General features: G+C 66.6%; 146 protein-coding genes, 1 tRNA gene, 1 other RNA gene and 10 pseudogenes (1 of these 158 cut by a window edge). 75 read left to right on the top strand and 83 right to left on the bottom strand.

Going from position 1 to position 166214, the window contains the following annotated elements; genetic code table 11:
• The first annotated feature begins 37 nt into the window (after positions 1–37).
• Positions 38–211, top strand: a complete 174-nt coding sequence (locus G6N15_RS23900; protein WP_232070311.1) for an AMP-binding protein — start codon at positions 38–40, stop codon at positions 209–211.
• A 46-nt stretch (positions 212–257) separates the two neighbouring features.
• Entirely contained in the window at positions 258–1112 is an 855-nt protein-coding gene (locus tag G6N15_RS23895) for an AMP-binding protein (RefSeq protein ID WP_163748235.1), read from the top strand.
• A gap of 71 nt (positions 1113–1183) precedes the next feature.
• On the opposite strand, the gene G6N15_RS23890 is transcribed toward G6N15_RS23895, so the two are convergent.
• Positions 1184–1396: a hypothetical protein gene (locus tag G6N15_RS23890; protein ID WP_408632419.1), complete on the bottom strand. Its 213-nt coding sequence runs from the start codon at positions 1394–1396 to the stop codon at positions 1184–1186.
• A gap of 78 nt (positions 1397–1474) precedes the next feature.
• On the opposite strand from G6N15_RS23890, the pseudogene G6N15_RS23885 reads away from it, so the two are divergent.
• From G6N15_RS23885 to G6N15_RS23440, 3 genes and pseudogenes are all read left to right on the top strand, one after another.
• Positions 1475–4235: pseudogene (locus G6N15_RS23885) on the top strand (condensation domain-containing protein); the annotation flags it as partial.
• Positions 4236–4244: 9 nt separating this feature from the next.
• A pseudogene (locus tag G6N15_RS23650) lies at positions 4245–14441 on the top strand (amino acid adenylation domain-containing protein); the annotation flags it as partial.
• Positions 14442–14459: 18 nt separating this feature from the next.
• The gene (locus tag G6N15_RS23440; RefSeq protein WP_264019276.1) at positions 14460–15632 is read left to right on the top strand and encodes a pyridoxal phosphate-dependent aminotransferase; all 1173 of its coding nucleotides are present in this window, start codon (positions 14460–14462) and stop codon (positions 15630–15632) included.
• On the opposite strand, the gene G6N15_RS22615 is transcribed toward G6N15_RS23440, so the two are convergent.
• Entirely contained in the window at positions 15633–16889 is a 1257-nt protein-coding gene (locus G6N15_RS22615) for a cytochrome P450 (protein WP_163748231.1), read from the bottom strand.
• 28 nt (positions 16890–16917) lie between these two features.
• Positions 16918–17889, bottom strand: coding sequence for an aldo/keto reductase (locus G6N15_RS22610; protein WP_083090005.1), 972 nt, complete (start codon positions 17887–17889; stop codon positions 16918–16920).
• A gap of 112 nt (positions 17890–18001) precedes the next feature.
• Between G6N15_RS22610 and G6N15_RS22605 the strand changes: the two genes are divergently transcribed.
• The 3 genes from G6N15_RS22605 (at position 18002) to G6N15_RS22595 (ending at position 20104) form a co-directional block, all read left to right on the top strand.
• Positions 18002–18769, top strand: a complete 768-nt coding sequence (locus G6N15_RS22605; protein WP_083090007.1) for an SDR family oxidoreductase — start codon at positions 18002–18004, stop codon at positions 18767–18769.
• Positions 18770–18832: 63 nt separating this feature from the next.
• The gene (locus G6N15_RS22600) at positions 18833–19564 is read left to right on the top strand and encodes a DUF2652 domain-containing protein (protein WP_083090004.1); all 732 of its coding nucleotides are present in this window, start codon (positions 18833–18835) and stop codon (positions 19562–19564) included.
• An 87-nt stretch (positions 19565–19651) separates the two neighbouring features.
• Entirely contained in the window at positions 19652–20104 is a 453-nt protein-coding gene (locus G6N15_RS22595; protein WP_083090003.1) for an SRPBCC family protein, read from the top strand.
• A gap of 216 nt (positions 20105–20320) precedes the next feature.
• Here G6N15_RS22595 and G6N15_RS22590 read toward each other — a convergent pair whose 3' ends face one another.
• The 4 genes from G6N15_RS22590 to G6N15_RS22575 form a co-directional block, all read right to left on the bottom strand.
• On the bottom strand, positions 20321–21568 hold the full coding sequence (locus G6N15_RS22590) for an HNH endonuclease signature motif containing protein (protein ID WP_163748228.1): 1248 nt from the start codon (positions 21566–21568) through the stop codon (positions 20321–20323).
• 132 nt (positions 21569–21700) lie between these two features.
• The gene (locus G6N15_RS22585; RefSeq protein ID WP_083089045.1) at positions 21701–22087 is read right to left on the bottom strand and encodes a DUF2237 family protein; all 387 of its coding nucleotides are present in this window, start codon (positions 22085–22087) and stop codon (positions 21701–21703) included.
• 41 nt (positions 22088–22128) lie between these two features.
• Complete coding sequence (locus tag G6N15_RS22580) at positions 22129–22728, bottom strand: hypothetical protein (RefSeq protein ID WP_083089055.1); 600 nt, start codon at positions 22726–22728, stop codon at positions 22129–22131.
• A gap of 100 nt (positions 22729–22828) precedes the next feature.
• The gene (locus G6N15_RS22575) at positions 22829–24421 is read right to left on the bottom strand and encodes a Na+/H+ antiporter (protein WP_083089053.1); all 1593 of its coding nucleotides are present in this window, start codon (positions 24419–24421) and stop codon (positions 22829–22831) included.
• A gap of 77 nt (positions 24422–24498) precedes the next feature.
• Between G6N15_RS22575 and G6N15_RS22570 the strand changes: the two genes are divergently transcribed.
• The 6 genes and pseudogenes from G6N15_RS22570 (at position 24499) to G6N15_RS22550 (ending at position 29374) form a co-directional block, all read left to right on the top strand.
• On the top strand, positions 24499–25182 hold the full coding sequence (locus G6N15_RS22570) for a TetR/AcrR family transcriptional regulator (RefSeq protein ID WP_083089054.1): 684 nt from the start codon (positions 24499–24501) through the stop codon (positions 25180–25182).
• Positions 25183–25195: 13 nt separating this feature from the next.
• Positions 25196–25450: pseudogene (locus G6N15_RS23875) on the top strand (cytochrome P450); the annotation flags it as partial.
• Positions 25451–25452: 2 nt separating this feature from the next.
• Positions 25453–26205, top strand: a pseudogene (locus G6N15_RS22565) (cytochrome P450); the annotation flags it as partial.
• Entirely contained in the window at positions 26205–26999 is a 795-nt protein-coding gene (locus tag G6N15_RS22560) for an SDR family oxidoreductase (protein WP_139797945.1), read from the top strand. The pseudogene G6N15_RS22565 and the gene G6N15_RS22560, both read left to right, overlap by 1 nt.
• 4 nt (positions 27000–27003) lie before the next feature.
• Entirely contained in the window at positions 27004–28221 is a 1218-nt protein-coding gene (locus G6N15_RS22555) for a M24 family metallopeptidase (protein WP_232070310.1), read from the top strand.
• Positions 28211–29374, top strand: a complete 1164-nt coding sequence (locus G6N15_RS22550) for a M24 family metallopeptidase (RefSeq protein ID WP_083089043.1) — start codon at positions 28211–28213, stop codon at positions 29372–29374. Before G6N15_RS22555 ends, G6N15_RS22550 begins: the two co-directional genes overlap by 11 nt.
• Here the strand turns inward: G6N15_RS22550 and G6N15_RS22545 are convergent.
• The 5 genes from G6N15_RS22545 to G6N15_RS22525 form a co-directional block, all read right to left on the bottom strand.
• Positions 29334–30098 (bottom strand): SDR family NAD(P)-dependent oxidoreductase, encoded by a 765-nt coding sequence (locus tag G6N15_RS22545; protein WP_083089042.1) that lies wholly within the window; start codon positions 30096–30098, stop codon positions 29334–29336. The genes G6N15_RS22550 and G6N15_RS22545 overlap by 41 nt on opposite strands.
• Positions 30095–32476, bottom strand: a complete 2382-nt coding sequence (locus tag G6N15_RS22540; RefSeq protein WP_083089041.1) for a CaiB/BaiF CoA transferase family protein — start codon at positions 32474–32476, stop codon at positions 30095–30097. Before G6N15_RS22540 ends, G6N15_RS22545 begins: the two co-directional genes overlap by 4 nt.
• 10 nt (positions 32477–32486) lie before the next feature.
• On the bottom strand, positions 32487–33458 hold the full coding sequence (locus tag G6N15_RS22535; RefSeq protein WP_083089040.1) for an enoyl-CoA hydratase/isomerase family protein: 972 nt from the start codon (positions 33456–33458) through the stop codon (positions 32487–32489).
• Positions 33459–33507: 49 nt separating this feature from the next.
• Positions 33508–34710, bottom strand: a complete 1203-nt coding sequence (locus tag G6N15_RS22530; protein WP_083089039.1) for a cytochrome P450 — start codon at positions 34708–34710, stop codon at positions 33508–33510.
• Positions 34711–34813: 103 nt separating this feature from the next.
• Entirely contained in the window at positions 34814–36076 is a 1263-nt protein-coding gene (locus tag G6N15_RS22525) for a cytochrome P450 (RefSeq protein WP_083089038.1), read from the bottom strand.
• Between the two features lie 163 nt (positions 36077–36239).
• Here G6N15_RS22525 and G6N15_RS22520 point away from each other — a divergent pair, with 163 nt between their 5' ends.
• Positions 36240–36692 carry a VOC family protein gene (locus tag G6N15_RS22520; protein ID WP_083089037.1) on the top strand — a complete coding sequence of 151 codons (453 nt, stop codon included), beginning with the start codon at positions 36240–36242 and terminating at the stop codon, positions 36690–36692.
• Here G6N15_RS22520 and G6N15_RS22515 read toward each other — a convergent pair.
• The 3 genes from G6N15_RS22515 to G6N15_RS22505 all read right to left on the bottom strand — a co-directional run bounded on the left by G6N15_RS22515 (position 36689) and on the right by G6N15_RS22505 (position 39982).
• On the bottom strand, positions 36689–38518 hold the full coding sequence (locus tag G6N15_RS22515; RefSeq protein ID WP_083089036.1) for a serine/threonine-protein kinase PknD: 1830 nt from the start codon (positions 38516–38518) through the stop codon (positions 36689–36691). The genes G6N15_RS22520 and G6N15_RS22515 overlap by 4 nt on opposite strands.
• 95 nt (positions 38519–38613) lie before the next feature.
• The gene (locus tag G6N15_RS22510; RefSeq protein ID WP_083089035.1) at positions 38614–39129 is read right to left on the bottom strand and encodes a hypothetical protein; all 516 of its coding nucleotides are present in this window, start codon (positions 39127–39129) and stop codon (positions 38614–38616) included.
• 85 nt (positions 39130–39214) lie between these two features.
• Complete coding sequence (locus G6N15_RS22505; RefSeq protein ID WP_179961847.1) at positions 39215–39982, bottom strand: cutinase family protein; 768 nt, start codon at positions 39980–39982, stop codon at positions 39215–39217.
• A 511-nt stretch (positions 39983–40493) separates the two neighbouring features.
• Between G6N15_RS22505 and G6N15_RS22500 the strand changes: the two genes are divergently transcribed.
• Positions 40494–40955: a hypothetical protein gene (locus tag G6N15_RS22500; protein WP_163748226.1), complete on the top strand. Its 462-nt coding sequence runs from the start codon at positions 40494–40496 to the stop codon at positions 40953–40955.
• Positions 40956–41109: 154 nt separating this feature from the next.
• Positions 41110–41397, top strand: coding sequence for a hypothetical protein (locus G6N15_RS22495; RefSeq protein WP_179961765.1), 288 nt, complete (start codon positions 41110–41112; stop codon positions 41395–41397).
• A gap of 73 nt (positions 41398–41470) precedes the next feature.
• On the opposite strand, the gene G6N15_RS22490 is transcribed toward G6N15_RS22495, so the two are convergent.
• From G6N15_RS22490 to G6N15_RS23435, 4 genes are all read right to left on the bottom strand, one after another.
• Complete coding sequence (locus G6N15_RS22490) at positions 41471–42754, bottom strand: cytochrome P450 (RefSeq protein ID WP_083089034.1); 1284 nt, start codon at positions 42752–42754, stop codon at positions 41471–41473.
• 85 nt (positions 42755–42839) lie between these two features.
• Complete coding sequence (locus G6N15_RS22485) at positions 42840–43058, bottom strand: hypothetical protein (RefSeq protein WP_083089033.1); 219 nt, start codon at positions 43056–43058, stop codon at positions 42840–42842.
• Positions 43059–43104: 46 nt separating this feature from the next.
• Positions 43105–43518, bottom strand: coding sequence for an MmpS family transport accessory protein (locus G6N15_RS22480; protein WP_139797942.1), 414 nt, complete (start codon positions 43516–43518; stop codon positions 43105–43107).
• Positions 43519–43640: 122 nt separating this feature from the next.
• Entirely contained in the window at positions 43641–43889 is a 249-nt protein-coding gene (locus G6N15_RS23435; RefSeq protein ID WP_232070309.1) for a catalase, read from the bottom strand.
• Between G6N15_RS23435 and G6N15_RS23645 the strand changes: the two genes are divergently transcribed.
• The 3 genes from G6N15_RS23645 to G6N15_RS22465 all read left to right on the top strand — a co-directional run bounded on the left by G6N15_RS23645 (position 43830) and on the right by G6N15_RS22465 (position 47251).
• Positions 43830–44489: a cytochrome b gene (locus G6N15_RS23645; protein WP_332107677.1), complete on the top strand. Its 660-nt coding sequence runs from the start codon at positions 43830–43832 to the stop codon at positions 44487–44489. The genes G6N15_RS23435 and G6N15_RS23645 overlap by 60 nt on opposite strands.
• Positions 44383–45408: an NAD(P)H-dependent amine dehydrogenase family protein gene (locus G6N15_RS22470; protein ID WP_232070505.1), complete on the top strand. Its 1026-nt coding sequence runs from the start codon at positions 44383–44385 to the stop codon at positions 45406–45408. Before G6N15_RS23645 ends, G6N15_RS22470 begins: the two co-directional genes overlap by 107 nt.
• Positions 45409–45490: 82 nt before the next feature.
• Positions 45491–47251, top strand: a complete 1761-nt coding sequence (locus tag G6N15_RS22465; protein WP_083089030.1) for an Hsp70 family protein — start codon at positions 45491–45493, stop codon at positions 47249–47251.
• Here the strand turns inward: G6N15_RS22465 and G6N15_RS22460 are convergent.
• Complete coding sequence (locus G6N15_RS22460) at positions 47248–47694, bottom strand: hypothetical protein (RefSeq protein ID WP_083089029.1); 447 nt, start codon at positions 47692–47694, stop codon at positions 47248–47250. The two genes, G6N15_RS22465 and G6N15_RS22460, sit on opposite strands and share 4 nt — an antisense overlap.
• Before the next feature lie 126 nt (positions 47695–47820).
• Positions 47821–48777 carry an SDR family oxidoreductase gene (locus G6N15_RS22455; RefSeq protein ID WP_083089028.1) on the bottom strand — a complete coding sequence of 319 codons (957 nt, stop codon included), beginning with the start codon at positions 48775–48777 and terminating at the stop codon, positions 47821–47823.
• Positions 48778–48896: 119 nt separating this feature from the next.
• Here G6N15_RS22455 and G6N15_RS22450 point away from each other — a divergent pair, with 119 nt between their 5' ends.
• Complete coding sequence (locus G6N15_RS22450) at positions 48897–49628, top strand: SHOCT domain-containing protein (protein WP_083089027.1); 732 nt, start codon at positions 48897–48899, stop codon at positions 49626–49628.
• A 102-nt stretch (positions 49629–49730) separates the two neighbouring features.
• Here G6N15_RS22450 and G6N15_RS22445 read toward each other — a convergent pair whose 3' ends face one another.
• Both G6N15_RS22445 and G6N15_RS22440 read right to left on the bottom strand, forming a co-directional pair.
• On the bottom strand, positions 49731–50348 hold the full coding sequence (locus G6N15_RS22445; protein WP_083089026.1) for an MBL fold metallo-hydrolase: 618 nt from the start codon (positions 50346–50348) through the stop codon (positions 49731–49733).
• Entirely contained in the window at positions 50345–51430 is a 1086-nt protein-coding gene (locus G6N15_RS22440; protein ID WP_083089025.1) for an S-(hydroxymethyl)mycothiol dehydrogenase, read from the bottom strand. Before G6N15_RS22440 ends, G6N15_RS22445 begins: the two co-directional genes overlap by 4 nt.
• A gap of 139 nt (positions 51431–51569) precedes the next feature.
• Here G6N15_RS22440 and G6N15_RS22435 point away from each other — a divergent pair, with 139 nt between their 5' ends.
• A complete protein-coding gene (locus G6N15_RS22435) occupies positions 51570–52421 on the top strand; it encodes a serine hydrolase domain-containing protein (protein WP_083089024.1) in 852 nt (283 codons plus the stop codon).
• Positions 52422–52524: 103 nt separating this feature from the next.
• Positions 52525–53037 carry a DUF3145 domain-containing protein gene (locus G6N15_RS22430; RefSeq protein WP_083089049.1) on the top strand — a complete coding sequence of 171 codons (513 nt, stop codon included), beginning with the start codon at positions 52525–52527 and terminating at the stop codon, positions 53035–53037.
• Here G6N15_RS22430 and G6N15_RS22425 read toward each other — a convergent pair.
• Together G6N15_RS22425 and G6N15_RS22420 are read right to left on the bottom strand one after the other, a co-directional pair.
• Entirely contained in the window at positions 53018–53938 is a 921-nt protein-coding gene (locus tag G6N15_RS22425) for a diacylglycerol kinase (protein WP_179961764.1), read from the bottom strand. The two genes, G6N15_RS22430 and G6N15_RS22425, sit on opposite strands and share 20 nt — an antisense overlap.
• Positions 53935–55515: an FAD-binding oxidoreductase gene (locus G6N15_RS22420; protein ID WP_083089047.1), complete on the bottom strand. Its 1581-nt coding sequence runs from the start codon at positions 55513–55515 to the stop codon at positions 53935–53937. Before G6N15_RS22420 ends, G6N15_RS22425 begins: the two co-directional genes overlap by 4 nt.
• A gap of 41 nt (positions 55516–55556) precedes the next feature.
• Here G6N15_RS22420 and G6N15_RS22415 point away from each other — a divergent pair, with 41 nt between their 5' ends.
• The 6 genes from G6N15_RS22415 (at position 55557) to G6N15_RS22390 (ending at position 61994) form a co-directional block, all read left to right on the top strand.
• Complete coding sequence (locus G6N15_RS22415) at positions 55557–56126, top strand: TetR/AcrR family transcriptional regulator (protein ID WP_083089023.1); 570 nt, start codon at positions 55557–55559, stop codon at positions 56124–56126.
• Positions 56126–57658, top strand: coding sequence for a glycerol-3-phosphate dehydrogenase/oxidase (locus G6N15_RS22410; protein WP_083089022.1), 1533 nt, complete (start codon positions 56126–56128; stop codon positions 57656–57658). The genes G6N15_RS22415 and G6N15_RS22410 overlap by 1 nt, the downstream gene beginning before the upstream one ends.
• A gap of 66 nt (positions 57659–57724) precedes the next feature.
• Positions 57725–59344, top strand: coding sequence for an FAD-dependent monooxygenase (locus tag G6N15_RS22405; RefSeq protein ID WP_083089021.1), 1620 nt, complete (start codon positions 57725–57727; stop codon positions 59342–59344).
• Positions 59345–59423: 79 nt separating this feature from the next.
• Complete coding sequence (locus G6N15_RS22400; protein WP_232070308.1) at positions 59424–60137, top strand: TetR/AcrR family transcriptional regulator; 714 nt, start codon at positions 59424–59426, stop codon at positions 60135–60137.
• Positions 60130–60909: a class I SAM-dependent methyltransferase gene (locus G6N15_RS22395; RefSeq protein WP_083089019.1), complete on the top strand. Its 780-nt coding sequence runs from the start codon at positions 60130–60132 to the stop codon at positions 60907–60909. Before G6N15_RS22400 ends, G6N15_RS22395 begins: the two co-directional genes overlap by 8 nt.
• A complete protein-coding gene (locus G6N15_RS22390; protein ID WP_083089018.1) occupies positions 60906–61994 on the top strand; it encodes an amidohydrolase family protein in 1089 nt (362 codons plus the stop codon). Before G6N15_RS22395 ends, G6N15_RS22390 begins: the two co-directional genes overlap by 4 nt.
• Here G6N15_RS22390 and G6N15_RS22385 read toward each other — a convergent pair whose 3' ends face one another.
• Positions 61995–62876 carry a LysR family transcriptional regulator gene (locus tag G6N15_RS22385; RefSeq protein WP_083089017.1) on the bottom strand — a complete coding sequence of 294 codons (882 nt, stop codon included), beginning with the start codon at positions 62874–62876 and terminating at the stop codon, positions 61995–61997.
• A gap of 87 nt (positions 62877–62963) precedes the next feature.
• Here G6N15_RS22385 and G6N15_RS22380 point away from each other — a divergent pair, with 87 nt between their 5' ends.
• Together G6N15_RS22380 and G6N15_RS22375 are read left to right on the top strand one after the other, a co-directional pair.
• On the top strand, positions 62964–63713 hold the full coding sequence (locus tag G6N15_RS22380; protein ID WP_083089016.1) for an SDR family oxidoreductase: 750 nt from the start codon (positions 62964–62966) through the stop codon (positions 63711–63713).
• A 316-nt stretch (positions 63714–64029) separates the two neighbouring features.
• Positions 64030–65316 (top strand): IS110 family RNA-guided transposase, encoded by a 1287-nt coding sequence (locus G6N15_RS22375; RefSeq protein ID WP_083090141.1) that lies wholly within the window; start codon positions 64030–64032, stop codon positions 65314–65316.
• Positions 65317–65422: 106 nt separating this feature from the next.
• On the opposite strand, the gene G6N15_RS22370 is transcribed toward G6N15_RS22375, so the two are convergent.
• The 7 genes from G6N15_RS22370 to aceE all read right to left on the bottom strand — a co-directional run bounded on the left by G6N15_RS22370 (position 65423) and on the right by aceE (position 75127).
• Positions 65423–66841, bottom strand: coding sequence for an acyl-CoA carboxylase subunit beta (locus tag G6N15_RS22370; RefSeq protein ID WP_083090016.1), 1419 nt, complete (start codon positions 66839–66841; stop codon positions 65423–65425).
• Positions 66842–66872: 31 nt separating this feature from the next.
• Positions 66873–68132 carry a 3-oxoacyl-ACP synthase KasB gene (kasB, locus tag G6N15_RS22365; RefSeq protein ID WP_083090015.1) on the bottom strand — a complete coding sequence of 420 codons (1260 nt, stop codon included), beginning with the start codon at positions 68130–68132 and terminating at the stop codon, positions 66873–66875.
• 28 nt (positions 68133–68160) lie between these two features.
• The gene (gene kasA / locus G6N15_RS22360) at positions 68161–69411 is read right to left on the bottom strand and encodes a 3-oxoacyl-ACP synthase KasA (RefSeq protein ID WP_083090014.1); all 1251 of its coding nucleotides are present in this window, start codon (positions 69409–69411) and stop codon (positions 68161–68163) included.
• Positions 69408–69761, bottom strand: a complete 354-nt coding sequence (acpM, locus tag G6N15_RS22355; protein ID WP_083090013.1) for a meromycolate extension acyl carrier protein AcpM — start codon at positions 69759–69761, stop codon at positions 69408–69410. The genes kasA and acpM overlap by 4 nt, the downstream gene beginning before the upstream one ends.
• A 170-nt stretch (positions 69762–69931) precedes the next feature.
• Entirely contained in the window at positions 69932–70840 is a 909-nt protein-coding gene (locus G6N15_RS22350) for an ACP S-malonyltransferase (RefSeq protein WP_083090012.1), read from the bottom strand.
• 131 nt (positions 70841–70971) lie between these two features.
• A complete protein-coding gene (locus G6N15_RS22345) occupies positions 70972–72273 on the bottom strand; it encodes a PucR family transcriptional regulator (RefSeq protein ID WP_083090011.1) in 1302 nt (433 codons plus the stop codon).
• A 52-nt stretch (positions 72274–72325) separates the two neighbouring features.
• Positions 72326–75127, bottom strand: a complete 2802-nt coding sequence (gene aceE, locus G6N15_RS22340; RefSeq protein ID WP_083090010.1) for a pyruvate dehydrogenase (acetyl-transferring), homodimeric type — start codon at positions 75125–75127, stop codon at positions 72326–72328.
• Between the two features lie 183 nt (positions 75128–75310).
• Here aceE and G6N15_RS22335 point away from each other — a divergent pair, with 183 nt between their 5' ends.
• From G6N15_RS22335 to G6N15_RS22320, 4 genes are all read left to right on the top strand, one after another.
• Positions 75311–75928: a hypothetical protein gene (locus G6N15_RS22335; protein WP_139798061.1), complete on the top strand. Its 618-nt coding sequence runs from the start codon at positions 75311–75313 to the stop codon at positions 75926–75928.
• An 83-nt stretch (positions 75929–76011) separates the two neighbouring features.
• A complete protein-coding gene (locus G6N15_RS22330) occupies positions 76012–76434 on the top strand; it encodes a DUF3052 domain-containing protein (RefSeq protein WP_083090009.1) in 423 nt (140 codons plus the stop codon).
• Positions 76434–76895, top strand: a complete 462-nt coding sequence (locus G6N15_RS22325; protein ID WP_083090008.1) for a peroxiredoxin — start codon at positions 76434–76436, stop codon at positions 76893–76895. The genes G6N15_RS22330 and G6N15_RS22325 overlap by 1 nt, the downstream gene beginning before the upstream one ends.
• A gap of 121 nt (positions 76896–77016) precedes the next feature.
• Positions 77017–77088, top strand: a tRNA-Val gene (locus G6N15_RS22320).
• An 11-nt stretch (positions 77089–77099) separates the two neighbouring features.
• Here the strand turns inward: G6N15_RS22320 and G6N15_RS22315 are convergent.
• Positions 77100–77783: a cutinase family protein gene (locus G6N15_RS22315; protein WP_139798060.1), complete on the bottom strand. Its 684-nt coding sequence runs from the start codon at positions 77781–77783 to the stop codon at positions 77100–77102.
• Positions 77784–77856: 73 nt separating this feature from the next.
• Between G6N15_RS22315 and G6N15_RS22310 the strand changes: the two genes are divergently transcribed.
• A complete protein-coding gene (locus G6N15_RS22310; RefSeq protein ID WP_372506491.1) occupies positions 77857–78978 on the top strand; it encodes an epoxide hydrolase family protein in 1122 nt (373 codons plus the stop codon).
• 21 nt (positions 78979–78999) lie between these two features.
• Here the strand turns inward: G6N15_RS22310 and G6N15_RS22305 are convergent, their stop codons facing one another.
• Positions 79000–79395, bottom strand: a complete 396-nt coding sequence (locus tag G6N15_RS22305; protein ID WP_083088404.1) for a VOC family protein — start codon at positions 79393–79395, stop codon at positions 79000–79002.
• A gap of 138 nt (positions 79396–79533) precedes the next feature.
• Here G6N15_RS22305 and G6N15_RS22300 point away from each other — a divergent pair, with 138 nt between their 5' ends.
• Positions 79534–79689 (top strand): hypothetical protein, encoded by a 156-nt coding sequence (locus G6N15_RS22300; RefSeq protein WP_163748218.1) that lies wholly within the window; start codon positions 79534–79536, stop codon positions 79687–79689.
• 3 nt (positions 79690–79692) lie between these two features.
• On the opposite strand, the gene G6N15_RS22295 is transcribed toward G6N15_RS22300, so the two are convergent.
• Positions 79693–80511: an oxygenase MpaB family protein gene (locus tag G6N15_RS22295; RefSeq protein WP_197910675.1), complete on the bottom strand. Its 819-nt coding sequence runs from the start codon at positions 80509–80511 to the stop codon at positions 79693–79695.
• A 117-nt stretch (positions 80512–80628) separates the two neighbouring features.
• Here G6N15_RS22295 and G6N15_RS22290 point away from each other — a divergent pair, with 117 nt between their 5' ends.
• Positions 80629–81576 (top strand): cobalamin biosynthesis protein, encoded by a 948-nt coding sequence (locus G6N15_RS22290; RefSeq protein ID WP_083088405.1) that lies wholly within the window; start codon positions 80629–80631, stop codon positions 81574–81576.
• Here G6N15_RS22290 and G6N15_RS22285 read toward each other — a convergent pair.
• From G6N15_RS22285 to G6N15_RS22275, 3 genes are read right to left on the bottom strand one after another with little or no spacing between them, the layout of a single operon-like run.
• Entirely contained in the window at positions 81548–82366 is an 819-nt protein-coding gene (locus tag G6N15_RS22285; protein ID WP_083088406.1) for an SURF1 family cytochrome oxidase biogenesis protein, read from the bottom strand. The genes G6N15_RS22290 and G6N15_RS22285 overlap by 29 nt on opposite strands.
• Positions 82366–82857, bottom strand: a complete 492-nt coding sequence (locus G6N15_RS22280; RefSeq protein ID WP_083088407.1) for a low molecular weight protein-tyrosine-phosphatase — start codon at positions 82855–82857, stop codon at positions 82366–82368. The genes G6N15_RS22285 and G6N15_RS22280 overlap by 1 nt, the downstream gene beginning before the upstream one ends.
• On the bottom strand, positions 82850–83542 hold the full coding sequence (locus tag G6N15_RS22275) for an HAD-IA family hydrolase (RefSeq protein WP_179961763.1): 693 nt from the start codon (positions 83540–83542) through the stop codon (positions 82850–82852). The genes G6N15_RS22280 and G6N15_RS22275 overlap by 8 nt, the downstream gene beginning before the upstream one ends.
• An 85-nt stretch (positions 83543–83627) precedes the next feature.
• Between G6N15_RS22275 and cobC the strand changes: the two genes are divergently transcribed.
• From cobC to G6N15_RS22255, 4 genes are read left to right on the top strand one after another with little or no spacing between them, the layout of a single operon-like run.
• Positions 83628–84683 (top strand): Rv2231c family pyridoxal phosphate-dependent protein CobC, encoded by a 1056-nt coding sequence (cobC, locus tag G6N15_RS22270; protein WP_083088408.1) that lies wholly within the window; start codon positions 83628–83630, stop codon positions 84681–84683.
• Positions 84680–85801, top strand: a complete 1122-nt coding sequence (locus G6N15_RS22265; RefSeq protein WP_083088409.1) for a Nif3-like dinuclear metal center hexameric protein — start codon at positions 84680–84682, stop codon at positions 85799–85801. Before cobC ends, G6N15_RS22265 begins: the two co-directional genes overlap by 4 nt.
• 25 nt (positions 85802–85826) lie before the next feature.
• A complete protein-coding gene (locus tag G6N15_RS22260; RefSeq protein WP_083088410.1) occupies positions 85827–86564 on the top strand; it encodes a zinc ribbon domain-containing protein in 738 nt (245 codons plus the stop codon).
• On the top strand, positions 86561–87664 hold the full coding sequence (locus G6N15_RS22255) for a bifunctional RNase H/acid phosphatase (protein ID WP_083088411.1): 1104 nt from the start codon (positions 86561–86563) through the stop codon (positions 87662–87664). The genes G6N15_RS22260 and G6N15_RS22255 overlap by 4 nt, the downstream gene beginning before the upstream one ends.
• Here G6N15_RS22255 and G6N15_RS22250 read toward each other — a convergent pair.
• The 8 genes from G6N15_RS22250 to G6N15_RS22215 all read right to left on the bottom strand — a co-directional run bounded on the left by G6N15_RS22250 (position 87655) and on the right by G6N15_RS22215 (position 94752).
• Positions 87655–88032, bottom strand: coding sequence for a type II toxin-antitoxin system death-on-curing family toxin (locus G6N15_RS22250; RefSeq protein WP_083088453.1), 378 nt, complete (start codon positions 88030–88032; stop codon positions 87655–87657). The two genes, G6N15_RS22255 and G6N15_RS22250, sit on opposite strands and share 10 nt — an antisense overlap.
• 54 nt (positions 88033–88086) lie before the next feature.
• Positions 88087–88293, bottom strand: a complete 207-nt coding sequence (locus G6N15_RS22245; RefSeq protein WP_083088412.1) for a CopG family transcriptional regulator — start codon at positions 88291–88293, stop codon at positions 88087–88089.
• Positions 88294–88363: 70 nt separating this feature from the next.
• Positions 88364–88771: a type II toxin-antitoxin system VapC family toxin gene (locus G6N15_RS22240; RefSeq protein WP_083088413.1), complete on the bottom strand. Its 408-nt coding sequence runs from the start codon at positions 88769–88771 to the stop codon at positions 88364–88366.
• Entirely contained in the window at positions 88768–89025 is a 258-nt protein-coding gene (locus tag G6N15_RS22235) for a type II toxin-antitoxin system Phd/YefM family antitoxin (RefSeq protein ID WP_083088414.1), read from the bottom strand. The genes G6N15_RS22240 and G6N15_RS22235 overlap by 4 nt, the downstream gene beginning before the upstream one ends.
• A 32-nt stretch (positions 89026–89057) precedes the next feature.
• A complete protein-coding gene (locus G6N15_RS22230) occupies positions 89058–90272 on the bottom strand; it encodes a cytochrome P450 (RefSeq protein ID WP_232070307.1) in 1215 nt (404 codons plus the stop codon).
• 9 nt (positions 90273–90281) lie between these two features.
• A complete protein-coding gene (locus G6N15_RS22225) occupies positions 90282–92012 on the bottom strand; it encodes an N-acyl-D-amino-acid deacylase family protein (protein ID WP_083088415.1) in 1731 nt (576 codons plus the stop codon).
• Positions 92006–93202 carry an amidohydrolase family protein gene (locus G6N15_RS22220; RefSeq protein ID WP_083088416.1) on the bottom strand — a complete coding sequence of 399 codons (1197 nt, stop codon included), beginning with the start codon at positions 93200–93202 and terminating at the stop codon, positions 92006–92008. The genes G6N15_RS22225 and G6N15_RS22220 overlap by 7 nt, the downstream gene beginning before the upstream one ends.
• Positions 93203–93273: 71 nt before the next feature.
• Complete coding sequence (locus G6N15_RS22215; RefSeq protein WP_083088417.1) at positions 93274–94752, bottom strand: aldehyde dehydrogenase family protein; 1479 nt, start codon at positions 94750–94752, stop codon at positions 93274–93276.
• Positions 94753–94844: 92 nt separating this feature from the next.
• Between G6N15_RS22215 and G6N15_RS22210 the strand changes: the two genes are divergently transcribed.
• The gene (locus G6N15_RS22210; protein ID WP_163748215.1) at positions 94845–95936 is read left to right on the top strand and encodes a Zn-dependent alcohol dehydrogenase; all 1092 of its coding nucleotides are present in this window, start codon (positions 94845–94847) and stop codon (positions 95934–95936) included.
• Here G6N15_RS22210 and G6N15_RS22205 read toward each other — a convergent pair.
• The 5 genes from G6N15_RS22205 to G6N15_RS22185 form a co-directional block, all read right to left on the bottom strand.
• Positions 95920–96114 carry a ferredoxin gene (locus tag G6N15_RS22205; protein WP_083088419.1) on the bottom strand — a complete coding sequence of 65 codons (195 nt, stop codon included), beginning with the start codon at positions 96112–96114 and terminating at the stop codon, positions 95920–95922. The two genes, G6N15_RS22210 and G6N15_RS22205, sit on opposite strands and share 17 nt — an antisense overlap.
• Complete coding sequence (locus tag G6N15_RS22200) at positions 96111–97292, bottom strand: cytochrome P450 (RefSeq protein ID WP_083088420.1); 1182 nt, start codon at positions 97290–97292, stop codon at positions 96111–96113. Before G6N15_RS22200 ends, G6N15_RS22205 begins: the two co-directional genes overlap by 4 nt.
• Before the next feature lie 66 nt (positions 97293–97358).
• Positions 97359–98075 carry a 2OG-Fe(II) oxygenase gene (locus G6N15_RS22195; RefSeq protein WP_083088421.1) on the bottom strand — a complete coding sequence of 239 codons (717 nt, stop codon included), beginning with the start codon at positions 98073–98075 and terminating at the stop codon, positions 97359–97361.
• A gap of 66 nt (positions 98076–98141) precedes the next feature.
• Positions 98142–98516: a type II toxin-antitoxin system VapC family toxin gene (locus tag G6N15_RS22190; RefSeq protein ID WP_179961762.1), complete on the bottom strand. Its 375-nt coding sequence runs from the start codon at positions 98514–98516 to the stop codon at positions 98142–98144.
• A 23-nt stretch (positions 98517–98539) separates the two neighbouring features.
• Positions 98540–98758 carry a type II toxin-antitoxin system CcdA family antitoxin gene (locus tag G6N15_RS22185; protein ID WP_083088422.1) on the bottom strand — a complete coding sequence of 73 codons (219 nt, stop codon included), beginning with the start codon at positions 98756–98758 and terminating at the stop codon, positions 98540–98542.
• 121 nt (positions 98759–98879) lie between these two features.
• Here G6N15_RS22185 and rnpB point away from each other — a divergent pair.
• Positions 98880–99286: RNase P RNA component class A (gene rnpB / locus G6N15_RS22180), an RNA gene on the top strand.
• Between the two features lie 28 nt (positions 99287–99314).
• Here the strand turns inward: rnpB and G6N15_RS22175 are convergent.
• Both G6N15_RS22175 and panB read right to left on the bottom strand, forming a co-directional pair.
• Complete coding sequence (locus G6N15_RS22175; protein ID WP_083088423.1) at positions 99315–100829, bottom strand: CYTH and CHAD domain-containing protein; 1515 nt, start codon at positions 100827–100829, stop codon at positions 99315–99317.
• A 166-nt stretch (positions 100830–100995) separates the two neighbouring features.
• Positions 100996–101841 carry a 3-methyl-2-oxobutanoate hydroxymethyltransferase gene (gene panB / locus G6N15_RS22170; RefSeq protein WP_083088424.1) on the bottom strand — a complete coding sequence of 282 codons (846 nt, stop codon included), beginning with the start codon at positions 101839–101841 and terminating at the stop codon, positions 100996–100998.
• Positions 101842–102025: 184 nt separating this feature from the next.
• On the opposite strand from panB, the gene G6N15_RS22165 reads away from it, so the two are divergent.
• The 12 genes from G6N15_RS22165 (at position 102026) to G6N15_RS22110 (ending at position 118283) form a co-directional block, all read left to right on the top strand.
• On the top strand, positions 102026–103417 hold the full coding sequence (locus G6N15_RS22165; protein ID WP_083088425.1) for a WS/DGAT/MGAT family O-acyltransferase: 1392 nt from the start codon (positions 102026–102028) through the stop codon (positions 103415–103417).
• Between the two features lie 53 nt (positions 103418–103470).
• Positions 103471–105027: an alpha/beta hydrolase gene (locus G6N15_RS22160; protein ID WP_139797882.1), complete on the top strand. Its 1557-nt coding sequence runs from the start codon at positions 103471–103473 to the stop codon at positions 105025–105027.
• A 156-nt stretch (positions 105028–105183) separates the two neighbouring features.
• Positions 105184–106734 (top strand): alpha/beta hydrolase, encoded by a 1551-nt coding sequence (locus G6N15_RS22155; protein ID WP_139797880.1) that lies wholly within the window; start codon positions 105184–105186, stop codon positions 106732–106734.
• Positions 106735–106783: 49 nt separating this feature from the next.
• Positions 106784–108124, top strand: a complete 1341-nt coding sequence (glnA, locus tag G6N15_RS22150) for a type I glutamate--ammonia ligase (protein ID WP_083088428.1) — start codon at positions 106784–106786, stop codon at positions 108122–108124.
• A 40-nt stretch (positions 108125–108164) separates the two neighbouring features.
• Positions 108165–111131, top strand: coding sequence for a bifunctional [glutamine synthetase] adenylyltransferase/[glutamine synthetase]-adenylyl-L-tyrosine phosphorylase (locus tag G6N15_RS22145; protein ID WP_083088429.1), 2967 nt, complete (start codon positions 108165–108167; stop codon positions 111129–111131).
• 20 nt (positions 111132–111151) lie between these two features.
• Positions 111152–111778, top strand: coding sequence for a PaaI family thioesterase (locus G6N15_RS22140; protein ID WP_083088430.1), 627 nt, complete (start codon positions 111152–111154; stop codon positions 111776–111778).
• Positions 111775–112635 (top strand): TIGR03619 family F420-dependent LLM class oxidoreductase, encoded by an 861-nt coding sequence (locus tag G6N15_RS22135; protein ID WP_083088431.1) that lies wholly within the window; start codon positions 111775–111777, stop codon positions 112633–112635. The genes G6N15_RS22140 and G6N15_RS22135 overlap by 4 nt, the downstream gene beginning before the upstream one ends.
• A gap of 130 nt (positions 112636–112765) precedes the next feature.
• On the top strand, positions 112766–114115 hold the full coding sequence (locus tag G6N15_RS22130) for an HNH endonuclease signature motif containing protein (RefSeq protein ID WP_083088432.1): 1350 nt from the start codon (positions 112766–112768) through the stop codon (positions 114113–114115).
• Between the two features lie 238 nt (positions 114116–114353).
• On the top strand, positions 114354–114596 hold the full coding sequence (locus tag G6N15_RS22125) for a hypothetical protein (RefSeq protein ID WP_179961761.1): 243 nt from the start codon (positions 114354–114356) through the stop codon (positions 114594–114596).
• Between the two features lie 74 nt (positions 114597–114670).
• Positions 114671–116263 carry an HD domain-containing phosphohydrolase gene (locus G6N15_RS22120; RefSeq protein ID WP_083088433.1) on the top strand — a complete coding sequence of 531 codons (1593 nt, stop codon included), beginning with the start codon at positions 114671–114673 and terminating at the stop codon, positions 116261–116263.
• 97 nt (positions 116264–116360) lie between these two features.
• On the top strand, positions 116361–117140 hold the full coding sequence (gene mddA / locus G6N15_RS22115) for a methanethiol S-methyltransferase (RefSeq protein ID WP_083088434.1): 780 nt from the start codon (positions 116361–116363) through the stop codon (positions 117138–117140).
• 84 nt (positions 117141–117224) lie between these two features.
• The gene (locus G6N15_RS22110) at positions 117225–118283 is read left to right on the top strand and encodes a YihY/virulence factor BrkB family protein (RefSeq protein WP_083088435.1); all 1059 of its coding nucleotides are present in this window, start codon (positions 117225–117227) and stop codon (positions 118281–118283) included.
• Positions 118284–118329: 46 nt separating this feature from the next.
• On the opposite strand, the gene G6N15_RS22105 is transcribed toward G6N15_RS22110, so the two are convergent.
• The 5 genes and pseudogenes from G6N15_RS22105 to glnA (G6N15_RS22085) all read right to left on the bottom strand — a co-directional run bounded on the left by G6N15_RS22105 (position 118330) and on the right by glnA (G6N15_RS22085) (position 122768).
• Positions 118330–118644, bottom strand: a complete 315-nt coding sequence (locus G6N15_RS22105; RefSeq protein WP_083088436.1) for a hypothetical protein — start codon at positions 118642–118644, stop codon at positions 118330–118332.
• 303 nt (positions 118645–118947) lie between these two features.
• Positions 118948–119595 carry a DoxX family protein gene (locus G6N15_RS23640; RefSeq protein WP_083088437.1) on the bottom strand — a complete coding sequence of 216 codons (648 nt, stop codon included), beginning with the start codon at positions 119593–119595 and terminating at the stop codon, positions 118948–118950.
• Between the two features lie 841 nt (positions 119596–120436).
• Positions 120437–120943 (bottom strand): annotated as a pseudogene (locus tag G6N15_RS22095) (GNAT family N-acetyltransferase); the annotation flags it as partial.
• Positions 120940–121251, bottom strand: a pseudogene (locus tag G6N15_RS22090) (type II toxin-antitoxin system TacA family antitoxin); the annotation flags it as partial. The pseudogenes G6N15_RS22090 and G6N15_RS22095, both read right to left, overlap by 4 nt.
• An 80-nt stretch (positions 121252–121331) precedes the next feature.
• Positions 121332–122768, bottom strand: a complete 1437-nt coding sequence (gene glnA, locus G6N15_RS22085) for a type I glutamate--ammonia ligase (protein WP_083088457.1) — start codon at positions 122766–122768, stop codon at positions 121332–121334.
• Positions 122769–122964: 196 nt separating this feature from the next.
• Between glnA (G6N15_RS22085) and G6N15_RS22080 the strand changes: the two genes are divergently transcribed.
• Positions 122965–123432, top strand: coding sequence for an RDD family protein (locus G6N15_RS22080; protein WP_083088439.1), 468 nt, complete (start codon positions 122965–122967; stop codon positions 123430–123432).
• Between the two features lie 9 nt (positions 123433–123441).
• Here the strand turns inward: G6N15_RS22080 and G6N15_RS22075 are convergent, their stop codons facing one another.
• The 5 genes from G6N15_RS22075 to sucB are packed head-to-tail and all read right to left on the bottom strand — an operon-like array spanning position 123442 to position 128587.
• Entirely contained in the window at positions 123442–124194 is a 753-nt protein-coding gene (locus tag G6N15_RS22075; protein ID WP_083088440.1) for a DUF4191 domain-containing protein, read from the bottom strand.
• A 27-nt stretch (positions 124195–124221) separates the two neighbouring features.
• Entirely contained in the window at positions 124222–125160 is a 939-nt protein-coding gene (gene lipA, locus G6N15_RS22070) for a lipoyl synthase (RefSeq protein WP_083088441.1), read from the bottom strand.
• The gene (gene lipB, locus G6N15_RS22065) at positions 125157–125852 is read right to left on the bottom strand and encodes a lipoyl(octanoyl) transferase LipB (protein ID WP_083088442.1); all 696 of its coding nucleotides are present in this window, start codon (positions 125850–125852) and stop codon (positions 125157–125159) included. Before lipB ends, lipA begins: the two co-directional genes overlap by 4 nt.
• 23 nt (positions 125853–125875) lie before the next feature.
• Positions 125876–126787: a TIGR01777 family oxidoreductase gene (locus G6N15_RS22060; RefSeq protein WP_083088443.1), complete on the bottom strand. Its 912-nt coding sequence runs from the start codon at positions 126785–126787 to the stop codon at positions 125876–125878.
• An 18-nt stretch (positions 126788–126805) separates the two neighbouring features.
• Positions 126806–128587 carry a 2-oxoglutarate dehydrogenase, E2 component, dihydrolipoamide succinyltransferase gene (gene sucB, locus G6N15_RS22055; protein ID WP_083088444.1) on the bottom strand — a complete coding sequence of 594 codons (1782 nt, stop codon included), beginning with the start codon at positions 128585–128587 and terminating at the stop codon, positions 126806–126808.
• A 213-nt stretch (positions 128588–128800) separates the two neighbouring features.
• On the opposite strand from sucB, the gene G6N15_RS22050 reads away from it, so the two are divergent.
• Positions 128801–130576 carry an SDR family oxidoreductase gene (locus G6N15_RS22050; RefSeq protein WP_083088445.1) on the top strand — a complete coding sequence of 592 codons (1776 nt, stop codon included), beginning with the start codon at positions 128801–128803 and terminating at the stop codon, positions 130574–130576.
• Positions 130577–130582: 6 nt separating this feature from the next.
• Here G6N15_RS22050 and G6N15_RS22045 read toward each other — a convergent pair whose 3' ends face one another.
• Positions 130583–130921 carry an aminopeptidase gene (locus G6N15_RS22045; protein WP_083088446.1) on the bottom strand — a complete coding sequence of 113 codons (339 nt, stop codon included), beginning with the start codon at positions 130919–130921 and terminating at the stop codon, positions 130583–130585.
• Positions 130922–131126: 205 nt separating this feature from the next.
• On the opposite strand from G6N15_RS22045, the gene G6N15_RS22040 reads away from it, so the two are divergent.
• Both G6N15_RS22040 and G6N15_RS22035 read left to right on the top strand, forming a co-directional pair.
• Positions 131127–131594 carry an SRPBCC family protein gene (locus G6N15_RS22040; RefSeq protein WP_083088447.1) on the top strand — a complete coding sequence of 156 codons (468 nt, stop codon included), beginning with the start codon at positions 131127–131129 and terminating at the stop codon, positions 131592–131594.
• Positions 131591–133183, top strand: a complete 1593-nt coding sequence (locus G6N15_RS22035) for a phytoene desaturase family protein (RefSeq protein ID WP_083088448.1) — start codon at positions 131591–131593, stop codon at positions 133181–133183. The genes G6N15_RS22040 and G6N15_RS22035 overlap by 4 nt, the downstream gene beginning before the upstream one ends.
• A 14-nt stretch (positions 133184–133197) precedes the next feature.
• Here G6N15_RS22035 and G6N15_RS22030 read toward each other — a convergent pair whose 3' ends face one another.
• The gene (locus tag G6N15_RS22030) at positions 133198–134436 is read right to left on the bottom strand and encodes a GNAT family N-acetyltransferase (RefSeq protein WP_083088449.1); all 1239 of its coding nucleotides are present in this window, start codon (positions 134434–134436) and stop codon (positions 133198–133200) included.
• 260 nt (positions 134437–134696) lie between these two features.
• Between G6N15_RS22030 and G6N15_RS22025 the strand changes: the two genes are divergently transcribed.
• Positions 134697–137054, top strand: coding sequence for an MMPL family transporter (locus G6N15_RS22025; RefSeq protein WP_083088450.1), 2358 nt, complete (start codon positions 134697–134699; stop codon positions 137052–137054).
• On the opposite strand, the pseudogene G6N15_RS22020 reads toward G6N15_RS22025, so the two are convergent.
• A pseudogene (locus G6N15_RS22020) lies at positions 137051–137785 on the bottom strand (DMT family transporter); the annotation flags it as partial. The gene G6N15_RS22025 and the pseudogene G6N15_RS22020 sit on opposite strands and share 4 nt — an antisense overlap.
• Positions 137786–137825: 40 nt before the next feature.
• Here G6N15_RS22020 and G6N15_RS23420 point away from each other — a divergent pair.
• Together G6N15_RS23420 and G6N15_RS23415 are read left to right on the top strand one after the other, a co-directional pair.
• A complete protein-coding gene (locus G6N15_RS23420) occupies positions 137826–138083 on the top strand; it encodes a hypothetical protein (protein WP_163748060.1) in 258 nt (85 codons plus the stop codon).
• Positions 138056–139207 (top strand): annotated as a pseudogene (locus G6N15_RS23415) (IS30 family transposase). Before G6N15_RS23420 ends, G6N15_RS23415 begins: the two are co-directional and overlap by 28 nt.
• A 3-nt stretch (positions 139208–139210) precedes the next feature.
• On the opposite strand, the pseudogene G6N15_RS22005 reads toward G6N15_RS23415, so the two are convergent.
• Positions 139211–139399, bottom strand: a pseudogene (locus G6N15_RS22005) (DMT family transporter); the annotation flags it as partial.
• Positions 139400–139571: 172 nt separating this feature from the next.
• Complete coding sequence (locus G6N15_RS22000; protein ID WP_083090088.1) at positions 139572–141107, bottom strand: leucyl aminopeptidase; 1536 nt, start codon at positions 141105–141107, stop codon at positions 139572–139574.
• A 39-nt stretch (positions 141108–141146) separates the two neighbouring features.
• On the opposite strand from G6N15_RS22000, the gene gcvT reads away from it, so the two are divergent.
• Complete coding sequence (gene gcvT, locus G6N15_RS21995) at positions 141147–142244, top strand: glycine cleavage system aminomethyltransferase GcvT (RefSeq protein WP_083090087.1); 1098 nt, start codon at positions 141147–141149, stop codon at positions 142242–142244.
• Positions 142245–142267: 23 nt separating this feature from the next.
• Positions 142268–143374 carry a branched-chain amino acid aminotransferase gene (locus G6N15_RS21990; RefSeq protein ID WP_083090086.1) on the top strand — a complete coding sequence of 369 codons (1107 nt, stop codon included), beginning with the start codon at positions 142268–142270 and terminating at the stop codon, positions 143372–143374.
• 67 nt (positions 143375–143441) lie between these two features.
• On the opposite strand, the gene G6N15_RS21985 is transcribed toward G6N15_RS21990, so the two are convergent.
• The 4 genes from G6N15_RS21985 to G6N15_RS21970 are packed head-to-tail and all read right to left on the bottom strand — an operon-like array spanning position 143442 to position 146458.
• Entirely contained in the window at positions 143442–144167 is a 726-nt protein-coding gene (locus G6N15_RS21985; protein WP_083090085.1) for an adenosylcobinamide-GDP ribazoletransferase, read from the bottom strand.
• Positions 144164–145225 carry a nicotinate-nucleotide--dimethylbenzimidazole phosphoribosyltransferase gene (gene cobT / locus G6N15_RS21980; protein WP_083090084.1) on the bottom strand — a complete coding sequence of 354 codons (1062 nt, stop codon included), beginning with the start codon at positions 145223–145225 and terminating at the stop codon, positions 144164–144166. The genes G6N15_RS21985 and cobT overlap by 4 nt, the downstream gene beginning before the upstream one ends.
• The gene (locus tag G6N15_RS21975; RefSeq protein ID WP_083090083.1) at positions 145222–145758 is read right to left on the bottom strand and encodes a bifunctional adenosylcobinamide kinase/adenosylcobinamide-phosphate guanylyltransferase; all 537 of its coding nucleotides are present in this window, start codon (positions 145756–145758) and stop codon (positions 145222–145224) included. The genes cobT and G6N15_RS21975 overlap by 4 nt, the downstream gene beginning before the upstream one ends.
• Before the next feature lie 28 nt (positions 145759–145786).
• The gene (locus G6N15_RS21970; protein ID WP_083090082.1) at positions 145787–146458 is read right to left on the bottom strand and encodes a DUF3043 domain-containing protein; all 672 of its coding nucleotides are present in this window, start codon (positions 146456–146458) and stop codon (positions 145787–145789) included.
• A gap of 141 nt (positions 146459–146599) precedes the next feature.
• On the opposite strand from G6N15_RS21970, the gene G6N15_RS21965 reads away from it, so the two are divergent.
• Both G6N15_RS21965 and G6N15_RS21960 read left to right on the top strand, forming a co-directional pair.
• Complete coding sequence (locus G6N15_RS21965) at positions 146600–147676, top strand: glycerate kinase family protein (RefSeq protein ID WP_163748370.1); 1077 nt, start codon at positions 146600–146602, stop codon at positions 147674–147676.
• A 69-nt stretch (positions 147677–147745) separates the two neighbouring features.
• Positions 147746–148102, top strand: a complete 357-nt coding sequence (locus G6N15_RS21960; RefSeq protein WP_083090105.1) for a HesB/IscA family protein — start codon at positions 147746–147748, stop codon at positions 148100–148102.
• Positions 148103–148112: 10 nt separating this feature from the next.
• Here G6N15_RS21960 and G6N15_RS21955 read toward each other — a convergent pair whose 3' ends face one another.
• Positions 148113–148778, bottom strand: coding sequence for an Rv0361 family membrane protein (locus G6N15_RS21955; protein ID WP_083090106.1), 666 nt, complete (start codon positions 148776–148778; stop codon positions 148113–148115).
• A 174-nt stretch (positions 148779–148952) separates the two neighbouring features.
• Between G6N15_RS21955 and G6N15_RS21950 the strand changes: the two genes are divergently transcribed.
• Positions 148953–149927 (top strand): carbohydrate kinase family protein, encoded by a 975-nt coding sequence (locus G6N15_RS21950; RefSeq protein WP_083090109.1) that lies wholly within the window; start codon positions 148953–148955, stop codon positions 149925–149927.
• A 66-nt stretch (positions 149928–149993) separates the two neighbouring features.
• On the opposite strand, the gene asnB is transcribed toward G6N15_RS21950, so the two are convergent.
• Positions 149994–151931, bottom strand: coding sequence for an asparagine synthase (glutamine-hydrolyzing) (gene asnB / locus G6N15_RS21945; RefSeq protein ID WP_083090110.1), 1938 nt, complete (start codon positions 151929–151931; stop codon positions 149994–149996).
• Between the two features lie 174 nt (positions 151932–152105).
• Between asnB and ctaC the strand changes: the two genes are divergently transcribed.
• From ctaC to G6N15_RS21925, 4 genes are all read left to right on the top strand, one after another.
• Positions 152106–153185 carry an aa3-type cytochrome oxidase subunit II gene (gene ctaC, locus G6N15_RS21940; RefSeq protein WP_372506525.1) on the top strand — a complete coding sequence of 360 codons (1080 nt, stop codon included), beginning with the start codon at positions 152106–152108 and terminating at the stop codon, positions 153183–153185.
• A gap of 8 nt (positions 153186–153193) precedes the next feature.
• Entirely contained in the window at positions 153194–153613 is a 420-nt protein-coding gene (locus G6N15_RS21935) for a cytochrome c oxidase subunit 4 (protein ID WP_083090108.1), read from the top strand.
• Positions 153614–153789: 176 nt separating this feature from the next.
• A complete protein-coding gene (locus G6N15_RS21930) occupies positions 153790–154689 on the top strand; it encodes an MmpS family transport accessory protein (protein WP_163748212.1) in 900 nt (299 codons plus the stop codon).
• On the top strand, positions 154689–155321 hold the full coding sequence (locus tag G6N15_RS21925) for a DUF2561 family protein (RefSeq protein WP_083089318.1): 633 nt from the start codon (positions 154689–154691) through the stop codon (positions 155319–155321). Before G6N15_RS21930 ends, G6N15_RS21925 begins: the two co-directional genes overlap by 1 nt.
• 30 nt (positions 155322–155351) lie before the next feature.
• On the opposite strand, the gene G6N15_RS21920 is transcribed toward G6N15_RS21925, so the two are convergent.
• From G6N15_RS21920 to ctaE, 7 genes are all read right to left on the bottom strand, one after another.
• Complete coding sequence (locus tag G6N15_RS21920) at positions 155352–155633, bottom strand: thiocyanate hydrolase (RefSeq protein ID WP_232070504.1); 282 nt, start codon at positions 155631–155633, stop codon at positions 155352–155354.
• A gap of 83 nt (positions 155634–155716) precedes the next feature.
• Complete coding sequence (scnC, locus tag G6N15_RS21915; RefSeq protein ID WP_083089316.1) at positions 155717–156445, bottom strand: thiocyanate hydrolase subunit gamma; 729 nt, start codon at positions 156443–156445, stop codon at positions 155717–155719.
• Between the two features lie 36 nt (positions 156446–156481).
• Positions 156482–157321: an SH3-like domain-containing protein gene (locus tag G6N15_RS21910; RefSeq protein WP_083089315.1), complete on the bottom strand. Its 840-nt coding sequence runs from the start codon at positions 157319–157321 to the stop codon at positions 156482–156484.
• 150 nt (positions 157322–157471) lie between these two features.
• Positions 157472–159142 carry a cytochrome bc1 complex cytochrome b subunit gene (gene qcrB, locus G6N15_RS21905; RefSeq protein WP_083089314.1) on the bottom strand — a complete coding sequence of 557 codons (1671 nt, stop codon included), beginning with the start codon at positions 159140–159142 and terminating at the stop codon, positions 157472–157474.
• Positions 159139–160347, bottom strand: coding sequence for a cytochrome bc1 complex Rieske iron-sulfur subunit (gene qcrA, locus G6N15_RS21900; RefSeq protein ID WP_083089313.1), 1209 nt, complete (start codon positions 160345–160347; stop codon positions 159139–159141). The genes qcrB and qcrA overlap by 4 nt, the downstream gene beginning before the upstream one ends.
• Positions 160348–160397: 50 nt before the next feature.
• The gene (gene qcrC, locus G6N15_RS21895; RefSeq protein ID WP_139797982.1) at positions 160398–161234 is read right to left on the bottom strand and encodes a cytochrome bc1 complex diheme cytochrome c subunit; all 837 of its coding nucleotides are present in this window, start codon (positions 161232–161234) and stop codon (positions 160398–160400) included.
• A 41-nt stretch (positions 161235–161275) separates the two neighbouring features.
• The gene (gene ctaE / locus G6N15_RS21890; protein ID WP_083089311.1) at positions 161276–161887 is read right to left on the bottom strand and encodes an aa3-type cytochrome oxidase subunit III; all 612 of its coding nucleotides are present in this window, start codon (positions 161885–161887) and stop codon (positions 161276–161278) included.
• Between the two features lie 69 nt (positions 161888–161956).
• Here ctaE and trpD point away from each other — a divergent pair, with 69 nt between their 5' ends.
• Entirely contained in the window at positions 161957–163081 is a 1125-nt protein-coding gene (gene trpD / locus G6N15_RS21885; protein ID WP_372506526.1) for an anthranilate phosphoribosyltransferase, read from the top strand.
• Here trpD and G6N15_RS21880 read toward each other — a convergent pair.
• A pseudogene (locus tag G6N15_RS21880) lies at positions 163019–164836 on the bottom strand (DEDD exonuclease domain-containing protein); the annotation flags it as partial. The gene trpD and the pseudogene G6N15_RS21880 overlap by 63 nt on opposite strands.
• Positions 164837–164975: 139 nt before the next feature.
• Here G6N15_RS21880 and G6N15_RS21875 point away from each other — a divergent pair.
• Positions 164976–165254, top strand: coding sequence for a hypothetical protein (locus tag G6N15_RS21875; RefSeq protein ID WP_083089308.1), 279 nt, complete (start codon positions 164976–164978; stop codon positions 165252–165254).
• A gap of 106 nt (positions 165255–165360) precedes the next feature.
• A protein-coding gene (gene ripC, locus G6N15_RS21870; RefSeq protein WP_083089307.1) for a peptidoglycan hydrolase RipC crosses the window boundary here: on the top strand, positions 165361–166214 show its 5' portion. 289 nt of this gene lie beyond the right edge of the window; the window shows 854 of its 1143 coding nt (coding positions 1–854); the start codon lies at positions 165361–165363; its stop codon lies off the right edge, out of view.

The raw sequence follows: 166214 nt of genomic DNA, 5'->3' as shown, positions 1-166214 counted from the left end.
CCGTGAGCTTGATGAGGCGTCGAACCGGTTGGCGCACATGCTTGTTGGGCAGGGCGCGGGCTGGGGCAGTGTGGGGCTGTTGGTGTCGCGTTCGGTCGAGGCGGTCGTGGCGATGCTGGCGGTGCTCAAGAGCGGGGCGGCCTATGTGCCGATCGACCCTGTCTGCCGGCGGCCCGGCTGGGGTTTGTGCTGTCGGATGCCGCGCCGGTAGCGGTGATCACCAACGCTGAGTTGCCGGCCGGCTCGATGGGCACGAGGTGGCCGTCGTCGACATCGATGACCCGGCCATCGATGCGCAACCCGGTACGGCACTGCCGGCGCCGGGTGCGGAGGCGATCGCGTATGTGATCTACACCTCGGCACGACCGGGGTGCCCAAAGTGGCGGTCACCACGGCAATGTGACGCAGTTGTTGGGGTCGTTGGATGCGGGCCTGCCGGTGGCGGGGTGTGGTCGCAGTGTCATTCGTTGGCGTTTGACGTTTCGGTGTGGGAGATCTTTGGTGCGCTGCGCGGTGGCCGGGTGGTGGTGGTGCCCGATGCGGTGGTCGGTGCGCCAGATGAGTTGCACGCCTTGCTGGTTGACCAGCGTGTGGATGTGCTGACTCAGACGCCGTCGGCGGTGGCGATGTTGGCGGCTGAGGGTTTGGAGTCGACGGCGTTGGTGATGGCCGGTGAGGCCTGCCCGGCTGAGGTGGTGGATCGCTGGGCGGCGAATCGGGTGATGGTCAACGCCTATGGGCCGACCGAGACCACGATGTGTGTGGCGATCAGTGCACCGTTGACCCCCGGGTCGGGGACCCCGCCGATCGGTTCTCCGGTGGCCGGGGCGGCGTTGTTCGTGCTCGATGGGTGGTTGCGTGCGGTGCCCGCGGTGTGGTCGGTGAGTTGTATGTGGCCGGTGCCGGGGTGGCGTGCGGGTATGGGCCGCGCTGCGTTGACGGCGTCGCGGTTTGTGGCGTGTCCGTTCGGCGGTGCGGGAACACGGATGTATCGGACCGGGGATGTGGTGCGCTGGCGTGCCGATGGGCAGCTCGATTATTTGGGCCGTGCTGATGAGCAGGTCAAGATCCGCGGCTATCGCATCGAGCTCGGCGAAATCCAGCCGCCCTAGCGGCGTGCGAGGTGTGGCGCAGGCGGTGGTGATCGCCCGCGAAGACCGCCCGGCGACAAGCGCCTGATCGGCTACATCACCGGCGCCGCCGATCCGGCCGAGCTTCGCGCCGCGCTGGCCGAGCGGCTGCCGGCGCACATGGTGCCGGCCGCGGTGGTGGTGCTCGAGGCGTGGCCGTTGACCCCCAACGGCAAGCTCGACACCCGCGCCCTGCCGGCACCGGAATACCTCGCCGGCCGGTATCGCGCCCCCACCAACGCGGTCGAAGAAATGCTGGCCGGCATCTACGCCAAGTACTCGGAGTCGACCGCGTCGGCATCGACGACTCCTTCTTCGACCTCGGCGGCGACAGCATCTCAGCCATGCAAGTCGTGCGCGCGCGCGTGCTGCGGGTCTGGTATGTCGGCCGCGCGATGTGTTCGTCGAGCAGACCGTGGCTCGGTTGGCCCGGGTGGTCGAGACATCCGGCGCTGGTGGCCCGATCGACGAGGGTGGGCGAGGTGAGCGCCACCCCAATCATGTGCTGGCTGAACAGCATTGACGGTCCGGTCGACCAGTTCAACCAGACCGTGCTGGTGCAGGCCCCGGGAGGTACCCAGGCCGACGCGGTGGTGTTGTTGCAGGCGTTGCTGGATCGGCACGCCATGCTGCGCGCACGCGTGAACGACGACGGCGACGGGCGCTGGACCCTGACTGTGCAAGAGCCGGGGTCCGTCCAAGCCGCTAACTGCCTGCATACCGTCGATACGTTGTCCGACGAGGCGCTGATACGGGCGCGCTCGCGGCTCAACCCGGCCGCCGGGGTGATCCTCAGCGCGTTGTGGGTGGACTCGACACGCCAGCTGGCGTTGATCATTCACCACCTGGCCATCGACGCGGTGTCGTGGCAGATCGTGCTCGAGGACCTCAACCTTGCCTGGACTCAACACCGGGCCGGCCAGCCAGTGGCGTTGCCCGCGTGGGGAACGTCGTTTGCGCGGTGGGCAGAAGTGCTGAGCGAGCACTCGCACGCACCCGAGGTGGTGGAGCAGGCGGATGCTTGGAAGCGGGTGGCGGCAGCATCGACGACGTTGCCCGCGGTGCAGCCCGAATCAGACACCTATGAAAGCGCCGGCCATATGCCGGTTTCACTGGATACCGAAAATACCGGAATCCTTCTTGGTGAGGCGTCGGCGGCCTTCCACACCGGGGCGCACGAGATCTTGTTGATCGCATTGGGTTTGGCGGTCGCGCAGTTCGCTGGCGACGGCAGCGCGCCAATCGGCATCGACGTCGAAGGGCATGGCCGCCACGAGGAACTGAGACCCGACATCGACTTGTCGCGCACCGTGGGCTGGTTCACCACCAAATACCCAGTGGCATTGAGGATCGGCGCGCTGGACTGGACGAAGGTAACCGCCGGCGACGGCGAACTCGGGGCGCTGATCAAGAACGCCAAAGAGAAGCTTCGAGCCCTGCCACACCCGCTCACCTACGGTCTGCTGCGTTACCTGAACGCCGACATCAATCTCGCAGAGCCGGATCCGCCCATCGGTTTCAACTACCTGGGACGCCTAGGGTCTGCCGGCGACACGACCGGCCAGGGATGGCAGCTCTCCCAAGGAAGCGTTTCGGTGTCCAGTGTGGCCGCGGCGATACCAATGCCCTTGGCGCACACCGTCGAACTCAACGTCGGCACCGTCGACACCGAGGCGGGACCCCAGCTATACGGCGAGTGGACCTGGGCACCGTCGGCACTGGATGACGCCGCCGTCAGCGAACTCAGCCGCTTGTGGTTGCAGGCACTGACCGGTATCTGCGCGCATGTGCGCGCCGGTGGAGGCGGGCTGACACCCTCGGATATCGCACCGGCCCGGTTGAGCCAGCAGCAGATCGACGAACTGCAGCAGCAATACCAGGTCGCCGATGTCCTGCCGCTGACGCCGCTGCAACAGGGACTGCTCTTCCACGCCAACAGCGCTCAAGGCAGCGACGACGATCTATACGCGGTGCAAATCGATTTCACCGTGACAGGGCCCCTCGACGAGCATCGCCTGCGCGATGCGGTGCACGCAGTAGGCAACCGCCACCCACACCTGGTGGCCCGATTCTGCGACCGGTTCGACGAACCCGTGCAGATCATTCCCGCCGAACCCATCGTCCCATGGCGCTATGTCGAGCCCGACGGCGGCGACGTCGAAGACCAGGTCCGGCAGGTATGCGCCGACGAACGCGCCGCTGTCTGCGATCTGACCCATCAGCCGGCGTTTCGGGCGGCGTTGATCCGCACCGCCTCCGACCGCCACCGGTTCGTATTGACCAATCACCACATCGCGATGGATGGCTGGTCGATGCCGATCTTGCTGGGCGAGATATTCGCCGGCTATTACGGTCAGCAACTGCCCGCACCAGTCCCGTACCGCCGGTTTGTTACCTGGCTGGCCGCTCGTGACCATGATGCGGCACAAGCGGTTTGGCGCGAGGTGCTCGCCGGCTTCGAGACCCCGACACTGGTCGGTCCGCCGGATCGGCTAGGGCGGCGCCCGCGGCGTCGAATCGTTCCGGTGTCCCCGGCCATCACGCGGGCCGTTAACGAGTTGGCGCGCTCGTGCCACACCACCGTCAACATCGTTCTGCAGGCCGCGTGGGCACAGCTGCTGATGTGGCTGACCGGTCAGCACGACGTCGCCTTCGGCACGCCGGTTTCGGGCCGGCCACCCGACCTGGCAGGCGCGGACTCGATGGTGGGCCTTTTCATCAACACCGTGCCGGTGTGCGCGCATCACCGCGTCGACCACCACCGCAGACCTACTCGACCAGCTGCAAAACTCGAGCAACGACACGCTCGAGCATCAACACTTGGCGCTCAACGAGATTAACCGTGCCACCGGTCATGGGCAGTTGTTCGACACCGTATTCGCCTACGAGAACTATCCGATAGACACCGCTGCGTTGACGGGCGACCACAGCCTGGCTATCACCGAAATCCGCAGCCGCGAATACAACCACTACCCGCTGACAATGCAAGCCACGCCCGGAAAAGAACTGGGCTTCCGCTTCGAATACGACACCGATGTGTTCGACGCGGCGACCGTCCAGACACTCACCGAGCGGCTCCAGCGCATGTTGGTGGCGATGACCGACGATCCGACGCGAGCACTCTCGTCGCTGGATCTGCTCGATGAGTCTGAGCGGGCGCGTTTGGATGCGGTCGGTAACCGGGCGGTGTTGAGTGCACCGGCGGCCACGCCGGTGTCGGTTCCGGTGTTGTTTGGTGAGTGGGTGGTGGGTGCGCCGGGGGCGGTGGCGGTCAGCTCCGAGGGCTACTCGTTGACTTACCGTGAGCTTGATGAGGCGTCGAACCGGTTGGCGCACATGCTTGTTAGGCAGGGCGCGGGGCTGGGGCAGTGTGTGGGGCTGTTGGTGTCGCGTTCGGTCGAGGCGGTCGTGGCGATGCTGGCGGTGCTCAAGAGCGGGGCGGCCTATGTGCCGATCGACCCGGGTCTGCCGGCGGCCCGGCTGGGGTTTGTGCTGTCGGATGCCGCGCCGGTAGCGGTGATCACCAACGCTGAGTTGGCCGGCCGGCTCGATGGGCACGAGGTGGCCGTCGTCGACATCGATGACCCGGCCATCGATGCGCAACCCGGTACGGCACTGCCGGCGCCGGGTGCGGAGGCGATCGCGTATGTGATCTACACCTCGGGCACGACCGGGTGCCCAAGGGGTGGCGGTCACCACGGCAATGTGACGCAGTTGTTGGGGTCGTTGGATGCGGGCCTGCCGGTGGCGGGGTGTGGTCGCAGTGTCATTCGTTGGCGTTTGACGTTTCGGTGTGGGAGATCTTTGTGCGCTGCTGCGCGGTGGCCGGGTGGTGGTGGTGCCCGATGCGGTGGTCGGTGCGCCAGATGAGTTGCACGCCTTGCTGGTTGACCAGCGTGTGGATGTGCTGACTCAGACGCCGTCGGCGGTGGCGATGTTGGCGGCTGAGGGTTTGGAGTCGACGGCGTTGGTGATGGCCGGTGAGGCCTGCCCGGCTGAGGTGGTGGATCGCTGGGCGGCGAATCGGGTGATGGTCAACGCCTATGGGCCGACCGAGACCACGATGTGTGGCGATCAGTGCACCGTTGACCCCGGGTCGGGGACCCCGCCGATCGGTTCTCCGGTGGCCGGGGCGGCGTTGTTCGTGCTCGATGGGTGGTTGCGTGCGGTGCCCGCGGTGTGGTCGGTGAGTTGTATGTGGCCGGTGCCGGGGTGTGCGGGTATGCGGGCCGCGCTGCGTTGACGGCGTCGCGGTTTGTGGCGTGTCCGTTCGGCGGTGCGGGAACACGGATGTATCGGACCGGGGATGTGGTGCGCTGGCGTGCCGATGGGCAGCTCGATTATTTGGGCCGTGCTGATGAGCAGGTCAAGATCCGCGGCTATCGCATCGAGCTCGGCGAAATCCAGCCGCCCTAGCGGCGTGCGAGGGTGTGGCGCAGGCGGTGGTGATCGCCCGCGAAGACCGCCCCGGCGACAAGCGCCTGATCGGCTACATCACCGGCGCCGCCGATCCGGCCGAGCTTCGCGCCGCGCTGGCCGAGCGGCTGCCGGCGCACATGGTGCCGGCCGCGGTGGTGGTGCTCGAGGCGTGGCCGTTGACCCCCAACGGCAAGCTCGACACCCGCGCCCTGCCGGCACCGGAATACCTCGCCGGCCGGTATCGCGCCCCACCAACGCGGTCGAAGAAATGCTGGCCGGCATCTACGCCCAAGTACTCGGAGTCGACCGCGTCGGCATCGACGACTTCTTCGACCTCGGCGGCGACAGCATCTCAGCCATGCGTCTGGTCGCCGCAATCAACACCGGCCTGGATGCCGCCGTTTCGGTGCGCGCCGTGTTTGAGGCACCGACGGTGGCCCAGTTGGCGCCCCGGATCCGTAGCGGTGCCGGCCAGCTGGAGCCACTGACGCCGCGACCACGGCCGGCAGTGGTGCCATTGTCGTTCGCCCAGCAGCGGCTGTGGTTCATCGACCAATTGCAAGGCCCCTCACCGGTTTACAACATGTCCGCCGCGTTGCGGCTGCACGGCCACCTGGATGCCGACGCGCTGGGCCAAGCGCTGGCCGATGTGGTCGGTCGCCACGAGAGCCTGCGCACGACCTTTGCGGCGCCCGACGGGATACCCCGGCAGCTCGTGGTGCCCGCCGGACAAACCGACTTCGGCTGGCAGGTCATCGATGCCAGCGGGTGGCCGCCAAGCCGGCTGGATGAGGCCGTCAACGCGATGGTTGGCTACCGGTTCGAGCTGGAAGCCGAAATCCCCGTCCAGGCGAGGCTTTTCCGCTTAACCGATGACGAACACGTGCTGGTCGCTGTGGTGCACCACATCGCCGCCGACGGGTGGTCGATCACCCCGCTGCTGCGGGATCTGGGAGTGGCCTATAGCAGCCGGTGCGCACGACAGGCTCCCGGCTGGGCGCCGCTGGCAGTGCAGTACATCGACTACACCCTGTGGCAGCGCGAAATCCTCGGCGACCTGACGGATAACCAGGGCCCCATCGCCGAGCAGCTGGCCTATTGGGAAGACGCTCTGGTCGGGATGCCCGAGCGGCTGCAACTTCCCACCGATCGGCCCTACCCGCTGGTTGCCGACCAGCGCGGCGCCAGTGTCGCGGTCAACTGGCCGACCGCAGTGCAGCAGCAGGTTGCTCGCGTGGCCCGTCAACACAATGCGACCAGCTTCATGGTGATCCAGGCTGCGCTGGCCCTCCTGCTGTCCAAGCTCAGCGCCAGCAACGATGTGGCCGTTGGCTTCCCGATCGCCGGGCGCCGTGATCCGGCGCTCGACGAATTGGTCGGATTCTTCGTCAACACCCTGGTGCTGCGGGTCGACCTGGGCGGTGATCCCAGCTTCGACGAGCTGCTGGCCCAGACGCGTGCCCGCAGCCTGGCCGCCTACGAGCACCAAGACGTGCCCTTCGAGGTACTGGTGGAGCGGCTCAACCCACCCGAAGCCTGACCCATTCCCCGCTGGTTCAGGTCATGCTGGCGTGGCAGAACTTCCCCTGGCAGCACAATGATTCCGCCACGGGACTGGCCCTAGGCGGACTCGAGGCAACACCGGTACCGGTGGACACGCGCACCGCCCGCATGGACCTGACGTTTTCGCTGACCGAACGATGGACCGAGGCCGGTGAGCCCGCCGGAATCGGCGGGGCGGTCGAATTTCGCACCGACATGTTCGACGCGGCCAGCATCGAATCACTCCTCGATCGGTTCGAGCGGGTGGTGCTCACCATGACCGCCGATCCCACCCAACGGCTTTCGTCGATGGATCTGCTCGATCCCGCCGAGCGCATCCATCTCGACGAGCTCGGCAACCGCGCGACGCTGACGCGCCCTGAACCACCTGCGGTCTCAATTCCGGTGTTGTTCGCCGAGCGGGTGGCGAGCACCCCCGAAGCGGTGGCGATCCGCCACGACGGCCGCTCGATGACCTACCGGGAGCTCGACGAGGCCTCTAACCGGTTGGCGCACTTGCTCACTGACCAGGGTGCCGCTCCGGGACAGTGCACGGCATTGCTGCTGGAGCGCTCAGCGCAGGCGATCGTGGCGATGCTGGCGGTGCTGAAGACCGGGGCAGCGTACCTGGCCATCGATCCGGTGCTGCCGGCCGCGCGGATCGACTTCATGGTCACCGATGCCGCGCCCGTCGTCGCCATCACCACTGCCGGCCTGCGTGAGCGACTGGCCGCACACGACCTCGCGATCGTCGATGTCAACGATCCCGCGATCCAAAGCCAACCAAGCACGGCAATGGCCGCGGCCGCCCCCGATGACATCGCTTACGTCATCTACACCTCGGGCACCACCGGGGTGCCCAAGGGGGTAGCGGTCACCCACCACAGCATGGCGCATCTGGCTGAGTCGCTGCCAGCCCATCTGTCGGCGGAACAAGTGTGGACGCAATGTCATTCGTACGCTTTCGACTTCTCGGTCTGGGAGGTCTGGGCTGCGCTGCTCGGTGGCGGGCGGCTGGTGGTCGTGCCCGAGTCGGTGGCAGGTTCACCGGACGACTTCCACGACGTGCTGGTTGCCGAACAGGTCAGCGTGCTCACCCAGACGCCGTCCGCGGTGAAAGCGCTGTCACCCGACGGGCTGGGCCCGGTGGCCTTGCTGCTCGGTGGTGAGGCCTGCCCTGCCGAGCTGGTGGACCGGTGGGCGCCCGGGCGGGTAGTCGTCAACGCCTACGGCCCCACGGAAGCGACCGTGTACGCGTCGATGAGCGCGCCGTTGACACCCGGCTCGGGAGTGCCGCCGATCGGTTCGCCGGTGGCAGGGTCGGCGTTGTTCGTGCTGGACGGCTGGCTCCGGCCAGTACCGCCTGGAGTAATCGGCGAGTTGTACGTGGCCGGCCGCGGGGTGGCCTACGGCTATGTGCGCCGGTCCGGGCTGACCGGATCGCGGTTTGTGGCGTGTCCGTTCGGCGGTGCGGGAACACGGATGTATCGGACCGGGGATGTGGTGCGCTGGCGTGCCGATGGGCAGCTCGATTATTTGGGCCGTGCTGATGAGCAGGTCAAGATCCGCGGTTACCGCATCGAGCTCGGCGAAATCCAAGCCGCCCTAACCGGTTTGGACGGTGTCGAGCAGGCAGTGGTGATCGCCCGCGAAGACCGCCCGGTGACAAGCGCCTGGTCGGCTACATCACCGGCACCGCCGACCCGAACGCAATACGCACCAAGCTTGCCGACCGGCTGCCGCCCTACATGATCCCCGCCGCGGTGATGGCACTCGACAGTTTGCCGTTGACGGTCAACGGAAAACTCGACACCCGCGCTGCCGGCACCCGAATACTCCGCGGGCCGCTATCGGGCACCGACCAATGCGGTCGAAGAGATCCTAGCCGCCATCTACGCCGAGGTGCTCGGGCTCGAGCGCGTCGGCGTCGACGACTCCTTCTTCGACCTTGGCGGGGACAGCATTTCGTCGATGCAGGTGGTGGCACGTGCGCGTGCAGCCGGCCTGGCGTGTCGTCCGCGCGAGGTCTTTGTGGAGCAGACCGTGGCCCGGCTGGCCCGAGTGGCCGCGGTGGCGGACGGTGAGGCCGGCGTGGTCGACGAAGGTGTGGGCGAGGTACCTGCGACCCCAATCATGCGCTGGTTGAACAGCATTGACGGCCCGCTGGAGCAGTTCAACCAGACGATGCTGCTGCAAGCCCCCGCGGATGCCGGCGAGGCCGACGTGATGACGCTGTTGCAGGCCTTGCTGGATCGGCACGCCATGCTGCGGGCGCGCGCCGACGACGACGGAGCGGGCGGCTGGCTGTTGACAGTGCCCGAGCCGGGATCGGTCGATGCGCGTGCTTGCCTGCACGCCGTCGACATGTTGTCTGACGAGGCGCTGATACAGGCGCGGTCGCGGCTGAATCCGGTTGACGGGGCGATGCTCAGCGCGCTGTGGGTGCGCTCGACAAGCCAGCTGGCGTTGATCATTCACCACTTGGCCTTCGATGCGGTGTCGTGGCGGGTGTTGTTGGAAGACCTCAATACCGCCTGGGCCCAGCACCGGGCCGGTGAGCCCGTGGCGTTACCGGCGTGGGGGACGTCGTTCGCCCGCTGGGCCTCGCTTTTGACGGAGTATGCGCACCGCCCCGAAATCGTGGCGCAGGCCGAAGCCTGGAAGCAGGTTGCTGCGGCCTCGACCGCGCTGCCGGCCGGGCAACCCGAACTGGACACCTATGCAAGCGCCGGGCATTTGACGGTGTCGCTGGACGCCGAGACCACCCGGATCCTGCTCGACGAGGTGGCGGCGGCGTTTCACGCTGGGCTGCACGAGATCTTGTTGATCGGATTCGCTTTGGCCGTCGCCGAATTCGTGGGCAACGGCAGCGCGCCGATCGGCATCGACGTGGAGGGTCACGGCCGCCACGAAGAACTGGGCCCCGACATCGACTTGTCGCACACCGTGGGCTGGTTCACCATCAAACACCCGGTTGCTTTGACGGTCGGCCGGCTGAACTGGGCGCAGGTAGCGGGCGGCGAGGACGCACTGGGGGCGTTGGTCAAGGACGCCAAAGAACAGCTTCGCTGCCTGCCCGACGGTCTGACCTATGGCGTGCTGCGGTATTTGAACCCCGACGTGCATCTGTCGGTGTCCGATCCGGTGATCGGGTTCAACTACCTGGGACGGATGGGCGGCGCGGCCGCCGAGGCGGTTGGCGAAGGCTGGCGTATTTCCCAGGACAACGTGTCGGTAGCGGCGGCGGCCGCAGCGGTACCGATGCCGTTGGCGCACACCGTGGAACTCAACGCCGGGACCGTCGAGACCGAGGCCGGCACGCGACTGTATGCCGATTGGACGTGGGCGCAGTCGGTGCTCGACGAAGCGCAAATCAGCCGGTTGAGCCGGTCATGGTTCGCCGCCTTGGCCGGAATCTGCGCGCATGTGCGAGCCGGTGGCGGCGGGTTGACGCCGTCGGACATCGTCCCGGCCCGGCTCGGGCAACGCGAGATCGACCAATTGCAGCAGCAATACCAGATCGCCGATGTGTTGCCGCTGACCCCGCTGCAGCAGGGACTGCTCTATCACGCGGACAGCGCCCAGGGCAGCGACGACATCTACGCAGTGCAACTGGCGATCACGTTGAGCGGCCGGCTCGACCCACATCGCCTGCGCGATGCGCTGCACACCGTGATCGACCGGCACCCCAACCTGGTGGCCCGGTTCTGCGGCCAGTTCGAGGAACCGGTGCAGATCATTCCCCCCGAACCCTCGGTGCCGTGGCGCTATGTCGAGCTGGACGGCGTCGATGCCGAAGACCAGGTTCAGCAGATCTGCGCCGCTGAACGCGCCGCCGTCTGCGATTTGGCCCACCAGGCGGCATTTCGGGCTGCGTTGGTCCGCGTCGCGCGGGGCCGGCACCGGCTTGTCCTGACCAATCACCACATCGTGCTCGACGGCTGGTCGATGCCGATCCTGCTGGGAGAGATCTTCGCCGCTTATTACGGGCAGCAACTGCCCGCGGCCGTTCCGTACCGTCGCTTTGTTACCTGGCTGGCCGATCGCGACCTGGTTGCCGCGCAAGAGGTTTGGCGCAAGGTGCTGGCCGGCTTCGACACCCCGACATTGGTGGGCCCTCGAAATCGGTTGGCCCTCGGCGCCCGCGGCGCGGAGTCGTTCCGGGTGCCTGCCGCCACCACGAGCGCCGTCAGCGAGCTGGCCCGCTCGTGCCACACCACCGTCAACACCGTGCTGCAGGCCGCGTTCGCGCAGGTTCTGACGTGGCTGACCGGTCAGCATGATGTCGCGTTCGGGACGGCGGTCTCAGACCGGCCGGCAGAGGTGGTCGGCGCGGAGTCCATGGTCGGTCTGTTGATCAACACGGTGCCGGTGCGGGCGCGCATCACAGCGACAACCACCACCGCAGAACTGCTGGCCCAGCTGCAAAGCACCAACAACGACACACTCGAGCATCAGCACTTGGCGCTCAACGAGATTCACCGCATCAGCGGCCACGGGCAACTGTTCGACACTCTTTTCGCCTACGAAAACTACCCGCTGGACACCGCCGGGCTGGCCAGTGCCGACGAGCTGGCCGTCACCGAGTTCGCCGTCCGCGAATACAACCACTACCCGCTGACCGTGCAAGCCACGCCAGGGCACGAACTCAGCATTCGTCTCGAGTACGACACCGACGTGTTCGACGCGGTACGCATCGACTCCCTCACCCAGCGGATGCAGCGGGTGTTGGTGGCGATGACTGCGGATCCGACGCAGGCATTGTCATCTGTCGATCTGCTCGACGACAGCGAGCGGGCCCAGTTGGGTGTACTGGGTAACTGGGCCGCCTTGACGGAGCCCGCCGCGGCGTTGTCGGTTGTGGTGTTGTTCGGCGCGCAGGTGGGGCGTACCCCGGATGCGGTGGCGGTCGGGTGGCGGGGCCGCTCGATGACCTATCGGCAGCTTGATGAGGCGTCGAATCGGTTGGCGCATCAGCTCGTTGCCCGCGGCGCGGGGCCGGGAGATTCTGTGGCGCTGCTGTTTGCGCGCTCAGTGGAAGCGGTGGTGTCGATCCTGGCGGTGCTCAAGACCGGGGCGGCCTATGTGCCGGTCGATCCGGTGTTGCCCGCCGAGCGGATCGGGTTCGTGCTCTCCGATGCTGCGCCGATCGCCGCACTGACCACCGCTGCGTTGGCCGATCGGGTGAACGGGCATGGCTTGCCGGTCATCACAGTCGATGACCCTGCTGTTGACAGCCAGCCCAGCACGGCGTTGTCGGTGCCCGACCCCGACGGCATCGCGCACATCATCTACACGTCGGGCACCACGGGCGTGCCCAGGAGTGGCAATCAGTCACCGCAACCTGGCGCATCTCGTCAACTCGTTGACGGCTGGGCTACCGCCGGAACAGGTGTGGACCCAGTGTCATTCGTACGCGTTCGATTTCTCGGTGTGGGAGATATGGGGTGCGCTACTGCATGGTGGGCGGCTCGTCGTGGTGCCCGAGGAGGTGACCGGCCCCGCAGGAGTTCCACGAGGCGCTGGTCGCCGAACAGGTCAGCGTGTTGACCCAGACCCCGTCGGCGGTGGCGGCACTCTCGGCGCAGGGGTTGGGCTCGGTCGCGTTGCTCGTCGGTGGTGAGGCCTGTCCAGCTGAAGTGGTGGATCGGTGGGCGCCGGGACGGGTGATGGTCAACGCCTACGGGCCAACGGAAATCACGGTGTATGCGGCGATGAGCGCACCATTGACCGCTGGCTCGGGGCCGGTGCCGATTGGGTCGCCGGTGACCGGGTCGGCGTTGTTTGTGCTCGATGCCTGGTTGCATCCGGTGCCGCCCGGGGTGGTCGGGGAGTTGTACGTCGCCGGCGCCGGGGTGGCGTACGGCTATGTGGGCCGGTCCAGTTTGACGGGGTCGCGGTTTGTGGCCTGCCCCTTCGCCGGGGCCGGAGCGCCCGGAACACGGATGTATCGGACCGGGGACCTGGTGTGCTGGCGCGCCGATGGGCAGCTCGATTATGTCGGCCGCGCCGACGAGCAGGTCAAGATTCGTGGCTACCGCATCGAACTGTCCGAGGTCCAGGCGGCACTGGCAAGCATCGACGATGTGGAACAGGCGGCGGTGATCGCCCGCGAGGATCGCCCCGGCGACAAGCGGCTGGTCGGCTACATCACCGGGTCGGCCGACCCGACGGGCATCCGCCGAAAGCTCGCTGATCGGCTCCCGGAGTACATGATCCCGGCCGCGGTGGTGGCCCTCGACGCATTGCAGTTGACGCCCAACGGCAAACTCGATACCCGCGCCCTGCCCCACCGGAATACAGCGGGAGTATCGCGCCCCGACCAACGCCGTCGAAGAGATGTTGGCGGGCATCTACGCCGAAACGCTGGGCGTGGAACGCGTCGGCATCGACGACTCCTTCTTCGACCTGGGCGGCGACAGCATTTCAGCCATGCGCCTGATCGCCGCCACCAACACCGCACTGGGTACCAGTGTTTCGGTGCCCACCGTGTTCGAGGCGCCCACGGTCAGGAGTTTGGCTCAGCGGCTGCAAACAGATATCGCCTCCGGGCCAGAAGTCGCTCCGGTTCAGACTCTGAAGAGCGGCACCGGCGTTCCTCTGTTCTGTATTCACCCGGCGGCCGGCGTAAGTTGGCCCTACCGGGCTCTCGGCACTCACCTGGACTGCCCGATCATCGGAATTCAGCAAGCCCCGCAGCCCAATGAGCCTGAACCTCAGTCGATTCGGGAGATGGCGAAAAACTACGCCGACCGAATCGAGGAGACTTATCCGACCGGGCCGTATCACCTGCTCGGCTGGTCGTTCGGCGGTGTTGTCGCCCATGAAGTCGCCGTCGAGCTGCAGCGTCGCGGACACTTGAGCACACGCCTTGTCCTTCTCGATGCTCAACCCGCTCTCGACAGCAGCGTCAGCACGTCAAACCAGGCTTTAGACGAGACGCACCTGTTGGAAGAAGTCTTGCGGTTCTACGACGTCAGCATTCCCGAACAGGATGAGCCGCTCACGTACGAACAGGTCGAAGAACTCCTTCGCGGGCGAGAAGCCGTCGACCTTCGTCACTACAAGCGGCTTCTGAAGCTGCTTGTGCACAACCTCAATACAAATGTCGCGCTGTATCGAGCCCATGAACCCCGGGTTTTCGGCGGCAACCTCACGATAGTTGCGGCCGTACGGGATTTGAGCGACCGCAGTTCGTCTCTGCTGAACAGTTGGCGGCCATATGTCGGCGGCAACATCACCGTGCACCCGATCGACTGCACGCACCAAGAACTGCTGACGGCCGAATCGGCCGGAATGTACGGCAAGCAACTTCAACAGTCGTTGGTGCCCGCGGTCGTTGACGGCGAGCGCCCGGCCACCGGGGCGGTGTCGCGACTGCAACGGTATGCAGCCCCGGTGTTCAACGACATGTCGGCGCTGGCCGCGCGTGTCGGCGCGATCGATCTCGGCATCGGATATCCCGACGAGGACGGGCCGCCCGCAATGCTGAAGGCCGCCCAAGAGGCGATCGCCGGGGGTCGCAACCAGTACCCACCCGGGATGGGCATCGCGGCGCTGCGGCAGGCCATCGCTGCCCAGCGGAAGCGGCACTTCGGCATCGAATACGACCCGGACACTGAGGTATTGGTGACGGTCGGGGCCACCGAGGCCATCGCGTCGGCAGTGCTAGGCCTGGTCGAGCCGGGCTCGGAGGTACTGATGGTCGAGCCGTTCTACGACTCGTACTCGCCGGTGGTGGCGATGGCCGGTGCGCGGCGCGTGCTCGTGCAGCTGGTGCCCGACGGGCGCGGCTTCGCCCTCGACGTCGACGCGATGCGGCGCGCGGTGACACCGCGAACCAGGGCGTTGATCGTCAACTCACCGCATAACCCCACGGGCATGGTGCTGACCGCGGACGAAGTCGAGGCCATTGCACAGATCGCAGTGGACGCCGACCTGTTGGTCATCAGCGACGAGGTCTATGAGCACCTGGCGTACTCGCCCCAGCATCGCCACTTGCCGCTGGCCGGCGTCGACGGCATGGCCGAGCGCACGGTCACCGTCTCGAGCGCGTCGAAGGCGTTCAACTGCACCGGGTGGAGAATAGGATGGGCCTGCGGCCCAGCCAGACTCATCGGCGGATTGAGGGCCGCCAAACAGCACCTGAGCTACGTCGGCAGCGCGCCGTTTGAGCCCGCGGTGGCGTTGGCATTGAACACGGGCGACGACTGGGTCGGTATGCGCCGAAAGCTACTGCGGGCCAGACGGGACCGGCTGACGACAGCCTTGACCGAGATCGGCTTCGACGTGCACCACAGCGCCGGCACCTACTTCCTGTGTGCGGACCCGCGTCCGTTGGGTTACGACGACAGCACGGCCTTCTGCGCGGCGATGTCGGACAAGGTGGGCGTGGTTGCGATGCCGATGTCGGATTACTGCGACCCGGCAGCCGAACATGCCGCGGCGTGGAATCACCTGGTGCGCTTTAATTTCGCGAAGCGCGACGACACACTCGACGAGGCAATCAGGCGACTTGCAGCGCTCCGCAACGGGCACTAGCTACTGCCGGGCGGGCGCGACGGTCACTTCGGCGACCTCTTGGCCGTGCAGGAAGTTCGAGTGCCGGAGGTCCTCGCGGCCGGTCACAGCGATCGAAGCGACGTTGCGCGTCAAAACCATTAGCAGACAGCGTAATTCGAGGCGGGCCAACACCGCGCCGACGCAGTAGTGCGGACCGCCGCCGAAGGACAGATGTGGGTTGGGTTGGCGGTCCAGCACGAAATGCTCCCCGTCGGGGAAGACCGCTTCGTCACGGTTGGCGGACGGTATCCACAGCACGACTCGGTCGCCTGAGCGAATCTGGGCGTCGCCCAGGGATATCTCGGCGGTGGCGGTCCGCAGCACGTGGCCCGGGGGTGACGTCCACCGCAGGATCTCTTCCACAGCGGAGTTGAGGAGCTCCGGATGCTCGCGCAGCCGCTGCCAGCAATCGGGATCCTGGGCGAAAGCCACCATCGCGCCCGATACCGCGAGTGGAGTCGTTTCCAGCCCGCCGGTGAGCATGCCGTCGCAGTTGAGCAAGATCTCGTCGTCGGTGAGCGTGCGGCCGTCAACGGTTGTCTGCGAGAGCGCGGTGACGAAGTCGTCCTGTGGACGAGCCCGACGCTGTGCAAGCAGCTCGTCGAGGTACATGAATAGTTCCCCGTGGGCTTCGGCGGCGTCCTGCGCAACGTTGGTGGCGTAGGCGGCGTCGATCAGTCTGCCCAGTTTCGCCCAGTCCGCCTGCGGTATTCCCAGCACTCGTGCCAGCACTTGGCGGGCTACTACGGCGCCGAGATCTTTGACGGCGTCAAACGAGCCACCGCCGGCAATCAGCTCGCCAAGCAGGTGCTCGATGTCGTCCTCGATGGCGGAATGCATTCGGTCAATTGCCGAACTCGACAGCCACGCCGAGTGCGCGGCGCGCAATCTGCGATGACTGGCACCGTCGGTCACGACCAGCATCCTTCCCGAAGCCAATGCAACCGCCCGGGCATTGGCGCCCAGACGCATGCCCGAGCCCGACGCGAACTGCCGAGGGTTTTGCAGCACTTCGCGTGCCAGGCCGTGGCTGGTAACCGACCAGAACCCGCCGTAGGCGGCCGATTCCGTCCACGCAACCGGATGCTCGCGGCGCCGCCGCCACATGTCAAATCGATTGGGCGCGGCGTGAAAAGCAGGATCGGCCGGGTCGGTAGCTGTTGCGTCAGGCGCCCAAACCGGCGACCGCCCGTTCAACCGGCCGGACGGGTAGTCGGACACACCTTGCTGATTCACCCGAACGCCCTCTACTCAAACGGTCTGATCAGCGACGCAACACCCTCTCGTGGACCATATCGGTAAGGAATCGCCTGGCCGGGACTGGTCGGAACGCACGCGCCGCGTCGGTGAGCGCGTCGCGGGCCGCGGCGCTCAGCTCGATATCGGCGGCGGCCACGTTGAACTCGAGTTGCTCGACGCTGGACGCCCCCGGAATGGCCACGACGCCCGGCAGGCTGATCAGCCAGGCCAGCGCCACCTGTGCCGGCTTCGCGTCGACCTCGGCGCCGACGTCGCGCAACGTCTGCAGCAGCGGCTCGATGCGACGCAGGTTTTCCGTGCCGAAAAGCGGGTTGACGGCGCGGACGCCACCGGGCCGGTTCTCGACGCCGTACTTGCCGCCCAGCAGGCCCTGCGCCAATGGGCTGTAGGCGATCACGATGCGGTTCTCGCGCTGCGCGAACGGGACCAGGTCGTCGAGCGCCTGGGGATGGGCGAGCGAGAAATGCACCTGGTTGCTGATGACCGGACGCCCGAGCGCGGCGTCGGCCTTCTGCCAACGTGACAGCGAATAGTTCGACACGCCAGCCGCGCCGATGACGCCGCTGTCCAGCAGTTCGCGCATCCCGGGCATGATCACCGAATCGGGGACTACCGGGTTGGGCTGGTGGACCTGGTAGAGCGGGATGCGATCGAGCCGCAGCCGCCGCGCACTGGCGCGGGCACGTTGCTTGACCACGGGAGGAAACGGCGCGACCGGCATGATCTTGCTGGCCACCGCAACGTCGGCGCGCTTGTCACCGAGTGCTTCGCCGAGGATCCGTTCGCTTTTCCCGAGTCCGTAGATCTCGGCGGTATCGAACAGCGTCACCCCCAAGGCGAGGGCGCGCTGAACGATGTCACGGGCCGCGCCGGAGGCATAACTGTCCCCGTAGCCCCATTCGAACGATCCGAACTGCCACGTGCCCAGCCCGATCCGGCTGACTTTCCCGACTCCGTCGACGTCCAGGTATTTCATATGCCCCACCGTACTGACATGGCCAGCACGCCCGACGCGAATGTCCACCCGACGGCCGATACGCTGTGCCTGCAGCGGCTCGTTACAGGAGAGGGCGGAAATGTCACGGACGGTGGTGATCGGCGCCTCGAGCGGGCTCGGGCGCTGCATCGGGGTCGGGCTTGCGCAGCGAGGTGATCAGGTCGCGCTTCTCGCCCGGCGCCGAGAGCGCATCGAAGCGGCGGCGAAAGATGCCGGACACGGCGCTCTCGCCATCGAATGCGACGTCACCGACGAGGCGTCGTGCCGGTCGGCGGTCACCGCGGCCGCCGATGCGCTCGGCGGCATCGACAACCTCGTCTACACGCCCGCCATCGGGCCGCTCGTCCGCATGGTCGATACCGACGCCGAAACCTGGCGGCGCATCTTCGACACCAACGTCATAGGCGCGGCGCTGGCCACTGCCGCGGCCGTGCCGCACTTGACGGCCTCGGCAGGCAAGGCGGTCTATCTTTCTTCTGACGCAGGCAGTTTCGGGCCGCCGTGGCCGGGCCTGGGCGCATATGGCGTCAGCAAGGCAGCGCTGGAGCGACTCGTCGAGGCATGGCGGGCCGAGCACCCCGACATCGGCTTCACCTGCCTCATCGTCGGGGAATGCCCCGGCGGCGAGGGTGACGGCCAAACGGGAATGAGCAGCGGCTGGGATCTCGAGTTGGCCAAACAGGCGTACCCGCTTTGGTTGTCGCGCGGCTGCATGCCCGGCAAGTTGATGCCCGTCGAGGACCTCATCGACGTTGTGCATACGATCTTGCGCACCGATGCTTCGACGTCGATGCCGCTCGTGGTTGCCCGAGGCGCACCGGCCAGCCCGGCGGCGTTTCTGGATTCCGGTCAGGCGTAGCCGCGGGCAATCGACCGGTTTCCGCAGCAACAACGCCGATCGGGCCAGTACACTGCGGAATCCATGGCCATCCGGCGCGCCGTACTCCTCATTGCCGACATCGGCGGCTACACGCGCTACATGCATTGGAATCGGATGCATTTAGCCCATGCACAGCTGACTGTGGCAGCGCTGCTTGAAGCGGTCATCGACGCCGCCAAAGGCCTCAAGCTGGCGAAGCTGGAAGGCGACGCAGCGTTCTTCTGGGCACCGGACGGCGACGCCAAAGTGCTTGTCTGCGACGGGCTCTCTCCGATGCGCCAGGCGTTCCTTACATGTCGCGAGGTGATGAAAAAAGACGATGCCTGTGACTGCGCCAGCTGCGCACAGCTGGACAACCTGTCACTCAAGTTCGTCGCCCACGAGGGCGAGGTGGCAGAGCAACGGGTGAAGCGCCGCGCCGAGCTCGCCGGCATCGACGTCATCCTGGTGCACCGCATGCTGAAAAACCAAGTACCGGTACCGGAATACGTGCTGATGACCGACCCGGTGGCGCAATGCCTCGACGAGTCGGTGCGCCAGCTCTGCAAGCCGCTGATTCACCACTTCCCGGACATCGGCCAAACGCCGACCCACTACATCGACCTGGCCACGTCCGAGATTCCACCGACTGTGCCTGAGCGCAGCACATCTGCCCGGCTGGCAGCCAAGCTCAAGTTCGAGTTGAGTGCACTGCCGTTCGTACTGGGCATCAAGAAACCCGCCGCGGGCTTCCGCAACCTGGGCCGTGGCAGCACCGAAATGACGCCGGCATGAAATGGCCTTCGGCGTCGCCTGCCTGCGCGGGTAGGTGGGTTTAGGATGTCCCTTGGAAGCGGGGGCTATTGCGAGGCAGGAGATTTCATGGTCGAGCTTCACGTCGAGCGCACGATTGCCGCATCCCCAGAACAGGTCTTCGACTGGCTGGCCGACCCACGCAGTTTGACTGCTGCGCCGCTGGTTCTCAAGGCCGGTTGGGCGCAGGGCGTGTCAGGGCCGGCCGTCGGCGCGCTGCGGGAGGTGCACGGAGTCGGCACCTGGTTCCGCGAAGAGATCACGGCCTTCGATCGGCCGCGTAGCTACGCGTATCTGATCGTCCGCTCATTTCCCCCGTTCAATCACGAGGGCGGCACATTGACGTTCACCCCGTCGGGCGATGGGACCCACGTCGACTGGCGAAGCAACTACACCCATCCGGGCCGCGCGGGAGGCGCATTGCTGGAGGCAATCACGCGTCGGTTGCTGCGCTCGAGCTTCCTGGCGATCCTGGCCGCCTGCGCCAAGGCGCTTGAGAGCCAACAGCGATCTCAGCAGTGATACCGGTAGACGAGCGGGCTCATCTGAAACCATTCCGCCCCAACACGGTTGGCTTTGCGGACCAACCGACCGCGTTGGGTGATGGAAGTCGCGCACGTGCCCACGCAAGGAAATAGGCTTATCGGCTGGAATGCTCCGCTCGACGTGAATTTCTCTATGCCTCGAATTTTTAGGGCTTCATTGCATTGCCGGTAATGACGGGCTCCGGTAGCCAACCTAGTTGTTTGTTGGTGGTGGCTGCGGCTGAAAGGGGTCATACCACCACCAGTCGGCGCGCTCGCCGGTGGGCCCGGGGCACGGCGGGACGGCGGGCGGGGGAAGGTTCGGCGCACGCGCGAGCGATCCGGCGCTGAGCCGTCGACCGGAACTGTCAGTGACGATGAGAACGTCGGCGGTTCCGGCGATGGTGATCACACCCCGGTGGTGCAACCGATGGTGATACGGGCATACCAACACCAGGTTGACCAACTCGGTGGCACCGCCGTCTTCCCAGTGCCGAATGTGGTGTGCGTGCAGACCGCGGGTGGCCCCACAGCCGGGAACCGCGCATGTGGGATGGCGGTGCTCGAGCGCGCGGCGAAGCCGCCGGTTGATCACCCGCGTCGCTCGGCCGGCGCCGATGACCTCGCCGTCACGTTCGAACCAGACTTCACAGGTGGCATCACAGGTCAGGTATCGGCGTGCGGCGTCGGACAGCAGCGGACCCAGATGCAGCACCGCTGCCCGCTGCGCAACGTCGACGTGCACCACCACCGTGGTGTGATGCCCGTGTGGGCGGCGGGCCGCCTCAGCGTCCCATCCAGCATCAACCAGGCGCATAAACGCCTCGACGGTGGTAGGCAACGGCGGACAATTCTCTGCTGTGCGCTCGCGAGTGCCGTGATCGCGCTTCCACTCGGCCACTAGCGCATCAAGGTGAGACGCCAGGGCGGAGTCGAACTTCGCCGCCTCGTCGTGAGGAAGTGTGATCCGCCAACAAGTGGACTGCTCGCCGTAGGTCTTGGTGATCGAGCGCTGCGGTTCCGGCTGAGGATCGGGTTCGGGTCGCGGTTCCAACCGCACCGCGGTGCGCAACTGGTTGACCGTGGCGACCGCCGCCAGCCGCGCGTAATGCTCATCGGAACCCTCGCCCGCCCCTGCGGCGATGACGCCGAGCTGATCCAGCGATAGCCGGCCCTCAGCCATGCCCGCCGCGCAGCGCGGAAACTCCGCCAGCCGGCGCGCCACGGTGGCGATCGTGTGCGCATTTGCCGATGACAAGCCCAGCTTCCAGGCCACCAACGCCGCCACCGACCGCGCACCCGTGGCACCGCAGAGCTCGTCGCGGTCCATCTCGGCGACGATCTCCACAATGCGCCCATCAATTGCATTGCGCTGACCGGCCAACTCCGCCAACTCCTCGAACAACGCCTCAAGACGCTCGGCAGGGCTCAGCGCCGCGGCAGGCGATGCGGTCGAGGACATGTCGTCATCATTGCAGTGGGGTATGACAAGTTGCGGCTCCCGATTCGCGCCAGGGTGGTCTCGCTAGCGCGCACGTGCCCACCTGGGGCATAAGTGAGCTGGATGTAGCGGTTCCCCTTGACCGGGTTACCTTTACAGGTCGCCCAGATCGTCGGGCACGTCGACGGCGTGCTCACGCAGCGCCTCGAGTTCCAACACATCGAGGGTCCGCTCATGGGTGGAGGCCAACACCACCGGGGCAGCGCAGCCGTCGTGGTAGGCCCGCAACCAGTTCCTCGCGGTGACGCACCAACGGTCCCCCGGGGTCAGGCCGGGGAACATGTACACCGGCCTCGGCGTCACCAGATCGTTGCCGATCGAGCGCTGGTGGCGCAGGAACTCGGCGGTCACGACGGCGCAGATGGTGTGCAGTCCGAGGTCTTCCGGGCCGGTCGAGCAGCAGCCGTCTCGGTAGAAGCCGGTGAGTGGGTCCGTGCCGCACGGTTCCAGCGGCCCGCCCAGCACGTTGCGATCAGGCATCGGCCCCAGTATCTCCCTGGCGGTGCGGCTGTCGGGATCCGTCAGGCGGGAAGCCCGTTTTTGATCGCGGCGGCTTGTCTTTGCCCGACGTCGTTGATGAAATCCGGCGGCGCCGGCACGCCGGCGGGGCCGTCGAACTGGAGGGTGACCAGCGCCCTGCCCTGGGTGAACAGCAACACCGTCACGCCCTTGGATTTATCTGGCGTGTCCCCCGAGATCGTCACGCCGTTGGTGCCGATGTTCGCCGGGACAGGCTTTCCGGTGATGCCAGCGGGCGGTGCGGCCTTCGCCGCGTTGAGCGCGTTCGCCGCGGCCGTGGGATCCGGCAGGACCTCGATGGTGTCGTGGATGACGTGGCTGCTGTCGTCATCGCTGAATGTCGTTGCCGCGCCTGGCTTTCCATTCGGGTTCTCGATCGGGGGGCTGCCTTTGAACGTCACCGGCGCTTTGATGTCGGCAGCGCTGATCAGCAGCCGGGCGTAACCGGTCGGTTGCGCTGTGGTCGTGCTATGGCTGGTGGTGGTGCTCGAAGCGGTTGGACTCGCCGGGTTCGACGTCGAATGCTTGGCGCAGCCGGCCGAGGCTGCCACCAGCACGGCCGTCGCGGTAATCCCTGCCATCGCGGTCAAGGAAGTCCTCATCGCCGGGCCCTCCTGTTCAGCGACATCGCCGCGCACCGCGACGCCGAGCAACTATAACCGGATCGCGCGTGAGCAGCCTGCGCTTGTGACCGGCCGGCCGCTAATCGGCGTCGGCGGGGTCGAGCAGCTGCACCTCTTCGAGGTCCATCTCCGCTTGCAGCTCGCGCAGCACGATGTCGTCGATGCGGTTTTGGTCGCGCAGCTCGGTGACGGCCCGGCGCCGGTGGGCAAGCACTGCGAGGCGTACCCGCCGAATCAGATCGTTGCGCTCGGCGGCGTGGTTGGGCGCCGAGCCGTCGGCGTCGGCCATGACCAGCGCGGCCTGCTCTTCGTACTCTTTTTGCAGACGCCTCAGCAGTTCCGGGCTCGCCCCGAGTTCACCGGCGACGCGCGGCAACGCTTCCAACGCTGCTTCGGCGCTGCGCGTGCGCGCCAGTTGCAATTCGTCTGCGTGCCTGGCGTCTTCGGGCATCCGCGCCCACCGCACAACCAGAGGCAAGGTGCTTCCCTGCACCAACACGGTCACCAGGATCACAGCCGACACGACGAAGATGATCAGGCTGCGGTCGGGGAATGGGGCGCCGCTGCGAGTGGTCAGCGGGACGGCCAAGGCAGCGGCAAGCGACACCGCGCCGCGGAATCCCGCCCAGCTGGAGACGGTGCGCTGGCGCCAGTCGACGCGGCGAGCGCGCTGCACCGCGCGGCGGTCCACAGCCCGGATCAACACGGTGGTGATTTCCATCCAGGCGAACCGGGTCGCGATGACGACCCCGGTGACCGCCAGGGCCAGCAACGCGGCGCGGCGAAGGCCGCCGTCGACCCCGGAGATCCCCCGCACAGCCCCCGGTATTTGCACGCCGACGAACACCCACAGCGAGCCGTTGATCAGAAACGTCGACATGTCCCAGAAGGCGAATGACTGCAAACGAGAGCGAGCGCGGATCACCCGTGGCCCGACATAGGTGAGCACGAGGGCGGCCACCAATACGGCGACGACACCACTGCAGCGAATGCTCTGCGCCAGCAGGAACGCCGCGAACGGGGTCAGGATGCTCAGGGCTCCCTCTTCCAGGGGCGCGTCGAGTCGCCGGCGCAACAGTGTCACCGCCCAGCCGACCAGCAGGCCCGCGCCGATACCGCCGAGGTAGGAGCCGACGAAACGACCGACCAGGGCAGCCGGGCCGATCGCGGGGGCACCGGTGGCGACCGCGACGGTGACCGCGAACAGAACGAGCGCGGTGCCGTCGTTGATGATGCTCTCGGCGCGCAGCACCGTCAGCGGCCGTCGCGGCAACCGCTTGGCCAACCCCGCGACGGCGGCAGCGTCGGTCGGGGAGAGCACAGCGCCCAGGACCGACGCCGCGTGTGACTCCATGCCCATCGCCCGCGCCGTCCACGACACCGCGACCGCGGTGGCAACCACCAGGCCGACGCTGATCAGCACGATGACACGCAGGTTCGCGCGGAGCTCGCGAAAGCTGGTGTTCATGCTCTCCCAGTAGAGGATCGCCGGCAGGAACAGCAGCAGCACGAGTTCCCCGTCGAGGTGGGTCCGGCCGAAGCGCGGGATCAGCCCCAGCAGCGCGCCCAGCAGGATGAGCAAAACCGGCGGACCGACTCGATAGCGCTTGCCGAGAACCGTTCCCACGATCACCGTGGCAACCAGCGCAACGACTACGACGAGCCCGAACACCAGCACATCCTGTCGTACCGGCTCGAGCGACATCCCGGCGCCCGTTAAATAAATTGCTTGATTTAATCGGCGACGCGGTGTTCACTGAGGCGGTGACCGCAGCCCGGGTCTTGCGCAACGACAGGTCGGCGGGCACCCGCGAGGCGATCTTGTCCGCGGCCGAGCGGCTGTTCGCCGAGCGGGGCATGTACGCGGTGTCCAACCGCCAGATCAGTGAAGCGGCGGGGCAGGGCAACAACGCCGCCGCCTGCTACCACTTCGGCACCAGGACGGACCTACTGCGCGCCATCGAAAGCAAGCACCGGGTTCCGATCGAGGAACTGCGGGCGCGGATGCTCGCCGAGGTCGGGGACTCGACCGACTTGCGCGACTGGGTGGGCTGCCTGGTACGCCCCCTCACCGACCACTTGGCTGCGCTCGGCAATCCCAGCTGGTATGCGCGCTTCGCCGCGCAGGCGATGGCCGATCCCGCCTACCGGGAGGTGGTGACCAAGGATGCGTTGTCGTCGCCGCAGCTGGTGCAGACACTGCACGGAATCAACCGGTGCCTTCCCGACCTGACGAAGCGGGTGCGCTTCGAGCGGATGGTGATGGCCCGCAATCTGCTGATGCACACGTGCGCCGAACACGAAGGCGGCCTGGCCGAGCACGGCGTCCGGTCACGGGCGCCCTGGCCGCTGGCGGCCGAAGGACTCATCGATGCGATCGCCGGGCTGTGGCAGGCACCGGTGCGCGGCATCGCAGTGCGACGAGACGAATAACGCAAGGAGCGCCATGTCCGAAACCCTGACCGACAGCGCGGGCGGGCCGGTAGCAAGCATCCCCGACTTTCCGATGACGCGCGCCGCGGAGTGCCCGTTGGCGCCGCCGCCGAAAGCATTGGCGCTCAACGCGTCCCGCCAGTTGAGCCGGGTGCGGATCTGGGACGGCAGCACACCGTGGTTGATCACCGGATACGAAGCGATCCGCGCGTTGTTTTCCGACGCACGCGCCAGCGTCGACGACCGCCTGCCCGGCTATCCGCACTGGTGATCAGCCAACTCTTGGGCGTGCCGTACGAAGACGCGGAGTTCATCCAGGAGATGGCACACAAGGGCATGGGCCGCTACGCCACCGCCGAGGACACCGCCAAAGGTGCTGCGGCGCTGACGAAATACCTGGCCAAGCTGATTCGCGCCAAGATGGACGATCCCACCGAAGACTTGGTGTCCGATCTGGCCGAGCGGGTGAAAGCCGACGAGATCAGCGTGCGCGAGGCCGCCCAGCTGGGCACCGGCGTGTTGATCGCCGGGCATGAGACCACCGCCAACATGATCGGCCTGGGCATCCTTGCGCTGCTGCAACATCCGGATCAGGCGGCGTTTCTGCGCGACACCGACGATCCGAAGGTGATCGCCACCGCGGTGGAAGAACTGATGCGGTATCTGAGCATCATCCAGACGGGTCAGCGTCGGATCGCCGTCGAGGACATCGAGGTGGCCGGCGAGACGATCCGCGCGGGCGAGGGGATCATCCTCGACGTCGCGCCCGCCAACTAGGACAGCCGGCAGTTCCCGAACCCGGATCGGCTGGACTTGACCCGCGACGACGGCCCGCATGTCGGGTTCGGCTACGGCCGCCATCAGTGTGTTGGACAACAGCTGGCGCGCATGGAGTTACAGATCGTGCTGCACACCGTGTTGCGGCGCATCCCGACGATGCGGCTGGCCGTGAGGATCGAGCAGATCCCGTTCAAACACGACAGCCTGGCCTACGGCGTCTACGACTGGCCGGTTACCTGGTGATGGAGCTGTCGGTGCCGGATTTGTCCGGCAGGCTGGCGGTGGTCACCGGAGCCAACAGCGGGCTGGGGTTCGGTTTGGCGCGACGGCTGGCCGGCGCTGGTGTCGACGTGGCCGCGGAGGGTCGGCCGATCGACATCCTGATCAACAACGCCGGCGTGATGACCCCGCCGAGGCGTCAGCAGACCGTCGACGGGTTCGAGTTGCAGTTCGGCACCAACCATCTCGGGCATTTCGCGTTGACGGGTCATCTCTTGCCGCTGCTTCGCGCGGCGCCTGCGGCGCGGGTGGTGAGCGTCAGCAGCATCGCCGCCCAGCAGCGGGGCCTGAACTTCGAGGACGTCAACGCAGAGCGCGGGTATAAACCGATGCGGTGCTACGGGATCGCGAAGCTGGCGCAGCTGATGTTCGCGGTCGAGCTGGACCGGCGTAGCCGTGAGTGCGGCTGGGGGCTGATGTCCAGCGCGGCCCATCCAGGATTGGCCAAGACCAACCTGCTCAGCGGTGCGTCGTACGGGTTGGCCAAGCCCACGCTGCAGGCGCGGCTGACCCAATTGACGTGGCGGGTGTTGCCGTTCATGTGGCTCGACGTCGACGAGGGCGTCAAACCCACCCTGTATGCCGCCGCGTCACCCGACGCGCGTGGTGGCGTCTACTATGGCCCGCGCGGCTTCTACGAAACCGCCGGGGGAGGCGTTGGGTTCGCCAAGGTTCCCTCGCTGGCGCGCAGCGACTCCGACAGGCAAGCCCTGTGGCGGCTCTCCGAAAAACTCACCGGCGTCAGCTACCCGGACTGAGATGATGTCTGCTGTGTCAGCCACCATCGAAATCCCGGACGAGCCCGACCACGCCCACATGTACCGCGAAGTCAGCGCCCGGCTGCGCTCGGCCATGGCCGAGCGCGGTGTCGATGCGCTGATCCTGCTGATGAACAACAACGTGGTGTACGCGACAGGCGCCAGCTGGCCGCTGCTCGACGCGGGCCTGTCTCACGTGGAACGCCCGGTGGCGATCGTGCTGTCCGACGGCGAGCACCCACATCTGTTCATGCCGTTTCGGGCGGGAGCTGCCCCGCACCTGCCGGCCGACCATGTCCATGGGCCGCTGTACCTCGAATCCGACGAGGGGGTCGAGCTTTTCGGTAACGTACTCGCCGACGTGGTCCCGTCGGGCGCGACGCTGGCAGTCGACGAGATGACGTGCGCGATGCTGCGAGCGGCGGACCGGCTGTTTCCGGCCGGTCCACCCGCCGAGGCCGCGGCGGTGGTCGACGCCGCGATGCTCGTCAAGACCCCGGACCAGATCGCCTGTATCCGACGGGCCTCCCGGATCACCGAAGAAGCTGCCGCCGAGACCCAGCAGGCGTTGACGCCCGGCGTGCGCCAAATCGATTTGTCGGCTCGCTTCGTGCGGAAGTCGTTCGAACTCGGCGCCACCGCGAATATTTTGGACGCGATCTGGCAGGTGATGCCGGGCAGCCGCGCCGAGGGGGTGTGGACCACTCACGGCGATCTCGCGTTGCCGCTGCTGACGTCCGAGCGCGAACTCGCGAAAGGAGATGTGCTGTGGACCGACATCAGCATCACCTACGCCGGGTACTGTTCGGACTTCGGTCGCACCTGGCTGGTCGGCGAAAAGCCCAACGCCCGTCAGCAGGAACAGTTTCACAAGTGGCGGGCGATCCGGGATGCGGTGCTCAGCGTGACGAAAGCCGGTGTCACGTCGGGTGATCTCGCGCGGGCGGCGATCGCCGCGAACGGTGGCTCAAAGCCGTGGCTGCCGCATTTTTACCTGGCCCACGGCATCGGCACCTATCCGGCCGAAACACCTATGATCGGAACGGATTTGGGGGATGAGTTCGACGACAACTTCGTCTTCCCGTCCGGCATGGTGCTGGTGCTGGAGCCGGTGGTGTGGGAGGACGGCACCGGCGGCTACCGAAGCGAGGAGATCGTGGTGATCACCGAGGACGGCTGGCTAGCGTTGACCGACTATCCGTATTCGCCTTATGGCGACTGAGATTCAGCCCGACGACCGCGCGCTGCGTTACGCGCGGCGAGAGCGGGCACTGGCCCAGATGGCGGCGCACGACCTCGACATCCTCGTCCTGGGTCGCCAGGCCAACGTGCGATACGTCAGCGGCGCACCGCAACTGTGGATCGCCGGTACGCGACCGTTCGGCCCGATCTGTGTCGTGGTGCGCGCCACCGGCGAGATCCACCTCAATAGCACCGCCGACGAGGGCATCCCGGAGGAGATCGACCACGATCACCTGTACGGCCTGGCGTGGAATCCCATGACGCTCATCGCCGTGCTGCAAAACATCGACGGCGCATCGACCGCCCGTCGAGTCGGAGTCGACGCGCTTTCACCCACTTTCGCCGAGCTGCTGCCCGTCGCGTTTCCGAATGCGCAACTCGTCGACGGCGAATCGGCGATGCAGGCGGCGCGGCGGATCAAGACGCCCGAGGAGCTGGCGGCGATGGGCACTGCACTGCGAGTCGCCGAAAACGGCATCGCCGCAGCGGTGGCCGAGTTGCAGCCCGGCACGACGGTGAAAACGTTGGCGGGTGCGGTGCTGGAGGCGATGGCCGCCGGCGGGGTGAGCACGCCGGCCACCCAGGACGCCGCGTGGGTGACGTCGCGAGATGACCCGGGCCGACGCGGCGGCGAGGGCCGCGTGCGAGCGGGTGATTTGGTGGTGTTCGCCGCCGGCGCGCTGGCGGACGGCTATGTCGGCGAGGCGGCCCGGACCTGGCCGGTGGGAGGCGCCGACAACCCCGCGATCCGGGAGCTGTATCAGCGCTGTAATGGGTTGTGCGACGAGCTTGTTGCAGCCTGCCGGCCCGGTGCTGCGGTGGGTGATCTGTTGGCCGCCTATGACGCTGCCGGGGAACCGGTACCGCCGATGCCGGTGGCCTATGGGCTGGGGCTGGGTTTCGATCCGCCCGTGGTTACGCCAGTGTTGTCGCGCAGCGCGGGGCAGGAACGCCTTGACGCCGGAATGGTGCTGGCCCTCACCGGTTATGTCTGGCAGGAGGGTGTCGGGGCGGTGCTCACCCGCGACGCCGTTCACATCACTGACGACGGCCCGACGGTGCTGACCTCGAGTCCCTCGTGGAAGCCGTCGGCTACCACGTCTGTTCGGCCGCCCGGACCAGCATCTGGTTGACCGCGACTCGACAGTCGCGGGTGACCATGTAGATGACTGCGTCGGCGATGTCCTCGGGTTGCAGTTTGACCATGTTCGCGGTCCGCCGGTTGAAGTCCTCTTGCGCACGCGGGGACAGATGCTCGCTGATCTCGGTGTCGACAGTGCCGGGACCGATAACCCCGACCCGCACGCGGTGCCCGACCAGCTCTTGACGAATGCCTTCGCTGAATGCGTTGAGCCCGAATTTGGTGAGCGAGTAGACGGCGGTGCCGGGTCTGGCCACCCACCCCGCGGTCGAGCTGATCATGACCAAGTCGGCGACTCCGCGCGGCGAATTCCCGGCCGCCTCGATCAGATGCGGTAAAGCGGCGCGCGTGACGTACAAGACGCCTCGGATGTTGACGGCGACGAGGTCGTCCCAATCTCGCAGCGGCGCATCGGCGGCGGCGCCCATCCGCATCAGCCCCGCGTTGTTCACCACGGTGTCGAGCCGCCCGAACTCGGCGACAGCGCGGCTTACCGCGGCGGCAACCTGGTCGGCGTCGGTGACGTCGGCAGGCAGCGCCAGCGCTGTACCGCCGCGCGCTTCGACGGCGGCTTGTAGCTCACGCAGGCGATCGGCCCGCCGCGCCAACACCGCCACGGCCGCGCCGTGGGCGGCCAGCGCCTGCGCGGTGGCCGTGCCGATACCACTGCTGGCCCCGGTCACCAGCGCAGCCGTGCCGGCAAGTACCGTGCTCATGTCGGCTGCACCGATCGGCCGGATCCGGCTGTAGCCGAAAGGATTTCGTTCAGCACGTAGTCGTTGTGCTCACCCAGATCCGGGGCGCCGCGGATGATCTGCGCCGACGCGCGAGCCGTCCGCCACGGCGGGCCGAGTACGGGCCGTTGTCCTTCGCGGTGATCGCTGACGAACCGGTAGAACTCGCGCTCCCACAGCAGCGGGTCGCTGATCACGTCGATCGCTGTCGCGCTTTTGCTCGCCGCGACGCCACCGCAGCGCAGCCGTTGCGTGAGCTGCTCGGCGCCGTGCCCTGCGGTGAGCCGGCCGATGTCGTCATCCAGCGCATCCTCGTTGCGCTGCCGGTCGGCCGTCGTCAGGTAACGACCGTCGTCGGCGAGCCCGGGAGCGTCGAGCAGGTCGCACAACCGCCGCCATTCCGCATCGTCGGCGACCGCGATGCTGATCCAGTCGTCACCGGAGCATGGGTAGCAGCCGTGGGGCGCCATGTTCGGATGGCGGTTGCCGTCCGGCTCGAGTTCTCGTCCGGTCACGCTGTATTCGAGCAGACGGTCGCCGATCATCGACGACAGCACGTCAACGGCTGACACGTCGACGAATTGACCCTCGCCGGTCAGGTCGCGATGCAGCAGTGCCACCACGGCCGCGAATGCGGCGGCCGCACCGACCGTCGAGTCGCCGTAACGCATGCTCGCACCCAGCGGGGGGCCGCCACGGTAGCCCACCAGAGACGCGAGCCCGGCTAGCGCGGCGAAGCACGGTGCGTAACCGGTCTGGTAGCCCAGTGGGCCGTCATTGCCCCACATTTTGATCGACACCGAGATGATGTCGGGTTTGACGGCGGCGAGCTGGTCGTAGCCCAGGCCCAGGCGCTCCATTGCTTGGGGTCGCAGGTTGTTGACGACGATGTCGCTGCGCGCGATCAGTTCACGCAAACTCCTCAGCCCCGCTTGGGATTTCAGGCCGAGGTCCACACTGAGGATCTCGGGGTTGAGGCTCAGGAAATACGGGGCGTGGTTGATGTCGGTGCCGCCGTAGGCGCGCATCTCCTCGGGGCTGGCAGCGGTTTCGACTTTGATCACCTCGGCACCGAGGAACGCCAGCAACTTACCGGCGTACGGACCCGCCCACACTTTGGTGAGCTCGACGACCCGGATGCCGTCCAGCGGGCCGCCGCGCGACCTGGTCGGCGGTTGCACCGGCTCGAACCTCACCTGCGGCGGCTGCCGGGGTGTGTCGAGGCTCCCCAGGACGGTGGACGTGTGCTGCCCCAGAGACGGTGCGGCAGAAGCAATCTGCGCTGGTGACGTGCTCAGCCGGTATCCCACGGTGGGGTAGCGCGCCGTGCCGAGCACCGGGTGCGTCACCTCGGTGAAGAAGCCGCGGTGGCGGTACTGCGGCGAGCGCAGCAGATCTGCGGCGCCGTTGACCGGTACCAGCGGCACTCCCAGCCTCTGCGCCTCGTCGGCGGTGGCTTCTCTCGGCAAATCGCGTACCCATGCCGCGAATCCACGCTGGAACGCCGCCACCCTGTCCGCGGTGACCGAAAACTCCAGCCAGTCGTCGGCGAAGTCGTCCAGCCAGCGCGGATGGCCCATGAGTTTCTTGACGGCGGCCCAGTGGGCGCGGCTGGTCATGTACAGGTAGACGAACCCGTCGGCGCAGGCGAAAAACGATGCCGGGCCTTGCTGGTCGTAATCGTCGCGGGTGTTCTGCGGCGTGATCTCGCCGGTGATGAACCGGCCGAGGATGCAGTCGGCGCGCGACGCCAGCACCGCCTGTGCTGAGACGTCGATGAACTCGCCCTGCGCGGTGTGTAGACGCCGAAACAGCGCCGCCGCCACGCAAAGCGCAGCGTCGAGGCCAGCCTCATAGTCGGGTAGAAAGCGGCCGGGACCCTTCAGCGGGGGTTTGGCCGGGTCGGCATGGCTGGGGGTGTGGTATCCCCAGCCGCTGCTGTGAAAGACGTTGAGGCTCTTGGCGTTGTGAAACTCCGGCGGTGCGCCCTGCCCGTAGGGCGTGATCGAGCAGAACACCACCGCAGGGTGCCGGCGCGCAAGTTCCGTCAAAACCGAGGCCGAGGCGTGGTCGTCGATCACCGCATCCGCCCCTGCCACGAGCGTCCCAAGGGCCTCAACATCCGAAGTGGCGTCAAGCTCGACAGAACGCTTGTTGGTGTTGAGGTACGCGAACAGCACGCTGCGCTCGCACCGCTCGCCGTTCCCCACCAGTGGGGCCATGCCCCGGGTGGGGCTGCCACGCCCCGGGCGCTCGATCTTGATCACGTCGGCGCCGAAGTCGGCGAGTAGCTTGCCGCAGTATTCGCCGGCCACCGATTCGGCCAGCTCGACGATTCTGATCCCGGTCAGTGCCGACATCGATCCGCGGTCAGGGCTTGGCGCGTCCCGAGCGGCTGAGCCGCCACTCGGGCGGGAAGTTCGTATCGTTGTCCTTCACAACGTTGTTCAGGCCCTTGCCGAACGTGCCTTCGGTCAGGTCGACCTCGTTGTCGCGGTCGTTTTGGATCATCGGCAGCATGCCTTCAACCAGACCGGTGAGCAGGCTGCCGAAGTACTCGCCCTTGTGCTGCTTGTAGAGCTCCAGGAATGTCTTCTGCACCGCGACGGTGTCGGTGGGCCGGGACCGCGAACACGCCATCGCGTATTTCAGGGTCTCCTCCTCGAGCTTCTCGCGTGGGACGACACTGTTGACGAAGCCGCACTCGTACATCTCCTTGGCCGTGAAAGGCCGCCCGGTGAAGAGCATTTCGGAGAACTTGCGCAAGCCCATGGTCTCCGCCCACCACCACAGCCGGGGGCCCCAACCCACGTAGCGGAAGGCGGGGTGGCCGAACAGGGCATCGTCGGAGGAGACGACGAGGTCGGCGTCGCCGGCCTGGTAGAAGTGCCAGCCGTAGCAGTAGCCTTTGGCCTCGATAATGCTGATTTTGCGCAGTTCTTGAAGTGGCCGGTTGCCGGCGCGGGCCTTCGCATAGAAGTCGGTGACCGTCGACAGGTAACGGTATGAGCCGCCCGGCGGGTACTTGACGTCGTCGTCGTTGATGGCGAGCTCATGCAGCAGCGGCATGCCGGGGTTTTCCAGCATGCCGCGTTGTTCGGGCAGATCGCCCCCGCTTCCGAAATCCTCGCCCTCGCCGCGGATCACGACAACCTTGACCTCGTCGTCGACGTTGCATTTATGGATCAGGTCCGCATAGTTCTGCCGCATACCTAAGGTGGTGGCGTTCTGCGCGTCCGGACGGTCGAAAGTGATATACGCGATCCGGTTCTTGACGTCCTTTTCGAACTTGATGAACGGCTCGGCGTCTTTCTTCATTTGGACGTAGTCGTATTCAGGCATCGGTGATCTCCCGTCTGTGTTTGTTGTCTATTTGAGTAAGCTTCGGTTCTCATGCCACTACAGCTGGCATCGACTCCCAACCCCGCACTGTCGACGTCGGGCTCAGGTGCGCGTTGGTCAGATCGACCTCCCAGTCGGGGAAGCGTGTGAGGATCTCTTCCAGGGCAATTCGGCCTTCGAGGCGCGCGAGTGCCGCACCGAGGCAGAAGTGCGCGCCCACGCTGAAGGCCAGATGCGGGCGCGGCTGGCGGTGGATGTCGAATTGCTCTGCAGAAGGGCCGAATTGGCGGTGGTCGCGGCAGGCTGCCCCGATGAGCATCATCATCGCGCTGCCTTGCGGCACTGTGTGGTCATAGAAGGCGATGTCGCGTGTCACGTACCGGGCGGTGTGCGGTGCGGGCGGCTCGTAGCGCAGCAGCTCTTCGACGGCTTGGGGGATGAGCGCGGGATTCTCGGTTAATTCGCGTCGCTGGTCGGGGTACTCGGCGAGAACCTTTCCCGCCCAACCGATCAGCCGAGTAGTGGTCTCGTTACCGGCGCCGGCAACGACGTTGAGGTACACGAGCAGTTCCTCCCGGGTCAGCCGCCGCGTCGTACCGGTCTCGTCGACGAACTCGACGTTGAGCAGTTCGGTCATGATGTCGTCAGAAGGGTGCTCTGCTCGCCAATCGACGTACGCGGCAAAGATTTTCCCGGTGGCCAAGCCGCGTTCGGCTGCGTTCATCGGCTTGCCCGCTTCGGTGCGTAACTGGGCGTTGCTGTGGTCGCGGATGAATTCCTGGTCGTCCTCCGGGATGCCGAGCAGCATGCTGATGACCTTCATCGGCATCTGCGCGCCGAGATCGGCGACGAAGTCGAAGCGTCCCGTCCCGATCAGCGGGTCCAGCGCTTGAGCACAGAATTCGCGGATCTTGGGTTCGAGCGCTTCGACTTTGCGTGGGGTGAACATGCGCGCCAGTAGCTTGCGGTGCACGTCGTGGACCGGCGGGTCCTCCATGATCAACATGCCCGGCGGGACTTGTAGGTTCGCCTTGATCAGCTCCAGGATGATGCCGCGAGCCGAGCTGAACGTCGCGTGGTCGACCAGGGCCTTGTTGACATCGGCGAATCTGCTCAGCGCATAGAAGTCGTAGTCGGCGTTGTAGTACAGCGGCGCCTCGTCGCGCAGCCGCCGGAATGTCGGGTAGGGATCGGCGTTGAGTGCCACGTCGTACGGGTCGTAGTAGACGTCGCTGCCGAGCTCGACCGTCACGAACTCCCTCCCGCATCCGGGCCCCGAGGTGTACTCCGCCAGTCTGTCAGCGTCTGACGGAATTCGGGCAGTTTGTACTCTGCGCTTAAAGAATCTGGTTCTCCTAACGCGCCGTGGCGCGCGGAGTGAAGGTGACCGGCAGCCTGCCCAGCCCGGTCATGCTCGGGTTGCCCAGGTACTCGTAGACCCCGTCGACCTCGACCCGGTAGTCGGGGATCCGGTCGAGCACCGCCTTGACCATCACTTCGAACATGACACGCGCCAGATGAGATCCGATGCATCGATGCGGGCCGAGCCCGAATGCCACGTGGCGGTTGGGCGAACGATCCAACACGATGTCCTCGGGGCGCTCGAACTCGTGCTCGTCGTGGTTGGCGCCCAGCCAGCTGATGACGACCCGGTCGTTGCGGCGAAGCTGTTGGCCCGCGAGCGCCACGTCGCGGGTCACCGTGCGGCTCAGTTGCTGATTGACCGAGAAGTAGCGCAGAAACTCGTCTGTGGCGGTGCGGTAGAGCCCCGGGTTGTCGATCAGTTGTTGCCGCAGATCCGGGTGGGTGCCGAGGTGCAGCAGGCTCAGCGCGGTCAGCGACGTCGTGGTGTCGACTCCGCCGCCGATGAGATTCCACAGGATATCGAGAACCTGCGCGTCGTCGAGACGGTTGCCGTCGAATTCGAATCGAACGAGGAAGCTGGTCAGATCGTCGCGCGGCTCGGCTCGCCGGGTCGCTGCGAACTCCAGCAGCCCGTCCATCATTGCCGGGACTTCGGCGACCGCTTTGGCGTACTCGTCGCTGTCTTGGGGAGCCGCCATCACCGAGTGAAAGAGGTTGGCATACAGCTGCCAGTTGTCGTGGGGCAGGCCCATCAGCCTCATGGTCAAGATGGCTGGAACCGGGCTCGCGTAGTCAAGCACGAGGTCCATGTGTCCGTCGCCGATCCGTTGATCGAGGAACCCGTGCGCCGACTGCTCCATGAACGGCCGCATCTTGTCGACGGCTCCCGGGGAGAAGAACGGGGCAAGTGCTCGCCGTAGCGCCTGGTGATAGGGGCCGTCGACTTCGCCGATGCCCAGGGCCCGTTGACCTTCGGGACGTGGCACGCCCATTTCGCCTTGGTAGTCGATACCGTCGGCGGCGTTCGGCTCGTATTTGTGGGCGAACGTGTCGCCGTCTCGGGCGATGTGCGCCACCGCGTCGTAGCTGGTGACGAACCAGAATCCGCCATAGTTCTTGTTCCAGGCCACAGGGCAGCGGCGGCGTAGTTCGGCGTTGATCGTCAGCTCGTTGAGGTTGAACTCGTCGGAGTGATGATCGAAATCGACAACCACACCGGGGTCGACGTCGGTTCGCTCAGAACCTGTGGTCATCGAAAAGCCCTTCAGCGCAGGGAAACCGACGAAATCCCGCCCGGTATGCTGCTTCGCCGCTAACCTCGAAGTCTATTACGCTATCTTTGCGATTTTGCGGTTTCCGTGGGCCGATAGCAGCCGGTCGGGCCGTCAGCACGCAAGTCGGTAACGAAAGGCCGGAATGACCAGTCACCGAACGGTTTTCAATCACGTCGGATTGTGTGTGGCGGACCGCGAGCGCTCGCGCCGTTTCTACGAGGGTCTGTTCGGCTTTCAGTTCTGGTGGGAAGTCGACCCGCCCGACGACGCCACCGGCCGGTTGCTGCAGGTGGACAAGCCGCTTTCAGTGCATGCGACCTACCTGGTTCGCGACGGCTTTGTGCTCGAACTCATCGACTATTCGCAACGCCAGGTGCACGCTGGGCCGCAGCGCGTGATGGACGAAGTGGGGTTGACCCATATCTCGCTGTCGGTGTCCGATCTCGCCGCCGTGCTGCAGTTGGTCGACGAGTTCGGGGGATCGGTGATCGACGAGACGGTGTCCGAGCAATCGGCGATGATCCGTGACCCGGATGGCCAACTGATCGAACTGCTCCCGGACTCGTGGCTGGCGGTGCTGCCGCCGCGTCCTTAGCGCGGTTGTTGCCGCAACGCCACGACCTTGTTGTTGTGGCCTGCGACGTAGACGGTGCCCATGTTGTCGACCGCCAGGCCCCACGGATAGTCCAAGCCGACAAAGGGCAGTTTGACTTGCGCGGTCGAACCGACGGGAATCTTGAGCGCACGATTGTTGGCGCTGTCGGTGACGTACACGGCGCCCTGGCCGTCCACCGTCACACCGCCGGGTTCGCTGAGGCCGTCGAACGGCACCACGGATTGGATGCTCGAGCCTTGAGGCAGCGCCAGGACGCGATTGTTGCCACCGTCGGCGACGTAGATGGTTCCGCTGCTGTTGACCACCACACCGGTCGGATTGCTCAAGCCAGCGAAAGGCAGCTGGCTTTGCCTGTTAGAGCCGGAGGGAAGCGCCACGACCCGATTCTTCGCGGTGTCGGTGACGTAGACCGTTCGGCTGCTGTCCACCGTGACACCCGTCGGGTTGCCGAGATCGCTGAAGGGCAGTTCGATTTGCTTTGTGGATCCGGCCGGAAGCACCACCACTCTCTTGTTGCCGGAGTCGGTGACGTAGACGGTGCCGCTGTTGTCGGCCGTCACTCCGGTCGGATTTTTCAGCCCGTCGAAAGGCAGGACCGCAGGGCTGGTCGAGCCGGCGGGCAACGACAGGATCCGATCGTTGAGGGTGTCGGCAACATAGACCGTGCCGCCGTTGTCCACCGTCACACCGTCGGGGTTACTCAGACCGGTGAAAGGCAGTGTGGTCTGGTTGGATTGGGCGGATTCTTCGCTGGCATGGCGCATTGTGGCCACGCCGACGCCCACAGTCACAGCGACGATGAGCAGGGTGGCGGCCGAGATCGCGACGGTCTTGCGGCGCCACCACGGCTGCGACGGTGATGGCGGCTTTCCGGGCGGGCGTCGAGCCGGGGGTTTTTTGGCTGGAACCGGGATCGGTTTGGGCCGCTGTGGCGGTGGCGGTTGGTCGGATCGTGGGGCCTGCGTGCGAAGCGGCCCGTGCTGGTAACTGCTCGGCGTGGCGAGCGCGTCGCGGGCGGCGCGCGCCAACTCGACAGCGCTGGGGTAGCGCTCGGCCGGATTTTTGGCCATGCCTTTGGCGATGACCATGTCGAAGCCGGTGGGCAGCGCCGGAGCGGTGATCGACGGCCGCGGCGGTGGGTTCATCAGATGGCCGGTGAGCTGTTGCTCCATGCTGTCCCCGGGGAACGGATACTGGCCGGTCAAGCACTGGTACAGCACGCAGGCCAGCGCGTAGATGTCTGAGCGGGCATCGACTTGCCCCGTGCTGAACCTTTCCGGGGCCATGTAGTGGAAGGTGCCGATCACGCCGCCGGCCGTTGTCAGCGCCATTTCGCCGGCGGCGCGCGCGATTCCGAAGTCGATCAGATACGCGAAGTCATCTTCGTCGAGCAAAACGTTGGAAGGCTTGACATCCCGGTGTACCAGCCCCACCCGGTGTGCGGCATGCAACGCCTTGGCCACCTGTTCGATGATGTGCACCGCCCGAGCCGGCTGCAGCGGGCCGGCCTCGAGCACGCTCTGCGGGTCGCGACCCTCGATCAGCCGCATGTCGACGAACAAGTGCCCTTGTATTTCGCCGTGGGTGTGGATCGGTATGACGTGCGGGCTGCTGAGCCGCGTGGCCGCGTGGGCTTCGCGGCGGAACCGCTGTTGGAAAATCTCGTCTTGGGAGATTTCCGGAGGAAGGATCTTGATCGCGACCACCCGGTCGATCACGGTGTCGTATGCGCGCCATACTTCGCCCATGCCGCCGCGGCCGAGCAACTCGATCAGCCGGTACTTTCCGAACGAAGTTCCCTGCAACGAGCCCTCCCACAGCGACCTGCCAGCAACTTGGCAGCAGCAGCACCCTAACCCGCGACGTTTCACCGTCGCAGGCATTTGAATGCCCAACGGCATCAGCGACGCGCCGACCCCGCTAACTGTCGGCCATCGGCAGCCTGCAGCAGACAGATCACCGTGCTGGGGGCGGGATTGGCGGCCGTTCGGTCCTGGTTCGAATCGATGAGGTACGTCATGGTGAATGGGCTGTCGGTGATCGATTGCCCGGTATATCCGGAAAATCCCGCCGTGCACTGTTGATTGGCGACGTTGGCGAAGCCCGGATCGTCGGCCATCGGTTCGCGAAGGTAAACCTCGGCGTGATGCGGGGTAGCACAGTCGACGATCGTCACGGTCAACACGTCTGGATCAGTCGGGGCAGGGTCGGCAAGGCAATCGCCGACCTTCAGGTCAATCCACTTCGCCCGGCGCGGTTCTCGGGTAGCGGATGGGTTGGCTGTCGTCGCGGTGGTTGTCGAGGTTCGGCTCGACGGACGCTGGGCGGCGTCGGGCGGGTGCGTTGCGCATGCCGGCAGCAATCCAACTGCGGTCAGCGACGCCCACACCATGATGTGACGGCATCGAATCCGCATCGCGTCCTCCGGTCGCTTAGCGGGCCGGTGTAAGCAAACCGCTGCGGCAGGGGACGATTCGCCGGACTGAAGCGGTTGCGCCCGTTTAGGCAGCAGGCGCCTGGTCGCCTTCGGCTGGCGGAGGCGGTGCGGGGGCTGGTTCAGCCGGTGGTTGCGGTTGCGTGCCGAACGACTGTGGCGGCGCGCTGTTGGCCGGACCTGCGCCCAAGCGACTGGCGGCAAAAGCAGCGCCCTTGTCAACCACGCTGGCGTCGTCGGCGTAGGTGTCGTGCGCGGCGAAGTTCAGCCCGTCGGAGCAAACCGGGTCCTCGGGAGCGCACACCTTGATGGTCTTGGCCTGGTATGCCGGGCCGATCACGACCGGCGGCTGCCCCAGGAAGTTCATGGCCCGCACATTCGGCATTCCGAAGAGCACGACGGCGGCGACGTGGTCAGCGATGTCGGGTGACAGCGGTTTCGGTACGGTCGTCGGATCGACGCCTTCCGGCACTGCAGCGGAGGTGACGAAGCCCATCACCGCCGCGCCTTGGGAATAACCGCCCAGCACCATCTTCGTCTGCGGGCAGCTCCCTGCTGTGGAAACCACGTGGGCGCCCGCGTCGCGAATACCGTCGAGTCCTGACGTGGCCCAGTCGTCGCTGGCGGGGTAGTTGACCGGGTACACATCCACCGACCTTCCGCCCACGCGCGAGCGCAGGGAGTCGACGAACGCCTGTCCCGTGGGCCCGACGCCGGGCGGCTCACCGGTGCCGCGGGCGAACACTACTTGGACGTCGGGGCAGGATGCCGCGGACGCGGATGGAACCAAAGTGTCCGGCACTGCCCAAATCGATAGCACGACAACAACAAGCAATCTGGCGGCGAGACGTAGGTTCACGGTCTCAAGGCTGACATATCCCGCGGCGACTGGGGAGTCGTATTCGCCACATGTCGCCCGATTTCGGTGGGCAGACGGCCGCGAGATGCCCGCCGGTTGCCTGGGCAGCAGATCAGCACTGCGAATGCGCTTGTCGGACAGGACCACCGGTATCGGTTCACCGCGATTTGAAACCACGACACCTCGTCCACGCCGGCGAACCGGCGAGCTGCATTTCGACGACGTCGCAGGCCATGGCTTAAAAGCCACGCGTTTGCTGGCATTGACGCTCCGTGTGGTCGTCGCAGATCGTTGTCGGCCGCCGTCATGCTCGATGCCGAACGCGTGGACCGGCTTTCGTGTACCGGGACAGTGGGCGCCCTCGGCGGTCGCCCGTTGCCAAGGGGTTACGGAATAGGAAAGAAGCTGCGCCGCTAACTCTTCAGGTTGGTTTCAGATTCGCTTCCTACGTTCGGGGCCGCAAAGAGCCGCAGATATGGAGGGCGCGATGGCCGACGAGCAACGACTAGAAGGCACACCTGACTCGACCGGCGAACACCCGCGCCGCGTTGTTGAGTCTCGACCGACAGCTCCTGCCGATCAGACCGTGACCTTGCCGCCGGCGCCTACACCATCGATCGTGCGACGCCATCCCGTCGGCGTGGCAGTTGGCACGGGCGTGGCCGGGCTGATCGCCGGGGCGATCTTGACCGCCACCTTGCTTCCTGTGTGGTGGATGCTGTTTGCCGGCCCGCCGCCGCCCGCTCCGTTCGACATGGCACCACCGCCGCCGCCCGGATGGGTGATGCCGCCGGGCGCGTGGGGCGCCCCGCCGCCACCGCCCGGACCGGCTTTCGCGCCACCGCCGGGGAATTGGCCGTTGCCGCGACCCGGCGCCGCGGCGCCCGCACCACCGCCGGAGGCACCCCAGCCCGCGCCGGCTACCTCGCCGGCGTCCCCGCAGCGGTGATCCCATCCGCAGCGGAGAGGACGATCACATCACTTCTGGCCGGGCCCACCAGCGCGCTTCGCGCCGAGGCCCGGCACGGCCACCGCCGCTCGCGGTATCCGTGTCGTGCCGCCGGTAACCAAACCGACTACCACGCAGGAGAAAGGCGTCAAGTATGAAAATCAAACAGGCAATAGCGGGTTCATTGCTCGCGGGTGCCCTTGGCATGGCCGCAGCGGGCTTCGGTGTCGCTGTGGCGAATGCGGACCCACCTCCGCCGCCGCCGGGGCCGGGTCAGCCCGGGCCGCCGCCGCCCGGGCCGGGTGGTCTATTTGCGCCGCCACCGCCACCGCCGGCGCCCCCACCGCCGGCACCGGGTGGTCCGTTCGGGCCGCCGCCACCGCCGGCGCCGCCACCGCCTGCACCGCCGCCGCCTGCACCGCCACCGCCGCCCGGGTTTTGATGACCGTGGTGCGGTAAGCCCACCGCTGTCAGTCGGCCATCGTCGACGTCATTGCGCGCAACAGCAAGCCACTTCAGCTCGGCGGTGTCCAGGCGACGGGCAGCGTCTTGATGCCGTGGATGAACGGCGAGAGCAGACGCGCCGGTTCCTCGGTCGCGACGATGTCCGGTATCTCGCGGTGCAGCTCGTCGAACATGACGCTGATTTCGCGGCGCGCCAGGTTGGCGCCCAGGCAGAAATGTGCACCGCCACCGCCGAAGCCGACGTGCGGGTTCGGGTCGCGCGTCACGTCGAAGGTCCACGGGTCGGCGAACTTCGACTCGTCGCGGTTGGCCGAGCAGTACCACAGCGTGACTTTGTCGCCGGCCGCCATCGGCACACCGCGCAATTCGATGTTGTGAGTCAGCGTGCGCCGCATGTAGATCACCGGCGAGGCCCATCGAACGATCTCCTCGACCGCCGAATGCGTCAAACCGTCGAAGTCGGCCCACCACTTCGCCTTTTCTTCGGGATAGCGGGTCAGCGCCAGCACCCCGTGGCTGATCGCGTTGCGGGTCGTCTCGTTGCCGGCCACCGTCAGCAGGATAAAGAACGACGCGATCTCGGCCGACGTCAACCGCTCGCCGTCGACCTCGGCCTGCACCAGGCTCGTTGTCAGGTCGTCGCGCGGGTTGACTCGGCGGTCTTCGGCGAGCGCGGTGGCGTACGCGCCGATCTCCAACGACACCGTGGTGAACTCTTCGAAATCGGTTGCCAGATCCGGGTCGCCGAAACCGAGAATCACGTTGGTCCAGTGGAAGATTCGCTGATGGTCCTCCTCGGGGATGCCCATCATGTCGCAGATCACCTGCAACGGCAGCGGCCCGGCCAGCTCACCGACCACCTCGCCTTTGCCGTCGGGGTGGTTGGCGATCAGCGACTCGACGAGTCGGTGCGCCCGCTCGCGTACCGATGCTTCGGTGCGCGCCACCACTTTGGGCGTGAAGGCTCTGCTGACAATCGAGCGCAGCCGCTGGTGCCGCGGGTCGTCCAGCGCGATCATCGAGCCGAAGAATTCGGCGACTTCCGGCGGCTGGTCGTTGATCGTGATGTTGGGATACGAGCTGAAAGTCTCCGGATGCCGGCTGGCATAGAACACGTCGTCGAACTTGGTCAGCGCCCAATGCCCGGCGCCTTCTTCGAATCCGGGCTGGACCGGTTCGCCCCAAAACGAGATCGGCGCCTCACGTCGCAGCGTGGCGAACGCTCCGTCGCGAACGTCGTCGTCATACGCCCAGAATTCCCATGAGCTCAGGTCGATGTCGGCGAGCGGCACCTCAGGCGGCGCCGTGCCGTTGATTCGAGTCGCAATACCGATGGCGACTGCCCTCCGTCGATGAGGAAATTACTGTCGCGAGCCTAACCGCCATTGTCGGATGTCGGAGGCGAAGGCAGTCGACCGTTCAGTCGAAGTCCGGTCCGATGGAGCGGTCCAGCGGCTCGCCGGGCCGGTGGTTGGGCTCGGCTGCGATGCGGGTCCAGACAGCAGGAGGATAGTAGTCGGACCAGCGGCCCGGTTCGGCGTAGTGAACACCGAGGACGCCCCCGCTGAGGAACTCGTATACGTCGCTGTCGCCACGGTCCGCGGGGTCGTCGTCGCGAAGCCACACTTTGAAAGCCATATCCGCGAGTATGGCCTGGCGGCGCGCCCGCGCCTAGCAGAGGAGGCTAGTGCGAACAGGCGGCTCTGGCCGGCGCGCCCGTGGCTGTCATGGTGCTCACCACTGTGCCGTTGATCGAGATGGTGCAGGTCATCGACCCAGGGCCTTGTGCGCTGAGTACATACACTCGACCGATCGGTGCGCGGAACTGCTTCGTCCAGGGCAAGGGCACATTCGGTTCGTACTGCTGGTGGGACTCGATCGCGTAGGTGACGTATTCGGCCGCACCCGGGCTGCCGCTGACTTGGTAGCGGATCGTTTCGTCGCTCGGTGGGGAAAGCGGGCGATCCGCTGCGGCACCGCCGGCAGTGCCTCCGCCGACGGCCGCGACGGCTGAGAACGCGACGGCTATCCCGAACACGATGGAGGCCCCAGTGCGACGCTTGCTCCACGGCCCCTGTGGTGACGGTGGACTGGTCATAGTGGTGTTACATCGTGGCACGAGGCGCCGCCGTATCTGCGTGTTTTCGCAAAGTAAGCTCGCATGGCCGTCCCGGCCGAGGAGACGACGGCAAGCTGAATGTTCGCGAAACCGGCAATGATCTATCGATGAACGTCACCGCCGCAGTGACCTGCGGTTGAACCGACGCCGCCCAAGGGCCGTAGACGGTACTGGGCGAGCGAGAATCGACCGATCACCGGGGTGCGCGCGGATCGAAACACCGCCGCCTTGGACAGCTCGGCGCCGTCGCCGTTGCCGTCGAAGTAGCCGGCAACCGCGAGGCCCTTGGCGTGATTCTTGCGGAAGCCAGATTGCCGGCCGAATACCTTGGCAAAACCGTCGATGAGCACTTGCGGCGTCAACCGCGCGGGCCCTTGGTCCGCATTGGCAACCGGCTGACTTATCGGACCCCGGCCCTGCCGAGCACCGTGGGGCCGCTGGAACGCAGGCTTGTCGTCGTGTCCGACGTCTCGCTGTACGCGTTGCTGGCGATCCAGCCGCTCATCGGGTGGGCCATGCTGTCGGCCGGCGGCGGCCCGGTCGTCGTGCTCGGATCGGTGCGCCTTCCGCGCATCGCGCCGTTTGACGCCCACTTGTTTTGGCTACTGCGGCAGGGCCATTCGATTGTCGCCTATGCCCTCTTGGTGGTGATCGCCGCGCACGTTTCGGCGATCATGCTGCATACGGTGACGCTGCGCGACGGGATGCTGTCCCGGATGACGTTCGCGCTGACTCCGGCCCGTCGCCGGGGCCGCCCGCTTAGGGTGATCGGGGTGGCGAGACGGAAGGCGGCTGATGTCCAAACGCGTCGTGGTGTGGGGTACCGGCTTCGTCGGCAAGCTGGTGATCGCCGAGATCGTCAAGCACCCGCTGTTCGAGCTGGTGGGGGTCGGCGTCAGCAACCCCGCCAAGGTGGGCCGCGATGTCGGCGAGATCTGCGGCCTGCCTGAACCCGTCGGCATCACCGCCACCGACGACGTCGACGCGCTGATCGCGCTCAAGCCCGACGCGCTGGTGCACTACGGTCCCACGGCAGCGCATGCCCAGGACAACATCGCGCTGATGACCCGGTTCCTGCGGGCCGGAATCGACGTGTGCTCCACCGCGATGACGCCCTGGGTGTGGCCGACCATGCACCTGAACCCGCCCAGCTGGATTCAGCCGATCACGGAGGCCTGCGAGCTGGGGGAGTCGTCGTGTTTCACCACCGGGATCGACCCCGGTTTCGCCAATGACCTGTTGCCGATGACGCTGATGGGGGTGTGCTCAGAAGTGCGCAAGGTCAAAGCCTCCGAGCTGCTCGACTACACCAACTACACCGGCGACTACGAAAACGAGATGGGCATCGGCCGCGAACCCGAATTCCAGCCGGTGCTGCAAAACCCCGACGTGCTGGTCTTCGCCTGGGGCGCCACGGTCCCGATGATCGCCCACGCCGCCGGCATCATGCTCGACGAGATCACCACCACCTGGGACAAGTGGGTGACTCCCACCGAGCGCAAGACGGCGAAGGGCGTCATCAAAGCCGGACAAGTCGCGGCGGTCCGGTTCACCATCAACGGCGTCTACCAGGGCAAAACCCGCATCCAGCTTGAACACGTCAACCGCATCGGTCACGACGCCGCGCCCGACTGGCCCAAAGGAACCCAGGACGACGTCTACCGCGTGGACATCGACGGAACGCCAAGCGTCTCCCAGGAGACCGCGTTTCGGTTCACCGACGGATCCGGGCGTGACGCCGCCACAGCCGGATGCCTGGCCACGGGAATGCGTGCACTCAACGCTGTCCCGGCGGTCAACGACTTGTCTCCCGGTTGGGTCACCGCGCTGGACCTTCCGCTGATCGCCGGGGCCGGCACCATTCGCTGACGCGCCCGTGCAGTGCCCAGCAGCGCTGCCTATAAATTGGTGGCCGGTGTGCGGCGGCATGCCCACGACTGGATAGGAAGAGATGGCAAACGGAGAACGCCCGGCGGTAGGCCTGTCGATAGGTGCCACCAACCTGGCCGCGGTCACCGCCGACCGTGCCGTCACCCGTAAACCGGTGCTGACGCTGTATCGGGGTCGTCCGCCCGAAGTCGGTGTGCCAGCGGAAAACCCAAACCTCACCGAGCCCGGCCTGGTGATCACCGACTTCGTCGACAAGATCGGAGATCCGGCCGGGATCGTGGCAGCCGACGGCTCGACACACCGACCGGAGACGCTGGTCGCCGACGCGCTACGCGTACTGGCCTACACCGCAACCGGCGGACGGGCGCTGCCGGAGGCTGTGGCGGTGAGCTACCCGGCGCACTGGGCGCCGCCCGCCGTGGAGGCGTTGCGGGCCGCGTTGAGCCGTGTCGCCGAATGGTCACGTGGCCCGCAGCCGGTTGTGCTGGCGTCAGATGCGGCCGCGGCGCTCGTCGCGCTGCAGGCCAACCCCGGCCTGCCGGCCCGCGGGGTCATCGCGGTGTGCGACTTCGGCGGCACCGGCACCAGCCTCAGCCTGGTCGACGCCGCCAACGGTTACCAGCCTGTCGTTCCCACCGTGCGACACAGCGACTTCTCCGGTGACCAGATCGACCAGGCGCTGCTGAACCATGTTGTGGCCACCCTGTCGGCGGAGGGTTCGTTCGACACCGCGGGCACCTCAGCGATCGGCTCGCTGACCCGGCTGCGGTCGCAATGCCGAAGCGCCAAGGAACAGCTGTCGTCCAGCACGGTAGCCACGCTGTCGGCCGAGTTGCCCGGGTTCAGCGGCGACATCCAGGTGACCCGGGCCGAGCTCGACGACGTGATCCGCCAGCCACTGGACGGTTTTGTCGCCGCGATCCGACAAACCATGGCAGGCAACGGAATTGGCGCCGATCTCGCCGCAGTCGCCGCGGTGGGCGGTGGAGCCAATATCCCGGCCGTCACCACTGCACTGTCGCAGCTGCGGGTACCCGTCATCACCGCACCGCGGCCGCACCTGACGGCGGCGATCGGCGCGGCGCTGCGGGCCGCGCGTGGCCCAGCCGACGACAGTCCAACGGCAGTGGCTCCCACGATGGCAGCGGCAGTGGATCCCTTCGCGGAGGCGGCGGATCCAACGATGATGGCCGAGGCCGCGCCCGAGTCCGGCGGCGCGCCGGCGCTCGCGTGGTCAGAGGCCGACGACGATTCGGGCATCATGCCGATCAGCACCGGTGAATACCCGGCACCGCACAACGTCAGTCCGGCGACCGCACAGCCGCCACGGATCGACCGCCCGCAACGCCCGGCCGAACCCCGCCGACCCGTCGTCCCGTGGTATCGACGGCCGGCGGTGCTGGTCATAGGCACGGCTCTGGTGGTGCTGGCGTTGGCCGCGGCGATCATGATTGCGCTGCGGCACACCTCCGGCGGCGGCGCTCCGACGACGCCGTCACCCAGCGTGAGCACGACGCCGCAGTCGACGGGAACATCGGCTCCCTCGACCGAAAGCTCCAGCACCGACACCACGACGGTGACCCAGTCATCGTCGAGTCCGTCGTCAACGGAGTCGACGACCACACCGCCGTCGTCAACGCAGTCGACGACAACACAACCGACGACAACACAACCGACGACTACCCAGCCCTCGACAGCCACAACTACTCAGGCGCCGACGACGACGTCGGCTCCAGCGCCAGTAGCTCCGGCTATCCCGAGAATTCCGGGTGTTCCGGGATTCCTGCAGCCGGGACCGGGTTCCGGCGGACAAGCCGGCTAGTTCGAGGGCTCGCGCTCCTGGTCGGGGCGGTCCTCGGAGCTATCGGCCGCTTCCGCGGTCTCCTTCTCGTCGCCCTCCTGCTGGTCGCCGTCCTTCTGGTCGCCGTCCTTCTGGTCGCCCTCTTGACCGCTGTCTTCTGCGAAGGGGTGCTCATCCGGGTCGCCGAATTTCGGGTTGCCCTCGTCGTCGAGCCACTCGTGGACCGCCGTGCCGGTGATCGTCTTGTCCGTGCCGGGCATCACCGCTGTTGGGCGGTCTTCGTAGGCGCTCGCCATCCGCTTGACTTCTTTCTTGCCCTCTTCGGACGGCTCAGGCCGATCTGAATCTTGCTTGCCCTCGTCGGACGACTCCGACTGATCGGATTCCTCTTGTGGCTGCTCGGCGTCGTCGCGTGCCTCGTCGCGCTTTTCGCCGTCGCCTTGTTCGCCCTCGTGAGCGGTCATGATCGTGTCCCCCTGTCGAGTGATGACACTTGCCCGGCCCGTGGTGGTGACGTTACCCGCTGGGCCCTACCCTCAAAACGAATCGCCATTTTCCGGGTATATGGGAGATGCCGTGTTGCCCGGTGGTCAGTTCGAATTTGGATACCTGACGCCGGTGAGCTGTTCGGAGATCTCCCACAACCGCCGACTGTCGGCGTCGTTGCGGGCCCGCGCAGGCACCTTGGCCGGTTTGACTCCGCCGCCTGCAAGTTCGTAGACACCGCGAGGTCCGTAAAAGGCGCCACCCTCGGCGTCCGGCGACACCGCTGCATAGAGCGCGGGCAGGATTCCCTCGGCGATGTCTTGCCACAGAAACGGCGTCAGCTGCCACGACAGCTTGTACAAGCGTTCCATCACTGACGGCTTGGAGCGACCGTGGGATGGGCCGCTGATCTGCAGGTTGGTTTTGGTCAAACCCGGGTGCGCGGCGTTGGACATGATGCCCCACCCGGCTTCGCGGCTGCGGCGGTCGAGCTCACGGGCGAACATCAGCACCGCCAGCTTCGACTGACCGTAGGCCTGCATCGCCGCGTAGGACTTCTCGAACTGCAAGTCGTCGAAGTGGATCTTGCCGCTTTGGCGTGCGGCCAGGCTGCTCAGCGAGACGACGCGCGCATGCTCGGCGGCGCGCAACAGCGGCAAGACGTGCCCGGTCAGTGCGAAATGTCCGAGATGGTTGCTGCCGAATTGCAATTCGAATCCGTCGGCGGTGGTGTCGCGTTCCGGTGGAGTCATCACGCCGGCGTTGTTGATCAGGATGTCGATGGGGCGGCCCTCGGCGTTGAGCTCCTCGCCCAGCGCCGCGACGCTGGCCAGCGACGACAGGTCCAGGTTTTTGATGGTCAGCTTGGCGTCGGGGACCGTCGCCCGGATTTCGGCGATCGCCGCCTCGCCTTTGGCGCGGTTGCGGATCGCCATGACGACGTCGGCGCCGGCCGCAGCCAGCCGACGCGTCAGGCCGAAACCGAGGCCGCTGTTCGACCCGGTGACGACGGCGAGTTTCCCGGACAGGTCGGGCACGGTGACCGCGAGATTGGTGGCCATGACTGCTCCTTGTGTGTGGATGGGGCGAACCATAACGCCGCACACGCATGGCTGCACGAAAAAGCGGTGCGGACGTAGCCTGCGCAGCGGCGCTCGGCTAACCGTGACAAACTGCGGCGATGACCGGTGCAAAAGCCGCGACCCGGATCGGGCTTACCATGTCGATCGTCACGCTGGTGGTGGGTGTCGTCGGCGTCATAGCCACCCTGATGCTCAACGCATTCGTGATGGACAAATACAACGCCTACGGCGAGGTGCCTGTCCCCGGGTCGGGCAGCCTGCGGTTGCCGGCGGGCGAGGTCACGGTCAGTTTCCACACTCGGGTGATCTCGAGTCCGAGCGGCAGTGGCCTGCCGGTGCCGCGGCTGACGATGACGCTCATCCCGCCCGCCGGTGTCGCGGACCCGGCCGTGACCGAAAGCTTCGGCAGTACAACGACAATCAACAATGACGCACATCGGCGGGTGTGGTTGGTGCAGGTTCCGGTCGAGGGCACCTACTACGTCAAAGCCAGCGGGCAAGTCGGCGGGTTCATCAGCCCGCGACTGGCATTCGGTCAGCGGAGTTCGCACGGCCAGCTGGTGTGGGTGTTCGCCCTGTTGGCCGTGCTTGGCCTGGTGAACCTGGTTTGCGCGCTGTGGTGGTCGGCCCGGGTTCGGCGGCGGTCACACCGGGTAGCGACCGAACAGCCGGTGGCTGCCGCCACGTCTGCGCCCGACGTCTTGTACGCACCCAGCGACGAAGGCGTTCGCGTCGAGCAACTGAAAAACTTGGCGGCGCTGCGGGATTCGGGCGCCTTGACCGAAGCGGAGTTCGAGGCGGAGAAACGCCGCATCCTCGACGGGCGCTAGGTCTTCAGCGGCCGCGGGCCACCTCACGTCTGCCGCTTACGAAGGTGTTTGCACGCCGACACGCCGATACGGCTGGCATTTTGCGCACGCTCGCGGAAAGGGTCAGTGGCCGCGGGCCACCCATTCGTCGTAGTGGACGATCTCCCCGCCCACGGTGGTGGTGTCGCCGTGCCCCGTGTACACGACCGTGTCGGCAGGCAGCGTGCCGAGGCGATCCTTGATCGACGCCAGGATGGTCGGGAAATCGGAGAACGAGCGTCCCGTCGCGCCCGGCCCACCCTGGAAGAGCGTGTCGCCGCTGAACACCGCACCGAGGTCGGGGGCATACCAGCACACCGAACCGGGGGAGTGGCCGGGTGTGTGTAGCGCCCGTAACTCCGTGCCGGCTACCTGCACGGTATCCCCGTCAGACACCACGCGAAACCCCTCGTCCGGATGGGTCATCCGCCACAGCACATCGTCGGCCGGATGCAGCAGTACGGGCGCGTCGAGCGTCTTGCCCAGCTCCGGAGCGACCGTCACGTGATCGTTGTGACCGTGGGTGCACACGACCGCCACCACATTGCGGCCGCCGACGGCCTTGACAATCGGTTCGGCAACGTGGGCGGCGTCGAACACCACGACGTCGGAATCGTCGCCGACGATCCAGATGTTGTTGTCGACTTCCCAACTGCCGCCGTCGAGTTCGAACGTGCCGTGGGTGACCACCCGCTCGATCACAGCATCACCACCGAGCGCAGCACCTTACCGCCGTGCATCTTGCGGAAGGCCTCCTCGACGTCGCCAAGCCCGATGCGTTCGGAGACGAACTTCTCCAGCGGCAGCCGGCCCTGCAGATACAGGTCGATCAGCGTGGGGAAGTCGCGTTCGGGCAAGCAGTCGCCGTACCACGACGACTTCAGCGCTCCGCCATGGGAGAAGAAGTCCAGCAGTGGCATGTCGATGCGCATCTCCGGTGTCGGAACCCCAACCAGCACAACGGTTCCCGCGAGGTCGCGGGCGTAGAAGGCTTGTTCCCAGGTCTCCGGCCGGCCCACCGCGTCGATCACCACGTTGGCCCCGAACCCGTCGGTGAGCTCTTGGATGGTCTTGACGACGTCGGCGTCACGGGCGTTGACCGTGTGGGTGGCGCCGAACCCGCGGGCCCACTCGAGTTTGGTGTTGTCGGTGTCGACGGCGATGATCCGCCGGGCCCCGACCAGCGCCGCGCCGGCGATCGCGGCGTCACCGACCCCGCCGCAGCCGATCACCGCGACAGTGTCGTCGCGGGTGACGCCGCCGGTGTTGATCGCAGCGCCGATCCCGGCCATCACGCCGCAGCCAAGTAGCCCGGCCACCGCAGGGTCGGCCGCGGAATCGACCTTGGTGCATTGGCCTTGATGCACCAGCGTCTTGTCGGCGAACGCGCCGATGCCCAAGGCAGGGGTCAGTTCAGTGCCGTCGGTCAGCGTCATCTTCTGTTCGGCATTGAAGGTGTCGAAGCACAGGTGTGGCCTGCCGCGCTTGCAGGCCCGGCACTGACCGCAGACCGCGCGCCAGTTCAGGATCACGAAGTCGCCGGGTTCCACTGCGGTCACATCCGGCCCGACCGCCTCGACGGTGCCGGCGGCTTCGTGGCCGAGCAGAAACGGGTAGTCGTCGGTGATGCCGCCCTCCCGGTAGGTGAGATCGGTGTGGCACACCCCGCAGGCGGTGACGTCAAGCACCACTTCACCCGGACCAGGGTCGGGAATGACGACGTCCACCAACTCGACCGGCTCACCCTTTTTGCGTGAAACCACGCCGCGCACTGTCTGACTCATGCGCTCAAACCTATCCCCGGACGTTCGCCGAGCCTGCGGTGGTGGCGTCGATTCTGCGCTGACAGCTTGATCGACCGCGATTTTGGCGCCGTAGGCGCAGTCTCGGTGGGCTGACCAGTCGTCGATAGGCTCTGTCGCGATGGCTGCACTCGATGCACTCGACGACTGGCCCGTCTCAACCGCCGCCGCCGCGGTCGTCGGACCGTCCGGCACCCTGGCCAGCCACGGCGACACGGGCCGCGAATTCGCGCTGGCGTCGGTGACCAAACCCTTGGCGGCCCGCGCGGTGCAGGTCGCCATCGAAGAAGGTGTCGTCGAGCTGGACACTCCGGCCGGCCCACCCGGCTCCACGGTTCGCCACCTGTTAGCGCACGCGTCCGGGCTGGCGATGCACTCGGACCACATACTGGCCAAGCCCGGCAGCCGACGGGTGTACTCCAACCAGGGCTTTACCGTGCTGGCCGAGGCGGTGGAGCAGGCATCGGGCATCGAGTTCACTCGATACCTCAGCGAAGCGGTCTTCGAGCCGCTGACGATGGCCGCGACCCGGCTGGACGGCGGCGCGGAGGTGGCGGGCTTCGGCGCCACCTCGACGGTCGCCGACCTGGCGGCCTTTGCAGTCGACCTGCTGCGCCCGGCGACCGTCTCGGCGCAGATGCACGCCGAGGCGACCACCGTGCAATTTCCCGGTCTGGACGGAGTGCTGCCCGGATATGGCGTGCAGCGGCCCAACGACTGGGGCCTCGGTTTTGAGATCCGCGACGCCAAATCGCCCCACTGGACCGGCGCATCCAACTCGGCGCGGACATTCGGCCATTTCGGCCAATCGGGCAGCTTCATCTGGGCCGATCCGGACGCTGACCTGGCTTTGGTAGTGCTGACCGACCGCGATTTCGGCGACTGGGCGTTGCCCCTGTGGCCCGCGATATCCGACGCAGTAATTTCCCAGCACCGCACACTAGCGCAACAGGGGCATCAAGAGGCACAATAGACACGCAAGGCACAATTTCATCTGGCGGTTCATTCGCAGCCTGCTCATCGGGTTCACCAGGTCGTTGGGGAAGACGTCCCTCGTGGAGCCGAAGGAGCAGCAGATGCGTGCGTCGAACCAATTCGCCGACGCGACGACCGGCGTGGTGTACATCCACGCCTCGCCGGCGGCGGTGTGCCCCCATGTCGAGTGGGCGTTGTCGTCGACCCTCGGCGCCCCGGCGAACCTGAAGTGGACCCCCCAGCCGGCGATGCCGGGACAGCTGCGCGCGGTGACCAATTGGGTCGGCCCGGTCGGCACCGGCGCCCGGTTGGCCAACGCGCTGCGCTCCTGGTCGGTGCTGCGCTTCGAGGTCACCGAGGATCCCAGCCCCGGCGTCGACGGTCAGCGGTTCAGCCACACCCCGCAGCTAGGACTGTGGAGCGGGACGACGAGCGCCAACGGCGACATCATGGTCGGCGAGATGCGGCTGCGAGCGATGATGGCCGCTGGCGCTGACGCGCTGGCCGCCGAACTGGATTCCGCCTTGGGCACCGCGTGGGACGAAGCGCTCGAGGTGTACCGCGACGGCGGCGACGTCGGCGAAGTGACCTGGCTCAGCCAGGGAGTGGGCTAGTTTTCCGAAGCACGTGCAGCGCGCCTGAGACCGCGCTGATCTCAGCCGGCAGTGCGCACACGTACTCACCGTCGGCGTAGGCGTTGATACCAGGCGACTCAACATCGACTGACTGTGCGCGTGCCGTGCTCACCTCGTCGAGGTCGACGTGGGTTCCTTTGAACACGGTGGGGAACAAGCGGACCAATCGGGCTCGCGATGCCGTGTGCACCATCGTGATGTCGAGCCGGCCGTCGGCGTGGTCGGCATGGGGGCAAATCAGCATGCCGCCGCCGTAACTGCGGGTATTGCCAAATGCCGCCAGCGTCAGATGGGTGACGACCTCTTTGCCGTCGAACACCAGCCGAAACGGCAGCAGCCGCAACTGCGACAGCTCCGCAAGCATCGCGAGGTTGTAGCGCATCCGTCCGCGCGGCCAGCGCATCCGGTTGGCCCGATCGGTCACCAGCGAATCGAATCCCGCCGCGGCAACGGTGCCGAACCACGTGACGCCACCGGCGCGGTCGCGGATTCTTCCTAAGTCGACGGTTTCCGTCCACCCGTCGGCGACGATATCGGCGGCGGCTACCGGGTCCTTGGGAATCCCGTATTCGCGAGCATGGTCGTTGCCCGTGCCCGCGGGCACGATTCCCAGCGGAATGTCGCTGCCCGCCAACGTCTGCAGCACGAGGCCGATCACACCGTCGCCGCCGACGACCACCACTGCGTCTGTGCCGCGCTCGAGGGCCTCATCCACCAGTCGGCGCGCGTGGCCGGCATCGGTCCCGACGATTTCGACGACGTCGACCCCCCGCTGCTGCAACCGCGCGACGGCTTTCTCAGCGGCATGCGGCGCGTGTCCGTGCCCTGAGGCCGGATTGGTCAGCACGGTCACCTGGCTGATGTCGCGCTGACGTTTCACGGAATCAGCTTGCGGGGGTTGAGGATTCCAGCCGGATCGAGCGCGTTCTTGACGGCCCGCAGGATCTGCACGCCCAGGTCGCCGATCTCGTCGCGCATCCAGGGCCGGTGATCTGCGCCCACGGCGTGGTGGTGGGAGATTGTTCCGCCGGTGGCCATGATCGCCTTGGACGCCGCGGCCTTGGCGGCGCGCCACTGCTCGATCGGGTTGCCGCGTTGCCCGGCCACGACGGTGAAGTACAGCGAAGCGCCGGTGGCATACACGTGCGAAATGTGGCACAGCACAAGCGCCGGCGTGCCGGATTCGGCCAGCGCGGCCGTCAGCGCGTCGGTGACCGCAGCCTTCAGCGGCGCAATGTTCGACCAGTCGGTGGCGGTCTCGAGGGTCTCACACAGCGCGCCCGCCGACAGCAGCGAGTCGCGCAGGTACGGCGCGCTGAACCGGCCGCGCTCCCAAGCCCGCGCCGGCTCCTCACCCAGCGACGTGCCGCCGTGCGCTTGCAACAGGGATCGTGTTTCGGCATGCCTGCTTTCGGCGTGCGCCGCGGTGCCTTCGAACACGGTGATGGCCAGGCAGCCGCCGGTGATCTGCTGCTCGCCGATCGCATCGGTGGTGGCCAGGTTGACCCCGGTCTCCGCTTCGTCGGAAAGCCGGATGACGGTTGGCCCCGTGCCGGTTTGGGCGACGGCGCGCAAAGCGGCGGCTCCAGTGGCGAAGTCCGGAAACGACCATGCCTCGTAGATGCTGGCCTCGGGCACGCGGTGCACCCGCAGCCGCACCCGGGTAATAACGCCGAACACGCCCTCCGAGCCGATCAACAACTCCCGCAGGTCCGGTCCGGCCGCCGACGCCGGTGCCCGGCCCAGCTCCAGCACGCCCGCCGGGGTGACGACTCGCAGCGCGCGGATCATGTCGTCGAAACGGCCGTAGCCCGCCGAGTCCTGGCCCGACGAACGGGTCGCCGCAAAGCCGCCAATGGTGGCGAACTCGAAGCTCTGCGGAAAATGCCCGAGCGAAAAGCCGTGTTCGCCAAGCAGTCGCTCGGCCTGCGGGCCGGTGACGCCGGCACCGAGTTCGGCCACACCGGACACGTCGTCGAGCGCGTGCAACCGATCGAAGCGGCGCAGATCCAGCGACACGACGGCGTTGAACTGCCCCCTGACCGGGTCGAGCCCACCCACCACGCTGGTGCCGCCACCGAAGGGAACGACGGCGATGCCGCGCTCGGAGCAATGCCGCAGGGTCGCCGCTACCTCGTCGTCGTCGCCGGGCAGCAGCACCGCGTCGGGTGCGTCCTGAACGCCGGTGTTCTTGCGGCGCAGCAAGTCCAGGGTGGACTTGCCGCCGGCATGCAGCAACCGGTCACGGTCACCGACGCGGCAGTACTGTTGCCCGACGATCGCCGCCAGTGCGTCATAGTCGCCCTGCTCCAGCGCGCTCGGGCGCAGCCGCACCTGGTCCGCGGGCAGCTCAGTTGCGCCCGAATCCTTCACGGCCAGAGCCTGTTCCAGCAGCGACTGGATCCACTCCGACAGCGGTTTGGCCGCAGCAGGATCGCCCCACGCGTTCCACTTCATCGGCGGCAGCAGCTCGTCAGGCATGCGTTACAGTATTACATATGCTGTCAATCAGTAATGCGCCTGCCGACACCGGTGACCGGATACTTCAGGCCGCGGCGAGCTGTGTGCGCGATTTCGGGGTCGAACGCGTGACGCTGGCTGAAATTGCGCGCCGGGCCGGAGTCAGCCGGCCGACCGTGTACCGCCGCTGGCCCGACACCCGGTCGATCCTGGCCGAGCTGCTGACCCGGCACATCACCGCCGCAGCGCGGGACGTGCCGGCACAGGGTGCAGGTCGTGAGGCACTGGTCGACCGGATCGTGGCGGTGGCCGAACGACTGCGGCGCGACAAGCTGGTGATGGCGGTGCTGCGCTCGGAGCTGGCGATGGTATACATCACCGAACGCCTGGGCACCAGCCAGCGGCTACTGATCGACGCCTTGGCCGACGAGCTGTGCGCCGCACAGCGACACGGCAGCGTGCGCTCCGGCGACCCCCGCCAGCTTGCCGCGATGGTATTGCTGATCACCCAGTCCACGATTCAGTCCGCACGCATCGTCCGGCCGATTCTCGGCGCCGACGCGCTCAGTGCCGAACTGGCCTACTCACTGAACGGATATCTGTCCTGATGCCCATCGCTTTGAACGCGGCCCGCCGCACCGCCGACCTGCAGGCGCTGGCCGACGGCGCACCGGTGGACGTCATCGTCATCGGCGGCGGCATCACCGGCACCGGGATCGCCCTGGACGCTGCGGCGCGGGGCCTGCGGGTGGCGCTGGTTGAAAAGCACGATCTGGCCTTCGGCACCAGCCGGTGGAGCTCCAAGCTGGTGCACGGCGGCCTGCGTTACCTGGCGAGTGGAAACCTCGGCATCGCCCGGCGCAGTGCGGTCGAACGCGGAATCCTCATGGCACGCAACGCCCCTCACCTGGTGCGGGCGATGCCGCAGCTGGTGCCGTTGCTGCCGACGATGGGCCACGCCGAGCGGACGCTGGTGCGCGCCGGATTCCTGGCCGGTGATGTGTTGCGCAAGCTGGCGGGCACGCCGGGATCTGTCCTGCCGCGCTCGCGCCGTATATCGGCACAGCGCGTTATCGACATGGCTCCTGCCGTGCGGCGCGACGGACTCGACGGCGGTCTACTGGCCTACGATGGCCAGCTCATCGACGACGCGCGACTGGTCACCGCGATGGCGCGTACCGCGGCACAGTACGGGGCCCGGATTCTCACCTATGTGGCCGCATCGCAGGCCACCGGCACGTCGGTGCGGCTGACCGACCATCGCAGCGGCGGATCCTTCGACGTCTCCGCGCGCGCCGTCATCAATGCGACGGGGGTCTGGGCGGCCGACATCGACCCGTCGCTGCGGCTGCGGCCCAGCCGCGGCACGCACCTCGTCTTCGACGCCGCGGCTTTCGGCAATCCCACTGCGGCGCTGACTATTCCGATACCCGGTGAGCTCAACCGCTTCGTGTTCGCCATGCCCGAGCAGTTGGGCCGCGTCTACCTCGGGCTGACCGACGAAGACGCGCCCGGCCCGATTCCCGATGTGCCGCAACCGACTCCGGGCGAAATCGACTTCCTGCTCGACACGGTGAACACCGCGCTGGGCACCGCGTTGCGCCCCTCCGACGTCATTGGTTCCTATGCCGGGCTGCGGCCGCTGGTCGACACCGGTGCGGGACGCACCGCGGACATCTCACGCGAACACGCCGTCGTCGACTCGCCCTCCGGTGTCATCAGCGTGATCGGAGGCAAGCTCACCGAATACCGATACATGGCGCAGGACGTCCTCGACCGTGCAATCCGGTCGCGCGGCCTGACCGCCCGTCCCTGCCGGACCCGCAACCTGCCACTGGTCGGCGCGCCGGCCAACCCGGGATCGACCGCCCGGCCGGCTACCGGGCTGCCGGCATCGCTGGTCGCGCGCTACGGGGCAGAGGCGCCCAGTGTCGTCGCCGCCGCGAGTTGCGAGCGTCCGACCGATCCGGTCGCCGACGGCATCGACGTGATCCGCGCGGAGTTCGAATACGCGGTGACCCACGAAGGTGCACTGACCGTCGAGGACATCGTCGACCGTCGGACCCGCATCGGCTTGGTGCCGGCGGACCGCGAGCGGACTGTCGACGTGGCGAACGAGTTCGTGGCCGCGTTCAGCTAGCCATCCCAAACCGATAGCCGCTACTATATGATAGTAACTATCACTTTCTGGATGGTGAGGTGAGCGATGGCCAATGTCATGCGCGTTCCTGTCCTTATCGTCGGCGCCGGAGCCGCCGGGCTCGCCACCTCGGCGCTGCTGGCCAAGCACGGGGTCCGCTCGCTGCTGGTGGAAAAGCGACGTGAGGTCTTCATCTATCCGAAAGCTCGCAACCTGAGTTTCCGCAGCCTGGAGATCCTGCGGCGGTTGGGGCTCGGTGACGAGTCCCATGCGGTCGCAGAGCACGTTTCGGACCTGGTCGTCAAGCCAACGCTCAACAGCGCCGAAGAAGAAACGGGCATGGACATCAACGCTATTTTCGCGCCCTTCGACGGACTGAGCCCGGAGCCGTCCGCGCAGTATCTACCGCAGAGCCGACTGGAGCCGATGCTGCTGGCCGACAGCCGCCGGCATGGCAACGAAGTGCGCTACGGGACGGAGTTGTCATCGTTCGAGCAGGACAGCGAGGGTGTGACAGCGGTTGTGCGCGATAGGGATTCGGGAGTAACTGAGACGATACGCGCGGAGTACGTCGTCGCCGCCGACGGCGTGCACAGCCCGGTGCGAGACTCGCTTGGCATCACCACTTCGGGGTACGGCGCGGTGCCGATCTTCGTCGTCTTCATCTACTTCCGGGCGCCCTGGCGCAAGTTCGTGCCGCACTTAGGGGATGGGGATGGCGTACAAGTCAAAAACGCTGACGTGGAGGGCATATTCCTGGTGGTCGAGGGCGACTTCGGCCTATTCATTACCACCTACTTCCCCGACAAAGGTGAAACTGTCGAGCAGTTCACTCGGGAGCGTTGTGCGGACATACTCATCAAGGCAATCGGCGAGCAGATCGACGTGGAGATCGTCGACGTCGCTGCTTGGCAACCGTACGAACGGGTGGCCGACCAATTCCAATGCGGTCGAGTCTTTCTCGTCGGCGACGCCGCACACACCATGCCGCCGTTCAAGGCCGGGGGAGCCAACACGGCCATCCAAAGCGCGGACAACCTGGGCTGGAAGCTCGCCGCCGTCCTGAACGGCGTGGCCGGGCCCGAGCTGCTGAATACCTACCACACCGAGCGCCATCCGGTCGGGCGCTTCAACGCTCGCCAGTCGCTGACCGGCCCGTCACTTGCCTTCTTGCGGTTGGACGACAACCGGCCGCAATTGCCGCCGGACAAGGAGGCGCCGATGTTCGCGCTCCTGATTGGCTACCAATACCGCTCGGCTGCAGTCGTTTCCGATGAGCCTGCCCCAACGAACCCGGATGATGTGCTATTGGTCGACGAACTGCACGGACAACCCGGAACCCGAGTGCCGCATGCGTGGGTGCATCGTGACGGCAATCAGATTTCGACTCTCGACCTGCTCGGTTCTGGGTTCACCCTGCTGACCGGCGATGACGGTGCCGCATGGTCCGATGCCGCGGCGTCGGTGTCGGGTGCGCTAGGAGTGCCGATCACCGTGCAGCGCATCGGCGCTGACGGCGACGCGGCCGATCCTGACGGCGCGTGGGCGGCGACCACCGGGCTCTCGCCCGACGGGGCGCTGTTGGTGCGCCCGGACGATTTCATCGGCTGGCGTTCGGAGAAGTTGCCCGCTGACCCCGAAAACCAGTTGCGCAAGTCTCTCTCGATCATCCTTGCCCGAGCCTGATCGCCGCGCCGATCCACCCTGACCGTGCCGCGGGCGACACGTCTTGATGACTAATGACCAATATTGTACTTTGGTCACCGTGGAGCGTTCTCGGGTCGATCGCGTGCAGCGGGCCGACCGGATTCTTGATACCGCCCGTGAGCTGCTGCTCCGCTGGGGTTATCGGCGGGTGACCATCGATGAGCTGGCTCGTCGGGCCGGGGTCGGCAAGGGAACGGTGTATTTGCACTGGCGGTCTCGCGAGGAGCTTTTCCACGCCGTCAGCGCTCGCGAAGCCGCGGGGATGACGGAGGCGGTCATCGGCGCGATGCAAAACAACCCCGCCGAAGTGGCGCTGCACCGCTACCTGCGGCGGCTGTTCGTCGAAGCGATGCGCCGTCCTGTGCTTCGGGCGCTCTACACCCGCGACAGCGACACCCTCGACACATTCCTCGCCTCGGCGAATCATCGCCAGCTCGAGGAAACCAAGCTTGGCGTCAACCGAGATTATCTGGGAGTGCTCGCCGCCGAGGGCATGCTGCGTGCCGATGTGCGCTCAACAGATCTCGACTACACCTTGCCGAACATCGTCTTTGGTTTCTTCGCCGCCGAGCCGTTTCTGCCGCCGGGCATCCGGTTGACCCTCGACCAGAAGGCCGACCAGCTCGCCGACACTGTGCGCCGCGCGTTCGAGCCGGCCGACACGCCGGACAGGCAACAGGTGAAACGCGCTGCTGCCAAGGCCATTCCGATATTCGACCGGCTTGCCCGCGACTACCGGGCCACGGCATACGGAGGCGATCAGGATGACTGAACTGGCTGTTGACCTTGCGCGCCCGCGAGGGCAATACGGGATCGATGGCGACTACCGCCTGATTCCCGCACCTGTGGTGTTCACGTCGTATGCGCTGTTGTGCATTACCGGAACGGTTTTGGCCGTCCGGTGGCTGCTCAGCGGACGCGTCATCGCGGGAGTCACGACGGCTGTGGTGGCCGTTGTGCTTGTCGGCGCAGGGGCCGGCATTGTGCGGTTCAGCCGACGCGGGAAATTCGAAGTGTGGGCGCGCCTGCTGACAGGGTTGCACCTGCGCGGCGACGAACGCGTGCTCGACCTCGGCTGCGGACGCGGTGCGGTGTTATTGGCGGCCGCGAAGTTGCTGCCGCGTGGAAGCGCTGTGGGAGTAGACATTTGGCGGCCGGATCAGACCGGCAACTGTGTGCAGGCCACAGTAGCCAACGCCGAAGCCGAGGGTGTGGCCGACCGCATCGAGCTACACACCTGCGACATGACCGATCTGCAGTTCCCTGACGAGTCTTTCGATGTCGTTGTCAGCAGCCTGGCGATCCACAACCTGCCGGGCAACGACGCACGACGGTCGGCAATCGATGAGGCTGTCCGGGTGCTGCGGCCCGGCGGTCGCCTCGTCATCGCCGACATCGGCTTCACCCGGCTGTATGCCAAGCGGTTACGGCAGCGCGGCATGGAAAACGTCGAGCGTCAAGATCTCGGGTGGCGCGCTTGGTGGGGTCTGCCGCTCATCCGCACCCACGCCGTCACGGCGACGAAGCCAGGGACTGGCTGGTGACCGCAAAGTGCGTCTCGCGAGTGGTGGCGCTCGAAGAGGCGTTTTTGCATCCACGAGTGTGGGACTTGTATCCCGAGTCGTTGCGGCGGAGATACCAGCCCATCAAGGCTCGGCTCAGCGACGTTGGGGCCGAGCGTGTTCGCGCAATGGATGCGGCGGGGATCGACGTGCAGGTGCTCTCGCACGTGCAGCCCGGTGTTCAGATCCTCGCCGACGACCAGGCTGCGTTGGCGGTTGCGGTGTGCCGCGAAGTCAACGACTGGCTCGCCGACGCAATCGCGTCGTACCCGGACAGGCTCGCCGGCTTTGCCATGCTGCCGACGCAGGCGCCGGCGCAGGCCGCCGACGAGCTGGAGCGGACCGTCCGCGAACTCGGGTTCAAGGGTGCGTTGATCAACGGGCATACCAACGGCCGTTACCTCGACGACCCGTCGTACGACGTGCTTCTCGGCACGGCGGAGGCATTGGGCGTTCCCATCTATCTCCATCCCACCGATCCACCGACCGCGATATCAGATGTTTACTACGCACCGTTCGACTCGGCCTTGGTGCCCACCTGGGGTTGGCCGGTGGAGACCGGCACGCACGTGCTGCGGCTGATCTGCGCAGGGGCGTTCGACCGTCACCCGAACTTGAAGATCGTCATCGGGCACTTGGGCGAGTTGCTGCCCTACTGCTTCACCCGGCTCAATGCCGGCGTGACGATGGCCAATTGGCTGCTCGGCGCCGAGTCGCGCAACAGCGTCGGCCATTACCTGCGCAACAACATCTATATGACAAGCAGTGGGGTATTCGACGTACCGGTGTTCGACTGCGCCCGCTCCATGCTGGGCCTGGGGAACCTGATGTTTTCCGTCGACTACCCGTTCCAGGACAACTTCACCGCGATGGAATTCCTTGAACGTTGCGACCTTTCCGCGAGCGACAAAGAACGCTTCGCCCACGGCACGGCGGAAATCCTTTTGGGACTTGGCAATCAGCAATCCAGCCGCGTGCGTCCAGGAGTGGGAGCAGCCTGGTATCGATTACGCAGCCGGGCCAAATCGAAACTGGGCAGAGCGCTCGTCTCAGCCCTCGTCGGCTAATTACCTATGCGCCAATACCAGATCACGAACCGCTGAACTGGTGTGCGGTTGCCATAGCGCTTGCAGCGGCACCAATACCGGCCCGTCGATATCGATGACGGTGACGGCCCCGCCGACCGCGGGTCCCGGCTCCGAAGTCACGAACGCGACGGCGTCGTCGGTCAGCGGTGCCACCTCCGGCGGGCAGCCCTGCACCCGCGTCACGCGGTATCTCGGTTCGAAACCCGCACGCCGGCAGACGTTGACCAGGAAGTCGCTGTAATACGACGCGCCGGGCGGTGACCAGAGCACAATTGGCTCCTCGGCTAGCTCGGCGACCGCGACGCGCTCGCGGCCGGCCAGCGGATGGTCGCTGCGTAGCGCAACACGAAGTATGTCGTAGCGGGCGACGGCGCTGGCCAAGCGATCCTGCGGCACGACGCCTCGCCGCAACCCGAGATGGACGCTGCCCTCGTGCACGCCCGTCACCAAACGGTCAGGAAACAGCTGCACGACGGTGAACGACGTGCCGGGCGCGGCCGCAATCGCGGGCGCGAGCAGCCCGTACACCTCCGCGCTGCTGATAGCAGGGGAGTGGCCGACGACGAACTCCTCGGGTTCGGCGACGGCCGCGGCTCGGGTGTGCTGCGTGACGGTCCTGGCCGCCGCGAGCAATGTGCGCCCCTCGTCGAGCAACGTCTGCCCGGCCGGGGTGAGCGTGAGCCGGCGGCCGGCCCGCACCATCAGCGTCGCACCGATCTCCTTTTCCAACTGGCGAACTGAGCTGCTGAGCGCCTGCTGGGACAGGTGCAATTGGGCGGCCGCGCGGGTGAACCCCGAGGCCTCGACGACCGCGATGAAATGGCTCAGGCGGCGCAGATCCGGTGCCGCGGTGTCAGCCATCGAACCAGCCTAGCTACAAGCAATACTTGTTGGAACCCCATCAAACACTGTTTCCCATTTGTGGTACTACGGCCTAGGTTCAGTGCCATGAGCAACTTGACAGGCAAATCAGCAGTTATAGCGGCGGGAGCCAAGAACCTCGGTGGGCTGATCAGCACGACACTGGCCGACAAAGGCGTCAACGTCGCGGTGCACTACAACAGCCCGTCGTCAGAACCGGACGCCGACAAGACAGTCGCGGCGGCACAGGATGCCGGCGTCAACGCGATCAAAGTGCGGGGCGATCTCACTAAGCCGGCCAATGTGAAGACACTGTTCGACGCCGCCGTCGATGCGTTCGGCGGCGTCGACATCGCCGTCAATACCGTGGGCAAGGTGTTGCGCAAGCCCATCATCGAAACCACCGAGGCCGAATACGACTCGATGTTCGACACCAACGCCAAGGCGGCGTACTTCTTTTTGCAGGAAGCGGGCAAGCGGTTGAACGACGGCGGCTCCGTGGTCACGATCGTCACCGCGCTGCTGGGCGCATTCACCGACGGTTACTCGACGTATGCCGGCGCAAAGAGCCCAGTCGAGCACTTCGCCCGGGCCGCGGCCAAAGAGTTTGCGTCGCGCCTGATTTCGGTGAACAACGTGGCGCCCGGCCCGATGGACACCCCGTTCTTCTACCCGCAGGAAACGCCGGAGCGCGTCGAGTTCCACAAGTCGCAGGCCATGGGCAACCGGCTGACCCGCATCGAGGACATCGCGCCGTTGGTCGTGTTCTTAGCCGACGAAGGCCACTGGATCACGGGCCAGACCATCTTCGCCAACGGCGGCTACACCACGCGTTAGGTGTGGCGAGCAGCTGCCAGGGGGGCTTCGCCCCGCGGTGGAAGATGAAAATTAGCACTGGCAGTTCGGCTGGGTGGGTGGTTGCTTCGCGGGCCGGTGCGGGTTGACGCTTTAGGGGTGTTTCGGTGACCCCGTTGCGTCTGTGTTGCCGGTGAGCACGGCGAGCAGCTTGGTGGCTGGAGGGCACCCCCTGGTGGTTGTGCGGGGGCGGTGGATTGTTGCCTGTGAGCACGTGAGTGAGACTCCTGTTTTGTTTTCGCCCTCTCCGAAACACGCTCCACCACAAGATATCTGGACGGAAAGGGTGTGATCGGCCATGGAGGTGATCCATCCGCGGTGCGCGGGCATTGATGTGTCGAAGAAAGACGCGAAGGTCTGCGTTCGGGTTCAGGGCCGAGGGCGGCGTGGCACGTCGACAACGGTCAGTACGTGGGGGTCGACCACCGGCGAGATCCTGGCGTTACGCGAGCATCTGCTCGCTGAGCGGGTGTCCTGTGTGGTGATCGAATCCACCTCCGATTACTGGAAGCCGTTTTACTACCTACTCGAAGGCCAGCTGAACGTGATGCTGGTCAATGCCAAGGCGGCGCGCAATGTGCCCGGGCGCAAGACCGATGTCTCGGATGCGGCGTGGCTGGCCGATCTGGGCGCCCACGGGCTGCTGCGCGCCTCGTTTGTGCCGCCGGAGCCGATTCGGGTGTTACGCGATCTGACCCGGGCTCGCACCACCATCACCCGGGCGCGCACCAAAGAGATTCAGCGGCTGGAGAAGCTGCTCGAAGACACCGGAATCAAACTCTCCGCGGTGGCCTCCAACATCGTCGGAGTCTCCGGGCGGGCAATGCTAGAAGCGCTGATCGCCGGCCAACGCGATTCGGTGGTCCTCGCTGATCTGGCCAAACAACGGATGCGTCAAAAGATCCCAGCGCTCACCGAGGCGCTGCGCGGACGGTTCACCGAGCATCACGCCTTTATGGTGCGGTTGTATTTGGATCGCATCGATGCCCACACCGCCGATATCGCCCGCCTGGATGCACGCATCGAGGAGGCGATCGCTCCCTTTCGACCCATCCGGGAGTTGCTGATGAGCATCCCGGGCTGGTCGCGGCTGGTGGCCGATGTGTTCATCGCCGAAACCGGTGCGGACATGAGCGTATTTCCCACCGCCGCGCACCTGGCGTCGTGGGCCGGGGTGGTGCCGGGCTGCGACGAGTCAGCAGGCCGGGTCAAATCGGGCGCCACCCGCCCGGGCAACCGTCACCTTAAAGCCGCGCTCGGCGTGGCAGCCCTGTCGGCCGCTCGCACCAAAGACACCTACTACAGCATCCGCTACCGGCGCATCGCCGGCCGGCGCCGGGCCGCCCAATCGCGCAGAGACAAAACCGCCGGTATGTCGATCGCCGGCCAGATCGCCCTAGTCTCCATCGAACACAAGATGCTCACCGACGCCTGGAACATGCTGACCAACGGCGCCTTCTACCGCGATCCCGGCCCCGACTACTACACCCGACACCAGCCCGGCAAAGCCAAGGCACGAGCCATCAAGCAATTGGAGAGCCTGGGATACAAAGTCACCCTCGAGCCACCCACCCAAGCCGCCTAACACCTAATGCCAGCGACTCATCAGCAAGGGGTCGCCTCATTTTCGAGTGAGACGCAAAAGCCCCCCATTTCGGCACGAAATGGGGGGCTTTTGCGTCTGCTCGCCCTTACAGCGGGATGTTCTTGTGGCGACCGCGGCGCGCGGGCGCTTCAGCCAGCGCCTCGGTCAGCTTGCTGCGCGTGTGCGCGGGGTCGATTTTCTCGTCGACCACACCGATATCGATAGCGCTGTCGACGCCGCCTGCGATGCGCTCGTGCTCGGCGGCCAGCTGGTCGTGCAACGCCTCGCGCTCGTGCTCGGGTGCGGCGGCCAGCTTCTTGCGGTGCAGAATCCCGACGGCCGCCTTGGCGCCCATCACCGCGACCTCCGCGTCGGGCCACGCGAACACCTTGGTGGCGCCCAGCGAGCGCGAGTTCATCGCAATGTAGGCCCCGCCGTAGATCTTTCGGGTCACCAAGGTGACCCGGGGGACCGTGCACTCGCCGAACGCGTGCAGCAGTTTGGCGCCGCGGCGCACCACGCCGCCCCACTCCTGGTCCACCCCGGGCAGATAGCCCGGCACGTCGACCACGCAGATCAGCGGAATCCCGAACGCGTCGCACAGCCGCACGAAACGCGCTGCCTTTTCGGCGCTTTCCGAGTTCAGGCAGCCACCCAACCGCAGCGGGTTATTGGCCAGCACCCCGACGGTGCGTCCGGACAATCGGCCCAGACCGATCACCATCGACGGCGCCCACTTGGCCTGGAACTCCTCGAACGTGCCGTCGTCGAGCAGCCCGTGCACGATCGGGTGCACGTCATAGGCGCGCCGGGAAGATTCCGGCAACAACGCGTGCAGGTCGATGTCGCCGGCTTCGGCCTTGCTGCGGTCGAAATGCCCTTGCTGGCAGAACAATCCGACCAGGCGCCGGCCGCGCACGTACGCGTCGAGCTCGTCGTCGGCGACGATGTGGCACACCCCGGACTTCTTGTGGTGCGTTTCAGGGCCGCCCAGCGACGCCATGTCGACGTCCTCGCCGGTCACGCTGCGCACCACATCGGGGCCGGTGACGAAGACCCGGCTGTCCGGCGCCATCACGACGACGTCGGTCAGCGCGGGCCCATACGCGGCGCCGCCGGCGGCGAAGCCGACCACCACCGAGATCTGCGGGATGTAGCCCGACGCCCGGATCATGGCCTCGAACACCAGACCGACCGCGTGCAGCGCGCGCACGCCTTCGGCGAGCCGGGCACCACCGGAGTGCCAGATGCCCACGATCGGGCTCTGTTCCTCGATGGCGGTGTCGTAGGCGTTGACGATGTGGGTACAGCCCTCCATACCCATCGCCCCGCCCATCACGGTGCCGTCGGTGCAGAACGCGATGGTGCGCACGCCGTTGACGGTGCCCGCGGCGGCCAGCACCCCGGAGCGGTCCCGCTCATGCAGCAGCTCGACGCTGTCATCGTCGAAGAACGTCGACAGCCGCAGCAGCGGATCGCGGGGGTCGAGTGATTCACCAACCGCCTCGGGGGCCATCGTCGTCATGAACAGGTCTCCTCTTTGATTGGTGCTCGGCTCAGTACCGACCAAAGGCGAGTGCGACGTTGTGCCCGCCGAATCCGAACGAGTTGTTGATCGCGTACTTGTAGTCTCCTGGCCGCGGCTTTCCGGCCACCACGTCCAAGTCGATCTCCGGGTCGAGATTGACCAAGTTCAGTGTCGGCGGGATGACCTGGTCCCGCAACGCGAGTACGGTCAGGATCGACTCCACCGCGCCGACAGCACCGACCGAGTGGCCCAGTGCGGACTTGGGCGCGTACACCGCCGCGTTTCCGCCATGGGGGCCCAGCGCGTTGTTGATGGCCTTGCCCTCGGCCAGGTCACCGACGGAGGTACCGGTGGCGTGGGCGTTGACGTGATCGATGTCGCCGGGAGTAAGGTCGGCAAGCTGGATCGCGCGCGTCATGGCATATCCAGCACGTTCACCGTTGGGGTCCGGCGCCACCATATGGAAGCCGTCGGAGGTGATGCTGGCACCCATCAGCCGGGCCAAAATGTTTGCGCCGCGGGCCTTGGCGTGCTCTTCGGTCTCGATGACCATCAGCGCGCCCGCTTCGCCGAACACGAACCCGTCGCGGTCCTTGTCGAACGGCCTGCAGGCGCCCGGCGGGTCGTCGTTGTTCGTCGACATCACGATGCGCATCTGCGCGAAGCCGGCGATCGGCACCGCCTCGATCTTGGTCTCCACGCCGCCGCAGACCGCGATGTCGGCCTCACCGAGCACGATCTGCTGCCAGGCCCGCGCGATGCCCTCCGAACCGGACGCGCACGCCGACACCGGCGTCATCACCCCGGCCTTAGCCTTGCGCTCCAGACCGACTGCGGCGGCCGCGCCGTTGGGCATGTACATCTGCACGGCCAGCGGGGACACCGCTTTCATGCCGCGCACGCGCATGTCGTCGTAGCCGAAGACCAGCTCCTCGGTAGACCCCATGCCGGTGCCGATCGACACCGCCAACCGCGTGGTGTCGACCTCGGGGGCGCCGGCGTTGTCCCATACCCGCCGGCCCAGAACGGTGGCCATCTTCTGCAGGTAGCCCATCCGGCGGTTCTCGATCCGCGACAGCTGGCTGTCGAACTCCTCGACGAGATGCCCGCCGATGCGCACCGGCAGGTCGAACTCCTCCACGAACGGATCGTCGAGTTTGCGGATACCACTTTGGCCGTCCAGCAGCATCTTCCACGTGGTTTCCGCATCAGATGCCAGGGCAGTTGTCATGGCCATGCCGGTGACAACCACATTGGGGAACGCTTTCCCCGTAACCAGCTCTGTCATGAGTGTCGGAAAAGTTCCTTCCTGACTGTCAGTAACGCCCGAAGGCAAGCGCGACGTTGTGCCCGCCAAATCCGAACGAGTTGTTGATCGCGTACTGGTAGTTGCCGTAGCGCGGTTCGCCCGCGACGACGTCGAGATTGATTTCTGGATCGGGTGTTTCGTAGTTCAGGGTGGGCGGGATGACACCGTCTCGCAGGGTGAGCACCGTGAGCACCGACTCCAGCGCACCGACCGCGCCGATGGAGTGACCCAGCGCCCCCTTCGGCGCATACACCGCAGCATGTTCGCAGCCGGCGACCCGAATGGCGTTGGCCTCAGCCGTGTCACCGATCGGGGTAGCAGTCGCGTGAGCGTTGATGTGGTCAATGTCCTCAGGCGACAAGCCCGCCAGCTCGAGCGCGCGGATCATCGCTTTACCGGCACGGATTCCGTCGGGCGCAGGCGCCACCATGTGGAAGGCGTCGGAGGTGATACCGGCGCCCATCAGGCGGGCCAAAATGGTTGCGCCGCGGGCCTTGGCGTGTTCCTCGGTCTCGATCACCATGAGCGCGCCGGCTTCGCCGAACACGAACCCGTCCCGGTTCTTGTCGAACGGACGGGACGCGCCCTCCGGGTCGTCGTTGCGGGTCGACATGGCTCGCATCATGGAGAACGCCGCGATCGGCAGCGCCTCGATGCCGCCCTCGACGCCGCCGCAGACCGCAATGTCCGCGTCGCCCATGACGATCTGCCGCCACGCATGCGCAATGGCTTCCGAACCGGACGAGCACGCCGACACCGGGGTCATCACTCCGGCGCGGGCGCCCAGTTGCAGACCGACCGTCGCAGCGGCCCCGTTCGGCATGATCATCTGAACCGCGAGCGGGGACACCTTGCGGGGCCCGCCCTCGTTCATCAGGTCATAGCTCTCGACGATCCGCTCGGCGCCACCGAGACCGGTGCCGACGACCACCGCGAACCGGTCCGGGTCGACCTCCGGGCTTCCGGCGGTCTCCCACAACTGGCCGCCGAGCAGCTTGGCCATCCGCTGGACGTACGACATGCGCCGCAGGTCCAGGCGGCCCATGTGCGCGTCGACGGGATCCTTGAGGTGACCGCCGATCTTGACCGGCAGATCCCACTTGTAGACGAAGTCGTCTTCAAGGACGTGGATGCCGCTCTCGCCGGCCAACAAGCCTTTCCACGTGCCCTCGATGTCCGCCGCGATGGACGTCGTCGCCGTGACGGCGGTTACCACAACGCTGGGGTAACCGCCGTTAGCAGTGGAAGGTCTGGTCACTTCTCGGCTTGCGCTTCCGCAATCCGGGCCCGGACGGCCTCGACCTTGTCGGGGTTCTCCGCCTCGATCTTGGCGCGGATCGCCTCGGCCGCTTCGGGGTTCTCTTCCTCGAGCTTCTGGATGTACTCGACGACGTCACCGACGGTGCGCAGTCCGGCGAGGTCCTCGTCGGGGATCTTCACGCCGTACTTGTCCTCGGTCTGCACGGCGATCTCGACCATCGACAGCGAGTCGATGTCCAGGTCGTCGACGAACGACTTCTCCGGGGTGACCTCGGAGGGCTCGATACCGGTGACCTCTTCGATGATCTCGGCGAGGCCGGCGATGATTTCTTCCTGAGTGACGGGCACAGTGGCTTCCCTTCGTAATGTGTTGTGTTACTGGTGAAAACGTGCGGTTTGTGCGTTACGTGCGGTATCTGGTGCGTGACGTATCTCAAATGGGTAGCGAAGTCGTGCTATTCGGTTGTTGCCCCGGGTTGGCGACGAGGCCTTCGCCTCGTGCCAAAGCTTGGTAAGCGTTACAACTGCGCCAACCCCTCGAGGTCTGCGGGGGATTTGACTGCGTGCGTCGGAACGCCCCGAAGTTCCCGCTTGGCGATCCCGGCCAGAGTGCCCGCGGGTGGGAACTCCACGATCGCCGTGACATTGCGCTGACGCAGGGTTTCGGTGCACAGATCCCAACGCACCGGCCGGGTCAGCTGGGCGACCAGCTTTTCGATCGCCGCCTGCGCCGACGATACCGGCTGACCGTCGTAGTTCGACAGCAGCGTGGCGGTGGGCTCGGCGGTCGCGACGTTGGCCGCGGCCGCCGCGTAGCCCTCGAGGGCCGGCGACATGAACTCGGTGTGGAAGGCCCCGGCCACGCCCAGCGGACGCACCCGCGCCTTGGCCGGCGGGTCTTCGGCGAGCTTGTCCAGCGCGTTCAGCGGGCCGGCCGCGACGATCTGGCCTGCGCCGTTGCGGTTGGCCGGCACCAGCTCGAGCTCCTCAAGCCGGCGCAGCACGTCGGCCTCGTCGCCACCGAGCACCGCCGACATCCCGGTCGGCTCGAGCGCGCACGCCTTGGCCATCTCGGCGCCGCGGGTGGCGGCCAGCGAAACGGCGTCGTCGGCAGAGATGACGCCGGCGATCGCGTACGCAGCGATCTCGCCGACGGAGTGGCCGGCAACGACCAGGTCGGTGTCGTTGAACAAACCGCGCCTGGTGAGCTCCTGGTGGGCCAGCAGCGTGGCGGCAACGACCAGGGGCTGGGTGACGGCGGTGTCGGTGATCTCTTCGGCCGACGCGGTGGTGCCCAGCCGGGCCAGGTCCAGACCGCTCGCCGCCGACCACGCCGCGATCTGTTCTGCCGCGCCGGGCAGTTCCAGCCAGGGCGCGAGCATTCCGGGTGTCTGCGAGCCCTGTCCGGGCGCGAGCAACGCGATCACGTGTCTAAGAGAACACTGTGAAGACGGTTTTGCGGGGTGTAACAGATTATGAACCTTGTCTTAGGTTTTTGTGGAGCTCCCACAAAACACCCTTGGATGCGATGCGTTTGATATCGTGCCGCGATCTCTCACTAGGCGTGGCGGGCACCCAGCGATGTGAGCTTGGTCGCCGCCGGCGGGGTCGCCGTCGGGTTTCCGATGCTGGAGTGATGCATCTGGTAGGCCAGGTGGCCGACCGTGGAAGCCACCCGCAGGACGTACGCGTCGCGCGGATCGGTGGGATCGCGGCCGGTGAATTCGGCGATGCGCTTGAGTCGGTAGCGCACCGTGTTTGGATGAACGAACAACTTTCGGGCGCACGCCTCGATCGCGCCGCCGCAGTCCAGGTAGGCGTCGAGAGTCTCGGTGAGCGTCGGGCCCGCGTCGGCCAGCGGCCGCATCACGTCGGTGTGCAACGCCGCGACCGCCGACGCGTCGCCCATCAGGGCGCGTTCTGGCAGTAGCTCTCGTGCCTGCACGGGCCGCGGCGCCCCGCTCCAGCCGGCGACGGCGTTCATGCCGGAGATCGCTTCGCTGGCGCTGTGGTAGGCCGCTGTCAGCGACGGCGCTGTGGGGCCGATCACCACCGGCCCGTCGGAGAACGCGTCCAGCAGGTCACCCAAGAACTTCTCGGTGGGTGACAGGTGACCGGACACGATCGCCACCAACCAGGTGCCGTGCACGTCGGTCAGAGCCGCGCGACCGTGCCGGGCCGCCACATCCCGGACGTCTTGACTGGCTTTGCGGCTGTCCCCCTGGCTGTCCCTGCCCGGTGCCGGGGTGCCCACCACCACCGTCGCCGGCGCGGTGGTGTCCCAGTTCAGCGCGGCCGCCCGAGAGAGCAGCTCGGGCCCGGTGTCACCGCGCACCACCGCGTCGACGACGCTGGCCTCCATTCGGCTGTCCCAGGTGCCGCGAGCTTCGGCCGCGTCGGCGTAGGCGGTGGCGGCGGTGAAGGCCAGATCGCGGCTGTACTTCAAGATGCCCACCATCAGCGCCGTCAGCTGCTCTTCGGAATGGGCCAGCAGCGGCACGACTTCTTCGAAGTACTCCATGGTGACCCGCACCATGTCGACCGAGTGGCGCAGCGCAATCCGGCGGGTCAGATCCTGGGGCACCAGTTCGAAGGCCTGGGCGGTGTAGCTGACATTGCTGCGCGGATCCTGCATCCATTCGACGAAGTTCACCACCGCGGTCTGCACCACCAGCGCCACGCTGGCGCGCTGCGAGGCTTCCAGCTCGGCGAAAAACGGCAACCGATCCTGCATCGCCGAGACGGCTTCGGTGGCCAGCCGGCCCGAGTATTGCTTGAGCCGGCGCAGCAGCGACTCGGGCACGGTGTCCAGCAGCTCGAGCGTCGAACGTGGCAGGGCCGCGAACTGTTTGTCAGGCATCCCTAAAACTTACGCCCCATTTGTGGATGTTCCCGCCAAGCGCGCGGGTCTGCTAGGCGCCGGGGCCCGGGTCAGACGTCTGCGCCGGCGCGGCCCGCACGTCGGCGATCTCGTATTGCCGTGCCGCCGCGACGGCCACCGACGGGTCGATCTCGCCCTCTCGGGCCAGCGCCTCCAGCACCGCCACAACTTGGGACTCCGCGTCGGTGTTGAAGTAGCGCCGGGCGGCGGGCCGGGTATCGGAGAAACCGAACCCGTCGGTGCCCAACGTGACGTAGCGCCGCGGCACCCAGGGCCGGATCTGCTCAGGAACCGCCCGCATCCAGTCCGACACGGCGATCACCGGCCCGCTGGATTCGGTCAGCGCCTGCGTCACATAGGGCACCCGCGCCGGACGCTCCGGGTGGCGCAGCTTCTCGGTCTCGATGGCCACCCCTTCGCGGTTCAACTCGCTCCAACTGGTCACCGACCACACGTCGGCGGCGACATCCCACTCGGCGGCCAACATGTCGGCGGCTTTCAGCGCCGACGGCATAGCGACCCCGGACGCCAGGATCTGGGCGGTGTTGGCGCGCTGCTCGCTGGCCGACCGGTACCGGTAGATGCCGCGCAGCAGACCTTCGGGGTCGAAGTTCTCCGGCTCGGGCGGCTGGACATACGGCTCGTTGTAGACGGTGATGTAGAAGAAGACGTTTTCCGGGTTCTCGCCGTACATGCGAGCCAGGCCGCTTTCGATGATGTACGCGACCTCGTAGGCGAAGGCCGGATCGTAGGAGACCACCGCCGGGTTGGTGCTGGCCAGCAACAGCGAGTGGCCGTCGGCGTGCTGCAGGCCTTCGCCGGTGAGCGTGGTGCGTCCGGCGGTGGCGCCCAGCAGGAATCCGCGCGCCATCTGATCGCCCGCTGCCCACAGGCCGTCGCCGGTGCGCTGAAAACCGAACATCGAATAGAAGATGTAGACCGGGATCATCGGCTCGTTGTGCGTCGAGTACGACGTGCCCGCCGCGGTGAAGCTGGCCACCGCCCCGGCTTCGTTGATGCCCTCGTGCAGGATCTGACCGGCTTGGCTTTCCTTGTACGCCAACATCAAATCGGCGTCGACCGAGGTGTACAGCTGGCCGTTGCGGTTGTAGATCTTGAGGTTCGGAAACCACGAGTCCATCCCGAACGTGCGCGCCTCGTCAGGAATGATCGGGACTATGCGGTGACCAACTCCATCTTTTCCGCTGTCGCGCAACACTTCCCGGAACGTGCGCACCGTCGCCATGGTGGTGGCGACCTCCTGGGTGCCCGATCCCTTTTTCAGCGACTTGTAGGTGTCGCGGCCCGGCAGCGTCAACGCCTTGGATTTGGTGCGACGCTCGGGCACGAACCCGCCGAGCGCGCGGCGCCGGTCGAGCATGTAGCGAATCTCCGGGGCTTCCGGGCCCGGGTGGTAGTACGGCGGCAGGTAGGGATCCTCTTCGAGCTGAGCGTCCGACACCGGGATGCGCTGGGTGTCGCGGAACTCTTTAAGGTCTTCCAGCGTCAGCTTTTTCATCTGATGCGTGGCGTTTCGGCCCTCGAAATGCTTGCCCAGCGCGTAGCCCTTGATGGTCTTGGCCAAGATGACGGTCGGCTGGCCCTTGTGCTCCACCGCAGCGCGGTAAGCCGCATACACCTTCCGGTAGTCGTGACCGCCGCGCTTGAGGTTCCAAATCTCTTGATCCGAAAGGTTTTTCACCAGATCCTTGGTGCGCGGATCGCGGCCGAAGAAATGCTCGCGCACATAACCGCCGTCGTTGGCCTTATAGGTCTGGTAGTCGCCGTCGGGCGTGACGTTCATCAGATTGACCAGCGCGCCGTCGCGGTCGGCGTGCAGCAACGCGTCCCACTCCCGGCCCCAGATCACCTTGATGACGTTCCAGCCCGCACCCCGGAAGAACGACTCGAGCTCCTGGATGATCTTGCCGTTGCCGCGCACCGGGCCGTCGAGGCGCTGCAGGTTGCAGTTGATCACGAAGGCCAGGTTGTCCAAGGCTTCCAGCGCGGCGACATGCGCGAGCCCGCGGCTTTCGGGTTCGTCCATCTCGCCGTCACCCAAGAAGCACCACACGTGCTGATCGGAGGTGTCTTTGATGCCGCGGTCGTGCAGGTAGTGGTTGAACCGGGCCTGGTAGATAGCGTTCATCGGGCCGATACCCATCGACACGGTGGGGAATTCCCAGAAGTCGGGCATCAGCCGCGGATGCGGGTACGACGGCAGCCCGCCGCCGGGATGGCTGTGCTCCTGACGGAAGCCGTCGAGCTGATCTGCGGACAGTCGTCCTTCCAAGAAGGCGCGCGCGTAGATGCCGGGGGAGGCGTGGCCCTGGATGAAAACCTGGTCGCCGCCGCCCGGGTGGGACTTGCCGCGGAAGAAGTGGTTGAAGCCGACCTCGTACAACGCCGCCGAGGAGGCGTAGGTCGAGATGTGGCCGCCCACCGAGACGCCGGGGCGCTGGGCGCGGTGCACCATGATGGCCGCGTTCCACCGGATCCAGGCGCGGTAGCGGCGCTCGACGTCCTCGTCGCCGGGGAACCACGGTTCCAGTTCGGTGGGGATGGTGTTGACGTAGTCGGTCGACGTCAGCGCCGGGATCGCCACCCGTTGCTCGCCGGCGCGTTCCAGCATCCGCAAAAGCAGATAGCGTGCCCGCGCCGGCCCCGAGCGGGCCAGCAACTCGTCGAAGGACTCCAGCCACTCCGATGTTTCCTCGGGGTCGATGTCCGGCAGGTAGGACGCGACCCCTTCGCGGATCACCCGTACACGGTCGTGTTCGCTTGTGTTGCTTGAGTTTTTGGCCAGATCGTGGCGCACGAACTCGGTAGTCAACTTCCGCTCCTTGTTTGGCGGTTCATCAGCTTCTCACGGGTTCCGCCGCGGGAAAGCTGTCGTCGTCTTCTATCGTGCCGCACCCGGGCCCATCGCGGTGCGGGCGGGCGGAATCCGGCGAGGGGCACATCGTCGCCGGGCGTCGAGGGCAGCCGGGATGGCGAACCGGTAACGTCACGAACTGTGCTGATCGGATGGTCTGCCCTGATGCCGCGCGGATCCACAGACCCGGCAACGGGCGGTCCGGTTGCGCGTCGCGTGCGAATCGGCGCCCTGGCGCTCGGCGGCGTCGCCGCGCTGGTGATGGGCATTGTGGGCTGCACCAGCATCACCGAGGGCACCCCGGCGGCTGACACGGCGGTTGCCCCGGCCTACCGGGCGTCGGTGTCCGCGTCGGTGTCGGCCTCGTCGGCGACGTCACGAGTCCGGGAGTCTCAGCGGCAGCAGTCACTGACCACCAAGGCGGTGCGCGCCGCGTGTGAGTCGTTCGCCACGACCAGCAAGGACGCCATCGACAAGGTGAATGCGTTTGTCGGGGCGTTCAATCAAGGGGCTGACACCGGCCCGACCGAAGGTCCGGCCATCGAAGCGCTCAACAACACCGCCGACACTGTGGCCGGCAGTCTGAGCGCCGTACTGTCGCAGCAGCTGCGCGACGGGCTCAACGGCTATGTCGACGCTGCCCGTTCGGTGGCCAACGCGATTGCCTCGCATGCGCCGACGCAGGAGTTCAACCGGCGAGTCGATCAGCTCAACGACACCAAGACAAAGGCGTTGAAACTGTGCCTTGCCTCCTTTTGAGTCACCGGTGTAGGTCGGCACCTTGCTGTGCGACGATAGTGCGCATCGCACGGCGCGATTGAGAAGTTGAAGGAGGTCCCACGGTGGTCGCGGCGGATGACGCCCCGAACTACGCCCGCAAACTGGGCATCCAACGAGGGCAGGTTGTCCAAGAGTGGGGATGGGACGAGGACACCGACGACAACATCCGCGCCGACGTGGAGGACGCGTGCGGTGGCGAGCTGCTCGACGAAGACACCGACGAGGTTGTCGACGTGGTGTTGTTGTGGTGGCGTGACGGTGACGGCGATCTGGTGGACACCTTGATGGACGCGATCACGCCGCTCGCCGACGATGGGGTGATCTGGGTGCTCACCCCTAAGACCGGCCGGCCCGGGCACGTGCTGCCCGCTGAGATCGCGGAGTCGGCGCCCACGGCGGGCCTGATGCCGACTTCGTCGGTCAACCTCGGTGACTGGAGCGCCAGCCGGCTGGTGCAGCCGAAGTCGCGCGCCGGACGACGCTGATGTTGCCCGTCGGGTCGACCGCGCCGGATTTCACACTGCGCGACCAGAACCAGCAACCCGTCACTCTCAGCAGCTACCGCGGCGCCAAAAACGTACTGCTGGTGTTCTTCCCGCTGGCCTTCACCGGAATCTGCCAAGGCGAACTCGACCAGCTGCGCGATCACCTGCCCGAGTTCGAGAACGACGACAGCGCCACGTTGACCATTTCGGTGGGCCCGCCACCAACCCACAAGGTGTGGTCGGTCGAGAACGGTTTCCTGTTTCCGGTGCTCTCGGACTTCTGGCCGCATGGCGCGGTCAGCCAGGCCTACGGCGTCTTCAACGAGGACGCCGGATTCCCGAACCGCGGCACCTTTGTCGTCGATCGCTCGGGGGTGATCCGCTTCGCCGAGATGAAGCAGCCCGGCGAAGCCCGTGACCAGCGGTTGTGGACCGACGCGTTGGCGGCGCTGAAGGTTTGACTTTGCGCGAGTGTGCGTGTTTGCGTGCGACACGCCGAGCAGGCGCGGCATTCTGTGCACGTTCGTCGCGGGTTTCGGTTTTTGGGGCCCTGGCCGCCGGGCGTGTAGCCTCCGCGGGGCGGGGCGCGTAGCTCAGTGGTAGAGCTCTGGTTTTACACACCAGCGGTCGGCGGTTCGATCCCGTCCGCGCCCACCGAGCGTTGCCTAGACGCGACTCGCCGCGAAAGCCGCAGCCTGCCCGGGCATTCCGGAATGGGCATAGGACAGATGGGCTGGGGAAGACATCTCCTCTTGTGAGGGCGGCGTCAGCGGCCCTGGCGTGCACACCGGATCTCCGTCCGCACACAAGTCGATCGCCTTGGCCCCGTACCACGGGCTGATCGCGCTGATCGGCGCCCCCAGATATCTGTCCGATGGATTTCCGAAGACAGCGACCGCGGCAACGTGATCGGCCACGTCCTGCGGTAGCGAATCGGGGACAAAGCCCGCAACCGGTGCTTGGGCGATAGTGATCAGATCGATCACCAACGCGCCCTGCGAGTAACCACCGAGAACGATCTTGGTGTTGGGGCAGTTCGCGGCCATGGACTGGACGTGAGCGCTCGCATCATTGGCGCCGGCGTTCGCCGACGGGGCGAAATCGAAAGTGGCCGGATAGTTGACGGGGTACACCCCGACGGACCTGCCACCCACTTGGGAACGCAGGGAATCGACGAACTCCTGTCCGACCACGCCGACACCCGGCGGCTCGGTGGTGGCGCGCGCGAAAGTCACCTCCACGTCGGGGCAGGCAGCAGCGGACGCCGGCGCGATGAGTGCGTTGAAGGGCGTCGCGGGGACCGTCAGCGCCGCGGCAACAAACCAATGAGCGAAGTGGTGCCCGCTCACGTCTCAATCCTGACATCCGGGGACGCGCTGCGGACCAAAACCGCAATCGGCGACTATGTAATGCATGACCGAGATCAGGCCGTACCGCATCGACGTTGCCGACGACGTTCTCGACGATTTGAGGTCGCGGTTGGCGCGTACTCGCTGGCCGGAAGCCGAGTGCGTGGACGACTGGAGTCAGGGAATTCCGTTGGGCTACACGCGCGAGCTGGCTCGGTACTGGGCCGAAGGCTACGACTGGCGCTCCCGGGAGGCCGCGCTCAACCGATTTGATCAGTTCGTCACCGAAATCGACGGGCTGGACATCCATTTCATCCACCAACGGTCGCCGGACCCGGATGCTTTCCCGCTGATCATCACCCACGGCTGGCCCGGCTCGATCGTCGAGTTCCACAAGGTCATCGAGCCGTTGACCAATCCCACGGCGCACGGCGGGCGGCCCAAAGATGCGTTTCACGTGATCTGCCCGTCGCTTCCGGGCTACGGCTTCTCCGGCAAGCCCACTCGCAGCGGGTGGGGAGTCGAAAAGATTGCGCGAGCCTGGGAAACCCTCATGCTGCGGCTGGGATACGACCGCTACGGCGCGCAGGGCGGCGACTGGGGCGCCGCCGTCACCACCCAGATCGGCCGCAACCGCGGTCACTGCGCCGCGATTCACCTCAATATGCCGATCGGTCGTCCCCCCGCTGATCTCACCGAGCTGACCGAGGAAGAGCAGCGTGTCCTCGCGGACCTGGCAGAGCATCGGCGTTGGGGCACAGGGTATTCCAAGCAGCAGTCCACCCGGCCGCAGACATTGGGCTACGGCTTGGTCGATTCGCCGGTCGGGCAAATGGCCTGGATTGTCGAGAAATTCTGGGCCTGGATGGACTGCGACGGGCACCCCGAGAACGTGCTCAGCCGCGACGAGCTGCTCGACAACGTGATGATGTACTGGGTCACCGCTAGCGGCGCGTCGTCAGCCCGCTTGTACTGGGAGAGCTTTCGCGTCTGGGGCGGGATGGGCCGGGTCGAAGTGCCCACGGGCGTGGCCATGTTCCCAAAGGAAATCCTGCGCGCACCACGACACTGGTGTGAGCCCAACTACCACATCACCCACTGGACGACCATGCCGCGCGGCGGACACTTTGCGGCGTTCGAGCAGACCGACCTGTTTGTCGACGACGTACGCGCGTTCTTCGCGACGGTACGCTGACGCGCTGCGTCGCTTGCCGATTCACCCGGGTGGCGCGAAGAACTCCAGGGCGATCCCGTCCGGGTCACGGAAGCTCAGGCCTGAGCCGTAGTGCGCGTCGACGATGCCGCCGTGCGCGATACCGAGCTCGCCCAGCCGCGTCTCCCAGTTCTCCAGCTCGGCGCGGCTGGCGCAGCCGAAGCCGACATGGTCGAGGCCGACGCGAAACTCGCTGAACTTCTCGCCGGCCGCCGGTTGGTCGTGCTGGTGGATACCGAATATCGTGCCTCCGGCCAGAATCCATGCCTGGTGCCGGAAGCCGGCGTCGGTGTGCTCGTCGAGCAGCGGGTCGGCGCCGAACAAGGTGCGGTACCAGGGGCCGCTGACCTCGATATCGTGCACCGTCACCGCGACGTGGTTGAGCGCCGGGAACGCCATGGATCCGCCTTTCTGCTAGACGATTCGCCGGCCCGCCACGAGCGGGTCAGCTCAGAAGTGTGATCTACGCCGCAAATCTCGGGCAATGAGGCGAACGCCACGTTTACGGTCGTCGGCAAATCGGTAACGATAGTTAGCATGACTTCACAACTGACGCCCGAACGCACGACTTCGAGTCGGCCCAAGACGCCCAAGAAGACGGATGAAACCCAAGAGCGGATTCTGCTGCAGCCGTGGTTCTGGATGGCGGTGTTGTGCATGATCGCCATGGTGTTGCTGGTCGCATTCGGCTAGCCGCTACACGATTCGCCATCCACGTCGGGCGCGAAATCTCATGTCCCACAGGTAGATCCGATAGCCCAGGATCCATGCCCGGTGTGGAATGAGCCGGTCGGCCAACCGCAGCGCGGCCAATAGCCACTCGAAGCGCCGCTGCTGGGAGTCCGACCAATCGAGGTTCATCATGGTGCGAAACTCCGGTGCCAGAAAGCCGGTCGTCGCGAACAGGTTGAACCGTCCCGCGACCGCGTGCAACGGCCACGGCAGAAACACCAGCGAGGCCACGCCGAGCAGGTGTTCGCGTACCGGCGGGTCGATGCGCAGCTGATCCAGCGAGCGCTTCCAGTACTCGTCGAACGCGACCCTGTCCGGCGGCCACATATCCTCACGCACCTGCAACGTGGTGCCCAACCGCTTGGCGTCCCGGTAGACCGCGTCGGCGGTGGCGTCGTCGAGCGGCCCGTGCAGGAACTCGTGTTGGTCGACGAAGTAGCGATACAGGCACGCTGCTACCCAGAGCTGCAACTGCGGATCAAAGGCGTTGTAGGACAACGGACTCTGTGCCGTCGACTTAACCTGCCGGTGTGCGGTATCGACGGCCGCGCGAATCAGCTCGCGGTCGGCGTCGCTTCCGATGGTGGCCACCGCCAGGTACGTGCCGGTGGTGCGAGCCCGCTTGAACGGATGCTTGTAGACATTGCCACTGTCCACCGGGCTTTCCAGCATGCCGTAGCCAACTCCGGGAAGCGACAACTGCATGATCACGTTCGCCGCGGGCAACAGCATCGCCGCGGGGTTCAGCAGGTCGGCGACGCGGGTCGCGGCCCGTTTCGTCATGAGCCGTTCTCCATATAAGCGAGTAGACCACGTAGATACGCCGCTGGATAGCGTTGCGGCCGGCCGACGCCCTCACGCTCTCCAATGCCGCCGGTATGAGACCCTGCCGGGGTGCGGATGGTGACACGCCAAACCCGGCTGGTCGGCGTCCTGATCGGCTACCTGGCAGACCTGCTGGCCGGTGACCCCCGACGGGGCCATCCGGTCGCGGGCTTCGGTGCTGCGGCTGCCGATTTGGAGCGGTTCACCTACCGCGACAGTCGGGCCGCCGGCATCGCTCATGTCGGCGTGTTGATCGGCGCGTTGGGCGCACTGGCTGCGGTGCTGCAGCGAGATGCCGACCGGCGTGGACCGCTGTGGTCGATTGCGGTCACTGCTGGCGCCACGTGGGTCTCGTTGGGGGGAGCCTCGCTGGTCCGCACCGCGCACGCGATGTCGGAGTTGTTGGACCGCGGCGACCTCGAAGCCGCGCGAGAGTTGCTGCCGTCGCTGTGCGGACGTGACCCCGCCCGTCTCGACAGGGCCGGGTTGGCCCGGGCGGCGCTGGAGTCGGTCGCCGAGAACACCTCCGACGCACATGTGGCGCCGCTGCTGTGGGCGGCGGTGGGTGGAGTCCCCGCGGTGCTGGTGTATCGCGGCATCAACACCTTGGACTCGATGATCGGGCATCGCTCACCGCGATATGTCCGATTCGGTTGGGCCGCAGCGCGATTGGACGATATTGCCAACTATGTCGCCGCCCGGGTGACCGCGGCGCTGGTTGTGGTGTGCGCACCCGCAGTCGGCGGCTCACCGCGCGACGCGGTGCAAGCGTGGCGTCGCGATGCGCCGCGACATCCCAGCCCGAACGCCGGTGTGGTGGAGGCAGCGTTCGCCGGGGCGCTCGGCGTGCGCCTAGGCGGACCCACGCACTACCACTATCAGCTGCAGATCCGCCCGACGTTGGGTGAGGGACCGACGCCGTCGGTGGGCGACTTGCGCCGCGCGGTGCTGCTTTCGCGCGTGGTGCAGGCCGCGGCGGCGGTGGCGCTGTGCGTCATCGCCGTCGGCCGTAGCGGTCGTTGAGTTTTTGCTCGACGGTCGTCGACGCAGTAGCGGCGTCGGTCGTGTGGCTCTTTTCCAGGCGGCGGGCGCGCACCTCGGAGAACGCGAAGTAGCCGAGGCCGATCGGGGCGAGGATGCCGAATGCGATCCACTGAATGCCATACGACAAAAACGGCCCGGCATCCAGGCGCGGGACCCCGATCACACCGAGCCCGCCGGGCTGGTTGTCGACCAGCTGCAGATACGACCCGGCCAACCGAACCCCTGTCAGCCCTGCCACCTGGGAGGTGTTGATCGAATACACCTGCTGGACACCGTCTTTGGCGAACGGTTCTTTGCCTGGTACGGGCGCCTCGGAATTGCGCAGCCGCGCCGTGATGGTCACGGTGCCGGGCGGCGGCGGTGGGATCGGCGGTATCCGCGAACCCTGCTCGGGTCGCACATAGCCGCGGTCGACCAGCACGGTCGGCCCGCCGTCGACGACGAACGGGGCCAACACCTCGAATGCCGGATTGCCGTCGACCACCCGTAAGCGGGCCAGCACCTGCGCATCGGGCAGGTAATGCCCGGTGGCCGTCACCTGGCGCCACTGTGCGTCGGGTGCTGACGAGTCTTGCTGCGGCAAAAGGTCTTTCAGCGGGACCGGTGCAGTGGTCAGGGAATGCTCGATCTGCTTGTTCTCGCGCGACGTCTTCGTGTTCTTGCCCAGTTGCCAGGGTGCAAGGACGCTAAAGCACAGGTAGGTGAACGCGATCACCACCAGCGCCAGGGCCAGCCACCCCGGTCGCAGCAGGAACGCGAAGCGCCGCATCAATGCCCGTTCTGCGCGAGCCGTTCGTCGACCCACCGGTGCAGGCCCGGCAATGCGGCCTCGATGATCGCGAAGACCTCTTCGAAGTCGTCATGGTCGCCGTAATAGGGGTCGACGACGTCGAGGGCATACCCGCCGGAGCGAGTGTCGAAGGACCGCAGCATTCGTATCCGGTCGGGCTCGACGCCCCACTGCTGCAACAGCCGGACATGGTTGCGGCTCAGCGCCACCAGCAAGTCGGCTTCCAAGTGGTCGGTGTCGAGTTGCGCGGCGCAGTGGGCGGTCGGATACCCGTGCGCGCGGAGCACCCGGGCGGCCCGTTCGTCGGCGCATTTGCCCACATGCCAGTTGCCGGTGCCCGCGCTGGTCACCCGCACTGCGTCGTGCAATCCACGCTGGCTGATCTGGTGGGCGAACATCTTCTCGGCCATCGGCGAACGGCAGATGTTGCCGGTGCAGACGAACGTGATGTGCAGTCTGGGGTCAGACACCGAGCGCCCTCCGCAGTTCGGCGACCGTCGCCACGTGCGTCACCGTCGGCGCGCTGTGGCCTGCGAAGTCGGCTTGCCCGTAGCCCCAGCCGACCACCACCGTGTCGATGCCATGGGCGGCCGCCCCTTCCACGTCATGCCAGCGGTCGCCGACCATGACCACACACTCGGGCAGCGGCTGCAATTGCGCCAGGGCATGCGCCAGCACGTCGGTTTTGCTGCTACGCGAGCCGTCGACGCTGGCGCCGGCGACGACCTCGAAGTGCTCGTCGAGCCCGAAGCGGGCCAGGATGCGTTGCGCGGTCGGTTCGGCCTTGGACGTAGCCACGGCCAGCCGGACGTCGGCGGCGCGCAAGTCAGCCAGCAGCGGCTCCATGCCGTCGAAAACGCGGTTCATCGCCCAACCGCGGGTGCTGTAGTCGGCGCGGTAGGCGGCGATCGCGGTTTCCGTGTGCTCACCAAGGCCCATCGACGCCAGCGTGTGGTGCATCGGGGGACCGACGATCCAGCCGGCCAGGTCACCGTCGGGAACAGCGGCACCCACCTGGCGCAGCGCGTGGCGGAAGCTGGAGACAATGCCGTCCGCGGAATCGGTGAGGGTGCCGTCGAGGTCGAAGATCACCAACTGCGGGCGACTCGCGGGAGAAGGAAGGCACTCCGATTCAGCCAAGACCGTATCTGTCACGTCCTCATTGTCCTTGACGGCCGGCGTGGTCGTGTCAGCTGCTCCGGATAGCTGGTCGACGGCGCGGCCCACTACTGTTTGACCCGTGGCGAGTCTGGACCCCGGTGCCTCGATCGCGCCGCCGGGAGCGCGGTATCACGGTGATCAGGCGGCCGAACCGGGCATGCTCGATTTCGCGGTCAACGTCCGCCACCGGCAACCGCCCGCGTGGCTGGTGCAGCGGCTGGCCGACCGGCTACCGGATCTGGCCCGCTACCCGAGTACCGACGACGAGCGCGCCGCGCGGGACGCGGTGGCTGCCCGCCATGGCCGCGCCCGCGACGAGGTGGCGCTGCTGGCCGGGGCGGCGGAAGGGTTCGCGCTGTTGAGCAACCTGCGGCCCCGGCGGGCGGCGCTGATCGCACCGTCGTTCACCGAGCCCGATGCGGTGCTGACCGCGGCCGGGGTGCCGGTGCACCATGTCGTGCTGCCCCCGCCGTTTCAGCTGGGTGCTGCCGAGGTGCCCGACGACGCCGACCTGGTCGTGGTCGGCAACCCGACGAACCCCACCTCGGTGCTGCACCCTGGCGAACAGATCCTTGCGCTGCGCCGCTCGGGCCGCGTCGTGGTGGTCGACGAGGCGTTCGCCGACTCGGTTCCCGGCGAGCCCGAGTCGCTGGCCGGTGACTCGTTGCCGGATGTGGTGGTGCTGCGCAGCCTCACCAAGACCTGGTCGCTGGCCGGCCTGCGGGTGGGCTACGCGCTGGGCGCCCCGGAGGTGTTGGCCCAGTTGACTGCACGGCGCGCCCACTGGCCGCTGGGCACCCTGCAGCTGGCGGCTATCGCGGCGTCTTGCGCGCCGGATGCGGTGGCCGAGGCCGCTGCGGGCGCACAGCGGCTGGCGGCGCTGCGCCCCGAGATGGCGGCCGCGCTGGAGTCGGTGGGCGCCGAGGTGGTCGACGGGCGGGCGCCGTTCGTGCTGTTCTCCATACCCGAAGCGGTGGCGCTACGAAAGCGCTTGGCGGACAAGGGGATAGCGGTACGCCGATGTGACACCTTCGTCGGGCTGGACGCACGGTATTTGCGGGCGGCGGTCCGCCCCGAGTGGCCTGTGCTGGTGGAGGCGATCGGCGAGCTCGCGATGAGCGGAGTGCCGCGATGAGCGTGAGGCTGCGCGATGTCATCGACGTGCTCGACGACGCCTACCCGCCGCAGCTTGCCCAGTCGTGGGATTCGGTGGGGCTGGTGTGCGGCGACCCCGACGATGCCGTGGAATCTGTGACCATCGCGGTGGACGCGACGGCGGCAGTGGTTGACGAAGTGCCCGATGGTGGTCTGCTGCTGGCGCATCATCCGCTGCTGTTGCGCGGCGTGGACACCGTCGCCGCCAGCACACCCAAGGGTGCGCTCGTGCATCGGCTGATCCGGTCCGGGCGTTCGTTGTTCACCGCGCACACCAATGCCGATTCGGCATCGCCGGGGGTGTCCGACGCGCTGGCGCAGGCGCTCGGCTTGACCGTCGAGGCGGTGCTCGAGCCGCGGACCGCCATCGCGGATCAGGACAAGTGGGTCATCTATGTGCCACCCGAGAACGCCGAGGCGGTAAGGGCGGCCGTGTTTGCGGCCGGCGCCGGCCACATCGGCGAGTACGCGTGCTGCAGCTGGAGCGTCACCGGCACCGGGCAGTTCTTGCCGCAGGAGGGGGCGTCGCCGGCCATCGGCAGCGTCGGCGCCGTCGAGCGGGTGGCCGAGGACCGGGTCGAGGTGATTGCACCGGCCCGGCTGCGCCGCGACGTCCTCTCGGCCATGCGGTCCGCCCACCCGTACGAGGAGCCCGCGTACGACATCTTTGCGCTGGCCCCGCCGCCCAGCGATGCCGGGCTGGGCCGCGTCGGCGTATTGGCAGAGCCGGAGCCGTTGCGCGAGTTCGTGTCTCGCGTCGAAAACGCCTTGCCGCAGACGTCGTGGGGGGTGCGCGCCGCCGGTGACCCCGACCTGCCGGTGTCGCGTGTCGCGGTGTGCGGCGGGGCGGGGGATTCGTTGCTGAGCACCGCCGCCGCGGCCGGCGTGCAGTCCTACGTCACCGCTGATCTGCGGCACCATCCCGCCGACGAGCATCGCCGGGCATCGGATGTGTCGTTGGTCGACGTCGCGCACTGGGCAAGCGAATTCCCGTGGTGCAACCAGGCTGCCGACGTCTTGCGGTCCCGTTTCGGCGAGTCGCTGCCGGTGCGGGTGTGTGCCATCCGCACCGATCCGTGGAACTTAGGGGGAAGCTAGTGACAGACACTGGGAGGGGGCAGCAATGAAAGCAGCAGTGACGCAACAACGTTCGTTGCTCGAGTTGTCGGAGTTGGATGCTGAGCTGGCACGCATCTCCTACCGGTCCAGCCACCTTCCGGAACGCCAAGAATACGAGCGGGTACAGGCTGAACACAGTGCGGCCAACGACCGGCTGGCGACTGTGCGAATTGCGTTGGAGGACCTCGACGCCCAGGTGTCGCGGTACGAGTCCGAGATCGATGCGGTGCGCCGCCGCGAGGATCGGGATCGCTCCCTGCTGCAGTCCGGCGCAACGGACGCCAAGCAGTTGAGCGAGCTGCAGCACGAGCTGGACACCCTGCAGCGCCGCCAATCCAGCCTGGAAGATTCGCTGCTGGAGGTGATGGAGCGCCGCGAGGAACTGCAGGCCCAGCAGGCCGCGGAGTTGGCGACGATCGATGCGCTGCAGGCCGAGCTGGCGAGCGTCCAGCAGGCCCTCGACGCCGCGCTGTCAGAGATCGACCAGGTCCGCCACCAGCGCGCGTCGCGACGCGACGAGCTGATCGCGGGACTCGATCCAGAGTTGATCGCGCTCTACGAGCGGCAGCGCTCGGCTCGCGGCGCCGGCGCCGGGGCGTTGCAGGGCCGTCGATGCGGTGCCTGCCGGATCGAAATCGACCGCGGCGAACTGGCCCGAATTTCGGCGGCCGCCGAAGACGACGTGCTGCGCTGCCCGGAATGCGGCGCGATCTTGTTGCGGGTCAAGGACTTCAACCGGTGAAGGTCATCGTCGAAGCCGACGGCGGCTCCCGGGGGAACCCCGGACCGGCGGGCTATGGGTCCGTCGTGTGGAACGCCGACCGCTCGACGGTACTGGCGGAAAGCAAGCAGGCCATCGGCCGGGCCACCAACAACGTCGCCGAATACCGCGGCCTGATCGCAGGTTTGGACGAGGCGGCGAAGGTGGGTGCCACCGAGGTCGCGGTGATGATGGATTCCAAGCTGGTGGTCGAGCAGATGTCAGGGCGCTGGCAAGTCAAGCACCCTGACCTTGCCGAACTGCACAAGCGGGCGTGGGCGCTGGCGTCGAGGTTCGAGCGGATCAGCTATACCTGGGTGCCGCGCGATCGCAACGCGCACGCCGACCGGTTGGCCAATGAGGCCATGGACGCCGCCGCCCAGGCCGAACAGGCGCCGCCGGAAGGCGAAGCAGCGCAGGCCGCACCGGTGCGCGAAACCACAAGTGCGCCAGGCTGGACGGGTGCCCGCGGCGCGCCCACCCGACTGCTGCTGTTGCGTCACGGACAGACAGAGTTCTCCGTGCACCGCCGCTACTCGGGACGCGGCGACCCCGCGCTGACCGATCTGGGGTGGCGGCAGGCCGACGCCGCTGCGCGGTATCTCGCGCAGCGCGGCGGGATCAGCGCCGTGGTCAGCTCACCGCTGCAGCGCTGCTACGACACCGCGACGACGGCGGCCAAAGGGCTGGGCCTGGACGTGACCGTCGACGACGACCTCGTGGAGACCGACTTCGGCGGCTGGGAGGGGCTGACGTTCGGTGAGGCCGCCGAACGCGACCCGGAGCTGCATCGCCGCTGGCTACGCGACACCAGCACCACACCGCCCGATGGGGAAAGCTTCGACCATGTCCACCAGCGGGTGCTGCGGGCACGCGACCGCATCGTCGCTGAGCACGGCGGCACGACAGTGCTGGTGGTGTCACACGTGACGCCGATCAAGATGCTGCTGCGCATCGCGCTGGACGCCGGGCCGGGCATCCTGTACCGGTTGCACCTGGACCTCGCGTCGTTGAGCATCGCGGAGTTCTACCCCGACGGCATGTCGTCGGTGCGGCTGGTGAACCAAACCGATTACTTGTAGCTCCAGGTGCGAAGTTGCTCCGCAACCTTGTCGAGATCGGCCAGCGCACCGCTGGCCACCCGGATCACGAATTCGAAGCGCGCGTCTTCCGGTGCGCTGATCCACTGGCCATTGATGGCAAGGAACGTTCGGCAGGCTGTCCACGCCAGACGCTTGTTTCCATCTACCAGCGCGTGGTTGCGCAGCAGTGAGTGGAACAATGCGGCGGCCTTGAGGTGCAGATCGGGATAGGCATCCTGGCCAAACACCGACGCACGTGGGCGCGCCAGGGCTGATTCGAGCAACCCGTAATCCGCCACCACGACGCTCTCCCCGACGGCGTGCACGGCGATGGTCAACAGGTCGTCGAGATCGAGGTACTCAGTCAACGGCGCCATTCCTCGAGGCCGACCGCGCCTCACCGTCGTCGGCATCAGCACGGGTCACGCGTCCTTAAGCCGCTCCAGGACGCCTGCCTCCTCGCGCAAGACGCGCTGCAGCGCCCTGGCAACGTTGTCCTTGTGTGTCCGTCGGGCGATGTACTCGTCGATGGCAGAGAGCGCGACGGCCTGCATCGACCGCCCCTCGGCCGCAGCCTGCCGGCGCAGCGCCTCAGTCTGCTGAGCATTGGTGCGCAAAGTCATGCCCATGCGCCGATGATACCGCAGTGATACCACCAGTTCGACATAGCGCTGCTCAGATGCAGCGCCGAGCTGGGCCTCAAACCCGGATGACCGTCAAGTCGGCCACGCCGTCGAGGGGATCCAAGTCGTGGTCCTGGGTAATAACGGGTAGCGCCCGGGACGCGGCGATGGCCGCGATCCAAAGGTCGTTGATTCGCACCCGTTGCAGGCTCTCGGCTAAGTGGATTCGCAGCCTGGCCCACATTCGAGCCGCTTCGTCGTCGACCGGCAACGCCTCCATGTCGGCCACGGATTCAAGCGTGCGAAGCCGTTGTGCCCGAATGCCGGAAGTGGTTGCGGCCAGTACCCCGGCGTTGAGTTCGGCGATGGTGATGACGGTGGTGGCGACCTCGGCGGGGATCAGCATCTCGTCGAGCTGCAGACCGGTTTCACTCGCGATGAAGACCGATGTGTCAAGGATTCCGGCCGCCGGCGCGGTGGTCATCGAATCGGTCGGAGATCGTCGGTGGTGTCACCGGCGAGAGCAGCAAGGTCGTCGCGCAGACCCGGATCAGCCTGCGCGCGCTGCAATCTGGCCAAGAACTCGCGTTTCGTCAGCCAGCGACGGCGCGGGGCAACCGGGGTCAGACGTGCGACCGGACGCCCCTTGACCGTAATGGTGATGTCCTCCCCGGCTTGGACACGTCGGAGCACGCCAGCCGTATCGTTTCGCAGGTCGCGAGAGGCCACATCCGACATGCTACGAGCGTAGCATCTTCGTAGCAGGCCGCTCAGCGACTCGGCGTGAACTCCACCGGCAGCGCCAACGGCGAGCGGAACGCCACCCCGACGACGCGCGGCTTCGGCGCCTTGGGGTCCAGCCGCAGATCGGGCAGCCGGTCAAGCAGCGCGGTGATCGCGACGGTCGCCTCCATCCGCGCCAGATGCATCCCGAGGCACAGGTGCGGACCGCCGCCGAAAGTCAAGTGCGCGATGTTCTTTCGGGTGAGGTCGAAGCGGTCGGGGTCGGGGTAGCGCGTCGGATCCCGGTTGGCGGCCGCGACGCTGACGTTGACGTTCGTGCCCGCGGGGATCTTGATCCCGCCGAGTTCGCAGTCGCGAGCGGCTACCCGCATCACCGAGGTGATCGGCGGCTCCCAACGCAGCGCCTCCTCGAGCGCGCTACGTACCAGGCCGTGGTCCGCGCGCACCGCTTCCATCAGCGCGGGCTCGGTGAGCAAGGCGACCAACAAGTTTCCCGACGCTCGGTAGGTGGTCTCGACCCCGGCGGGCAAGATCAGCAGCAGGAAGGCGAAGATCTCGTCGTTGGAGAGCCGCTCGCCGTCGATCTCGGATTCGGCGAGCGTGCTGATCAGGTCGTCCTGCGGGGCGCGGCGCCGCTGGGCAAGAATCCCGCCGAGGTATTCCTTCAACGCTGCCGAGGCGGCGATTCCACGTTCCCAGTCGTAGACCACATTGAGCAACTCGATCGACAGCCGCTGGAAGCGCGGATAATCCGCTCGCGGTAACCCCATGATCCGTGCGATGACCTGAACCGGGAACGCGAACGTGAACTCGCGGACCAACTCGGCTCGCCCGCGGGGTCCGAACCGGTCGATGAGCTCGTCGACCACCACCTGCACCAGTTCGCTGCGCCACCGTTCCAGCAGCGTCGTCCGAAACGACGGCGACACCAAGGCCCGGCTGGCGCGGTGCTCGGCGCCCTGCAGTTCCAGCAGGGTTCGGCCCATGACCGGACCCATGATGTGCTCGTAGATGGACGACGAAAACGTGTCCGGGTGGGTGAGCACAAACTGGCACTCGTCGTAGCCGAGCACGGTCACGCCCGCCACGCCGAGTGTCTGGCTGACGGTCTCGCTGAACGGATTACCGACCATCACCCGGTGTTTGGCCCGGGCCTCACGCAGCCGCTCGTGCACGTTCTCCACCTGCATGAGCAGCCCGCCCTGCATTTCGGCCGGGTCGAACTCGTCCACCTGGCTCACGGCGGGCTCCTAGCGTGCTCCGGCCGGGACGGTCTCGGTGTCGCGTCCGGACCGCAGCACGGCGCCGGGCAGGGCGCCGGTGGCTGCGCCGTCGTGACAGACCTCGACGCCACCGACCCACACCGAGGCGATTCCACGGGCATCGGCGACCAGCCTCGGCGCTCCGGCGGGAAGGTCGTAGCGGGTTCGTTCGGGCCCGTGGTCGACGGTCGCCGGGTCGAACAGCACCAGGTCGGCGTGGCAGCCGGGGCTGATCCGGCCGCGGTCGCGCAGCCCGTAGAGCCGGGCCGGCACGTCGGTGATCAGCCGCACGGCCTCTTCGAGCGTCACCACCTGGTGTTCCCGGACCCCCTGCCCGAGCAGCGAGGTCGTATAGATGGCACCGCACATCATGTCCAGGTGGGCGCCGGCATCCGAGCCGCCGATGACGGCATCCGGGTGGCGCCACACCTGCGCCCGTGCCCGCCAGTCGGCGGCATCGTCGCCGGTCCGCGGCGGCATGAGCCCCGTGCGCAGTTCGTCGGCGACCACGATGTCGCACAGCGTGTCGAACGGTTCACCGCCGCGGGCGGCAGCGACCTCACCCACGGAACACCCAGTGGCGTCGGCGTTTTCGGGTGCGAATGTCTCGACGAGGATCAGCCGCTCCCAGTGCGACAGCCCACGCAGGATGCCGGCCGCCTCCGACTGGGCGCCCTCGTTGAGCCGGCGGCGCACCTGCGGATCGGCGAGTGCCTTGAGCCGCTCGGGCACCGGCAGGTGCATGGTGTCGCGCCAGCCGGGCAGCCCGTCGAGCACGAAGCCGGTCAGAAACGACAGCCGAATCGTCATGGCGTGCGGCAGCGTCAGTGCCACCACCCGGCCACCGCGCTCGGCGGCGACTTCCGAGGCCCGCAGTTGCCCTTTGTGCCCGGCGGGATTCGCCGCCGATACGCCCAGCACGTTCCAGTTCAGCGGGCGGTCCGCGGCCAGCGACATGTCGGTGAGCAGCGCGATCTCGTCGTCGGTGAAACCGGACAGGCAGCCGGGGACGATCGCCTCGAGCGTGGTGCCCGGATGGCGGCGCACACCGGCGGCCAGCGCCACCAGTTCGTCGCGGGACGCGGCCCGCGACGGCACCGGCTGGCCGGCGCCGTCGTTGTGGGTGTGCGACTGCGACGTCGAAAACCCCAGCGCACCAGCGTTTAACGCATCGTCGAGCAGTGCCACCATCCGCTCGATCTGCTCGGGCGTGGCCGTGCCGCCGACCGCGTCGTCGCCCATCGCCGCCAGCCGCAGCGCCGAGTGCCCGACCAGAAAACCGGCGTTGATCGCGATGTGGCCCTCGAACCGCTTCAGCCAGTCACCGAACGACGACCACTGCCAGTCCAGCCCGGCGCGCAGCGCGTCCAGCGGCATGCCCTCCACCCGCGCGAGCATCCGGGTAAGGTAGTCCTGTTGCTCAGCGGCGGCGGGCGCCAGCGTGAACCCGCAGTTGCCGCCGAAGACAGTCGTGACGCCGTGCTGCACCGACGGGCTGGCGGTGGGATCCCAGAACAGCTGCGCGTCATAGTGGGTGTGCAGGTCGACAAAACCTGGCGCGAGCGTGAGCCCTTGTGCATCAACGGTTTTCGATGCCAGCTCGTCGATGTGCGCGCCCACCGCGACGATCCGCCCGTCCTTGACGCCGACCTCACCGCGGCTTGCGGGTACGCCGGTGCCGTCGACGATGTCGGCGTCGCGGATCAACAGGTCTAACATGGCCCCTCCTTTAGCCACCCGTTATCCGGCAGCGGGTGACGGAACAGCTCCGCGGCGTTGCGGTGGGTGATGCGGGCAGCGTCCTCGTCCGAAAGCCCCGCGACGTTGCGCGCCACCACCTGCTGGGTGTCGGGCCAGGTGGAATCGGCATGCGGGTAGTCGCTTTCGACCAGGATGCGGTCAGCCCCAATGGCATCCAGCGCGCCGAACGCGTGTGGGTCGTCGATCGAGCAGAACCAGAAGTTGCGGTGCAGCACTTCGCTCGGCAGCAGATCGCTCTTCCACGACCCGGCGTCGCGTCCAGACGCGGAGTGGGCTAGCACGAAGTCGGCTCGGTCGGCGAGCATGGCCGCCCAGCCCAGGCCGCCCTCGGCCAGCGTGATGTTCAGCCGCGGAAAGCGCACCGGGATCCCTGACCACAGCATGTCGGCACAAGCCACCAGACCGTTGACCGGGAACAACGTCGTAATGGTTTCGAACGGGGTGTCCGGCGCGGGAATCGGCGCCCACTGCGCCGATCCGGTGTGCAGGCACACCACCGTGTCGGTCTCTTCGCACACGGCGAAGAACGGGTCCCACACCCCGCTGTGCAGGCTGGGCAACCCGCACTGAGCCGGCAACTCCGGGAAGCTGACCGCTTTGAAGCCGCGTTCGGCGTTGCGGCGCACCTCCGCGGCCGCCAGCTGCGGGTCGGCCAGCCACGGCAGCTGCAAGGGGATGATCCGCTCGGGGAAGCTGCCGGTCCACACTTCGAGATGCCAGTCGTTCCATGCCCGCAACACCGCCAGCCCGAGCTCGGGATCCTTGCTCTTCCAGAACACCGTCCCGGAGAAGCCGGCGATCAACGACGGGAAGTTCAGCGACGCCCAGATGCCCGCGATGTCCATGTCGGCGATGCGGGCTTTGATGTCCCAACAGCCGCGGCGCATTTCTTCGAAGCGGGCGGGCTCCATGCTCCATTCCTCGGTCGGCCGCCCAACTACGGCGTTGAGCCCGACGTTGGGGTATTCGCAGTCCTCGTAGCGCCACACCTGGCGCCCGTCGTCGGTCTCGACGACCTTGGGCGCCCGATCGGCCAGCGCGGTCGGAAGGCGACCGTCGAACATGTCGGGTGGTTCGATGACGTGGTCGTCTACGGAGATCAGGAGGTGCTGTCGCTCGCGGGGAGCAGGGTCTGGCAGCAGCGCCATACCTGATGACTATCGTCGGTTTTCGCTGCAAGTCAATACGGGATGAGCTACCGAATCCACTACCGGATCGACTACCGGGGCACCGGTTGGCGCACGAACGCCCGCGGCTGGGTGAAGGCACGGATGCCCTCGACCCCGAGCTCTCGGCCCAGGCCGGACTGGCGCACACCGCCGAACGGCAGCCGTGGGTCCTGGGCTGCCATGCCGTGGCAGTTGATGCTGACCGTGCCAGCCACGAGCTGGGCCGCGACACGCTCGGCCAGCGCATCGTCGCCGGACCACACCGAGGCGGTCAACCCGAAGTCGGTGGCATTGGCCGCAGCCACCGCGTCGTCGATGTCGTCGTAGCCGAAGATCGGAAGCACCGGCCCGAACTGCTCCTCGGTGGCCAGCGCCGAGTCGGGCGCCAGGTCGGTGACGACGGTCGGCAACACGAAATACCCGCCCGCATCAGCGTCTTCGGAGCGAATGCGGCCGGCGGTGCGCACGGTCGCGCCGTGGGCCTGCGCGTCGGAGACCAACGCCGCCACCCGGTTTCGTCCGGCGGCGGTGTGCAGCGGGCCGAGGGTGGTTTCGTCGGCCAAGCCGTCGCCCACCACCTCGCGCTCGCAGCGGGCCAGCACCGCGTCGGCCAGCTCGCCGACCCGCTGCCGAGGGGCGTAGAGCCGCTTGATCGCCATACACACCTGACCGCCCGTGGTGTAGGTGGCGGCCACCAGCTGCTCGACGAGCTGGTCGGTGACCTCTATGTCGGGGGCGATGATCGCCGGGTCGTTGCCGCCGAGTTCCAGCAGCACCGGCGCGAGCCGCGCCGCGGCAGCGGCCATGACGGCGCGGCCAGTCGCCACCCCGCCGGTCAATGAAATGACGTCGACACCCGGATGGGTGATCAGCGACTGAGCGAGTTCGCTGCCCGGCCCGGCAAGCACGTTCACCACGCCCGCCGGCAGGCCCGCGGCGAACGCCGCGCCAAGCTGTAGCGCCGCCAGCGGACACGTCGGCGGCACCTTGACCACCGCGGTGTTGCCGGCGACCAATGCCGACGTCAGCTTGGTCATCGTCAGCGCCAGCGGCCAGTTGAACGGAAGGACAAGGGCCGCAACACCATACGGTTCGCGCTGCAGCCGCGGGTAGTCCGCCTGCGGGTCGATGCGCTCCGGGGCGACCGCCGCCTCGGCCATTGAACCGAGGAATGACGCGATGGCCGGCCCCGTGTCGATCTCCATATTCGCCTCGGCGAGCACCTTGCCGTGCTCGCGGGTGTACATGCGGGCGCCATCGGCGGCCTTGAGCTGTTCGGCGGCGGCGGTCGCGGCAGCGCCGACCGCGGCGACCCGCTCGGCCACGTCGAGTGCGCGCCAGCCCGACGCGGCCCGTCTCGCAGCCTGGACGGCGGCGTCGAGCTGGGCGTAGTCCGCGGCGGGGGCGTGTCCCACGACCTCGGCCGGCCGCGCCGGGTTGTGCACCGGGTAGGTGCCGGCGCCACCTTCGTGTTGGCGGCCGCCGATCGTGAGCAGCGCCGTGTGGACTTCGGAAGGTGTTGTGGTCATTGCCGCCTCCTCCCTGGGCGTCGCCCCGCTTGACCGGCTGCGGTGGTCACGCCATGGTAAGTCACTGTGACGCAGATCTCAGATTGCCGGCGATGAAGGCCGTCGTGCTGCGGGAGGCCGGTCAGCCTTGCGCGGTGGAGGAGCTGACGTTGCGGCCGCTCGGCCGCCGGGAGGTGCGGGTGCGATTGGCGGCCAGCGGGGTCTGCCACACCGATCTGTCGGTGCGCGACGGCGGCATGCCGGCGCTGCTGCCGTGCACGCTGGGACATGAGGGCGCCGGCGTCGTCACCGAGATCGGCGCGGAGGTCACGACGGTGGCCCCAGGTGAGCACGTCGTGCTCACCTGGAATGTGCCGTGCCGGTCCTGCCCGCATTGCCTGCGGGGCGAAGCCCATCTCTGTCCGCAGGGCATCGGGCATGCCTTCGGGGAGCCGTACGCCGAAAGTGCCGCCGGGCCGGTGTGGCCGTCTATGGGTGCCGGAACGCTGGCCGAACACACGCTTGTGCCGGCCGCGGCCGTAGTGCCGATCGATCGGTCGCTGCCGCTGGACCGGGCGGCGTTGCTGGCGTGCGGGGTCACCACCGGAGTCGGTGCGGTGATGCGCAGCGCGGCGGTGCGACCGGGGGAGAGCGTGCTGGTCGTCGGCTGCGGTGGGGTGGGCTTGGCCGCAATCCAAGGTGCGCGGCTGGCCGGTGCGGCGCGGATCATCGCCGCCGACCGGGTGGCGGGGCAGCTGCCGACCGCGGCGGCCAACGGCGCGACCGACACCGTCGACGCGGGCGAGGTCGATGTGGCAAGCGCCGTCCGGGATCTGACCAGCGGTGCGGGGGTCGATCATGCGATCGAAGTGGTGGGCAAGCCGGCCACGATCCGCGCGGCCTATGACGCCACCCGCCGCGGGGGCACGGTCACGATTGTGGGCGCGGCCGACATCGAGGAGACGGTGACGTTCCCGGCGTTGTCGTTGATGGCCGACGGCAAGACGATTCGCGGCAGCGTGTACGGCGCCAGTGATCCGGCGCGCGACATTCCGGCGCTCGTCGAGCTTGCGCTGCGCGGTCGGCTTGACCTCGAGGCGCTGGTGACCCGGCGCATCGGCATCGATGACGTCGAAGCCGCGTTCGCCGACATGGCCGCTGGCCGCGGTGCGCGGAGCGTGGTGTGCTTTAGCGAGACAACGTGATTGCCTGCTCGGGGCAATTCTGTTCGGCGTTGACGGCTTGCTCTTCGAGCGGGCCGGAGACGTCGGCGACGCGCACGATCGAATGCCCGTATTCGTCGGCATCGAACACGTCGGGCGCCAACGTGTAGCACCGCCCATGCCCCGTGCAGAGGTCTGCATCGACACACACGCGAGTCACTTTGCCACCGGAAACCTCAGGGGCAGCGCCTCCACCGACCGCAGCGCGGCGGTGTACTTGAGCTCCGTGCCCGGCGGGATCTCGTAATCCGGTATGCGCCGGTGGAATTCGCGTAATGCCACCCGCAGTTCCATACGGGCCAGATGAGAACCCAGGCAGCGGTGCGGACCCGCTCCGAAGGCACGGTGCCGGTTCGGGTTGCGCCGGAAGTCGACCACGTCGGGGTCGGGGAACTCGGCCGGATCGGTGTTGGCCGCGCCCAGCAGCGGGCTTACCCGCTCGCCCTTGCTGATCGGGCACCCGGCCACCTCGACGTCTTGTAGTGCCACTCGAGCGACTCCGGGGACCGGTGTTTCCCAGCGCAACAGCTCTTCGACCGCGCTGGGCAGGATGTCGGGCTGCTCGAGGAGCAGGTGGCGGTGATCGGGATGGCGCGCCAGGTAGACGAAAAAGCAGTCGAGTGAATCGGTGACGGTGTCCAGCCCTGCGATGAGGAACAGGAAGCAGATGTCCAGTACCTCCTCGCGCGTTAGCGAGTGACCGTCGACCTCCGCAGCGATCAACGCGGACAGGATGTCGTCGCGCGGGTGCGCGATGTGGTCGTCGATGGCGCGTTCGAAGTAGGCGTAGATCTGTTCGGCCACGGGCGCCGCGGCTTTCCCGTGCTGTTCGTAGCCCTGCACGCCTTCGGGGCGGATGACGCCGTCCTTCCACGCCAGGAATTTCTCGAGATCCTCCAGTGGCAAGCCGAGCAGCTGCAGGAACACCGTGCACGGCAGGGGAACCGCGAATTCGGCGTGGAAGTCGCATTCACCTCGATTGGCGAAAGCGTCGATCATCTCGTTGACCAGCTTGGTGACTTCGGGTTCACGCCGGGCCATCTCACGCGGGGTGAACAGCGGATCAAGGATGCGCCGGTATTTCGCGTGCTCGGGTGGATCGATCTGCAGGGGGATGAGCGGCCGCAGGTTGCCTAAATCGACTGCGTCCATGTTCGACGAGAACAGTTCGGTGCGTTTGAGGGCCATCTCGATGTCGGCAAGGCGGGTCAGCACCACCGCCTGTGGTGACCGGAATACCGGGGTCGACTCGCGTAGCGCCTTATACATCGGCTGTGGCTCCGCCAGACCCATCACCGCCTGGTCGACGTAGCCTTCTGCGTTACGTTCTTCGCTCATGGTGTCAAGCCTGACACCAACAGGGCGAATGGGCAACGGTATGAGCAACTGTTGGCCGCTTGTTTTTCAGGCCGCGTCGTGAAAGATCAGCCCCAGGGCATAGCGCTCGCCCGAGCGAACGACCGATAGGCCGTGGCGCACCGGTGCCGCCGACCAGCCGCGAGTTGACCGCACCGGTCGCTCCCGGGTGGTGAACAGATACCCGTGCCCCTGTGGCAACTGGATTGCGGTGCCGCGAGATTGCGCCCGCGGTCGCTGTTCGACGAGGAGGAACTCGCCGCCGGTGTAGTCGGTTTCCGGATCGCTGAGGTTGATCACCACCTGAAGCGGAAACACCAACTCGCCGTAGAGGTCTCGGTGCAGCGCGTTCCAATCGCTGGGCCCGTATTTGAGCAATAGTGCGGTGGGCTTGGTCTGGCCGGCGGCGTGGCAGGTGTCCAGCCATTCTTCGAGAGTGTCCGGCCAGGGGGCGTCTCTGCGCAGCTTGGTCCACCAGTCCCGCGCAATCGGCAGCAGCCGTGGGTACAGAGCGTTCTTCAGGTGCTCGATCGGTTCGGGGTAGGGCTCGCGGAAGTACCGATATTCCCCGGCGCCGTAGCGACGACGCTCCATGTTGATGGTGGCGCGGAACCTGTCGTCTTTTGTGTAGAGCTTGCGAAGCCTCGCCGCCTCAGCTCGGGTCAGGAGGCGGGGGAGCAGCGCGCCGCCGTAGTCGTTGATGTCTGCGGTGACGCCTTCCCAGTCGCCGGAGTCGACGCGCTTGTGCCATCGGGTCGAGGCCATCAGATGGGCACCGTCCTTCGTCGCGCTAGCCGGCCGGCCGCCAACTTACTCGGTAGGCGAGTAGCTCTACGGCAGCCGAGCGCTTTGGTAACTGCCTGCCAGTCGCTGGTCAGTCGTTACCAGCGAGGCCCGGAGCCGCTCGGCGAGTTCGACGTACAGCCCATCCACCAGGCGATGCGTGTCGCGCCGCGCCCATGCACCCTCGATTAGGTCGTGCAGCTGATGCCGCGTGAATGGCGCGCGCCGCAGGGCTTTGAGAAGTTCGGAAACCTCGTCAGCATGCAGGTGTCCGGCGCGACAAAGTCGACCCAGGGCGGAAAGCACTTCTGCGTCGAAATGGGCAGGCACATGAACGGCCTTGTGCCGCAAGAAGTCTCGGATCGCGTTTGCATTGCTCTGGCCGGTGAGCAAATCGACCATCGCTGATGCATCGAGGACCACAGCCTCAGTCGATTTCGTCGGGGTCACCGGCCGAATTCGTCACGCGCGCCGTCGAGAGCGGCGATCACTGCGTCGTGGTCCACGGAGCCGCGAATGGGTGGCAGGCTGTCCAGCCATCCCGAGATCGAGGTACGTTCGAGCTCCCCTGTGATCGCCGCCTGGGTCAGGGCCGACACGTTCAAGCCCCGGGACCGCGCAGCTTCGGCCAGGTCATCCGGTACATATACGTTCAGCCGAGCCATACACACAAATATACACAACGGAAGCGGGTTGAGCGCAGGGGGAAATGCTGGCGCCTCGCCAGCAGTTGAGCATCGCGGCTGGTCCCGACATTGTGCACCGAGTACGGTGGATGAGCGCGGACGAGTTGGCCGGGCGGCCGCGGCTCGCACTGGCCCGACAGGACCAGGCGAGTCGAGGAAAGTCCGGACTTCACAGAGCAGGGTGGTTGCTAACAGCAACCCGGGGCGACCCGCGGGAAAGTGCCACAGAAAACAGACCGCCACCTTCGCGGTGGTAAGGGTGAAACGGTGCGGTAAGAGCGCACCAGCATTCCGGGTGACCGGAATGGCTAGGCAAACCCCACCCGAAGCAAGGCCAAGAAGACCGCACCCGGTGCGGTCGCGCAGGCGCTCGAGGGTTGCTCGCCCGAGCCTGCGGGTAGGCCGCTTGAGGCACCCGGTGACGGTGTGTCCAGATGGATGGTCGCCGCCCCGCCGCCGTTTTTCGGTGGCGGGGAACAGAATCCGGCTTACAGGCCAACTCGCCCGCCTCGCCTGTCGTACTATTGCTGTGCAGTTAGTGGTGTATGTCGCGCACGGCTTTGTCCAGCTTTTGCAATGCCGGCTGCAGCTGCTCGCGGCACTTCTGCGCCAAGTCGGCCTCTTGCTGGTACAGCACCCCGTAGGTAAAGGTGTCTTCGTCGGCGGCGTGCGCGGCGTCGGCCTGACGAATCAGATGCTGCCGGCTGACCACGCTGTCCTGGTGATCGCCGAGCAGCGTCTGCACCGCCTTCGCCTGCTCTGCGACCTTCGTCGCGTTGATCGCCGCCGCGGTGTAGCGAAGCCGCTTGGCTTTCTTGCGGATTCGGTGCAGCGCCTCGTTGCGCTCCGCTTCCTCGGCCTGCTCTGCCGCCTTGGCGGCCTTCCGTATCCGTTTGTGGGCCGCCTCGATAGTCACCGGCGCCTGTTCGGGCGGGGCTGCCGGGGGTCTGGACGCTACCGCTTCCAGCCCATCGAGCAGACGGAAGTAGCGCTGTGAGCGCAATGCGAGCAGCGTTCGATGCAGTCCGGTCTGATAGCGGCGACGAGCCTCGTCGACGAGACGCTCACGCACCCGTCCTCGCACAAGCTCCGGCGGCAGCTGGTCGAGTGCCTGCTGGTACCGCTCGGCCAAGACCTCGGCGTCGCGGGCCACGCCCAGCACACCGGCCAGCTCCCGCAGCTCGTCCAAAATCCACTCGCTGTCGGATAAACCGAACGAGTCCTGCGCGGCCTGCAGCAGGCTGCGGATTTTTCGGGTCGTTACCCGCATCTGATGGACAGCGTCCTCGGTGTCAGCGCGCACGGCGCGGTCCCACACCAGCAGGCTGTCCACCTGCTCGGCCAACGCGCGCTGCACCGGGTCGACGGCGCTGTCCTGGGAGCCGTCCGGCGTCACGCCGAGCACCCGGGCCAGCTTGGATCCATGCCGCGCCGGCACAGCTCCGGCGTCGAGCAGCCGGTTGCCCAGCCGGTCCAGCAGGTCCGCACTCGAGGCATCGGGACTGCGCAGTTCCAATTCCCACTCACGCCACCGCTGCTCCGTGGGCTCCTCGTCGCCGGCGCCGGCCGACCACGCGGTGACCTGGTCGTCGCAGAACTCGGCAAGCACGGCACCGTCGGCGCCGTAGAGCAAGTGCACCTCGCGGGCGGTGGTGATCCGCGCGACCGGCTCCAGCGAACGGTTGCGAACGATGGCACGCACCACGTCGACCAATTCGTCGGGCACATCGCGTGTCACGTGGCCGGCGCCGTCGTTCTCCGCGGTATCCAGCGGGGCGCGCACTTCAGTGCGGGCATCCGGACCGGCGGGCAGCTTCAGGTGCCAACCCTCGTCGGACCCGCCGGCGCGCCGGCGCAAGGTGACCCCTTTGGCGGCCAGATCGCGGCCGGGAGTGTCGAAGTACACCGCGTCCAGCACTTGCGTCGGCGACTTCTCCACCCGCGTGACCGCTGCGATGCCGTCGAACGACGGCGACACCGTCGACTCGACAACGTCGAACTTGCGTTCCACTTCCGTGTAGCGCGACGTTGCCGGGGCTTTGACGGCCATGTTCGCCTCCGAGGTGCTGCGCCGCGGTCTAAGAGGGTTTCACTGCTGAGCGTGCCATATCGCGGTGCGCACGCGCGAGCAGACGCAAAAGCACCCTAAACGGCGGGCAGTCGGGTGATTTTGCGTCTGGTGACCGGGCAGGGCCCGGCGAACACGGCTGTAGGAATCAGAAGCTGTGCTCGTCGGCGGGGAAGGCGCCGCTGGCCACCTCGTGGGCGTATTGAATTGCAGCCCTGCGCAATTCGCCCGCAACATCACCGAAGTGCTTGACGAAGCGTGCGGTCTTGCCGCTGGTGAGCCCGGCCATGTCCTGCCAGACCAGCACTTGGGCGTCGCAGTTCGGACCGGCCCCGATCCCGATGGTCGGGATGGTCAGCTTGCCCGTGATCTGGGTGGCCAGTTCCGCCGGAACCATCTCCATTACGACGGAAAAGGCGCCGGCCTCGGCGACGGCGATCGCGTCTGCGATGGTCTGCTCGGCGGCATCCCCGCGGCCTTGCACCCGAAAGCCGCCCAGGCTGTTGACACTTTGCGGGGTGAATCCGATGTGCGCCATCACCGGGATGCCTGCTGCTGTCAGGGCGGTGATCTGTTCGGCGACCCGCTCGCCGCCTTCCAGCTTGACCGCGTGCGCGCCGCCCTCCTTCATGAACCGGGTCGCCGCCGCCAGCGCTGCGGCGGGTCCGGCCTCATAGCTTCCGAACGGCAGGTCGGCGACGACGAGCGCGTGCGGTGCGCCGCGCACCACACCGCGAACCAGCGGGATGAGCTCGTCGATGGAGATCGGCACCGTCGTGTCGTAGCCGTAGACGACGTTGGCGGCCGAATCACCGACCAGCAGCACCGGAATGCCGGCGTCGTCGAAGATCCGCGCGGTGGAGTAGTCGTAGGCGGTCAACATGGCCCACTTGTGGCCGTCGGCCTTCATCTTCTGCAGATGATGGACGCGCGTCTTGGTTCGCGGCGTGCCGGTGGCGGCCGAAGTCCCCCCATAAACAGTGTGCTCAGACATCGTTGTCCTCGAGAGTTGGTCGGTTCGATCCTCGTGGCCTCGTCGGGTCCCCGGGTTCGTTGGACAGTCCCAGTCTGCCATCTGCGCCAACGGCTACCCATAGCAGGTCCAGTGGACTTTGTCACACCGCCGGTCGTTGAGCGATTCGGATGCCGCGGCTGCACCGCGGACATACCATCGCTCAATGCAACGGCTCAGCGGACTCGACGCCAGCTTCCTCTACCTGGAAACGCCCTCACAGCCGCTGCACGTCTGCTCGATTCTCGACTTGGACACCTCGACGATGCCGGGCGGCTACACCTTCGACCGGTTCCGCGACAACTTGTCGCTGCGGATGAAGGCGATGCCGCAGTTTCGGGAAAAGCTGGCCAACAGCCCGCTGAACCTCGACCATCCGGTTTGGGTGGACGACAAGAACTTCGACGTCGATCGCCACCTTCACCGCATCGGGTTGCCACCGCCGGGCGGCCGGGCTGAATTGTCCGAAATCTGCGGGCATATCGCATCATTGCCGCTGGACCGCAGCCGGCCGCTGTGGGAGACATGGGTCATCGAGGGTGTCGCCGGCACCAATCCACAACGAGACGGCCGGCTGGCGGTCATGACCAAGGTCCACCACGCCAGCGTGGACGGTGTCACCGGCGCCGACCTGATGTCGCAGCTGTGCACCACCGAAGCCGACGCACCGCCGCCCGACCCGGTCGACGGCGTCGGCGACGCCAACCAGCTCGAGATCGCGCTGACCGGCCTGACCCGGTTCGCAAGGCGCCCACTGCATTTGGCGAGCGTGCTGCCGAACACCGTATCTTCTGTGGTGGAAACACTGGCGCGGGCACGCATCGGCCAGGCCATGGCGCGGCCCTTCGCGGCGCCGCGCACCGCGTTCAACGCCACCATCACCGGCAGGCGCAACATCGCCTATGCGCAGCTGGATCTCGACGACATCAAGACCGTCAAGAACCACTTCAACGTCAAGGTCAACGACGTGGTGATGGCGCTGGTTTCCGGGGTGCTGCGGGAATTCCTGCTCGACCGCGGCGAGCTGCCCGACTCGTCGTTGGTCGCCATGGTGCCCATTTCGGTGCACGGCAAGTCGGACCGCCCTGGCCGCAACCAAGTTTCGGGCATGTTCTCCCGCCTGGAGACCCAGATCGCGGATCCCGCAGAACGCCTGAAGTCCATTGCGGAGGCCAATTCCGTTGCCAAGCAACATAGTTCGGCGATCAGTGCTTCGCTACTGCAGGACTGGTCGCAGTTCGCGGCGCCGGCGGTGTTCGGTCTGGCGATGCGGGCATACGCCAGAAGCCGGCTGACCCAGAGCCGGCCGGTGCATAACTTGGTGATCTCGAATGTGCCGGGGCCGCAGATGCCGCTGTACTTCCTCGGGTGTGAAGTCAAGGCGATGTACCCGCTGGGACCGGTGTTCCATGGCTCAGGTCTCAACATCACCGTGATGTCGCTGAACGGCAAGCTCGACGTCGGAATCACGTCGTGTCCGGATCTACTGCCGGATTTGTGGAACCTGGCCGACGACTTCGCGGTGGGGATGGAAGAGCTGCTACTGGCGACTCGTTAGCCGCCACGGCGCGCAGGCTAGCCCGAGCGTGCGGACGTCGCATGGCAGCATGGTTGGTCATGGGCCTGCCTCGTTGCGACAAGATCGCGCGCACCACGCTGATCGTGATCATCGCGACCGTGCTGGTCGCAGGCTGCACGCGGATGGTTACCGGGCGGGCCGTGCAGGCCGGGCCGAAGATCGGGCAGCCGCTGCAGTGGGGGCAGTGCCATTTTCGCGGCGGCAGCTCGGTGAAGGTTCCGCCGGGCGCCCAGTGCGGAAAGATCGCGGTACCGGTCGACTACCGCCACCTCGACGGCGCCTCCGCGACCCTGGCGATGATGCGATTCCCGGCCACCGGTGACAAGATCGGCTCGCTGATCATCAACCCCGGCGGCCCCGGGGAGTCGGGCATCGAAGCCGCCGTCGGCGTGGTGCAGGCGCTGCCGCCGCGGGTCCGCGAGCGGTTCGACCTGGTCGGTTTCGATCCCCGCGGGGTGGCGTCGTCGCGGCCCGCGATCTGGTGCAACTCCGACGCCGACAACGACCGGCTGCGCGCCGAGCCGCAAGTCGACTACAGCCCCGCGGGTGTGGCGCACATCGAGGGCGAGACCAAGGATTTCGTCCAGCGCTGTGTGGACAAGATGGGCAAGGAATTCCTGGCGAACGCCGGAACCGTCAACGTCGCACGCGATTTGGACGCTGTTCGCAAAGCCGTCGGCGACGACAAGCTCACCTACCTGGGGTACTCGTATGGAACCCGGATCGGCTCGGCCTACGCCGAGGCCTACCCGAAGAACGTCCGGGCGATGATCCTCGACGGCGCCGTCGACCCGAACGCCGATCCCATCGAGCAAGATCTGCGCCAGGCCAAGGGATTTCAGGATGCGTTCAACGACTTCGCCGCCGACTGTGCGAAAACGCCGACCTGTCCGCTGGGCACCGATCCCGCCAAATCGGTTGACGTCTACCACAGCTTGGTCGATCCGCTGGTCGACCCGGCCAACCCGATGGTCAGCAGGCCAGCGCGCACGTCCGATCCGCGCGGGCTGAGCTACAGCGACGCGATCGTCGGCACGATCATGGCGCTGTACACGCCGACCCTGTGGCGCCATCTGACCGACGGCTTGACCGAGCTGGCCGACCATCGGGGCGACACGTTGCTGGCCCTGGCCGACATGTACATGCGCCGCGACGCACACGGCCACTACACCAACGCCAACGATGCCCGCGTCGCGATCAACTGTGTCGATCAGCCCCCGGTCAAGGACCGGGCCAAGGTCATCGACGAGGACCGCCGGTCCCGCGAGATCGCGCCGTTCATGAGCTACGGCAAGTTCACCGGCGACGCGCCGTTGACCGCCTGTGCATTCTGGCCGGTGCCCCCAACCACCAAGCCGCACGTCATCTCCGCGCCCGGGCTGGGGCCGACGATGGTGGTGTCGACGACCCATGATCCGGCCACCCCGTACCAGGCGGGAGTGGACCTGGCCAAACAACTCGGCGGCGCGCTGCTCACCTTCGACGGAACCCAGCACACCGTCGTCTTTCAAGGCAACCATTGCGTCGACGACTACGCCACGGCATATCTGGTGAACGGCACTGTGCCACCGTCCGGCGCGAAGTGCTGAGCCCGGCGACGATGCAGGGGGAACCCCAGCTTGCTAGGGGACGTGTAGCGCGATGAGGAGGAGCCGGGCCGTTGACATGAGCCCGAGCTCCTGCTGCCGATACGTGATCAACGTGTGATCATTTGGCCGCCACGGCGACCGGCGCACCATGCGACGATGACAGCCATGGGGCGCATGAGACAGCTTGGCTCAGCGCTGCTTTCATTCGGGCTGGTGGCGGCCGTCGCCGGGGGATCGCCGGCCCGGGCTACCCCGGAATCCGGCGCCGGCCCGGCCCCGGGTTCCGCGGTGCCGCAGCCGCCTGCTTTGCAGTGGGGCAGCTGCGCACCGTTCGTCGACGACACCAGTGACATCCCCAGCGCCCGCTGCACCACGGTGGCAGTGCCCGTCGACTACGACAATCCGGGTACCGCCCACGCTTCGCTCGCGGTGATCCGGATTCCGGCGACTGGTCAGCGGCTCGGCTCGCTGCTGGTCAATCCGGGTGGGCCCGGGGCGTCGGCGGTCGATGCGGTCGCCAGCATGGGCGCGGCGTTGGCCGGCAGCCCGATCAACGAGCATTTCGACTTGGTCGGATTCGACCCGAGGGGCGTCGGCCATTCGACACCGGAGGTGCGCTGCCGCAGCGACGCCGAGTTCGACGACTACCGGCGCGACCCGATGGTCGACTACAGCCAGGCCGGAGTGGCGCACATCGAGAAGGTCTATCAGCAGCTGGCCCAGCGCTGCGTCGACCGGATGGGCCCGACGTTCCTGAAGAACATCGGCACCGCCTCCGTCGCACGGGATATGGATGCGGTTCGCCAGGCGCTCGGCGACCAACAAATCAACTACCTCGGCTTCAGCTACGGCACCCAGTTGGGCACCGCCTACCTCGACCAGTTCGGCGACCACGTGCGCGCTATGGTGCTCGACGGCGCCATCGATCCCAGCGTCGGGCCCGTCCAGCAGAACATCGACCAGATGGCCGGCTTCCAGGTCGCGTTCAACGACTACGCCGCCGACTGCGCACGCTCCACCGACTGTCCGCTGGGCACCGACCCCGCCCAGTGGGTCAACCGCTATCACGCGTTGGTCGACCCACTGGCCGACAAGCCCGCCAAGACGTCGGACCCCCGCGGGCTGGGTTACGCCGACGCGACCACCGGGACCATCAACGCGCTCTACACCCCGCAGTACTGGAAGTACCTCACCAGCGGCTTGTTAGGCCTGCAACGGGGTAGCGACCCCGCGGATCTGTTGCGTCTGGCCGACGACTACGACGGTCGCGACGCCCAGGGCCACTACGACAACGGGCAGGACGCATTTAACGCGGTGCGCTGCGTTGACGCGCCGGCGCCTAGCGACTCGGCGTCCTGGGTGGCCGCCGACCGGCAGATCCGCCAAGCCGCGCCGTTTTTGAGCTACGGGCAGTTCACCGGTTTTGCGCCCCGCGATTTGTGCGCATTGTGGCCGGTGCCGGCGACCTCGGCACCGCACCGGGCCGCACCGGCAACGCCTGGCAAGGTCGTCGTCGTCTCCACTACGCACGACCCCGCCACCCCGTATAAGGCCGGTGTCGACCTGGCGCGTCAACTCGGGGCTCCCTTGATCACCTACGACGGAACGCAGCACACCGCGGTGTTCAACGGCGACAAATGTGTCGATACGGCGGTCGTTCGCTACTTCGTTGAGAAGGTGTCACCGCCGGGTAACTTGCGCTGTTAGCCCGGCAGCCGTAACACAGAATTAACAGCTACTGCATACTGTTCGGGATATGGATCGGCAAAAGGAATTCGTGCTTCGCACGCTGGAGGAGCGGGACATCCGTTTCGTCCGGCTGTGGTTTACCGATGTGCTCGGATTCCTCAAGTCGGTGGCGATCGCGCCCGCTGAACTCGAAGGCGCCTTCGAGGAAGGGATCGGCTTCGACGGATCCTCCATCGAGGGCTTCGCGCGGGTCTCCGAATCCGACACCGTCGCGCACCCCGACCCGTCGACCTTCCAGATCCTGCCTTGGACCACCACCTCCGGCCATCACCACTCGGCGCGCATGTTCTGCGACATCAAGATGCCGGACGGCTCACCGTCGTGGGCCGACCCGCGGCATGTGCTGCGCCGGCAGCTCGGCAAAGCCAACGACCTCGGGTTCTCCTGCTACGTGCATCCCGAGATCGAGTTTTTCTTGCTGCAGCCCGGTCCCGACGACGGGTCGCCGCCCGTTCCGGCTGACAACGCCGGCTACTTCGACCAGGCGGTGCATGACTCGGCGTCGAACTTTCGCCGGCGGGCGATCGAGGCGCTGGAATCGATGGGAATCTCGGTGGAATTCACCCACCACGAAGGTGCCCCCGGCCAGCAGGAGATCGACCTGCGCTACGCCGACGCGCTGTCGATGGCCGACAACGTGATGACCTTCCGCTACCTCATCAAGGAAGTCGCGCTGGGAGAGGGCGTGCGGGCGACGTTCATGCCCAAGCCGTTTGGGCAGTACCCCGGCTCGGCGATGCACACCCACATGAGCTTGTTCGAGGGCGAAGTCAACGCCTTCCACAGTCCCGACGACCCGCTGCAGCTCTCCGATGTGGCCAAGTCCTTCATCGCCGGCATCCTCGAGCACGCCTGCGAGATCAGCGCCGTCACCAACCAGTGGGTGAACTCCTACAAGCGGCTGGTGCACGGCGGCGAGGCACCGACCGCCGCATCGTGGGGTGCGGCCAACCGCTCGGCGCTGGTCCGGGTCCCGATGTACAGCCCACGCAAGACCTCGTCGCGGCGCATCGAGGTGCGCAGCCCCGACTCGGCGTGCAACCCCTACCTGACGTTCGCGGTGCTGCTCGCGGCCGGGTTGCGCGGTGTGGAAAAGCACTACGCGCTGGGTCCGCAGGCCGAGGACAACGTGTGGGATCTGACCCCCGAAGAGCGCCGCGCGATGGGCTACCGCGAGTTGCCGTCCAGCCTCGACAGTGCGCTGCAGCAAATGGAGAATTCCGAGCTCGTCGCAGAAGCCTTGGGAGAGCACGTGTTCGACTTCTTCCTGCGCAACAAGCGCTCGGAGTGGGCGAACTACCGCAGCCACGTCACCCCTTACGAGCTCAAGACTTACTTGTCGCTGTAGCTCCTGACCGCCCTGACGACGGTGCGCTACCGTCGTCGTCGTGACCAGACCCGCCACCCAGCGCCCAAAAGTGCCCAGCACGGGCCGCCTGGGATTGGTCGACCCGCGCGCGAGCGCCTACCTGGCCCAGTTGGGCTGGGACACCGAGGCGCACGTCGAGCTGTTGTGGTCGCTCTCCCGGGCACCGGACGCCGATGCGGCGCTGAGCGCGCTCGTCCGACTCTCGGAGAATCCCGACGTCGGGTGGAAAGAGCTGGACGCCGCGTTGCGCAGCGACCGCAGCTTGCGGGGCCGGCTGTTCGCGGTGCTCGGCTCGTCGCTGGCCCTCGGGGATCACCTGGTGGCACATCCACGCTCCTGGCGCCTGCTGGGCGGCAACCTGACATTGCCGTCAGCTGACCAACTGCGCCGGATTTTCCTCGACTGCGTCACCCAAAACCCAAGCGAGGCAGTCATACCCGAGCTGCGCACGCGTTACCGCGATCAGCTGCTGATGCTGGCTGCACTTGACTTGGCCCCGACGGTCGAAAACGAGCCGGTGCTGGCGTTCAGCGCGATCGGCGCGCACCTGGCGGATATGGCAGACGCCGCGCTGGCCACGGCGCTGGTGCTCGCGGAAAAAACAATGTGCGGCGACGAGCCAGCGCCGCGACTGGCGGTCATCGCGATGGGCAAATGCGGTGGACGCGAACTGAATTACGTCAGCGACGTCGACGTCATCTTCGTCGCCGAGCGCGCCGACCCCGTCAGCACCCGCGTCGCCCGGGAGATGATGCGGGTGGCCTCCGAAGCGTGCTTCGAGGTGGACGCCGGGCTGCGCCCCGAGGGCCGCCACGGTGAACTGGTCCGCACCCTGGAGTCACACATCGCGTACTACCAGCGGTGGGCGAAGACCTGGGAATTCCAGGCGCTGCTCAAGGCCCGCCCGGCCGCTGGCGACCGTGAACTCGGCGAGCGCTACATCGCCGCGGTCAGTCCGATGATCTGGCGCGCCTCCGAGCGTGAAGACTTCGTCTCGGAGGTGCAGGCCATGCGGCGCCGGGTCGAGGAGATGGTGCCGGCCGCCGTTCGCAGTCGCGAAATCAAGCTCGGCACTGGGGGATTGCGCGACGTCGAGTTCGCGGTGCAGCTGCTGCAGCTGGTGCACGGCCGCACCGACGAGTCGCTTCATGTTGCATCCACCGTGGATGCGCTGGCGGCGCTGGGGGGCGGCGGCTATATCGCCCGCGACGACGCGGCGAACCTGACCGCCTCCTATGAGTTCCTCAGGCTGCTCGAGCACCGGCTGCAGCTGCAGCGGCTCAAGCGCACCCACATGCTGCCACCGCCAGACGACGACGAGGCGCTGCGGTGGCTGGCACGCGCGGCCCACATCCGCCCCGACGGCCGCCACGACGCGCTGGGCGTGCTGCGCGAAGAACTCCGGCGACACAACGTACGGGTGTCACGGCTGCACGCCAAGCTCTTCTATCAGCCGCTGCTGGAATCAGTCCGGCCGGCCGGTTTGGAGCTGCGCGGCATGACACCCGATGCTGCGGAGCGTCAGCTGGCCGCGCTGGGCTACGAAGCACCGCAGAGCGCGCTGACTCATCTGGCCGCGCTGACCAACCAGAGCGGGCGACGCGGGCGCGTCCAGTCGGTGCTGCTGCCCCGGCTGCTCGACTGGCTGTCGGCCACTCCGAATCCCGACGGCGGGCTGCTGGCGTACCGCAGACTCAGCGAGGCGCTGGCCGGGGACCGCTGGTACCTGTCCACACTGCGGGACAAGCCTGCGGTGGCCAAGCGGCTGATGCATGTGCTCGGCATCTCCGCGTACGTGCCGGAGCTGCTGATGCGCGCACCGGAGGTCATCCAGCAGTACGGTGACGGGCCGTCCGGTCCCAAGCTGCTCGACGTCGAGCCTGGCGCGCTGGGTCACGGGCTGATCGCCTCGGCGGGTCGGCATGCCGACCCAGTCCGGGCCATCGCCGCCGCCCGCAGCCTGCGCCGGCGGGAACTGGCGCGCATCGCCTCCGCCGACCTGTTGGGGATGCTCGAGGTCACCGATGTCTGCCGGGCACTGACGTCGGTGTGGGTCGCCGTGCTGCAGGCCGCGCTCGAGGCGGTGATCCGGGTGAACCTGCCCGACGACGGAGCCGGCAGTGCCCCGGCCGTCATCGCGGTGATCGGGATGGGCCGACTCGGCGGCGGCGAGCTCGGCTATGGGTCGGACGCCGACGTGATGTTCGTCTGCGAGCCGGTCGCCGGGGTCAGCGACGCCGATGCGGTGCGCTGGTCGGCATCGGTCGCCGAACAGCTCCGGGCTCTGCTGGGGACTCCCAGCGCGGACCCGCCGCTGGAGCTCGACGCGGATCTGCGTCCGGAGGGGCGCAACGGCCCGCTTGTGCGCACACTGGCCTCCTACACCGCCTACTACGACCAGTGGGCGCAGCCGTGGGAGATCCAGGCGTTGCTGCGGGCGCGGGCGGTCGCCGGTGATCCAGACCTCGGCCAGCGCTTCCTGACGATGGCCGACAAGACCCGCTATCCGGCCGGCGGAGTGTCGGCGGAAGCAGTGCGCGAGATCCGCCGCATCAAAGCGCGCGTCGATGCCGAGCGGTTGCCGCGTGGCGCAGATCCCAACCGGCACACCAAGTTGGGGCGCGGTGGCTTGGCTGACATCGAGTGGACCGTGCAGTTGCTGCAGCTGCAAAATGCTCACGACAACCCGGCGTTGCATAACACGTCGACGCTGGAAACCCTGGATGCGATCGCTGAGGCCGAACTGCTCGACGAGTCCGATGTGGAGCTGCTGCGGCAGGCCTGGCTGACGGCCACCCGGGCTCGCAACGCGCTGGTCTTGGTGCGCGGCAAGCCCACTGACCAGTTGCCGGGGCCAGGTCGGCAGCTCAACGCCGTCGCGGCGGCCGCCGGCTGGCCCAACGATGACGGCAACGAGTTTCTGGACAACTATCTGCGGGTCACCCGGCGCGCGAAAGCCGTTGTGCGCAAGGTGTTCGGGAGTTGAGCAGCAGGAGGCTGAATCGGGTGGACAACGCGTACGAGACGATCAGCGCCGAGGAGCACGATCGACTGGCGGAGTTGTACGGGCCGCTGACCGACGCCGTACGAGATCTCATCGATGCCACCATCCGCACCCAGGTCGGCGCCGACACCATCGAGGACGCGCGCATCGCAATCGAGGCCGTGACCGAAAAACTGCGCGCCAGCCAGCTGGGCCCGACGGCCGGGGTTCGCTACGCCGTCGAAGGCCGGCCGCTCGCATGGGGAAACGCGGTGATCGGCATGCGCAACCCGATCGCCCCACCGCTGACCATTCACCACGACGGCGGTCGCTGCTGGAGCGAGTTCAACCTGGGTGCTGCATATGAGGGGCCGCCCGGCCTGGTGCACGGTGGCGTCTGCGCGCTGGTGCTCGACCACATCCTCGGTGAGGCAGCCAGCGAGGGGCTGACCAAGCCGCTGTTCACCGGGACGATCTCGGTGAAGTACCTGCGCGGCACTCCGCTGGGTGACCTGCGTGCGGAAGCCGCGATCGAGCGCACGGAAGATGTCAAAACCTTTGTGCGCGGGACAATTTCGGACGCATCCGGTGTCACTGTGGAAGCCGAGGGCATTTTTGTCATGCCGGCCTGGGCGCGGGAAGCCCGATGAAGTACTACATCAGCACCGCGTTTCTGAACACGTCCGAGATCGTGGAGGTCGCCAAGGCTGCCGACGAGCTGGGTTACGACGGGATCGGCATTCCCGACCACGTCGTCAACCTGGAAACGTTGGCCACCCCGTACCCGTACACCAAAGATGGTCAGCGGCGCTGGCATCCCTTCACCGACTGGCCCGACCCGTGGGTGTTGATCGGTGCGCTGGCACAGGTCACCACACGGCTGCGGTTTGTCACCACTGTCTACATCCCGGCCATGCGCAATCCCTATTTGGCGGCCAAAGCGATTGGTACCGCTGCGGTTTTGGCTGATGGTCGGGTCGAGCTCGGCATCGGTGTCGGGTGGTGCGAGGAAGAGTTCGCGTTGATGGAGCAACGGTTCGACGCTCGCGGCAAACGCACCGACGAGATGCTCGACTTGATGCGAGGGCTGTGGCAGCCCGGGTGGACGGAGTTCCACGGCGAGTTCTATCAAACGCCACGATTGGAGATGGAGCCGACGCCACCGCGGATACCCATTTATGTCGGCGGGCTCAGTGAGATCGCGTTTCGCCGTGCGGCCCGCAACGACGGCTGGATCGGTGACCTGATCAAAACCGAACGCGCCGTCGAGGCGGCGGGCAGGCTGCGTACGCTTCGGGTCGAAAACGGCTTGCCGCTCGAAGATTTCACCATCTTGACGCCGTTGACCGATGCTGTGACCATCGCCGACTACCAGCGCGCGGAGGCCGCCGGCATCACCGGGATCCTGACGATGCCGTGGATGTTCTATGCCGGGCCGGCTGCCAGCCTGGCCGAAAAGGTCGACGGCATGCGGCGATTCCGCAAAGACTTAGCGCTCGACGGGTAGCGGTAGCGCCGACTCGCCGTGAATTCACCTGTGTCACTGTCGTTTTTGCGGTTATGCACAGTTTGAATTTCATCCACAATTCGACATTCATCGTGCGGTCGATGTCAGACCACTGCGATAGCCTTCGAACATGTTTTCGGAACGCGACGAGGTGGTCGCGGTGCTGGATCGGCTCGAATCCGCAGTCGATGACCTGACGGCGCTGCGGTTCGATGGGCTGACTACCCCGGAGCGGTTACGGATATTGGAGCGGCTGGAGGCGGTGAACCGTCGGCTGCCGGTCGCCGGCCACTCCTTGATCAACGGCGTGCGAGAGCAAGCCACTCCGGTCGAGCTGGGCGGCAAGCTGGCGCATGCATTGGCCGATCGCCTGCGTATCACCCGCGTCGAAGCGGCGCGCCGCATCCATGAAGCGGAGGACCTGGGCGAACGACAGAGTCTGACCGGCGAACCGCTGCCGCCGCGCCTGGCTGCCACGGCCGCCGGGCAGCGGGCCGGGAAGATTGGCGCCGGCCACGTCGCAGTCATCCGGCGGTTTTTCGAGCAGCTGCCATGTTGGATTGACGCGGCCACGTGCGAGCGCGCCGAAGCGAAGCTCGCTCGGCTAGCCACCCAGTTTCGTCCTGACCAGTTGGCGAAGCTCGCCGACTGCCTCAATCCTGACGGGCAGTTCAGTGACGAGGACCGGGCCCGCCGCCGCGGCGTGACGTTGGGCAAGCAAGACGTCGACGGCATGAGCCCCATTCGGGGTTGGCTGACCCCGGCGATGCGGGCCACGGTCGAAGCGGTACTGGCGAAACTGGCTGCGCCCGGCATGGCCAACCCCTATGACGAAAAACCCGTCGTGGACGGCACACCAAGCGAAGAAGCCGTCCGCCACGACACGCGCAGTCCCGCACAGCGCAACCACGACGGGCTCCATGCCGGGCTGCGGGCGTTACTGGCGAGCGGAGGGTTGGGCCAGCACAACGGGCTGCCCGCCAGCATCATCGTCTCCACCACGCTGGCGGAGTTGGAAGCCGGCGCGGGCACGGGGCTCACCGGGGGCGGCACGTTACTGCCGATGAAAGACGTGATCCGGATGGCCCGCCACGCCCATCATTATTTGGCGATTTTCGACAAGGGCCGTGCTCTGGCGCTCTATCACACCAAGCGCCTGGCCTCACCGGGCCAGCGAATAGTGTTGTATGCCAAGGATCGTGGATGCTCGCACCCCGGTTGCGATGTGGCGGGCTACTACTGCGAAGTCCATCACGTAACCGATTACGCCCGGTCTCGGGTCACCGACGTCAACGACCTGACGTTGGGCTGCGGCGGGCATCACCCGGTCGTCAAACCCGGAGGTTGGCAAACCCGCAAACGCGAAGACGGCCTGACTGAATGGATTCCGCCACCGCACCTGGATCGGGGCCAGCCCCGCATCAATCTGTTTCATCATCCCGAAAAACTTCTGCATGACGACGATGACGACTATGGGTAGCTTGCGAGCAGGAGTCTGAGGATGCCATGTCGCTCTTCGGTAAGAGGAAGCGTCCATCCGAGGTAACAACCGACGGATACGAGCCACCGCCCATCGACAAGGTGCATGGCCAGCCATCGGCTGACGTTGTACCGCCATACGGTTCTCTCACCGCAGACGATGTTCGCGACGTCGCCTTTCGTAAGCCGCGTCGGTGAAAGCATCCCGTCGCTGGCTTGGTTGGCCTAACGTTGCGCCCGTGGAGCCACATCCAACCCCCGAACTGGTGCCCGTCGAGGCATTGCGCTCAGGTGACCCGATCACCGACGTCAACGGTGGCGGTCACCACTACACAGTTCTCGAGTCCAAGGCCGTCAGCGACAGCTGCATCGTCCTCGAGCTCGAGTCGAAAGCCAACCACCAGCTTCGAGTGATCGAGATGTCTTTTCCCGCCGGCTACCGCGTGGGCAGATCACCTCGTCGCAGCCCTGCGACGCCGTAGCTTCGTCGGGAGAAGCTGCCGACGATTCCGACGGGTTAGCTCCCGATTCGCTGCACGCGCGGCAGAATCAATGGATGGCATGCGAGGCAGGCCATGCAGACCCGCGCCGGTCGGAGCTGCCGAGTCGCGCTGAGGTGCTCGCCGCGCTATCGGTAGCGATCGATCTGGGCCTCGGCCAACCCAGCGAGCACATGCTTCGCGCAGCGCTGATCGGCACGAGGATCGCCGATCGGCTAGGACTCACCCGGGATCAGCGTGACTGCACCTACTACACGAACCTGGTGATGTGGATCGGTTGTCACGCCGACTCCCACGAATACGCGCGATGGTTCGGCGACGACATTGCGGTGCGCCGCGATTCCGCGCTGGTTGACTGGGCGGGCTTGCCTTACCTGCGGTTCTTGCTCAGCAATGTGGCCCGCGGTGAGCCGCTGATGCGCAGGCTGACTGTTATGGCGGCACTGTTCGCCAACGCGCGCGGCCACCTGGCCCGTCTGGTCCGATCGCACTGTGCATCCGCGACGCTGCTGGCGCAGCGCATCGGCTTGGGCCCGGATGTGCAGGGTGCGCTGGCATTCGCCTTCGAACGCTACGACGGGGGAGGGCTGCCCAACGGCGCTCGCGGCGAAGACATTCCGCTCCCGATGCGGATCGCCCAGCTCGCCGACATGGCCGAGATTCACCAGCGCGCTTACGGTATCGACGGTGCGGTGGCGATGGCCCGCAACCGTAGAGGCGGCCAGTTCGACCCACACATCGTCGACGCATTCCTCGCACAGCCCGGGGGCATCTTGGCAGGCCCACCCACCGGCGATGTCTGGGCGGTCGCGTTGCGGGAATCACCTGACCGCCACCACCGGCTCGACGCGCAGTCGCTGGATGCTCTCCTCGTCGCACTTGGCGACTTTGTCGACCTGAAATGCCCGTTCACTCTTGGTCATTCGCAAGCGGTGGCACGGCTAGCCGCAGACGCGGCGTCGGTCGTCGACCTGGATGCCGATGCGGTGGCATTGACTCGCCGCGCCGGATACGTCCATGACCTGGGCCGCATCGGGGTGTCGAACCAGATTTGGTCGGCGCCGCGTCAGTTGACCGCAAGCGAATTCGAGCGAGTGCGCCTGCACCCCTACCTCACCGTGCGGATTCTCAGTCGGGTCCGCGGCTTGGAGCGTGTCGCCCAGCTGGCCGGCAATCACCATGAGCACGTGGACGGTTCGGGATATCCGCGCGGTCTGACCGGGGCCGCTCTGAGTCTCCCGGACCGCCTGCTGGCCGCCGCGGTGCGCTATCAGTCCGCGTGTGAACCACGGCCGTACCGTGCTGAGCTGTCAGCGGAATCGGCGGAACGCCGCCTGCGCCAAGATGTCCAAACCGGCGCCCTGGATCCGGTCGCGGTCGACGCCGTCTTACATGCAGCCGGCCGTCGCACTGAGCGACCCCATCGGCGCCCGGACGGGTTGACCGGCCGAGAGGCTGAGGTGCTCCGCTTGGTGGCCCGGGGGGCGTCGAACAAGGAAATCGCGGCGGCTCTCGTGATCAGCGAGAAGACCGCTCGCAACCATGTCGAGCGGGTTTACGCCAAGATCGGGGTGTCGAACCGCATCGGCGCCAGCCTGTACGCGATGCAGCACGGGCTCGTCGCGCCGTCGATACCGGAGAGAAATTGAGGCAAACGCCTCATGCGTAGAGGCAAAGAGCGGTGAACCATCAGGTCATGACCAACGTTCGAATGAGTGGTTTCGGCCGGGCGAGGAGGTCAGCGGCATGACGAAGATCAACCGGATATCGGCGGTCTGTTATGGCGCGGCGAGCTACCTGATATTCGTCGTGTCATTTCTGTATGCCATCGGGTTCGTCGGCGACATCGTGGTCCCGCGCACCGTCGATCGCGCCATCGCTGCTCCCACTGGCCAAGCCGTCGTAGTGAACCTTCTGTTGCTCGGCCTGTTCGCTGTCCAGCACAGTGTCATGGCACGGCCGGCGTTCAAACGGTGGTGGACGCGGATCGTGCCGCAGCCCCTGGAGCGAAGCACCTATGTGCTGCTGTCGAGTTTGGTGCTGTTCCTGCTGTACTGGCAGTGGCGAACTATGCCGACCGAGATCTGGCATGTCACGTCACAGGCGGGCCGGCTGGCAGTGTGGGTGCTGTTCTGGATCGGGTGGGCGATCGTCCTCGCGTCGACGTTCATGATCAGCCACGTCGATTTGTTCGGACTGCGGCAGGTGTATTCGTTCTGGCGTGGAAAACCGCTCAGCGACATCCAGTTCCGCGCTCCGTTGCTATACCGAGTTGTCCGTCACCCGTTGATGCTCGGTTTCATCATCGCCTTCTGGGCGGCGCCGACGATGACGGCCGGGCACCTGCTCTTCGCGGTCGCCACCACCGGATACATCCTGATCGCCGTGCAGCTGGAAGAGCGGGATCTGGTGGCCGCGCTCGGGCCGCAGTACCGCGACTACCGCACACAGGTGCCGATGCTGTTACCGGTGCCGCGCCGGCACTCGACATCCGCCGGCAGCGGCATGTCGACCCAAATGCAATAGCCGGTTCGTCACGCCGACCCCTGGTGTTCCGGCCGCCCAGTCGAAGCGGTTTCCGCTGGTTGCCGTGCGGGTATCGAACTATCCATGGCCGCCAGCGACCGGCAGGCGGATGAGGTTGTCCCGGATCCGAATGATCCGATCAAGCCGGAGTCCCCGACCGACCTGACCCGACCGTCGGTGCTATATGTGCTCCGCACAACCGCTCGCGAGTTCACCCATGATCAATGCACCGATCAGGCCGCAGCACTGACGTATTACGCGGTGTTGTCGATGTTTCCCGCGCTGGTGGTAATGGTCTCGCTGCTAGGGGTGCTTGGCCAGGGCAAGCGCACCACTGACACCGTCCTGCAGATCGTTGGCGAGCTTGGGCCCCCCTCGGTCGTCGACACATTGCGTAGCCCTGTCCAGCAGGTGGTGGATTCACCGTCCACTGGATTCGCACTTATCGCGGGCGTAATCGCCGGGCTGTGGTCGGCATCCGGATATATTGGCGCGTTCGGGCGCGCGATGAACCGCATCTATGAGATTCCCGAAGGCCGACCGTTCTGGAAGCTGCGGCCGCTTCAGCTATTCCTCACGCTGGCTGGCCTCATCATGGCCGGGGCGGTGGCGTTCATGCTGGCCGTGAGCGGCCCGGTGGCTAAAGCGATCGGCGATGCCATCGGTGCCGGGCATGCGGCGCTGCTGGTCTGGAACATCGCTCGCTGGCCAGTGATCTTGATCCTTGTCATCCTCGCCGTCGCCATCCTCTATCACGCGACGCCCAACGTGCGCCAGCCGAAGTTTCGCTGGATCAGCGTGGGCGCTTCGGTGGCGATCGTGGTGTGGATCCTGGCATCCTTGCTATTTGGTGTCTATGTCAGCAATTTCGGTAAGTACAACAAGACGTATGGCACGCTGGCCGGAGTCATCGTGTTTTTGCTCTGGTTGTGGATCACCAATTTGGCGCTGCTGTTCGGCGCGGAACTGGATTCCGAACTTGAACGTGGGCGTGAATTACAGGCAGGCATGCCGGCCGAACGCGATTTACAGTTGCCTCCGCGAGACACTCGTGTGAGCGATAAGAAGCGGGACAAATACGAGCGCGCATTGCAGCGTGCCAAACGGCTGCGACAGTCGCGCGGTCGCAACGATGAATCATGATGAGGCAGCAGGCCAATGCGGATCGCATTGGCCGGGGCGCAGCTTTCTACCGTCCGGCCGGACCCGCAATAACCAGTGGTTCGATGTCGCCAATGGTCTCGATGCTGGATCGGTAGCCCGGCTCGTCATGTGGCCCCGAGTTTTCGACGCCGACGACTTGCATCACGCAGGATATCCCTTGCAGCGGAAAGTTGTTCTTCAGCTGGATGCACAGGTGGTGGTTGAGGACTTCCCAGTACGGGTTCCTCGACACGTCGGCAGTGTCGAGGTAGTCGAGCGCTTGGCGGCGTAGTTTCGTGTAGTCGGGTATCTGGTCGTCGGCGATGCCGTCGTTGTACCGGTAATGAAAGTACAAGTTCACCGTATGCCCGCCCTGATTAGGTGTCCTTACCCCGATAACCTCGAACATAAAGTCACGTCTCGTGTTGTGGTGAGCGATCGGCGCGCCTTCGCGTCGGTCGAAATGCGAACCTGCTGCGAGCCCGGCACTGAACAAAGTTGCCGTCGCGATAAGGAGCCCAGTCGCACCGGCGATGACATTGCGTGTCTTCACTTCACTGCAGAGTATTTGTCAGCGAACCGTTCGGTGTAGACGCCGCACCCCAGTACCAGTCAGTCCTGAAGCGACCAATCCGGTTGGGAACCAAGGGAGTCGCGAAAAGCGTCAACGTCCGCGGATCTGACGATTCCGCCGCCAGCGGTTCCAGAAACCGCCCGCACGCGTGCCCTGCCAACCGGCACCGCTGTCGGCTGGCCGGGTGTCCGCACGCGGGCCCCGCAAGCGGTTCCAGAACCCGCCCCGACGCGTACCCTGCCAGCTGGCATCCGTGGCAGCAGGTCCGGTATCGGCTAGCGCGCGCCGCCGGCGGTTCCAGGGTGCCCCGGCACGTCTGCCACTCCAGCCTGCGCCCACGGCGCGTCGCCGGCTGTCCAACGCGTACACGCCACCACCGATGAAGAACAGCAGCAGGAACGCGAAGCAGTACAGCACCGCAAGCTCTCCCTGATTTTGAATCGGCCAAAAGCCGTGCGGGAAGTGCTGGGTGAAGTAGGCGACCGCCATCTCCCCGGAGGCGAAGAAAGCCGCGACCCGGGTGAAGAGCCCGAGCGCGACGAGCGCACCGGTGACCGTCTCGATCCAGCCCGCGTAATAGAACGGCCAGTCGCCGACCGGGACAGTCGGCCCCACCGGCCAGCCGATCAACTTCTGCAAGCCGTGGCAGAGAAACAGCAGTCCCACCACCACGCGGAAAACCGTCAGGGCCACCGGCGAGTACGTCCCGAGCCGGGCTTCCATGTTGCGCGTCGTCATGCGACGACGATACGGCTACACGTTCTTACACGTCGAAGTACAGCGCGATTCGTGCAGGGTGTTGAAAATGCTAGCTGTATTGGCGGAATTCAACACGCTGGTCAAGCGTCGGCGATATGGGCTCAGCATGGGATGGCCAGGTCTGCCGCGTACTCGGCGCGCCGGGCGTCATCTCAAGTGTCACCAGCTGCCTGACAGTCACTTAATTGGCACTACGTTCAAGGCGTCGACTCAGTGACGCGATTGCGCCGCAGTACGTTACTGGCCACCGGGTCAGCGGTGTTCACTCGAATCAGCCGTCTTGGAACCACTGCTCGATATCGGCACCACTGAGTGCGTCGTCGTGCTCGGAGTCAGCGAGCTGGTCGTCGTGAACCTCCCCAGCTAGTGCGACGGGCAAAGCGATGAAGCGGCCGTGCTCGATATCGCTCACTACTTCGAATGCCTCGTGAACAACCGCCCCCAGCAAGTCGCGTGCGTTCTCGCCATCACCAGCGCGTTGCTGGTATCGGAGAGCGGCATTGCCAAGCCGACCGAAGAACTCGACTTTCGTCATCGAATCGAACAGCGGTCGGCAAGCAGCCCAAAGTGCACGCACCAGCCACGACAAGCTTGCCGCGTGCGGAGTGACAACATATTTGGCTTCGTGGTAAGTGGGTTCGGGCATCGTTGTAGCGACAACCAAACCAGCGCCGCCCCACAGGTGGCGATCTTCGCCTACCGTACCGGCGGCTACCGCCTGATCCAGGGCTTCGACTCGGAGACGGGCTTTGGCCAATCGTGCTTTGGCTTCGGCCAGCTTGTAGACTTCGCGCTGTGCGCGCCGAGCTGCCGAAGGACCGCCAATGAGAGCGCGGGCGTCCTTCATCGACAGCATCAGGTGCAGCGGATCAGTCGGGGAACTCTCGAAGTCGAAGTGAGCGTAAAATCCGCGAGCCTCCTCGTGCAATGCGTGCACGAGTATCGCCCGCACGCCGACATGTTCGGCCACCTGGACACTTCGCGCGATCGCATCACGGAGCAGATGGCTGCCCAAACCGTTCCCCTGCTCTTTACGGTCAACCGCCAGCCGCGACAACAAGATCACAGGCACAGGGTCAGGCATATTGCGGCGTACCGGACCCGGCGCCGAGTTACGATCGATGGCCGCCGACGCAAGGGCGTAAAAGCCGACCACGTGACCATCCCGGCACGTAACGAAACAACGCGATGCCCCCTGGACGTGATTGGCCAACGCCCGCTTACGCAGATATTCGTCCAAGCTCGGTTCGCCGCTGTCGAATGTAGCGACGTCGTCGGCGTCGGTGATCGGCCGTGGGGTGCTGTAGTACCCGGCCGCGGCGCTCACGCATCACCGTGAAAGATAGTCGGCTCGGAAAACAGTTTTTCCAGCCGAGGCTTGTGTGAGACGGGCCGGTCCAGCATCGAAGTGAATTGCGTCCATGCCGCGTCGTCGAGCATGAACAGCCGGCGGTCGGCCAACACGTCGCGGGCATGCGCGAGCGCTGCCGTGACTGTGAAATTGGTGAGATCGGTTCCTTCGACCTCGGCGGCACGACGAATCAGCGCGTCCTGCTCAGGGGTCAGGCGCGCTGCAAGACGCTCAGTTTTGATAGCCATGCATCCGAGTGTGCGCCTAATAGGCGTACAAATCAACCCTCGCCGTCACCCTTGCGTACCTCGGAGCCGCGTTCGTGGCCTAGCCAGAGGTAAGGCGATTGGCTCGATTGGCTCGCCTACACGTCGAAGTAGAGCGCGAATTCGTACGGATGCGGCCGGATGTTGACCGGCTCGATCTCGTTCTCACGCTTGAAGGTGATCCACGTCTCGATCAGGTCTGACGTGAAAACCCCGCCCTCCGTAAGGTATTCGTGGTCGGCCTCAAGCCGGTCGATCACCGCGGCCAACGACGTCGGCGCCTGCGGAATGTTGGCGGCCTCTTCCGGCGGCAGCTCATAGAGGTCCTTGTCGACCGGTGACTGCGGCTCGATCTTCTTCTTGATCCCGTCCAGGCCGGCCATCAGCATGGCCGAGAACGCCAAGTAGGGGTTGCCCGACGAGTCGGGGCAGCGGAACTCCAGCCGCTTGGCCTTCGGGTTGGTGCCGGTGATCGGGATGCGCACACACGCCGACCGGTTGCGCTGGCTGTACACCAGGTTGATCGGGGCCTCGTAGCCGGGCACCAGCCGCTTGTAGGAGTTCACGGTCGGGTTGGTGAACGCCAGCAGCGACGGCGCGTGGTGCAAGATGCCGCCGATGTAGTGGCGGGCGGTGTCGGACAGCCCGGCATAACCCACTTCGTCGTAGAACAGCGGGTCGCCTTCCTTCCACAACGACTGGTGGACGTGCATGCCGGAGCCGTTGTCGCCGAACAGCGGCTTGGGCATGAAGGTGACCGTCTTGCCGTGCTGCCACGCCGTGTTCTTGATGATGTACTTGTACAGCTGCAATTGGTCGGCCGCGTGCAGCAGCGTGTTGAACTGGTAGTTGATCTCGGCCTGGCCGCCGCTGCCCACCTCGTGGTGGCCCTTTTCCAGCGTGAACCCGGCGTTGATCAAGTTGGTCAGCATCTTGTCGCGCAGGTCGACGTACTGGTCGTTGGGCGCCACCGGGAAGTAGCCGCCCTTGGGGCGGACCTTGTAGCCGCGGTTGGGGCTGCCGTCGGCCTCGGTCGCCGCGCCGGTGTTCCACCAGCCGGAGATGGCGTCGACCTCGTAGAACGAACCGTTGATCCGCGAGTCGAAGGCCACCGAGTCGAAGATGTAGAACTCGGCCTCCGGGCCGAAGTAGGCGGTGTCGGCGATGCCGGTGCTGATCAGATAGTTCTCCGCCTTGCGGGCCACGTTGCGCGGGTCGCGCGAGTACGGCTCCCGGGTGAACGGGTCGTGCACGAAGAAGTTCAGGTTCAGCGTCTTGGCCTCGCGGAACGGGTCGATGATCGCGGTGTCGGGGTCGGGCAGCAGATACATGTCCGACTCGTGGATCGACTGGAAGCCGCGGATCGACGAACCGTCGAAGGCCAGCCCGTCGGTGAAAACGCTCTCGTCGCACCCCGAAGCCGGAATCGTGAAGTGCTGCATGATCCCGGGCAGGTCGCAGAACCGGACGTCGACGAACTCGACCTTCTCATCCTTGATGAGCTTGATGATGTCGTCGGCCGTCTTCTCGGACACCGAAGCGCTCTCCTTCATTGTGGGCTTCGAGTCTATTGCGGTCATTGAAGAGCTCTCCTTTACTGGCCGTGACGATGGCCCGACCGAACGCTATGGACGCCATGTTGCCCAAGGGTCAACCCTATGTTGCGCTGACGTTACGCGCCCCGGTCATTGGTAACTTTTACCAGGCCGGCTCCGCCGTATTGTGGGGCCCATGGCCCGCGCGATCGCATCGTGGCTTTCTGGCCCGCCACACCAGCCCGAATCAGGCCGGCCATCGACTTATCCCGGCGAGGCGCTCGGGCTGGCCGAGAGCGGGCCCGGTTCATTGGCGCGCATGGGGCGCCGGTTGGCAGCACTGCTGATTGACTGGCTGATCGCCTACGGCTTGGCCGCGCTCGCGATGACGTTGGGCTGGGTGACGCCGGCGTCGCTGTCGACCGCGGTCCTGGTGATTTGGTTCGTCATCGGGGTGATAGCCGTGCGGCTGTTCGGGTTCACCCCAGGACAGCTCGCGCTGGGGCTCGGGGTAATAACCCTGCAGGGGCGAAAGCATGTCGGGCTTGGTCGCGCCGTAGTTCGCGGCGTACTCATCGCGCTGGTCGTCCCGGCGTTGTTCGTCGACACCGACGGTCGCGGTCTGCACGACCGGGTGACCGGCACCGCTGTAGTGCGGCGGTAGGAGCCCGGGCTAGCGCCGACGCACGGTGCGCTGCACACTGCGCAGCTTGCCGGCGGTGGGCATGGGTCCCTTCGGCATCGCGGCCGCGCCGGCACGCGACCCGAGCGCACTCAGCCGCGACTCCAGTGAGTCCAACTGCTTGGCGGTGATATTGGCCGGCAGTCGGGCGAGGTGACGTTCCAGTTTGGCCAGGGGAACTTCACCCTCGCCGTTGCCGACGACGATGTCATAGATCGGCACGTCGCCGACCAGTCGCGCGGTGCGCTTCTTCTCCTGGGCAAGCAGCGGCTTGAGGCGGCCCGACGACCCTTCTCCGACCAGGATGACACCGGGCCGGCCGATCACCCGGTGCACGGCGTCGAAGTGGCCGGTCGCGGCCACACCAGGAGTGACGCGCCATTTACCACGCAGATTTTCCAGCACCCATGCCGCCGCGCCGGCTTGCCCTTCGGCCTTGCGGTACACCGACCGCTGCGCGCGTCGGCCGAAGATGATGAACGCCACCAGTGCGCCCAGCACCACACCGAGCACGATCATCATCACCATGGCGAATCCGCCGGCCGCCACACCGGCCGCTACGGACGCACCGACGATCAACACGAAGGCGCTGATCATGTACGGCAGCAGCCGCTTGTCTTCTTGGCGCTGAATCGTGAACGCCTGCCACAGCTGAGTGCGCCGCTCCTTGGCGGCGGCCTTGCGGGCGGCCTTGGCTTCTGCTTTGGCGGCCTTCGTCGCCGCTGCATTGCGCGATTTCGCCATAATCGCCAAGGATACGGAAAACGCGGTTCAGCGCGGTGCTGCGGCCTGCCGCCGCTGGATGGCCTGCTCATAGAGGCGGCCGGCCCGATACGACGAGCGCACCAATGGCCCTGCCAGAACGCCGGCGAACCCCAGCTGTTCGGCATACCCGGCGTACTCCACGAACTCCTCAGGCCTGACCCAGCGCTGCACCGGGTGGTGGCGCAGCGACGGACGCAGATATTGGGTGATGGTGACGATGTCGCAGCCAGCGTCGTAGAGATCTTTCAGCGCGGCCCGCACCTCTTCAGGCGTTTCCCCTAAACCGAGGATCAGGTTGCTCTTGGTGACCAAGCCGTAATCGCGGGCGCCGGTGAGCACGTCGAGGCTGCGCTGGTAGGTAAACGCCGGCCGGATCCGTCTGAAAATCCGCGGGACCGTTTCGACGTTGTGCGCCAACACTTCTGGGCGCGCGGCAAAGACCTGCTCGAGGCGGTCCGGGTCTCCGTTGAAATCGGGTATCAGCAGCTCGACACCGGTGGACGGGTTGAGCTGCTTGATGGCGCGCACCGTCTCGGCATACAGCCACGCCCCGCCGTCGGGCAGGTCGTCGCGGGCCACACCGGTGACGGTGGAATACCGCAATCCCATCGCCTGCACACTCTCGGCCACCCGGCGTGGCTCGTCGCGGTCCAGCGGCGCGGGCTTGCCGGTGTCGATCTGGCAGAAGTCGCAGCGACGGGTGCACTGGTCACCGCCGATCAAGAAGGTGGCCTCGCGGTCCTCCCAGCATTCGTAGATGTTGGGGCAGCCGGCCTCCTCGCACACAGTGTGCAGGCGTTCACGCCGGACCAGGCCCTTCAGCTCGGTGTAGTGCGGCCCCATCCGCGCGCGGGTCTTGATCCACGGTGGTTTGCGTTCGATCGGGGTCTGGGCGTTGCGGACCTCCAGGCGCAGCAGCTTTCTGCCTTCGGGGGCAACGGTCACAACGGCGATGCTACGCGCGCGGGGGTGTGGTCGCGCACCGCCAGCACACCGTCCAGCGCGTCACACACCGCTTCGGCGACCGCAGATCGCACGTCGTCAATACCGACCCGGCGGCCCAGTTCAGCCGTTATCGACGTCACCCCGGCATCGCTGATGCCGCACGGCACGATCCGGGTGAACGCATTCAGATCACAGTCGCAGTTGAGCGCGAAGCCGTGCAGCGTCGTCGCCCGTGACACGCGCACACCGATGGCGGCGACCTTGCGCGCTGGCCGGCCACCGCCGGCCGGCAACCACACTCCCGAACGGCCGTCGACGCGGCCTACCGACAGGCCAAGGTCGGAGCACACCTTGATCAGCGATTCTTCAAGCCGCCGAACGTAATTCACCACGTCGAGCGGCTGGGCCAGCCCGATGATCGGATAGCCCACGAGTTGCCCCGGGCCGTGCCAGGTGATCTTGCCGCCACGATCGGTGTCGACGACCGGCGTGCCGTCAACAGGTCGCTCGTGCGGCAGTGTGCGCCGACCCGCGGTGTAAACCGACGGGTGTTCCAGCAGCAGCAGGGTGTCGGTGCCGCCGTCGGCCCGGGCGTCGGCCACTTCGCGTTGCAGCTGCCAGGCCGCGCGGTAATCGACGGCGCCGAGCTGGCGGACGTCGATGGGATCCAGGCTGGACCGGATAGAGCTCACAGCGCCGAGGCTACCCGGCGCCACTAGGCCACGTCGGGCCGCGCGGTGGCGTAGTTGAGTGCCTCGCCGATTGTGTTGTGGTTGAACCGGAAACCGGCGCGCTCGAGTGCGGCCGGAATCGCACGCTGGCCGCAGAGCAGACCTTCCTCGGCGAACTCGCCAAGCGCGGCACGCACCGCGAACCCCGGCAACACCAACGGGGTGGGCCGGTGCACCGCCCGGCCCAGCGCCGCGGTGAATTCGGCGTTGGTGACCGGAGCAGGGCCCGTCAAGTTCACCGGTCCAGCCAGCACGTCATGCGATATCACGAATTGCAGCGCCCGTACCTCGTCTTCGAGGCTGATCCAGGACATGTACTGGCGGCCGCTGCCCAACCGGGCGCCCAGGCCCACCGAGAACAAGGGCCGCAGGCGCCCCAGCGCTCCTCCCGACGGGGCCAGCACAAGCCCGGTGCGGGCCAGCACGACGCGGGCGCCGCTGTGTTGGGCGGGCGCCGTGGCGGCTTCCCAGTCTTGGCACAGCTGGGCAAGGAAACCCTTTCCGGCTGAGGCGGTTTCGTCGACGACACGGTCTTTCGTGTTGCCGTAATAGCCGACGGCGCTGGCATTGACCAGTACACCGACACCGGCCTCGGCGACAGCGGCGGACAGCACCTCGGTAGGTGTGATGCGGCTATCGCGGAGGTTCTGTTTGAACGCACCGGACCAGCGGCGCTGCCCGATGTTGATGCCGCACAGGTTGACAACGGCGTCGACTCCACTCAACGCAGTCGCGTCGAATTCGCCGCTCTCCGGATTCCAGTGCAACTCACCGCTATTCGCCGGGGTGCGGCGCACGATGCGCACCACCCGGTGGTCAGCCGCGCGCAATGCAGCCACCAAAGCGGAGCCGATCAGGCCGGAGGAGCCCGCGATTGCTATGACGACGTTGGCCACAGTCTCTTCAAGCCCTTCCTACAGCCCGAGGTCGGCCTCGAAGGCTCCTTCTTCGAGCCGATGCTTGATCGTGGTCAGGAAACGTCCGGCGTCAGCGCCGTCGATGAGCCGGTGGTCGTAGGTCATCGGCAGATAGCAGATTGAGCGGATCCCGATCGACTCGTTGCCGTTCTCGTCGACCACCACCCGCGGGCGCTTGACGATGGCCCCGGTGCCCAGCATGGCGGCCTGCGGCGGCACCAGGATCGGCGTGTCGTGCAGAGCGCCTTGGCTGCCGATGTTGGTGATCGTGAAGGTGCCGCCGGACAGCTCGTCGGGTTTGAGGTTCCCCGACCGCGCACGAGCGGCGATGTCGGCGATGGCGCGCGCCAGCCCGGCCAGCGACAAGTCGCCGGCGTTGTGGATCACCGGCGACAGCAGTCCTTGCTCGGTGTCGACGGCGAACCCAAGGTGTTCGGCGTCGTAGTAGGTGATCTCCTTGGTTTCCTCGTTGTAGCTGGCGTTGATGTTGGGGTGGATCTTGAGCGCGTCGATCACCGCCCGTGCGATGAACGGCAGGAATGTCAGGTTGACGCCTTCGCGCTCGGCGAAAGCGGCTTTGGCCCGCGCCCGCAACGCCACGATCTTGGTCATGTCGACCTCATGGGTCTGCGTGAGTTGCGCTGTGGCAAGCAGGGATTCGCGGGTCTTCGCGGCGGTGATCTGGCGGATGCGGCTGGCCTTTTGCGTGGTGCCGCGCAAATGCGCCAGCGCGGGTGCCGGGGCGGGCGCGGCGGGGGCTTGTGCGGCTGCTGCGGGCGCCTTCTTGGCTTCTTCTCTTTGTTCGACGGCAGCCAGTACATCCTGTTTGCGGATACGCCCGCCCACGCCGGTGCCTTTCACTTGCGCCAGGTCGATGCCGTTGTCGGCGGCCAGTTTTCGCACCAGGGGAGTGACGTACGGCGTTGCGCCCGCGGCGGGCGACGGCGCGGGCCGGGCTTCGGGCTGGGGCTCAGGCTTGGCTGCGGGTTCGGGTTGTGCGATCGGCGTCGGCTCGGGTGCGGGTTTGGCCGCCGGCTCCGGCCGGGGTGCCGGCGTCGGCTGCGGTTCCGGTTCCGGCTTCGGCTGCGGTGTCGGTTCAGGCTTTGGTTCAGGTTTTGGTGCGGGCGGGGCCGGCGGCTCGCCTGCCGGCGCGGCGGCGCCGGTGCCGATCTTGGCCAGCTCGCCGCCGACCGACACCGTGGTGTCTTCCTCAGCGGTGATGCTGAGCAGCGTCCCGGCGACCGGCGAGGGAATCTCGGTGTCGACCTTGTCGGTGGAGACCTCCACCAGCGGCTCGTCGACCTCCACCGAGTCGCCGACCTTCTTCAGCCAGCGGGTCACCGTGCCTTCGGTGACCGACTCGCCGAGCTCGGGCATCAACACCGGCGTGGCAGCTCCGTCGCCGCCAGCTTGACCGTCTTCGCTGGCAGGGGCCGGCTGTGCCTCGGGTTCGGGTTCGGGCTGGGCCTCGGGCTCGGCTGCTGTTTCCTGGGCGGCTTGCGCCGGCGCCTCAGCTGAGGGCTGGCCACCGTCGCCTTCGGCGCTGTCGCCGATGATCGCCAGCTCGCCGCCGACCTCGACGGTGTCGTCCTCCTGGGCGATGATCTTGGTCAGCACACCGGCGGCCGGAGACGGGATCTCAGTGTCGACCTTGTCGGTGGACACCTCCAGAAGAGGCTCGTCGAGTTCGACCGTGTCGCCTTCCTGCTTGAGCCAGCGGGTGACCGTCCCCTCGGTGACGCTCTCACCGAGAGCCGGCATCTGGACTGAGAAGGCCATCTCTGTTGACTCCTCGATCGATCGGGCGGTCGGCGTGGGTCGACCTCTGGCTTACCACACCGTCGTTTACCGGGGCGGCACCCAACTGATTCGAAACCATCCTGTCACTGCGAAGCTGCCGGCAGACAACCAGGGCGGGGCGGCTGTTGCCGCGGCTTGACATCGTTGCGCGCCGCGGACCAAGGTGCTTGCTACCTGTGAGCGGAGGTCCCCATGCCAGCAGCACAACAACAAGCCGCGCAGCGCTTCGTCGACAGCGCCGACGGTGCTCGCATCGCCGTCTACGAAGAGGGCAACCCCGACGGCCCGACCGTGGTGCTGGTCCACGGCTGGCCCGACTCCCATGTGCTGTGGGACGGCGTCGTTCCGCAGCTCGCCGAGCGGTTCGGCGTGATCCGTTACGACAACCGCGGCGTCGGCGCATCGTCGGTGCCCAAGCCGGTTTCGGCGTACACGATGGCGCGGTTCGCCGACGACTTCGCGGCCGTCGTCGACTCCTGTAGCCCCGACCAGCCGGTGCATGCGGTGGCCCACGACTGGGGGTCGGTAGGCGTGTGGGAATACCTGGGCCGCCCCGGGGCGCGCGAGCGGGTCGCCTCGTTTACCTCGATTTCCGGACCCAGCCAGCACCACCTCGTCGACTACATCTTCAGCGGCCTGCGACGGCCCTACCGCCCACGAACCTTCGTGCGGGCACTCAGCCAGGCGCTGCGGCTGGGCTACATGGCGTTCTTCTCGATACCGGTGCTTGCGCCGCTGCTGATCCGGCTTGCGTTGTCCAGCAAGGCAATCCAGCGCGCGTTGGTCAGGGGTATTCCCCGTGAGCAGATCCACCACTCGGCGAGCATCGCCAGAGACGCTGCGTATTCGGTGAAGACGTACCGCGCCAACTACTTTCGATCCTTTGCAGGCGCACGACGGGACCACTATGTCGACGTCCCCGTACAGCTCATCGTCAACACCGAAGACCCATACGTGCGCCCCTACGGCTACGACGCCACCGCCCGTTGGGTTCCGCGGCTATGGCGCCGCGACATCAAGGCCGGCCACTGGTCGCCGATATCACATCCGCAGGTTGTGGCGGCATCGGTGCACGAGTTCGCTGACTTCAGCGAAGGCAAACCGGCGAGCCGCGCGCTGCGGCGCGCCGAGGTGGGCCGAACTCGAGACCGATTCGGCGACATGCTGGTCGCGGTGACCGGCGCCGGCAGCGGCATCGGCCGCGCGACCGCGCTGGCATTCGCGCAGGAGGGCGCCGAGGTGGTAGTCAGCGACATCGACGAAGCCGCGGCCAAGGACACCGCCGCGCAGATAGCCGCAGCCGGCGGCGTCGCGCACCCCTACCTGCTCGACGTGGCCGACGCTGAGGCCGTCGAGGCATTCGCCGACCAACTCTGTGCGGAGCACGGCGTGCCCGACATCGTCGTCAACAACGCCGGCATCGGGCAGGCCGGTGAGTTTCTGGACACGCCGCCCGAGCGGTTCGACCGGGTGCTCGAGGTCAACTTCGGCGGGGTGGTCAACGGTTGCCGCGCGTTCGGCCGGCGGCTGGTCGAGCGCGGCACCGGCGGGCACATCGTCAACGTGTCCTCGATGGCCGCGTTCGCGCCGTCGCGGTCGTTGAGCGCCTACTGCACGTCCAAGGCTGCGGTCTACATGTTCTCCGATTGCCTGCGAGCCGAGCTCGACGCGGCGGGTGTGGGGCTGACCACCATCTGCCCGGGCATCATCGACACCAACATCGTGCACACCACCCGGTTGGATGCGCCGCCGCGGGAAGGCGAGCAGGTCGAAGGCCGCCGGCAACAGCTGGAGAGATTGTTTTCGGTGCGGCATTACGGTCCGGAAAAGGTCGCTAACGCGATCATGTCCGCCGTCGACAAGCAGAAAGAGATCCGGCCGGTCGCCCCGGAGGCTTACCTGCTCTACGGCCTGTCCCGGATCGCGCCGCAAGTGCTGCGCAGCACCGCGCGACGGCGCTTGGTGTAGCCGGGGTCAAACCTCCCCGGCTACCGCTCCGCCGGGCCGTCGGACGAACAGAGCGCCGACCACAGTAATGACGCCGATCACCGTCAGCGGGATCGACCACGCGCGCCTGCTGCCGAGCGAGGAATTGCATTCGGCGACGTAATTGCGGTGGGGGACAAGCTGACTGACGATCGGTATGTCCGGCGGAGTCTTGTCCTTCGCTTCCTGAAGGTTGGACGCTACTGCGTTGCCACATCCGATGGATCCGCCATTGTCGTCCGATATCGACACCGGCAACAACAGGCCGATGACGCCGGCCACCAGCAGCACCGCGCCCACCAACAAGATCAACCGCCGCATAGTCACGCTTGACGCCTTCCCACGATGTCGAGTAGTGCGAGGTTAGCCAATGCGATCGGCCGGGAAGCGGCTTTTCGCGCGATACCGCGCTGAGCGGCGGCCGCAGGATCGGCGACCTGCGTCAATGCAGGTTTGACCCGGGTGTGACGCATTGTCGTCGGCGGCCTTGGGTACCCGCAGGAATCAGCCCCGATGCGAAAGGACCTTGCCGATGACTGCCACACGAGAGCTGTCTGCGACGCGGGATGTGCGCGCCTCATGCCAGCAAGTCTGGGACGTACTGGCCAACGGGTGGACGTACACCCAATGGGTGGTCGGAAACAGCCGGACTCGTGCCGTCGACTCGAACTGGCCTGAGCCGGGTTCTGTCATCCGGCACTCGATCGGGGTGTGGCCACTGGTGATCAACGATCAGACCGAGGTCGAAAGTTGTGAGCCACTGCGTGAATTGGTGCTGCGCGCGGGGCTCGGGCCGTTCGGCGCCGCGCGGATCACGATGCGCCTGCACGAGACGCCGAAAGGCTGCCGGGTCGAGATGATCGAGGTGCCGGCCGAAGGACCGATCCGCTTCATCCCCGACCAGCTGACACTGGTGGCCATCCATCCCCGCAACCGCGAGTGCATCCTGCGGCTGACTGCCCTAGCCGAACGTCTTGAGCCGAGCCAGGTGGAGGGATGACCGCGGAAGCCGTCGACGCGGTTGTCATCGGCGCCGGACACAACGGGCTGGTCGCCGCCGCGATGCTGGCCGACGCCGGTTGGGACGTGCTGGTCTTGGAAGCTCAGCCCGAGCCCGGCGGCGCGGTGCGCAGCGCCGAACTGACACCGGGGTACGTCACCGACTTGTTCAGCTCCTTCTATCCCATGACGGCGGCATCTTCGGCGATGGCCGCGCTGCACCTCGAGGACCACGGGCTGCAGTGGTCGCGCGCGCCCGCGGTCGTCGGCCATCCCGCCAGCGCAGCCGACGACGACCCGCCCATCCTCTACCCTGACCCGGCCCGCACCGCAACAGAATTCGAGCGCAGGGAACCAGCTGACGGCGAAAACTGGTGGCGGATAGTCACGTTGTGGGAAAAGATCAAATCGCCACTGCTGGACGCAATCCTGTCGCCTTTTCCGCCGGTATTTCCGACTATTCGGCTGCTGCTCAAACTCGGCACAGCGGATGCGGTTCGGCTGGCTCACCTGTTGGTGCAGCCGGCCAACACCATGGTGGAGCAACTATTCGACGGTGAGGCACCGCGATTGCTATTGCTGGGCAACGCGATGCACGCCGACGTACCGGCCGAGGCGCCCGGCAGCGGTGTGTTTGGTTTCCTGATGACGATGCTCGGCCAAGACGTCGGATGGCCTGTTCCCGTCGGCGGTTCAGGTCAGCTGACCGCAGCACTGGTCAACCGGGCTCGCTCGGTGGGCGCACAGATCGAGTGCAACCAGAACGTCGCGACGATCCAGGTGCAAAATGGCCGCGCAGTCGGGGTGACCACCGACGGCGGACGAACCGTGCGGGCTCGACGTGCGGTGGTGGCCGACGTCACCGCACCGCGGCTGTTTTGCGACATGCTGCCAGCCGATGCCGTTCCGGTTGGTCTGCGTGATGAGCTCGAGCATTTCGTCTGGGACCCGCCCGTGGTAAAGGTCAACTATGCGCTTGACAGCAAGATTCCTTGGCGCGCTATGGGTTTGGCCGATGTCGGCACGATCCATCTCGGCGCCGACGCGGACGGGCTAGTGCGTTGGATGGCCGATTTGAATACCCGGGTCGTGCCTGAACACCCCTTCATGCTGTTGGGTCAGACCACCACAGCCGACCCGAGCCGGTCACCGGCTGGCACCGAAAGTGTTTGGGCCTACACACATCTGCCGCGCAACGTCGCCGACGACGACTCAGCCGAACGGCTCGCCAAAGCGGTGGACCACGTCATCGAGGAACATGCGCCCGGTTTCGGGTCGCATGTGATCGACCGGTTCGTGCAACGCCCGTCGGATTTGGAAGCCAGTGACGCGAATCTGCACCTCGGTGCGCTCAACGGCGGAACCGCTCAACTGCAGCAGATGTTGGTCTTTCGCCCCGCGCCGGGAATGGGCCGGGCCGAAACACCTGTCGAGGGGCTGTATCTCGGCAGCGCGTCAGCGACACCGGGAGGCTCGGTACACGGCGCGTGCGGGCGCAACGCCGCCAACGCAGCGTTGGCGGCCGCCGGCTGGACCGGCTGGCCGCGGCGCAAGCTGACCCGCGGTGTGCTCTCGCTGCTGACGAAGTAAGTATGTTGCCGGTATCAGAACAGCGTGCCGCAGTACGGTACCCGTTCGGTAGCGAAGGCGGCATCCAGATTGCGTATCGCACCGCTACGCAACTCTGTGATGCGGTTCGCTCGGTGAAGTTCGTACGCTCGATGCGCGCCCATGTAGATCGTTGCCAGCTCGCCGAGGCCGAGCTTGATGTCCGCGGGCCCGTCATGCGGCGTGCATTTCCCAACGCCGTCGCGCGTCTGCAGCAGGAATCGTCCTCCCGCGACGCTGAGCGGGTCTGTCACGTCCAATACGACGTCGGCGTCAGCGGAGTATGCGCGTGCGCCAAGCGCGTCAGGCACATTCATGATCCGCATCCAGAGGAAATCGCTCAGCGCTGCGGTTGGGGCAGCAAGCTGATCCTTGAGTTTGAGCGGAAGCGGATCGTCGATCGGAACCTCGATCGCTATGTTGTCGAACATCTTCATACCCACCAGCGTCGCAAGCAGTTCGGTATGTGCTTCGTCGGTGACAGGGCAGAAGTCTTGAACCACCACTGAGCCAAACGGCCGTCGAAACGCGTGTGGTGACGCGCCGGTCACCCGGTATGTCAGGAACCCGTCCGGATGGACAATGAAATTCAGCGACGACCCGTTATCCCGTTGCGTCACTCTGTCTTCCAGAAAATCGGCCCACCAGCCGCTGTCTCGGCTCAGTGCCCCAGGCGTTATGGCGCACCACCGATCGTAGATTTCCGGTAGGTAGCGACCCGCCACAGAAGCGTGGACCTCACGCGCCTGATTCCGGCTGGGCTTAGCGCGTAGCTCCGTGAAGCGTGGCTCAATGTTGTACGTGCGCGCATAGGTGGCCACGCCTGCGCCCAAGATCTCGTACACCGTTGGCTGCGTCGGAACACCACACAGGATGGGATAGCCACGCTCCTGGAGTATTCCGAAGCCCTGGAGACTGATCCGCTGCCAGATTCCTCTTCCCTGATGCGTTGCCGCGACGGCGATCATGGCCAGCCAGGAGGCGTCAAGACTGGCGCCGCCCGGCACGGTCAGCCGCAACCTGTAGTAAAGGGAGGTCCCGACCAGACACGGATCCTCCGGATTGGAGACATCCTCGGCGACCAGAATGTCGTTGGGCTGGATCCGGCGTTTCCAAGCCTCAATGTCGCCCGGCTCCACCGTAACCCCGTACACGCGGGCCTGATTTTCATAGACCGCCTGCAGGTCGTCATCTGTTGCGTACCTAATGCTGATGGAGTCGTCCGTCGTATTCATCGCGTCCAATCAGGTGTAGCCCAGCCGAACCGCCGCTCCGCCAACCAGATCCGCTGAGCTGTTTTCGAGGGGTTTTCGAAGGTTGCCGAGAGTGCCGCCTCGCCGAGCCTACCCACCGAATGACCGCCGCAACCACGCAGGTCACTGGGAAGCGCCGATGTGTAGCGTGGTGTCTTTGCTGGTGAAAAACCCGGCGCCAGGTAGGCAGCCGGTATGGGGTACACGGTTGGTGGCGGGGTCGACAGCGGAAGGACGCCGAGGTGCTGCGAGCAATCACCCGACTTGCCATTGCCGCGCCGCGACGCATCATCGCGGTCGCCGTCTTTCTTGCGCTGGCGGCGGCGGTTTTCGGCATCCCGGTGGTCAACAGCCTGTCGGCCGGCGGCTTCCAAGACCCGACGTCGGAGTCAGCGCGAGCGACCGAACTACTCAGGGACAAGTTCGACCAGACCGATCAGAAGATGATGATCGTGCTCAGCACACCCGCCGGCGCCCGCAGCGATCAGGCGCGCCGGGTCGGCACCGACATCGTCGCGCACCTGAAACGGTCGCCGTGGGTCTCCAATGTGTCCTCGGCATGGACGTCGCCGCCGCAGGCCGCCGCGCAGCTGATCAGCAAGGACAACAAGTCCGGGATGATCGTGGCCGACCTGAAAGGCGGCGAGGACAACGCGCAGAAGTACGCCAAGACGCTTTCGGCTGAACTGGTACACGACCGCGACGGCGTCACCGTGCGCGCCGGTGGCATGGCTGTGGCCTACGCCCAGATCAACCAGCAAAACCAGCACGACTTGGTGTTGATGGAATCCATTGCGATTCCGCTGAGCTTCGCCGTGCTGGTCTGGGTTTTCGGCGGCCTGGTAGCGGCAGCGCTGCCGATTGCCCTCGGCGGGCTGGCCATCGTCGGCACCATGTCGGTGTTACGGCTGATCAGCTTTACCACCCACGTGTCGACCTACGCGCTGGACCTGAGTATCGCCATGGGTCTGGCGTTAGCGATCGACTACACATTGCTGATCATCACCCGCTACCGCGAGGAGCTGGCCACGAGCAACGACCCCGAGCGGGCACTGTTTCGGACCATGGCCACCGCCGGGCGCACCGTTCTGTTCTCTGCGACCACCGTCGCCTTGTCCATGGCGGTGTTGCTGGTGTTTCCGATGTACTTCTTGAAATCGTCCGCCTACACCGTTGTGGCCACGGCAGTCATTGTTGCGCTGGCCTCCATCGTCGTCACGCCGGCGTTGATCGTGGCGCTGGGGCCCCGGCTGGACGCGTTGAATGTGCGCCCGATAGCGGCCCGGCTCCTGCCCGGGTTGAGACGGAACCGCGACCACGCGCACAAGCCCGTGAACTCGATGTACTTCTGGTACCGGTTGACCAAGTCCGTGTTGCGCCACGCAGTCCCGGTCGGCCTTTCCGTGGTCGCGCTGCTGCTGCTGCTTGGCGTGCCGTTCCTGGGAGTGAAGTGGGGTTTTCCGGATGAGCGTGTGCTGCCGCGATCGGCATCGGCCCGCCAAGTGGCCGACATGTTGGACAACGATTTCGCCAACGGGTTAGGGAACGCGGTTACCGTCGTGATCCCCGACGCCCGTGGTGTGAGCCCCGCCGACGTGGAGCGCTACGCCGCCGAGCTATCCAGGGTCCCCGACGTGTCGGCCGTGAGCGCACCAATGGGAACATTCGTGTCCGGACACCTGATGGGGCCGGCCGGCGGACCGACGGGCGTTGCTAGCGACAGTGCGTTTTTGACCGTCAGCAGCACCGCGCCACTGTATTCGGACGCCTCGGACACCCAACTCGACCGATTGCACAAGGTCGGCGGACCGGCCGCGCGGAATGTGCAGATGACCGGCCTGGCGCAGATCAACCGCGACAACGTCGCCGCGATCACCCAGCGCCTGCCGACCGTGTTAGGGCTGATCGCCGTCATCACGTTCACGCTGCTGTTCTTCCTCACCGGCAGTGCGGTGATACCGCTGCAGGCGCTGGTCTGCAACATGCTGTCGCTGACGGCGGCATTCGGGGCAATGGTGTGGATCTTCCAGGACGGCCACCTCGGCGCGCTGGGGACCACCCCGAATGGGACGTTGAACGCCAACATCCCGGTGTTGCTGTTCTGCATCGCCTTCGGGCTGTCCATGGATTACGAGGTGTTTCTGGTCTCGAGGATCCGCGAGTATTGGGTGGCCTCCGGGGCGGCCCGCGAGTTCGGACCGAATTCAGCCGAGGCGCGCGCCGACAACGATGAGGCCACGGCTTTGGGCCTGGCCGGCATCGGTCGGGTGGTCACCGCCGCCGCGCTGGTGATGTCGATCTCTTTTGCCGCATTGATACCCGCACAGGTGTCATTCATGCGGATGCTTGGTCTCGGCCTCACCCTTGCCGTGCTGGTCGACGCGACCCTGGTGCGAATGGTCCTGGTTCCGGTTTTCATCCACCTGGTCGGTCCCCGGAGTTGGTGGGCGCCCAAGCCGTTGGTCTGGCTGCACGACCGGTTGGGGGTTGGTGAATCCGCGGCTGTCGCGGTGGGCCGCCGTCGCTGGGCAGCTGAGGCGTCGCACCCCACAGCGGGATATGATCAGGAGCCGGCTGTCTCGGTGACGGACAGCAGTTAGCGCGTCGACAAGGCGTTTTCGGCGCGCAGCTGTTCGTCGATTCGATCACGGGTCGCGACGGCTTCGTCGCGGGCAAGGTCGACGATGGCCGCCGCCATCACCAGCACGGCGAATACCAGAGCGATCAGCCCGGCCCGACCGGTGTTCAGCGTCTCGCCCAAGACGACCACACCCAGCAGTGCCCCGACCACCGGCTGCGACACCTGCAGGGTCGGCATCGACGCCGTCAGGGGCCCGGCCCGAAACGCCGCCTGGCTCCACACCACACCACCCAGTGCCACCAGCACGCAGGCATACAGCTCAGGTGTCCGGACCACCGCCCATCCGCCACTGCCGAGCCGATAGACGACTTCCTTGGTGAGTACCGCGAAGACACCCCAAAGCGCACCTGAGACGAACGCGAACAGCACCGCGGCCACGGCACCTCCTCGGATCCGCGCAGCAGCGACGCATCCGACCAGCAGAGGCCCCAACACAACAGTCACGGTGGCCCAGGTATGCAGCGACGCGCTGGAATGACCGGCCTGCGGGTTGCCGACGGTGACGATCACAATCACCGCAGCGGTCAGTAGACCGGCGGCAATCCACTCTCGGCGGGCTACAAGGTGTTTCGACAACCTGGCATTGATCGGCAGCGCGAACAGCACCGAAAGGGTAAGCAGTGGCTGTACCAGCAGCACCGAACCGACGCCCAGTGCGGCCGCCTGCAACGCGATGCTTGTCAGGCTCAAGTGATCGCTGCAACACCTTATCGGGAGGTGTTGGGGCCGAATGGGTTATCAGACGGGGTTTCGGGGTCATGGTGTTCATCTGAGCGTCGAGTCGGCGGCTTTGGTGCGGGAGGAGTTTTGGAGGGCTGTTGGATCGGGGTTGTCGCCGACGGCGGCCGCCACGGTGGCGGGGGTGGCGGGTACCACAGGCCGAAAATGGGCCAAGGCCGCGGGATATCAGACCAATAGCAAGCACCACGGCATCCGGTATTCGCAGCAGGTCAGGGACGTATTTTGGGAGGCGCTGCGGTCGGGTTGACCCCGGCGCAGGCGGCGGTGGGTGCCTGCGTGTCGGAGCACACCGCGCGACGCTGGGTCGATCAGGCTGGCTACGTGCCCAGAACACCAGTTGTTGCTGATCTAGAGCCGGCCGCGGCGTCGCGGTTGTTGTCGTTTACCGAGCGGTGCCGACTCGAAGAGTTGCTGGAGGCGGGTTTCCCCAGGCCGACATCGCGCGGCTGTTACAGCGTGACGCCTCGACGATCAGCCGGGAAAAAGCTCGAGGAGCAACCAGCTGTGGCTACCGGGCCCGGGTCGGCCAAGACGTCGTCGATGCGGCCCGGCTCGCCCAAGCCGCGCAAGCTGGAGTCCAACCCGGCCTTGTTGGGCGAGGTTGTGCAACGCTTGGAACAGCGGCACAGCCCCGAGCAGATCGCGGGCCGGCTGCGCGAAGATTTCCCCGACGATCCGGAGATGTGGGTGTCTCACGAGACGATCTATCAGGCCATGTATGTGCAGCCCCGGGGGGAACTGGCCCGCCAGGTCAAGGCCGCGCTGCGCACCGGCCGGACCCAACGGAAACCTCAGGGCCGCAGCACAATCGACACTCGGGGCCGGATCAAGGACATGATCAACATCAGTGAACGCCCGGCTGAGGCCGACGATCGTGCGATCCCGGGGCATTGGGAGGGCGACTTGATTATCGGCCAAAACCAGGCCTCCCAAATCGGCACCCTGGTCGAACGCACCACCGGGTTCGTGATGCTGCTGCACCTATCCGAGGACCGCAGCGCCGCCACCGTCGCTGAGGCGATGAGCGCGGCGATCCCGAAGATTCCCGAGGTTTTGCGTCGCTCGCTGACCTGGGACCAAGGCAAAGAGATGGCCTTGCACACCAAGATCACCGAGGCCACCGGGTTGCCGATCTACTTCTGCGACCCGCACAGCCCTTGGCAGCGCGGCACCAATGAGAACACCAATGGTTTGCTGCGCCAGTACTTCCCCAAAGGCACCGACCTGTCCTTTCACGGACCCGGGATCCTCGACAACGTCGCCGCCGAGCTCAACGCCCGCCCCCGCAAACGCTTCAACTGGCGCACCCCTGCCGAGGAACTCGATCGGCTACTCTCAGACCCGTCCGCATCTGTTGCAGCGACCGCGTGAATCCAAGCTTGCTATCAGCACCACGGCGCCCCACTGCCACCGTCGGTCCCGTAGCAGCTTCGCCAGCAGCCGAACGTGGCCCACCGACCCCTCGGTGATCCGGCGCGCCGCACGTTGCTGGACCACGTCGCCGATCGCGACGCACAGCGCGGAACCCAGCGCGAGCAGAGCGGCGATAGCCAGCTTGGCCATGAGCGGTATCTCCGTCGGTGTCGAAAGCAGTTGCGAGCAACCACTTCGGGTTGCCCTTTTTCAAGTCGTACCATCCGCACGCAACCGCCCAGGTAAGGCGTGGGACACGGGCTCGTGCCGTGGGAATGTCGGCTGACGATGTTGTCGACAGAACCGGCGACGTCGACCTGCGCTAGCCGTTCTGCGCGATGTCCTCCAGGACGGCGATCATCGTGCGGATCGGCACACCGGTGCCACCCTTCGGTGTGTAGCCCCACGGGCTGCCGGTGTTGTAGGCGGGTGTGGCGACGTCGATGTGCGCCCAGGCCACCCCGTCGGCGACGAACTCCCGCAGATAAGTCCCCGCCACCAGCATCCCGGCGAAGCGCTGCCCGGTGACGTTGGCGATGTCGGCCACCGTCGACTTCAAATCGTCCTTGAGTTCGTCGGGCAGCGGCATCGGCCAGCCGTTCTCGCCCACGTGCTGCGAGATCGCGGCCACCCGGTCGCGTAACTCGTCGCTGCCCATCACCCCGGGCGTGCGGGTGCCCAGCGCCACCGCTTGCGCACCGGTCAGCGTGGACGTCTCGATCAGATAGTCCGGTTTGTCTTCGCACGCCCGCACAATGGCGTCGGCCAGGATCAGCCGGCCCTCGGCGTCGGTGTTGAGCACTTCACTGGTGGTGCCGCCGTAGTGGGTCAAGACATCGCCCGGGCGCTGCGCGGTGCTTGACGGCATGTTCTCAGCCATCGGCACCGTCGCGATCACGTCGATCGGCAACTCCAGCTGCGCGGCCAGCGTCACGGTAGCGATGACCGCCGCCGCGCCGCCCATGTCGGAGGTCATGTAGTGCATGTTGGCGGCCGGTTTGATCGAGATTCCGCCGGTGTCGAAGGTGATCCCCTTGCCCACCAACGCAACCTTCTTGGCCTGCTTAGCGTTTTTGGCCAGCCGCGACCCGTGGTGGATCAGGCGTACGACTCGTGGCAGCCGCGACGATCCCTTACCGACACCGATCACCCCGCCGTAGCCGGCCTTCTGCAGCGCTTTGTCGTCGAGCACCTCGACGTCCAATCCGGCGGATTCACCCAAAGCCTTTGCACGGTTGGCCAATTCGGCAGGGTAGAGGTGACTGGGCGGGGTGTTGACCAAGTCGCGCGCGGTGGCGACGGCGGTCGCGACGGCCGTGGCGTGGCTGGCTTGCTTCTTGGCGTCCTTAGCGGTGGACAGCACCGTAATTTTGCTCAGCCCGGGATCTTTGGGTGCCGTCTTTGCGCTGCGGAACTCGGTGAACCGGTAGCTGCCCAAGATCAGCCCTTCGACGGTGGCGCCGACGTCGAGTTGCGAGAGTGTCGTGATCACCGCTTCGGCTCCGTTGAGTGCTCGTGCGGCGGCCCCGGCGGCCCGTCGAACGACGTCGGCCGGCCACTCGTCGCGCGGTTTGCCCAGCCCGACAGTCAGCACACTGCCCACCGGCAACGACGGCGCTATCAGCCGGTGCACCTGCTCGGAGCTGCCTTTGGCGCCCAACGCACTCAGGCTCGTTTCGATCTCTGCGATCGCATCGGCGTCTAGGAATGGTTCGGCCGCGGCGACCGTTGCGCCTGGTCGATCCTCGTTGCCGGTCGACACCACGGGAACCACCAGGACCGCCTTGCCGCCGCCGCGACTCGGCACTGATGTGGCAACGGTGACAGAGGGCGACTGGTAACCGGTATATGTGCTCACGGCGATAACCCTAACCACCGCGCACTAGGGTCGAGTCTTGTGAGCGATGAGCTGCAGCACGGACCGCTGGAAGACCGTCACCGCGAGTTGGGCGCCAGCTTTGCCGAGTTCGGCGGCTGGCTGATGCCGGTGTCGTACGCCGGCACGGTCGGCGAGCACAACGCCACCCGCAACGTCGTCGGCTTGTTCGACGTCAGCCACCTGGGCAAGGCGTCGGTGCGCGGGCCGGGCGCGGCGCGATTCGTCAACTCGACGCTCACCAACGACCTGAGCCGCATCGGGCCGGGCAAAGCGCAATACACCTTGTGCTGCAACGAGTCCGGTGGCGTCATCGACGACCTGATCGCCTACTACGTCGCCGACGACGAGATCTTCCTCGTGCCCAATGCCGCCAACACCGTCGCGGTGGTCGCCGCGCTTGCGGCGGCCGCACCGGCCGAGCTCGAGATCGTCAACGAGCACCGCTCCTATGCAGTGCTCGCCGTGCAGGGACCTCGTTCCGCCGAGGTGCTCGACGAACTGAAGCTCCCGACCGGGATGGAGTACATGGCCTATGCCGATGCCTCGTTTTCCGGCGTGCCCGTACGCGTCTGCCGCAGCGGCTACACCGGCGAACACGGCTACGAGTTATTGCCGCCCTGGGAATCCGCCCGTGTGGTCTTCGACGCTTTGTTGGCCGCGGTGACCCGTGCGGGCGGGCAGCCGGCCGGGCTTGGCGCCCGCGACACGCTGCGCACCGAGATGGGTTACCCGCTGCACGGGCATGAGCTGTCGGCCGACATCTCGCCGCTGCAGGCTCGCTGTGGTTGGGCAATCGGCTGGAAGAAGGAAGCGTTCTTCGGGCGCGATGCGCTGCTGGCCGAGAAGGCCTCCGGGCCGCGGCGGCTGCTGCGCGGACTGCGCGCGGTGGGCCGCGGTGTACTGCGGCCCGACCTGGCAGTGCTCGACGGCGACACCAAAATCGGGATCACCACATCCGGAACGTTTTCTCCGACATTGAAAGCCGGCATCGCGCTGGCGCTGATCGACACCGACGCGGGCATCGAGGACGGTCAGCATGTCACCGTCGACGTCCGGGGCCGCGCGCTGGAATGCGAAGTGGTGCGACCGCCGTTCGTCCAACCAAAAACCCGCTAGACACGCGCAGATACAATCGCAGGATGAGCAGCGGCCTTCTCGAGTTCACGGTTTCGCCCACCGCAAACCCGACACCTGACGAGGTACGCGAATCGGTTCTGCGCGATCCCGGTTTCGGCAAGTACCACACCGACCACATGGTGTCCATCGACTACGCCGAGGGCCGGGGTTGGCACGACGCGCGGGTCATCCCTTATGGGCCGATCGAACTCGATCCCTCGGCGATCGTTTTGCACTACGCGCAGGAAGTCTTTGAGGGCTTGAAAGCCTATCGCTGGGCCGACGGGTCGATCGTCTCTTTTCGCGCTGATGCCAACGCCGCTCGGATGCGATCGTCGGCGCGGCGCATCGCGATCCCGGAACTGCCTGACGAGCTGTTCATCGAGTCGTTGCGCCAGCTGATCGCCGTCGACCAAGCCTGGGTGCCGCGGGCCGGCGGCGAGGAGTCCTTGTATCTGCGGCCATTCGTCTTCGCCACGGAGCCGGGATTGGGAGTTCGGCCCGCCAAACAGTACCGATACCTGGTGATGGCCTCGCCGGCCGGCGCGTACTTCAAGCATGGCATTAAGCCCGTCACCGTCTGGGTGTCCACCGAATACGTGCGGGCCGCGCCGGGCGGCACCGGTGCAGCGAAGTTCGGGGGCAACTACGCGGCCTCGTTGGTGGCTCAGGCTCAGGCAGCCGAAATGGGTTGCGAGCAAGTGGTGTGGCTCGACGCGGTCGAACGCCGCTACATCGAAGAGATGGGCGGCATGAACCTGTTCTTCGTGTTCGGCAGCGGCGCTTCGGCTCGGCTGGTCACACCGGAGCTGTCCGGCTCACTGCTGCCGGGCATCACCCGGGATTCGTTGCTGCAGTTGGCTACTGACGCGGGCATCGCCGTCGAGGAACGCAAGATCGACATCGACGAGTGGCAGAAGAAGACCGCTGCCGGCGAGATCACCGAGGTGTTCGCCTGCGGCACCGCTGCTGTCATCACCCCGATCTCGCATGTGAAGTACGGCGACAACGAGTTCACCGTCGCCGACGGCGAACCAGGCGAAGTCACAATGGCTTTGCGCGACACCCTCACCGGAATCCAGCGCGGAACCTTCGCCGACACCCACGGCTGGATGGCGCGACTCGGTTAGGTCGCGAGCAGACGCAAAAGCCTTCAGACTTGGCAATCTTAAGGTGCTTTTGCGTCTGCTCACGCAACTAAACCGCTGCCAGCAGCACCGCGGTCACCGTCGTCGTGGCCTCGATGGCCGCGCCCAGTACGTCGCCGGTGATGCCGCCGAACCGTTGCACACAGTGCGCCACCAGGGCGACGCTGCAACCCAGCGCCACCAGCACCGCGACAGGTCCCTGCCACAGCTGCGAACCGGCCCATACCGACGCCACCACGATGGCCGCCACCCACCCCCAAACCGAGATCGCTGACTGGGTGCCGGCCACGTACGTACCCAGCGTGCTGCCCTGGGCCGCGGGCACCGACCGGCGGCAGGCCAGCACCGCAGCGATCCGGCCCACGCACACCGCCACCACGATCGCGGCCGGGCTCAGAACCGAAAAACCAAGGCCCTGAAGGATTATCACGAGCACGACGGCCGCCACCCCGAACGGTCCTGTCGATCCGTCGCGCATCACCTCGAGCGCCCGCGGGGAAGGCCCGTAGCAGCCGAGCCCGTCGGCGGTATCGGCCACGCCGTCGATGTGTAGGCCCCGGGTTGCGGCCAGAAGGACAGCCACTGCGAGGAATCCGGCCAGCGGGCTGCCGGAACCGAACGCCAGTGCGCCGAGCCATGCCACCACCGCGGCCAGCACCCCGAGCATCGCTCCCACGACTGGCAACGCGGTCATGGTGCCACGGCCCAGCGGGCGGTCACCCATGCCCGGCAGGACCGTCCCGAATGCGAAAGCTGTTGCCAGCGAACGGATCACGTTATCTCGTCGAGAGTGTCAGCCTGGGTCGCGACACCGGCCGCGGAGAAAGTGGCCATCGACGTCAACGTGGCCACTGCGGCTCGCAGCACCGGCAGCGCGACCGCCGCGCCGGTGCCCTCCCCGAGCCGCATCTGCAGGTCCAGGATCGGGTCAAGCCCAAGCTGCGCCAACGCGAGCGCGTGCGCCGGTTCCGTAGAGCGGTGACCGGCCTGCCACCACAGCCGCGCACCCGGCGCCAGGCGCTCGGCGAGCAGAGCCGCAGCCGTCACCGCCAGGCCGTCGAGAAGTAAGGGCGTGCGCCGCACCGCGGCCTGCGCACAGAAGCCGGCGATCGCCCCGAGATCCGCGCCCCCGCAACACCGCAGCAGCCCGATCGGGTCCAAGAGCACCGACCGAGCCCGGAACAGGGCGTCGCGCACGGCAGCCGTCTTACGTGCCCAGCCGGCGTCGTCGATTCCGGTCCCGTAGCCCACCACCGCAACCGGCTCAGCACCGGTTACTGCGGCCACCAAAACCGTTGCCGGAGTGCTGTTTCCGATACCCATATCCCCGGCGATCAGCAGGTCGGCGCCGGCGTCGACCTCCTCGTCGGCGATCCGGCGGCCAGCTTCGACTGCGGCGAGGGCCTCCTCGTCGCTCAGCGCATCCTGCTCCGCGATATTGCCGCTGCCACGCCGGACCTTGTATGCGCCGATCCGGTCCGAGAGCGCGTCCGCGTCAACGGCCAGGTCGACGACGCGCACTGTCGCGCGGGCAACCTCGGCCACCGCGTTGATCGCCGCCCCGCCCGCGTCGATGTTGGCCACCATCTGGGCGGTCACCTGCGGCGGGTAGGCCGAAACCCCGGACGCTGCAACGCCGTGGTCGCCGGCGAACACCACGATCCGCGCTCGCTCGAATTGCCCTGGCGGGCAAACACCTTGGCACGATGCGACCCACACCGACAGATCTTCCAGGCGGCCCAGCGAGCCCGGCGGCTTGGTCAGCGTGTCCTGGCGAGCGCGCGCGGCAGCGGCAGCCTCGGCGTCTAGGGGCGGCACCGCGGGGAACGTCATCGCGTCGCCACCTTGATCGGCACGGGCTGTCCGGCCACCACTAACACCACCCGCTCGCACAGCGCGGCCAGCCGCTGGTTGAGCCCGCCCAGCTCGTCGGCGAAGCGACGGCCCGACGCGGTTGCCGGCACCACGGTCAACCCGACCTCCGGGCTGACCAATACCAGCGGCCCATGAAACGCGCGCACTGCGGCGATCACCTCTTCGACGTCGACTGCCACCGATCCGGCGTCCCAGGCCTGCTCGCGATCCAGTGTGGCGGCCAGCCAGCCGCCGATATCGTCGACCAGAGTCGGAGTGTTCGGTGACTGTCGCAATTGCGTTGCGATGTCATCTGTTTCGACCGTCGACCAGTGTGCGGGCCGACGGCGGCGATGCTCGGCGACCCGTCGCGACCAGTCTTCGTCGCCGTCGAAGGCCGAGCCGGTAGCCACGTAGCACACCGGTTGGTCCGGTGGCACGGACTCGGCGATGGCCGCCTCTGCCCACCGGGACTTACCCGACCTGATTCCGCCGAGCACCAGCGTCCGCACCGTAGGTCAGGGAGCTTTCCGGCGAGAGCTAATCAACACGGCTGCCGTGACTGACCTGAGGCCGGGGAGCCCGCATTCGGCGCAGCTGCGAGGCGCGGCCGAACGCGTACCAGCCGAGCTTCCACCGGCTTTCGGTGTTGCCCGGGAACTTCTCGTCGACCCGGTTGGCGACTTTGCGGCCCAAGATGAGCCCGTCGATCGCCATGACGACCATCAGCAGCATCATCGCCGGCGACATGTACATCTGCAGCTGCGGCACGCCGAACATGATGAACAGCAGGCCCAGGGTGGCCGGCATGAACAGGCCGAGCACGTTGCGGCGGGCGTCCACGATGTCGCGGACGTACCGGCGGATTGGCCCCCGGTCCCGGGGCAGCAAGTAGGCCTCTTCGCCCGCCATCATCCGCTCGCGCCGCTCCGTCATCGCAGCCCGCCGTGCGGCCTTTTCAACCCGTCGTTCCTCGGGGCTGAGCTTGGCCCCGGCCATCGCCTTACGCCGGGCCCGGGCCTCCGCAGCGGTCATCGGGGCCGGTGCGACCGGGCCCCGGCGCCGGGCGCTGTCGCGCTTGGGCGTGGGCCGCCCCTTCGGCGCGGTGGTCCGGGAACGACCGGGTGCGTCAGTAGCGACATCGCTGGTCACCGCCGATTCGGTTTCCGCCGAAGCGTCGTCGCTGTCTTTCTTCCGGCCCAGCAGCTTCACAGAGGCCAGGTTACTTCGTGGGTTGCCCGGTCGGCATCGGCCTGTCATGCGCGGTCATGGACCCGGCCATACGCTTGCTCAATGAGTGGCACCGGCGCCGGCGTGCGGGGGAGCGCGCCTGCAGAAGCCGAGGTGCCTCCTCTGCGGCTGCTGATTGCCCCGGACTCCTTCGGCGAGACGCTGACCGCGGTGCAGGCTGCTGCTGCCATCGCTACCGGCTGGAGCCGCGTGCGCCCCGCCGATCACCTCACCATCGCACCGCAGTCCGACGGCGGGCCGGGCTTCGTGGCGGTGCTGGCCGGCCGCGTAGGGGAGCTGCGCCGAGTCCGCGTGTGCGGTCCGCTGGACGTCGAGTCCGACGCCGACTGGGTGTTCGATGCCGAGTCGGCGACGGCATACCTGGAAAGCGCGCAGGCGTGCGGTTTGGCTCTGCTCGGCGGTCCGCCGACGCGGCAGACAGCGTGGGCGGCCCACAGCCGGGGAGTCGGCCAGCTCATCGAGGCCGCGCTGGGCGCCGGAGCGACGCGGATCGTCGTGGGCTTGGGCGGCAGCGCGAGCACCGACGGCGGGCGGGGGCTCGTCGAGGAGCTCGGGGGGCTGGTCGCCGCCCGCCGTCGCCTGGCGGGCGTGGAGCTGATCGCCGCTTCCGACGTCGAGCACCCGCTGTTGGGGCCCTGGGGTGCCGCGCGGGTGTTCGGGCCGCAGAAGGGTGCCGACGCGGCCACCGTGGCGGCGCTCGAAGGGCGTCTTGCCGAGTGGGCCGACGAACTCGACGCGGCCGCCGGGCGTCAGGTCAGCGCGGAATCGGGGGCGGGCGCTGCCGGCGGCATCGGTGCCGCGCTGCTCGCCCTGGGTGGCCGGCGGCAGTCCGGGGCGGCCATCGTCGCCGAGCACACCCGCCTGGCCGACGACATCGCCGCCGCCGATCTCGTCGTCACGGGTGAAGGCCGGTTCGACGAGCAGTCGTTGCGCGGCAAGGTGGTGGGTGCGCTGGCCACCGCGGCGCGCGGCCGTCAGGTGCCGGTGCTGGTGCTGGCCGGTCAGGTCTGTCTGGACGGTCTTGCATTGAAGTCAGCGGGCATTTTGGCCGCATTCGCGGTGGCCGACTACGCGGGTTCGGTGCGGCTGGCGCTGGTCGACGCCGCGAATCAGCTCATGGGTCTGGCGAGCGCGGCGGCGGCGCGACTCGGGAATAGCGCCCCGACAAGGTACCTTTGAGTAAGTGGGTTGCAGTCGGCATCAGACCGCAGCGGCCCATCGAGCGATAAGGCATACAGGGGAGAAGCAATGACCGTTCAGGGCGAGTCGACCGCCAAGACCCACGGCGTGATCTTGACCGAGGCCGCTGCCGCCAAGGCGAAGTCACTGCTGGACCAGGAAGGACGCGACGACCTGACGCTGCGCATTGCGGTCCAGCCGGGGGGCTGCGCAGGCCTGCGCTACAACCTGTTTTTCGACGACCGCACACTCGACGGTGACCTGACCGCGGAGTTCGGCGGCGTCACGTTGACCGTGGACCGGATGAGCGCGCCATACCTGCAAGGTGCATCGATCGACTTCGTCGACACCATCGAGAAGCAGGGCTTCACTATCGACAACCCCAACGCCACGGGGTCGTGCGCCTGCGGCGACTCGTTCAACTGAGGCGCCGCGGCTAGTAGCTGCCGGCCGTTCGCAGCACGTAGGAACACACCAGCACCTGACCGTGCTGGAACAGTAGCTGCGCGAGTCCCTGCACCTTGTCGCGTGCGGGCCCGCCGGTTGCTGGCTTGACCCGCATGGTGAACAGCACCTGGGCCTGGTAGTTCGACCAGTAGACGATCTTGTCGATCGAGGTCACCTCGGCCTGGGAGAACTGCTTGCGGAATGCGTCGCTGCTGAGTTTGGCCAGTGCCTGGTCGGAGCGACGATCCCGCACCGCGTCATAGATGCCGCACAACGTGTTGCGCGCGATGGTGTCGATGTCGCGGTTCTCCAGCGCATCCAAATAGCCCTGGATCGCCGTCTTGGCCGTGCCCTCGGATAAGACTCCGCCGGCAGTGGACCGATTCTCGTGCGTCCCGAACGCGATAGCGGCCGCCATCGCCGCGATCAGCGCCAACGCCACGGCACCGCCAATGACCCAGCGGCGGCGCTGTCGTCTGGGGTAGGGCACCGGCGGCGGCAACCCGCCCGGGTAGGCGGCCGACGGAGGCGCTGCATCGCCGGGCCGCGGGCCGGCGTAGGCCGGCTGCGGGGGGATCGGCTGGCTGGGGTGGGGTTCCGTGTAGGGCGGTCCTTCGGCGCCGACTCCATGGTTCGGCGAATGCGGACCGGCCATCGATGGTTCTCCTACCGTCGTGACGGGGCGACGAGTGTCGCCCACAGCGTTCAGGTTCCGGTGAGCTCCCTTGGCAGGCTAGCGCACGCCTGGCCGCTGGCCGGGACGTCCTGGTGGCCGCTAGCCTGAGTAGTCTTAGCTAGACGAGCTTAGAAAATGAAGGGTGGATTCTTCGTGACGATTGCGGTGACCGGTTCGATTGCAACCGACCATCTGATGCGGTTTCCGGGCCGGTTCTCCGAGCAGCTGCTCGCTGAGCACCTGCAGAAAGTGTCGCTGAGCTTCCTGGTTGACGACCTGGTGATCCACCGCGGCGGGGTGGGCGGAAACATGGCCTACGCCATCGGCGTGCTGGGTGGGGACGTCGCGCTGGTCGGTGCGGCCGGCGACGACTTCGCGGACTATCGCGACTGGTTGCAGGCGCACGGCGTCAACTGCGACCACGTACTGATCTCGACGACGGCACACACCGCGCGTTTCGTCTGCACCACCGACCGGGAGATGGCCCAGATCGCGTCGTTCTATCCGGGCGCGATGTCGCAGGCGCGTGACATCTCCCTGGCCGACGTGGTGTCGGCGATCGGCACCCCTGAGCTGGTCATTATCGGAGCCAACGACCCGGACGCGATGTTCTTGCACACCGAAGAGTGCCGCAAACTCGGTCTGGCCTTCGCCGCGGACCCGTCTCAGCAGCTGGCGCGGTTGAGTGGCGAGGAGATCCGCCGGCTGATCAACGGGGCCACCTACCTGTTCACCAACGACTACGAGTGGGACCTGCTGTTGTCGAAGACCGGCTGGACCGAAGCTGACGTGATGGCCCAGGTGGCGCTTCGGGTGACCACGCTGGGCGCCAAGGGGGTCGACCTGGTCGACCCGGACGGCGGGGTGATCCACGTCGACGTGGTTCCCGAAACGAGCCAGGTCGATCCCACCGGCGTGGGTGATGCGTTTCGGGCCGGCTTCCTCACCGGCCGCAGCGCCGGGCTGAGCCTGGAACGTTCGGCGCAACTGGGCTCACTGGTTGCGGTGCTGGTGCTGGAGTCCACTGGCACCCAGGAGTGGGAGTGGGATCGCGACGTCGCCGTGACACGGCTGGCCGGCGCCTACGGCGGCGGCGCCGCCCGGGAGATCGCCGCTGCGCTGGTTTGATTGCGCCGAACAGACGCAAAAGCACCCGAAATTGCTTGGAATAGGGCGCTTTTGCGTCTGCTCGCGCTACAACTGCACCGGGTAGTGGGGTTCTTTGATCTGCGGCACCACGCTGTGCTCGACGAAAATCGCGTGCCACAGCATGAAAATCAGCACCGTCCACAGCCGGCGACCGTGATCGCTTGTGCCGCATCGGTGTTCGTCGAGCATCCGGCGCACCGAAGCAATGTCGACGAGCTGGTCGGCCTGCGAAGAGTCCACGATCGCGTAGGCCCACTCCAGCAGTTCGCCGGCGCGCAGCCAATGCCGGATCGGCACCGGGAAGCCCAGTTTGGGGCGGTTGAGCACATGGGCCGGCACGATCGGCTCCAGCGCACGCCGCAGCGCGTATTTCGTGGTGGTCCGGGTGATCTTGGCCTGCACCGGTAGCCGCGCAGCGACGGCGAACACCTCGGGGTCCAAAAACGGCACCCGCAGCTCCAGCGAGTTTGCCATCGTCATCTTGTCGGCCTTGACCAAGATGTCGCCGCGCAACCAGGTGAACAAATCGATGTGCTGCATGCGGGCCACGGGGTCCCATTCCGTGGACTCCGCGTACAGCGAGGCGGTGACGTCAGTGTGGGTCCACTCCGGGCGGAAGTCGCGCAGCACCGCCCGCAGTTGCTCGTCGGAGAAGCTGCGGGCATTGCCGTAGTAGCGCTCCTCGAGCGTCAACGATCCGCGGTGCAGCAAGCTCTTGCCGCGCATGCCCTCCGGCAGCGGCCTGGACACCTTGCCCATCGAGCGCCGCAGCGGTCGCGGCAGGTAGTCGAATGGCTTGAGCGACAGCGGTTCCCGATAGATCGTGTAGCCGCCGAACAGCTCGTCGGCGCCCTCGCCGGAGAGCACCACCTTCACATGCTTGCGCGCTTCGCGGGCGACGAAGAACAGCGGCACCAGCGCCGGATCGGCCACGGGTTCATCGAGGTACCAGACGATCTCGGGCAATGCGGCCACAAACTCGCTGGGACTGACCACCTTCGCCACGTGCCGCGCCCCGATCGCTTCGGCCGAAGCCACGGCGACGTCGATCTCGGAGAACCCTTCGCGCTCGAAACCGGTGGTGAAGGTGATCAGCCGCGGGTTGTGGCGGATGGCCAGGGCCGCGATCGCCGTCGAGTCGATGCCGCCCGACAAGAACGCGCCGACGGTGACGTCGGCGCGCATGTGCTTGGCCACCGAGTCCTCGAGGACCGCGGTGATCTCGTCGTAGCGGGCCTGTTCGGTGTCGCCGGTGATCGGTTCGGGGTTGAACCGGGGCACGAAGTAACGGGTGACCTCCGGTTCGGGTTGGCCTGGGCGGATGCGGGCGTAGCACCCCGATTCCAGGCGGCGCACGCCGCGGGTCAATGTCTCCGGCTCGGGCACATACTGCAGCACGGTGTAGTGCTGGACGGCCCGCTGGTCGATGCCGGTGTTGAACCCGATCAGGTCAGCCAAATCCAGCAGGCACTTTTTTTCGCTGGCCACCGCGGTGCCGCCGGTGCCGCTTGCCATGAACAGCGGCTTGATGCCAAAACGGTCGCGGGCGCAGAACAACTCGCGGCTAACGGTGTCCCAGAGCGCGAAGGCGAACATGCCTCGCAACCGCGCCAGTGCGTCGACGCCCCAGTGGTGGTAGGCCGCGATGATCGCTTCGCCGTCGCCGTCGGTGGCGAACACGGCGCCATAGCTGGCAGCGAGTTCCGCGCGCAGCTCGAGGTAGTTGTAGATCTCGCCGTTGAACACCAGCACATACCGATCGGGCGACTCCGGCGGCCCCCACCGCAGCGGCTGATGCGAATGCGCGATATCGATGATGGACAGCCGGTTGAAGCCGAAGACGACAGACCCGTCAGGGTCGGTCCACGTCCCGGGCTCGTCGGGGCCGCGGTGACGCATCAGGTGGGACGCCTCGGCCACGGCGCCGGCTGCACCGCTCGCACTGCCGGCGGCGGCACCGACGAAGGCCAGCAGTCCACACACGGCGCCCCAGTATGCCGCAAGTCGGCGCTCGTCGGCGTCGCGTCTCGTGATCGGCCGACCAGGCGGGTAGCTCGTCACCGGTGGCTATGCGTGGTCTACGCTGCGTAGTATTCGACTGCTGCGGCGGGTCAGCCGAGCTGCGCTGCCCCAGCCTGTGACACAGGAGGCGCCAACGTGACACCTCGCGTGCCCCGACGTGCGCGTGGCTTTGCTGGAGGCTCTCGCCCAGCGCCGGCCCGCGGGCTTCGCCTGCTGGTGCTTGCCGCGACCCTGGGCCTGCTGGCCACGACCCTCAGCGGGTGCAGCTGGACCGAAGCGCTGGCCCTTGGCTGGCCGCGGGGGATCACCCCGGAGGCCGATTACAACCGGCAGCTGTGGATCGGCGCGGTCATCGCCTCGCTGGTCGTCGGCGTCATCGTGTGGGGCCTGATCTTCTGGGCCTCGGCGTTTCATCGCAAGAAAAAGACCGACACCGAGCTGCCCCGCCAGTTCGGCTACAACTTGCCGCTGGAGCTGGTGCTCACCGTCACCCCATTCCTCATCATCTCGGTGCTGTTCTATTTCACGGTGGTCGTGCAGGAGAAGATGATCCACCTGGCATCCGACCCCGAGGTGGTCGTCGACGTGACGCCCTTCCAATGGAATTGGAAGTTCGGCTACCAGAAAGTCCACTTCAAGGACGGCACCTACCAGTACGACGGTGCCGACCCGGCGCGCAAACAGGCGATGGTCTCCAAGCCGGAGGGCAAAGACAAGCACGGCGAGGAACTGGTCGGCCCGATCCGCGGTCGCAACACCGAGGACCGCAGCTACCTCAACTTCGACAAGGTCGAAACCTTAGGCACCAGCGACGAAATCCCGGTGCTGGTGTTGCCGGCCGGCAAGCGCATCGAGTTCCAGATGGCCTCGGCCGACGTGGTGCACGCGTTTTGGGTTCCGGAGTTCTTGTTCAAGCGCGACGTCATGCCCAATCCCAAGGCGAACAACTCCGTCAACGTGTTCCAAGTGTCGGAGATCACCAAGACCGGTGCGTTTGTCGGCCGCTGCGCCGAAATGTGCGGTACTTACCACTCGATGATGAACTTCGAGGTTCGCGTGGTGCAGCCCAACGACTTCAAGGCGTACCTGGACAAACGCCGCGAAGGCAAGACCAACGCCGAGGCGCTGCAGGCGATCAACCAGCCGCCGACCGCCGTCACCACCCACCCGTTCGACACCCGCCGCGGTGAACTGGCACAGCAAGCGAGTAAGTAGGAACACCGATGCACATCGAAGCCAGGCTGTTCGAGTTTGTGGCCGTATTCTTCTTTGCGACGGCGGTGCTCTACGGCGTGCTGACCCAGCTGTTTGCGACCGGCGGTATCGAGTGGGCCGGCACCACCGCCTTAGCGCTCACCGGCGGCATGGCGATGATCGTGGCCACCTTCTTCCGCTTCGTCGCGCGCCGCCTCGACACCCGGCCGGAGGACTACGAAGGTGCCGAGATCAGCGACGGCGCAGGGGAATTGGGCTTCTTCAGCCCGCACAGCTGGTGGCCGGTGCTGGTGGCGTTGTCCGCCTCGGTGGCCGCAGTCGGCATCGCGTTGTGGTTGCCGTGGTTGATCGTCGCGGGAGTGGTGTTTGTGCTCAGCTCGTCGGCCGGACTGGTCTTCGAGTACTACCTCGGGCCGGAGAAACACTGACTGACGTGGCCAAAGGTCACAATCGGGACACCAGTTGAGCCGCGGCCGATTCGCCCAGACCGCCACGCCTGACCGGGTTGGGTAGGGTTGCTGCGGAAGCACAATGGAAAATACTTGAGCGCGCGCAGCACCGGTGCGCCGCGCGTTGGTGATGTAGTCGAACAGGACAGGCAAGCATGAGTGGGCCGAATCCCCCTGGACCGGAATCTGACGAACTGGATCTCGGCCGCGAGCCCAGCGAGGACCTCGAGTCCGAGTCGGGTGTCGAGGGGGAGGCGGCAGACGACTCGGAGCCGACCAGCGCGACCGATTTCTATTCGCAGGCATATTCCGCTCCTGAGTCGGAACACTTCACCAGCGGTCCTTATGTGCCGGTCGACCTCGACCTCTACGACTACGACAGCTACGACGAGTCAGCCGAGGAAGAGGAGAGCCGGCCGCCACGCTGGCCGTGGGTGGTCGGTGTCGCGGCGATTGTGGCCGCGATCGCGCTCGTCGTATCCGTGTCGCTGTTGTTTGCTCGCACCGACACCAGCAAGCTGGCCACTCCCGGGACGGCGCCGACATCGACCCCGCCGATACAGGACGAGATCACCGTCACAACCCCACCGCCTGCGCCGCCGCCCACCAGCGCGCCCCCGCCGCCCCCGCCGCCGCAGACGGTGACGGTGACGACCACGGCGCCGGCTCCGCCACCGCCCCCGCCGCCGAGCCCTGAGGCGCCGCCACCCCCGGCAACCAGCGCACCGCCGGCGACCCCCACCGCCGCAGCGCCGCCGGCACCGCCGAGCACGACACCTGCCGGTCCGCGGCAGGTCACCTATTCGGTGACCGGTACCAAGGCGCCCTTCGACATCATCACCGTCACCTACGTCGACGCCTCCGGACACCGGCAGACGCAACGCAACGTCTACATTCCCTGGACGCTGACCCTCACGCCGATCTCGCAGTCCGAGGTCGGTTCGGTGGAGGCGTCCAGCCTGTTGCGGCTGAGCAAGCTCAACTGCTCGATCACCACCAGCGACGGAACGGTGCTGTCCGCGAACAACAGCGACGCACCGCAGACGAGTTGCTGATGGGTCTCAGGGATTCCGGGGCGCGGCAGCGCTGGGGCACCGCCTCACCGGTGACCATCGATCGGATCCTGCTGGGTGTGTGCGCTGCAGTGTGGTTGGCGTTGGTGGGCGTGAGCGTGGCCGCGCTGGTCGCGCTGGTCGACTTGGGCCGGGGTTTTCAACGAACGGGCAGCCAGCACACCCCGGCGGTGCTCTACGCCGTCATCATCGTCTCTGCGCTGGTCATCGCCGGCGCGATCCCGGTATTACTGCGCGCTCGTCGCACCGCTTCGCCCGCAGGCCGACCGGCGGGCACCCAGGTCCGTGGGGCGGGGCGGCAGCCGGCCAAGGCTGGGCAGGTCGGGCCGCGCGCCGGGACCGAGGAAGCCCGCACCGAGCGGCTCACGGCTCTGGGACCGCCGGGCTACTCTGCGGCGGCGGTGGACCGAATTTGGCTGCGCGGCATGCTTTCTCTGGTAGCGGCGATGGGTTTGGCATTGATCGGCGTCGCGGCGGCGACCTATCTGATGGCGATCGGCCGCTATGGCGCGTCGTGGACGGCCTACGTCATCGCCGGGATAGTCACAGCGACGATGCCGCTGGTCGCCTGGCAAAGCCTGCGGTGGCTCCACCGGCTACGTACAGGGGAGTGACGCGTCAACTGCCGCAGGCGGCATGGTGAGTCACGCTTGCAACCGAGCCCGGATCGCGGCCATTTTTTCCTGAAGCTCGTTCTCATTGATGACGCCGCGCACCAGCAGCGAGTGGGCCAGTGCGACAAGCTGATTTTCCGGATAGGGCAGGCCGGAGTAAGCGGTTAACGACAGCGTGTCCTCTTCGGCACGTCGCTCGGCAAAGCTGAGAACCTCTGTGCCGCGGCGTGCTCGGTCGAGCGCGTCGCAAATGCCATCCAGGCTGGACTTCCACGGCGGTACAGGATTGTCGACGCCGTACTGCGCGGCCATGCGGGCCCAAATTTGGTTCCGTTCAACGATCTCCTGCAATAACCCGATCCGGGCGGCGAGCTCGGCCGAATGCTCTGGCCCGCTCACGTGTTCGTCCCCTCGCCGGTCGGTGACTGCACCGGGCGGATTGCCGGGCGGGTGGCGGTGATCGCATTGGTGGTCACGCCAACCTTCGGCAACGCGACGCCGATCAGACAGTCCCGGGTGACGATCTGCGCGAGTTGGTCTTCGTCCCAGTTCTCGGTTCCCGCCGGGCGCACCGGCAGCACCATGAAGCGGTGCTTCTGGTTGGAGTCCTCTACCCGGATAGCCACATCTTCGGGCAAGAACAGTCCGAATTCGGCCAGTACTTGACGCGGCCAACGCACGATGCGGCGCCGATAGTTCGGGGTGCGATACCACTCGGGCGAATTGCCCAGGATCGGTCGCGGATAGCACGAGCACAGCGTGCAGACAATGACGTGGTGCAACGTCGGCGTGTCCTCGAGCACGCGCAGCGCCGTGAAGTCGCTCGGCGTCCCGAAACCAGTGGGCTGCAGCCAGTCGACACCGACTTCTCGACTGGCGGCGATTCCGTCGGCCAAGGCGAGCCTCTTGAACTCGGGATCAATCCAAGCGCGAGCCACCAAGCGCGCGGCGGGGGTCGGTCCGATCTGTTCGGCGAACTCGGTGAACCGGCGATGATCCTCCGCGGTGAATAACCCCTTTTCGACGCACAGCTCGCGGATGGCGATCTCGAGGACCTCGAAGTCGGTGATTTCGTCCACCATGGGCGCCGCGGTGCGGTCGTGATCGTGATCGTGATCGGTCATACCAATCCCTTTGTCTCCCAACGCGGTTTGGCGGCGCTAGCGGCACGCTTCCAGCCAGCGTTCGGGAAGCTCGGTTTGCAAAGTGTCGCGTTCGGTGCCGGTATAGCGATGCCAGAGCCGGCACAGGTCGAACCGGACGATGTAGAACCATTCCGGTCGTTGGTCATGCCGATCCCAAGCCTCGTCTTCGGCGGCGAGGCTCTCGTAGGCGACGGCGACGACCTCGCCTTGAGCGCCGCGGACGTATTCCTGGGTGCGGGTATAGAACAGGGCCGGCAACTCCCGCACCCGCACCGTGTCGCCGACTTGGAACTTCGGCTGGCCGGCCTGGCCGGAGTACACCTGCGGGTCGCCCTTGCCGAGCGCGCGGGTGTGGTGCAGGTTGCGCTCGACCTGAGAGCCGTCGCCGGCGATCTTGGGCCTGGCTTCCAGTTGCCTGCCCTCGAGGCCGCCTGCGTAGCGCTGTTTGACCTCGGTCACCCGATCGGCCAATTCCCCCAGGGTGATGTGCTGCTTATCGACCAGGATGCGGGCGGCGGCCAGCAGCCAACGACCGTAGTAGGGCAGCCCTAAATAGTTGGTGCGGCCAACGTCTACGTTGCCGATCCGGCGTCGTTCCTCCGAGACCCAGATTCCGCGCCAGGCGAGGACCTCGCAGAGGACATAGATGTTGTGCTCCCACTGCTCGTACTGCTTGTTGACGAACTCGATGGGGGCGTCCGGCTCGCCGCCCACGTCGTGCGGCGTCTTCATGTAGGCAGCTAACCGTTGGTGGTCGAGCAGGTCGGGATACGGTGCGTCCGGAAGGTCGCTGAATCCGGACTGAAGCCGGGCCACCAGGTCCAGCTGCGACTCCCGGTCGAAAGGGGTTGTCATGCGGGTCCATTCGTGGTGGGGCCGGTCGGCCTGCTGACAGCTGCCCACATCGCAGCCACAGACCATTTAAGCCCTCAAGACCCGCCACCGGGAGGAAACCGCGCCAACACAGCCGACACCGACCGCAGTGCCGGCTGTGCGGATTACTGGCTAGTGCTGGCCGTTGGGTGAGCCGTTGCTGCGCTCTTGCCGCTCCCGCAGCGCGGTGAGGGCACGCTGTTCGGCGGCGTGCGCCGCCTCGCGCAATGCCGCATCCTCCGACAGCGGATCGGCCCGCAGGAAGCTGCCGGAACCCGGCGACCCGGTCAAGCCGAGCTTGTTCATCTTGTTGGGTACCGGTGCGCCTTGGTATTCCAGCGGTATCGGGTGGCCGTGCTCGTCGACCGGACCCAGCGGCTGGTGCAGCTCGATGTAGGCGCCATGAGGCAGCCGTTTGATGATGCCGGTTTCGATGCCGTGCTCGAGCACTGCCCGGTCGCTGCGCTGCAGCCCGATGCACCACCGATAGGCGACGAAGTAGACGACCGGCGGCAGCACCACCATGCCGATGCGGCCGATCCACGTCGTCGCGTTCAGCGAGATCTGGAACTTGTACGCGATGATGTCGTTCATCGCGCTGAGCGTCAGCACCATATAGAACGCAACCGCCATCGAACCGACGGCGGTGCGCACCGGGACGTCACGCGGCCGCTGCAGCAGGTTGTGGTGCGCGTAATCGCCGCTGAACCGCTTTTCCAGGAACGGATAGATGGTCAGCAGCACGAATATCGCACCCATGATCAGGGCGACCCACACCGCAGCCGGGATGGTGTGGTGCCAGAAGTAGAACTCCCATGGCGGCCAGATACGGGCCAGGCCCTCCGTCCACATCATGTAGAAGTCCGGCTGCGAACCCGCGGATACCTGAGATGGCTTGTACGGGCCCAAATTCCAGATTGGGTTGATCTGCAGCAGCCCGCCCATCAAGCCGAGGACGGCTACCACCAGCGCGAAGAACGCTCCGGACTTGACGGCGAACACGGGCATCACCCGGACACCGACCACGTTCTCCTCGGTTCGCCCCGGGCCCGGGAACTGGGTGTGCTTCTGGAACCACACCAATGCCAGGTGCAATCCGATCAACGCCAGCATGATGCCCGGGAACAGCAGGATGTGGATGGCGTACAGCCGGGGGATGAGGAACCCGCCCTCAGAACAGTTGTAACCCAGACCGCCACATGGGAAATCGCCACCTAGCAGCGCCCAGTGCAGCCAGGTGCCGATCACCGGCATGCCCAAGGTGATCGACGAGAGCGCCGCCCGAAGGCCGATACCCGAAAGCAAGTCGTCGGGTAGCGAGTAGCCGAAGTAGCCCTCGAACATCGCCAGGATCAACAGCAGCGAGCCGATGACCCAGTTGGTTTCGCGGGGCCGGCGGAATGCGCCGGTGAAGAAGATACGGGCCAGGTGCACCATGATCGCGGCGGCGAAGATCAGTGCCGCCCAGTGGTGGACCTGACGGACGAACAGTCCGCCGCGGACCTCGAAGGAGATGTTCAGAGCTGACTCGTAGGCCTTCGACATCGCCACACCACGCAGCGGTTGGTAGACGCCGTTGTAGGTGACTTCGGTCATGGAGGGATCGAAGAACAGGGTCAGATAGACCCCGGTGAGCAGCAGCACGATGAAGCTGTACAGCGCGATTTCGCCGAGCAGGAACGACCAGTGCGTGGGGAACACCTTGTTGAGCTGGCGGCGTACCGCCGCTGCGGGGTGATAACGGGTGTCGATGTCGTCGGCTTGGCGGGCCAGGACGCTGCCGATGTCAAGTTTTGGGCTCATGTTGTGCGCTCCCAAAATGCCGGTCCGACGGGTTCGATGAAGTCGCCGTTGGCCACTAGGTACCCGTTGCTGTCGATGGTGATGGGAAGCTGCGCCAACGCGCGTGCAGCCGGGCCGAATATCGGTTTGGCGTACTGCAGCGCGTCGAACTGCGACTGGTGGCACGGGCACAGGATGCGGTAGGACTGCTGCTCGTAGAGCGAAGAGGGGCAACCCAAATGAGAGCAGACCTTGGTGTATGCGAAGAACTCGCCGAAGTTGAAGCTCTCCTGGCCTCTGCGCTTGACAACTTTGGACATGTCGTTGGGCCGCAGCCGGATCAGCATCACCGGGTTGCGCACTCCCATCAAGATTTCCAACAGCTTTTCATGCGATTCGGGGGTGGTGCCGTCACCGTCGGACTCTCGCCACGGAAAGACGGTTTCCATGCCGCCGGCGTCGAGGTCTTCCGGGCGGATCTTAACGAACGGCGGTCCGGCATGGCGGCCGGTGGCGCGCGCCAAGTAGATGGTTTCGCCGGGGAACCGTGGCGTCCAACCGGAGGTCCACAGCACCGCCTTGTTGCCGTTCGCGGTCGGCACGACCGGTTTCCACGGGTTCTTGATGAGGCCGCCGACGAACGCCACCAGAGTCCCCAGCCCAAACGCGCCCAGCCCGACGCCCAGCGACATGCCGATCAGCTTGCGGCGCCGGATCGTCGAGCCTTCGAAGGCATCGGTCAGGTTGGCCACCACCGTTTTGCGGTGGATCTCCGGTGACCTGTTGTCGTGCCGTTCTTGGACCGAAATCTCTTCGGGCAGGAATTTTTTCTGATACAGCACCGCTCCGACAGCCACCGACAAGATGGAGAGCCCGAACGTCAGGCCATAAAGCGGTGTGGTGAGCGAGTACAGGAAGCTGCCGCTGGCTTCCGTCGGCTTGTACTCCCAGGGCCAAAACAGGAAAACCAGCAGCAGTGCCAGCCCGAACAGGCCGCCGAGCACAAGCCAGAGCGCCACCTGCCGTTCTGCGCGCTTCTCGGCGCGCGTACCTGCCACCGGCCACCGCGGCTCTTTGTAGAGGATGTCCACACCGTCCAACCGGCCGCCCAGCGCGACCAGTTCCTCTCGCGACATGGCGTTCAGCGCGGCCTCATCGGGCAGATCCGCCGGGGCGGTGCGGGCGGCCTCGGTGTCCGCGCCGACCGGGTCGGTGACGTCACTCATGTGCGCCGCTCCTCCTCATCGCATCGCTTTCGCATCCCCGCCGGCGCGGCTCATGTTCTGGCCCCAATCCACAACGCCGCGCCGATAACGGCGACCATCCCGATGATCCATGCGGCCATGCCTTCGGGTGCGGGTCCGAAGCCGCCCAGTCCGTTCCCACCAGGCTGGCGCTCTTCGCTGACCGTCTTCACGTAGGCGATGATGTCCTTCTTCGCCTCGAGCGAAAGCTCATGGTCGGAGAACTTCGGCATGTTCTGCGGGCCGGTGCGCATCGCCGCGAGCATCTGCTGCTCGTTAGGGGGCTCCAGGTTCGGCGCGTATTTACCCGAAGACAGCGCCCCGCCCTTACCGGTGAAGTTGTGGCAGGACGAGCAATTCAGCCGGAACAAGTCGCCGCCGCGACCTAAATCGTTGCCGCGCAGCGATTTTTGGGCGATGCTGCCGTCCGCGTCGCGCACCAAGGTGGGACCGCCGCCGTTGGCTTGCACGTAGGCGCCCAGCGCCTCGATCTGCCCTTCGTCGAAGATCGGCTGTTTGCGCGGCGCCTGGGCCTCACCGCGTTCGGCGGGCATCCGGCCGGTGGAGACCTGGAAGTACACCGCCGCCTCTCCGACGCCGATCAGGCTGGGCCCACGACCCGCCACGCCCTGCAGGTTGGCGCCGTGGCACGTCACACACGAGGTGTCGAACAACTGCTTGCCGGTGCGCAGCAGCGCCGACGAGGATTCGTCGGCGACGGCCACTTGCGGCTTGGGCGTCAGGACCGCGGCCAGCGCGCCGGCGACCGCCAAGGCGACCAACAGCAACAATCCCGCCGACGCCCGCCGGCGAAAGCGCCGCCGGGAGCGGTCGTTTCCACGGAATCGGGTGAGCCCCAATCTTTTCAACCGCGCACTCCTGTCCGCGCTGTGCCTGTTCACTGGCGTGCTCATCGGATGAAATAGATCGTCGTGAACAACGCAATCCACACGATGTCGACGAAATGCCAGTAGTAGGAGACGACGATTCCGGCGGTGGCCTGTGCCGGGGTGAACTTGCTCATCGCCGTGCGGGCGAGCAAGAAGATGAAGGCAATCAGCCCGCCGATCACGTGCAACCCGTGGAAGCCGGTGGCCAGGTAGAACACGCTGCCGTAGGCGCTGCCCGGGATGGTGGTGCCGTGACTGGCCAGGTGGTAGTACTCGTAGCCCTGGCCGAGCACGAAGAACAGCCCCATCAAGAACGTGACCACATACCAGCGGCGCAGGCCGAACACGTCGCCGCGCTCTGCGGCGAACACGCCCATCTGGCAGGTGAACGACGAGGCGATCAGCACCAGCGTGACGGGCACCGCCTGATACAGGTTCAGATGCGTCGGGTGAGGCGGCCAGTTGCCGCCGGCCTGGGCGCGCGCAGTGAAGTACATCGCGAACAGCCCAGCAAAGAACATCAGCTCGCTGGAGAGCCAGACGATGGTGCCGACGCTGACCATGTTGGGCCGGTTCAGCGAATGCACACGTGACGTGATCGCAGTACCCGAGGTCCCCACAGCGCTGGTCACATCCGCAAGTATGACGCTTTGTAGTTGATGATCTCCACCCGGGGGCGTCATTTGTTGTCGCCGGTCGCGATGTGTCCTCGGTCACAGCGAGATCCATGGGACGATCGGCGCGTGGCCGCGCCATTTCCCCCGCAGGCAGCCGGCGAGCCGGGCGCCGCCTCATGGCAGCGGGTGCTAGGGCGGTTGATCGTGGGGCATGACCTCGCCCGCGGCCAGGCCGCCTGGGCGATGGAACAGATCATGACCGGCGCAGCGACCCCGGCTCAGATCGCGGCTTTCGGCGTGGCGATGAAGATGAAAGTGCCGACATCGGCCGAGGTCGGCGAGCTGGCCGACGTGATGCTGCGCCATGCGCGGGATCTGCCGGCCACGGTCAGCACCGACGCTGTCGACGTGGTCGGCACCGGTGGCGACGGGGTCAGCACCGTCAACCTGTCGACGATGGCGGCGATCGTGGTGGCGGCCGCGGGTGTGCCGGTGGTCAAACACGGCAACCGAGCGGCGTCGTCGTTGGCCGGCGGCGCCGACACCCTCGAGGCGCTCGGGGTCCGCATCGATCTGGGCCCCGACGAGGTCGCACGCTGTCTCGCCGAGGTCGGGATCGGATTTTGCTTCGCGCCGACGTTTCATCCGTCCTACCGCCACGCGTCAGCGGTGCGGCGCGAGGTCGGGGTGCCGACAGTGTTCAATCTGCTTGGGCCGCTGACGAATCCGGGCCAGCCGCGGGCCGGCCTGATCGGTTGCGCGTTCGCCGACCTGGCCGAGGTGATGGCGACGGTGTTCGCAGCGCGCCGCTCCAGCGTGCTGGTGGTGCACGGTGACGACGGCCTCGACGAGTTGACCACCACCACCACCAGCACCATCTGGCGGGTACAGGCCGGCACCGTGGACAAATTGACGTTCGACCCCGCGGGCTTCGGGTTCGCCCGCGCCGAACTGCAGGAGCTGCTTGGCGGCGATGCGCAGACCAATGCCGCCGAGGCGCGTTCGGTGTTCGCGGGGGCCAAGGGCCCAGTGCGCGACGCCGTCGTGCTCAACGCCGCAGGCGCGATCGTCGCCCACGCCGGGTTATCCAGCCGCGCCGAATGGCTGCCCGCCTGGGAGGACGGGCTGGCCCGCGCCGCCGCGGCCATTGACAGCGGGGCGGCCGAACAGCTGCTCGCGCGATGGGTGCGGTTCAGCCAAACCGCCTGAATCCCAATCGTTTACGGCCTGCTCGGCGGCCACCCGCGCCGAGCGGGCGGCCGCCGCCCACGCCGCCCACCGTCCGGCCGACCCCAGCGGCGAGGCCCAGCCCGTCGCGCCGTCAGGCTCGCGACAGCACACGATGCGCACACCCGGCGCGGTCAGCCAGCGCGCGATCAGCCCGGTCTCCTCGACCAGCGCGCCGCCCAGCGGCGCCTGTTGCGGCAGCACCGCCTGCGCCCCGGCGCGGATGGCGTCGACGACCGGCATCGGCGGCACGCCACGGCCCGCGATGCCCGCCGCGGCCAGTTGACCGTGGCGGATGACGGCGAGTTGCCAGCCGCCGCGCCCGTCGGGCGCGGCGGCCGCCAGCTCGGGCAGCGTGGCCAGCGCCCGCAGGCGCTGGCCACGCCACAACGCCTCGACCGCCGCGGCGGTGTAATCGCGCAGCCGGGCCGCACTCTCGTACCGGCAGCGTTCGGCGAGCGCGCTGACCTGTTCGACGGCCGCGGCCAGCGGGCTGTTGTCCAGACCGTCGATCAAGGCGGCTGCTCGCTGGGCCGCCACGGCGTACTGGTCGGCCGCGATGTCACGGCCCGCCGGGCACGGCGACACTTCGCGCGGTGGGCACGCCGGCCCGTGCAGCGCCGATCGCGCCAACCGGCGGGTGCAGGTGCGGACCCCGGTGAAGCGCGCCAGCAGCGTCGCGGTGTCGGCGGCGTCGGCGCGGGACCGAAACGGGCCGACGGCGCGGTCGTGGCGCGGGGAGCGCACGATCGACAGGCGCGGGAACGCCTCGTCGGTCAGCACTATCCACCACCAGCGGTGCGGGAAGCGCGAGCGGCGGTTGTAAGGCGGGGCATGGGCTGCCAGCAGCCTCAGCTCACGCACACCGGCTTCCAGCGAATGCGCGCACTCGACGTGGTCGACGCTGCTGGCCAGCGCGACCAGCTCCTTGGTCCGCGGCCGCCGATCGGCGCCGTTGAAATACTGAATCACCCTGCGACGCAAGTCGATTGCCGTGCCGACGTAAAGCACCTCAGCCGACGGCCCGCGAAACAGGTACACGCCGGGCCGGTGGGGGAGATGCTCGGCCAGCGTGCGCTTACTGCGCTGAGCCGGGGTCACATCAGGCAGATATGCGCGCAGGTCGGCGTAGGTGTGCACACCCTGGTTGCCGACCCGCTCGATCAGCGCGTGCAACACGTCGACGGTGGCGCGGGCGTCGTTGAGGGCGCGGTGCGTGGGCTGGCTGGCCACTGCGAACAGCCGCGCCAGCGCGGCAAGGCGAACGCTGGGAGCCTCCTCGCGGCTGAGCACCCGCCGCGCCAGCTGCACGGTGCACAGCACCGGCGGCCGGGGCCAGGGGATCTGGCACTGTTCGGCGGCCGCGCGCAGGAAACCGACGTCGAATCGCGCGTTATGCGCCACCAGCACCGCGCCGCGGGCGAAGTCCAAAAACATCGGCAACACCGCGCCGATGGTCGGGGCGTCGCACACCATGGCCGTGGTGATTCCGGTGAGCCGCACGATCTGCGGTGGGATTGCGCGCTGCGGGTCGACCAGCGTGGCGAATTCGCCCAGCACGGCGCCGCCGCGCACCTTTACTGCCCCGATCTCGGTGATGGCGTCGGCTGCTGCACCGGCCGCGCTGGTCATACGTCCCCCGGTGGTCTCCAGGTCCACGACGACGAACGTGGTCTCGCGCAACGGCACCTCAGCGGTCTCGTCGAGCTCGGCGAAGCTCAGCTGCGTCGCACCCACGGCTGCGAACGTTAGGCACCAGTACCGACATTCAGCGGTTCCCGCGCCACGGTCGCCGCTGCATCGCCGGGAGCTTGTCGGTGTCCGCGGTTACCGTGCACTCGGCTCTGACCGACACCAAGCGAGAGGACTGAGCTTCATGGCGCAAACCAGCAGGACCAGCCGCATTGCCGACACGGCGGCTGAGCAAACCGGTCCGGTGGTCATCGACTGCGACGATTGCGCGGTTCGCGGGCTCGGGTGCCGCGACTGTGTCGTCAGCGTGCTGCTAGGGGTGCCGGACACCTTGCTCGACGACGAGCGGGCCGCGCTGGAGGTGCTTGCCGATGCCGGTCTGGCGCCAAGGCTGCGGTTGGTGCCGATTCATCGAGACCGATATCGTCCAGAGGGTCGTGACGACAGGGCGAAATCTGGCTGATTTCTTAATGTTCCGCTGTTGGACATTGCCTATACCATTTCGTAACCTGTCTGAGACCTAAAGCAGACTCGACGTTCTCGTCGACGGGTTGTAAGGATGCGAAATCTTGGGGTCGGGGCTCGACGGTAGACGCTGGACAACACGCCACATCAAGCGCTCGGCCATCGGCGGGATAGCTGCACTCTTCGCCCTCTCCGGCGCTCTCTCCGCCAATGTGCTGGCTGATCCTGCCGACGACGCGCTGGCAAAGCTCAACGAGTTGTCTCGGCAGGCTGAGCAGACCACCGAGGCCATGCACAGCGCCCAACTCGACCTGAGCGAGAAGCTGGCTGCGCAGCGTGCCGCCGAGCAGAAGCACACCGAGGCGGAGGCCGCCCTGGATGCCGCTAAATCGCGGTTGGCAACATTCCAGGCAGCGGTCAACAAATTTGCTGCAGCCATGTACATGGGTGGTCGCACCGACGGGATGAACGCCATTCTGACGGCCGGGTCGCCGCAGCAGCTGATCGGCAAGCTGGCCGTGCAGCGGGTGATCTCGACCGAGATGGCCACCCAGATGGCGAACTATCGGTCAGCCGGAGAGGCGGCCGCCAAGGCCGAGCAGGCATCGGCCAAATCCGCGGCCGACGCGAAGACGGCGGCCGAGCAGGCCGCCGCGGTGCGCGCCAACCTGCAGTCCAAACAGAGCCGGCTGCAAATGCAGATCGCCGTGGTGAAGTCGCAGTACCAGGCGCTGACCCCTGGACAGCGGACCGCCCTGGCCGACCCGGGACCAGCGCCGCCACCGGCTGCGCTGCCCGCTGCCGCAGCACCGGAGGCCCTGGCCCCGGGTGGCTCGCCGGTCGGGGGGGCACCCGGTGGAGGTGCCCCCGACGCGCTGCCGCCCGCCGGTCCCGGCTCGGGTGCCGCCGCGGTTGCCGTGCAGGCGGCCCTCACCCAGGTGGGCCAGCCCTACGCCTG

The sequence above is a fragment of the Mycobacterium noviomagense genome, assembly GCF_010731635.1.
Classification (GTDB): Bacteria; Actinomycetota; Actinomycetes; order Mycobacteriales; family Mycobacteriaceae; genus Mycobacterium; species Mycobacterium noviomagense.
This window is presented reverse-complemented; position numbering and strand designations above follow the sequence as displayed.

Excerpts from the sequence above, each read along its gene's own strand:
- G6N15_RS22495 (WP_179961765.1), top strand. The coding sequence starts at position 41,110 with ATGAAAATCAAACAGGCAATAGCGGGTTCATTGCTCGCGGGTGCCCTT.
- G6N15_RS22370 (WP_083090016.1), bottom strand. The coding sequence starts at position 66,841 with ATGACGACGATGGCCCCCGAGGCGGTTGGTGAATCACTCGACCCCCGC.
- G6N15_RS22225 (WP_083088415.1), bottom strand. The coding sequence starts at position 92,012 with ATGTTAGACCTGTTGATCCGCGACGCCGACATCGTCGACGGCACCGGC.
- G6N15_RS22455 (WP_083089028.1), bottom strand. The coding sequence starts at position 48,777 with ATGGCCACCAATCTCGCGGTCACCGTGCCCGACCTGTCCGGGAAACTC.
- G6N15_RS22220 (WP_083088416.1), bottom strand. The coding sequence starts at position 93,202 with ATGGCGCTGCTGCCAGACCCTGCTCCCCGCGAGCGACAGCACCTCCTG.
- G6N15_RS22480 (WP_139797942.1), bottom strand. The coding sequence starts at position 43,518 with ATGACCAGTCCACCGTCACCACAGGGGCCGTGGAGCAAGCGTCGCACT.
- G6N15_RS22040 (WP_083088447.1), top strand. The coding sequence starts at position 131,127 with ATGACTGCCACACGAGAGCTGTCTGCGACGCGGGATGTGCGCGCCTCA.
- qcrB (WP_083089314.1), bottom strand. The coding sequence starts at position 159,142 with ATGAGCCCAAAACTTGACATCGGCAGCGTCCTGGCCCGCCAAGCCGAC.
- G6N15_RS22595 (WP_083090003.1), top strand. The coding sequence starts at position 19,652 with ATGGTCGAGCTTCACGTCGAGCGCACGATTGCCGCATCCCCAGAACAG.
- G6N15_RS22485 (WP_083089033.1), bottom strand. The coding sequence starts at position 43,058 with ATGGCTTTCAAAGTGTGGCTTCGCGACGACGACCCCGCGGACCGTGGC.
- G6N15_RS23420 (WP_163748060.1), top strand. The coding sequence starts at position 137,826 with ATGGGTTATCAGACGGGGTTTCGGGGTCATGGTGTTCATCTGAGCGTC.
- G6N15_RS22165 (WP_083088425.1), top strand. The coding sequence starts at position 102,026 with ATGCAACGGCTCAGCGGACTCGACGCCAGCTTCCTCTACCTGGAAACG.
- G6N15_RS22215 (WP_083088417.1), bottom strand. The coding sequence starts at position 94,752 with ATGACCACAACACCTTCCGAAGTCCACACGGCGCTGCTCACGATCGGC.
- G6N15_RS22075 (WP_083088440.1), bottom strand. The coding sequence starts at position 124,194 with ATGGCGAAATCGCGCAATGCAGCGGCGACGAAGGCCGCCAAAGCAGAA.
- G6N15_RS22585 (WP_083089045.1), bottom strand. The coding sequence starts at position 22,087 with ATGCCTGATCGCAACGTGCTGGGCGGGCCGCTGGAACCGTGCGGCACG.
- G6N15_RS21990 (WP_083090086.1), top strand. The coding sequence starts at position 142,268 with ATGAGCAGCGGCCTTCTCGAGTTCACGGTTTCGCCCACCGCAAACCCG.
- G6N15_RS22610 (WP_083090005.1), bottom strand. The coding sequence starts at position 17,889 with ATGAAATACCTGGACGTCGACGGAGTCGGGAAAGTCAGCCGGATCGGG.
- G6N15_RS22580 (WP_083089055.1), bottom strand. The coding sequence starts at position 22,728 with ATGAGGACTTCCTTGACCGCGATGGCAGGGATTACCGCGACGGCCGTG.
- G6N15_RS22050 (WP_083088445.1), top strand. The coding sequence starts at position 128,801 with ATGCCAGCAGCACAACAACAAGCCGCGCAGCGCTTCGTCGACAGCGCC.
- G6N15_RS22590 (WP_163748228.1), bottom strand. The coding sequence starts at position 21,568 with ATGTCCTCGACCGCATCGCCTGCCGCGGCGCTGAGCCCTGCCGAGCGT.
- G6N15_RS22460 (WP_083089029.1), bottom strand. The coding sequence starts at position 47,694 with ATGACCGCTCACGAGGGCGAACAAGGCGACGGCGAAAAGCGCGACGAG.
- G6N15_RS23890 (WP_408632419.1), bottom strand. The coding sequence starts at position 1,396 with ATGCCGGCCAGCATTTCTTCGACCGCGTTGGTGGGGGCGCGATACCGG.
- G6N15_RS22210 (WP_163748215.1), top strand. The coding sequence starts at position 94,845 with ATGAAGGCCGTCGTGCTGCGGGAGGCCGGTCAGCCTTGCGCGGTGGAG.
- G6N15_RS22405 (WP_083089021.1), top strand. The coding sequence starts at position 57,725 with ATGGCCAATGTCATGCGCGTTCCTGTCCTTATCGTCGGCGCCGGAGCC.
- G6N15_RS22175 (WP_083088423.1), bottom strand. The coding sequence starts at position 100,829 with ATGGCCGTCAAAGCCCCGGCAACGTCGCGCTACACGGAAGTGGAACGC.
- G6N15_RS23900 (WP_232070311.1), top strand. The coding sequence starts at position 38 with ATGCTTGTTGGGCAGGGCGCGGGCTGGGGCAGTGTGGGGCTGTTGGTG.
- G6N15_RS23640 (WP_083088437.1), bottom strand. The coding sequence starts at position 119,595 with ATGACGACGCGCAACATGGAAGCCCGGCTCGGGACGTACTCGCCGGTG.
- G6N15_RS22120 (WP_083088433.1), top strand. The coding sequence starts at position 114,671 with ATGGCATGCGAGGCAGGCCATGCAGACCCGCGCCGGTCGGAGCTGCCG.
- G6N15_RS22430 (WP_083089049.1), top strand. The coding sequence starts at position 52,525 with ATGCGTGCGTCGAACCAATTCGCCGACGCGACGACCGGCGTGGTGTAC.
- G6N15_RS22600 (WP_083090004.1), top strand. The coding sequence starts at position 18,833 with ATGGCCATCCGGCGCGCCGTACTCCTCATTGCCGACATCGGCGGCTAC.
- G6N15_RS22550 (WP_083089043.1), top strand. The coding sequence starts at position 28,211 with ATGGCGACTGAGATTCAGCCCGACGACCGCGCGCTGCGTTACGCGCGG.
- G6N15_RS22110 (WP_083088435.1), top strand. The coding sequence starts at position 117,225 with ATGGCCGCCAGCGACCGGCAGGCGGATGAGGTTGTCCCGGATCCGAAT.
- G6N15_RS22420 (WP_083089047.1), bottom strand. The coding sequence starts at position 55,515 with ATGAAGTGGAACGCGTGGGGCGATCCTGCTGCGGCCAAACCGCTGTCG.
- cobT (WP_083090084.1), bottom strand. The coding sequence starts at position 145,225 with ATGACGTTCCCCGCGGTGCCGCCCCTAGACGCCGAGGCTGCCGCTGCC.
- G6N15_RS22285 (WP_083088406.1), bottom strand. The coding sequence starts at position 82,366 with ATGCGGCGCTTCGCGTTCCTGCTGCGACCGGGGTGGCTGGCCCTGGCG.
- G6N15_RS22510 (WP_083089035.1), bottom strand. The coding sequence starts at position 39,129 with ATGCGGATTCGATGCCGTCACATCATGGTGTGGGCGTCGCTGACCGCA.
- G6N15_RS22035 (WP_083088448.1), top strand. The coding sequence starts at position 131,591 with ATGACCGCGGAAGCCGTCGACGCGGTTGTCATCGGCGCCGGACACAAC.
- G6N15_RS21920 (WP_232070504.1), bottom strand. The coding sequence starts at position 155,633 with ATGGCCGCGCAGTACGGCGTCGACAATCCTGTACCGCCGTGGAAGTCC.
- G6N15_RS22395 (WP_083089019.1), top strand. The coding sequence starts at position 60,130 with ATGACTGAACTGGCTGTTGACCTTGCGCGCCCGCGAGGGCAATACGGG.
- G6N15_RS22290 (WP_083088405.1), top strand. The coding sequence starts at position 80,629 with ATGGTGACACGCCAAACCCGGCTGGTCGGCGTCCTGATCGGCTACCTG.
- G6N15_RS22135 (WP_083088431.1), top strand. The coding sequence starts at position 111,775 with ATGAAGTACTACATCAGCACCGCGTTTCTGAACACGTCCGAGATCGTG.
- G6N15_RS22415 (WP_083089023.1), top strand. The coding sequence starts at position 55,557 with ATGCTGTCAATCAGTAATGCGCCTGCCGACACCGGTGACCGGATACTT.
- G6N15_RS22535 (WP_083089040.1), bottom strand. The coding sequence starts at position 33,458 with ATGCCTGAATACGACTACGTCCAAATGAAGAAAGACGCCGAGCCGTTC.
- G6N15_RS22410 (WP_083089022.1), top strand. The coding sequence starts at position 56,126 with ATGCCCATCGCTTTGAACGCGGCCCGCCGCACCGCCGACCTGCAGGCG.
- G6N15_RS22195 (WP_083088421.1), bottom strand. The coding sequence starts at position 98,075 with ATGGCCTCGACCCGATGGCACAAGCGCGTCGACTCCGGCGACTGGGAA.
- G6N15_RS21960 (WP_083090105.1), top strand. The coding sequence starts at position 147,746 with ATGACCGTTCAGGGCGAGTCGACCGCCAAGACCCACGGCGTGATCTTG.
- G6N15_RS22155 (WP_139797880.1), top strand. The coding sequence starts at position 105,184 with ATGACAGCCATGGGGCGCATGAGACAGCTTGGCTCAGCGCTGCTTTCA.
- G6N15_RS21935 (WP_083090108.1), top strand. The coding sequence starts at position 153,194 with ATGCACATCGAAGCCAGGCTGTTCGAGTTTGTGGCCGTATTCTTCTTT.
- G6N15_RS22500 (WP_163748226.1), top strand. The coding sequence starts at position 40,494 with ATGGCCGACGAGCAACGACTAGAAGGCACACCTGACTCGACCGGCGAA.
- G6N15_RS22545 (WP_083089042.1), bottom strand. The coding sequence starts at position 30,098 with ATGAGCACGGTACTTGCCGGCACGGCTGCGCTGGTGACCGGGGCCAGC.
- G6N15_RS21930 (WP_163748212.1), top strand. The coding sequence starts at position 153,790 with ATGAGTGGGCCGAATCCCCCTGGACCGGAATCTGACGAACTGGATCTC.
- G6N15_RS22235 (WP_083088414.1), bottom strand. The coding sequence starts at position 89,025 with ATGTCGGATGTGGCCTCTCGCGACCTGCGAAACGATACGGCTGGCGTG.
- G6N15_RS22300 (WP_163748218.1), top strand. The coding sequence starts at position 79,534 with ATGACTTCACAACTGACGCCCGAACGCACGACTTCGAGTCGGCCCAAG.
- panB (WP_083088424.1), bottom strand. The coding sequence starts at position 101,841 with ATGTCTGAGCACACTGTTTATGGGGGGACTTCGGCCGCCACCGGCACG.
- kasB (WP_083090015.1), bottom strand. The coding sequence starts at position 68,132 with ATGACAGAGCTGGTTACGGGGAAAGCGTTCCCCAATGTGGTTGTCACC.
- G6N15_RS22440 (WP_083089025.1), bottom strand. The coding sequence starts at position 51,430 with ATGAGTCAGACAGTGCGCGGCGTGGTTTCACGCAAAAAGGGTGAGCCG.
- G6N15_RS22520 (WP_083089037.1), top strand. The coding sequence starts at position 36,240 with ATGACCAGTCACCGAACGGTTTTCAATCACGTCGGATTGTGTGTGGCG.
- G6N15_RS22260 (WP_083088410.1), top strand. The coding sequence starts at position 85,827 with ATGAAAGCAGCAGTGACGCAACAACGTTCGTTGCTCGAGTTGTCGGAG.
- G6N15_RS22185 (WP_083088422.1), bottom strand. The coding sequence starts at position 98,758 with ATGGCTCGGCTGAACGTATATGTACCGGATGACCTGGCCGAAGCTGCG.
- scnC (WP_083089316.1), bottom strand. The coding sequence starts at position 156,445 with ATGACCGATCACGATCACGATCACGACCGCACCGCGGCGCCCATGGTG.
- G6N15_RS22200 (WP_083088420.1), bottom strand. The coding sequence starts at position 97,292 with ATGAGCGAAGAACGTAACGCAGAAGGCTACGTCGACCAGGCGGTGATG.
- G6N15_RS22295 (WP_197910675.1), bottom strand. The coding sequence starts at position 80,511 with ATGACGAAACGGGCCGCGACCCGCGTCGCCGACCTGCTGAACCCCGCG.
- trpD (WP_372506526.1), top strand. The coding sequence starts at position 161,957 with ATGTGTCCTCGGTCACAGCGAGATCCATGGGACGATCGGCGCGTGGCC.
- G6N15_RS22080 (WP_083088439.1), top strand. The coding sequence starts at position 122,965 with ATGGCCCGCGCGATCGCATCGTGGCTTTCTGGCCCGCCACACCAGCCC.
- G6N15_RS21875 (WP_083089308.1), top strand. The coding sequence starts at position 164,976 with ATGGCGCAAACCAGCAGGACCAGCCGCATTGCCGACACGGCGGCTGAG.
- G6N15_RS22030 (WP_083088449.1), bottom strand. The coding sequence starts at position 134,436 with ATGAATACGACGGACGACTCCATCAGCATTAGGTACGCAACAGATGAC.
- G6N15_RS22540 (WP_083089041.1), bottom strand. The coding sequence starts at position 32,476 with ATGTCGGCACTGACCGGGATCAGAATCGTCGAGCTGGCCGAATCGGTG.
- G6N15_RS22375 (WP_083090141.1), top strand. The coding sequence starts at position 64,030 with ATGGAGGTGATCCATCCGCGGTGCGCGGGCATTGATGTGTCGAAGAAA.
- G6N15_RS21910 (WP_083089315.1), bottom strand. The coding sequence starts at position 157,321 with ATGACAACCCCTTTCGACCGGGAGTCGCAGCTGGACCTGGTGGCCCGG.
- G6N15_RS22385 (WP_083089017.1), bottom strand. The coding sequence starts at position 62,876 with ATGGCTGACACCGCGGCACCGGATCTGCGCCGCCTGAGCCATTTCATC.
- glnA (WP_083088428.1), top strand. The coding sequence starts at position 106,784 with ATGGATCGGCAAAAGGAATTCGTGCTTCGCACGCTGGAGGAGCGGGAC.
- G6N15_RS22450 (WP_083089027.1), top strand. The coding sequence starts at position 48,897 with ATGACCGGTGCAAAAGCCGCGACCCGGATCGGGCTTACCATGTCGATC.
- G6N15_RS22265 (WP_083088409.1), top strand. The coding sequence starts at position 84,680 with ATGAGCGTGAGGCTGCGCGATGTCATCGACGTGCTCGACGACGCCTAC.
- G6N15_RS22305 (WP_083088404.1), bottom strand. The coding sequence starts at position 79,395 with ATGGCGTTCCCGGCGCTCAACCACGTCGCGGTGACGGTGCACGATATC.
- G6N15_RS22240 (WP_083088413.1), bottom strand. The coding sequence starts at position 88,771 with ATGACCACCGCGCCGGCGGCCGGAATCCTTGACACATCGGTCTTCATC.
- G6N15_RS22560 (WP_139797945.1), top strand. The coding sequence starts at position 26,205 with ATGGAGCTGTCGGTGCCGGATTTGTCCGGCAGGCTGGCGGTGGTCACC.
- G6N15_RS22465 (WP_083089030.1), top strand. The coding sequence starts at position 45,491 with ATGGCAAACGGAGAACGCCCGGCGGTAGGCCTGTCGATAGGTGCCACC.
- mddA (WP_083088434.1), top strand. The coding sequence starts at position 116,361 with ATGACGAAGATCAACCGGATATCGGCGGTCTGTTATGGCGCGGCGAGC.
- G6N15_RS22245 (WP_083088412.1), bottom strand. The coding sequence starts at position 88,293 with ATGGGCATGACTTTGCGCACCAATGCTCAGCAGACTGAGGCGCTGCGC.
- G6N15_RS22555 (WP_232070310.1), top strand. The coding sequence starts at position 27,004 with ATGTCTGCTGTGTCAGCCACCATCGAAATCCCGGACGAGCCCGACCAC.
- G6N15_RS22325 (WP_083090008.1), top strand. The coding sequence starts at position 76,434 with ATGTTGCCCGTCGGGTCGACCGCGCCGGATTTCACACTGCGCGACCAG.
- G6N15_RS21925 (WP_083089318.1), top strand. The coding sequence starts at position 154,689 with ATGGGTCTCAGGGATTCCGGGGCGCGGCAGCGCTGGGGCACCGCCTCA.
- qcrA (WP_083089313.1), bottom strand. The coding sequence starts at position 160,347 with ATGAGTGACGTCACCGACCCGGTCGGCGCGGACACCGAGGCCGCCCGC.
- G6N15_RS21955 (WP_083090106.1), bottom strand. The coding sequence starts at position 148,778 with ATGGCCGGTCCGCATTCGCCGAACCATGGAGTCGGCGCCGAAGGACCG.
- G6N15_RS22380 (WP_083089016.1), top strand. The coding sequence starts at position 62,964 with ATGAGCAACTTGACAGGCAAATCAGCAGTTATAGCGGCGGGAGCCAAG.
- G6N15_RS22435 (WP_083089024.1), top strand. The coding sequence starts at position 51,570 with ATGGCTGCACTCGATGCACTCGACGACTGGCCCGTCTCAACCGCCGCC.
- G6N15_RS22130 (WP_083088432.1), top strand. The coding sequence starts at position 112,766 with ATGTTTTCGGAACGCGACGAGGTGGTCGCGGTGCTGGATCGGCTCGAA.
- G6N15_RS22345 (WP_083090011.1), bottom strand. The coding sequence starts at position 72,273 with ATGCCTGACAAACAGTTCGCGGCCCTGCCACGTTCGACGCTCGAGCTG.
- sucB (WP_083088444.1), bottom strand. The coding sequence starts at position 128,587 with ATGGCCTTCTCAGTCCAGATGCCGGCTCTCGGTGAGAGCGTCACCGAG.
- G6N15_RS22525 (WP_083089038.1), bottom strand. The coding sequence starts at position 36,076 with ATGACCACAGGTTCTGAGCGAACCGACGTCGACCCCGGTGTGGTTGTC.